This is a genomic window from Sodalis sp. RH22 (genome assembly GCF_047324165.1).
Lineage (GTDB): Bacteria > Pseudomonadota > Gammaproteobacteria > Enterobacterales > Enterobacteriaceae > Acerihabitans.
This window is the reverse complement of sequence record NZ_CP178731.1, coordinates 4716696-4947381: the sequence shown is the minus strand read 5'-3', so window position 1 is coordinate 4947381 and position 230686 is coordinate 4716696. Positions and strand designations below refer to the sequence as shown.

Genomic DNA, 230686 nt, shown 5'->3' with positions numbered 1-230686 from the left:
GATGGTCATGTCGGGATGGGTGGCGCGCACTTCATCGTTGTGCCAGACAAACATATACACCTGCGGCACGATGCCGGAGGCGATGGCATCGCCGGCGGCCGCGGGTGTCGCCTGCAGCCATTTATTGCCGATTTCGCACGTGGGGCGCCGGAACACCTGATCCCGCCCGCACAACGCCGAGGCGAGGATCTGGCTACCGAAACAGATCCCCAGCATGGGGATGCCCAGGCCGGCGGCTTGCGTGATCAGCTGGTGTTCACGGTGGATAAAGGGAATATCTTCATAAGCGCCGTGCGGACTGCCTGAAAGAAAAATGCCGTCATAACCGGTCAGGTCGGCCGGAAATTGGTTCTGGTAGGCCCAGTGGCGGTCAACCTCCAGCCCCCATGACTCAAAACGATCGTCCAGGCGGGCGATCGTCTGTTGCGATTGACCGTTGTGAAGATACAGCAGACGCTTGCGACCCATTGGGCCCTCCTGATATTCGTTAACGGACCGCTGTCGGCGGCCGGTAGTTAGCGCGAACCGCCGCCGGTGACCGACTGGAATATGGCGTTGCGCGCGCCCTCGATATGCCGCACCATCGCCTGCGCCGCCCGCTCGCCGTCGCCCGCCTCAATGGCGTCGACGATCGCCAGGTGCTCGTTGCGCCCCGGTTCAAAACGCGAGGGCACGGTCTCTTTGCCAAACATCCGGGTGCGGGTGCGCAGCTCGCCTATCAGGCGCAGCAAGAGCTTATTGCCGCTGGTCTCGGCGATACTGAGATGCAGGAAGTCGTCGACTTCCCAATGATGGCCGGCCGTAACCTGATCGGGACCGGCCATCGCCATCAGCCGCTGGCGGATGGCGCCCAGCTTCGCCGCCGACATCTTGCCGGCGGCGCTGCGGGCGGCGTCGGCTTCCAGCAGCATGCGCACCGACATGATTTCTAAAATTTCGCTTAATTCCACGCCGTTAACCAGCAGCGTCCGCCCCGATCGGCGCAGATAATGGCTGCCTTCCAACCGGCCGAGCGCCTCGCGCACCGGCGTACGCGACAGGCCCAGCTGTTCCGCCAGCCGGCGTTCGTTTACCACGTCGCCATTGGCCAGGGCGCCGGCCTGGATCATGCGCAGCACGGCGTCAAAGGCATTTTGCGTTAACGATTGATCGTGCGGTGGGGTTAATTCCGTTGCTTTCATTATTGCCTCCGTACTGCATGATTTTTACCCTGCCCTCATTTTGTATTCTATTTGTATACCATTTGTCTACCGCAACATCCGCCGCTTAAATGCCCTGAACGTCTGATAACAGGCGGCGAATTGCAGTAAAATAAGCAAATCTTATTTCTTGACCGACTGCGGACGCGTCCGGCGCCGGGCGCAAGTATCCCGCCAAGGCCCGTAGCAGGCATTGCGCGGGCTGAGCAGGGGCAGAAGAAAGAGCGGCGGGGCGGCAAGCGAAATAGTAATGCAGTCATTTTTGATCTGGCTGGCGCGCAGAGATAGGTTATCCGTATGGCGGTGTTTTTCCCGCGCCCGCGCCCTGGGGCAACATAAGGTTGCCGCATGAAACCAATAACATATCCTAACTAATAATTAGCTATATAAATTATATACATGAGCGAGATAACGCCCATGCACTGCCGGTTAAATTTTTTGATCCTTATTTATCAGCCAGCTAATCGCTTTTTAGGCCGCTGTCCCGCTTCGGCGTCTTTTCAAACCGCCTGATTTATTTATACTGGACACATAAACAGTATTAATGGATTTATCAGCATGAAGATTATCACGACATTTTTTGCGCCCGCCGACCTGTTGCCGGTGCTGTCCCTGCCGCTGTTCGCCGACCGGTGCCGGGCGGGTTTTCCCTCGCCGGCCCAGGATTATGTCGAAAAGACCCTCGACCTGAACGAATACTGTATCCGCCATCCCAGCGCCACCTATTTTGTCCGCGCCAGCGGCGATTCCATGACCGACGCGGGTATCGGCGACGGCGATCTGCTGGTGGTGGACCGGGCGGAAAAAGCCGGCCACGGCGATATCGTCATTGCCGCCGTCGACGGCGAATTTACCGTCAAACGGCTCTGCCTGCGGCCGCGCCTGGCGCTGCAGCCGATGAATCCGGCGTTCCCCGAACTGTTTCCCGACCCCGACACGCTGGAAATCTTCGGCGTGGTGCTGTTCGCCGTTCACGACACCCGCAATTGATCATGTTTGCCCTGGCCGACGTCAACAGCTTCTACGCCTCATGCGAAGGCCTGTTCCGTCCGGATCTGCGCGGCGTGCCGATCGTGGTGCTGAGCAATAACGACGGCTGCGTGATTGCCCGATCGGCGGAGGCGAAAAAACTCGGGGTGAAAATGGGCCTGCCCTATTTTCAACTGGAAGCGTTATTGCGCCGGCAGCGCATCGCCGTGTTTTCCTCGAACTACGCCCTGTACGCCGATATGTCGGCGCGGGTGATGGCGACGCTTGAAGCCCTGGCGCCCCGTACCGAGGTGTACTCCATCGACGAAGCCTGGATGGATGTCGCCGGCATAAATGCCAGCGTGCCCTACGATCGGTTCGGCCAGCAGGTGCGGGCGGCGGTGCGGGAGGTGACCGGATTGACGGTGGGGGTAGGCATTGCCCGCACCAAAACCCTGGCCAAACTGTGCAATCATGCGGCCAAGCGGTGGCCGGCCACCGGCGGCGTGGTGGCGCTTGACGATCCGATCCGGCTGCGCAGGCTGATGGCGTTGACGCCGGTTGAGGATGTGTGGGGCGTTGGGCGGCGTATCGGCAAAAAACTCACCGCCATGGGCATGCAGACCACGCTGCAGCTGGCCGACGCCAATATCCATTTTATGCGCAAAACCTTCGGCGTGGTGCTTGAGCGCACGGTACGGGAGCTGCGCGGCGAATCCTGCCTCAGTCTGGAACAGCAGCCGCCGGCCAAGCAGCAGATCGTCTGCAGCCGCTCGTTTGGCGGGCGGGTCACCGATCTTGCCGCCATGCGCCAGGCGGTCTGCCGCTACGCCGGGCGCGCGGCGGAAAAACTGCGCCAGGAAAAACAGTATTGCCGCCAGATAGCGGTATTTATCCGCTCATCCCCCTACGCCATCAATGAGCCTTATTATGCCAACGGCGCCAGCGAAACGCTGCTCACCGCCACCCAGGATACCCGGGATATTATGGCGGCCGCCGTGCGCGGCCTGGAGCGCATCTGGCGCGACGGCCCCCGTTACGCCAAGGCGGGGGTAATGCTGAATGATTTTTCTCCCACCCGCCAGGCCCAGTTCCAGCTGTTTGACGACCATCCTCCCCGTCCGTCCAGCCGTGAGCTGATGGCGGTGCTCGACCGCATCAACCAGACCGGTATCGGCCATATCGGGTTTGCGGGCCAGGGCATCGCCCCCGCCTGGGCGATGAAGCGCGAGATGCTATCGCCGGCTTATACCACGCGCTGGGGGCAATTGCCCGTCGCCAGGATAATCTGAAGACGCGGGGTTAAAAAAGCCGCGCGGGCAAGGCCGGCACAGCCGGCAACGCGCTTTATTGACGGTAATATATTGCCACCCATCCGGATTGACGGTACAAATAAAGCCGCTATGGCAAGCGCGGGGGCCGTATCAGCTCCCGGCAACACAATTTACCTATTAAAATAAGATAATAAGGACACACCTCACATGTTAGCCAAGATTACCCGCCTGTTCCCGCTGTGGGCTGTTTTGCTGTCCATCGCCGCCTACTATTCCCCGACCACCTTTACCCGCATCGGGCCCTATGTGAGCATCCTGCTGATGCTGATTATGTTCGCCATGGGCGTCACGCTCCGGGTGGCTGATTTTAAACGCGTCCTCTCCCGCCCGGCGCCGGTTATCGCCGCCACCTTCCTGCACTACCTGGTGATGCCGCTGGCCGCCTGGATACTGGCCAAGCTGTTCCAGATGCCGCCCGATCTGTCGGCGGGCATGATCCTGGTGGGCAGCGTCGCCAGCGGCACGGCCTCCAATGTGATGATTTACCTGGCGAAAGGCGATGTGGCGCTGTCGGTGACCATTTCCGCCGTGTCCACCCTGGTGGGGGTTTTCGCCACGCCGCTGCTGACCCGGCTGTATGTGGATGCGCAGATCAAGGTCGATGTGGCGGGCATGCTGCTGAGCATTTTGCAGATTGTGGTTATCCCGATCTTTGCCGGCCTGGTTATCCATCATTTGTTTACCCGCGCCGTTAAGCGCGTGGAGCCTTGGCTGCCGGCGTTCTCAATGATCTGCATCCTGGCGATTATCAGCGCGGTGGTGGGCGGCAGCCAGGGATTTATCGGCTCGGTGGGGCTGGTGGTGATCGCGGCGGTGATCCTGCATAACGGCATCGGCCTGCTGAGCGGCTACTGGGGCGGAAAACTGTTCGGCTTTGACGAAACCACCTGCCGCACGCTGGCCATGGAGGTCGGCATGCAAAACTCCGGTCTGGCGGCCACCCTGGGCAAGATTTATTTCTCCCCCCTGGCCGCGCTGCCCGGCGCGCTGTTCTCGGTATGGCACAACCTGTCCGGTTCGGTGCTGGCCGGCTACTGGTCCGGCCGTCCGATCAAGAACGGGAAGCCAAAATAACGGCGCTACGCTATCAATGACGCCATGCCGTCCGGCGCAGAGGTTGCGCCGGCGGTTAACGTATCAGAAAGCTTAACGGAATACGTCCGCGCGGCTCGCCCATTTGATAAATAAAACCGCGGTGATTCCACCGTCGCCTATCGCCGGATTTACGCGTTGATGTGGTCATGGCCGCCTCTGGCGCCGTTGACGGCGGCGCCTGTCGTTTTCCCCATTTTCTCATCCGCCCGCTATGCTTAAGCCAAGTTAATCGATAAAGCCATCCGGTGACCGGCTGATAATGAGCGGCGCGTTACAGTTGTTTACTAAAATAGATAGCCGGTTAAACACAATTTGGGTGTTAAATCTCACCGCCTCTCAGCTCGCCGCTCTATTTGCCATACAGGATTACTGAAGATGACGCTTAGATTGAATGCCTTTAGTTCAATTAAACCCAATGTAAAATGGGCAACGGTGTTCTGGTTATTAAACGCTGTGTTACTGACGGCGGTAAGTTTCCGCTATTGGCAATGGATTACCATTCCGGCGGGGGATTACCGTTCGGTTATCTATTTGCTTACCGCCCAATACGCCCTGTTCGGCACCATTTGCCTGCTGGGCCTGGCGCTGAATTGCCTGTTGTGCCTGTTGCCCGGCCGGCTGTTCCGGGGCATCGGCATCCTGCTGGGGTTCTGCGCCGTTGCGGTGCTGGTTGTCGATACCCTGGTGTTCGCCCAATACCGCTTTCACCTTAACGGCGTCGTGCTCGAAATGCTGTTCGAGGGGCGCGACGTGGTCGACCTCTCCTGGTACACCTGGCTGGTGGGCGCGGGCATGGGGCTGGCGCTGCTGGCGCTGCAACTGCTGTTTAACCGCCTGGCGCGCGCCGTACGCCGTCTAAGCACGCTCAGGACGCCCGGCTACAGCCTGATGGCGCTCAGTATCCTGGTCAGCCAGGGTATGCACGCCTGGGATGACGCCAACTATAGAACCCAGATTCCAAGCTATACCCACGATTTCCCGCTTTATTATCCGCTGACGGCCAAGTCCAGGCTGGTCGCCTGGGGACTGGTGGATCCCTCCCTGGCATTGAATAAAGAGAACAATCTACAGGCCGCGCCGGAAGGGACATTGCATTACCCCCTGCACCCTATCGCCTATGCCAAGCCGGCCCAGCAGCCCAATGTGCTGTTTATCCTGATCGACGCCTGGCGCTACGACGACGCCAATGACCGGGTGACCCCCAACGTCAGCCGGTTCGCGCAGCAGGCGCTGCGTTTCCATCAGCATCGCAGCGGCGGCAACTCTACCGAGCCGGGCATATTCAGTTTGTTCTACAGCCTGCCGGATACCTACTGGCTGGCGGTGCGTAACAGCGGCCAGCGCCCGGTGCTGATGCAAACCCTGGCCGACGAGGGATATCAATTTTCCATTCACGGGTCGGCGGATCTCAACCATCCGCCGTTTGACCGCACGGTATTTTCCCATATTCCCGATTTGACCATCAGCAACAGCGAACCGTCTCCCGCCCGGCGCGACCGGCAGATCACCGATGCCTTTAAGCAGTTTATCGATAAGCGGGACGCTAAAAAGCCGTTTTTCGGTTTTCTGTTTTATGACGCGGCCCACGGCTACGACCTGCCGCCCGACGCGGCGACGCCGTTCAAGCCCTATTGGGAACGCGTGGATCACATTAAGCTCAACAACGATTTTGACCCGACCGAATACCATAACCGCTACCGGGACGCGCTGTATTATGACGATAGCCTGATAGGCGAGGTGTTGGCCAAACTGGCGCAGGCGGGGCTGGACAACAATACCCTGGTGGTGATTACCTCCGATCACGGCGAAGAGTTTAACGATCATAAAAAGAACTACTGGGGTCACGGCAGCAACTTTAGCGACGTGCAAATCCATGTGCCGATGTTTATGAAGCTGCCGGGCGGCGAAAGCGGCGATATCAACCGGCGCACCAGCCATTTCGATGTGGTGCCGACGCTGATGCAAACCATTGCGGGCGTCACGACCCCGGTGGGCGACTACAGCGTGGGACGCAATTTATTGCAGCCCGACGCGCCGCGTTCCGACGATATCATTGTCGGCAGTTATTACAATTACGCGGTGGTGTCCCCCGATCAGATTGACGTCGTCTACCCGGGCGGGATCTTCGAGACCTTTACGCCGGACCTGCAGCCCAGCAAGCAGCATCTGCTGCAGGGCGAGCGCCTGCGTAATATTATCGGGCTGATGTCGCGGTTTAATAAATAAAACGCCACCGCCCGGCGGCGGTCTTGTTCAGACTGCTGACAAGCGTGCACATGAGCTAGCGGTGGGTATGATGGGTAGGCTCAGTAAAGCGTAGCGCACCAGGGATGGCGCGCACGACGTTGCCATCAAACTCAACAAGACCGCCGCCGGGCGGTCTTGTTTCGATCAAATGAAATCGCAGGCATGATGACGGGAGGACGAGGACGCCCCTCAGAAGTTAAACGCGCCGCCGATATACGGGCCGTCGGCCAGGATATTGTCGCGGTCGCCGTCCTTGCCGTCCATCGCCATATAGCGGTAACCGACGCTGACGGTTACCAGCGGGATGGCGGTCAACCTGACGCCGGCATTGGCTTCGGTATAGTTTTCCACGCCGCTGGAAAGGGAATCCGGCGAGTAGTAATAATCGCCATACAGGCTGAACAGGCTGCCCACCGGCAACTGCAGGCCTCCGCCCACGGCAATGGCATAACCTTCATCGCCGTCTTTTGGCCCCACATACAGTCCCTTGCCGCCCACGGTGCCCATAAACGGGCCGAGGGGAATATTGTAACCGAGGCCGAGACCGGCGACATCGCCGTTGTCATCGTTATGCGCCCAATTGCCGCTGACGGCAATGCCCGGCGTAGTGGTCCCGAAACCAACGCCTACGTTGGTATAATGTTCGCCGACTTCACCGGTTACGCTTACGGCATTGGCGGATGCGGCGGCCAGTAACAGGCTGGCGGCGGCGCCAGCAATAAAAAACGTCTTCATTGTTTTCTTCCTGAATCATCAAAATGGTCGGGAAACATTCCACCGCAGGAAGTTTAACGCAAAGAGTTGAAAGTGTAATGAGGTTAATTATATAAATTTCAGATACAAGCATTCACCCTGATTGGCGCGCCCCGCCGCCGGCGCATTATTTACCACAATGCTCCTTCACGTCTTTCGTGCCATTGCCGACCGCCCTGATGGCGGCGGAGAGTTTTTGTTTGGTGATTCCTAAGGTTTGCGTCCAGTACTCCACTTCCCACGGTTCCCGCAGGCTGATAAAATTTTTATCTTTCGGCTCTTGAAGATGAATTTGTTCACTCATTTCGTCGTGTCCCTGCTGATGGGAATAGCCCCATACCAGTTATAAGTTTATATAACTGAATAGCAACAGGGATTATTTAACTTTTGGGGCTGGATCATGACCCTGACCGAATAAAGCCGTTTATCTGCAAAACGTGAAAAGGATCGCAGTAACTTTTATTGTCTGCGGGAAATGTCGCCGCCCGGTAAATTACTAAATTAATCATCGCGCAGAGGATCGGCACCCGGAATCATTCCCGCCGCCCTGCGCGATATCTTGTCTTTCACTGGTCAATATCGGTCGATAAAGCAATGTCTTTTTGCGCTTCCAGCGCGGCCAGCCGCTGCGTCAGCGTCGCGTGGAGATGATCATAAGCCTGGCTGCCCAGCGTCAGCCGCCGGGGAGCGGGGCTGCGCTCCACGCTGGCCATGATTTCCCGGACCATCTTTACCGGGTCCCCCAGGATCGGGAAAGCCTCAGCGGCCAGCGCGCGACGCATATCCCCCGCCGGGGTGGCGTCATACTCCGCCATCGGCGGCGGGGTGATCAGCGCGCCGCCGAAGCCTGTTTTCGCCGGTCCCGGTTCCACCAGGGTAAACTCGATATTGAACGGCGCCACTTCCTGGGCCACCGCCTCGACGAATCCCTCGATACCCCATTTAGTGGCATGATACAGGCTGAAATTGGGATAGGCGGTTTGGCCGCCCTCCGAGGATATCTGCAGGATCCGCCCGCCGCCCTGGCGGCGCAGGTGCGGCAAGGCGACGCGGATAAGCTGGATCGAGCCGATGAGATTGGTATCGATCTGATGACGGATCTGCTCATCGCTCGCCTCCTCGCCCGCGCCGAACACCGCATAACCGGCATTGCTCACCACGATGTCGATACGGCCCCAATGCGCGACGGCCTGATCGAAAACACGATGCACCTGCTGCGTATCGGTAACGTCCAACGACGCCACCCACAGACGGTCGCCATACCGCGCCAGCAGATCGTCAAGCGCGCCGGTCTTGCGCAAGGTTGCCGCGACGCGATCGCCGCGCGCCAGGAGTTTTTCCGTCAGTTCCCGGCCAAGTCCCGAGGACGTGCCGGTAATAAACCACGTTCTAGACATACGCTGTCTCCTTATTGTTAAGGCGCCGCTATGATGGCGCGTTAACTGAGTATAAGGCCCGCAGATCCATGCTACTATCCGTACAATATCGCATGAAGAAGTGAAATAAACCCAGCAATGAAAAAACCCGATTTAGCGGATTTAACCGCTTTCGCCGCGATAGTCGCCCATCGCAGCTTTCGCAAGGCGGCGGACGAGCTAGGCCTGTCCCCCTCCACCCTCAGCCATATGATGCGGGTGCTGGAGCAGAATATGGGGGTGCGGCTGCTGCACCGGACCACCCGCAGCGTGGCGCCCACCGAGGCCGGCGAGCGGCTGGTGTCCCGTCTGCGCCCGTTGCTCAGGGATCTGGATTCGGCGCTGGAGGATGTCAACGAATTCCGCGACCGGCCCAGCGGCATATTACGCATTAACGCCAGCGAGCCGGCGGCCCGGCAACTGCTGGCGCGGGTGGTGCCGGCGTTTCTGGCGCGCTACCCGGAAATGTCCCTCGATCTGGTGACGGAGAACCGGCTGGTGGATATCGTCGCCGGCGGTTTTGACGCCGGCGTTCGCCTGGGCGAGGCGCTGCCGCAGGATATGATTGCCGTGCGTTTCGGCGGCGAGGTACGTTTTGTGACGGTGGCCGCTCCCGCCTATCTGGCGGGCCGCAGGCCGCCGCAGACGCCGGACGACTTGAAAGGACATGAATGCATCCGCCTGCGCCTGCCCAGCGGCAAGATTTTCCGCTGGGAATTTGCCCGCAACGGCCAGGAAATCGCCCTCGACGTGCCCGGCGCCCTGACCCTGGACCACCTGGGCCTGATGGCGGAATCCGCCGCCGCCGGACTGGGCATCGCCTACTTACCCGCGCCGGTGGCCCAGCCCTATATCGACCAGGGTAAACTTATCCGGGTGCTTGAGGAGTGGTGCCCGCCGATACCCGGGTTATTTTTATATTATCCCGGCAATCGCCATGTGCCGTTGGGGCTGAGGGCATTTATTGCCGTATTGAAAGAAGTTGATTAGTTTATTCGTAGATATTATTTTTTCAAATAAATTAATATCTGGCATTAATTAAATTCAATAGCACCGCGCATTGCAATGCTATTACCTGTTCGCGTAAACTGCGCAGCGCATTACTTATTGCGCACTATGCTTCGGCACTTATGCCATCAATATAATGCTCACTCCCATCGACATCATTATCCATTAGGTTTCTACTATATGCCTTTAAATGTAACACTCGCCTCGGCACCGAAAAATCAGCCATCCCTTACCGCCGGCCCTGGCAGCACCGCGCACGACCACCATCTTGCCGGTGACCTTTTAATTGCATTGTTAAAAAAAACCGGCTACGCCGCAACGCCGCTTCCCGCAGAAATAGGGGATGTGACTATAGATAGCAATAATATCGATTTTTTTAATGAGATTTTCGTTAAAACGTATACCGCTACCCGTGATAAAAAAAACGTTCAGGACATCCGATTCGACAACGCATTCACCCTTTCGCTGCTCGACTGCGATGGCGGATTGGTAATAGCCTATGGCGAGAAAGTCTTTGAGCTGTCTAATATTACTATCGAATTATTAACGAATTTAATCATAAGCGATTACCATGATCATCCCGCCGCGTACGATAATACGCTGCTGGCGGATTTTATCCTGATGCAGACAGCGCTGGACGATAATACCGATAAACCCGATGTCCATAAAAAAATCGATATCCTGCATAATATATACCACGACATTCCCCAGCCCTGTTTTATTGCCGCCGCGTATATGATGGCGCACAGATCCATCAGTCCTTTCGACTTTTCCGTACCGGCGTCTATCCTGGCGCAGCTCAGGCAAGGCGGGCAGTTCGACATCGGCTTATGCATGCTGGACGGTAACGATATCAGCCAGGAGCGCCATGGCGTCGATTTTACCCTCACGCGCCATGATAATCAGAAAACCAGCCTGCAGGCGAATGTCCGCCCCCGGGATTTATTTAACCACGCGGCGGAGATACGGCATTTTCTTGCCGCCAATTTAGGCGACCACTGTATTTTTCTGACCAGCAGCTACAGCGTCGGCCACTTTTGCTATTATGATATTAAAAATGATATTGTTTATTCCGGTCGGACAAAGGCGCTTTCCGCGGTAGCCTCCGGCATACATTTCGTCGACTATATGGCAACAAAATATAATAAAGATAATGAAAAGCAGCAAATCACTTTGTTTTGCACGAATAATAGCGCGGTTGAAGTAGCGAAAATCATCGACAGCTTCTGATCAACCCCGCGTCATCAGCACCGCCAATACGCCGTCAGCACCTGGCCGGCGCTGATCCTTAAGCAGCTCAGCCGATGCATTTAACTCATATTTAATCCCGGTTTATTTATTAGAGCTTCCATTATTTTCCTCACATACTGAGCCATGTCAAATCACCCCAGACACCCGCGGTGAGCTGCTCACAATATGCATTAAGGATCATTTTATGGTTGCCGTTTCACCCCGCTTTACGGGGGCTATTGTCCGGGGCGCGCCGGGCGATACGCTTTCTTCGCCGCCGGGCATTGCCCCGGCTGACCCGATGCTTAACGCCGAAGGTATTTCGGTCACCTACCGTACCCGTCGTGGGATAATAGAAGCGCTGAAACAGGTCAGCCTGCGCATCGGCACGGGCGAGTTCGTCACGCTGCTGGGGCCGTCCGGCTGCGGAAAATCGACGCTGCTGAAAATCGCCGCCGGCCTGCTGCGTCCCTCCGCGGGGCAAATTACCATTGCCGGCAAGCCGTCCCACGGCCCTAACCGCAATATCGGCGTGGCGTTCCAGAAACCCACCCTGATGCCCTGGAAAACCGTGCTGGAAAATATCCTCATGCCGGCGCATACGCTTAAGCTGGATTTCACCCGGGCCCATGCCCGCGCCCTGGAACTGCTCGCGCTGGTGGGACTGAGCGAATTCAGCCACAACTACCCTAATGAACTGTCCGGGGGCATGCAGCAGAGAGTCGGGCTGGCGCGCATGCTGCTGGGGGATCCCAAACTGTTATTGATGGATGAGCCCTTCGCGGCGCTGGATGCCATGACCCGGGAAACCCTGACCCTGGAACTGCAGCGCGTCTGGCTGCAAGACCGGAAATCCGTGCTGTTTATTACCCATAGCATCCCGGAGGCGGTGTTCCTGTCGGACCGGGTCCTGGTCATGTCCGCCCGCCCGGGAACCCTTATCGAGGACTACCGGATAACCCTGCCGCGGCCCCGATCGCCTGAGACCCTTTCCTCGCCCCCGTTCAGCGAGGCATGCCGGCACCTGCGCCGGCATTTTATGGAGCACGCGCAATGAACCGGATCCTATCGGTGATTTATCCGCTGATAACGCTTACGGTATTGTTGCTGGCATGGCAACTGGCCGTCAGCCTGCTGAATATTCCGGAATATATTTTACCCGCCCCCACCGCGGTGTGGACCACCCTGCTGGATCTGTTCCGCCAGGGCGTTATCTGGAAGCATATCGGCTATACCCTGTCGGCCACGCTTATCGGGTATGCGCTGGGCAGCGGCTTTGCCCTGATCGCCGGCGCCGCGCTGGCGGAATCCGCCACCTTCGAAAAATTCGTTTACCCGCTGCTGGTGGCTATCCAATCCACGCCTAAAGTGGCCCTGGCGCCGCTGATCCTGGTCTGGTTTGGTTTCGGCATCGCCTCAAAGGTGGTGCTGGTGGTGCTGTTATGCTTTTTCCCGCTGTTTATCAATACTCTGGTGGGATTTAAGCGGGTAGATGCCGACCTGATTGACGCCTGCCGGGCCTTTTCCGCCTCCCGCTGGTATATCTTCCGCCACGTTAAGCTGCCGTCGGTGGCCGGGGATATTTTTGCCGGTCTGCAGATAGGCATTGCGCTGGCGCTGATTGGCGCCGTGGTGGGCGAACTGGTGTCGTCGGAAGCCGGGCTCGGTTACATGATTGGCGCCGCCGCGGCGAATTTAAACGTCAGCACGATGTTTGCCGGCGTATTCCTGCTGGCGGTGATAGGGCTTATCGGGGCGCAAAGCGTGCGCTGGCTGCACCGGCGCCTGGTTTTTTGGGAAACACCCCGGGCCGATGATACCCGCACGGTGCGCTAACCCCAGGTTTGATGACATTAACGAGGCTCGCTATTTCATGACACAATGTGGTTATTTATTCAGCACTTTTTTTTGCCTGGCGCTAAGTGCGGCGGCCCAGGCTGAAGAACAGATTATCGTGGGATTGAATATTCCCCAAACCGTGGTCGACGGCAGTATTTATAGCGCCGCCGATAAGCTGGGTTACTTCCGCGCGGAAAACCTGGCGGTGAAAACCATCGTTTTCCAGGGCGCCGGCGCCCTGCTGCCGCAGGTTAACAGCAAAAAAATCGATATCGGCTTTCCGATGCCGGAGCCGGTGCTGGCGTCCTATGCCCCCGGCAAACAACCCTTGCCGGTACAGTTTTTCTATAACGCCCGGCCTTCCGGCGGCATGGAGCTGGCGGTATTGGACAGTTCGCCCATCAAGACCCTGGCCGACCTGAAAGGGAAAAAAATCGGCGTCGGCGCCCTGACCTGGGCTTCGATTCCGCAAACCCGCGCCGTGCTGGCCAACCAGGGACTGAATCCGGATAAAGACGTGCAGATCGTGGCCACCGGCGCGCTCGGCGCCGGCTTCCTGGCGTTAAAGGAAGGCCGCGTCGACGCGCTGAACTTTAACCAGAGCTGGCACGACATGCTGGAGCAAAGCGGCACTAAAATCCGCCGGTTGTCCTATCCGGCCGAATTTTCCGCGATGGTGGGCAATGGCTTTATCGCCCATAACGATACCCTGCGCGATCGCCGCGCCATGCTGGTGGGTTTTGGCCGCGCCATCACCAAGGCCACACTGGCATGTGAGGCCAATCCCGGCTTCTGCGTCCAGACATTCTGGCAGGCGCAGCCGGAATTAAAACCGGGCGCCGAGGTCTACCAGGCCAGGCTGAAAGACGCGGTATTCCTGCTGGAGCGCCGGTTAAAACGCACCCTTTACACACCTGAGGGTCAGCCGGTGGTGCCGGGACGATACGATATCGACGCCATTGCCCGCTATGTCGCCTTGATGCATGACGCCGGTGAGTTGGACGTGGCCAGCGTACCGCTGGATAAGATTTTCACCAACGCGCTGGTCGGCGATATTAATCATTTCGATAAACAGGCCGTACAGCAACAGGCCCGCGTGGCCAAAATGGAGGAGAATTGATGATGCCGCTGACACTGACCGTTACCCCGGCCATCGCCTTGGTGGATGAACCGCGCCGCATCCGTCTCCATGGCCTGCGCCCCGGCGCCACGGTTGAGATTGAAGCCACATCCCGCACCGGCGATGGCGCGGCCTGGCGCAGTTACGCGCAATTTATCGCGGCGGATGACGGCACGGTGGATTTGCAGCGTGATGCGCCGGTTGCCGGTGATTACCGGGGCGTAGACGGCCAGGGATTACTGTGGTCGCAGCGGCAGGTTTCCCCGCCGACCGGCGCCGCCGGCCATCCGGCGGTTATCGCGCCGGTCACCGTGCATCTGCGCGCAACGGGACGCTCCGCCGGGGTGGATGCCGCACCTGTCCATACCGACGCGCAAATGGTGCAACAGTTTAGCGCCGATAACGTCGCCTATCGGCCGATTGAAGAGCAGGGCCTGGTGGGCGCGCTCTATACGCCTGGCACGCCGGGGCCGCATCCGGTGGTTATCTACCTCAACGGATCCGGCGGCGGCATCAATCATCAGCGCGCCGCGTTATGGGCTTCCCGCGGCTATGCGGCGCTGGCATTGGGGTACTTCGGCGCGCCGGGCCTGCCGTCGCATATCTCCGCCACGCCGCTGGAATATTTCGCCGACGCCCTGGCCTGGGTACACGAGCGGCTGCGGCCGCGCAAGGGTTTTGTCGCGGTCAGCGGGCAGTCGCGCGGCGGGGAATTATCCCTGCTGCTGGCCGCCACCTTTCCCGAACGGGTGTCCGCCGTGATCGCCTATGTTCCCAGTTCGGTAACGCACGGCGTACTGGCGGCGGGACGCCCGGGTGAAAGCCGCTTCGCGCCCTGCTGGGTTTACCAGGGCAAGCCGCTGCCGATTGTCTGGCATGGAAACGACGCGCAGGCATGCTGGCGCGAAATTGACAACGCCCCGCAGCCGCGGCGCCAGGCGGCGTCGTTTGTCCACGCCCAGCGGAATACCGCCGCGGTGGAAGCCGCGCGCATCCGGGTGGAAAATATGCGCTGCCCGGTGCTGTTGATTTCCGGCGGCGACGATGGATTCTGGCCGTCCACCGACTACTGCCGCCATGTGACCAGGACGCTTAACGATCACGCCTATCCTTACCCCGTTCAGCACCTGGATTATCCCGACGCCGGCCACGCCATCGCCACGCCGTATGTGCCGGCCACGGTTATCGATAAGCCCCATGCGGTATCGGGCATTATCATGGCCGCCGGCGGCACGCCCGCCGCCAATGCCCACGCCTCGGCGGATTCGTGGCACCACAGCCTGGCGTTTATGGCAAAACTGACGCAAAGCCGCTGATCAACTCGCCGCCTTGCGCGGCGGTTACCCTTTCCAGCGCGACGCGCGGATAAGCGCGCAAAAGTCGCCGGGCATAAAACCCGGTTCCTTATCGGCAATCACATCGGCTTTAACATTGCCGAAGGTGGTGTCCGGCTTATGCTTAATGCCGTCATAAAACGCCTGGATAATGTCTTCTTTAAACGCCGGCGTGCGCGGATGCTCGGCCACCACCTGTTCCCGCACGTCTTCCGGGTAGGACGCATAGTTAATGCCCAGTACATCCATCTCCACGCCGGCGGTGACCAGGGCGATTTCCGGCGCCATAAACTCCGGCACCCCCGGCGTGGTATGCAGGGCGATGGCGGTCCAGACCTTATCGATATCCGCCTGGCCGACACCGTACCGGCGCAGGAAATCGCGCGCCGCATCGGCGCCGTCCACCTCAAAACGCTTATCGCAGCTGCAGTGCTCCCGTGTCAGCCCCATGTCGTGGAACAGGCAGCCGATATACAACAATTCTTGATCGACGCGAAGGCCGCGCTGCCGCCCGGCCAGCGCCCCCCAATAATAGGTGCGGCTGGAATGATGAAACAGCAGATCGGATTCGGTGTCGCGCACCAGCTCCGTTGCTTCGCGCGCCATTTTACTGTCGGGTACGCTGATACCGTTGATGCTGAAAGCCATGGTGATTACCTCCGGTTAATTGACCTGACCAGGGTAATGGCTCATGCTCAGTGTCTTCAATCACCGTATTACGACGATTTGAGACAAAACGCTGACCGGTGCCATGCAATAACCCATTGAGGTACGGAATAGGATATGCGTAAAGAAATAGTCTGCCTCGCGCTGCCCGGCGCGCAGCTGCTGGATATTTCCGGGCCGCTGGACGTGTTTGCCGAGGCGAACGCCATCCTGGGGCGCGTGGTTTACCGTATGCGGGTCATGGGGCTGGATCAGCAGATCATTACCTCATCCTCGGGGGTAAAAATCGTCCCCGACCTGTCGTTGCGGGAGACGCTTACCGGGCCGCTGGATAGCTTTCTGGTGGCGGGCGCGCCGGCGGCGGCGGGCGTTAATCTGGATGCACACAGCCTGGCGGCGCTGGCGGCCTGCTGCCGGCAAAGCCAGCGTTATGGCTCGGTATGCACCGGCGCGCTGGTGCTGGCGGCTACCGGATTAATGGATGGCTTCCGGGTCACCACCCATTGGGCGGTATGCGGGGAACTGGCGCGCCGCTACCCCGGCGTGCGGGTCAATGGCGATGAAATCTATATCTGCGACGGCCCGCTGCGCACGGCGGCGGGCGTAACGTCCGGTCTGGATCTGGCGCTGCGGATGGTGGAAGAGGATCTGGGCCGCGAGGTGGCGATGGCGATCGCCGCCAACCTGGTGATGTTTTTCACCCGCCCGGTCGGCCAAGGGCACTTCAGCCGCAGCGGCCGCGCCTCGCTGGCCGGCAGATCGTCCTTGCAGGATATGCAGCGCTGGGCCGTCGCCCATCTCGATGAGGTGAAAAAGGTGAAAACCCTGGCCGATCATATGCAGCTCAGTACCCGGCATTTTACGCGTCTCTTCCAGGAGGCGCTGGGAGTGGCGCCGGCGCGCTGGCTGGAGCAGGAGCGGGTGGCCAAAGCGCGCGACCTGCTTGAATCCAGCCGTCTGGCGCCGAAGGAAATCGCCGCCGCCTGCGGTTTTTCCAGCGTGGATATTCTGCGGCGCGCCTTTTTACGGCGGCTGAAAACCACGCCCACGCAATATCGCCGCTATTATATCGGCCTTGATTGAGCGCAAGGGCAAACCCGCCTGCGCGCGGCCACACCAACGTCGCTACCGCCTAATCAACACGCCTGGCAAGTCCTCCGGGGCAATCTCCTACAAAATTTCAAAGAATAGCGTTCAATCTCTGTACTGATTAAGCGCTTTATCAAAGACACCGGTGATTTATTATACCCACACTCTTTTTATCAGGTGAAACTCAACGGCGGGCGCATGAACAATATCAATTCAACATCCTCTACCTCCGATACCGCCATAAATGATGTCGCCGCCGCTCGGCAAGCCGGGCCGTTCAATCCGGCATTCGGCTTAAGCGTAACCAATGTCCCGCGGCCCTTTACCGCAATGCGCAGCCCCATACTCCGCCACCAGGAAGGCCCCCCGGCAAAAATCCATAAACCAAACTTCGCCGATGGCGATAATACCCCCGGCAAGGGAAACCCTGGTTTCGCCTGTCGTTCATATGAATGTTTAAAACAAGAACTGCATAAAAAATATTATGATATAAGCGTTTTGTTGCCGCATGAAAAACACCTTTATCTGCCGATTTTGCTCGACGGCGATAGCGGGACGATAGAACTGCTCAAAAATACCACCCTTATCGATGATAGTGATAACCCTGCTTTAAACTTTCACGCGGCATCCGGCAGGCTGTCCATTACAACTGTCACAGATAAAGATGATAATGAATTTAACGATATCCCGTTAAAACTGATGGACCAAATAAATATGCATTATCCTATATTAGGTAATAATTTCTATGCATCTTATTATTGTGAGCCAAATAAAAAGCAAAAAATGTATAAACTGATATTCCCTAAGAAAAATTTTACGGGGGAAAATTTTTATCTGACGTTGGAATGCGCAAATACGGTATTTAATGCCGCATCGATCAATAAGAAATTTTATATTTCATTGGTTATAATGCATTTAAGTAACTATCTAAAGCACGCCGGCTTGCCTGAGCTTAATCATGATGTTATTGACAAATTATTGCAGGGATATCCGTCATTGGCCAATAGCGGCAAGGGGATTTTGCAATGCTTAGCGGCCTATTACTGAAGGCTCCTTGCCTTACCCTCGCCCACCAATGCGCCATGGCGCGTTTTTATCATGTAAAAGCAGGCCGGATGATGTCCGGCGCCGGCACGTTTTCATCCAGGCGACGATCGCCAGACTTGGGGGAAGCGCTAATCATGGGCAGTCCGCATCACTGACGGGGCTATTCGCGCTTAAGCCGGTTACTGTTGACCAGCCACAGCGTTACCACCAGGATTAATATGGCGGCCGAATAATACAGCGTATCCTGCGGATCTTTATGATCGACGATAATCAGGCGGATAATCGCCGTGATGCCGATATAGACAAAGTAGCGCAGCGGAAAGTGATACCCGGACTGGAAATACTTCACAATCAGGGCGATAAACTCAAAATACAGAAAATAAATGACGATGCCTTCAATCATCTGGTAGTAAGACGCCAGTTCGCCGTTTACCAGCAACACCCTGGCCAGAAGAACGGTTTCCTTACCCATAAAAACGATCAGGATCGCCGCCAGGAACAGCAGGCCGATATTCAGGATCATTTGCAGCACGGTCGCTATACGCATACCGGTAATCATACCCATACCTCGTCGTGATAGTTTCCTTACGGAAAGACCGGTAAGCATAGCATGATTTTTGTGATGAATATCACATTAAACCAGCGCAGCCGGGTACTTGCCTTCAGGCGAGTAAAGGAAGAGCAAGGGGTTTGGCGGCGCGGCGAAACGCGGTATGCGGCGTAGGGAGGGGAAACCCACTGCGTGGTAAAGCGGTGGCGCAAACCCCGCCCTGATAGACGGGGTGCGGATCAGGTCGTGCTGCCGATTCAGTTTTTTAACTGGTAGGTCAGCGTAATCTCAGCCTTAAGCACCTTGGACACCGGGCAGTTTTCTTTTGCCTGCTGGATAATGGCGTCAAATTCCTGTTTATCGATCCCTGGCACTACCACGCTGCTGTCCAGGGCGATTTTAGTGATGCCGTAGCCGCCGCCCACCTTATCAAGGGAAACATCGGCTTTGGTATCAATACTCTGCGCAGTGTATCCCTTCTCGCCCAGCATCAAGGATAGCGCCATGGAAAAACAGGCCGAGTGGGCGGCGCCGATAAGCTCTTCGGGATTGGTGCCGGGTTTACCTTCAAAGCGGGTATTGAAGCCATAGGGTTGCTGGCTTAAGGCGCCGCTTTCCGTGGAGATGGTGCCCTTACCCTGCTTGATATCGCCTTCCCAATGTGCCTGTCCGTGTTTATGAATAGTCATCTGCATCCTCCTGTTTGTTACCCATAGGCTTTTAGTATAGCTACTCTTGCCGGAGGTGGGGAAATCCCAGGCCAATGCGGCCGGGTAAGCGACGTGACAGTCATCCGGTTTATTTTTTCGCTCTTTTGTGAAAGCGGCTATTCTATTTCCGCCAAGCGGCTGGCGGAAAATATATGCCCTGTTATTTTATTAACAAATAGCAGTAATTATTTCCCAACGTTCATTTGCATTCGGTAAGCCGAGGCATTACCCGTCACGATTGAGCCATCATCATCTCTTGGACAGTTGCACTATTTTTTTCAGGCATCCGCATATCAGCGCGGGCAAAAGACAAAAATTGGGCTTAACGCCATCACGCAAAGCACAGGGTGGCATGAGCGAATCCCCATAATTCCCACAACAACCGCCCTACCGCCGCCGCACCACTCTGCATCGATATTTTTACTGTCCATTCTCTCATTCCGCGGAAAATAACCTAAAGAAGCGGAAAAATTTGCCGATAGCTAGGCAGGACATTTATCTCAGGTATTACACAGTTTGATTTGTGACATTTATATGGGAAACAGAAATGACAAGTTTAATAAGTAAAATAAATAGCATTAAAGTGTCACATAAACTTTTTTTAGGCTTCGGCATTGTCTTATTACTGGTCGTTATTGCATCAGGCCTTAGTGTTCAACGCTTCAAGGAAATTCGCGATATTTATGAAAAGACCAATCTGGTTTATAATATAAATATTGATGTTTTCCAGGTTAAAGTCAACCGCGTTAAATACCTTTACTCGTCCGACGACGCGGTGCGTAAAGTCATGGCCGGCTTTATCGATGACGCCGCCGCGCTCACCCACCAAGCCCAGGCGCTGTCATGGGATAAAGAATCGATGGCAAGCCTGGATAGCATTGCCCGCTATCTGGGAGATTTTAATAAATCTCTGGAAAACATGAGTGTTTTTTCCAAAAAGATGGTTGCCATCCGCGCCCAGCTGGACGATCTCCATAACCAGGACGCCATCGGCCCCTTTAAAACCGCCTTGCTAAACCAGACGTTTGGCACCGATATGGATAATCAACTCAATGATTTTGTATTGGCCTTTATTTTAATTAAAGACAACTCCTTTAATTTGCAATTAAAAGGCACCGATGAGGCATTAGCCTTGCTGCAAAAAAATTATGCGGATGCAGAGAAAAAATATAACGATTTAGCGGTCAGCCTCGCACCGGAAAAGAAGCCTGACCTGGATGCTTTTTGGAGCTACTTTGGCAAATATAAGGATATAAGCCAGAACTACTATGCCGATTATAAGGATTTAAATGCGGCGGAAAACGGCGTAAAACTTGCCGGCGATAAAAGCAGCGCCGCGGTCAAAGTCATTATTAATATCGTGAAAGAAAAAAATGACGCGCTGGCGTACGGCTCTTCAAGCATTACCATTATCATCGGCCTGATTGCGGTGGTCTTCGGTATTCTCGTCTCCTGGTATATCACCCGGCAGATTACCCGGCCGGTGCTGAAAAATCTCGCGGTTGCCGAGCGCATTGCCGACGGCGATCTCACCGCGTCGATAACGCCTGAAAGTCATGATGAACTGGGCCAGCTTACCGCCGCCATGGCGCGCATGAACGCCAAACTGCGCACCATCATTTCCGATGTGCGCGACAGCGTCGGCACCGTGGCCTCGTCGGCGGCCAAAATCGCCACGGGCAATACCGACCTGTCTTCCCGCACCGAGCAACAGGCCGCCGCCGTGGTCGAGACCGCCGCCAGCATGGAAGAGCTTACCTCAACGGTGAAAAACAACGCCGACAACGCCAGACATGCCAGCCAGATCGCCGGCGAAGCCACCCACAATGCCCATCAAGGCGGCGAAGTGATGAAAAATGTCGTCAGGACCATGGACGACATCTCCCTGAGTTCGAAAAAAATCACCGATATTACCGCCGTCATCAACAGCATCGCTTTCCAGACCAATATCCTGGCGCTTAACGCGGCGGTGGAAGCGGCGCGCGCCGGCGAGCAGGGCCGTGGGTTCGCGGTGGTGGCCAGCGAAGTACGCAATTTGTCGCAACGCAGTTCGCAGGCGGCGAAAGAGATCGCCACCTTAATAGGCGAGTCCGTCTCGCGCATTGACGTGGGCACCAAACTGGTGGCCCAGGCCGGCGATACCATGGAGCAAATCGTCGCCTCGGTTTCGCGCGTCAACGACATCATGGGCGAGATTTCCTCGGCCTCGGAGGAGCAAAGCCACGGCATCGAACAAATCGCCCGGGCGATCAGCGAGCTGGATACCACAACCCAACAGAACGCCGCTCTGGTCACCGAGTCCTCCCTTGCCGCCAACACGCTGGAAGACCAGTCGGCGGTGCTGGAGGAACTGGTTGCCAGCTTCCGTTTATAGCGGCCGCCTTGCGGGTTAACCCTGCGCGGTGGGACGCACGATAATCTCGCCCACATCCACATCGGCGGGCTGTTCAATGGCAAAGGCGATGGCGCGCGCTATCGCCTCAGGCGCAATGCCGAACGTGTTCATGGACTCTTCGATCCGGGCCTTGACGGCCGGATCGGTGATGGTCTGCGCAAAGTCGGTACGCGTCATACCGGGAGAGATGACCGTGACCCGCAGCGTTTCCCCCGCCTCTTGCCGCAGCCCTTCGGAGATGGCGCGCACCGCCATTTTCGTGCCGGCATAGACCGCCATGGTCGGTACGATACGATGCGCGGCGGTGGACGCGGTGTGGACAAAATGGCCGAAACCCTGGGCGCGGAACACCGGCAGCGCGGCGGCAATACCATACAACACGCCCTTGATATTAATATCGATCATCGCCTCCCAGTCGTCTACCTTCAGTTCGTCGAGAGGTGAAATCGGGCCCACGCCGGCGTTGCCGATCAAAACATCCAGCTTGCCATACCGTTCGCACGCCAGGTCGACAATACGCGCCACATCGTCGCGCCGGGTGACATCGGTTTGCAAACAGGCCGCGTCCCCCCCCTCGGTTCGTATACGGGTTGCCAGCGCCGCCAGCCGCTCCGGCCTGCGCGCGCCCAGCACCACTTTAGCGCCGCGCGACGCCAGCAGCAGCGCGGTCGCCGCGCCGATACCGCTGCCCGCGCCGGTAATAATCACCACTTTACCGTTGATTTGCGACATGAATACGCCTCCACCTAATTCGCCATCAAAATCGGCGCGGCCTTGCCGGGCCACGCCGGGGACAGATGGCATCATGGCGCCCGCCGGCCGATTAATCTATAATCAATTCTCCGCTATTTATCATCGATCGTACGGAATGTTATGGACCCGTTGTCGGATGTGTTTTCCCTGTTGAAAGCTAAAAGCCTGTTGTCGGCGCGCATTGAGGTGCACGGTCCCTGGGCGATGCGTTTCTCCGGCCTGAGCCATATCAAATTCGCCGGCGTGTTGGAAGGATCATTCTGGCTGTGGAGTGAAGATGGCATGCCGCCCGTGCATATCATGACCGGTGATTTTTATTTGCTGACGCGCGGCCAGGACTATTGCACCGGCAGCGATCCCACGCTGGCGCCGGTTGATGGCCGGGAGGCCCTGGCGAAAAACCTTGGCGCAGACGGTATTGCGCGTTATGGCGACAGCGGCGAGAAGGTGAGCGCGGCGGGCGGACGTTTTATTTTTGCGCACGACTCCGGCACCCTGTTATTGAAGCTACTGCCGCCGGTGGTTCATGTGCCGGCGGCGTCAGCCAGCGCCGCGCCGCTGCGCGCGGTGCTGGAACTGCTGCGCATCGAGACCGAAGCCTCACGCCCGGGGGCCGCGGTGGTGGCCACCAATCTCGCCAATATGGTGCTCATCCAGATCCTGCGGGCGCACCTGGGGTCGGGTATGCAAGCGCCCGGCTGGCTGGGCGCCCTGGCCGATCCGCAGATCGGCGCGGCGCTGGGCCTGATGCACGCCGATATCGCCCGCCGCTGGACCGTGGGGGAACTGGCGGCCAGGGTCGCCATGTCGCGCACCACGTTCTCGCAGCATTTCAGGCGGCTGGTCGGGGTGCCGCCGCTGCAATATCTTATCGAGTGGCGCATGGCGGTGGCGGGCGACGCCCTGCGGGCCGGCAAAAGTCTGGCGGCGGTGGCGGACAGCGTCGGTTACGGTTCCGATACGGCATTTAGTGCGGCGTTTACGCGCACCACCGGCCAAAGGCCGGGGCGTTACCGGGCGCAAAGGTAGTCAGTTATTACTGAAAAAGATATCGCCCGATTCGGCTTTGAGAATTTTGCCGGTGTCATTGGTGATCAGAAGGTAATTGCCGCTGGCATAGGTCCAATGGCTATTCTCTACCGGGGCGGGCAAATGGCGCTTTTGCCATTCGACAATTTCATACTGCTTGGTGAGGTATTTAGCCGGTACCGTATCGCCGATTTGATGCTCTTTATCATCGATAATGATTTTATTGAGCTCGTAGGACGGGGGCGCGGCGGGCTGGGGCTGCGTAAGCTCCGGTTGGGGTTGCGTAAGCTGCGGCTGCGCCGAATCCGGTTGCGCGGGTGCCGGCGCCTGTTCAGGCTGCGCCGGCTCCTGCTGCGGTTGTACCTGTTCCTGCTGCGGCGCAACGGCATCCTGCTCGCCTTCCGCCCGTACGGGGGAAACCAGGCTGAGGCTGCCGGCCAGTAATCCCGCCGTAAAGAGTAAAACTTGAGTCCTGCTGCGCATCATGTCTCCCGCTGTAAATGCTGTTTTATCAAAATACTTACACTACAGACAATACGGAAGGTAGTGTTGTTCCGTACATGGGTCGCGCACGGCAAATATTTTCGCCGCTGATTCGTCTACCTCTGTATCTGAACAATGTGGAGTAGACAACATGAGAGATCGTAAGTTAAAGATATTGGTTATGGCCGTTGTGGCTATCCTCGCGGTTACCACGCTGGTCATGCTGCTGTGGAACGCGCTGCTGCCGGTAATATTCGGCGTAAAGAGCATTGGCTTTTTCCAGGCGCTGGGGCTGCTTATCCTCTGCAAAATCCTGTTTGGTGGTTTTGGCGGCCGGGGCATGTTCGGCCGCCGGGGCCAGGAAATGCGCGCGCGCTGGATGGCGATGAGCCCCGAGGAACGCGAGGCGTTTATTAAACAGCGCGGCATGGGCCACCGGCAGGGTCCCTGGCATGGCCACTGCCATCCTAGGGATCGGGGCAATGAACCGCGCGCCGACGATAACGGCCAGGCATAATGACTAACGCCGCGGACCGGCGCCACGATCTGCTGGCCGCGCTGCGCGGCTGCCAGCAGCGGCTGCGGGCGTTTATTGCCGGGCGCACCGGTAACGTCGCCGATGCGGAAGATGTGTTCCAGGAGATAAGCTATCAGCTGATCAAGGCCGATAGCTATCTTCATCCCATCGAGCAGGTCGCCGCCTGGCTGTATCGCGCCGCGCGCAATGAGATTATCGACCGGTCGCGTAAAAAGCGCGAATTATTGCTATCCGACGATGTGGACCAGGAATGGCCCGCCGGCGAGGAACTGGGCGAACTGCTGTTTAATGCGCAAAGCGGCGCCGAGGACACCTATCTGCGCGAGCTGGTATGGCAGGAGTTGGAACTGGCGCTGGCGGATATGCCGCCCCAGCAGCGCGAGGCGTTTGAAAAGACCGAACTTCAGGGCTACTCCTTTAAGCAGCTGGCCGATGAGACCGGGATCGCCGTCGAAACCCTGCTGTCGCGCAAACACCAGGCGGTGCTGTTCCTGCGCCTGCGCCTGCAGGTGCTTTATGAAGCGGTAACCGGTGCCTGAGCAGGCTGAAAATAGCCTGCCGTTATGGTCTCTCTGGCGCCCGGACCTCAAGGCGTTGTCCCTCTCTGCCGCGGCTCGAGGTATACTCAGTACATATACATACGCTGATAAGGTCCATTCGCCAATGCCATCCGACCGTCGTTCCCGTAAGCGCCTTGCCATGCGGCAAGCCATCTCCAATGCCGCCACGCGCCTCTTCATGGAACGGGGCTTCGATCGGGTGACGGTGGATGAGATCGCCGCGGCCGCCGACGTCGGGAGGATGACCGTGTTCAATCACTTTCCCCGCAAGGAGGACATGTTCTTCGATCGCGACGAGGAGGGCCGTGAACTCTTGCGCGACGCTTTGCGGCGCCGCGATCCCCAAGTCTCTCCCATCGAGGCGCTGCGCCTGCTCGCGCACCGGCTGGTGGCGGAACAAAGCCCCTATGTCGAATTTTCCGCCGGGAGCGAACGCTTCATGGCGACCATCGAGGGCAGCGAAACCCTTAAGGCCCGGGCGCGCGGAATACGCGACGAGATAGCGCAGGTGGTGACGCAAGCGCTATGCGCATGCGTGGGGCGGGACCCCGCCGATCCCGCCGCTCATCTGGCGGCCGGCCTGCTCCTGGCCACCTGGACCGTGGCCTTCATCCAGGCTCACCGGGTCTTTCGCCACCATCGGGACGCAGAGGAAGCGCAGGCCGCCTTTCTCGCTCTTATCGATCGGGGAACCCTCGGCCTGAACGCCGCCATGGCGGGCACGCCTTACGCCTGAGCGAACGGCTGCTCCCTGCCCGCTACATTCACCGGTGGCCCGTCATATAATAACCTCCCGTCGTTCCGCCGGCTGCGGGGGCCGCTGCCCCAATAGCCCCTCCGCGCTGTCGGCCGCCAAAAATGGACGTGATTAAAAATTTTACTGGACTTAATTTTATGATGATCATAAAATTTTACCAGACATAAAAATATGCCACAATAATAGAGACACGACCATCCGGGAGCGGACAAGTGAACATCAACGGTAAAGCGGAAGGGTTGCGTGAGCAAAAAAAACGCATCACACGCCAGCAGCTATCAAACACCGCGACGGAACTCTTTATTAAACATGGTTTTGATAATGTCACTATTACGGATATTGCCATCGCTGCAAACGTTTCTAAGATGACGGTATTCAACTACTTCCCGCGCAAAGAGGCACTTTATTTCGATCGCATTGACGAGATCCATCAATTATTACAAAGCGCTATCGACCGCCATCACGCGCTTTCGCCGGTGGCGGCATTACGGACCCTGGCCGCTGAACTGGTCGAACAGGAACATCCGTTAGTCAGGATGGATAAGGGTGTTGCCGACTTTTGGAGGGTGGTCGCGGAAAGCCCATCACTGCGCGTTTATGCGCTTGAGCAGTTTGAAATACTGGTACTGACGCTGAGCAATATCCTGTCCTCGCGCATCAACGCGCAAAATAATGATCCCGCGGCCAGCCTTATCGCCGTCATCGTGCTGAATACCTGGCGTATCGCATTCCAGGAAGCGCTGAGCCACCAAACCACTTTATCAATCAAAGATAGGCGGCAGGTATTCCTTGATCTTCTTGAGCGCGGCTTTCATGCCGCCGAAGCGACCGCACAGGGAACGCCCTATGTGTAAACCGTGGGGAACGGCGCTTGCCAACCTGATGTTGCAGCCATGGTGAAGAAAACGCTGAGCGTTATTTTTATTACCATTTGGCTTGACGCTATTGGCATCGGCATCATATTTCCTATTCTTCCGCGCCTTCTCGAAGATGTCATGCATACGGCGGACATCTCGCCTTACATCGGTATTATGGCGGCGCTTTATGCGCTTATGCAGTTTATTTTCGCCCCCTTTCTCGGCGCATTAAGCGATAATTTCGGCAGGCGCCGGATATTGCTGATTTCTCTTTCCGGCGCGGTGATCAACTACTTGATAATGGCTTTTTCCACCCAGCTTTGGATGCTGCTGGCCGGGCGGGCGATAGCCGGCCTCACTAGCGCGAATATAGCGGTCGCTATGGCCTGGCTGACTGATATAACCCCGCAACACAAACGCGCCCGGCGTTTTGGGTTATTTAATGCCATGTTTGGCGCTGGCTTCATCATCGGGCCGATTCTAGGCGGGTGGCTCGGCGACTACGGATTACGGCTCCCCTTCCTCGTTGCCGCCGGACTGAACACCGGTAACTTTCTGCTGGCGTTAACCGTCCTGAAAGAGTCCCGCACCCCGGCAAACCGGAAAATGAATTTGTCTGAATTTAACCCGCTCAAGCCGTTGCGCTGGTTATCCGCCTCGAAAGGGCTTTTGATTGTCACGCTGGTTTTCTTTTTCTTAAGCGCTACCGGCGAGGTTTATGGAACCTGTTGGGCGCTGTGGGGGCAGGATATGTTTCACTGGAATGGGTTGTGGATTGGCCTGTCCCTGGGCACGTTCGGAGTATGCCAGACACTGGCGCAGGCATTTTTGCCCGGCCCTGCCAGCCGGCTGCTTGGCGAACGCGGCACTATCCTGGCCGGCATTGCCTGCTCATGCCTGGCATTGATTATCCTGTCCATAAGCAACCAGAGTTGGATGGTGTTCGCGATTATGCCGCTTGTGGCCCTTGGCGGCATCGGCACGCCAGCCCTCCAGGCATTGGCTACCCATCAGGTTAACGCTGACCAACAAGGACAGCTTCAGGGCATATTGGCCTCGGCTGTCAGCCTGGCGTCTATTGTGGCTCCATTGATTTTCTCGACCTTATACTTTCTGGTCCGGACATGGTGGCCCGGCGCCATCTGGATTTCAGTCATTATCATTTATGCGTTCGCGGTACCTTTGATATATCGCTGCGCCCGCACATAACGTAAGCGTGTGGCCAGCGACCGACACTGCAAAATATCGCCTTATTCCTTTAGGCGAGCTTGCTCCCAATAGAAGATATCTATAAATAAAAACAATATATTAGTAACTTTTCAAAATAAGAACCGATCAGCTTAACGATGAGATTTACTCACACTTTCCTCGAAAGTGTTCGCATAAGTACCCCCGCCTTTGCCAAACTACCTCGATACCCCAACAACCGGAGAGGGAATTCTGATGGGTGTGCCGCAAACTAAATCGGAACTTCTGTTAGCCATCGACAAAAACTACAATAAATTATCAGGTTACCTCGCATCCATTCCGCCAGAATTAGCATCGGATCCATCCATGGAAGGGCATGCAAAAGGCTCTGTTATGAGTGTTTGCAATCTTGTCGCTTACTTAGTTGGCTGGAATAGATTAGTTATCAAATGGATAACGCGTGACGAAGCAGGACAGCCCGTCGATTTCCCGGAAAAAGGTTACCAGTGGAACCAGCTTGGTCTTCTCGCCCAAAAGTTTTATCACGACTATGGCGATGTGGATTTAGACTCGCTAAAAAACCAACTGCAGGAAGCTAAAAACGAAATCGTTGAATCTATCAATAAGCGATCCGACGATGATCTGTATGGAAAAGCGTGGTATGGCAAATGGACAATGGGAAGAATGATTTCTCTTAATACGTCTTCACCCTACGCCAACGCCTGCGGCAGGTTAAGAAAATGGGCAAAGGAAAATAACCTTAAGCTGTGAGGGAAGCTGGCGGAAAAATTGACTGCGAAAAAGCAACAGTCCCAGGTTTGGCAGCCCCCCTCAGCCATAGCGTTTAAAAACATCGGCGACGGCAAATCAGTTCTTATAGGGGCGTTATTGCGTAAGCGTACGTCCAGTCGCCGTCTGATTTAACAGAAGTCGTTAGATAACCTGGGTGCTCCTCTGTTAAATTGATCTGCGCCCCAGATCCTGGACTTCAAAATCAATCTGGTGGAACAGGCGCTCCAGCCCAGCGTATCTATTGCCAAACTGGCGTAGGAGCATGGGATCAACGACAATTTGCTATTCAACTGGCGCAGACCTGCGCTGGATACAGGCGATGCTGGGCCATGCCGCGTCAAATCGACTCAAATCTACACGCAGGTAAGCATCAAGGCGCTGTCGGCGGTGCATGCGTCAACGCGATAGGCCAGACGTTGACGACGATATCGGGTTGTTGCTCGACTTGATGGCAGAAGATGCCCCCACGGGGGTTGACGTTAATAAACCATCAAAGATACTAACAGATAGTAATAGATATTATTCTGTATCGGAGGCAACCATGACAACCAGTATCGCGCTAAGTCCTCACTTCGAAGAGTTTATCCGCGCACAAATCGACAGTGGCCGTTATAACGTAAGCGTCAACTCAGTGACGTATTGACGCTTATTCGGCAGGTATGACAAGGTTCCACGGCAGCAGATCTTTAATCTTATTGATGGGATGATCCGCGATTGTCGCCAGTACATGGCGCAGATAGGCTTCCGGTTCGACACCGTTCAGTTTGCAACTGCCGATCAGCGTGTACATCAACGCCGCCCGGTCGCCGCCGCTGTCCGACCCCGTGAAGAGATAATTTTCCCGGCCCAGGCTCACCACCCGCAGCGCGTTTTCCGCGATATTGTTATCGATCTCCGCCCAGCCATCGCCGGCGTAGTAACACAACGCCGGCCAGTGGTTCATCAGATAGTTGAACGCCTTTGCCGTATCGGCCTGTCGCGGCAATGTGGTGAGTTTTTCCCTGATCCAGCTCTCCAGGCCCATCAGTAACGGCTGGGTTCGCGCTTCGCGCACCTGTTGTCGTTCTTCGGCCGGGCGCCCCCGGATGTCGGCTTCGATAGCATACAGTTCACCGATCCTCTGCAGGGCTTCGGTGGTGGTCGGCGACGGATGGCGAACATGGATATCATGGATTTTACGCCGGGCGTGGGCCATGCAGCCGACCTCGCGGATAGGGCCTTCTTCGTATGGCGGGTTGAAGCCCGCGTACGCATCCGCCTGCAACAGTCCGCTGAACCCGGCCAGATGCGTTGGCGGATGAATCCCCTTGCGGTCCGGGCTGTAGGTGAACCACACCGCGGGTGGAAGTCGCGAACCGGCATTGCGGTCGTCACGCACATAGACCCACAGCCGGCCGGTTTTCGGCTTGCCTTTGCCCGATTGCAGCACGTCCACCGGCGTGTCGTCGACGTGCACTTTACCCGTGTTCATCACATAGTCGCATACCGCGTCGGCCAGCGGCGCCAGCAGGTTGCTGCACAGGCCCACCCAGCCGGCCATGGTGGCCCGGCTCAGTGTGACGCCCTGACGGGCGAAGATTTCCGACAGGCGATACAGCGGCGAGTGCTCGGCGTATTTCGCCGTCATCACGCGCGCCAGCAGGCCCGGACCGGCGATGCCACGTTCGATGGGGTGCGACGGCGCCGGCGCCTGGACGATGACATCGCAGCGGGCGCAGACCTTCTTCTTACGCCGGGTTTTTATCACCTTGAACGCGCTTTTAATCAGCTCAAGCTGTTCGCTGACATTTTCGCCCAGCGGCTTAAGATCGCCGCCGCAGGCGGGACAGGCCGGCTCGTGCGGCTCCAGGCAGCGCTCTTCACGCGGCAGGTGTGACGGTAAAGGCCGACGTACCGGTGAGGGGCGTGAGGCCGGCAGCATAGCCGGGCAATCGACGGGCGCATGCTGGACCTTATCTTCCGTCAGCAGCTCTTCCAGGCGATGCTCCAGTTGGACTATCTGTCGCCCGGCCTTTTCCGAGCTGCGGCCGAAGTACAGGCGCCGCAGTTTCGCCAGTTGCGCCAGCAGGCGGTCGATTTCTGCTTTGCGTGCGTTAAGGTCATTGTGCAGGGATGCGATAGTCGCCTGTTGTTGCGCGACCAGCGTTTGTTGTTGCAGTACCAGCGCTTGCAGCGCGGGCATATCAGTGGGCAAGGCATGATTTTTTCGTTTCATGCCAGGATGTTAAGGGAAGCTATCGGGTTATTACAATATCGCCAGGTTAAACGAAGTACGTTCCGGTTGTTTCCAATTAGGAGTAGTTACTATGGCTAAGCGCGATTGTAAGTCAGAACTTGGCACAACTGAAGTAAAACCATCACAACCTCGTTATTATACAGTAGGTTATGCACCTAATGGCGGAACGCGCCAGACCAGCCCGCAGTTGAAGATAAGCGGGCGGTGGCTTGATGAACTGGGCTTTAACACTGGGCAAACGGTAGTGGTAACGTCTGAGCAGGGATGCTTGACCATCAAAACTGAGCTTAACGTCTAGAACTAATGTTATCATCCCGGCATAAGGCCGGGATTTGACTATCTGATTTTTTGTATGTCTTTATAATAACAACAAAACAATATAATTCCGATTGGAAAACCTGTTAGGCCAATTTTGCAAATGATTTTTATCTCTTCTTTTCCAAAAGGAAATGGCTTATCAAATTCCCACATTAACCATCCTTTCAGTAAGTAAGCAAAGACACCACTTACAATAAAAATAAAAACCATTGAAAAACACATATATATCAATAAAAATAAACAAAATTTTAATTTATTTCGTTTCATCTTTAATTCCAGATACACTTTGGTTCAAGCGTTCTCCCACAACTTCAGATACAAACGAATCAGTAATATTTGCACTAATTGAAGGTAAAGGATTCATTGGCGCAGGCTTCGTTATTGTCCAGATCCCAATCGGCACCCATTCGTATTGTTTCGAGACTGGATTAAGTACCTTATCCATGGGGACTTTGAATACGTTTCCTGCAGCATAGCCCACTGAAGCCCCTGATTTACTCAGTAATGCCCCCATAAAAGGATCGTCCCCTTTTATTTCCGCCGAATAAAAGCCGCCTGCCGCATTCCAGGTGACGGTAGGGTTATATCCTTTACCCGCCGTGATTGCACCAATGACTCCAGCGTTGATCACATCGGTAAGTTTGACATCGCCTGTCGCCCCTGCTTGTATCGCCGCATTAGCCGCGCCCGATATTCCAGCAGCGATTAATTGCTCTTTTCCACTTGGCCCTTGAATAATGGATTTTGCACCCATCATAATGACTGGCCAAGACGTAGGGTCACTGACCACAGACAGCACTCTATCACCGGTAGTGATATTATCTTTAAGGAATTTAAGATCATTTTTATTTAGATAATTAACTAATGCGGCGGCTTCGGGCTGCTTTAATTTCTCATCTAGCCGAAATTGCGAAGGATGAGCATCATTGGCAACATTTGTTTCAGCCTGAATAAGCTCTTCCAATGTCACACAGGCCACGCCGCCACCGCTGCATGCATCAGCAAGTTCTTTCGCATTCTTGTTGCTGATATCAATGTATTTCTCAAGTAAGGGAGTGACGTCTTCACCCGTCTCTTTCAGGTCGGCTAGCTCTTTATCCAGTTGCCGTGCTTCTTTTGCACTCAGGAAGTTATTCTCCACCTTAGTCGGATGACCCATGCGTTTTCTTAGCGCTAAGCTTGGACTTAATCCAGATTCCCACGCCAAGCGTCGTACCGGCTACAGTAGCTTGCTTTAGAGAGGTCAAAAAGCCATCCCCAAGATAGAACATGAAATGGCCAATCTTGAAATAAACAATAATAGATGCCAAAAGCCTAGCTACGAATACTAATATAATGAATAAAAATATATTACAAATAACTAACACGCTGAGTTTTTTGAGGTCAGTTATTCCCATCATTCTCGTCCGCATTATCTAAATACTCTTTTACAGCTCCGCCAAGCATCTCGCTAGAGAAAGACCCGCCTATAGCCCCAGTTAGATGTGCTGTATTTTCTTTAATCAAGCCAGAAAATTTATCAGTCATACCTTTTGAGACTTTATTTCCTATAACAGTACCGGCCCCAGCCCCAATCATAGCATTGGTCGGATCTTCACCTTTAGCTGCACTACCAATAGCTGCACCGCCTATATTTATTCCCACGCTGGGTAAAATAGCTTTTCCTGTGGTCGCCGCTGCGGTAACCCCGGCCATTACCACATCAACATAGCTAAAAGGATCGCCTCCGCTGAGTTGGACGCCTGTATTAACACCAACACCGATCGCAGCATTGGTTACCATCCCCGTTTTGATCGATTGGCCCAGCGGCCCCAATCCAAACATTAGCGCGGGGTCACCCATACTCGCATTCGAAGTATGGTAACCCCAGGTGTTCATAATGGTGTGGGCTTTCTGCTGCGCTTCGCTGTTGGGCGCTGACTTAAGATAATCTTGCCCCGTCAATAAGCCGGTCACCAGCTCTCTGGTTACCGCATCTCCATGTTGAGTCTGCATATCGGCCGCGTAAAGCCTGATATAGCTTTTCAGTTCATTACGTTCATCGGCCGTCATCGCTGCCGGATCTTTCTTGAACTGGCTGACCAACGCATCACTGCGTTTATCGGCATTTTCCAGCGCTAAATACTCCTTCGCCGTTTGCAGCGTCTTATCACCGTTGATGATTTTTTCCGCTAAGTCGTCCCGTTTTGTCGCGGAACGGGTGCTCAGGAAATTATTCTCCTCGACTATTTTTCCAAAATTTCAATTATTGGATCCTGAAGAACCGCTATCTTCAAGTCTAACTTTTATCCAGATGCCGATACCGAGAATTGAACCCGCTGTGATGCCTCTTTTTAGTGAAAGTAATGCTGCTTCTTTCCAACTGAAGGAAAAATAACCATGCTTGAAATAAACTAAAATTGAGGCAACAAAGCTCCCAATCATACAAAGACCGACAAAGACTAAAACACACCGACAAATAAGAGAGATAAGTAAATGTAATTTATTTGTTGTCATTTTTAAGCCCAACTTTGTCTAAATCATCCTTTACGCTACTGCTGATGATCTCGTTTGTTGTAGCCCCCCCGACATTACCTATTAATCCTGCGGTTCCCTCTTTTACTGCTGTCGATAATCCTGTAGTAATGAATTTATCAGCTTTATTACCTAAAACAGTGCCTAGCCCAGCACCAATCATAGCATTGGTCGGATCTTCACCTTTGGCTGCACTACCAATAGCTGCACCGCCTATATTTATTCCCACGCTGGGTAAAATAGCTTTTCCTGTGGTCGCCGCTGCGGTAACCCCGGCCATTACCACATCAACATAGCTGAAAGGATCGTCTCCGCTGAGTTGGACGCCTGTATTAACACCAACACCGATCGCAGCATTAGTTACCATCCCTGTTTTAATCGATTGGCCCAGCGGCCCCAATCCAAACATTAGCGCGGGGTCACCCATACTCGCATTCGAAGTATGGTAACCCCAGGTGTTCATAATGGTGTGGGCTTTCTGCTGCGCTTCGCTGTTGGGCGCTGACTTAAGATAATCTTGCCCCGTCAATAAGCCGGTCACCAGCTCTCTGGTTACCGCATCTCCATGTTGAGTCTGCATATCGGCCGCGTAAAGCCTGATATAGCTTTTCAGTTCATTACGTTCATCGGCCGTCATCGCTGCCGGATCTTTCTTGAACTGGCTGACCAACGCATCACTGCGTTTATCGGCATTTTCCAGCGCTAAATACTCCTTCGCCGTTTGCAGCGTTTTATCACCCTCAATGATTTTTTCTGCCAACTCGTCTCGTTTTGTTGCTGAAGGCGTGCTTAAGAAATTATTCTCCACCGCGTTCTTCCCCGCCTGTGCACCCGCTACCGCATTGGCCGAACTGTCGCCCGCCAGGCCGCCAGCTAAGCCCGCAGCCAGTGTACTTAATACGCTGATGGTCTGCTTTTCTTCTTCGCTCAAGTCTTCGCGTTCGATATCTGGATAGAGATGCTGGGCAATATATTCGCCTATCACGCCCCCAGATGCCCCCGCTAAAGCACTGTTGCCATTCACCTGCGCCACCAGCGCGCCTAAGGCCGCATGCGCCATCAAGTTGGCTGTCGTATTCACTTCAGCCGTGCCCGCGTCAGTAGTCATATGGTGAATCCCTTGCGCCACATAGGGTGCGCCTGCGCCGACCAGCGCCTCCGCCATAGCTCCACCCGCCAAACCCTGCACTGCAGCAGTCGCCGCCTGGATCGCACGCTGGCAATAGCCACCGGTACCGAAGCCCGACTCCGTTAATGCCTCGTTATAGGCCGTCTGATATATCCGTTGTCTGATATCCTCATCCGACGGCGCTTCGCCTTGGTAATCCTTCCGCCACTGCGCTTCTGCCGCAATACGATCTTCGGGGTTCATGTTCTGTAGCTTTTCGTTCGCCGCCTGGGTAGCCATAATTTGCCCCTGAGTGCGCGCCACATCCGCCGCCTGGCTGCCTATTTCGCCAATCAGCCGCGCTTCCCTTAACCGCCGTTGCTCCTTCTCTTTATCGAAGATAGGACTAAGCGTTTGATGGGCGTTTGCAACATCGCGACTTAGGTCCGCCACATCCTGCCGGCCTTCCGGATTACGAAGAGTAATAGCACCTTCAGACACCGCCGATTGCGTGATAGAGCGACTGTTATCGTTGCTGTTGTTCCCCATCGGCATGGCGTTCGCCATATTGCCGGCAAACTGCCCGCCGATATTTCCGCCGTTGCCAAAATTCGCGCTCTGGTGCGTCACCTGAAAATCGGCCTGGTTCTCGATATTGCTAAAGCCCAGGGTGCCGGTAGTCAATGAATTATTGCCCGCCTCGGCGGTCGAACCAATCACCGCGCCGGTGAGCTGAGTATGTTCCCCCACCGTGATATCAAAACCACCCTTACCGGCGAAAATCCCCGTTTGCTCCTGCACCGAGCGGTAGCTGCTGTGTATCTTATCCCGGCTCAGATTAATATTTGCCGAACCACTCATCGAACCAAAACTGAAGCTGCCGCCCGCGCTAGAACTCTGCTGTTTGCAATCATAACTTTCTTGGTCCTGCACGCTGTTCAATGCCAGATTGCGGCCGACGTTCATCGTCACCGTCTCACCGCTTAGCTGCGCTCCGGCAAGGGTGGTATCACGCAGGCTGCTGATATTCAGCAAATTACCGCTAGTCGCCGTCATTACGCTATGCGTTATCTTATAGCCTTCCTCATTGCCGCTCCCCTTATTGATACTGGCCGACACATTTATGCCCCAGCCGCCCTGGCCAACACCAATACCTATACCGACGCTGCCTCCCTTGCTCTCATTTTTACCCTCCACGCGCAGCGTATTTTTAGCCGACTGAAGATTGATATCTCGCGCCGCATCGATGAAGATATCTTTCCCGGCCTGAAACCGGCCACCCCGCACGGTGATATCGCTGCCTGTGGAGCGGATGGATAAGTCTCTGGCCGCTATCAGTTGGCTTCCCTGGCTCTGTGTCCAACTAACGGTCTTCTCCGATTTAGAGGACTGGCTACCATAGGACAGACTAACGCCGATAGCATTTTTGTCATTGGCGTTTGTCGCCGCCAGAGCACCGCTTTGCGCGGCCTGCACACTGCTCAGCGCCGCCTTGATGCCCTGCAATGCCGCCAGGCGGTTATCGTTTTCCTTGCTGGCTTCAGCGGTATTGGTAGCCGCTGAATTTACCGCGCTGCCCACCGCGCCGGATAACGCCAATGTCAATCCACTCCATTTCTGCTGGAATTTTTGGGTCTGTGTGCTCTGGTTTTCAGCCGACATGATAGCAATGCTATTACCGGTCAGGTTGATATTTTTGCCCGCTAGCAACTCGGAGCCCCGCACCAGGATAGCATCGCCTGCATCCATTGTGACGCTGCCATGTGTAGCTCCCAGTATGCTGCCTGTATGGCTGATATTTAGCGCGCTATTAGCGTTATTAGTGATGCGGTTGCCAAAACGATAGCCGATGACACCGTTGTCGGAAAGTCCGGATGTCTTGCTCTGACTCTCCGCGCCGGCCTGAAAGTGGTTTTGCGCAGCCTCAACCATTATATTTTTTTTTGCCATCAATATCATATTCTGGTCGGCTACCGCGTTACTGCCTGCTATTTTGATATCGCCGCCACTCAATAAGATGATTTTCTGACCACTTAGCAGGCTACCACGGGACACGCTACTTCTCTCATCCCCTTGATACGCGGATTGGCTACCACTAATAAGCCGTTTACAATTGCTGTTGCCATCTTGTTTTGCATAAAGTTTATCTTGGCTGCCATACACGACGATGTCCCCCGCCGCTTTAATCGCTAATATGCCAGTCTCGCTTTGTACCTCATATCCTGTTAAAGCGCTATGCCCATACCCGGAAGTAACATGCGCCCCGGCCTGCAACTGGCTAGCCCGCACAGTGATATCGCCGCCGGTGGCGTGTATATTAAGATTCGCGCCCGCGGTCAACTGACTGCCGCGGTTTTTTGATTGGCTGATGAATTGCTCAGATTTGCGGGACTGTTTACCGTATGAGAGACTTACGCCGCCAACATCAATTTCATTGACATCACTGGGCTGTAACATGCCGCGCTGCGCAGTCATCTGTTTACTCAGCGAGGCCTTAATATCCCGACGCGTGGTCGGCCCGCGATGGCTTTCTTTGACGGCTATAACACTACCGGAGACGGCCGACTTCACCATACTACCTATCATGCCGAAGGGGCTAGCACTCAGTCCGCTCCGCTTTAGCTCAAACTTATGAGTTTGAGTACTCTGATTTGCCACCGGGAGAATATCAACATCCTTACCGGCCAGATTGATTGCGTTACCCGCCAGTACATCCGAGCCTTGCACCCTAAGGGTATTGCCCGCGTAAAGGGTTACGTCGCCCTGGCTAGCGCCCACCGTGCTGCCTGTATGGCTGATAGCATCCAGGGTATCGGCGGTTTTCGTACGGAGATTATCGTTGCTAAAGCCGATACCGCCGGTACTGCAAAAACCTGATTTCTGGCTCTGGCTCGCCGCGCTGGCCTGATATCGATTTTCCGTAGCGTCCACCATAATGTCGTTGCCCGCCAGCAGTGAGATAGCCTCGCTGGCAACAGCATTACTGCCTAACACATTAATATTCTGAGCACTGTGCAGAACAACCTTTTGGCCGCTCAGCAAACTGCCCTTGGATGTGCTGCTGCGCTTTTCAATTTGATAAACACTTCTTTTGCTGCTGACATAACCTTTACTGCTGCTGCTGCCCTGTTGCTTGAAATGCCGTTTGTCCCGGCTGGCTATGACTGAGATGTTACCTGCCGCTTGCATCTCTATCGCTCCTGTTTCACTTTGCATTTCACTACCCTGCAGCGTGATATCGCCCTGCCCGGCAACGATAAGTGTACCTTGCCGATCGTTAAAGACGCTGCCCAAAGAAATATCACTCTCCATATCAATTTGGCGCTGGCTTCGCCCGCTGCCCTCTTGCCGACGTTCGCTATCGCTTTCGCTCAACTGTTGGCGCGCTTCCTTAATGATTGCCTGTTGCGCACTCAAGGCGATACCGCCTGAAATACTGTCAACCGTGGCTCCTTGCGCGACAAAATTCTTTCCGGACAAAATCATAACGCCGTGATTACCTTTCAGTGTGCTGATGTGCAAAGCGTCTGCCCGGCGGCTGTTTCTTACCGCCGAAGTGCGGCCCCCCGCTTGCAGGTGAGTATTATTAGTGGTGGTATCGGCCAATAATGCGATATTCCCTCCAGCCCGCGCATAAAGCTTGCCACCGGCGGAGGCTTGGCTGCCTTGCAAAGTTGTATCATGAAGCGACTGTAAAATAAGGTTATTTCCCGCCGACAGGTGGCTGCCCAGCGCTTGCTGCCATTCCCCGTGGACCCGGGCCATCCGCGGCCCGCTTACCGTCATTGCTGCGCTTATGCTCTTATTCAATGGGTCAGCTATTATGCTCCGGCCTTCACCACCGCCTCGGTTGCCCAAGGAGCCGGAGATCATACTCAAATCCGTATCGGTGCGACTACGGGCCATGGTTATGCTTAGGCTATTGTCGGCACTGAGGCTGATATTTTCCTCAGCGCTGAGCCTGGCGCCCTGCAAACTGATATCGCCGCCGCTTATGCTGATATTACGGGCGTTCATACTGGCCTGACGCAGTGCGTCCCGCAGATTGGTGTTTAATGCGACACTGTCAGCATGTAAACGTATGCTGTCGGCATGGATGCCGCCGCCAGTATTGTTAAAGAGACGGCTGTCAATATTCAGCGCTCTATCTGCATAAAGGTTACCGATATTGTTGATGGTTTTCATGGACAATCGCAGATTACCACCAGCAATCAAGGCGCCATGCCCCGTTAATCCGGCTTGGTTCCGGGGGCTTATCAATGCGCATACCGCCTGTGTACAGCCGGCGACGTCGCCCGTGTTGCTCTTCAGCGAAAGGATCTGATTATGCAAAGCAGCGTGAAGTGTCGGCGTTAACGCCATAGGGGGCGTGAGATATGAATCTGTCGTGACTCCGGAAACATGTTCTTTGGTAATCAAGGCTAGCTCGTTGGAATCGAAGGCGCTGTCGATAGCCGGCAGTAGTACAATAGCGGACTGCCATGCTCTGGGTGCACCATCAACCGCCGACGGATGAGTTACCCACTGCGCGCTGTCAAATCCCTCCGTATTCGGCCCAGTTACCAGCGCGTTGATTTGCGCTGGGTTGACCATGATATTCTCAAGGCGTGCGCCTTTAAGGGTGACATTGCCCCCGCCGTTAATTATCCCGTCGACGGTAGACAATGCGGTAGTCTCATCACGATTGAACGTGGGATACCAGTGTTTAGCGTCTCTGTCGTAGTGATCGACGATGTATTCCCTGCGCCGTTCATTTATTGAATAGGCCCGGTTAGTAATATTGGCGCCACCACTTGTGAGGTGGCCCCTGGCGCTAATGATACTGGCATCATTCATTAGCTGCCCGGCAACGCGCAGATCCATATTGCCACCTGACAATATGCTGGCGCCATTGCCAGCGGATACCAGTTTATCCCTGGTCACGGTTCCGTTCACCGTGCGCTCCCGCAAGTTACTGTAATCGGTCACAAACGGTATATCGGCAATCGCTATATGGCGTTCGGGACTCCATAGCTCAACCTGGCCCCGGTCATGTTCACGCCAAAACATATTGTGATAACGTGTAGGAGTAGATGTTTCCGGCAGTTTTAATATTCGTGACCCAGAGAAGCCAATCTGACGCGGCCCCCGCATTTCATAAAACGTCATGTTGTGGCTACCATCGGCATTCGGATCCAATGTCAGATAATGAGTCCACAGGTTCACCAGTTCTCCCCGATGGTTCTGCACACGCACTTCCACTCTTTGGGCAGCGGTGTCTATATTCAGCAATGTGCCATAGGGGTGAATGCCCGCAGCGTGCTCATCACGAAACGTCAGCCTTTGGGTCGTTGGCGCTACGGTATTAACGTCGGTATTCTCCTTAGAACCATACGAACGCCAATATAAATTATAACGATGCCAATTATAGTCGTTTTGCTCAGCATTCCGTGCAATATCCAACCCTTCGCGCAGGTTATCCAGGCGTTTGGCCTCTATCGTGATGTCTCCTCCGGCTTCGATATGACTGGCGCGATTTTCAATGACATTACCGCTCGTCAGATACATTGCCCCCCCACTGTGAATCAGGGCGCCGCCCATATTGCTTAGCCGCTCCCTCGTTTGCAGGTTGAGATGCTCAGTGGCGGCGATACAGCCGCCACTGCCTTTATTCTCAATAAGTTTGCTGCGGACGGTAAGCGATTTACTTGTTAAAGATGCGTTATTATTCAGAGTATCGAGATTGAGATTGAGCGTGATTGCTTCGATGCGCCCTTGATTGGACATTACGCCAGTGCTTACCTGCAACTTATTGGCCACCAGCCGGGCTAAATTATTAAAATGCGCGCTGTTGAGAGTCAGGTCGCCAGGCAATAGCCAATCCGCCACATTGTTTAATAACCCAGACACCGTTAGGTTAACAGCGCTGTTGCTGCTTAGCGTATCCCCATTCCGTTGGATAAAATCCTGTCGCATATTTAGCGTTAACGGCCGCTGGCTTAGCAACGTGCCGCCCTGGTTATCCAATAAACCGGTGTCGATCGCAAGGGTCCCACCGCTTTGGATATTGCCGCTTTGGTTAAACAGCGCCAGGTTTGACGCATCATCGCTCTGTATAGTAAGTGGGCCATGGCTTAAAATATGCCCGTGCCGATTGTCTAGCTTGTCTTGTAATATCAAGGTTAAGGCACCCGCGCTTTCTAACCGGCCCGCGGTATTGTCCAGCTCGCGCGCGTGGGTACATGTACGCGACTTGCCAAACACTATGCCGCCGTCGCGATTGGTCAATTGCCTGGTATGCACGTCCAATTTATCTTGGCTCGTTATAACGCCCTGATTGTTTTGCAACAGGTCAGCCAATATTCGCAGTGCCTGATTGGTACATAGTTTGCCTTGCGTATTTATGAACTCTCGGGACTTCAGTTTCACCGCGCCTTGGCTGGCAATATTGCCGTTGCGGTTATCCAAGGTGTCGCCAAACCGCATGGATAGATTATCAAACGCCCTAATTCTGCCATGTGAGTTAGCGAGATTACTCGTGTATATTGTGCTGTTCCCACCGCCGGAAAGGTTTCCGCCCTGGTTATCCAGTAAACCGGCGTCGATCGCAAGGGTCCCACCGCTTTTGATATTGCCGCTTTGGTTAAACAGCGCCAGGTTTGACGCATCATCGCTCTGTACAGTAAGTGGGCCATGGCTTAAAATATGCCCGTGCCGATTGTCTAGCTTGTCTTGTAATATCAAGGTTAAGGCACCCGCGCTTTCTAACCGGCCCGCGGTATTGTCCAGCTCGCGCGCGTTGGTACTTGTACGCGACTTGCCAAACACTATGCCGCCGTCGCGATTGGTCAATTGCCTGGTATGCACGTCCAATATATCTTGGCTCGTTATAACGCCCTGATTGTTTTGCAACAGGTCAGTCAATATTCGCAGTGCCTGATTGGTACATAGTTTGCCTTGCGTATTTATGAACTCTCGGGACTTCAGTTTCATCGCGCCTTGGCTGGCAATATTGCCGTTGCGGTTATCCAAGGTGTCGCCAAACCGCATAGTTAGATTATTAAACGCCCAAATTTTGCCATGTGAGTTAGCGAGATTACTCGTGTATATTGTACTGTTCCCACCGCCGGAAAGGTTTCCGCCCTGGTTATCCAATTTTCCGGTGAGTCCTATTTCAAGCGTCCGCGCTCCTTGCATGAGTCCGTGGTCACGATTGAGCAACTGGTCCGTAAATAGAGATAATGTACCCTCACACAATACTTTGCCGGCGTCATTATTCATCAGACTGCGCTCGCCGGGAAGCAATATCAAATCTTGCTGAGCCGTCAGGACGCCGCCTTGATTATAGATATTGCGTTTACTCTCCAAACCTAACCTAGCGCCAGATTTCATCTCCCCCTGGCGGTTATTTATCTCATACTGCGAACTGATTTCCAGATTTAACTGGCTTTGCACCGTCCCTTCTTGATTGTTTAACGATTGTGTGGTGACTGCCAGGGCCTTGCCGCTTTGAATGTTTCCGTTCTGGTTAAATAGCGACAGACCAGACGCATCAACACGCTCTATTGTAAGAGAGCCATGAGTCACGAGATGCCCGTGCCTATTGTCTAACTTTTCCAGTAATGTCAGGATAGAGGAACCCGCGCTTTCTATCCGACCCGCGGTATTGTCGAGCTCGCGCGCGTTCACCACGGTAAATAACTTGCTAAACACTATGCCGCCGTCACGATTGATCAAATGCTTGGTATGCACGCCCACTGTATCCTGGCTATTGATAACACCCTGATCGTTCTGTAACAGGCCAGCCGAAATTCGAAGAGGCCGATTGGCACAAAGTTTGCCTTGTGTATTTAAGATATCTCTGGACTTTATATTTATCGATCCTTTACTGACAATGTCACCGCGGCGGTTATTTATCCCAGACCTTGACTTGATAGCCAGATCTGACTGGCTTTGCACCCTCCCCTCCGTATTATTTAAATAATGAGCGGCGACGGCGAGTGCCCCGCCGCTTGAGATATTGCCGCCCGAGTTAAATAGCGATTGAAGAGAAATATTGCCGCCATTGATATCAAGCGCGCCCGTGGATGAGATGTACCCCTGCCGGTTGTTTAATAGATCAACCAATAGCAGGGTTAACGAACTGTCACTTTTTACCTGTCCCGCGGTATTGTCCAGCTCACGTGCATGCACATCCATGCTCGTCGCGCCCTTCAGCATACCGCCGTTGCGGTTGTACAATCGCACGGCTTGTAGCGTCAATGCATCCTGGCTACTGATGACACTTCGAGAGTGTTGCCCTTGTTTACTCTCTATCCGCGGTGGCTGATTGGCTTCTGGCGCGCTTGGAATATTGAGGATAGTTTCGGCATGTAGACGCTGAGCCCGCCGGCTGAGAATTTCACCATCGCGATTATCCAAAACGCGGGTAAACTGCATGACCAACATGCCTGATGACTGAATACTTCCTAAAGAATTGATTAAACCAAGCGCGCGCACATTACCGTTGCCATCGCTCACGACATTACCGTCCTGATTTTCCCATGTCCCTGCGAGGTCTATTTCAAGCTCCCGATGGCTATGCACCATGCCGCGCTCGCGGTTGGTTAAATGTCCCCCTTGCAGTGATAATGCGCCTTCACTTGATATCTTGCCTGCGTCATTATCAAACAAGCTCTTCATACCGCCTTGCCAGATCAAATCTTGTTTTGCCTCTAACACGCCGGCTTGATTAGAGACATTCCCTTTACTTTTCAACGTCAGGTTTGCGCCTGATAACATCTTGCCGTGGCGGTTATTTATCCTCTCTCCAGCGGTAATGGCCAGATTGGATAAGCTTTGCAGCGTGCCCGCTTGGTTATTCAACGTAACAGTATTCAGTTCCAAGCTGCCCGTACTGCTCAAAACCCCCATTTGGTTTGAATGCAGATGGTTCACATGCCAGCGTTGCGCTGTATCGCTCAGTACTACAAAACGTCCGCGCAGGTTATTCAGGTCGGCGGCATGCAATCCGATCTGCCGTGCTTCAATAACCCCATCAGTGTTATCCAGTCCACCCGAAAGGGTCATATAGCTTTTACCCTGGCCTTCCTGCAACCAAACGCCCTCCTGGTTTAACAGACCATCGGCGAAAATCTGCCAACGTCCAGCCCGGATGCGGGCGTGTCGGGTATCAATGTCGCCGGCGCTCTCCACTATTAACTCCCCACTTTCCACATGCGCCTGTTTTAGGACAACGCCTTCCGTTGCTGTTAATTTGGCCCAGTCGGCCTTCAAACGGCTTTGTTTTAAATTCACTCGAGGGCTTGTGATATCGACTCTATTCAGGCTCATTAAACTACCGCTGGCGTTTACCACCGACTGACTTCTAAGTGTTAAATCCGCCATGCGATGCAGTGTGCCGCTCGCATCACTGCCCGCTAACAGTCGCCCGCTGCTCTGAATGGCTTTTTCAGCGCATAATGAGACATCGCCCGCCGCCGCCAGCGTGCCGGATTGCTTAATCTTCCCCTGCCGGCTTACCAGGATAAGCTCTCCGCCACTGTAGAGTTTGCCGGAATGTTCAACACTACCCCTGGCTGTCAGGGTAATATCCCCTGTGGCTACTGTGGTAGGTTCCGTTAATCCAGACTGCAAGAACAATTTGCCCTCGCTGCTCACCGTTAGCGTCTTCTCAGCCACCAAGTGCCCGCCCTGGTTACGTACGCCTACCCCGGATTCTGTGCCGATCATCCTGATATGGCCACTATACATCCCTCCCATTCGCCCCATATCGATAGCAAACTCAGCAGGCTTATCCTTTCCACCAGGCAATGTGCCTATTATTCTGCCCTTTGCATTGATTTGGTTGCGCCCGGCGGCGATTGAAATGCTTTTTTTGGCCCAGATTCCTGCGTTTACCTGCACCGCTTGCGCCATGATATCGACATATTGGGTATCGTGGCGCGCGTTCCTGTTGAGACCACTGCCTTCAATCCGGATTAGCCCACGTTCCACATGATAGCCAGCAACAGTACCATCCGCATTAAGCTGTGGTTTACCGGTGGTGAGCGTCATACGCCCGGCATTTATGGTTCCGCAGCCGTCGCATAGTATGCCGGATGGGTTGGCGACGATGACTTGCGCCTGACCGCCTGCCACTTCGAGATAACCCCGCAATTGGCTGGGATCGCTGCTGTTCACTTGATTAATAATGACACTTGCGGGTGCGACATTGGGATCGAATCTGCTATTTCCCGGAATATCACCTGCTAATTGGGTCGATGTCATCACTGCAGAGTTATTGAGGATGGCTCCTTCTTGGCCGACATCGAACTGCTGAAAATGATTGTGTGAAACTCCCGCCTGGTTGGGAGCATTGATATTGACTTGTGGTAACCCATTATGCGTTATTACCACCTCTGGGCGCTGTTCGGGTGCAAAGTGGCCATCGGCGATAATTCCGCCGGCAGACACGTAGCAGGGAAACAATGCCAGACCGATACGCCACACGACACAACGCAGCGTTATCCATATGCGCTGCATGCCAGTACCGCGGCGTTGCCCTGGCCTAGCGCCGCAGCTGCGGGCCAGCTCCGAGACTACCCTTAACTCACCCCGTGATCGGCTGAAAATAATGCAATAGCACTGTTTATTCATAACTGACTTCCCTGTTTAAAAAATATCCATTTTAAAAACACCAACAGAGTGGTACTAACATTGACCTTTATAGTTCTACATTGATGCTAAAACCGCTGGTGAGGCCGGAGGTATGGAACTTATCCGGCTTAACCAGCGGGACGCCGGCAAAAAAATCAAAACTAAGACACTTCCACAATGCGCCCCGCAGACCTAAGGCGCCGCCAGCCAGTTGATGTTCTGCCAAATAGCGGGTGCCGAGACCATCCGCACGACCATAATCCAACGCCCAATGGAGTTTTTGACCACGCGACCATGGATTTCAAGCCAACTTATTGCGCCAGGTAATGCCTTTGTCGCCGGATATTTTTTTTCCCCTGCAAATCCACGGATGGTGTAGCGCCAGACAATCCTGTTTCGTCAATCGCTGGTAACGTCCCGATCACCAGGTATAATCTTTGATATCGGCATTAGCGTTGTACACATCGGTAAAATTCTCCAACGCTTGTTCGATATCGCGCAGGTTAAGGATATCTCCTGTAACTGACGGCATGGCATTCCATAATCTGGCGCGGTAAGACACGGCCCGACAAACTGGATTTTAGCAATGCGTCCGGGCTGAAGCGTTAGCGCCAACATCCCTTGAGTAATATCTTGATTCTGCGCCATAACGCGCGTGGTCACATGCCCATGATCTATTTTGTATTTTGTATTTTGTCGATAGCCAGCCGGCTGCCCTTTGCTTCCAAGCAAGGTCCTTTCGCTTTTTTGGCAGCGTCAAGCGCCCATTGAAAATGTCTGGCGGTATCCCCTTCTAATTTGATGGTGTTGATAGTGAAACAAGGAGATTCATTAGCTGGGTAATCAGGCAATAAAACATTTGCGCGGGTGAGCCGAATGTCTCTTTTCGGAAACAAATGCTGCTGAAAAACCCGTTCCCACTCCAAGTGCCGAGTTTGCTCCTGAGCGTCAAACGAAGCAGAAATGTCCTTTGTCGGGAATGCGTGTATACTGGCTAACGCAAGCGCTGAATGTTGAACAACCAAGAAGAAAACGCCAGATCTAAAGGCGTGGATCAGAAAGTTATATTGGATACAATTCATCCCTGTATACCTCAATCAATTCCAATAAGCATAAGACACGCCTTCCGGTGCGGGTTATTAGGTAGAAAATTTACGATTCCCTTTTAATGGCTTTTTTAAGGGTGTGTTTTCCTACGCCGCGTGATTACGGTTTAATCCCCAGTTTATCAACTCACTATTGCAGTTTACGGGAGCAGACACCCTTGCTCGTTCCCGGCAGTTAACCTGCGAATATTGTCTGCAAGCACATCAAGGCCATCGTTGCAGGACAATGCTTAGATTATAACGGTGAGAATAAATAGCGTTATAAATTACAATCATTTGTACTATCATGCTTATAAAAAATATACACATATCTTAAGTAAATACAGTGTGATTACAATAACGCCAGTTTAAACAGAATGCGTTTTAGTTTAGAAAAGGGATAATAATACATTATTATGCTGCTGCATTTAAAAATAGCGATTATGATAATGTTAGTATTGTTTAACCATGCGACTGGAGAATAGGCAGCATGTGTTCGCAAACTACGCCTTTAGGTTATTCATCAATGCTTTTCATGGGCGCGTGCAAGCGAACATTTCATCAATTCGGACGTTTCAGTCTATGCGACCAAGACGATTTATCATATTCCTCTATAGACTTCGACCGTGTCGTGCCGGAATTTAAGACCCATCCTTCACGCTGGAACAACCATATCCATTTGAACAGGTGCTTGTCATTCCCGTTATGGCGGTGAGCGACGCTGATGCGTCGTGCTGTCGGGCAAGCTAAACCAGCGTTAGCTATAGCCCTGATCGTTTCATCATTCGCGTGTGGCCCGGTTCGCCGTTTTTGACAATCTATACAAGGGTGCAAACAAAGCCTGGAGAGTAAGAGGAGAAGCGAGATGCAGATATATTTTTTGGAGCGGGTGAAGGGAATCGAACCCTCGTATGCAGCTTGGGAAGCTGCCGTTCTACCATTGAACTACACCCGCACGGCCGCGCTCGGGGAAAGCGCGAGAGGCATTATAACCTTATGCCGGTGCCTGGCAAGCGGTGCGGCGATTAACTGCGTGAGTTTTAAGCGGTTATCCCCTAATAAAAAACGGCGCCCCGGAATATTGGCGCGCAACCAACATTCAAGGCGCCGTTTAGCTGCTGCCTGCGGGGCGTTAAGCCCGCCGGCCCAGGTCATTGACCGGCTGGGGTACCGGCTCGTTATTTCTGCGGGCGCAGCGCCGGGAACAGGATCACGTCGCGGATGGTGTGGCTGTTGGTAAACAGCATCATCATGCGGTCGATACCCACGCCCAGTCCCGCCGTCGGCGGCATGCCGTGTTCGAGGGCGATAACGTAGTCCTCGTCGTAGAACATGGCTTCGTCGTCGCCGGCATCCTTGGCGCTGGCCTGTTCGGCAAAACGCGCCGCCTGGTCTTCGGCGTCGTTCAGCTCCGAGAAGCCGTTGCCGATTTCGCGGCCGCCGATAAAGAACTCAAACCGGTCGGTGAAGAACGGGTTTTCATCGTTACGGCGCGCCAGCGGCGAGACCTCGGCCGGGTATTCGGTGATAAAGGTCGGCTGAATCAGGTGGCTTTCGGCGGTTTCTTCAAAAATCTCGGTCTGGATACGGCCCAGGCCCCAGCTTTTTTCGATCTTGATGCCGAGCGACGCGGCGATGGCGCTGGCCTGTTCCAAATCGTCCAGATGGGCGGCAACGGTTTCCGGGCGGTAATGGCAGATGGCTTCGCGCATGGTCATCTGGGTAAAGGGTTTGCCGAAATCAAAGGTCTGGTCGCCATACTGTATGACGCTTGTGCCCAATACCCGCTCGGTCAGGGTGCGGAACAGCTCTTCCACCAGCACGATGAGATCGCGATAATCCGCATAGGCCATATAGAGTTCCATCATGGTGAACTCGGGATTATGGCGCGGCGAAATGCCCTCGTTGCGGAAGTTGCGGTTGATCTCGAACACCCGTTCAAACCCGCCGACCACCAGGCGCTTGAGGTACAGTTCAGGCGCGATGCGCAGGAACATATCTATATCCAGCGCATTATGGTGGGTAACAAACGGCCGGGCGGCGGCGCCGCCGGGGATGCTTTGCATCATCGGCGTTTCCACTTCCATAAAGCCTTTATCCACCATAAAGCGGCGGATTTCCGCCATGATCTGCGAGCGCACTTTAAAGGTATGGCGGGATTCGTCGTTGGCGATCAGGTCCAGGTAGCGCTGGCGATAGCGGCTTTCCTGATCCACCAGTCCGTGGAATTTATCCGGCAGCGGGCGCAGGGCCTTGGTCAGCAGGCGCAGTTCGGTGCAGTGGATCGACAGTTCGCCGGTCTTGGTCTTGAAGACTTTGCCGCGCGCGCCGAGAATATCGCCCAGGTCCCATTTTTTGAACTGGTCGTTATACAGGCCTTCGGGGAGTTCGTCGCGGGCGACGTACAGCTGGATGGTGCCGCCGACGTCCTGCAGGGTCACAAAAGACGCCTTGCCCATGATACGGCGGGTCATCATGCGCCCGGCGATGCTGACCTCGAGGCCCAGTTCCTGTAGTTGTTCGTTGCTGTGATCGTCATAGGCGGCATGCAGCGTATCGGACGTGGCGTCGCGGCGAAAATCGTTGGGAAAAGCATTGCCCTGCGCCCGCAGCAGCGCCAGTTTTTCACGGCGCGCCGCGAGTTCGTTATTGACATCCGTCGCCTGCGGGGCACCGCCCTGTGATTGTGATTCAGACATCTTGGTTCCTCATAGCCCGGCTTTAAGGCTTGCTTCGATAAATTTATCCAGATCGCCATCCAGTACCGCCTGCGTATTGCGTGTTTCCACGCCGGTGCGCAAATCCTTGATACGGGAATCGTCCAGGACGTAAGAACGGATCTGGCTACCCCAGCCGATATCGGACTTGGTGTCTTCCAGCGCCTGCTTTTCGGCATTTTTCTTCTGCAGTTCAAACTCGTACAGCTTGGCCTTTAACTGCTTCATCGCCTGTTCTTTATTTTTATGCTGCGAGCGGTCGTTCTGGCACTGGGTGACGATATTGGTCGGCAAATGGGTAATACGCACCGCGGACTCGGTGCGGTTTACATGCTGGCCGCCGGCGCCGGAGGCGCGGTAGACGTCGATGCGCAGGTCCGCCGGATTGATTTCGATATCGATATCGTCATCCACTTCCGGGTAGGCAAAGGCGGAGCTGAACGAGGTATGGCGGCGGCCGCCGGAGTCGAACGGGCTTTTGCGCACCAGGCGGTGCACGCCGGTTTCGGTGCGCAGCCAGCCGAAGGCGTATTCGCCGATGACCTTGATGGTGACCGATTTAATGCCGGCCACTTCGCCATCGGATTGTTCGATAATTTCGGTTTTAAAGCCGCGGGCCTCGGCCCAGCGCAGGTACATGCGCAGCAGCATGCTGGCCCAGTCCTGGGCTTCGGTGCCGCCGGATCCGGCCTGGATATCCAGGTAGCAGTTGGCGCTGTCGTATTCGCCCGAGAACATGCGGCGGAACTCCAGCTGGGCCAGTTTGGCCTCCAGCTGATCGAGCTCGGCGATAGTGTCGTTAAGGGTTTCCTCGTCGTCTTCCTCCACCGCCAGTTCCAGCAGGCCGGACACGTCGTCCAGTCCGCGGGTCATCTGATCGATGGTGTCGACGATGGCTTCAAGGGAGGCGCGTTCCTTGCCTAAGGCCTGGGCGCGCTCGGGGTCGTTCCAGACATCGGGCTGTTCCAGGTCGGCGTTGACTTCTTCCAGGCGTTCGCGCTTGAGATCGTAGTCAAAGATACCCCCTGAGAACTTCCGTCCGTTCAGACAGGTCCTGGATGCGGTTTTTTACCGGATTAATTTCAAACATGAGTTCAGTTAGCTCGTAAAGAAAAGATAGGCATATAAGCCCGGTATTCTAACGGATCCGCACCCCGGTGTGTAGCATATTGCGCTTACAGCGGCCAGAGATGCTGGATTAATAATTGCACCGTGCGGTTGCCGCGATATTCGTTCACGTCCAGCTTGTAGGCGAGTTCCACCAGACGCACGCTGTTGTCGGGCCAGAGGGTGTTATCGACATTAAAGGCAATGCCGTCCAGCAGCGGACCGCCGGCCACCGGTTCGACCATCAGCTTCAGGTGCTTGTCTCCCACCAGCTTTTGTTGCAGCACGCGGAATTTGCCGTCGAACAGCGGTTCCGGAAAAGCCTGGCCCCAGGGGCCGCCGTCGCGCAGGATTTCGGCGGTGGCCAGGGACAGTTCGCCGCCGCCCAGTTCGCCGTCGGACCAGATAATGCCGTCAAGCAGCGCCGGATCCAGCCATTCGTTGACCAGTTCGGCAAAACGCAGGCGAAAAGGCTCAAACTGCGAGGCGTCCAGGGACAGGCCGGCCGCCATGGCATGGCCGCCGAATTTCATGATCATGCCGGGATGCAGCGTATCGAGTCTTTCGAGCAGGTCGCGCATATGCAGGCCCGCCACCGAGCGGCCCGAGCCTTTCAGGATGCCGTCGCCCGCCGGGGCGAAGGCGATGACCGGGCGGTGGAAACGCTCCTTGATGCGCGAGGCCAGGATGCCCACCACGCCCTGGTGCCATTCGGCGTGGTAGATAGCCAGGCCATAGGGCATTTCGTTTTGGTTCAGCTCCATCTGGCCGCACAGCGCCAGCGCCTCCACTTCCATGCCCTGCTCGATTTCGCGCCGGGTCTGGTTAAGGGCGTCCAGTTCACCGGCAAGCCCGCGCGCCTGCGCCAGGTCGTCGGTCAGCAGCAGCGCCACGCCCACCGACATATCGTCCAGCCGGCCGGCGGCGTTAAGCCGCGGCCCGAGGGCAAAACCCAGATCGCCGGCGCTGAGCCTGGCGGTATCGCGGTTGGCGACCTCCGCCAGCGCCCGGATACCGGGACGGCAGCGGCCGGCGCGGATGCGGCTGATGCCCTGGTGCACGAGAATGCGATTATTGGCGTCCAGCGGAACCACGTCGGCAACGGTGCCCAGCGCCACCAGATCCAGCAGTTCGGCAAGTTTGGGCACCGGGATATTTTTTTGCGCAAACCAGCCGCTGTCGTTAAGCCGGGCGCGCAGCGCCAGCATCAGGTAAAACGCCACGCCGACCCCGGCCAGGGATTTAGAGGGGAAAGCGCAGCCGGCCAGGTTGGGATTAACGATGGCGTCGGCGTCCGGCAGGGTGTCGCCGGGCAGGTGGTGGTCGGTCACCAGCACCGGGATGCCGTGTTGATGGGCCAGATCGACCCCCGCATGCGACGAGATGCCGTTATCCACCGTAATGATAACCTCGGCGCGGCGCGCCAGCGCCTGCACCACCACCTCGGGGCTAAGGCCGTAGCCGTCCTCGAACCGGTTCGGCACAAGGAAATCCACATGGCCGGCGCCCATCTGCCGCAGCGCCATCACCATCAGCGCGGTGCTGGTGGCGCCGTCGGCGTCAAAATCGCCCACCACCATCAGGCGGCGTTCGTCAGCCAGGGCGCGTACCAGCAGATCCACCGCGCTTTCGATACCGTCCAGTTGCCCATATGCCAGCAGCCCCTTGACGCCGCGCTCCAGCTCGCCGGCGCCTTTGACGCCGCGCTGCGCATAAAGACGGCGCAGCAAAGGATGGATATCCATCTCGCGCAGTCCTTCGGCGCTTGCCTGCGGGCGGCGGCGCAGTTCGGTTTTGATTTTCACCGCCGTCAGCCGCCCGCCTGCTGCTGATCGAGCATCGCCGCCATTTCCTTCGGGCTTTGATAGCCCGGCACCATGGCGCCGTTGTCCAGCAGCACCGCCGGCGTGCCCTGGATGCCGTATTGCACGCCCAGCTGGTAATGTTTGCTGATATCGGTATTGCAGGCGGCGGCGGGCACCGGGTCGCCGTTCATGGCTTTATCAAAGGCGGCATTGGGGTTGGCGCTGCACCACACCGAGACCATGTCTTTTTCCGCCTGGGAATTGAGCCCCTGGCGCGGGAACGCCAGGTAGCGCACGGTAATGCCCAGCCCGTTGTAGTCTTTCATCTGCTCGTGCATCTTGTGGCAATAACCGCAGGTGATATCGGTAAAGACGGTAATGACATGTTTTTGCTGCGGCGCTTTATAGACGATCATCTGGTTTTGCAGCGCGTCCAGCCGTTTGCCCAGCAGCTGGTTGGTCACATTGACCGGCTGGCTGCCGCCGACGTCGTACATCGGACCCTGGATGACGTGTTTACCGTCGTCGGAGACATACAGCACGCCGCTTTCGGTCAGCACGGTTTTCAGCCCCGCCACCGGCGCGGGCTGGATTTCCGCTTGATGCACCCCCAGGCGCGCCAGGGAGTGCGTAATGGCGGCGTCATCGGCGCAGGCCAGGCGGGAAAGCGACAGCGCCGCAAAAGAAAGCAATACCAGGCTCGGTTTCATTGTCAGTCCTTATCTCTTGATCCTAAATGGGTCTTGTTGGTTTATGCCACGCAGGTGGTGATCAATACGTTGATCCCCGTCAGGCCCGGGGATGATGCTGCTGATGAATCAGTTTAAGACGTTCGGTTGCGACATGCGTGTAAATCTGGGTGGTGGACAGGTCGCTGTGGCCCAGCAGCAGTTGCACCACGCGCAGGTCCGCGCCGTGGTTAAGCAGATGCGTGGCGAACGCATGGCGCAAAACATGGGGGGAGAGCCGCTCGCTGTCGATACCCGCCAGGATCGCATAATGCTTGATGCGATGCCAGAAGGTCTGCCGGGTCATTTGCCGGCTGCGGTTGCTGGGGAACAAGACGTCGGCGCTCTGGCCGTTCATCAGCCAGGGACGGCCGTGCTCCAGGTAATATTCCACCCAGTATACCGCCTCCTCGCCCAGGGGCACCAGCCGCTCCTTGTCCCCTTTGCCGGTAACCCGCACCACGCCCTGGCGCAGGCTGACATCGCTCATGGTCAGGCCCACCAGCTCCGAAACGCGCAGGCCGGTGGCGTAAAGCACCTCCAGCATCGCCTTGTCGCGCACTTCGATGGGCTGGTCCAGCACCGGCGCGTTGAGCAGCGCGCCGACCTGGTCCTCGCTGAGCCCCTTGGGCAGGCGCTGCGGCAGCTTCGGCGCCGCCAGCGCGGCGCTGGGGTCGTCGTCGCGCGCTTTTTCACGGTACAGGTACTGGAAAAAGCGCCGCATGGCGCTCAGCAGGCGGGCGGAGCTGGTGGCCTTATAGCCGTGCTCCAGGCGGTCGGCCAGGAACGCTTGCAAATCCGCCGCGCCGGCGGTTTGCAGGTCCGTCTGGCGGGCGGCCAGCCAATCGGCCAGGGCCTGCAAATCGAGACGGTAGGCCGACAGGGTGTTTTCGGCCAGGTTGCGCTCCAGCCACAGGGCATCGAGAAACTGCTCGATCCAGGGGTTGTTCGATCCTGGGTTATTCTGCTGCTGCATCTGGGCCCCCGGTGTTTTTCATGCCTGCATTATGCCTGATTACGCGGTGAATCTGGTACACTTGATGACATAGATTGAAGGTCAAGAGTATGAGTAAAGATGAAAGTCGGTTTATTTTATGGCTCCAGTACCTGCTATACCGAAATGGCGGCGGAGAAAATCCGCGATATCCTGGGTCCGGATCTGGTCGACCTGCATAATATCAAAGAGGTGCCGCCAAGCCGCATGGCAGAGTATAACGTGCTGATCCTCGGCATCCCCACCTGGGATTTCGGCGAAATCCAGGAAGACTGGGACGCCGCCTGGTCGCAGTTGTCCGATCTGGACCTGTCGGGCAAGATTATCGCCCTGTACGGCATGGGCGATCAGCTCGGCTACGGCGAGTGGTTCCTGGACGCGCTGGGTTATCTGCATGATGTGCTGGCGCCGCGGGGCGCCACCTTTATCGGTTTCTGGCCCACCGCCGGTTATGAATTCACCAGTCCAAAGGCATTGGCCGCCGACGGCGAGCATTTTGTCGGCCTGGCGCTGGATGAGGTGAATCAGTACGATTTAAGCGAGGAACGCCTGCAGCTGTGGTGCGAGCAGATCCTGAACGAAATGGCGGCGCTGCTTTAGCCTTCAGCATTGCGCCAAGGCCGGTCCGGCGTTAATCCAGCGTTTCCTGTGAGCCATGGTGCAGCAGCGCCTGGCGCAGGCTGCGCCACTCGCGCTGGCCCATGCAGTCCGCGGCCAGCCACAGGCGGCGCTTTTTTTTGCCCCCCACCTGGCGCAGGCGCAGCAGCACCCCGCCTTTAAGCAGCCAGGGTTTCCCCACAACCGACCATTCCTGCTGATGCCAGCGGATATGCCGGTCGCTTTGCAGCACCAGCTCTCCCCGGCAGGCCATGATATTCCTCTGGCTGCGGATGCATTCAAACACCACAAGCGTTATCAGCGTAACCCAGACCAGGCCGTAATTTTCCGGCCACGGCGACAGCAGGATCACTAGGGTCAGGATCCCATGAACCGCCAGCGAAAAAATCTGCGTGCGCCAGGAGACCCGTATGTCACATCGCCAGAGGGCCACGGGCTTTATTTCGCTGTTGTATCATGGTTATCATTTTTTTTAATCCGCTGTCCTGGGGTTCGCCATGATTCATCAGCCAATTGAAAAGATCGGGATCGTCGCATTCCAGCAGGCGGACGAACAAGGCTTTGTCATCGTCGCTAAGGGTGTCATAGTCGTATTCAAAAAACGGCATTATGGAGATATCCAGCTCGCGCATGCCGCGGCGGCAGGCCCAGTGGATGCGCGCTTTATTAACGATATCCATTTGTATCTTTTACCTCATTTCCATCCGGCCAGGGCATAGTTTAACCCGTTTCACGGGTTGGCATTACATAAAACGACACATTTCGACATGTTCCGGCAATTTTTTACCGGCACGCATCGCACATTTCGGCACAGCGCCGATGAAATAACCACTTGCAAAGCCTCTTGACTCTTTTACCATTAGGCTATTGTTTTGTCTTACAGGATAGGAGTGTTGCATGACACCTAAAGTTCCTTTTCCGCCGCGTTTACCTTCTCCCTCCAGCCATTTGCCCCTGACGCTGATGTCGCTTGAGGACTGGGCGCTGGTCGGGCTGACCGGGCCGGATACCCTTAAGTACCTGCAGGGCCAGGTCACCACCGATGTGGAGGCTATGGCGCGCGATCGGCATATCTTGGGCGCGCATTGCGATGCAAAAGGTAAAATGTACAGCAATATGCGTATATTCCATCGCGGCGCGGGCATGGCCTATATCGAGCGGCGCAGCGTGCGCGACGCCCAGCTTGCGGAACTGAAAAAATACGCGGTATTTTCCAAGGTCGCCATGACGGCGGACGACGACGCGCTGCTGCTGGGCGTCGCCGGGTTTCAGGCGCGCGCGGCCCTGGCCGGCCTGTTTGCCGCCCTGCCCGACGCCGAACATCAGGTGGTGGAGGACGGTGAAACGTCGATCCTGCATTTCAGCCTGCCCGCGGAGCGTTTTTTACTGGTCACCACCCCCGGCGTCCTGGAGCAACTGCTGCACAAGCTTGAGGGCCAGGCACAGTTGACCGACAGCCGTCAGTGGCTGGCGTTGAATATCGAAGCCGGGTTGCCGGTCATCGACAGCGTCAGCAGCGCGCAGTTTATTCCCCAGGCGGTCAACCTGCAGTCGCTCGGCGGCATCAGCTTTACCAAGGGCTGCTATGCCGGGCAGGAGATGGTGGCGCGCGCCAAATACCGGGGCGCCAATAAACGGGCGCTGTACTGGCTGGCCGGTAAAGCCGGCCGCGTGCCGGCGGCGGGAGAAGACCTTGAGCTGCAAATGGGCGATAACTGGCGCCGCACCGGCACGGTACTGGCCGCCCTGCAACTGGAGGACGGCAGCGTCTGGGTACAGGCGGTGCTGAATAACGATCTGGCGGCGGATAGCCGGCTGCGGGTCAAGGACGACGCCGCCGGCGCGCTGGCTATCCAGCCCCTGCCTTATGAAATCGAGTAAAGCAAACCGGCGCCGCCGCCTTTAAGCGGGAAGTGACCGACGCGCCCGGCGGCATAGGCATGGCGCCGGGTGTCGTGTGACTTTGACGGCGTTATCCCTGTTATCCGCGGCCGCCGGGCGGCATTAAATATACAAATAAATCGCCAGGAAATGGCATACGCTGCCGCCCAGCACAAACCCATGCCAGATGGCGTGATTGAACGGGATACGGTTGCAGGCGTAAAAAATGACCCCCACCGTGTAGACCAGACCGCCCACCGCCAGCAGCGTCAGGCCGCCCACCGGCAGGCGCTGCGCCAGCTGATAAATCACTACCAGCGATAGCCAGCCCATGGTCAGGTAGGTGATAAGCGATATCACCTCAAAACGATGGGCAAACGCCAGTTTGAACACGACCCCCAGCAGCGCCATGCTCCAGATCACCACCATCAGGCCCTTGGCCAGCGGCGACGCCAGGCCCACCAGCAGGAACGGAGTGTAGGTACCCGCGATCAGCAGGTAGATGGCGCAGTGGTCCATCTTTTTCAGCCAGCGCTTGGCCGGCGGATGGGGAATGGCGTGGTAGAGCGTAGAGGCCAGAAACAGCAGAATCATGCTGCCGCCGTACAAACTGTAGCTGGTGATGGCCGTCACGTCGGCGCCGACATGACCGGCCTGCACCAGCAATAGCACCAGGCCGACGATACCGAAGATCAGGCCGATGCCGTGACTGATGCTGTTGGCGATCTCTTCCGCCAGTGAATATCCCTGAGCTAATAGCTTATTAGCCATACGTAATACATCCTCAATCTTAACTCATTATCATTTTCGCCAACCGCACCAAGCTTAGCTGAGAACCATTCCAGTGTACACGCGTAAGCTGAAAAAATGTTAACGCGCCCTGACGGCGGCGGCGGCGGCGCGCTTCGCACCGTATCGTCCCGGCGGCGATGGGAAACGGCGTGCAGAGAGCGTTCGAAATTGCCGCCGGTTTGGCCTACAATGTGGCGCTTTACGCTAGCGTGGTTAAAAATTGATATGTCTGAACTAACGCCTGAACTCGCCTTCGGCGAACTGACCGAAGTGATCGCTTTTTTAATGGAAATCGACAAGCTTAAAAGCATTCAGCGCCGCACCAAGGTCCTGGGCACCCAGCGTCAGGAAAATACCGCCGAGCACAGCTGGCATTTTGCCGTCGCGGCGATGGCGCTCGCGCCCTATGCGGACGATAACGTCGATATCAACCGGGTGATCCAGATGGCGCTGGTGCACGATATCGTGGAAATCGACGCCGGCGATGTACTGGTTTACGATTTGGTCGGGCGGGCGGCGGTGCATGCCCAGGAAGAAGCGGCCGCCGAACGGCTGTTCGGCCTGCTGCCGACGCCGCAACGCGGGCATTTCCATCAGCTATGGCTGGAGTACGAGGCGGGCGAAACGCCCAACGCGCAGTTTGCCCTGATGCTGGACCGGCTGATGCCGGTGCTGATGAACCTGCATAACCGCGGCCAAAGCTGGGTGGAAAACGGCATCCGGCTTGAGCAGGTGCTGACGCGCAACGCCTTTATCGGCGACGTTTACCCTGCCCTTTGGGAACATCTGAAACGCCATCTTGACGCCGCCCATCAGAACGGCTGGCTGAAGTAGCCCGGCCGGACGCCGCCGGCGCGCGCTGGCGCGCCATATCGGTATGCCGGGTCAGGGCGGGACGCGCGTTGCCGCGCGCGGCGCGCGGTTCCCCGGCGCCCGCTGCCGGGGAAGGCACCAGGCATTCGCCCCCGCCGCCGATCAGGTGCTTTAGTCCCATCTCTTCCAGCGCGGCGCGGATCAGCGCGGCATTGGCCGGATCGTGGTAACGCAGCAGCGCCTTATGCAAGCGGCGCTGGCGATCGCCGCGCGGCACCACCACCTCTTCGCTCTTATAGTCCACCTTGGCCAGCGGATTCTTGCCGGTGTAATACATGGTGGTGGCGCTGGCCAGCGGCGACGGATAAAAATTCTGCACCTGGTCGAGCCGAAAACGGTTTTTCTTCAGCCATAACGCCAGGTTGACCATATCCACATCGCGCGTGCCCGGATGCGCCGAGATAAAATAGGGAATAAGGTACTGTTTTTTCCCCGCCTCGGCGGAGTAGCGATCGAACAATGCCTTAAAGCGGTGGTAGCTGCCCATGCCCGGCTTCATCATCTTCGCTAAGGGCCCGGCCTCGGTATGCTCGGGCGCAATCTTCAGGTAGCCGCCCACATGGTGCAGCGCCAGTTCCTTGATATAGCGCGGATCCTCCACCGCCAGGTCGTAACGCACGCCGGAGGCGATCAGCACCTTTTTGATGCCTTTGACCGCCCGCGCCCGCCGGTAGAGCGAGATGGTCGGCTCATGATCGGTATCCATATGCGGGCAGATTTCCGGATAGACGCAGGAGGCGCGGCGGCAGGTCTGTTCCGCCCGGGGCGATTTACAGCGCAGCATATACATATTGGCGGTCGGCCCGCCCAGATCGGAAATCACGCCGGTAAACGCCGGCACCGTATCGCGGATGGCCTCGATCTCGCGCACGATGGACGCTTGCGAGCGGCTTTGGATAATACGGCCTTCATGTTCGGTAATCGAACAAAACGAGCAGCCGCCGAAGCAGCCGCGCATGATATTGATGGACGAGTGAATCATCTCATACGCCGGGATGGCCGCCTTGCCGTAGGACGGATGCGGCACGCGCTGGAACGGCAGGGCGAAAACCTGGTCCATCTCCGGGGTGGTCAGGGGAATGGCCGGCGGATTGATCCAGACATAACGATCGCCGTGTTTTTGCATCAGCGCCCGCGCGCAGCCGGGGTTGGTTTCGTGATGCAGGATGCGCGAGGCATGGGCATACATCACCTTATCGCCTTTGACTTTTTCGAACGAAGGCAGCAGCACGTAGGTTTTTTCCCACGGCTTGGGTTTGGCGGCGCGCACCGTTACCGATCCGGCCTGCGGAGCCGGCGCCGCGCCGTCGGCACAGGGCAGGTCGTCGCCATAGGGATTAAGGATCGGTTCGATGCGCCCAGGCTGGTCCAGGCGGGTGGAATCCACCCCGCTCCAGCCGGGCAGCGGCTCCCGGCGCATAATGGCGGTATTGCGCACATCGTTGATGGCGCCGATCGCCTCCCCCGCCGCCAGCCGATGGGCCAGCTCCACCAGCGGCCGCTCGCCGTTGCCGTAGATCAGCATATCGGCTTTCGAATCCACCAGCACCGAGCGGCGCACGGTATCGGACCAATAATCGTAATGGGCGATGCGCCGCAGGCTGGCCTCAATGCCGCCGAGGATCACCGGCACCTCTTTGTAAGCTTCCTTGCAGCGCTGGCTATAGGCCATGGTGGCGCGGTCCGGACGCTTGCCGCCGACGTTGCCGGGGGTGTAGGCGTCGTCATGGCGCAGCTTGCGGTCGGCGGTATAGCGGTTGATCATCGAATCCATATTGCCGGCGGTGACGCCAAAAAACAGGTTCGGCCGCCCCAGGCGCATAAAGTCGTCCTTGCTGGTCCAGTCCGGCTGGGCAATGATGCCGACGCGAAACCCCTGGGATTCCAGCATGCGGCCGATAATCGCCATGCCGAAGCTGGGATGATCGACATAGGCGTCGCCGCTGATTATCACCACATCGCAGCTGTCCCACCCCAATTGATCCATTTCGGCGCGCGACATCGGCAAAAACGGCGCGATGCCGTAACATTCCGCCCAATAAGGAGGATAGGAAAACAGGCCGCGTTCGGGTTGGATCAGGCTGGTGGACGCCATACAAGCACTCTTTATCTGGTTAATTCGCCGGGCGGCGATTATACGCGTACCCGGCGAAATAAGCAGGGATCTTTATCAGTAGTGCGGGCTTTTCCCGATAAAAGCAGCCAAAGCCAGGTTATGACCATTGCGGAAACGGATCGCCATACCAGAACCACATCTCAGGTCCCTGCGCCATTTCCCGATCGGTCAGCAGACAGGCGTCAAAACCTGCCCTTAAACCCGCCTCATCCATGCCGATTCCGATCAGCACCAGTTCCTGACGGGCATCGCCGACCCCGTCAACCCAGTTGTCGTGAATAAATGCCAGCGTATCGGGATCGCCGGGCCATCGATCGCGGGGTATGGCGGCCCACCAGCAGCCAGCCGGAGCATGCCTGCTGACGCCGCCGGCCTGGGACCATGAACCGGCATGCGCCGGACGGGTGGCCAGCCAGAAAAAACCCTTGGAACGCATCACCCCGGGCCAATCCTTCGCAATCCAGGCGTAGAAACGCTCTGGATGAAACGGCCGGCGGGCGCGATAGACAAAATGGGTAATGCCGTACTCTTCGGTCTCCGGCGTATGCTCGCCGCGCAGCTCCTTCAGCCAGCCCGGCGCCTGCGCCGCCTGGTCAAAATCAAACAATCCGGTGTTCAGGACGCTATCCAGCGCCACCCGGCCGAATTCAGCCGCTTCGATTTTTGCCCTTGGGTTCAGGCCGCGCAGGATAGCCAACAGGCGCAGGCGTTCGTCTTCGCCGATCAGATCGATTTTGTTCAGCACCAGCACATCGCAGAATTCGATCTGTTCGATCAGGAGATCCACCACCGTGCGCTGGTCCTCCGCGCCCAGGGATTCGCCCCGGGATGACAGGCTGTCGCGCGAAGCGTAATCGCGCAGGAAGTTGAACGCATCCACCACGGTGACCATGGTATCCAGGCGGGCGACGTGCGACAGGCTCAGGCCGTCGTCATCGGTAAAGGTAAAGGTCTCGGCCACCGGCAGGGGTTCGGAAATGCCGGTGGATTCGATGACCAATTGATCGAATTTGCCCTCTTTCGCCAGCCGGCCGACTTCCAGCAGCAAATCTTCCCGCAGGGTGCAGCAAATGCAGCCGTTGCTCATCTCCACCAGCCTTTCATCCGTTCTGGACAATTCGGCGCCGCCGTCGCGCACCAGTGCCGCATCAATATTCACATCCGACATATCATTGACGATCACCGCCACGCGGCGGCCTTGCCGATTGTTAAGGATGTGGTTAAGCAAGGTGGTTTTACCCGCGCCAAGGAACCCCGAAAGCACGGTTACCGGCAGGGGAACCGATGCACGCCCTTCCCCCATCCGGGTTATGCCGGGCATCTTATCTGTCGCACGCATGTTTCACTCCATCAGTATTGTGGTCGGTAAAAGGGCGGAGAAGTCCGTGTTTATTGGTTATGTTATAACATAACATAACCAATAAAGACCAGAGCTTTCCCGCGTCTTTTGCCTGCGGGACACACAGAAGGAATGGATAAGGTGAAGGCCGTTATTTTTGCCGGGCGGCCTGTTCGGTAAACGCGCGGAAAATGGCCAGCGTTTCCTCGCTGACATGATGCTCCAGCCCTTCAGCATCCAGGCGCGCCGTCTCCGGACTGACGCCCAGCGCCAGCAGGAACGACTCGACCACCTGGTGCCTTTCCCGGCTGCGCGCCGCCAGCGCCTCACCCTCGGGGGTAAGGAAAACGCCGCGATAGGGTAATTGCCGGATTAGCCCCGCCGCGGCCAGCCTTTTCAGCATTTTCGCCACCGTGGGCTGCGATACGCCCAGCCGCGCGGCCAATTCCACCTGGCGGACTTCGCCGAAATCACGGATAAGATCGTCGATCAGCTCCACATAATCGTCCATCAGCTCGGCACGGTGGGCTGCCCTGACCTGAAGGAAACCCTGCGCATGTTCCTGCACATCCACAAGTTGCGTGGTACGGACGGGCATATCCGCTTTTTCAGGGGTGGTCATAGTCCTTCCTCTTGATGTACGGCTGCATAAGGCCATCACCGGCGATGGCGAGGTAAAGCATAGCATTGTTACCAAAGGCGTTGATAAACAAAATAGGCATGCACGGCGCGGCGGTGACGACAAACAGATTAAGTTTGCCTTTGCTATACAGTATAGCTCATGCTATATATGAACATTAAAGCATCACTTGTTAATTATATGCATACAAATGTAATGACGCCCCGGCCGTGCGGACATCGGTAAAAGATGACGACGCTGTACTCCGACCCTGCCAGGGCCATCCTGATGACCGGAAGCGTTTATGGAGATCGCCGACATGCCGTTATTGCCGTTAAAGAGACGTTTTTCCGCCCTGGCGCCATGGGGCCTGCTGTTTGGCATGGCGTTATCGCTTGCCGGCACCCCCGCCATGGCGGAGAAAAAATTCAAGGTGATAACCACCTTTACCATTATCCAGGATATGGCGCGCAACGTGGCCGGCGACGCGGCGGTAGTGGAATCCATCACCAAGCCCGGCGCGGAAATCCATGATTACCAGCCTACCCCGCGCGATATCGTCAAGACCCAGTCGGCGGACCTGATTTTGTGGAACGGCCTGAACCTGGAACGCTGGTTTGCCCGTTTTTTCGATAATATCCATGACGTGCCCTCGGCCGTAGTCACCGAGGGCATCGAGCCGCTGCCTATCCGTGAAGGCCCCTATAACGGCAATCCCAACCCCCATGCCTGGATGTCGTCCGCCAATGCGCTGATCTATGTGGAAAACATCCGCAAGGCGCTGGTGCAATACGACCCGGCCAACGCCGACGCCTACAACCGCAACGCCAAAGCCTATGCGGAGAAAATCGCCGCCACCGACGCCCCGCTGCGCGCCCGGCTGGCCAATATTCCCGCATCCCTGCGCGTGCTGGTGACCAGCGAAGGCGCCTTCAGCTACCTGGCGCGGGATTACGCCCTGCGCGAAGCCTATCTTTGGCCGATCAACGCCGAGGAGCAGGGCACGCCCCAGCAGGTGCGCCGGGTGATCGATCTGGTGCGGGAGCAGCAGGTCCCGGTGGTGTTCAGCGAAAGCACCATCTCGGATAAACCCGCCCGGCAGGTCGCCAAGGAAACCGGCGCGCGCTACGGCGGCGTGCTGTATGTCGATTCGCTGTCGGCGGCCGGCGGGCCGGTGCCCGACTACCTCAGCCTGCTTAACGTGACGGTGGATACCATCGCCAGGGGGTTCGGCCAATGAACAACACCGGCTATCAGCCCGATCTCCGGGTGGACGACGTGACGGTCACCTACAATAACGGCCATACCGCCATCAGCAACGCCAGCTTCCGGCTTACCGGCGGCACCATCTGCGCGCTGGTCGGCATCAACGGCAGCGGCAAATCGACATTGTTCAAAAGCATTATGGGCATGGTGCGCCCTTCCTCCGGCAAGGTTACCCTGGATAACCTGCCGGTGGCGAAGGCGCTGCGTAAAAACCTGATTGCCTATGTGCCGCAAACCGAGGAAGTGGACTGGAATTTCCCGGTGCTGGTGGCGGATGTCGTGATGATGGGGCGTTATGGCAAAATGTCTTTCCTGCGCATCCCTTCCGCCGAGGATAAGGCCCAGGTGGACCGGGCGCTGGCGCGGGTCGGCATGAGCGCATTCCGCCAGCGCCAGATTGGCGAACTGTCCGGCGGCCAGCGCAAACGGGTGTTCCTGGCGCGGGCGCTGGCGCAGCAGGGACGGGTCATGCTCCTTGACGAGCCGTTTACCGGTATTGATGTGCAGACCGAAGATGCCATTATCGCGCTGCTGCAATCGCTGCGCGCCGAAGGCCATCTGATCCTGGTCTCTACCCATAACCTGGCCAGCGTGCCGGAATTTTGCGACCGGGTGGTGATGATCAACCGCACGGTACTGGCCGCCGGCCCTACCGCCGCCGCCTTTACCCAGGAAAACCTGGAGCGGGTATTCGGCGGCAGGCTGCGCCAGTTTGATATCGCGGCGGCCGGGGCGCCGCGGGCCGGACTGCGCGCGGTCGACGCCGATAAGCGGGTGTCGTGATGATGGCGCTCTTGCTACAGCCGTTTCAGTACGATTATATGCTCAAGGCCATTTGGGTAAGCGGCATTGTCGGCGGGGTCTGCGCCTTTCTTTCGGCCTACCTGATGCTCAAGGGCTGGTCGCTGATGGGGGATGCGCTGTCCCACTCGGTGGTGCCGGGCGTGGCGGGCGCGTATGCGCTGGGTTTGCCCATCGCCGCCGGCGCGTTCCTGACCGGTATGCTGGCGGCGCTGGTGATGACGCTGGTGCGCCATTATACCCGGCTGCGCGAGGACGCCATTATCGGTTTTGTCTTCACCACTTTTTTCGCCGTCGGGCTACTGATCGTTTCGCTAAATCCCACGTCGGTCAACGTGCAATCGATCATCTTCGGCAATATCCTCGGGATAGCCGACGCGGATGTCCTGCAGGTGCAGGTGATAAGCGGCGTGTCTTTTATCGTGCTGTGCGTGATCTGGAAGGATCTGCTGGCGGCGTTTTTTGACGAGGGCCATGCCGTCTCCATCGGCCTGTCGCCGCTGCGCCTGAAAATTATTTTTTTCACGCTGTTGAGCGCCTGTACCGTGGCCGCGCTGCAAACGGTCGGCGCCATCCTGGTCATAGCCATGGTGATAACGCCCGGCGCCACGGCGTACCTGCTGACCGATCGCTTCCCGCGCCTTATCATAATCGCCGTGATCATCGGCACCCTGACCAGCGCCTGCGGCGCCTGGCTGAGCTATTTCCTGAACGGCGCCACCGGCGGGGTTATCGTTACCCTGCAAACCCTGGTTTTCCTGCTGGCGTTTTTGCTGGCGCCGAAACACGGGCTGCTGGCCGCCAAGATGCGTGGCCGGGCGCGGGCTAAAGATAGACGGAGCGCCGGATGATGGCATGGTTGGATTACCTGCTCGCCTATGTCGCCGAACCACTGGGCTTTCCGTTTATGCAACGGGCGATTATCGCCGCCATCGCCACCGGCGTGGTGTGCGCCATCTTGTCGTGCTTCCTGGTGCTCAAAGGCTGGTCGCTGATGGGGGACGCCATCTCCCATGCGGTGCTGCCGGGCATTATCCTGGCCTATATCGCCGGACTGCCGATCGTGGCCGGCGCCTTTGGATCGGGTATCGTATGCGCCCTGGGCACCGGTTATATCAAAGACCACTGCCGGGTGAAGGAGGACACGGTCATGGGCATTGTCTTCTCGGGCATGTTCGCCCTCGGCCTGGTGCTGTTTTCACGTATCGATACCGACCAGCACCTCAGCCATATCCTGTTCGGCAATGTGCTGGGCATTACGCCCGCGGAGCTGTGGCAGGTCGTGTTGATAGCCGGCGCGGTATCCCTGGTCATCCTGGTTAAACGCCGGGATCTGATGCTGTATTGTTTTGATCCGGCCCAGGCGCGGGTGCTGGGCCTGTCGGTAAAGACGCTGCATTATGGCCTGTTATGCCTGCTGGCGCTGACCATTGTCGCCGCCCTGCAGGCGGTGGGCGTGATATTGGTGATCGCCATGCTGATTTCACCCGGCATTACCGCCTCCCTGCTCGCCCGCCGGTTCGACGGGATGCTGCTGGCGGCGGTGCTGGTCTCGGTGTTCTCCTGCGTTACCGGCACACTGATAAGCTTTTATATCGACGGCGCCACCGGGCCCTGCATCGTTATCGTCCAGGCCGTGCTGTTTGTGGCGGCGCAAATCTATCGCCTCGCCCGGCGCAAAAATCACGCGGCCGCCTGAGCGCATCCGCCGGGCGCGGCGACGCTATCATGGTGCTGGCGCCGGGCGATACTTGCCAATCGCCTTCCCTTTTGTTGGTGCAAAATCCAGCCAGCAAATATCGCCGCGTCCAGGAATAAACATCAGTAATCCAGCTCCCCAGCGATGGGCGCCGCCAGATCGTCGGCATGGGCGGTATACGCGGTAAGTCCCCTTAACAGGTCGGATTCCCGGAACCGTTTTTTATGAGCTTTTTGAATGACTAATCCTTGCTCGCTCATCTCGATATCCACCGTATCCCCCGCTTCGAAACGCGGGATGGTTTTAAGGTTACCTGATAAACGCAGCGCAATGCATTGCCCCATTTTTGTAAAACCGCCTGGGTATGCATAACAACCTTATAGGTAAAAGTATCGACAATGAGTAGACATGCGGCAGACGCGATGTCAACACCGTGGGTGTCCGCCATACCCGGCACAGGGTGCCTTGTGCCGGGTATCGGGCGTGATGACTGAAAAATCAGATCCCCGGGCATCACCGGCGTCTCGCCAAGGCCATCTCTGACCTGGACGCCGCGGCCTAAGGCGTCTGGCACCAGTTACGCTGCTTGACGATGCCGCCGTCGGGGGAGGTAAAACCGATGCAGCCTAAAATACTGTCATAGAGTTTTTCATGGAATACCGGGGTCTTGGCCGCCGCGAGGGCGCGCAGCCGGCTAAACGCCGCCTGGTGATCGCTCCCGCGCAGGAAGCCGTCGGAGGCCCAGACCATAATGGGGATGGTGCGTTGTTCAATCGGCGCATGATCGCGCGGCGTGCCGTGGAAATGCATATTTTCCGCGATGGATTCCCCATGATCGGAGGCGTAGAACACGATGGCGTTACGATCGCGCAGCTGATCGAAGACCTGTTTCAGGAAATAGTCGGTGTACAGCAGGCTGTTGTCATAGGAATTGACCAGTTCCTCGGTGGAGCAGGCATCATCGATGCCCTGGCATTCCGGCTGGTAACGGGCGAACTGGCGCGGATAACGCTCCGTATACATATAATGGGAACCCTTGGTATGCAGTACGATCAGGTGCTTGCCGTCGGGATGGCGCGCCAGGGAATCGTGCAGTTCGTCCACCAGCGCCATATCGTCCACCGGCTCGCCCGCGTTGCGTTTTTCCGCCTGAATGGTTTCCCGCAGGGCATAGTCGTCGGCCATCACCTTATTATAGAACCAGGCCTCGCTCTGCATGGAAAACAGCTCGGAGCTAAAGCCCTGTTTTTTTAATACGGAAAAGACGTTCATCTCTTTCAGGGTGCGCTGCGGCGCTTCCGACGCGCCGCCCTCGCGCACAAACATGCAGCGCAGGGAGAGCTTGGTGGACGTATCGCAGGAGTAGCCCTGCAGCAGCGCCAGGTTCTTTTCCTTGTCCAGGTTGGGCGTATTATCGCGCTGGTAGCCGTAGGCGCCCATATGGTCGCGGCGCGCGCTCTCGCCGATGATAAACACCACATACAGATCCTTGACATCCTTCGGCGCCACATACGTAAAATGCTGCGCCGGGTCGTACAGCTTGCGGCTGTCCTCCGCCTGGCTATAGGAGCTGTAGATCAGCATGCCGAGCGCCGACAGCCAGTTTGACGGCGAGTAGGAGCCGGCGACCACGCCGCCGTAGCTGGCCATGGTGCGGTTATTCTCGCGATCGTGCTGGTCCTGTACCTGGCCCATCAGCTTCAGCGGCAGCCAGCAGCACAGGGCGGCGGTAACGATCAGCAGCCCTTTTTTGGAAATATGCCTGACGCTGCTGCGCTTGAGCGCCGCTTCGGGCATCGGCGCCAGCCAAATCAGCGCCAGGGGGATCAGGCTGACCAGGATAACCCAGATAAAGAAGTGGTAACCCACCGATTCCTTTGACAGGTCGACATCGGTGGTCATCACGGCGGCCAGGATGCCGTAGCCGATATCCACGTTGTACAGCACCATGTAATAACTGGCGGCCACCGAACTGACCACCACCAGGGTCACCAGTACGCGATAGACCGTCTTTCCCAGCAGCGAGAGCAGCATGGTCAACAAAAACACCAGTGAAAACAATGCCAGCACTTCGATAGCCACCGACAAGGCATTATCATATTGCAGTTGCTGATAGCGGCGGATCAGAATGGGTATGTTAAGGATAATCCCGATATAAAAAGCGATAAACAGGGAAATTTTCAGTTGGGATAGTTGCAGAAGCTTTCTCATTAATTCTATTTTTCTCAGTATAAATGACCGCGGATAAGCACATCCCGTACTTAAGCACGCTCCGCCGGGCCATCTTTAACGTCTTCATAATTTCAGACAAGGGATAATCCTTATCGGACCCCCATACAGCTCAGGTGGTTCATTTAGCCAGGCGAATATCAGGCGATATGATGTAACAACACGTGTTGTCGGCCGGGGCAGGCGGGGTAAAACAGCGGCAATGGGCGTCAGCGCGGGAGCGATCGCCGCCCGGGCCGGGCTACCCAGCAGCGGCGGCAAAGTCCGCGCCCCTGCCCGCTGCGGCGCGATACCGGCGCGGACGGGGGAGCGGGGACAGCGCCGGTCAGCGCCTATTGATAATCGTCGATCGGCACGCAGGAGCAGAATAAATTGCGATCGCCGTACACATCATCCAGGCGTTTTACGCTCGGCCAGTATTTATTGCCGAAGCCCGCGGGAAATGCCGCGGTTTCCCGGCTGTAGGGATGGGACCACGCGCCCGCCAGCTCGCGCTCGATATGGGGCGCGTTGACCAGCGGATTGTCCGCCAGCGGCCATTCGCCGCTGCCCACCCGGTCGATTTCACCGCGGATGGCCAGCATCGCGTCGATAAAGCGATCCAGTTCCACCTGGCTTTCGGATTCGGTGGGCTCGACCATCAGCGTTCCCGCCACCGGGAAAGACATGGTGGGGGCGTGGAAACCGTAATCGATCAGGCGCTTGGCGATATCCATCTCGCTGATGCCGGTCGCTTCCTTCAGCGGCCGGATGTCCAGGATGCATTCATGGGCGACGCGGCCGTCGCGCCCGGTATACAGCACCGGAAACGCGGACTGCAACCGGCTGGCGATATAGTTGGCGTTCAGGATCGCCACCTGGCTGGCCTGCTTGAGTCCCTGGGCCCCCATCATGCGGATATACATCCAGCTGATCGGCAGGATCGAGGCGCTGCCGAACGGGGCGGCGGATACCGCGCCCTGGCGCGTCAGCACGCCGTCGATATGTACTACGGCATGCCCCGGCACAAACGGCGCCAGATGCGCTTTCACGCCGATGGGGCCCATGCCCGGGCCGCCGCCGCCGTGGGGAATGCAGAAGGTTTTATGCAGGTTCAGGTGCGAAACGTCGGCGCCGATAAAGCCCGGCGAGGTGATGCCGACCTGCGCGTTCATATTGGCGCCGTCCAGATACACCTGGCCGCCGAACTGGTGCACGATTTGGCAGACTTCGCGGATGGTCTCTTCGTATACGCCGTGGGTCGACGGGTAGGTCACCATGATGCATGACAACTGATCGCCGGCCTGTTCGGCTTTCCGGCGCAAATCGTGTAAATCGATATTGCCGTTTTTATCGCAGGCCACCACAGTGACCGACATGCCGGCCATCTGGGCGGACGCCGGGTTGGTGCCGTGGGCGGAGCTGGGGATCAGGCAGATACGGCGGTTGCCCTCGTTGCGGCTCTCATGATAGCGGCGTATGGCCAGCATGCCGGCGTATTCTCCCTGCGCGCCCGAATTGGGCTGCATGCACAGCGCGTCATAGCCGGTAAGCTGCACCAGCCAGCGGGAGAGCTGGGCGATCATCTGCTGGTAGCCGGCCGCCTGCCCGACGGGACAAAACGGATGCAGCTCGGCGAACTCCGGCCAGGTGATGGGGATCATCTCGGCGGCGGCGTTCAGCTTCATGGTGCAGGAGCCGAGCGGGATCATCGACTGGTTAAGCGCCAGATCCTTGCGTTCCAGCTGATGCATATAACGCATCATATCCGTTTCGCTGTGGTAACGGTTAAACACCGGATGCGTCAGGATGGGCGTGGCGCGCAGCAGATCCGCCGGGATGACGTCCCCGACCGCGCGGTCAAGGGCATCGATATCCAGCACGGCGTCGCCGCCGGTCACCACGCCGTACAGCGCGGCAAGGTCGTCGCGGCCGGTGGTTTCATCAAGCGTTATCCCCACCGCCCCGTCCAGGTCGGCGCGCAGGTTAATGCCGCGGGCCAGCGCGCGGCTTATCACCGCGTCTTTATCCGCCACATTGACGGTGAGGGTATCGAACCACCGGGCATGGCGCAGCGTCAGTCCCGCCGCCGTCAGGCCGGAAGCTAGGATGGCGGTCAGGCGATGGATGCGCGCGGCGATGCGTTTCAATCCTTCCGGACCGTGGTAGACCGCGTACAGGCCGGCGATATTGGCCAGCAGTACCTGCGAGGTGCAGATATTGGAGTTGGCCTTTTCGCGGCGGATATGCTGCTCGCGGGTTTGCATCGCCATGCGCAGGGCGGTACTGCCGGCCGCGTCGCGGGACACGCCGATAATACGTCCCGGCATGGAGCGCTTGACGTCGTCACGGGCGGCGAAAAACGCCGCGTGCGGGCCGCCGTAGCCCATGGGCACGCCGAAACGCTGGGAAGAGCCGAACACCACGTCGGCCCCCTGCGCGCCCGGCGCCGCCAGCAGTACCAGCGCCATCATATCGGCCGCCACGCAGCTGATGATGTGACGGGTTTTCAGTTCGGCCAGCAGCGCGCGGTAATCATGCAGTTCGCCGGTGGTGCCCGTCTGTTGCAGCAACACGCCGAAAACACCCTGCTGTTCCAGCGCGCGCGGGGCCGGGCCGGTGATCACCTCGAAACCGAAGGTCTCGGCGCGGGTGCGCACCACGTCCAGCGTTTGCGGATGGACATCGTCGGCGACAAAAAACACGTTGGCCTGTTTGAGCTTGCTGGCGCGCTTGGCCAGCGCCATGGCTTCCGCCGCCGCCGTGGCTTCATCCAGCAGCGAGGCGGAGGCGATATCCAGCCCGGTCAGGTCGAGGGTCAGTTGCTGGAAATTCAGCAAGGCCTCAAGGCGCCCCTGGGCGACCTCCGGCTGGTAAGGCGTATAGGCGGTGTACCAGCCCGGGTTTTCCAGCATGTTGCGCAGGATCACAGGCGGGGTGACCACCGCGCTGTAGCCCATGCCGATATAGGTTTTAAAACGCTGGTTAAGACCCGCCATGGCCTTGAGCTCCGCCAGCGCCTGGGATTCCGTGGCCGCATCGCCGACCGCCGGAGGCGCCGGCAGCTGGATGTCGGCCGGGACGATGTGGCCAATCAACGCGTCGAGCGTCGCGGCGCCGATAGCCGACAGCATGTGCGCCTGCTGCTGCGCGCTGGGGCCGATATGACGCTTGATAAAAGCGTCATGGTGTTCAAGCTGGCTGAGAGTCTGGGTCATAAACAACAATTCCTGCATCGGGCATGGGACGGGGAAAGGCAACGTGCTCGGCAGGGACAGGGGCCGGTGTGGCGACGCCCTGTCCCGCCTGTTGGCCCCGGATGGCTAATTAACCGTGCGGGGCCGGGTCTCGGTGGCGGTTATTCGTCTTCGTCAAGCGTGGCCTCATAGGCCTCGGCGTCAAGCAATCCGGCGACCTCGCTTTCGTCGTCGGCCTTGATCTGGAACAACCAGCCCTCGGTGTAGGGCGCGCTGTTCACCAGTTCCGGCGACGCTTCCAGCTCTTCGTTCACCGCCACGATCTCGCCGCCGATGGGCGCATAGATATCCGAGGCGGCTTTCACTGATTCGGCTACCGCGCAATCGTCGCTGGCGGCGAAGGATGTGCCGACGTCCGGCAGGTCGAGAAACACCATATCGCCCAGCAGTTCCTGGGCATGTTCGGTAATGCCGACGGTATACACGCCGTTACCTTCGTTGCGCACCCATTCGTGGGAGGGGGTATATTTTAGTTCTTGCGGCACATTGCTCATTGCCTTCCTCACTCTTGCAAAGTTAATTATTGAACGACCGGTTTACCGGCGCGTACAAAACCAGGTTTGGTGACCTTAACCGGCATTTCGCGGTTACGGATTAATACAATGGCGTGCTCGCCGATACCGGCGGGCACGCGGGCCAGGGCAATGCTGAAACCCAGGGTGGGCGAGAACGAACCGCTGGTTATCACGCCCGTTTTCATATTACCGTCGGCGTCGGTAAAGTGTACCGTCAGGTCGTTGCGCAGCACACCTTTTTCCGTCATCACCAGGCCGACCAGTTGGTCGGTGCCGGCGCGGCGCTGGGCTTCAAGCGCCTCGCGGCCGATAAAATCCCGATCCTCGGGCTGCCAGGCGATGGTCCAGCCCATGTTGGCCGCCAGGGGAGAAATACGCTCATCCATTTCCTGGCCGTACAGGTTCATGCCGGCTTCCAGGCGCAGCGTATCGCGCGCGCCCAGGCCGCAGGGTTTGACGCCCGCCGCCAGCAGTTTGCGCCAGAAGGACTCCGCCTCGGTTTTCGGCAGCGCAATTTCAAATCCCGCCTCGCCGGTATACCCGGTGGTGGCGATAAATAAATCCTCCGACTGCACGCCGAAGAACGGTTTCATCCCGGCCACCGCCGCCTGCTGCGCGGGGGTAAACAGCGTGCGCGCTTTCTCCTGCGCCCGCGGGCCCTGTACGGCAATCAGCGCCAGGTCGTCGCGTACCCGTACCGACACACCGTAGGGGGCCGCGTGGTCGGTCACCCAGGTGACGTCTTTGTCGCGGGTGGCGGAATTCACCACCAGGCGAAAATAAGTCTCTTCGAGGAAATAGACGATCAGATCGTCGATAACGCCGCCTGAGGCGTTCAGCATGCCGCTATAGAGCGCCTTGCCGGGCACGGTGAGCTTGGCCACGTCGTTCGCCAGCAGGTAGCGCAGGTATTCGCGGGTGCGCGGACCCGTTAAATCGATAATGGTCATATGGGACACATCAAACATGCCCGCGTCGCGGCGCACCTGGTGATGCTCCTCCAGCTGGGAGCCATAGTGCAGCGGCATCATCCAGCCATGGAAGTCCACCATTTTCGCGCCGCACGCTATGTGCTGTTCATACAACGATGTCAGCTGGGCCATCTCGTCCTCTTTGTCGTCAAATCAGGAGCTGTAAAATTGAATTTTACGCCGCGACGCCCACAGCGAATCCGGCGGCGCAAACGATACCTTTTGCCAGAAGTTACCACTGAATCCCGGGGGAAACCATAAATTAAATTATCCTGCGGCCAGGGCGGCGCAGGCGGAGGGGATAGGCATGAATCAGCATGTTATGTTGGCAAAGTGGCGAATACGGCGCACAAACAATAAATGCCGGCCGTCAAAAGCAAAATATGATAACAAAAAACCCTGACTTTGGTCAGGGGCAAAGACTTTATTCCCGATATCGGATTAGAAAATATAATGCAAAATAGCGGGTTAAATTAGTTTATTTCAGTCAAACCGCGCCCGGTTCCAGCCATGCGGGCAGATCGTTTAACCCCATGGCCTGGCGGATGAGCCGGGGTTTGACCCCGGGTACCGTATCGGCCAGGCGCAGTCCCGCGTCGCGCACCCATTTTTTCAGCGGGTTATTGCCGTCGAACAACTGGCGGAACCCCTGCATGCCGGCCAGCATCACGGCGGCGCTATGCTTGCGACGGCGCTCATAGCGCCGCAGGTAGGGATGATGGCCGATATCCTTGCCGGCCTGCTGCAGCCGGCGCAGCTCCGACAGCAGTTCCGCCACGTCCATAAAACCGAGATTTACCCCCTGCCCGGCCAGCGGATGGACCGTATGCGCCGCGTCGCCCACCAGCACCAGGCGGTGGGCGGCGAAATCCCGCGCATAGCGGGCGGTCAGGGGGAAGGTTAACCGTTCGCTTTGCAATTCGCATAACCCCAGCGCCAGGTTGAAGTGCGCAGCCAGCTGCGCGTTAAATCCGGCCGGCGCCTGTTCCTGGAGCGACTGCGCCCTCTCGGGCGGCAGGGACCAGACGATGGAGCAAAGATGCGGATCGCTCAGCGGCAGGAACGCCAGGATGCCGTCGCCGTGAAACGCCTGGCGCGCAATGCCGCCGTGCGGATGTTCGGTACGCACGGTGGCCACCAGTGCGTGATGCTGGTAATCCCAGAAGGTCAGCGGAATATCGGCGTAGCGGCGCAGCCAGGAGTTGGCGCCGTCCGCGCCCACCACCAGCCGGGCGGTCAGCATGCCGCCGTCGTCGAGGGTGATAAACGCTTCGTTCTCGCCCCAGGCAATCTGGCGCGGCGCGCGCGGGCACAGCAGCGTCACGTCGGACAGCTGCCCGGCCCGGCGCCACAGCGCCTGGTGGATAACCGGGTTCTCGACGATATGGCCCAGATGGGCGTAGCCCAGCTGTTTACCGTCAAAGGCGATATTGCCGAAGCCATCGTTGTCCCAGACCTGCATGCCCTGATAGGGATTGGCGCGCAGCGCGACGATATCGTCCCAGACCTGCAGGTGTTCCAGCAGGCGCTGGCTGGCGGCGTTGATGGCCGATACCCGCAGCGCGGGGTTATCGGCCGGCGGCACCGGCTCCGGCGCCTGTTGTTCCAGCACGGCCACGCGCATGCCGCTGCCCTGGAGTCCACAGGCCAGCGCCAGGCCGACCATGCCGCCGCCGTTGATGACCACGTCAAATGCTTGCATAACTGTAATATCCTTTTAAAGACCGGGAACCAGCGTAAGGGTGCTAACGCGCCACCCAGCCCAGGGTTTGCCGCGCCAGCGCGTCGCGCAGCCCCGGCGAAGCGGCCATGGCGGCAAGACCCAGGTTACGCGCCACCACCAGCGGCGGATGCCGGTTGGCAAACAAATGTATCAGGCCGTCGGTAATGCCGACCGTGCGGTCCTTATCGGGCAGACGGCGCTGCTGATAGCGCTGCAGGGTGGCGTAGGCGCCCGGGTCCTCGCCCCGCGCCAGGGCTTCGGCCAGGGTTTCCGCCAGGGTCATCACGTCACGCAAGCCCAGGTTGAACCCCTGGCCGGCAATAGGATGCAGGGTTTGCGCCGCGTTGCCCACCAGCGCCAGCCGATGGCTTACCTGGCGCGTGGCGGTGCGCAGCTGCAGCGGGTAACACTGCCGCTGCCCGCAGGCGGTAATACGCCCGAGCCGCCAGCCGAAGGCGGCTTGCAGCGCGTCGATAAACCGGCTTTCGCTCCAGCCGGTGATTTCCTGGCGCATGGACTGCGGCAGGCACCACACCAGCGCGCTGCGCCCCTGCGACATGGGCAGCATGGCCAGCGGCCCATGTTCGGTAAAACGCTCATAAGCCCGGCCCTGATGCGCCTCAGCGGTGGTGACATTGGCGATAATCGCCAGTTGCCCATAGTCCTCCTGGCGCCACTGCATATGGCAATGGCGCGCCGCCTGCGAGTGCGAACCGTCCGCCGCCACCAGCAGCGAGCCGGTCAGCTCCGTCCCGTTGTCAAGCCGCGCCAGGATATCGTCCTGGCGGCGGGTAATATCCGTAAGCGTCGCGGGGCAGTGCAGCCTTACCCCCGGCGCCTGGCGCAGCAGGGCAAATAAACGCTGCCCGGCGTCGTGCAGCTCCACCACATAACCCAGCGCGGGCACGCGGTAGTCGCGCGCGGACAGCGAGACTTTACCCGGATAGCCGCTATCGCTGACCTCGACACGGGTGATGGGCGTGGCGCAGGACATCAGCGAAGGCCAGACACCGATGGCGGTTAATTGCTGGCTGGTGCCCTGGGCCAGGGCGATGGCGCGGGCGTCATAACCGGGATGGCGCCGGCTTTCCGGCGCGGCCGCTTCCACTAAATCGATCTCCAGCCGCCCGCCGGTCAGGCGGGACAAGGCCAGCGCCAGGGTGGCGCCGGCCATGCCGCCGCCGATAATGATCACCGACATAGGCTAGCGCGCCGCCGCCATCAGCGCTTCGATGGCATCCGGGTCCTTGACCACCGATGCGGTGAGGTTGTCGTTGCCCTGTTCGGTGATAACGATATTGTCCTCGATGCGGATGCCGATGCCGCGATATTGCGGCGGCACATCCGCGTCCGCGGCTATATAAATGCCCGGCTCGATGGTCAGCACCATGCCCGGCTCCAGGGTCCTGCCCCGCTCCGGGGTGCCGTAGTCGCCGACGTCGTGCACATCCAGCCCCAGCCAATGGCTTAAGCCGTGCATAAAGAACTGCCGATGGGCCTGGGCGGCGATAAGCCCGTCCACGTCGCCCTTCATTACGCCCAGCGCCACCAGCCCGGAGACCATAACCCGCACCGCCTGTTCATTGACTTCGCGGATACTGGTGCCCGGCCGGTACAACGCCAGGGATTTCTCCAGCATCGCCAGCACTATGTCGTACACCGCCCGCTGCTCGGGGCTGAACTTGCCGTTCACCGGGAAGGTGCGGGTGATATCGCCGGCATACCCCTGGTATTCACAGCCGGCGTCGATAAGCACCAGATCGCCGTCGCGCATCTGCGCCTCGTTTTCGGTGTAGTGCAGAATACAGCCGTTTTCGCCGCTGCCGACGATGGTATTGTAGGAAGGATAGCGGGCGCCGTGCCGGTTGAATTCATGCAGGATTTCGCCTTCCAGCTGGTATTCATACTGCCCCGGACGACAGGCCCGCATGGCGCGGGTATGCCCGAGCGCGGTGATTTCGCCGGCGCGGCGCATGACCGCCAGCTCCTCCGCCGATTTAACCAGCCTGAAATCGTGCACCCAGGGGCGCCAGTCGGTAAGCGTGGCGGGCGCGCGCAAATGCTGACGGTAGCCGCGGCGCAGGGTATCGAGGGCGTTAAACACCAGGGTATCGGCAAAGGCGTATTGTCCCTGGGCGTGATAGACCACATCCAGTCCGTTCAGCAGCAGGTGCAACTGATGATTGATTTCGTCCCACGGCAAGGCCCGGTCCACGGCAAGTCTGGCCGGGGCGGCCTCCTGGCCCAGGCGGCGGCCGAACCAGGTCTCGGCGCCGGGATCGCGCACCCGGTTGAACAGCACGCTGTGCGAATGGGTCGCGTCGCTTTTGATAAGCACCAGCGCCGCCTCCGGTTCGTTGAACCCGGTGAAATACCAGAAGTCGCTATTCTGGCGATAGGGATATTCACTGTCGGCGCTGCGCGTCGCCTCCGGCGCCGCAAAAATGACGGCGGCGCTGGCCGGAGCCATGTTGGCCAACAATGCCTGCCGGCGGCGTAAAAATTCTTGTGATGTCATCACTCTCTCCTGCCTTGCCATACTCTCAACAATTCAACGGGCGGTGCTGCCGGTTGCGGCGATCAGTGCAGCGTCGGCTTTGGCTTTTCCAGCGGGCCGGCGTGCTCCGAGCGGGTAAATCCATTATGGCAAAGAATGGCGGCCATACGCACGTATTCAACGACTTCCTCCAGCGACTGCGCCAGCTCTTCCTGATCTTCATCTTCGTCATAGCCGAGCTGGCCGATATTGCGCAGATCGTCGATGGCTTCCTTTAGCTCGCCCTTGATTTTATCCAGCTGCGGCTGCATCACGCCCAGCCCCAACAGGAAATGATTTACCCAGCCGGCCAGCGCGTCCACGCGCTCGAATACCGTGGCGCGGTCGTCGTCGGGCAGCAGCAGCTGAAACATAAACTCCTCGTCGTCCAGGGTTTGCGCGGTGGCTTCGTGCAGCTGGCGCAGCGGGTCGGCCAGGGTCTGGGAAAAGGCCATGCCCTCGTTGGTCAGCTCGTGCACCAGCGTCTGCCAACTGTGATCCTTGTTGCCGCCGCACAGCATGCCGCTTATCAAACCATGCATTTCCGCCGGCGTCAGCGCCACGGCCTGTTGGTTAAGCAGTTGGGTCAGGTTATCGTAGTCGGGAAAGGTATTTTGTATAGACATGCGCTTTCATCGTCGTTGGCAGGATAAGTTCGTGTTATGCTACCACCAAGGTCCGTAGCTATACCAGAAAGGGCGTGTATCTTCTGTTTTATATGGATTCTTCTGTTTGATATAGCGCATGGATATAGAGTATAGTTGCGCCCGCCCTGTGCTCCCGCAATGGTGAAACGGGAGTGGCCTGGCGTCGGCGCGGTAACAAAGCAGGAAGGTGGTATGTCCGCACAACCGGTAGATATTCAAATTTTTGGCCGCACGTTAAGGGTAAATTGCCCGCCGGAACAACAAGAAGCGTTGAACCAGGCGGCGGAAGATCTTAATCAGCGGTTGCAAGATCTCAAAGTTCGCACTAGAGTCACCAATACAGAACAGCTTGTTTTTATCGCGGCACTGAACGTATGCCACGAACTGGCGCAGGAAAGAGTTAAAACCCGTGATTACGCCGCCAACATGGAACAGCGGATCCGGTTACTGCAGCAGACGATTGAGCAGGCACTGGTAGAACAGGGCCGTATCTCCGAGCGACCAGGCACGCAGTTCGAGTAACGATAGCCGCCGGGAAAATCCCGCGGAACAGGAATACAAAATTTCTCTGAGGTGTTCGCCAGCGGGCCCGTCCCCTGAGCCGATAATTTTTACCACAAGAATGTGGCGATCTGTAACTGGTGCGCAAGCTCGGTTCGTCCGAGAAGCCTTAAGGTTATAACGCTGCGTTCACCTTGAACCATGGGTTCAAGGGTTACAGCCTGCGGCGGCATCTCGGAGATCCCTTTATAGCGTAGCGTCGGTTTGCATCAGCAGCGGACGCGCGCGTCAGCGGCGCGGCTTGGTACGGCTCTCGGCACGGCGTATCAGGCTTCCCCCCTGCCACACTCTATTCCCCGACAGCGCTTTTTCAGACCCGATTTCTTTATCCGCGTACGTTATGACATCCCCCCGGACCGTCTTTATGACATACTTTATTACCTTCTTTTTCCGGTATAGCGCGTAATCAGCCATGACCCAGTCGCCCGAAACGTCCCTGCAGCGGCAAAGCCTCCGCAACCATATCCGCCGGCAACGCCGCCGGCTCACCCCGGGCCAACAGGCCGCTGCGGCCGCGGCGCTGGTCAAAACCCTGCTGGCCGACCCGCGGGTTACCGCGGCCGGCAGCCTGGCGCTGTTTTTATCGTTTGACGGCGAGCTGGATACCCGGCCGCTTATTGAGGCGCTTTGGCAACGCGACCAGCGCGTCTATTTGCCGGTGCTGCACCCTTTCAGCCCGGGCCACCTGTTGTTCCTGCGCTACAGGCCCGATACGCCGCTGGTGCTGAACCGCCTGCATATCAGCGAGCCGCGGCTGGACGTGACCCAGCTCTTGCCGGCGCGGCATCTCGATATCCTGTTTACCCCGCTGGTGGCCTTTGATGCCCGGGGCCAGCGCCTGGGCATGGGCGGCGGCTTTTACGATCGCACCCTGCGGCACTGGCGGCGCGGCGCCGGCTTCTACCCCATCGGGCTGGCCCACGATTGCCAGCAGGTGGACGCCATACCGGCGGAGCCCTGGGATATCCCGTTGCCGGAAATTGTTACCCCGTCGCGGCACTGGCGCTGGTAAACCGCCGGGGACGGATGGCAGCCCTTGGCCCGGTGGTGTACCCGGCGTGCACGGTAAGTTGGCGGTACCCATAAAAAAACCCCGGCTCGCTAAGCCGGGGCTGGGGTCGACCACGTCAGGCGCGCAGCTATCAGTACAGCAGGCGGGCGCGGATAGTGCCGGGTATCGCCTTCAGCAGCTGTAGGGCGGTATTTTCGGTATCGGTTTCCACATCAATGACCACATAACCGATTTCGGGCGTGGTTTGCAGATACTGGGCGGCGATATTGATGCTTTGCTCGGCAAAAATCTGGTTGATGCGGGTCAGGATCCCGGGACGGTTTTCATGGATATGCAGTAAACGGCTGACGTTATCGCCATGTTCCGGCAGCGAGACTTCCGGGAAATTGACCGCCGACAGGGTCGAACCGTTATCGGAGTATTTGGCCAGTTTGCCCGCCACTTCCACGCCGATATTTTCCTGCGCTTCCTCGGTGGATCCGCCGATATGCGGCGTCAGGATCACATTATCGAATTCACACAGCGGCGAGTTGAACGGATCGCTGTTGGTGGCGGGCTCTTCCGGGAACACGTCCACGGCGGCGCCGGCGATATGTTTACTGGCCAGGGCGTCGCACAGGGCCGGGATATCCACCACCGTACCGCGCGAGGCGTTGATAAACAGCGACCCCGGCTTCATATGGCCGAATTCTTCCTTGCCCATCATATTGCGGGTGGACTGGGTATCCGGCACATGCAGGGAGACCACGTCGCACATACCCAGCAGCTCAGGCAGCGAATCCACCTGGCGCGCGTTGCCCAGGGACAGTTTGCTCTCGATATCGTAATAGAACACCTGCATCCCCAGGCCTTCCGCCAGGATACTCAGCTGGGTGCCGATATGGCCGTAACCGATGATGCCCAGTTTCTTGCCGCGCGCTTCATAGCTGCCGCTCGCCTGCTTGTTCCACTGGCCGCGGTGCGCTTTGGCGTTGGCCTCCGGGACGCCGCGTATCATCAGCAGCATTTCGCCGAGCACCAATTCCGCCACGGAGCGGGTATTGGAAAAAGGCGCATTGAATACCGGCACGCCTTTTTTCAGCGCGGCTTTCAGATCGACCTGATTGGTGCCGATACAAAAGCAGCCGACGGCAACGAGTTTTTCCGCCGCGGCAAAGATGTCTTCCGTCAGGTGGGTACGGGATCGGATGCCGATAAAGTGCGCGTCGCGCACGGAGGCTTTCAGTGCCGCGGAATCCAGCGCGCCCTTATGGTATTCAATATTGGTATAACCGGCGCGTTTCAGGTTATCCACCGCGCTGGGGTGAACACCTTCGACCAACAGAAACTTAATCTTATCTTTTTCCAGCGATACTTTTGCCATTTCCCGACCCTTTTTGAGACTTCAGATGCGACTGCAACACACAGCACCCGGACAAAATAACAAAAATTACCGTGGCGGCAACAGGGCCGTTTATCCTTAAGACAGCATAAGACGCAGCCATAAGCGATTGCTATGGATAAATCCTCTGGTCTGGTGGAGAAGCGTCATATATATAGCAGGCCGATGGCATAAATGTGACATTTATCACTGAATTTCGCCTGCGGCGATAAAAGATGCTATGTAAACAAAATTAACATCCACCGCCGCCGGCGTGGAAAGCCGGCGGCGGCGCCGGGCGGTGGTAAAACCGGCCTGTTACTCGATAACCTGAACGCCCCCGGCGGTGCCGATCAGCGCCACATCCGCGCCGCGCCGGGCAAACAGGCCCACGGTCACCACGCCGGGCAGGCTGTTGATTTTGTCTTCCAGGGCCACCGCGTCCAGGATGCGCAGGTTGCGCACGTCCAGGATAATATTGCCGTTATCGGTTACCACGCCCTGGCGGTACTCCGGCAATCCGCCCAGTTTCACCAGCTCGCGCGCCACATAGGCGCGCGCCATCGGGATCACTTCCACCGGCAGGGGAAAATTGCCCAGGACGTCCACCCGTTTGGATCCATCGACGATACAGATAAATTTACGCGCGACCGCCGCGATGATTTTTTCGCGCGTCAGGGCCGCCCCGCCGCCTTTGATCATCTGCATCTGGCCGTTGATTTCATCGGCGCCGTCGACATAGATGTCCAGCACGTCGACGCTGTTGAGATCCAGCAGCGGGATACCGAGGCTCTTCAGCTTGGCCGAAGAAGCGTCCGAACTGGAGACCGCCCCTTCGATTTGATTCCTGATGCTGCCCAGGGCATCGATAAAATGCGCGGCGGTGGACCCGGTGCCGACGCCGACGATCGTGCCCGGTTTCACATACTTCAATGCCGACCAGCCCACCGCCTTTTTCAGTTCATCCTGCGTCATAAATAATTAAGCCTTGGCTACGGAAAGTGGGCGGTATTATAAAACAATATCATCGCCGATGGCGTGAATTCCGCCACAACCCGCCGCATCCCGGATGCCCGCGCCTGACACGGCTAAAATTTTGCGTCCGCAACCGGGTCAATCTATGGCATAGTGAAAACCGGTGACCAAAAAGTACCTATTGATGCACAGAGATATCGACGCAGGGGATAAAGAATGAAACGCCCGGACTATCGGACGCTGCAGGCGCTTGACGCCGTGATACGGGAACGGGGTTTTGAACGCGCCGCGCAAAAATTATGTATCACCCAATCCGCGGTATCGCAGCGCATAAAACAACTGGAAAACCTGTTTGGCCAGCCGCTGCTGGTGCGTACCATTCCCCCACGGCCCACCGAGCAAGGGCAAAAGCTGCTGGCCTTGCTGCATCAGGTGGAATTGCTGGAGGACGAATGGCTGGGCACCGATAACGGCAGCGACACGCCGCTGCTGCTGTCGCTGGCGGTGAATGCCGACAGCCTGGCGACCTGGCTGCTGCCGGCGCTGAAACCGGTGCTGACCGATTCGCCTATCCGCCTTAATTTACAGGTGGAAGATGAAACGCGTACCCAGGAAAGGCTAAGGCGCGGCGAAGTGGTGGGCGCGGTCAGTATCCAGCCCCAGCCGCTGCCGAGCTGCTTGGTGGATCAACTGGGCGCCCTGGATTATCTGTTCGTGGCATCCCAGCCTTTTGCCGATCGTTATTTCCCCCACGGCGTGACGCGCAGCGCGCTGCTGAAAGCGCCGGCGGTGGCGTTTGACCATCTGGACGATATGCACCAGGCGTTTTTGCAGCAGAACTTTGACCTGCCGCCGGGCAGCGTGCCCTGCCATATCGTCAACTCATCGGAAGCCTTCGTGCAGCTGGCGCGCCAGGGCACGACCTGCTGCATGATCCCGCATCTGCAAATCGAACGGGAGCTGGCGACGGGCGAACTGATAGACCTGACGCCGGGCCTGTACCAGCGCCGCATGCTGTTCTGGCATCGGTTTGCGCCGGAAAGCCGCATGATGCGCAAAGTGACCGATGCCCTGCTCTCCCATGGCCGGCAGGTCTTGCGCCAGGCCTGAGGGCCGCACAGCGCCGGCGCGCCCCGCAGTGGGACGCATCGGCCACACCCGCCGCCTAGGGCTGGCGTTGCAGCTCGAACACGACATCCACCTGATCGTCAAAATGGATCGCCTGCTGGACATAGGTCTGGGCCGCATCGGTCTGCGACATGGCCTCGTTGGTCTTAAACATCCGCGCCACCGGCACCGGCTGGTAGTTCGCCACATGGTAACGGATGCTGAAAATCGGCCCCAGGGTAGCTTTAAAGCCTTCCGCCAGCGAACGGGCCTGGGAAGTGGCGTTTTCAATCGCCTTGTTGCGCGCCTGATCGCGGTAGGCGTCCGGATTAGCCACGCCCAGCTCGACGGAGCGGATTTCATTCAGGCCGGATTTCAGCGCGCCGTCCAGCAGTTCATTGAGCTTGTCAAGCTGGCGCAGCGTGACCTGCACCTGGCGCACGGCGCGATAGCCTTTCAGCACCGATTCCCCGGTCTTTAAAAAATCATATTCCGGCTGAGTGCGCAGGTTTGCGGCGTCGATATCTTTATTTTCAATGCCGTTTTTATTCAGAAAATCAAAATATTGCGCCACGCGCGCGTCCACCTGTTTTTTGGCGTCGGCGGCGTCTTTCGAGGAAATCGACACTTCGATGGTCAGGGTGGCGATATCCGGCGTCGCCTCGACGCTTGACGTGCCGGAGGTGATCACATGCGGCCCGGCGGGAAGCTCGGCGGCCAGCGCCTGGGTCGTAAACGATCCTAATCCCAACAGGGTGGTTAACAGCAATGCTTTGACCTTCATGACGTCTCCTGTGCGGCAAAATGCGCTGAATATAAATGAAAATACCGCCTATGATTGCGCATTTTCATCTAAAAACAACGCCCTTTGCGCTTATTTACCGTTACGTGATTATCGGCACCCAGCATAATCGTTGCCGTTGCGTTAAAATATAGGATAAGTTCTCAATCTCATGCAGCGCCACGCCCCGGGCACTACACCGGCTGCGCGGTAAACATCTGCCAGGCCTGGCGCGCCAGTTGCAGCGCCACCAGCCACATCACCACGCCGACGAATAACTGGATCCCGCGCTGCACCCGGCCGCGGTTAAGCCAGGGGGCCAGACGCGCCGACAGCATGGCCAGGCCGTAGAACCATACCAGGGACGCGCCGATGGTGCCGCCGGCGAACCAGCGCCGCGCCGCCGGCTCCAGTTGCCCGCCGATACTGCCCAGCACCACCAGCGTATCCAGGTAAACGTGGGGATTAAGCCAGGTCACCGCCAGCATGGTAAGAATAATGCGCCGCCGCGACGGGCGGAAGGCCTCGCCCGGGACACCGGCGCGGTCGGCCCCTTCCCCGCGCCAGGCGTTTTTCAGCGCGCAAAAGCCATACACCGCCAAAAACGCCACCCCCGCCAGGGTCACGCCCTGCAACAATATGGGCGACTGCGACAGCAGCGCGCTGCTGCCAAAAACGCCGGCGATAATCAGCGCCATATCGCTTAACAGGCACAAAGTGGCGATCAGCAAATGATATTGCCGCCGTATGCCCTGGTTCATCACCAGGATATTCTGCGGCCCAAGGGGCACAATGGTCGCCATGCCCAACGCAAAACCCTGCATAAAAATAACCCACACGTCGCTCACCGCCTGCTGCCAATAAAAAGTAGCGCTAGTGTAATCAGAAGCGGATATCAGTTGAAATGGAATAAATTAATCTTGCATTAGCATTGCTTATAATCTGATCACCTGTGCGGCAGCGTGCAAGGCTGACCGCCGGCATGGCGTGACAACCCGCCGCGCCGGCGGGTTTAGCGGCAGGGCCTCTCAGGAGGGTTGCCGCGGCGCAGCCGGGGCCGCGGGCGAATGGCCGCCCTCGGCCGCCGCCTCGGATTTGGGCTTGGGCGCGCGATACATATGCACATCCATTTGCGGATAGGGAATGCCGATCTGGTGCTCGTCAAGGGCGCGTTTAAAGCTTTCCAGAAGGTCGAAGGTGGCGTTTTGCAGCGCATCCCGCGGTACCCAGGCGCGGACCATAAAATCGAGCGACGAGGCCCCCAGGGCGTTGAGGCGCACGGTAATACCCTTATCTTTCAGCACGCGGCTGTCGGCGGCGATAATATCGGTCAGCAGGCTTTTCACCTGTTCGATATCGGCGTCGTAGCTCACGCTGATAATCAAATCGATCAGCCGGTTGGGTTCCCGCGAGAAGTTGGTGATATTGCCGGACAGGATCTTGCTGTTGGGCACCACGATCATTTTGCCGTCGAAGGTGCGCAGCGTGGTGGAAAAGATCTGCACCACCAGCACGGTGCCGGCGGTGCCGGCGAAATCGACATACTCCCCGGCGCGAAAATGGCGGAAGGTCACCAGCAGCACGCCGGCGGCGAAATTGGACAGCGAGCCTTGCAGCGCCAGGCCTACCGCCAGGCCGGCGGCGCCGATAACCGCAATCACCGACGCGGTCTGCACGCCGATGCGCCCCAGGGCCGCGATAATGGTGAAAATGATGATGCCGTAACGGACAATGGCGGAGAGAAAGTCCGCCACGGTAATATCGATGTGGCGCGTTCTCATCAGTTTGTTGAGGGTGCGCGAAATGACGCCCGCAACCAGCATCCCGACGATCAGAATGATAATGGCGGCGACGATGTTCACCGCGTAATGGATTAATAATTGCTGGTTATTGACCAGCCAGCTGCCGGCGTCATTGATTTTATCGACTACGTTTAGATCTTCCATTTAGGTCATCCCACTCTGGTGTATTGCAAAAAAAAACCTGCCGGCGCTGACGTGCCGGCAACAACGGAGCCTTTTAAGCGTAACCAATAATCGGATGACTGCCAACGTCAGGTGGAAAAACGGCCGAAAATAATGCGCCTTATCATAACGTTAAAGGCCTCCACGCGGGAGGCCTTTAGAGAAGGGCAATGACGGCGGAAAAATTACAGCACGTCTATCGCATTCAATTCCTGAAACGCCAGTTCCAGGCGGGTAGCCATGGAGACCTGTCCGGCACGCAGCCAGGCACGCGGATCGTAGAATTTCTTGTTCGGTTTGTCGTCGCCTTCCGGGTTGCCCAGCTGGGTTTCCAGGTAGCCGGCATTCTTGTGGTAATACTTCAGGATACCTTCCCAGGTTGCCCATTGGGTATCGGTATCGATGTTCATTTTCACGACGCCGTAGCTCACCGCTTCTTTAATTTCTTCCGGAGTCGAGCCCGAGCCGCCGTGGAACACCAGGTTCAGGGAGTTAGCCGGCAGGCCGAATTTTTCCGAAACGAATTTCTGCGAGTTATCCAGAATTTTCGGGGTCAGCTTAACGTTGCCCGGTTTGTAAACACCATGCACATTGCCGAAGGCGGCGGCGATGGTGAAACGCGGGCTGATGGCGTTGAGCTTTTCATACGCGTAGGCCACGTCTTCCGGCTGGGTATACAGCGCGGAGTTATCCAGATGGCTGTTGTCCACGCCGTCTTCTTCACCACCGGTGCAGCCCAGTTCGATTTCCAGCGTCATGTCCAGCTTGGCCATGCGGGCCAGGTACTTGCCGCTGATTTCAATGTTTTCTTCCAGCGGCTCTTCGGACAGATCGATCATATGCGAGGAGAACAGCGGTTTGCCGGTGGCGGCGTAATGTTTTTCACCCGCGTCCAGCAGGCCGTCAAGCCAGGGCAGCAGTTTTTTGGCGCAATGGTCGGTATGCAGGATAACCGGCACGCCGTAATGCTCCGCCATATGATGGACATGCAGCGCGCCGGCGATAGCGCCGAGAACCGCGGCAGTCTGGCCTTCGACCTTCAGGCCTTTACCGGCGATAAAAGCCGCGCCGCCGTTGGAGAACTGAACGATAATCGGCGCGCGTACCTTCGCGGCGGCTTCCAGCGCGGCGTTAATGGAATCCGTGCCTACGCAGTTAACGGCGGGCAGGGCAAAGTGGTTTTCCTTCGCCACGGCAAATACTTTTTGTACGTCGTCACCGGTGATGACGCCTGGTTTTACAAAATCAAAAATCTTAGACATATTGCTTTGTCCTGTTCTGTAGGCCATTGATGGAGGGAATCAAATACCGTTGCCCTAGCCTGCATTCGCAACGATGTTTGCGGGCGCCGTGATGCCGCGCCCGGCTCGCTAATGCGTTATTGTTTTGCGCGCTCTTCAAGCATAACCACGGCCGGCAGTTTTTTGCCTTCCACGAACTCAAGGAACGCGCCGCCGCCGGTGGAAATATAAGAAATTTTGTCCGCTATGCCAAACAGGTCGATGGCGGCCAGGGTGTCGCCGCCGCCGGCGATGGAAAACGCGTCGCTGTCGGCAATGGCGTTGGCCACGATTTCGGTGCCTTTGCGAAAGTTAGGGAACTCGAACACGCCCACCGGGCCGTTCCACAAAATGGTCTTGGCTTTTTTCAGGATATCGGCCAGCTGCTGCGCGGACACATCGCCCAAATCCAGCACCTGCTCGTTGTCTTTGATCTCGCTGGCGGATTTCAGGGTGGCCGGCGCGGTTTCCGAGAATTCGGTGGCGACGCGGACATCGGTCGGGACCGGGATCTGGCAGGTCTGCAGCAGGCGCTTCGCTTCAGGAATCAAATCGGCTTCGTACAGGGATTTGCCCACGTTGTGGCCCTGGGCGGCGATAAAGGTATTGGCGATGCCGCCGCCGACAATCAGCTGATCGGCAATTTTGGACAGGGAGTCCAGCACGGTCAGTTTCGTCGACACCTTGGATCCGCCGACAATGGCCACCATCGGGCGCGCCGGGTTGCCAAGAGCCTTGCCCAGCGCTTCAAGTTCATTGGACAGCAGCGGGCCGGCGCAGGCGATAGGCGCGAATTTTCCCACGCCATGGGTAGAGGCCTGGGCGCGGTGCGCGGTGCCGAAGGCGTCCATGACATAGATATCGCACAGTGCGGCGTATTTTTTCGCCAGGGTTTCGTCGTCTTTCTTTTCGCCTTTGTTAAAGCGGACGTTTTCCAGCACCACCAGCTCGCCCGGCTTGATTTCCAGGCCATCCAGATAATCCTTGGCCAGACGTACCGGCGCGGACATATGTTCCTTCAGGTAATTCACTACCGGCAGCAAAGAAAACTCTTCGTTGTATTCGCCTTCGGTCGGACGACCAAGATGGGACGTCACCATGACGCTCGCGCCTTGTTTCAGGGCGGCTTCAATGGTGGGCAGGGACGCGCGGATGCGCGCGTCGGACGTGACTTTCCCGTCTTTAACCGGAACGTTCAGATCAGAACGGATAAGCACGCGTTTACCAGCCAGATCCAGATCGGTCATCTTAATTACAGCCATGGTGAACCCTCTTGTTGATTCTTGGAAAATTGCCTGAACGGCGGGAGGCGCATCGTCGCCCGCCGGCCGAGAAGCCGCTTACGGTCTGCGCCTGGCGGGAGAACCTCTCCATTGGCGCAGCCGTGTGTCTGTTTATTGTCTGCCCTTGTTTCATCACCGTTATTTTTTAACATACCGGCCTGGGGGAAACGTTGCGTCTCGTGCTCACGCGCCCCGTGGCAGGCCGCCGTCCGTCAGGACGGGCGAGGATAACGTTGAAATGCGGTCATGATTGTAGAGCATGTTATACAGTCAACTATACCACGAAATGCGTCCCATGCCGCTTTTTGCGATAATTCCGCGCCGGCCGGCGGCGGTCAAAATGAGCGCGCGGCCAGAAGCCACGCGGGTGATCACTGCCTGGGGCCCCGTGGTTGGCGGAGGCGGCGCTGATGAATAAAACCGCCGGCGCCACCGCCAACTGAAACGCTTCAGCTAGAATAATCAAAATTAGATAGCAGCGGAATAATTTTGCCAAATATGTGACGCAGATCCGTTTCCGCCGGTTAAAATGGTGTTTTTTTGTGCATTTGTCGGGGAAAAATTCAGATATTGACGATAAGGAATAACCACGTAATAATTGTTCGCGCAGTAGCCCGCACGGCGCTGTCGTAGGCGTTACCGTCATCCAACGCGTCCTTTGCCGAGAGGATCCCAGCAGGGAGTGTCTCGGGGTCACTAAAGGCGCTTTATCATGACATCATCCCCTTTTTTCGCATTCGTCCGCCTGTCTCGTACCGCTGTCTTGCCGGGGCATTCCCCCGCGATTACCCTGGCTCTGGCCTTTCCGGCGTTACTTGCCGTCACCGCCCCTTATTTCGCCCGATCGCCCGCGGTGCGTCATGATTCTATATTTGTTCCGGACAGTCGTGTTCAGTCCCTGGCCGCGCGGGCAACCCGCCATCACGCGGGGACGCGTTTGCGCCCCGGCCGTTCTCCGCCTCGCCATTTGCAGGGTGAGTCGGGAGGCGGTCAGACCATAAGCATACGATCACAATACAATACAGGAGCGACGAATGATGAAAATGACCGGCAACACTATCCTTATCACCGGCGGCACCAGCGGCATCGGCCGCGGGCTGGCCGATGCCTTCCACGACCTGGGCAATAAGGTCGTCGTCACGGGGCGCCGGCAGGCCCTGCTAGATGAAATCACGGCGGGCAGGCCCGGCATGGTCGGGATGTCCCTCGATCTTAACGATCCGGCCTCCTTGTCCCGCCTCGCCGGCGACGTGCGCGCGCGCTTTCCTGAGCTCAACGTGCTTATCGCCAACGCCGGTATCTCGCGGGCGGAGGACATGACCGCGGCCGGCTGGGATGTTTCCGACGCCCGGGACATCGTGGAAACCAATATCATGGGCGTGCTGCGCGTTACCGCCGCGTTTCTGCCGGTGCTGCAAGGGCGGCCGGACGCGGTCATCATGGCCACCAGTTCCAACCTAGCCTTCGTACCCCGCGCCGATTTCCCGACGTATTGCGCCAGCAAGGCCTTCCTGCACTCCTGGTTACAATCGCTGCGCCATCAGTTGCGCCATATTCCCATCGATGTGCTGGAACTGGCGCCGCCCTACGTACAGACCGGGCTCACGGGCGATCGGCAGGCTCGCGACCCGCGCGCGGTTCCGCTCGCGGCTTATGTAGCGGAGGTCATGCAATTGCTGGCCTCGGGGGATCACCCCGCAGGCGAAGTGCTGGTCGAGCGCGACAGGGCCCGGCGCTGGGCCGAGCGGGAGGGTCGCTACGACGCCACCTTTGCCGCCATGAACCCAGGCTGAAGACAGCGGGATAGCGGCGCGCCGGCGGGGGCTTAGCGCGCCCGCCGGCGCGCCAATAAAAAAGGCACCCGCAGGTGCCTTTAAGCGTCGTGGCGAGGAGGCCAGCAGGCTACGCCAACAGCGTGCGCGCCTTGTCCAGCACGTTTTCGGCGGTGAAGCCGAACAGGGTAAACAGCTCCTCCGCCGGCGCGGATTCGCCAAAGCTGGTCATGCCGACGACGGCACCGTTCAGGCCCACATACTTGTACCAGTAATCGGCAATGCCGGCCTCGATGGCCAGCCGCGCGCCCACCGCCTTCGGCAGCACCGCCTCACGGTACGCCGCGTCCTGCAGATCGAATACCTCCGGCGACGGCAGCGACACCACCCTCACCCGGCGGCCTTCGGCGCTTAGCGTTTCCCACGCCGACACGGCCAGCGACACTTCCGAACCGGTGGCGATAATCAGCAGCTCAGGCGTGCCGTCGCAGTGTTTCAGCACATAACCGCCGCGGGCGATATCGGCCAACTGCTGCGCGCTGCGCGGCTGCTGCGTCAGGTTCTGGCGCGAGAACACCAGGGTGCTCGGACCGGTGGCATGCTCCACCGCCTGCTGCCAGGCCACGGCGGATTCCACCTGATCGCACGGGCGCCAGGTGCGCATGTTCGGCGTCAGCCGCAGGCTCGCCAACTGCTCCACCGGCTGATGCGTCGGGCCATCTTCGCCCAGCCCGATGGAGTCATGGGTATACACGTAGATGGAGCGGATTTTCATCAGCGCCGCCATGCGCACCGCGTTGCGGGCATACTCCACGAACATCAGGAAGGTGGCGGTGTAGGGCACGAAGCCGCCGTGCACCGCGAGGCCGTTGGCGATCGCCGTCATGCCGAACTCGCGTACGCCGTAGTGAATATAATTACCCGCCTTATCGTCGCCCAGGGAGACGGATTTCGCCCAGAGCGTCAGGTTGCTCGGCGCCAGGTCGGCGGAACCGCCCAGCAGTTCCGGCAGATCCGGGCCAAAGGCGTCCAGGGCGTTCTGCGAGGCTTTACGGCTGGCGATATTGGCCGGGTTGGCCTGCAGTTTTTCGATATACGCCCGGCTCTTCGCCTGCCAGTCGGCGGGCAGGCGGCCTTCGGTGCGGCGGATGAATTCCGCCGCCAGCGCCGGGAAAGCGCTGCGGTAGGCGGCGAACTTATCGTTCCAGGCGGCTTCTTTGGCCGCGCCGGCTTCTTTGGCATCCCATTGGGCATAGATGTCCTGCGGGATCTCGAACGCCGGAGAGTTCCAGCCCAGTTGCACGCGCGTGGCGGCCACTTCCGCCTCGCCCAGCGGCGCGCCGTGCGCTTCATGGGAGCCGGCCTTGTTCGGCGAGCCAAAACCAATCACCGTCTTGCACATCAGCAGCGACGGCCGGTCGGTTACCGCGCGCGCCTCATCAATCGCCGCTTTCAACGCCGCGCTGTCGTGGCCGTCGACGCCGCGCACCACATGCCAGCCATAGGCTTCGAAACGCGAGGCGGTGTCGTCGCTGAACCAGCCTTCCACATGCCCGTCGATGGATATGCCGTTATCGTCGTAGAACGCCGTCAGCTTGCCGAGCTTCATGGTGCCGGCCAGCGAGCAGACCTCGTGGGAGATGCCTTCCATCATGCAGCCGTCGCCCATAAACACATAGGTATGGTGGTCGACGATGTCATGGCCCGGACGGTTAAACTGCGCCGCCAGGGTGCGCTCGGCTATCGCCATGCCCACCGCGTTGGCGATGCCTTGTCCCAGCGGCCCGGTGGTGGTCTCCACGCCGGCGGTGTAACCGTATTCCGGGTGGCCCGGGGTCTTGGAATGCAGCTGGCGGAAGTTCTTCAGCTCCTCGATGGGCAGGTTATAGCCGGTCAGGTGCAGCAGGCTGTAAAGCAGCATGGAGCCGTGACCGTTGGAGAGGATAAAGCGGTCGCGGTCGGCCCATTTGGGATTGGCGGGATTATGGTTGAGGTAGTCGCGCCACAGCACTTCGGCGATATCCGCCATGCCCATCGGGGCGCCGGGGTGGCCGGATTTGGCTTTTTGCACCGCGTCCATGCTTAACGCGCGGATGGCGTTAGCCAGCTCTTTTCGGGATGTCATGAATTACTCCGTTTCGGATTGAATAGTGTCTCGTTGCCCAAGCCATCATAAAATCAATCACTTAACTTCAGAGACTGTGAAAATATCGATAAATGTACCCTAAAAAGGTCATAATTGTATATGCAGGAATGCGCGATAAATAGGGGATAATCCCCTGATCGTACGGCACGACGATGCGATGGAAAAAACATCATCATTCATGCCGTAAAATCTGTTAACAGACTCACAATTTTTCTTAATATCTTATGGGAAAACAAAATAATGACCCTCTCTGTACTGCCCTGGGCCGGCTTAAGCATTATCGCCATCACGCTGCTGAGCGGTTGTGAAAATCTCGACCAGAACACCCTGATGCAATCGGGCGGCCAGGCGTTTGTGGCGGCCACCCTGAGCGATAGCCAGGTCAAGGCGCTGAGCGCCGAATCCTGCGCGCAAATGGACCAGAAGGCGCAAATCACCCCCGCCGGCAGCCCCTACGCCCAGCGCCTGGCGACCGTTGCCGCCGCGCTGGGGGATAATATCGCCGGCACCCCGGCCGATTATAAGGTTTACCTGACCAAGGACGTCAACGCCTGGGCCATGGCCAATGGCTGCATCCGCGTCTACAGCGGCCTGATGGATCTGATGACGGATAATGAAGTCGAGGCGGTGGTCGGCCATGAAATGGGCCACGTCGCGCTGGGGCACAGCCGCAAGGCCATGCAGCTGGCCTATGCCACCACCGCGGCGCGCACCGCCGCGGCCTCGGTGGGCGGCGTCACGGCGGCGTTATCGCAATCGCAGCTGGGCGAGCTTGGGCAGGCGTTGATCGGCGCGCAGTTTTCCCAGCGCCAGGAAAGCGAAGCGGACGACTATTCCTTTGATTTGCTGAAAAAACGTCATATCGACCCGCAGGGGCTGGTGACCAGCTTTGAAAAGCTGGCCAGCATGGAAAAGGGGCAAGGCGGCAGTATGTTTGATTCCCATCCGACGTCGCAGGCGCGGGCGCAGCATATCCGCGATCGCATCGCGGCGGGCAAATAAAGGGCGGGATGGCCGCCCGGTCCGGCGCACCCCGGGGAGGGCGCGCCCGTCAGCGCGGATTTACCGCGGTTTTTTGGCCGCCTGGATATAGAGCATTTCCAGCGCCAGCGTGGCCGCCGCCAGGGCGGTGATTTGCGAATGATCGTAGGCCGGCGCCACTTCCACCAGATCCATGCCGACGATATTCAGGGGCTGCAGGCCGCGCAGCAGCTTCAGCGCCCGATCGGTGCTCAGGCCGCCGATCACCGGCGTGCCGGTGCCGGGCGCGAACGCCGGATCCAGGCAGTCGATATCAAAGGTCAGGTAAACCGGCAAATCGCCGACAATCTGCATGACCTGGGCCAGGATATCGTCGACGCTGCGATCGTTGACCTGCCCCGCGTCCAGCACCGTAAAGCCGTTATCGCGATCGTATTCGGTACGGATGCCGATCTGCACCGACCGGGTGGGATCGATCAGGCCTTCGTTGGGCGCATGGTAGAACATGGTGCCGTGATCGAACTTGCTGCCGTTGCTGTAGGTATCGGTATGGGCGTCGAAATGCACCAGCGCCATTTTGCCGAAATGCTTATGATGCGCGCGCAGCAAAGGCAGCGTGACGTAATGATCGCCGCCAAACGAGAGCAGGCGTTTGCCCGCCGCCAGTAAACGCTCCGCGTGCTGCTGGAGCTTATCGCTCAGATCCTGCGCATCGCCGAAATCAAACACCACGTCGCCGCAGTCGACCACCTTTAAACGCTGGCGCACGTCGAAGTCCCACGGCCAGCGGCAGCCTTCCCAGGCCAGGTTGGTGGAAACCTGGCGGATCGCCGCCGGGCCGTGACGGCCGCCGGAGCGGCCCGAGGTGGCCATATCGAAGGGAATGCCGGTAATCACCCAATCGGCATCGGCGTCATAGGGGTTGAATTCCAACGGCAAACGCAAAAAGCCAAAGGCATTGGAAACCAGGGAATTATCGTATTGATGGCCCAGGGTGCTCATAGTCCGTCCTTTCTTATTCATCTTCCAGGTAAGTGTAGCCATACAGGCCGGCCTCGAACTCTTCGAGGAACTCCGCCTGCAGCGCGCCGTCCAGATCGGTCTCTTTCACCTGATCGCGGAAACGGGTCAACAGTACCGCCGGATCCAACTGCACATACTGCAGCATATCGGCTACTGAATCGCCTTCATCGGACTCATTAAGCTCCACGCTGCCGTCTTTAAACACAAAGACATCCACCGCGGCGGTGTCGCCGAACAGGTTATGCATATTGCCAAGGATTTCCTGATAGGCGCCGACCATGAAAAAGCCCAGCAGCGGCGGGTTATCCACATCGTACGGCGGCATCGGCATGGTGGTGGCGATGCCGTCGCCATCGATATAGTGATCGATGGTGCCGTCTGAGTCGCAGGTAATATCCAGCAGTACGGCGCGGCCTTCAGGCGGTTTATCCAGCCCCTCCAGCGGCAGCACCGGGAACAGCTGATCGATGCCCCAGGCGTCCGGCATCGACTGGAACAGCGAGAAGTTAACGTACAGCTTGTCGGCCATGCGCTCCTGCAGTTCATCGATAATCGGCCGGTGCGCGCGGTTGCTCGGATCGAGCTGCGTCTGGATCATGCGGCAAATATTCAGATAGAGCTGCTCGGCCCAGGCGCGCTGGCTCAAATCCAGCATGCCGTGGGTATATTGGGTATGGACGTCGTGCAGGTCCATCTGGCTGTCGTGCAGCCATTCGCGCAGCGAGCGGCGGTTTTGCGGTTCCTGCATTTCCTGCCAGGTCTGCCACATGCTTTCCAGCGGGCGCGGCGCGTCCTCGGCGGGCGGCAGCGGTTCGCTGAACTCGTTGCGCTCCACGCCGATAACGTTCGATACCAGCACCGTATGGTGGGCGGTGACGGCGCGGCCGGACTCGGTAATCACCGTCGGATGCGGCAGGTCATATTCGTTGCAGGCATCGCCGATACCCCAAATCACATTGTTGGCGTATTCGTTCAGGCCGTAGTTGGCCGAACAATCGGACTGAGAACGGGTGCCTTCGTAATCGACCCCCAGGCCGCCGCCGACATCAAAGCATTCGATATTCACGCCCAGGCGGTGCAGTTCCACATAAAAACGCGCCGATTCCCGTACGCCGGAGGCGATATCGCGGATATTGGACAATTGGGAACCCAAATGGAAATGCAGCAGTTGCAGGCTGTCGAGCCGTCCTTTGCTGCGCAGCAGTTCCACCAGTTGCAGCACCTGGACCGCCGCCAGCCCGAATTTGGATTTTTCGCCGCCGCTGGACTGCCACTTGCCCGAGCCCTGCGAGGCGAGACGGGCGCGCACGCCCAGGCGGGGCACCACGTTCAGGCGCTCGGCTTCTTCCAGCACCAGCTTGATTTCGGTAAGTTTTTCAATGACCAGGTAAACCTTATGGCCCAGCTTTTCGCCGATCAGCGCCAGGCGGATATATTCGCGGTCTTTATAGCCATTGCAGACAATCACGGTGCGCGTCATGCCGGCATGCGCCAGCACCGCCATCAGTTCCGCCTTGGAGCCGGCTTCCAGCCCCAGCGGCTCGCCGGAATTCACCAGGGATTCAATCACCCGGCGATGTTGGTTAACCTTGATGGGATAAACCAGGAAATAGTCGCCCCGATAGCCAAAGGATTCGCGGGCGCGCTTAAACGCCCCGTTAATGGAACGCAGGCGGTGTTGCAGGATCTGCGGAAAGCAGAACAGGGCCGGCAGCCGCTGCCCGTCATTCTGCCGTTCCTTCACCAGCTCCGCCAGGTCGACCCGCGCCTCGGGGAAATCGGGATCGGGGCAAACGCTGATATGGCCCAGCTCATTGACATCAAAATAATTATTGCCCCAATACGCGACATTGTAGGTACTCATCATTTTGCTGGCATCGCTGTCATTCATGGCTACCTCCTGCATGGAACGCAAGTTTTCATGGGGTGCGGACCGGTGGGACCCTTGGTGCTTATGATCATCAGACATGACGTAACTCTCTCCCGGGGTTCCAGTTGGCGTTCCCGTTCATCAATGTTGGAGCGTGGACACCACCGTCGGTGGCATAGTTGTTGTGCGTAAACCCGCAGCCCGCCAACGGCAATAAGCGCCGCCGGACGCAATCGGCATCCGGTACATCAGTACAGTAATTGTAAAACACCTTGATGAACTCCGTGAGACGGGGTGGTGGATCGCCCAAAAAATAGGGTCCGCATGAAAGACCGCATGGCCCGGGTCCGGTAATGAGCAACCGTCAACCGGCCCTGGAATCCTGGGAAGCGCCCGCATGTCGGCGGCCTGGCGGGCAACATCGGCCATAACAGAGCGGAAATGCTGGAAAAACAGGGTGCGCCGGACAAGCCGGGCGAGCGGAAGCGTGGTCGGGGTTGACCGGAAAATAACGAATCATTAACTGTGCCACCTCCCGCAAATGCCGGCCATTGGCGGCTTACGCCGGGCCGGGACAGATAAAAAGTTACCGGATGTAAATGAAAGACATTCACCTTACCGTTGCTTATGCGCGCGAATTTATACAGCCTGCCCCGCGAAAAAGCAAAATTTAAATCAGCCCCGGGCGCGATTACCGCACGATCGGGTGCCGCCGCGGCCTGCGCGGAGGCGCCAGGGCGAAAAAATCGCTGGTAATTCGCCAAGCGGGTGTCCTAGAATAGCCATCCAGAAGTTAATCCATCTAAACTGGATAGCTTACTTATACTATTACTTACTGTGAGTACTTACTGCTAACGACGTTATCCGCGGGACGTTGCAGGACGCGTAACGCCATCATCGGAAAATCGCTTTTCCCTTATGGCTGAATCCCAGCGCTACGCAGTCATTCCTAACCCGTATGTTAAGGTAAAGAGACCGATGGCTAAACACCTATTTACGTCCGAATCCGTTTCAGAAGGACATCCTGATAAAATCGCGGATCAGATTTCCGATGCCGTGCTTGACGCGATCCTGGCCCAGGATCCCAAGGCGCGCGTGGCCTGCGAAACATTTGTCAAAACCGGTATGGTGCTGGTTGGCGGTGAAATCACCACCAGCGCATGGGTGGATATAGAAGAACTGACGCGCAGCACCATTCGCGATATCGGCTATATCAATTCGGACATGGGTTTCGACGCCAATTCCTGCGCCGTGCTCAGCGCCATCGGCAAGCAATCGCCCGATATCAACCAGGGCGTGGATCGCAGCGACCCGCTCGAACAGGGCGCCGGCGACCAGGGGCTGATGTTCGGTTACGCCACCAACGAAACCGAAGTACTGATGCCGGCGCCGATCACCTACGCCCATCGCCTGGTGGCGCGCCAGTCCCAGGTGCGCAAAAGCGGCACCCTGCCCTGGCTGCGTCCGGATGCCAAAAGCCAGATCACCTTTGCGTATGACAACGATAAAATCGTCGGCATCGACGCGGTCGTGCTCTCTACCCAGCATTCAGAAGACGTCTCCCTGCGCGATTTGCAGGAAGCGGTCATGGAAGAGATCATCAAGCCGGTCCTGCCCGCCGAATGGCTGTCGTCCAGCACCAAATATTTTATCAACCCCACCGGCCGGTTTGTTATCGGCGGCCCCATGGGCGACTGCGGCCTGACCGGGCGTAAAATCATCGTCGACACCTACGGCGGCATGGCCCGTCACGGCGGCGGCGCGTTTTCGGGCAAAGATCCCTCCAAGGTCGACCGTTCCGCAGCCTACGCCGCCCGCTACGTGGCAAAAAATATCGTCGCCGCCGGCCTGGCCGATCGCTGTGAAATCCAGGTTTCCTACGCCATCGGCGTGGCGGAACCCACGTCCATCAGCATCGAAACCTTCGGCACCGGCAAAGTCTCCATCGAAAAACTGACCCAGCTGGTACGCGAGTTCTTCGACCTGCGTCCCCACGGCCTTATCACCATGCTGGATCTGCTGCAGCCGATTTATCGCGAAACGGCGGCCTATGGTCACTTCGGCCGCGAGCATTTCCCCTGGGAAAAAACCGATAAAGCCGCGCTGCTGCGCGATGCCGCCGGTTTATAAGCGGGATAAGATAAGTCGTACCGCCGGAGATTTCTTCGACTACACTACTTAACGGTGATCTGATGATCGCCGTTTTTTTTTAGCCTTTCTGAAAGCGATTACAGAACAATAAAATCAATTTTATCATCAAGTTAATTGGGATTAAATTTTCGATTTTTTTTTGCTACCGCTTCATTTTCAGCTATATGTTATATATCAACCGGACCGACGCGAAAGTTGTTTCTAAAACATCATTTTAGATTGATAAGCGGCATGGCCCTGGCTTTTAGTGCTGTTAATTCAGGATAAGTCTGTGTAAACGATTACATAGTTGTGATCTGGCGCACACTATATCCGCATACGTTTATTTAACATTCATAATTAATAATTGTGTAGTTTTAGGGAGGTACTATGAGTACTGCCAATGTGAGTACTGCCAAACCCCGGTCAGGCAGATCTCATGCCCGCATCACCTTTTTCGTCTGCTTTATGGCGGCGCTTGCCGGGCTGCTGTTCGGCCTGGATATCGGCGTTATTGCCGGGGCATTGCCGTTCCTGTCCGATGAGCTGCAAATTACCGCGCATCAGCAGGAATGGGTGGTCAGTTCCATGATGTTCGGCGCCGCGGTCGGCGCGGTAGGTTCGGGCTGGCTGTCAGCCAAGCTCGGGCGTAAATACAGTTTGCTGATCGGCGCGTTATTATTCGTCATCGGCTCGTTATGCTCGGCGTTTTCCCCCAATGTCGAACTGCTGGTGGTTGCCAGGATCATCCTGGGGCTGGCCGTCGGCGTCGCTTCTTATACCGCCCCTTTATATCTGTCGGAAATTGCGCCGGAAAAAATTCGCGGCAGCATGATTTCCATGTACCAGTTGATGATCACCATCGGCATCCTGGCGGCTTACCTGTCGGATACCGCGTTCAGCTATAGCGGTTCCTGGCGCTGGATGCTGGGCATCATCACCATCCCGGCGGTCTTGTTGTTTATCGGCGTATTGTTCCTGCCCGGCAGCCCGCGCTGGCTGGCGGCGAAAGGCCGCTACATCGAGGCGCAGAAGGTGCTGAACATGCTGCGCGACACGTCCGAGCAGGCCAAGAAAGAGCTGGAAGAGATTCGCGAAAGCCTGAAGGTAAAACAAAGCGGCTGGGCGCTGTTTACCAATAACGGCAATTTCCGCCGTGTGGTGTATCTCGGCATTCTGCTGCAGGTGATGCAGCAGTTCACCGGGATGAACGTCATCATGTACTACGCGCCGAAGATCTTCGGCATCGCCGGTTTCTCCAGCACCACGGATCAAATGTGGGGCACGGTGATAGTCGGCCTGGTCAACGTTCTGGCCACCTTTATCGCCATCGGCCTGGTTGACCGCTGGGGCCGCAAGCCGACCCTCAAGCTGGGCTTCCTGGTGATGGCGGTGGGTATGGGCGTATTGGGCGCGTTGCTGCATATCGGCGTTGAAACCGACTTCCGCAAATACTTCGCCATCATTATGCTGATGATGTTTATCGTGGGTTTTGCGATGAGCGCCGGTCCGCTGATTTGGGTACTGTGTTCCGAAATCCAGCCGCTGAAGGGCCGGGATTTTGGTATAACCGTTTCCACGGCCACCAACTGGATCGCCAATATGATCGTCGGCGCCACCTTCCTGACCATGCTTGATGTACTGGGGAACGCCAATACGTTCTGGGTTTACGGCGGGCTGAACGTGCTGTTTATTCTCCTGACATTCTGGCTGATTCCGGAAACCAAGAATATTTCGCTGGAACATATCGAGCGCAACCTGATGACCGGCAAACGCCTGCGCGAAATCGGCGATAAATAATCGTCGGTTCGTCCAGCCGGTGAACGAGCCGGCTGGCGGCGGCGGAGCGGCGCAAGCCGCCCCGGCGCCGGCGGCAATCCGCCATACCTCCGCGCCGTGCCCGGCTTTCCCGCGGCATGGCGCCAGCGTCCATCCCGGCTAAACCCAGCCTTTCCCAACCTATTGCGTCGCTTGCATCTGTTAACCGCGCCGGTTAATCTTGCCGTTATGAAACCGAACCGCATCCCCATCGCCCTTCACCAGGCCGTTATGTCATGTCTGCGTGCCAAGCTGCGCCAGGCAGGGGACTATTTCAACACCACCTTCCCGGAGCCGCTGTTGAATTACCAGCAGCGCGGCACCTCGGCGGGCACCGCGTGGCTGGATAAATGGGAAATCCGGCTCAACCCGGTATTGCTGCTGGCCAACCAGGACAGCTTTATCGACGAGGTGATTCCCCACGAGCTCGCCCATCTGCTGGTGTTTCGCCAGTTCGGCCGCGTGGCGCCCCACGGCAGCGAGTGGCGCTGGATGATGGCAAGCGTGCTGCATACCGAGCCCCGCCGCACCCACGGTTTCGACCTGGCGACGGTGCGCACCAATACCTACCGCTACCAGTGCGGATGCCAGCGCCACGAACTGACGGTGCGCCGCCATAACCGCATCGTACGCGGCGAGTCGGTGTACCGCTGCCGCCAATGCGGCGCTGTGCTGCGCTTTGCCGGCGATAACGATGCCGAAAACGTGATGGAATAACAGCGGCGCCGGGCTCAGCCGGCGCTAAAGAACCCCTCCAGCTCGCGGGCCACCGCTTCAGGCTGCTCTTCCGGCAGGAAATGCCCGCAGTGGGGCACCACCACCCCTTGCACATTATCGGCAAAGGCCCGCAGGGGGGCGGCCATATCGATGATGGACCCCTGATCGGCGCTCAGCGCCAGTACCGGCATCGCCAGCCCGCCGTTCCCGCTCAGGCGCCGGTTCTGCGCCGCGGACAGCGCCGCCTCCCGGTAATAGGCCAGGCCGGCGCGCAGCCCGCCGTCTTGCTTAAAGGCGCGCAGGTACTCATCGATATCCGCATCGGTGAAAGACTGTGGATTGGCGGTCTTGCGCCGCAAGAACCAGTCCAGGTATTCCCGCTCGCGTCCGGCAATCAGAACTTCCGGCAGGTCCGCAATGGCGTGAAAAGCAAAATGCCAGGTGCGCCAGGCCCGGTCCGGCGCCGTGGGCAGCGCGTCGGGCAGGGTGATGCCCGGGATGCCGGCATCAAGCAGCGCCAGACGCCGCACCTCGTCGCCAAACATCAGCGCGTAGGGATAAGCCACCCAGGCGCCGATATCGTGGCCGGCCAGGAAATAGCGCCGGATACCCAGCTGGCGCAGCAAGCCATGCACGGCGTTCGCCAGGCTTTCAGTGTCATAGCCGGCCTGCGGGCGATCCGAATCCCCCTGCCCCGGCAGGTCCGGGACAATCACGCGATAGCCCCGCGCCAGCAGCGGCATGACTTTTCGCCAGGCGTACCCGCTTTCGGGAAACCCCGCCAACAGCACCGCCACGGGGCGCGGATCGGCGGCGGACGTTTCCGCGCGCGTCTTCACCGCGTCGCCGCCCGTGCCCTCGGGCAATGCTGTATCGCTCGTATCCCCGCCGGCGCTATGGCCGTTATCGACATAGTGGATCCTTACCCCCGCCACGGTGGCGAAGCGATGGACAAATCCGGCCAGATCCGCGTCCGGGCGCGACGCGGCGACGGCCGCCGCTATCCTGAAGCCAGGTTTCAGGGACGGTGATGGTATAGAGTCAGTCATAACATCTTCCTATAGGGTTGCAGGCAGGCCCCCAATATAGGAAACGATCATTTCCAAATCAAGTGATATCGATTGGCAGCGGCGCGGAAAACCGCGCCGGCAGGATTTTTTTTGCCGCTTCGATTTGCCTGCAACCCCGGGATTGGTTAACCTGCGTTTTTCCTTTTAATGAATCCGAAGATGCAACACAGAATTGTTTGGTTCCTTTGTTTTTCCCTGTTGCCGATCGCCGGCGGCGTCCTGGCGCAAAACATCAATAACTTCAGCCAGGCGAAAGCGGCGGCGGTAAAAATCAACCAGGATGCGCCGGGTTCCTTTTATTGCGGCTGCAAAATCGACTGGCAGGGAAAAAAGGGCACCCCGGATCTGGCATCATGCGGTTACCAGGTGCGCAAAAGCGCCCTGCGCGCCAACCGGATCGAATGGGAACACGTGGTGCCGGCCTGGGAATTCGGCCATCAGCACAGGTGCTGGCAGGAAGGCGGGCGCAAAAACTGCGCCAAAGATGCTGACTATCGGCAAATGGAAAACGACCTGCACAACCTGCAGCCGGCGATAGGCGAAGTCAACGGCGATCGGGGCAATTTCCAGTACAGCCAATGGCGCGGCGGCGAGGGACAGTACGGCCAGTGCGCCATGAAAATCGATTTCAAGAATAAACAGGCCGAACCGCCGGCGCGTGCGCGCGGCGCCATTGCGCGCACCTATTTTTATATGCGCGACCGTTATCATCTGAATATCTCGCGCCAGCAAACCCAGCTGTTCGAGGTCTGGGATCGGCAATATCCCGTCACCGCCTGGGAATGCGAACGCAACCGGCGCATCGAAAAGGTACAGGGCAACGCCAATCCCTATATTCAGCGGGCTTGCCAGTCGTAACACTGCTGCCTACTATGTGATGACGCGCGCCGCGCACCAACCAGGACGAAAACGATACCAGCATGCGAATACCGCGTATTTACCATCCCGGGCCGCTCCCGGCCAAGGGCACCGTGGCGCTCGATGAAGACGCCGCGCACCACCTGACGCGCGTACTGCGCATGTCCGAAGGACAATTACTGCATCTGTTCGACGGCAGCAATCATATCTTCGAAGCGGAGATTGCCGCGGCGGGCAAGAAAAACGTCACGGCCACCATCATCGCCTCTCGTCCGGCCAATTTCGAGTCCCCGTTGCAACTGCATTTAGGACAAGTCATGTCCCGGGGCGAGAAGATGGAATTTACCATCCAAAAATCCATCGAACTCGGCGTCAATGTGATTACGCCATTGTTTTCCGAGCGCTGCGGGGTCAAGCTGGATGACGACCGCATGGCGAAAAAAATCCAGCAATGGCGGAAAATCGCCATCGGCGCCTGCGAGCAGTGCGGCCGTAACAGTCTGCCGCTGATCCGGGAAGCCATGGACCTGGAGGCGTGGTGCGCCGAGCGGGATGAAGGATTAAAACTCAACCTGCACCCGCGCGCCGCGCACAGTATTAATACGCTGCCGCTGCCGGTCGATAAGGTACGGCTGCTGATTGGCCCGGAGGGCGGCCTGTCCCCGGAAGAAATAGCCATGACCTCACGCCATGGATTTACCGAAATCCAGCTGGGGCCCCGTGTTTTGCGCACAGAAACCACAGCGCTCACCGTCATTACCGCACTGCAGGTGCGTTTCGGCGATCTGGGGTAAAGGAGAAACCAATGTTAAAGCTCGGCATCGTGATGGATCCCATATCCTCCATCAATATCAAGAAAGACACCAGTTTCGCCATGCTGCTCGAAGCGCAACGCCGCGGCTGGCAGATCCATTACATGGAAATGAGCTCGCTGTACCTGCGCGGCGGCGAGGCGCGCGCCACCACCCGCCTGCTGGCGGTAAAACAGGATTATGACCAATGGTATAGTTTCCACGGCGAGCAGGATATCGAGCTTGGCGATCTCGACGTGATCCTGATGCGTAAAGATCCGCCGTTCGATACCGAATTCATTTACGCCACTTATATACTTGAACGGGCGGAAGATAAAGGCGCGCTTATCGTCAACAAACCGCGCAGCCTGCGCGATTGCAACGAAAAGCTGTTTACCGCCTGGTTCGCCCACCATACGCCGGATACCCTGGTCAGCCGCCGCGACGATCATATCCGCGCGTTCTGGCAGGAACACGGCGACATCATCCTCAAACCGCTGGACGGCATGGGCGGCACCTCGATATTCCGGGTAAAAAAAGAAGACCCCAACCTGTCGGTCATCATTGAAACCCTGACCGGCTACGGCCAGCACTTTTGCATGGCGCAAAACTTCCTGCCGGAAATCAAGGACGGCGACAAGCGGGTGCTGGTCGTGGACGGCGAACCGGTGCCCTATTGCCTGGCGCGCATTCCCAAAACGGGTGAAACGCGCGGCAACCTGGCTGCCGGCGGACGCGGCGAGGCGCGGCCGTTGACGGAAAGCGATTGGAAAATCGCCCGCGACGTCGGCCCGATCCTGAAAGAAAAGGGGCTGATTTTTGTCGGCCTGGATATTATCGGCGATAAGCTGACGGAGATTAACGTCACCAGTCCGACCTGCGTGCGCGAAATCGAAGCCGCGTTCCCGATTTCCATTACCGGTATGCTGATGGACGCCATCGAAAAACGCCTGGGCAAAAACTGATTTTATGCCGGCTGCGGGCGGATTTCGCTTGCGGCCAGTGACTTATCCCTGATTTAGCCGCATACTGCTGTTCGACTATTTATTAAACTACTCACCCTAAAAAGACAGAATGAATTTACAGCATCACTTTCTTATCGCCATGCCCTCTTTGCAAGACCCTATGTTCAAACGCGCGGTGATCTATATCTGCGAGCATAACGACGACGGGGCCATGGGACTCGTCATTAATAAACCCGTCGAGCAGTTCACCGTCGAGAGCGTGCTGCACAAACTCAAGATCATGCCGGCCGAGCGCGATCCGGCGATCCGCCTGGATAAACCGGTGTTTGCCGGCGGCCCGCTGGCGGACGATCGCGGGTTTATCCTGCATACCCCCTGCGAGGGATTCGGCTCCAGCATCGGCATCTCCGCTGAAACCATGATTACCACGTCCAAGGATGTGCTGGAAACCCTCGGCACCGCGCAGCAGCCGCAGGATGTGCTGGTGGCGCTGGGCTACGCCGGCTGGGACAAGGGGCAGCTGGAGCAGGAATTATTGGAAAACGCCTGGCTGACCATCCCGGCCGACAGCGATATCCTGTTTCGCACGCCCATCGCGTCGCGCTGGCGCGATGCGGCCAGGAAGCTGGGTATCGATATTCATAATATCGCCAACGAAGCGGGCCACGCCTGATGACCAACCGGACCATGATGGCTTTTGATTTCGGCACCAAAAGCATTGGCGTTGCCATTGGCCAGGAAGTCACCTGCACCGCCCGTCCCCTGGCGGCGTTTAAGGCCCAGGATGGCGTTCCCGACTGGCTGGCGGTGGAAAAACTCCTGCGTGAATGGCAGCCGGACGTGATTGTGGTGGGACTGCCGCTGAATATGGACGGCACCGAGCAGCCGCTGACGCTTAAGGCGCGTAAGTTCGCCAACCGGTTGCATGGCCGTTTTGGTTTTGAGGTGGTGCTGCACGATGAGCGCCTGAGTACCGTGGAAGCACGCGCCGACCTGTTCGAGCGCGGCGGCTACCGCGCGTTGAACAAGGGCCGGGTCGACGCCGGATCGGCGGTGGTGATCCTGGAAAGCTGGTTTGAACAGCTGCTGGCCGTGCGCCACCCCCATGCCAGGTAAGGGATTTCCGGTAATGCCTGCCGGGTAATCCGGTCAGCAACGTCGCTCACTCCAGATAAAAAACCGGCCGCAGCTCACGGCTTACCGGGCTGTTGTCCGCATTGGCCGGCATCACGTCGGTCATATGGCGCCACCAGCGCTGGCACACCCCGGTGGCGGCCACTTCGTTCCACCGCTGCTCGGACTCCATTTCCACATACGCAAACAGCAAATGGCGCTCCTCGTCCATGAAAATGCTGTAGTGGTGGGCGCCGTGGGCTTTAAGGGTGTATTCCAATTCCGGCCAGATCGGGTTATGACGCCGCCGGTACTCCTCGTGGGCGTCGGGATTGACCTGCATGACAAAGGCCTTTCTGATCATAATCAATGCTCTTATCAATAATGAGGGTGAACCGGCGCGGGCGCGGCACGCCGAATCCCGGGCGCGTGAACATCCGCCGCGCCGGTACCGGCGCCTTACTCTACATCCAGCGCCGACGCCATCGGCGTCACGCCGAAACGCTGCCCCAGGGCGATCAGCTCGTCGCGGCTGATGGTCTGCTTTTTGCCGCCCATGGCGCGCACCTTGACCATGATTTCGGCCGATTTTTCCGCGGTGTCAATCAGGCCAAAGGCGTCGTCCAGGGTCGGCCCGGTGGCAAAAATGCCGTGGAACGGCCACAGTACCAGCGAATGGGAACGCATCTGCGCCGAGGTGGCGTTGCCGATGCCGTCGGTACCGGGCACCATCCAGGGCACGATGCCCACGCCGTCAGGGAACACCACCAGGCATTCGGTGCTGCCTTCCCACAGTTCGCGGGTAAAATGCGCGCTGTCCAGCTTCAGCACAAAACTCAGAGCAATCAGGTTGGTGGCATGACAGTGCATAATCACCCGGCCGCTGCCCTGCGTCACTTCCCGGCGCACCACATGCGACTGGAAATGGGACGCCAGTTCCGACGTCGGCAGGCCGCCGGCGGTCAGGCCCCACAGAATGCTGTAGCCGTTGCCCGCGGCGTTTACCTGCAACAGCACCAGGTTATCCGACGGCGATAGCTGGACATTGCGGAAAAACTTACCTGAACCGGTGACCAGAAAATAGGTATTGGCCAGCTCCGGCACCGGCTCGGTCAGCGTTTCGGTGCGCGGCCGGGGCGTGAATTCCCCACGGTACGGCGCCACGTCTTCGGGGGTCAGGCGCAGGCTAACGTTGCCGCCATTACGTTCATCCCAGCCTTTAAGCCACATGTCGGTGGTGGCTTTGACCATTCCCTGTACAAACCAGGAAGTCAGTATTGTTTGCATAGCGTCTTATCCTTTGCGTGTTGTTAACGTTGCGCGTTCATATTCACGCACCGTCTGCAGCCAATCGCCGCCTACCGGCACATTGTGCAATTGGCAATATTTGTCCCATACCGCCTGCCAGGGCAGCGATTTTTGCTCTTCCAGCAGCGCCAGGCGCGCCGTATAGTCGCCCTGCTGCTCAAGCCGGCGCAGTTCCCCGGTCGGCTCCAGCAGCGCCCGCAGCAGCGCTTTTTTCATATTGCGGGTGCCGATGACCCACGCGGCGATGCGGTTGATGGAGGCATCGAAGAAATCCAGGCCGATATGCACGCGGTTAAACAGTTTCTGGCGCACGATTTCCGTGGCGATGGCCTGGGTTTCGTCGTCCAGCAGCACCACATGATCGCTATCCCAGCGTACCGGGCGGCTCACGTGCAGCAGCAGGCGCGGCACAAACAGGATGGCGCTGGAAATCTTATCGGAAATCACTTCGGTGGGATGAAAATGCCCGGCGTCGAGGCACAGGGCGGTACCGCGGCTGGTGGCATACCCCAGATAAAATTCACTGGAGCCGACGGTATAGCTTTCCGCGCCGATGCCGAATAATTTACTTTCCACCGCGTCGATATGGTGATTGCGGTCCAGCTTTTCCGCCATCACGGCATCCAGCGCCTCCAGCAGCCGCTGACGGGGCGCCAGGCGATCGATGGTCAGGTCCTTCATGCCGTCCGGGATCCAGATATTCATCACCGACGGCGTGCCCAGTTCACGGCCGAAATAGGCCGAGACGCGGCGGCTGGCCTGGCAATGTTCAATCCAGAACTGGCGGATGCCGTCGTCGGCGTGGGACAGGGTAAACCCGTCGGCGCTCAGCGGATGGGAAAAACAGGTGGGGTTGAAATCCAGTCCCAGATGATGCTCCCGCGCCCAGCTGACCCAGCGGGAAAAATGCTTCGGCTCGATTTCATTGCGCTCCACCTTGCCTTCGGCCTCCAGATAGATGGCGTGCAGGTTCAGGCGTTTTGGTCCCGGGATCAGGCTGAACGCCTGCTCCAGGTCGGCGCGCAGCTCCTGAGCGTTATGCGCTTTGCCGGGATAGTTGCCGGTGGCCTGGATGCCGCCGGTGAGCGCGCCGCCCGTGTTTTCAAACCCGGCCACGTCATCGCCCTGCCAGCAATGCATGGATACCGGCAGGGTATCGAGTAATTCGAGCGCGCCCTCCACATTGACATTGATATCCGCAAACCGCTGTTTGGCCAGGAGCCAGGCTTGTTCAATGGATTGACTCATAATAAAATTTCCTCTTTCAGGTGGCAGAGCGCCAAAAAACGTTGCCAGTGCGTGGCGAAATCGGGATCGGGATTAGGGGTGTAATGGCGTAATGGGAAATTGGCTTCCACCACGCCGCGCCAGTGGGCGACGTCGGCCACCTCCCCCAGCGCCATCAGCTGGCAACCAATATTGCCCAGCGTCGAGGCCTCCACCGGCCCGGCGGTCACCGGTATCCGGCAATTGTCGGCGCAAAGCTGGTTAAGCAAAGGGTTCAGGCTGCCGCCGCCGACGATATGCAGCCGGCTTAGCGGGACGCCGCGAAGCCGGCCCAGTTCAAGCAGTACCTGGCGGTATAACAGGGCCAGGCTGTCGAAAATACAGCGCGCAAGCGCGGCGGCATCCTCCGGCGCCGGCTGTTGCTGTTCCCGGCAGGCCTGGCGAATGGCCTCCACCATTGACGGGGGATTAACAAATCGTTCATCGTTGGGATTAATAAGGCTCCGGCAGGCCGGCCGGGCCGCGGCGGCGGCCAGCAAAGCCTCCAGGTCCGTTATCGCCAGCTCGCTGCACACCCGCTGCAACAGCCATAATCCCATAATGTTTTTCAGAACCCGGTAGCGCCCGTTGACGCCGCCTTCGTTGGTGATATTCATCGCCAGCGCACGGTCGTCGTTAAAGGGACGATCGCTGTCGATACCCATCAGCGACCAGGTACCGGAGCTGAGATAAGCGCAGTTATCGCCATGCAGCGGGGCCGCCACCACGGCGCTGGCGGTATCATGGGACGCCACGGCGATAACCGGCACCGCCTGGCCGCCCGAGCTGATCCAGTGTCCGGGCGTATTGCCGGGCGGCGTAGGCGTGCCCAGCCAACGCCGGGGAATCGCGAGGTAATCGAGCAGGGACGGATCCCAGTCCCCGGTGGCAAGGTTAAGCAATTGGGTCGTGCTGGCGTTGGTGTATTCCCAGTTCAGCGCGCCGGTAAGGCGAAAGTAAAAATAATCCGGGATCATCAAAAGATGCGCCACCTGATCGAGGCCGGCGGGGTGCTGTTGGCGCCAGGCTTTCAGTTGGTACAGGGTGTTGAAGGACAAGAACTGAATGCCGGTGAGCCGGTAAATATGCTCACGCCCCAGTTCATCCAGCACCGCGGGCATAATGCCGTCGGTGCGGTGATCGCGATACGATACCGGGCAGCTTACCCGTTCGCCCTGCGCGTTCAGCAGCACGTAATCCACCCCCCAGGTATCGATACCGATACTGTCGATAACGGTGCCGGCGCTATCCAACGCGGCCAGGCCAAACAGGATTTCCCGTTCCAACTGGTCCAGGTCCCAGCAATCGTGCCCGTCGACTGAAATAAAGGTATTGGGGAAACGGTGAATTTGCTTAAGCGTGACGTTTTGCGTGGCTGAATGCCATTGAGCCAGCATGACCCGTCCACTGGACGCACCGAGGTCGACAGCTACGCTATTTCGTACGGCCATAGTGAATATTCCTCTTTCATTCTATGACCGGCAGTGTATTCACAATAATGACGGGCCACCTTCCGGTGAATGCCAACATGGAAGTGCCGGTGGCAGAATAGTAAAGATGAACGTGAAACCGATCACAAAAATAGCATTACCTCAATAACGCACTATTTACGCGGGCAATGAAGGGCATTATTCCCCAGCGCCTGTGATCTCAGCCGCAATTTTGAATATTCACCCGGCCAATCTTTAAAAAATAACCTGAATGTCAGCGATGGCGGTCATTTATTCAAGGTGAAGCCATGGCCAGTCGCCATACTATAAGTACCGAATAACGGTGAGGTGCTGAAGATGACGCTACTTTGCGGTGATGATTTTTTTATTTCCAAAGACGCGACGGTCACCATTGAGCCGCGCGTGCCCCAGGCCGCCTTCCCTGAGCATTATCACGATTTTTGGGAAATAGTGCTGGTGGAGAAAGGCTCGGGTATCCACGTGTTTAACGATCAGCCCTATGTGTTGAATAGCGGCACCGTCTGTTTTATCCGCGCGGACGATCATCATTTATTTGAGAATGTCGATGAGCTGATAATGACCAATGTGCTTTATCGTTCACCGCAGGGCTTCCGGTTTTTAACCGACATCAGCCGCTTCCTGCCGGCCCAGAACCTGCCGGACAGCCAGGTTAACTGGCAGATTAACCATGCGGGCATGCAACAGGCCAAACAGTTTATCCAAACGCTTGCCGAGCTGACGACGGATACGTCGCCCGAAGGCATCGCGGCCAGCGAAGGGCAATTTTTGCAGCTCTTGATTATGCTGCGCCATGGCTGTTTCCAAAGCCAGGGCGAGGGCGATCGCGAGCGGCGCCTGCGCGACCTGCTGCGCTGGCTGCAGCATAATTTCTGCAACGACATCGATTGGATGGCGCTGGCCGAGCAGTTTTCACTGCCGCTGCGTACGCTGCATCGCCAGTTAAAACAGCAGACCGGCATGACGCCGCAGCGTTATCTTAACCGGCTGCGTTTGCTGGAAGCGCGCAAGCGCCTGCTGGAGAGCGACAAAACCATTACCGAAATAGCCCACGCCTGCGGTTTCAGCGACAGCAATCATTTTTCCACCCAGTTCCGGCGCGAATTTTCCCACTCGCCCAAAATGTTGCGTAACGGTGAACACTGAACGCCGGTAGCCGGCGGAAAAATATGACAATTGTCGCCAGTCTCAAGTTTTTAGGTAACCCGTTATGCCATGATCCCTCTCTTGCCCAGGCGTTGAGGGGGTCTGATGGTGTCTAACCTGAAGCTGAGTACCACCGACTATTTCCTGTCGGACAAAAATGCGATTACGGTGGCGGATCGTCATCCGCAGCCGATATTCCCCACGCATTACCATGATTTTGACGAGTTGGTGATTGTTTGGCGCGGCAATGGCCTGCATATCCTCAATGATGTGCCCTATGCCATTACCTGCGGCGATCTGTTTTACGTCAATGCCCGCGATCGCCATAGCTATGAGTCGGTCAATGAGCTGGAGCTGGATAATATACTGTATTGCCGCGGCCGGCTGACCCTATCCACGGATTGGAACGCCTTGCTGCCGGGCGAGGAAGCGACGCAGGAACAACGCTACTGGCGACTTAGCACCCCCGGCATGTCGGTATTGCGCCGCGAGGTGGACGCGCTGGCGCGGGAATGCATGAAAACCGATCCGCTGTCCGTCCTGCTGAGCGAAGCATTATTCCTGCAGGTGGCGCTGCTGTTGAAGCGGTTTCGCCACGCCCCCGACAGTCCGTTGCTTTCCGACGCCGAACAGCTGGACTTGCTGCTGATGGCGCTGCGGGTCAGCATCGAACAGCCTTTCAGGCTGGACGACTTTTGCCACCGGCACCAGCTTAACGCCCGTAGCCTGAAGACGGTGTTCAAGCAGCAGACCGGCATCGGGGTGAATCAGTATTTACGGCAATTAAGACTGTGCAAAGCCATGGATTTGCTGCGCCATGGACAACAGACCATCGGCGAGGTGGCGTCACGCTGTGGTTTCGACGACAGCAATTATTTTTCCGTGGTGTTCAATCAGTCTTTTGGCGTCTCGCCACGGGAATATCGCCAGCGGTTCCAGAAAAACCAGGACGGCAAAAAGCCTTTTAGCGCGGTAAACCCACCCTCTATTGCTTTGAAGTGAAGTACCACACCGCCAGCGCGATCAAAATAAAAATCCAGGTGACTTTTCTCATTTTTTTTCCGTGATTTGCCGTAGTTTGGCGCTTATTTCAGGCCATACCTGTCATGCGCGCTGGTTTTTTGCGATATTATACTACCACCCCGCTTTTGCAATGGTTATACCCGCGCCGCCCTAAGCCCATCACATATTTTACTGGTAGAGATATTTGCCCGAGGTCATGCGCCGGTAGCTTTGTTCAAACGTCTGCATGCCCTGTGCGTTGCCGGTCTGCAGCAAGCCCGGCAGCAAATGGGTTTTGCCGTCGCGAATAAGATTGCGCACGGCGGGCGTGGCAATCATCAGCTCGAACAGCCCCATGCGCCCGCCCTGCTCCCGGGGAACCAGCTTTTGCGCCATGATGCCAAGCAGGCCGGCGGCCAATAGGCCACGGGCAAAGGCGCGCTCATTGGCGGGAAAGACATCCAGGAGCCGGTCCACCGCCTGAGCGGCGTGGCGGGCATGCAGCGTCGCCAGGACCAGATGACCGGTTTCGGCGGCGCGCAGGGCCAGCCGGATATCCGCCTCGTCGCGCAGTTCCCCCAGCAGGATCACATCCGGGTCTGCGCGCATGGCGGCCCGCAGCCCGGCATTGAAATCCTGGCAATGGCCGCCGATTTCCCGCTGTTGGATCAGGCTGCGCCCGGCGGCATGGATATACTCGATGGGATCTTCCAGGGTAATAATATGGACCTGACGCTGCAGGTTAACATAGTCCACCATGGCCGCCAGGGAGCTTGATTTGCCGCTGCCGGTGGCGCCGGTGACCAGCAGCAGCCCCTGCGGCTGCTTTAGCAGCCCCTTGACCACGGGTGGGATGCCCAGCTCCGCCAGCGACGGGCTTTGCGTCGGTATCAGGCGAAAGGTGGCCGACGTCCCGGTGCGCTGGCGAAAAAAGTGGCAGCGCAGCCGCTGGCGGCTGGAGAGCGTGGCCGCGCAGTCGGCCTGCCCATCGCGCGCCAGCTGCCCGCGCCCGCGTTCATCCAGCAAGCGGTCGCCGCAGGCGATGACCCAGTCTTCCCGTACCGGCGGCAGCTGGTCCAGACAACACAAACCGCCGTCGATACGCACGATCGGCGCCTGGCCGGGACAAAGGTGCAGATCGGACGCATTATGCTTTACACTAAGGGCCACCAGTTCATCAATATCCATATGACCTCCTGAAACCATGAGTACTATCGAGCAGAATCTACAGCAGGTAACAGAACGAATCTCGGCGACCGCGCGTCAGTGCGGCCGCGATCCGCAAGAAATTACCCTGCTCGCCGTAAGTAAAACCAAACCTGTGACGGCTATCGAAGAAGCCATCCGGGCGGGGCAAACCGCCTTTGGCGAAAATTATGTCCAGGAAGGCCTGGAGAAAATCAGCTACTTCCGGCAAAAAGCCGTTACCCCGCCGTTGAGCTGGCACTTTATCGGTCCGCTACAGTCGAATAAAAGCCGGCTGGTGGCGGAGCATTTTGACTGGCTGCATACCCTGGATCGCCTGCAGCTGGCGCAACGCCTGAACAACCAGCGTCCCCCGGCGCTGGCGCCGCTCAATGTGCTGATTCAAATCAACATCAGCGGTGAAGAGAGCAAGTCGGGCATTGCGCCGCATCTCATGGCGGATCTGGCCGCCCAGGTGGCGGAGCTGCCCAGGCTGAGGCTGCGGGGCCTGATGGCCATTCCCGCCCCGCAGGCGGATTATCAGCGCCAGTTGGCGGTTTTTCAGCAAATGGCGGCGCTATTTGCGGATTTGCGCCGCAGCCATCCCGGCGCCGATACGCTGTCGCTGGGAATGACCGACGATATGCCCGCGGCCATCGTCGCCGGCAGTACCCTGGTGCGTATCGGCACCGCGATTTTCGGCGCCAGGGACTATCGCGCACCGATGGCATAACCCATTACCATGAGGAATAGCATGCAACAGCGTAAAATTACCTTTATCGGCGCGGGCAACATGGCCCAGGCCATTATCGCCGGCCTGGTCGCCACCGGTTACCCGGCGGGTTTGATCACCGTCTGCGCGCCGTCGCAGGCCAATCGCCAACGGCTTGCCGCGCGCCTGGGGGTGAATGAAAGCGCCGATAACCTGGCGGGCGCCAGGGAGGCGGAAGTGGTGGTGCTGGCGGTGAAACCCCAGCTGATGGCCGAGGTTTGCGCGCAGCTGCGCCAGGGAATGGATTTTTCCGGCAAACTGGTGCTTTCCATCGCGGCCGGTGTTAACGTTAGCCGGTTTTACGCCCTGCTCGGCGAGACGGTGGCCATTGTGCGCATCATGCCCAATACGCCGGCATTGGTCGGCAAGGGCATGAGCGGCCTTTATGCGCCGGACCAGGTCGGCCGGGCGGATCGCGATTTCACCGCCGATCTGATGGGCGCGGTGGGCAAGGTGTGCTGGGTGGACGAGGAAAGCGGTATAAACGGCGTCATTGCCGCGGCGGGCAGCGCGCCGGCCTATTTTTTCCTGTTGATGGAAGCCATGCAGCAAGAGGCGGTAAGGATGGGCTTTGACCAGGAAACGGCCGGCCTGCTGGTAAGACAGGCCGCCGCCGGCGCCGCCGCCCTGGCCGATGCCAACAGCGCGACCCCGTTTGCCACGCTCCGGCAGAATGTCACGTCCAAAGGAGGCACCACCGCCGCCGCATTACAGGTATTCGAACAACATCAGCTGGCGCAAACCGTAGCCGAGGCCATGCAGGCCGCGGTGGCGCGCGCTGAAGAAATGGAAAAATTATTCTGATTTTTTGCCGTAATCGTGCATTTTAACGCTATTAAGGATATCACCCTCTTATGCTGACGCTGACGTTTCTGGTCAAGACGCTATTTGATTTTTATATCATGGTGCTGCTGCTGCGCATCTGGATGCAGTGGACCCGTTGCGACTTTTATAATCCGTTTTCACAATTTATCGTTAAAATCACCCAGCCGGTCATCAAACCCCTGCGCCGGGTTATTCCCTCCATCGGCCCCATCGATACGGCGTCGCTGCTGCTGGCGTTTATCCTGGCCACGCTGAAGTTTCCGCTGGAAATGCTGATCCAGCTCGGCGGCGTGACGCCCGACCCGCTGTATTTGCTGGTGGGACTGTTGACGCTGGTGAAATCAGCCGGGCAGCTGATTTTCTGGGTTATCATCATCCGCTCGCTGATGAGCTGGATAAGCCAGGGGCGTAGCCCGATGGATCAAGTGCTCTACCAGCTTAGCGAACCGCTGATGGCGCCGGTACGCCGCATTATACCCGCCATGGGCGGCATCGATTTCTCCGCCATGGTGGTGATCCTGATCCTGTATTTATTCAACTATATGGGCATGGACCTGTTTCCGACGCTCTGGTACCGGCTGTGATCTGCGCCTGGCTGGACGCGGGCGACGTGGTATTGCGACTTTATATCCAGCCGAAAGCCAGCGGCGATCGGATAGTCGGCCCGCACGGCGACGAGATCAAGGTCGCGATCACCGCGCCGCCGGTGGACGGCCAGGCCAATGAACATCTTACCCGTTTCATCGCCAAACAGTTCGGCGTGGCCAAGAGCCGGGTTATGATTGAAAAAGGCGAACTGGGCCGTCATAAACAGCTGCGGATAACCGAGCCGCCCCGCCTGCCCGCGCTTATCGCGCAACTGCTGGCGGACGACGCCGCCGGCGCCTGAGACGTGTACCGGCATCCCCCGCGCCGGGCTTGCCCCGCCTGGCACGAATGACCCCTTTTGTGGACAGATGATATGCAAAAAGTAGTACTGGCCACCGGCAACGCCGGCAAAGTGGCCGAACTGGCGGAATTACTGGCGGATTTCGGCCTGGACGTGGCGGCGCAAACCGCCCTGGGCGTCGACTCCGCCGAGGAGACAGGCCTGACCTTTATCGAAAACGCCATCCTCAAGGCGCGCCATGCGGCGGCGGCCACCGGCCTGCCGGCCATCGCCGATGATTCGGGCCTGGCGGTGGACAGCCTCGGCGGCGCGCCGGGCATTTACTCCGCCCGCTACGCCGGCGCGGCGGCATCCGATCGACAGAACCTGGAAAAACTGCTTGATGCCATGAGGGACGTGCCGGACAACGAACGCGGCGCCTGTTTTCACTGCGTGCTGGTATATCTGCGCCATGCGCTTGATCCCACGCCCCTGGTGTGCCACGGCATCTGGCGCGGCGTCATCAGTCGCGCGCCGTCGGGCGCCGGCGGTTTTGGCTATGACCCGGTATTTTACCTGCCGGATGAAAAGCGCACCGCCGCCGAGATGACCCGCGGGGAAAAACAGCGCGTGTCCCATCGCGGCCAGGCGCTGGCGCAGTTGCTGGGCGCCCTGCGTGATGCTTAGTTTGCCGCCGCTGAGCCTGTACATCCATATTCCGTGGTGCGTACAGAAATGCCCCTATTGCGATTTCAATTCCCATGCGTTGAAAGGCGAGGTGCCGCATGAAGAGTACGTCGGCCACCTGCTGGCGGATCTGGATCAGGACGCCGCCTATACCGGCGGCCGGGAAATCGGCACCATTTTTATCGGCGGCGGCACGCCCAGCCTGCTGAGCGCGCGGGCTATGCAGCTGTTGCTCGACGGCGTGCGCGCGCGGCTGCCGGTGAGCCCCGCGGCGGAAATCACCATGGAAGCCAATCCCGGCACCGTGGAGGCCGACCGTTTTCACGGCTACCAGCAGGCGGGGGTTAACCGTATCTCCATCGGCGTGCAAAGTTTCCAGCCGGAAAAACTGGTGCGCCTCGGGCGCATCCACGATGCGCAGGAAGCCCGGCGCGCGGCGCGGCTGGCCGCCGGCCTGGGGCTGCGCAGCTTTAACCTGGACCTGATGCACGGCCTGCCCGATCAAACGCTGGCGCAGGCGCTGGACGACCTGCGCCAGGCTATGGCGCTCGAACCGCCCCACTTGTCCTGGTATCAGTTGACCATCGAGCCGAATACGCTGTTCGGCTCGCGTCCGCCGGTTTTGCCCGACGACGACGCGCTCTGGGATATCTACCAGCAGGGAAATGCGCTGCTGTTCGCCGCGGGCTACCGGCAATATGAAACCTCGGCCTATGCCAAACCCGGTTTCCAGTGCCGCCACAACCTCAACTACTGGCGTTTTGGCGATTACCTGGGGATCGGCTGCGGCGCCCACGGCAAATTAACCCAGGCCGACGGCCGCGTGCTGCGTACGGTGAAAGTGCGTCATCCGCGCGGCTATATGCAGGGTAAATATCTGGACAAGCGCTATGCGGTGGTGCCGGCGGATTTGCCGTTTGAATTTTTCATGAACCGTTTTCGCCTGCTGGAGCCGACGCCGCGCGCAGAGTACGCCGCCTTTACCGGGCTGGATGAAAGCACGGCGCGCGAAGCGCTGGATCACGCGCTGGCCGGGGGCTATATTACCGAAAGCCCGTCAGAGTGGCAGGTGACGGAAAAAGGCAAGCTGTTCCTGAACCCGCTGCTTGAGCTGTTTATGGAATGACGGGGTCCGCCCCGCGCCAATAATTCAGGCGCCTCCGGCCGCGGGAAGAGCATCCCGGCGGGGCGGTGTCGCCGGGCGCACGGTGGGCAGCCTCTACGCCGGCGTTGACAGGCCGGCTGCGGTTGCAACCGTCCGCCGGGCGCGTTATTGCGGCAGGGATTTCAGCAGATCGCTGCGCTGGCGCTCCAGATGGGTCACCCGCTGGCAGACCTGATCGCCGAATTGCTTGAATTCCTGCTCCTGGTTGCTCCACTCCGCCTGAATGGCTTTTTGCAAGCCGCCCAGATTGCCCATCACCGACTGCAGCGGGCTGTTGCCGGTGGCGGCGTTCATCGTCTGCTTAACGCCCATCTCGTTGAGGCTATCCTGCACCACGCCGCCCATGCTTTGCTGCACGATGCGCTGGCCGTCCTGCTGCACCTGATCAATGGCCTGATGATGGAAGGCCAGTCCTTCGCTGCGATGCTCCAGAATACGGTTCATCTGCTGCTTCAGCTGTTTATCAAGCGTGGTCAGCCGGTTACGCACGTTGCTGTCGCTGCCCAACTGCTGCACGATAACCCTGTCCAGCGCCACGCGGCCTTTCTCCAGATGAGCCTGGGCGCCGTTGTCAATCCAGGGCAGCTGTTGACGTATCTCCGCCTGGTAATCCACCGCCTGCTGGCGCGCCCGCGCATCCAGCTCCACCTGCTGGCCGTTACGCACCACGTCGCCGTTGCGGCTGATGGTCACGTTGCCGCTGGCGCCCACCACCTGCACGGTCTGCGCGGTGATAAAAATATCGTCCTGCGGTTTTACCTGGCACTGATAATCCGCCTGCGCCTGCCAGGCGGTTAACATCAAGATACCCAGAACTGCTTTGCGCAACATACGTTCTCCTGAAAATAAAGGTCAAACATCAGACACTTTTTTCGAACATTAAATCCCAAACCCCGTGGCCTAATCGCTGGCCCCGCTGCTCAAACTTGGTTAACGGCCGGAATTCGGGACGCGGGACGTAGTCCCCTTGTTCGGAAAGATTATGGAAATGCGCCATGTCGCTCATCACCGCCAGCATATGCTCGGCGTAGGGCTGCCAGTCGGTGGCCATATGGAACACGCCGCCGGCCCGCAGCTTGCGCCGCACCAGCTCGGCAAACGGCGTCTGCACGATGCGCCGTTTATTATGACGGGCTTTATGCCAGGGATCGGGAAAGTAGAGTTGCACCAGGGCCAGGCTCTCGTCCGGGATCATATGCTCCAGGACTTCAATGGCGTCGTGACACATCACCCGCAGGTTGCTGATGCCCGCTTCGCGCGCGCTCAGCAGGCAGGCGCCGACGCCGGGCAGATGCACCTCGATACCCAGAAAGTCCTGTTCCGGATGCGCCGCCGCCATCTCCACCAGCGACGCGCCCATGCCGAAGCCAATCTCCAGGGTGAGCGGCGCCTCGCGCCCGAACAGGGACGCCGGCGCGATCGGCTCGGGCCGGTATTCGACGCCCATGGCCGGCAACAGCGTATCGATTGCCAGCTGCTGGCCTTTGGTCAGGCGGCCCTGGCGGCGCACAAAACTGCGGATGCGGCGCAGCGGCCGTCCCTGGTCGTCAAATTCATGGGAGATAACGTCATTGCTCATAGTAGTTTCGTTTTAGGCAAATTGATTGGCAATCGCGCATTATGCAAAGATAGCGTTGATTAGCAAGTGGCCGGTACCGGAAAGTTCCTGTTTACAGTATGGCAACTCTGTGCTGGAATCGCTGCCTGATATTTCGAGCCAAGACCTGCCGGAGAGTAATACCCCACCGATGAGACAAGCGCAACTGTTCGCGCAACAAGTGCTGGAATGGTACCGGCGCTTCGGGCGCAAAACACTTCCCTGGCAGCAGGACAAGACGCCGTACAAGGTCTGGCTGTCGGAGATCATGTTGCAACAAACCCAGGTCGCCACGGTTATCCCTTATTTCTATCGCTTCATGGCTAAATTTCCGACGGTCGGGTCGCTGGCGGCGGCGCCGCAGGATGAAGTGCTGCATCTGTGGACCGGGCTGGGCTATTACGCCCGCGGGCGTAATCTGCACAAAGCGGCCCAGCTGATTGCCGACCGGCACGGCGGCGTCTTCCCCACCGCTTTTGCAGACATTACCGCCCTGCCCGGTATCGGCCGTTCTACCGCCGGCGCGATATTATCACTGGCGCTTGGCCAGCATTATCCTATTCTTGATGGCAATGTGAAGCGTGTTCTGGCGCGTTATTTTGCCGTCGGCGGCTGGCCCGGCAAAAAAGAGGTCGAGCAGCGGCTCTGGAGCCTGAGCGCGGAAGTGACCCCCGCCGAGGGCGTCGGGCAGTTCAACCAGGCCATGATGGACCTGGGCGCGCTGGTGTGCACGCGCACGCGGCCGAAATGCGAGCTGTGCCCCCTTAATACCGGCTGCGAGGCCTATGCCGCCCACAGCTGGGCGCTCTATCCGGGCAAGAAGCCGCGCCAGGCGTTGCCGCAAAAAACCGCCTGGTTCCTGATGCTAAAGTCCGGCCAGCGGATTTGGCTGGAACAGCGCCCGGGCGCCGGCCTGTGGGGCGGATTATTCTGCTTCCCGCAGTTTACGCAACGCGGGGAACTGGCGGCCTGGCTGCAAAGCCGCGGCCTGGATATCGATCAGGGCGAGCAGTTGACGGCGTTTCGCCATACCTTCAGCCATTTCCACCTGGATATCGTCCCGGTGCTGTTAAATACGGACGGCGCGCAGCGCTGCATGGATGAAGGCGCCGGACTCTGGTATAACTTAGCGCAACCGCCATCGGTGGGACTGGCCGCGCCGGTCGAGCGCCTGTTGCTGCAAGCGGGTAAATTGCCCGCAGGCGCGCCGCGGCCACCGGTCTTGGGCCATCCCGCCAACAAAGAGGAACAATAATGAGCAGAACCATCTACTGTACTTTTCTCAAGCGAGAGGCCGAAGGCCAGGATTTCCAGTTTTATCCGGGCGAGCTGGGCAAACGCATTTTTGACAATATCTCCAAGGAAGCCTGGGCGCAGTGGCAGACCCGGCAGACCATGCTGATTAACGAAAAAAAACTCAGCATGATGAACGTCGCCGACCGTAAAATACTGGAACAGGAGATGATTAAGTTTCTGTTTGAAGGCCAGGATGTGCATGTCGAAGGGTACACGCCGCCTAAACCATAATGATAGATGAGCGCTCGCAGGCCCATTATGCCTTTCTTGTCCTGACACGGCCCGTAAGATGAAGAAAATTGTAGCATTGCTGGTGATTGCGCCCCTGTTGTTCTCGTGTTCCAGTCATAAAACCGAAGACAACGAGGCCTATGTTAAAGATACCAATGGTTTTGATATTCTTATGGGGCAGTTCGCCAATAATATTGAGAATATTTGGGGCATCAACGAGGTCCTGATTGCCGGACCGAAGGATTACGTTAAATACACCGATCAATACCAGACCCGCAGCCATATTAATTTTGACGCCGGGACCATTACCATCGAGACCATTGCCGGCGATCCGGCGTCGCATTTGCGCCAGGCGATTATCAGCACGTTGCTGATGGGCGACAACCCCGGTTCCATCGATCTCTATTCCGACGTCAATGATATCCAGATCAGTAAGCAGCCCTTCCTGTACGGCCAGGTGGTGGATAACAACGGCGATCCCATCCGCTGGGAATGGCGCGCCGCCCACTTTGCCGATTACCTGCTGCAAACCCGGCTGCAGCAGCGCACGTCCGGCCTGCATCAAATCTGGTCGGTGACTATCCAGCTGGTGGCTAACCACCTGGATAAACGCGCCCATAAATATCTGCCGATGGTGCGTAACGCCTCACAGAAATATGGCGTGGATCAGTCGTTGATCCTGGCGATTATGCAAACCGAATCCAGTTTTAACCCCTACGCGGTCAGTCATTCGGATGCGCTGGGCCTGATGCAGGTCGTCCAGCACAGCGCCGGACGCGACGTGTTCAAAATGAAGGGCAAATGGGGCCAGCCAAGCCGTAGCTACCTGTTCGATCCGGAAAACAACATTGATACCGGCACCGCCTATCTGGCGCTGCTGCAGTCCAGCTACCTGGCGGGGATTGTCAATCCCACCTCCCGGCGCTATGCGGTGATTACCGCCTATAACGGCGGCGCGGGCAGCGTGCTGCGGGTTTTCTCCAGCGACAAGAACCGCGCATTCTCGGTCATCAACAACCTGGATCCGGATGAAGTTTACCAGAAACTGTCCACCCAGCATCCGTCCGCGGAATCGCGGCGGTATTTGTATAAGGTGAGCAGTTTACAGAAACACTACCGCTAAGTAATAAAACCCTCCGCGGCCCGATAACGCGGCCGCCGGGGGGCTAGTTGCCGATAACGTGGCCGTACAGGCGCTGTAGGCCATCCTCTCCCCGCACCGCGTAAACCCCCTGCAGTTCCGGCGAAAAGCCCGGCAGCAGGTTTAACCCCTCCTCCAGCGCCAGGAAATAGCGCTGCGCCGCGCCGCCCCACACTTCGCCGGGCACCACGCACAGCACGCCCGGCGGATACGGCAGCGCCCCTTCGGCGGCAATACGTCCTTCCGCCTTGCTCACCGGCACCAGTTCCACATCGCCGCGCACAAAGGCCATGTTGGCTTCCTGGGGATTCATCGCCACCTGGGGCAGGTAGTCATGGCGGAACATTTCCCGCTGCAGCTGCTTCACATCGAAGCTGACATACAAATCGTGCATTTCCTGGCACAGGCGGCGCAGGGTATATCCCTGGTAGCGGTCGGGATATTTTTCGCAGATGCTGGGCAATACGTCGCTCAGCGGCGCATCCTGTTCGATATAGCGCTCGAATTGCGCCAAGGCCGCCGTCAGCCGGCGCATTTTCGGCGCGTCCTCCGCCGGCGTCAGCAGGAACAGGATCGAATTGAGATCGCATTTTTCCGGCACGATATTATTTTCGCGCAGATAGGTGGCAAGGATGGTGGCCGGTATCCCAAACGCCGAATAATTCCCGCTCACCCGGTCGATGCCGGGCGTGGTCAACAGCAGTTTGCAGGGATCGACAAAGTACTGGTTTTGGGTGTAACCGCTAAAGGCATGCCAGGACTCTCCCGGCACAAAATTAAAGAACCGCACGTCATGGGCCATGGCGTCGGTGTCGTGATCCTGCCAGCGCTTGCCGCCGACGCGATCGGGGATAAAGGGCTTGATAAGGCGGCACTGCGCCAGCATGTCCTTGCGTGTATCGATGCCAAGCTTAACGCAGTCCAGCCACAGGCGCCTGCCGGCGGCCCCTTCGTGCATTTTGGCATTGATTTCCAGCGCGGCGAACAGCGGGTAAAACGGACTGGTGGACGCATGAAGCATAAACGCGTTGTTGAAACGCTTATGGTTGCAAAAGCGTTTCTGCCCTTTGATATGCGCGTCTTTTTTATGGATTTGCGACGTTTGCGAAAAGCCGGCCTGCTGTTTATGCACCGACTGGGTAACAAAGATCCCCGGGTCATGTTCATTGAGATCAAGCAGCAGCGGCGAACACTGCTCCATCATCGGGATAAACTGCTCGTAGCCGACCCAGGCGGAATCAAACAGAATGTAATCGCACAGATGGCCGATTTTATCCACCACCTGGCGGGCGTTGTAGATGGTGCCGTCATAGGTGCCAAGCTGGATGACCGCCAGGCGGAACGGACGCTGCTGCGCGGCGCGCCAGGGAGCGATTTCCTCCACCTGGCGGCGCAGGTAACGCTCGTCAAAGCAATGGGCGTCGATACCGCCGATCAGTCCGAACGGGTTGCGCGCGGTTTCCAGATAGACCGGGGTCGCCCCCGCCTGTATCAGGGCGCCGTGATGAACCGATTTATGGTTATTGCGATCAAACAGCACCAGATCGCCGCGGGTCAGCAACGCGTTGGTGACGACCTTATTGGCCGACGAGGTGCCGTTCAGCACAAAATAGGTTTTATCCGCGTTAAACACCTTGGCGGCAAATTTTTGCGCTTCCTTCGCCGAGCCTTCATGGATCAGCAGATCGCCCAATTTAACATCGGCATTGCACATATCGGCGCGAAACATATTCTCGCCGAAAAATTCATAAAATTGGCGCCCGGCGGGATGTTTGCGGAAAAACTGGCCGCCCTGGTGGCCCGGGCACGCAAAGGTGCTGTTGCCCATGGCGACATATTGCGTCAGGGTATCAAAAAACGGCGGCAGCACGCCCTGCTGGTAGCGCGCGGCGGCGGCTTCCAGTAGCGGCCCGTGGTCTTCCGCGCCGCTCAGGATAAGCAGGCCGGTCTGCGGCGGCAAGGCGACATCAGCGGCGTGCTCCCCGCTCTCCACGGCGATAAAAGCCGGAATCGACAGCCCGGTATTGCGCAAAATGCTGAGCACGCCCGCGCGCGCGTCCGCCACGGAAACGACCAGGGCCGCGACATCGGTAAAATCGGTGCTATCCAGCGGCACGATGTCCCGCGCGGTAGACAAACGATCGGCAAAGGCCGCACTGGCCGCTATTTTTAATAATTTCATGTCACCAATCCCAAAGGTTAAGGATGAGTGTATGTGCCTGAGAGCACGCGATGGGAGAACAACGTATCTTCCCGCATAAGATGTCTTCGCTATTTTCGGTTGTAAAAACAGCGCGTTATCGGAAATACTGGTATTAACAGCGGCCGATAAGCATCAGTAAAAGCAGAGCCAATCTCTGTTTTTACGACTGCTTAACAGGAAGCCGGGATATACCCTCACCGCATGGTGAGCAGGGGTGTACTTCGGAGGCGAAGATCGTTTGGGCAAATATCGGATAACACCAGGCATTGATGCCCGACGCTATAACGCAGCAGCATGGAATGTATCATACCGGCGGCTCCCAAAGACCTTGCAGCAGTGATAAGAGAAATTTGCGCAATAATTGCATTTTTTTACGCCGGGTTCAAGCAAAAATATTGCCAATAAGCAAAAGCAAATTTGATATTAACCATATGATAAACAATAAATTTATATTATTCAGTTAAATTATGACATATCTTATTTCTCCACCGCCTTAAAGTCATCGCGTTATACGCCCATAACCCGGGCTCCAGCGAAGGAAAATGCATGGATAAAGTCTTCCTGTACCTGGCCTGCTTACCTGCCTCATCCGCCATCCCATAAGAAATACCGCGGCCCCTGGCCCGTCAGCGCCGGCCAGGATGGTGTGATTGACACTAAACAGCGCTTCAACTTTTTCCATTCGCCAACCAGGCATGATCATAATGACCAATAAAATACGTTTATCGCCACGTATAAATACCGGCGCCATAATGAGAAATAGTCTTAGCGTATTTTTGCTATAGAAAATAATGAAATAATCGCATCCGGAAAAAGGACGCTATCCCGTATTAACCTGGTTTTTTACGCCGCCAACCCGGATACGCCCGCGGGCGGCGCAACGCTGACTGCGTGAAAACTCGCCGATCGAGCGGATAAAGATGATAAAGCCGTTGACGTCATCCCGGCGATACGGTTTAATGCGCCCCGTTGCCCGGATAGCTCAGTCGGTAGAGCAGGGGATTGAAAATCCCCGTGTCCTTGGTTCGATTCCGAGTCCGGGCACCATTTTTGATTAAACCAGCTTAGCAGCTGGTTTTTTGCTTTCTGGCATCGGGACTCTCCATCGAACGGCGTTCGATGACTCGCCTCATCCATGAGGCTCGCCCTGCGGGCCAGCGCTGACGCGCTGTGCAAAAACGCTCCCGGCGTTTTTGTCCGAGTCCGGGCACCATGATTTAAAGAAACCAGCCTAACGGCTGGTTTTTTGCTTTCTGGCTTACGGACTCTCCATCGAACCGAGTTCGATAACTCGCCTCATCCCTGAGGCTCGCCCTGCGGGCCAGCGCTAAAGCGCTGTGCAAAAACGCTCCCGGCGTTTTTGTCCGAGTCCGGGCACCATTTTTGATTAAACCAGCTTAGCAGCTGGTTTTTTGCTTTCTGGCATCGGGACTCTCCATCGAACGGCGTTCGATGACTCGCCTCATCCATGAGGCTCGCCCTGCGGGCCAGCGCTGACGCGCTGTGCAAAAACGCTCCCGGCGTTTTTGTCCGAGTCCGGGCACCACCATTTCTTTTTTATGCTTTCTTATGAACCCCCATATATCTTAAATTCAATAGGTTGGCGTAAAAACCCTTTCCGATACGTTTTGATTTATCCCTAGGTATCCGGAAAATATGGGGTCAAATTGCGGGTCATTCAGTTCGATGAATGGAGAGGCCCTCACATGGCTCTGACTGACAGTAAAATCCGCGCTGCAAAAATCTTGGTAAAATCCTACAAACTCACCGATGCTCAGGGTCTGTATCTCCTGGTATCAACCAGCGGCTCGCGTTTGTGGTATTTCCGCTACCGCTTCGGCGGCAAAGAATCCCGCCTGGCTTTAGGCGCCTATCCGCAGGTAACCAATTAACACTAGCGGAGGCCCGGTCAAAGGCCTCCGGACTGATGCCGCCCAGATGGTTGTGTCGGCAAGTACGGTCTTTCAGCTCATATCTTAATTTTCACGCTGTCTGAACTACAGGTAAGTATGTCCGGTTCAGAAATCAACTGGTATACTGAGGCATTAAAAAACCCATAAACTATTGATATGCCAGTATACCTTTCAGATAATTTTATTGAGTTCCCCCATGGTGACTTTACAGCGCATCGCTTTGACTTTTGTATAGAGACACATAATTTCATTGTGTTGTTTGCCGAGGTGATAACCTCAGATCCTGAGTATCACGACTACCGAAGTGATGAAGCCGGATTTAAAATTCCCACACGTTGTTATGACGTAAAATTTGACCGGCTCGAAAATTTTGAAAGCGGCAATTTTTATGAACTGCCATCCAAAAGCCAGTGTTCCAGAAGGCTAAATTTTACCGACGAATTAGCGGAAGCGCTGGAAACAATCATAACGCTACATCACAACGTTTATCGAGCCAGGGCATACCTTGCAGTTGCAGAGACGCCGAAGCTATAACGCTTCTATGACCGTGTTTTACAGCAATCGCCACATGATGTAGTATATGAAGTGAACGCCGGACTTGGCGAAGGAGGAATGGGTTATGCACTCAAAACACGATATTTCAACCATTAAACGGATGACAATGGCCGAGCGTAAAGCTGAAGCCATGCGCCAGCTTAAGGCTTCTTTTGAACGTGCGGCAGGCAATGGCACGTTGCGTAGCCGTGATGCAAACGCCGGTTGACTATACGCTTGCGCTGAAACCTGCTACAGCGTGTTTTTTATACCTGCTTTTTGTTAATTCCTTCAGCACCGGGCATTACCCTTAAAATTATATGCCACTAAGCGGGTCAATCTGCGGATCTTGGCAACGGGGGGAGGAAAAATTTATGATGGAATACAAATCAATAGTGAACTAAATGTTAACGAGTTCGGGCACCATGATTTAAAAAAACCAGCCCAAGGGCTGGTTTTTTGCTTTCCACCATTCAGTATTCCGGAACCCTGTTTAACTCCTCGATAAATTTTATCCCGTCTACGGTGCGTATCCAGCGCGGCGCGCGCAGTTCATCGGCGAAATACACCACCAAATCAAACAGCAGCCCGGCCAGAACCGGCTCCATCTCCGGCGATAATTTACGCTCCGCCAACAACCGCGCCAGCGCCTGGCCGTACCCGCAGAGCAGATCGGCATCGGGCTCAAAGCGAGGCGAGGTTATGGGCAGGTCATCCACGGTCAGGCTTGCCATCAGATGAGGCGGAATGGCATCGTCCAACGTGGGCCGCAGTTGCGCCAGGCAACGGTCAAGCCGTGCGCTGAGCGCCTGGCGCTGCGCCGGAACGTCGCTTTGCAGCAAAGCGTCGGCAAGGTTCTCACAATGGCCGGCTAGAACGGTGAAATCAGTGGTCGAATCGAACGGGATGGAAAGTAACGCGTGAGTGGGGATCGTAGCCATAGGGCGGCCTCCAGTGAGTAACGAATTACTTCCACTACCGGAGAGGTCAATCTCATAGGTGGTGGAACCGAACGGAGTTGACCTTACCGGCCTCACTGACACCGGCGCATCTTGCGACGCCCCCGTCCGGCCCACCATTGAGGTGTAGCAGAACGCACGACATAAAAAAAGCGCAGACGCGCCTTATGTCGTCAGTGAAGTATTTCAGGAGGTCAAGCCCGGCGCCTGATTTTGCAGGCGCGGCTAAAAGATACCGTTAACGGTGATTAACCGCAAGTGATTTTCAGGCAAGGGAATGGTCGTTATAAATCCATTTAATAGTTGTTTATCATATGATTATGCTTGAAACATTCAAGCTGCCTTTTTCGCCGCTATCTCGGAAGTGGGAATATTAACTATCCCATGGGCAGCCCATTGCCAATAGTAGCCTGTCCGTCAAAACCGGGTAGGATCACTCCAGTTCAACCTTTATAAAACGGCCATTCAAGGGAGATTTTTTCAGTACTCGTTAACAGAAACGCCGGTTTTAACCGGCGTTTCTGTTAACGAGATAATAATTATGCAAAGCAGTAAATATGACCGTTACATGGCAATCATTCCGAATAAAACTCCGGGTCCATAAATTGTTCAAAAGACCAGGGGCAAGAAGATGGGAAAACGGTGCGCTTGATATTGGTTTCACGCTCCGCGCTGATCACCGCATCGCCGTAGGCATCTTCGATAATTTCCGGAAGATGATGTTTGAGACTGGGGCTTTTTTTCAGGCGGCGCTCAATCTTACGGCGCTGCTCCTCAATGGTCAGTTTCCAACTCCGTCGTTGTCTTTCCGCCTGGAACTGCCATTTCAACAGGTGGATGAATAGAACTTCAAGACGAGACTCAAGCTCATTTTCCGCACTTGTTCCCATCGACTCAATTTCCTCAAGCAAATTTTTGGTATCCAGTTCGGCGAGACGACCTGAACGCAATAAACCTGCCTGTTCCTGAGTCCAGCCATAAAAGTCACTGTCATAACGGGTTGTCATAGTTACTCCCCTGAATTTCAGGATATTCTGCGGATACTCTGAGTTTGTCAGAGAACAATTCGTCCGTCAAAACCGGTGCATAGGTTTAAAATTAATCAATATTCCACCCTACCTGCTGCTCTTACGTCAAACGCCGTGCGCTGAGCGCCTGGCGCTGCGCCGGATCGTCGCTTTGCAGCAAAGCGTCGGCCAGGTTTTCACAATGGCCGGCCAGAACGGTAAAATCAGTGGTCGAATCGAACAGGATGGAAAGTAACGCGTGAGCGTGAGGAGGGATCGTTGCCATAGGGCGGCCCCCAGTGAGTAATGAATTACTTCCATTACCGGAGAGGTCAATCTCATAGGTGGTGGAACCGAACAGAGTTGACCTCACCGGCCTCACTGACACCGGCGCGTCTTGCGACGCCCCCGCCCGGCCCACCATTGAAAGGTAGCCGAACGCACGACACAAAAAAACGCAGACGCGCCTTATGTCGTCAGTGAAGTTATGCAGGATGCTAATCCCGGCGCCTGATTTTGCAGGCGAGGCTAAAAGATACCGTTAACGGTGATTAACCGCAAGTGATTTTCAGGCAAGGGAATGGTCGTTAAAAATCAATTTAACCATTGTTTATCAAATAGTTATATAATAAATATTTAAGCTGCACTATGCTCCGTATCTCGGCAGTGGGTTGCCGATATCGGCATGGCCGTTTTAAATTGTTTATGGGGATCGTTGGTGAATATCAATTAGGGCGAGAAATAAGTTTGTCATGACATTGAGGTCAACTTTTTTCATCGACAGCTTATGGCGACGGCTAGAACATGGACAACACTGAACTCTTTCCGCTAACTGAAGAGAAAACATTATTAGGGATAAGCATTATTCTCAGGGAAAATGGACCGGAAAAATTTAATATCCCGGAATCGGATACAGCGGAAATAATGCAATTATTAGGCGAGGAAAACGCCGGGGTTACCGGCGCTTTGTGAGTTCTTTACCTGCTTTCATGCTGCAGTGTGGGGGCGGTGCGTCACATCTCCGCGTCCGGCTAATAAACCTTCAACAGAAATATCTTCATCAAGACTATCCCAGTGGATACCATGCCTGCTGAGTTCGAAGCTATTGCGGTCTTCATCAGATGCATTCATCAAGCGGGGGAACCAGACAAGAGGTATACCCAAAATTCTGGCATCGCTCAGTTCAACCCACATGGTTGCCTTATCAAACCGCACGGTTTTTGCTGAAATGGTTTCAGATAAAATAGTCATTCCACGCCTCCAGAAACGACATCTTGTTTTGTTCGATTACTTCAGTTAACTCTTTGATATCCCTGCGATTTAACCCGTCACTTCTACCAAGCCTAACGGCCGGCATGAGCCAAAACTTAGCCTCGCCATCAGAATTGCGCACGTGTATATGTGCCGGTTCCAATGGATTTCCCTCATTCGAGTAGAAGAAAAATTTAAAATTCTTGTACCGAAGTATAACCGGCATTAATCATCCTTTAGTCTTAGTCTGATTATGGTGAATAATGAAGCGCCAGTCAAACCGGCAGGAAAGTTTACGAAATCGCATATATCGCCTGTCGAGAGAAACCATACCCATGGCGGCGGAACGGGGTCTCTTCGTCAAAATCCATCGGCGGTTCATTGCCTATTGATTGAGGTAGTGACTGTGGGGTCCCACTGTGACCAGGAGCTGCGGGCTATTGTTGGCCCCGGTGGTTACCGTTGGCCGGCTGACTTTGCCCACTGTTGTAGGCGCGGTTGCCGAGCATCTGCAAGGTGCCCTGCTGTTTGACCACTATCTCAGTCGTCCAGCGTTCGACGCCACTATTATCCTGCCATTTGCGGGATTGCAGTTGTCTTTAATGTAAACCTGGAAGCCTTTACGCAAATATTCTTCCGTAATTTCAGCGTGTTCGCCAAATATCACCACGCGGTGATATGCGATGCGCTCTTTTTCCTCATGGGTTTGTTTATCACGTCCGTTGCCCTTAACCTGGTCAGCAGATAGTCCCGGCCCGGTCATTCGGCACCTTTCGTTCCCGACAATCCATCCGGGGGTGGCTGTCCTGGTCATTACCTCAGGCATTTGGCTAATAGGACAATTCTGTCGCCCTGTGGGCCGCAAAACTCGCGCCCCGCTGGGCGATTTCGTCGTCACGCGAATACAAACCTGAGGTTGCTTACCTGTTAATCGCCCCCGCGTACTGGCGGATTTGATAAAACCAACGATACGCTGAGCAACATCCCCACCGGCCTGCTGGGTCTGGCCGCCGTCACCATTGCGCTGGCCGCCATGTGATTGGCTACAAGGTGCTTTTCGACGATAAAAGACTTTCAGACATGTGCAACGTCATTACCGCGCTTAAGCCAGTGTTTTTTTGTGCCGGCAGGCTTACCCAAACGGTAAGTCTGCCGAGTGGTTGATTGATGAGTAATGACTTAAAGTATATATTCACGGTATGCACAAAAGAGGAGCACGACCATGAAACACAGAGTCAGCGTTACCGTGGACAAAGACAATTATCAGGTTCTGAATGCTGCCGGCGTCAATATTTCTGGTCTGGTGAATGAAGCCATCGGCAAGGAAGCCCGTCGCATAAAGGCTGAGCAATGGAAGAAAGAGAACCACGAAGGGATGGAGGAAGTCGCCAGATTTATCGCCCAGAATGGCTCTTTCGCCGATGAAAACAGGAACTGGTGATCATGCAATTCACTGTTTATCAGTATAAGCGGGCAAGCCATTACAAAATGTTTGTCGATGTGCAAAGTGATATTGTCGACACGCCGGGGCGGCGAATGGTCATCCCGCTGATAGAATCGCATCACCTGTCTGAAAAAGTGAATAAAACTTTGTTCCCCCTGATCCGCATCGACGGCGAAAATTACCGGCTGATGACAACTGAATTATCAAGCGTTTCCGTTGAGGTCATCGGTGAAATTATCGTGGATGTAAGCCATTGTACCGATGAAATCAAAAATGCTATCAATCTCATGTTCTGGGGTGTTTAAACGCCATTAAACGGTTTTCAGTAAAAGAGCGGTATATCTCCCGTCACCAGAAAATACAGTAAGCACCGATAATCCGGAATGTGAATGTAGGATTAAAGCCGCATTCCTTTGCGGCTTCCTCTATTTCCGTTCAAACCTTCTCCATCAGATAATGATGTGCTTTTGATGCCGCGCTGGCGGCTTTGAAAATATAGCGTTTGTCGTTTTTCAACGCTTTCAGCCAGGAAGCGATATAGCTTTCATGCTAAACCTCGCCGACAATCCCTAAATCCGCCATCAGAAAAGCGCTTCCCAGCTCAGCGCACAACTCTTCAAATGCATAATCCTCACTACCAAACCTCCCTTTCATTTCACGGTTCAGACGATTTTTTGCACCGCTCCAATGGACAAGTTCATGCAAACCAGTGGCATAAAAATTGTGCGTATTAGGGTGATTCCGATCACTGATTTCGGCAAACTCGATAACGAATGCTGCAACGATTGTGGGATTTTTAAATTGTTCATGGGTTTCCTCTGAAATAAAAATAAAAGCGGCAGAACCATATGGTTTTGCCGCTAATGAAGCATGTTCAAAGTAATGATATCTATCTGAAAAATAATTAAATAAATGAACTTACCCCACAACAGCTAGCATTGCCTTGATTATGCGGCTTGTTCGACGGCTTTCGGGTTAATATCGCCAAGGCGGCTATGGCGCTGTCTCCGATTGTTGTAGAAAACTCCAATATGATTGAAGATATCTACGCGGGCCAGCTCGAAAGCTTTTAGAAGTGTTTGATTTTTTTGTATTATGTTTCCCGTTTGTTGGTTTTGCACTATTGACGGTGTGAACAATAGGCGCATTGCTGCGGCATGTTTAAAACAAACAGTGGTATCACTCCATATGTTCTACTGGTTCAAGCACGATGTGTGAGTTGTCTTCTTTGAACAAATAAAAATGACCTGTCCGGAGTGAAATGCAGCCTATTGTGTATTCGATCGCATAAGGCACTATTGCCGTCAACTATCTGAATTTATAGATCTTTTTCGCTGAGGTTTATTCTACTGATATGGTATTGTTCCCAACAAGAATGGTGGAAGTACACTGCAAAATGCAGTACATTTGCGTTACATCACTGACGAGACGACGCCATGCCACGCCTGAAGGACGAGACTATATCCATACGCACTCTACCGAGATCAAGCAGCTTTTACGCTTGGCCGCTGAACGTAGGCATCGATCCGTGGCGTCCATGATCGAAATTTTGGTGTTAGAGTACGCCCGCACGCATGACCTGCAACCAGTCCCTCAAGGTGGCTCAACCAAGGGAGATGCTTAAGGATGGCAAACGCAAAGGAAGCACAAGCTCGCATCAAGATCAACAAGCTACTGGAGACGGCCGATTGGCGATTTTTCGATGATTCTAAAGGCAAAGCCAATGTGGCCCTTGAGCCAAACGTCAAGTTGAGTCAAGGACAGGTAAACGATCTGGGCAATAACTTCGAATCGACCAAGAATGGCTTTGTCGATTTCCTGCTACTGGACGAGCGTAGCTTCCCTCTGGTCGTTCTGGAGGCAAAGTCCGAAGACAAGAATCCACTCGTGGGCAAGGAGCAGGCACGCAAGTACGCTAAGTCGCTGAACTGCCGGTTCGTGATCCTCTCTAACGGCAACCTACACTATTTCTGGGACTTGCAGCAGGGTAATCCGCACGTCATCACGGCTTTCCCTACACCCGACTCGCTCAAGAGCTATCAAAAGTTTGAACCTGATCAGAGACGTTTGATCACCGAAACGGTCGGGCGCGATTATATCGTCCAGACTCAATTGCCTAGCTACGAGAAAGAGGCAGGTTGGCTCAATGCTGACGAGCGCTCAACCTTCGTCGCCAAGAACAAGCTACGCTTCCTGCGGGACTACCAGAAGAAGGCGCTCAACGCGATCCAAGACGCCGTAGCTGATGGTTCGACCCGCTTCCTGTTCGAAATGGCTACCGGCACTGGCAAGACCCTGACGTCTGCTGCCGTCATCAAACTATTCTTGCGCACCGGCAACGTTCGCCGCGTCCTGTTCTTGGTGGATCGTCTGGAGCTGGAGGAGCAAGCCACGAAAGCGTTCAAGGATTATCTGAAGAACGATTATGCCACGGTCATCTACAAAGAGCGTCGCGATGACTGGTGTAAGGCCGAGATAGTCGTCACTACGGTGCAGTCACTGCTGTTCAACAACAAGTACAAGCGGCTATTCTCGCCCACGGACTTCGACTTGGTTATCTCTGACGAAGCGCACCGCTCCATCGGCGGTAATGCGCGTGCTGTCTTTGAGTACTTTGTCGGCTACAAGCTTGGCCTGACCGCGACACCACGCGACTACCTGAAGAGCTTTGACACCAGCAAGCCCACTACCCGCGATCCGCGTGAACAAGAGCGTCGTTTGCTGCTGGACACCTACCGCACCTTCGGCTGCGACTCTGGGCAACCAACCTTCCGCTATTCCCTACTGGAGGGTGTGAAGGATGGCTTCCTGATTAACCCCGTGGTGGTCGATGCTCGAACAGACATCACTACCAAGCTGTTGTCCGAACAAGGCTATGCCGTGATGACTCCGGCCGGTGAAGATGGGGAGCAGGAGCAAAGTTTTGTCTCCAAGGACTTTGAGAAGAAATTCTTTTCCCAGGCGACCAACGCGCTGTTCTGCCAGACCTTCCTCAAGAACGGCCTCCGTGACCCAGTAACTGGTGAGTTTGGCAAGGGCTTGGTCTTCGCTGTCAGCCAAAACCATGCTGCACAGCTGACCCAAATCATGAACGAGTTGGCAGACGTACTGTGGCCCGGCAAGTATCAGTCGGACTTCGCGGTACAAGTGACTTCCAGCGTGCCGGACGCCCAGCAATACACTATCAACTTCACCAACAACAAACTGCTGGGATCTGCCAACTTCAACTTGCTGTATAAGACCAGCAAGGCGCGTGTTTGCGTCACCGTGGGCATGATGACCACCGGCTACGACTGCCCGGACATCTTGAACCTGGCGTTGATGCGCCCAGTGTACTCGCCGACAGATTTCGTGCAGATAAAAGGGCGCGGCACGCGCAAGCACAACTTCCTTGAACAGTTGTTCGATAACGATCTGAAGACGCTGATCAACCAGCCCGAGAAGGCCCGCTTCAAACTCTTCGACTTCTTTGCAAACTGCGAGTACTTCGAGGAACAGTTCGATTACGACGAAGTTATCAAGCTGCCGGCACGCAGCAGCGAGGGGCTCGCTCAGGGGGGCGAACCGCCATCGGCAACGGGTGGGCAGTATGTGTACACCGGCACCGACGCCATACACCATGTGTCCGAACAGCAAATCGGCTGCGAAGGCATGAAGATAGACCGGATGTTCTTTGAGAAATTCGAGGAGCAGGTTAAGGCCGACCCCACGCTGCAACAACAGATGGAAAACGAGCAATGGGAGCAGGCAATCGACTACGTCACCAGCCACCTGTTCGACAAGCCTAACGAGTACTTCAATCTCGACAAATTACGCCGTTCAGCCGGGGTGGATCGTCGCCTGAGCCTGAAGGAAATTCTCCAAAAAATCTTCGGTCTAATCCCGTACTTTAAGAGCAAGGACGAGCTGTTGGAAGACGAATTCCATGAGTTACTGCTTGCCAACCAGAGCAAGCTGACCGAAGACCAGGGGACTGCCGTGCTGGCCATGAAGTACTTCTTCAAGGCGTATGCCACCGATGCTGCCTTGCGCGCCATCATTGATGATAAGCGTTTTGGAGAGCTGAACGTCAATCCGGCCTTCGGTGTGGGTGACCTGTGTGCAGTGCCACCCGAGTGGCGCGAAGGCATACCAGAGTACGTCAAAGACTACGTACCGCTAAACCAATTCATGTAAGACATTTTTAGGTTGCCTTAGGCAGCCGATTGAGAAAAACACCATGCTGGACACTGATACCAAACGCCGAATCGACTCCTGCCGCGACATCCTCGTCGGCAAGGTGCCTGACCCCAAGAGTCAGGTTGAGCAGATCACCATCGCGCTCATCTATAAGTTCATGGATGACATGGATGCGCAATCTGAAGAGTTTGGCGGCAAACGCAGCTTCTTCGTAAATGGCTTCGAGAAATACAGCTGGAGCAAGCTGCTAGCGCCTAGCATGGGAGGCCAGGACACGCTGAATCTCTACTCCGAGTCTATCGGCAAGATGACCGAGAACACGCGCCTGCCAGCCTTGTTCCGCGACATCTTCAAAAATGCCTACTTGCCGTACCGCGACCCCGAAACGCTGAAGGCGTTTCTGAAGGAAATCGATGGCTTCTCCTACGACCATTCCGAGCGATTGGGTGACGCCTTCGAATACCTGCTATCGGTGCTGGGCAGCCAGGGCGATGCGGGCCAATTTCGCACGCCTCGACACATTATTGATTTCGTGGTTCACGCGGTTGGGCCGGGAAAAAATGACAGAATTTTGGACCCTGCTTGTGGCACTGCCGGGTTCCTAATTTCCGCGTACAAACATATCCTTAAAGAAAACACGCCAGTTGATGAACGGAATAACGGGCAACTACTAAAAGGTGCCTCAGTCGCAGAGACATCAATTGAAAGTCCAATGCACTATAGTGGGAGCCTTCTTACTCCAATAGAGCGCCAAAGAATTCATGTAAATATCAAAGGATTCGATATTTCACCGGATATGGTGAGGATTTCATTAGTAAATCTGTACTTACATAACTTTCGGTCCCCATTAATCGAAGAATATGACTCGTTGACTCAAGAGGACCACTGGCTAGAGAGTTATGACACGATACTAGCCAATCCGCCGTTTATGACCCCAAAGGGGGGAATCAAACCCCACAAAAAGTTTAGCTTACAGTCAAAACGAGCTGAATTACTTTTTCTTGACTACATCGTTGAGCACTTGTCACCTACGGGCAAGGCCGGAGTGATTGTGCCCGAGGGGATTGTTTTTGTCGGTCAGTCAGCTTTCACTGGGATGCGAAAGCGATTGATTCAAGAAAAATCTCTAATCGCAGTCGTTGAATTGCCTCACGGTGTATTCAAACCATATGCTAGCGTAAAAACTCATATCTTAATTATTGATAAGCAGATAGCTAAAAATACAGACGAGGTTTTGTTTATCAACATTGGGGCTGATGGGTATACACAGACTGATACCAGACAAGCAGTGGATGAGAACGAACTACCAATAGCGTTGGAAATAATTGATAAATTTAAACGCAATCAGTTAGCAAGCATCCGTGATTGTTCACATCCGAATTTCATCACGGTCAAAAGAGAACATATTCTTGCGTCAGCCAAATGCCATTTGGTTGGTCGGTGGTACATGTTGGAGAGAAAATTCCAAGAGCTTCGAGAGCACATGCCTGGAGCGAAAAGCTTGGGAGAAATTTGCTACATCCATAGAGGTCAGCATTCCAACATGAGCTCTCAGTCCGGTGATTTCCCCCTTGTGGTTCCCGCTGTGGATAGGAAATCATCAGCAGATTACTCGTTTGACTTCAAGGCAAGCTGCATTCCCCTTGTTTCTTCATCAGGACACGGAAAGGCCGACATTAAGCGCCTTCACTATCAAGAGGGCAAATTCGCGCTTGCGGACACTATGTGCTGCCTAGAAGTAAAGAATTCCGAAGAAGTGGAAATGAGGTATGTTAATGAATATCTATCAAAGTTTAAAGATGAACTTCTGGTGCCCATGATGTGCGGAGCCACAAACGTAACACTAGATCAGAATGATATTAAGAAAATTCTCATTCCTCTTCCGAGTATTGAAGAACAGCGAAAAATTGCACGCGGAATTCTCGCAAAAGAAGCAGCAGAAAAGCTTCAAGTTATCAGATATGAGATTTGTTTTGGTATTACCTCATCGGAAGATATTGCCCAAGAAAATGGCGTTCAGATTTCCAGACTTCTTGCGATTAGAGATTCATCACCACCACTAGAGATTTCATAATCACTTGGTTTTGTGCTTAGCGGGGGCAAATGATTCTTTATTTCTGCCAGTGACTAAATTTAGGACTCAACTCATATAAGCCATGGTCAGAAACAGGAGTAGACGATCATCTCATATCGGTTTCAGGGGGTGAAATGAGAGTGAGGGAACGGTATTTATTTAACAAAGCGAGATGCCCGAACGCTTACATCCAATTTTATCGGAAACGCAAAAAGTATTGCCCGGTCAATATGGAACGGGAAGGTGAGTTCGCCAGCCGGTTACCTAATGAGGCCTGAGAGAACGGATGTTCATCAGGGCTCATTGAAGCCGAATTTATGTTTGTGACTTCATTGTCAGGAAAAAAACGCCCACTCTTGCATTAAGTAGTTGTCCATATATATTATTTATTAAAAAATTGTAAGTATTTATTAGCATGATTAAATGCTAGAGCCTGCGCAAGTCCCGCTATGGATGGGTAGATTTTAGAAGTAACAAATCCAAGATTTATTAACTCGATTCTTATATCATAAGGGTTTACTATTTCTATTTTCCACAAATTTTTTGGATTTTTAGATGTAAATGGCTCTAGAAGATTGTTCTGGAATGTAAACATACATTCCTGTGCTTCCATACGTTTATCAAAACGAAAATGTGTTATGCATATAGGTGAAGACGGAATAAACTCAATTTCTCCTACCGCCAATTTTCGAAATTTGTAACTAGCAGCCTTGCCTGCTTTATGAAAATCAAATGAATTGTCTTTAGGATTAGTATATTTATTTACTTTTCCCATGTCGTGAGTATTATAGCCAGCTTCATAGCCCAAAGTAAATTCATCACCCGTCAGAGTACTTTCTGTACTATAGTCATAAACGGCTGCTTTCTCATGTGATTGTGGTGAACTCTTCTCCACTGCAAAATACAATGCGACTAGTGGGTTGAGAGACCAGTCCATAAATCGAGTCGGCAGGCCATGATGCTGCGCCAGTAATAGTAGGGACAGATCAGAGTTAAACAGATATTCTTTATGTTCTATTTCGTTCAAATACGTTGGCAACATGTTTTTAAAGTTTGAGTAAGCACTATAAATGCTATCTATTTTATCTCGGTGCGTTTTTTTAAATGCTGAGGTTTTGAAAATGTCCTCAAATTCTTCTGAGTCGATATCTATTTTACCAAAATTTGATTCAATTTCTTGCTGTGTGGGAATTATCTTCCTGGTCAGCGAGGAAAGAAGCGGCCAGGTTGTGCTTTGCTGGCCTCGATATAAATTTCCGTAAATATCATCACCGTTTTCTTTCTTACAAAGCTCAAGAAATTGGGCGACTGTGCTAGCAGTGCCGACGCAACGTGTTTTATCGTCCTGATAAAGCGTTTTCATTATGTAAGCCTTTTAGGAGGGTAATCCCCCCATTTTCAACAGGGAGCATAAGTATAATTCATGCCTTAGATGCAAGTTCCCGCATCGCCGTTATCCCACCCAATTCCATGTGTGGGCGTTCATGATTGTAGGTTCATAACCATCGGGTGGCATAGTCCTGTACTTCTGTAAGATAACTAAACACGTATTGATTTAGCCAGTCATAACGTACTGTTCAGTTAAAATGTTCTATATAAGCATTTTGCTGTGGCCCCGGCAACAAGCATGGGTTGAAAAAAGAGAGCGTTATTAAACGCACCTATTTAGATGAAATAATTTCCCATAGACTAAACTTGCGTTGCATCTGGTACGTCATAAATCAGGTCAGTTACTTCACTCGTTAATCTGTGGTCTAATAAAACATTGATGATAGTTTTAATTGTTTGGTCACTTGGGATAAGTTGACCACTTTGTGGATCAAAATTTAATCCCCATGCACGTCGGTTATTGACAGCTTGTACTGTTTGCAAAAATTGAGGAGAAAGGTAGAGTTTTCTCTCTTCAATTCTCGCCATACGACGAAGTTGAATTGAGTTAGTACCAACATGATTAATTAATGCAGCCATGTCTGTAAATAAGCCTGAAAAAGTAGGTGTTATCTGTAGTGAAGCAAACGCTTGGGTATAAGAAGCTTTGTGTTCCATAGCTGATTCGAAAGCTCTTTTATTTGCCATGAATATGGACGTATCAATTGCATAGAAATCGAAATTTTTTTCGATGACAAAAGCTTCATCCTCTGCGGAAGAAAGTTCACCATTTCTGAAAATTATATTAATATGCGTTTTTAAAAATGATGTTTTCCAATTTTTAGCGCTTTTCTTCACAGCGTAGACTGTCTGACCGTTATGAGTGAACTTAACCATATAACCGCTCACATTTTTTAGATCTTTAATCTCACTTAATCGGTGATCTGGTTCCGGTCTGTCAACCAAGTTTTTTAGAATTGCGAAATCACTACCAGCGATATCTGTGCTTAAGCAACTGTTTTCATTGGTTTCAGCAAGATAACTATACGCTGCAAATTCCGTTATTCGCATAAGTTCCGCTTCAATTATCGTTACAAGCTTACTGTTCAAGTCAGGATCAGTTTGAACATAATGAGTTACGAATTGACTCGCCGAAGCACTTCTTTTAAATACCCATAAATGAACATCACTGTTCGAGTAGTCATGATTACGAAGTGCATCAAAATGTCTTTGCATTTTTTTATCCTTTAACTATGTAGAAATCTTGTATAGTTTGCGCTGAAAAAATTTCAGTATTCATCCTGCCGCGTTTAAGAATTCGTACATCCTTATCAACATTGCTGATAATTATGGTCGCCTCATAAAGCCGCCAACCAAAAAACAAAAGGAGAGGATTCATAAGAATCTGACCCGATTTATAGGTTATTGCGAACATCCAAAGAAGGAATACTATGAATCCGTAAAATTTTTGAGGGTCATCATAGCTAATCCCCATAAATGATACGACATATGGAAATGTATAGTTAATAATTTCATTTGGTATTGGCTTAAAATTTTTGACTTTTATGGTGAAAGGATAGTTTATCTTCTTTAGAGATGAACGGACTATAAAAGTAGCAATCATAGTGATAAGCAAAAAAGATATAGAGATTAAAGGATTAGAAAATGGTAAAAAAACACAGGTATTCTTTGTAAAACTAGCTGCATTACACAATGGCTGGCTCCACCATACCTTGGGAATATCTTGAATTGCTAAAATCAGTGCCAATGGCAAATATGAGCCAATGAAAATAAAAAAACCCGGAATCAATTGAAATTGCATCTCATTTTACCTGGCTATAGATACGTTAATACTCAACATCCAGCTTCTAGTTAATCTTCTAAAATTTTGACTGACAGCAGCATGCAACGCCTTCCAGCTCAATCTATTTATAACGATCAGATTCAAAAAGTAAGCGTTTTAACCTTGAATGGCTCAAATGCTTAACGTAATTGATCCTTATACTGCCATATTGATTGCACTGATCATAGAACCTTTGGTCAAAAAACACGTGCATTCTACAAAATTGTCAGGCAGAAACACCAACCTCAGTTTGTTGAGGATGTTGATGATTTGTTCGCCAAGTTACCACCTATTGGACTTTCCTTACTCCCGTGGGGCTATAGGCCAGGAATGTCCACCGTTCTAGGACTAGCCCATTAGCGGATATTCGAATCATCGAGATGATGTAGCACTTTTCGACTCCCGCCCTTATTGTCGGGGCCGTACTTCAGCAGAACTTCGAAATCTCCAACCGAACAGGGCTCGGCATTGTCCATTTTGATTTGAACGACAAGCTTATATCCATAGGCGACAGTCGTATTGGGTTGCACGCGCCCTAGCATGTAAGGTTCTAAATCCGCCTCCAGATCTTCCTCGTTTGCTGATTCCAACACTAGGCGCGTAGCCTCTTTGGAAATGAGGGGGAGTTGCAGGGCTACAAGGATCGAGACATCGAGCTGATAGTCGAAACCAGCTTGAGCAACTGCCGCGCCCCGCAGGGAACGCTTTGTTTTCACGCTATCAGTCAAGGGAGGATCGACGCGTTTGAACACGATTGCTTCCTATTTCTACGATTATTTGTCGACATCGTCGAATACCGAGCGCTTTGTGACGACGGAAGTGGAAGGTGGAGTGTCCTCCTTTTTTTGCGTTACGATGTGCGTCCAATCCGCTTCGTCTTCGGAGTCTCTATCACGCTCGCGCCTGCGCTCTTCAAGAGACTCGATTGAGCGACTCAGGTGATCACGCGTGTCGTCGATCAAGGCCGTGGCGTCTGTGTCAACACCAATCGCCTCAATGCGGTCAAGCATGCAGAGAAGCTTCTTAAAATGGCTTTCAGGCTCTTCGTCCAAGTCGGCGTCGGCGGCGATCTCGTCGATCCGTTCTTCGAGCGACGGCAGTACAGTCGTCCGCAGCGCTAAACCCACACCGATAAGCTTTAGCGGTGGTATGACCGCTAACATTTGTGGTTCGTCGAAGAAAGAGATATCAAGACCGTTGAGCACGACAGATTCCAGCTTGTCGGCTACATCCGATCGCAGATCGTCAGGCAAGACGCTGAAGTGATGAGCACGTGCGTAGGTGGCGAACTGGGGATTATTGCTGGCGGGATCGGATTGCCAACAAGACCGTCGAAGTAGATTTGGAAATTGTTCGATGGCTTTGATGAACACAGCCGTACTCGAACGGTAGGATAGGAAGTGGAACAACATCCAATTGCAGTGCCTTTCGTCGGGCGTGCGGCCAAGTCGTGCGACCAGTTCGTCATCGAGCGTCGCCGGGATGACAAGCGCATCTCGAATGAGCGGCGAGTCCTCACACGTGAAGCTGCTAAGAATAGTGTCGATAGTCGCGCCTCGAATGAGAGCTGCCATCATATGGGGCTTCTGGCGCAGAATCTCCGTTAGGGCGTCGGAGATCGTTGGATGGGCGAAGGTCCATTTTGATCCGGAGAGCTTCAGGAACGAGCCTTTCAGCTCAGCGAAACAATCCTGAATCTTAGTGAGAGCATACCCCGTTAGCTCCGAGACTGCCTGTGCAGCCGAAGCGTCATGATCGCTGGGATCGAAGCCGGCTTGATGGACGTAAACGAGGATGAGCGCGGCCTGTAGCTGATCATCTAAGGCGTTGACGGTATCGACCAGATGCTCTTTCGGCTCCTCCATGAATCGGACGAGGGGGCTTTCGCGAGGCGCTAGACCCTTGGTGAAGTTTGGGTCTCCGAGACGTTCGGCGATTCCAGGGAGGAAATCGCGAACTGCGGCGACTGCGGCCAGATGCGGCTTGACGCTCGATTTCCAGCTCTGACTCTGCTCGCCGAAATTCACATGGTTATAGATAATCTGCGCTTTCTCTTCGGATGTAAGCTCACCGACATCCACCACGGCGCTGCCATCTGCGAATTGAGCAAGGTTGCGCTGTCCGAGCCGCCGCCGCGCCGCTTCATAGATATGCTTGCGGGAGGTTAGGAGAAAGCGATTACCATGCTTAATCGCGGCTCGCAGCTTGGAGAAGGTCGACGCCCAGTCCTGAACGTAGTCTTCACGCAGCACATTCGAGCCGAAGGCATCGTCGATCCAGAAGAAGCGCCCTGGGTCATTGGGATTCCAACCAGCCTCAAAATCGCGTGGACTGGTCAGGGCAAATACGGTACTTTCCGGATTTTCCGATGCAATGGTCGACACGATGGCGCCAATTGTCGATTTTCCACTTGATGGATTGCCCAGCAGCAGTACTACTCCATGCTTGGAGATCGCGTTGACCGCGGCGCGATGGGCCTGAGTCGGCACATAGGTGCGAAGTTTTGGGATCCAACTGTCAAGTAGTGCTCGGCTCTGCTCACTGAGCCGCTCATCCACGATTGAAGTGAGGTCCCCAAGGCCGTATACCTGCGGGACAAGAGCCCGCAAGCGCGCACTGCTCTTGATAACGCGGATGATATACTGGCGACCAAAAATGTGCGGCTTACGCACACCAAGTGCCCTGAGTTTAGCACGCATTGCGGCTGCGACGGGCGCATCCAGGCTCATATTCGTCATGAAGGCGTAAGTGTCCGCCTGGCCGGCTTTGACTAGCTCTTCGACATGATCGATCTCAACTGTAAGATCGCTAAGCTTCAGCGCTTTTACGGCATCGGAAGTATGCTTGCACTGGACCGTGCCAATCGGCGGAGCGTCGTTTCCCGCAGGAATGAGGAAGACCGCGTCTTGACCGCCGTCTTGGGCTTCGCGGAAGATTTCCACGGGTCGGCCGAGTATGACCTCACATACCTGCGAGCATAGATCCTGAAACGCGCGCCAACCGATGGTATGAAGCGCCAAATCGCTCCAAGGGCCGTGCGCTCGACGCTCGAACAATGGCGGACGCTCGATTAATGCACTCTCGACCTTCATGCAGTGGCGACGCCGCGTAGAACACCAACCGGCATCGGATGAATTTCCTGGTCTGTAACCATACTCGTTGCGCCGAACGGTCCAGGATTGATGTCAATACGCCGGCCGCCCTCAGTCGCGGTGGATACCAAGCGGCGGCATAAGAGATCGGCGAGCGCTGGATCCTCAACGGCGCAGATGATCTGACGCCCATCCATGCGGAGAGTGGCGAGCACTTCCACTAGGTGAAGGGCCCTAAAATCGTCGATGTGCTGAACGGGGTCGTCGAGTAGGAGTGATCTGAGTGGTGTCCAAGCCCGCGCGAGATGGACTGAGAGAAGGAAAGCGAGACCAGCGGCACGACGTTGACCGCTGCTGAAAACAAATTGCGGGTTCAGGCCGTCTCCGACCTTAAGACTCAAAAAACGACGGACATCGCCGCGAATGCTGTAATCTATTGTCCGCCAATCGGTATGCGGTCGCAGGCGCTGGTACAGTTCGTTAAGGAGCGGACTGATCTGAGCGAGACGCTCATCAATTATTTCGGCACTCACACGCCTAACCGAGCGTTCGATTTCGTGGGCCGCTGTAACGGCATTTTGTGATTGGTTGACCGCCTGCGCCAGCTTCTCTATTTCAGCTCGCAGCGCCGAGATGCTGCTTTCAATCGACGATATTCGCGACACCGCATGCGAGGCCTCTAGCACAAGTAGCGCACGCTCGAGGTTAATCAACCGGTCGCGTTCGAGAGAAATGGCCTGCTCTAGACTGTCAGGATACTGAATGAAGCTGTGCTCTAGCCCCCACTGATTGTAAAAATCGACATGTGTCGCTTCCTGCTCACGCAGTCGGCGCAGTTCGTCTGCATGAGTTTGTACCGTGGCGGTAGCTGTCTGAAACGTGAGGCTGTGTAGACGCGCGTTCTCTTTCGCGATGGCGAGGTCATTGCGGGCTGCCTGAACACCCGACGCCAGTGATGCTATACGTCGCCGTGTAGCGGCTAGACCGGCTGTAAACTCGTCCGGCGTCCGATAAGCTGCGCATAACGGGCAATGATCTTCGTGCAGCCCGAGGTGCTCACCATGCTCGACTAGAAGACTCAGCGACGCCGCGATCGCATCCATCTCTTCTTCGCGCGCGAGGCGTTGTTCAGCTTCCGAGACCGCTTGTTGTACAGCCTGATGCTCGCGCTGCGCCGCTTCGTGCACCCTTGATGCGGCCTCACGAGCCACAATAGCCTCCGGAGTGTTGTAGGCCGCCTGCGCCGACGCAACCTCACGACCGAGTTGAAGCGCTTCGCCCATTCGACTCAACCGGGCTCGTCCGTTCGCGAGTGCATTTCGACCCGCAGCCAGTCGTGCCGTCAGCTCTGGCGGCGCATCCGGCGCGGCAGCACCGATTATTTGGAGGGCAGAGGATACATCACCTGACCGGCTAAGAGTGGCTTGCGTCTCAGACTGTTGCGTCAGTCGGTCCGCCAACCGCGAACGGGCACCCTCATAAGCGGTCTCGTCTTTAGAGTGCGCGGTTTCGGCAGCCGCCACAACTTCCTTAGCTCGCCTACCCGCCTCTGAGCCTTCTAAAGCACCGAGCGCCGACCGTACTAGATCAAATCGTTCCGTTTCGGTAAGGTCCAGGCTGAGTGCAGCGATCCATTCGTCGCGAATGATTGAGGTTCGGGTGAGCTGCCGGAGTGCGTTGTCTGGCGCAGGCCCGCAGCAAAGCGCGACCTGGATTTCTTCCGCTGAACGATCAGCGCCCGACTCGCGAGTGCGAGTAATGGTGAAGGGCTTGCTGTCGTCGTCGACGAACGAGACCGTTACATAGTGAGCCTTAGGAACACCTTCGCCACGCCACCATAAATAATCGCTGAGGCTTTCCTTCGCCGCTTTCTCGACAGCATATTTGTCGATGGAACCGGTGATCGCGAACTCAACCGCATCGCATAACGTGCTCTTGCCCACGCCGTTCCGCCCAGTGATAACTGTGAAGCCCCGTCCGAAGGTGATCTGGACGAGATCCCTGAATCCACGAAAACCGCATATTTCAATGAAGTCGAGTCTCATGATGTCGCCCCCAAGATGCGAGCGATCTCCGCCGGTGTGGCCTCTTTGAGGAATGCGGTAACGGCCTCAGGAGGAATGCCCGTCAGTCTGGTGCGCAGTCTCGATTCGAAGTTAGACGCGCCAAGCTGTGGCTTGGCGCGTAAGGACAGCAGTGGGAGGAGCGCCTTCTCAACGTCATCCGCTGTAGTGATCGAGGCCCTGGCGATCTTTCGGGTCAGAGAAAAATCCTCTTCGATTCGCTCGATCTCGCGCCCTAGGCGCACATCTTGACCCGGGGTCAGAAAGACAGAATAGACGTTCCAAGCTTTCGCTCCTGCTCCACGTAACGAAGCGGCGTGGCGGGTGAGCACAGCTTGTTGGTCTGCACGCCAGGTATCGAGCAGGGTATCTGCGGTGTCGAAAACGTGGACGAATCCCATTAGCGCCGCGTTTTCGAAACAAGTCACAGGGCCGGTCGAGCCACTCCATATCCAAGTTTCATATTGGACGTCGCGAAGGAGGATTTCGGCTTGCGTGAAAATGTCCATTAGATTCCCAACACCGCTCTTGCCCCAGGGAAGTCGTACCATTCGCCCGCTGGGCCAGGACGAATGACGTCACCGACGCGTCCGCTGCGGACGACGTTATCCGGCACGCCCACGTCGATCGCGCCCACTGCCACAACGATGTCTGATTGTATCGCGGCAGGGGGCTCAACGAATTTTCCGCGCAATGTTCCAAGGATGGATTGCGCTCCGTTGAGAACACGGATGCTCCGGCCGTTCAGTTCATAACCGTCGGCGCGTTGAACAGCCCCAGCCTGACGTAGCAGTAAGTGGAAGAAGCCGAGGGCTTCAGGATTTGCTGGGCGTAGGAGCTTGGCTGGCTCTGCCGCCGGGACGCCTTCGGCATCCCGCCTTAAGCCATACAACTCCTCGCTATCGAAATTCCCGATATTTAGCCAAGTTGGGTCGCACTGGACCCCAGTGGCTTGCTCGAAGGCGGCCCGTCCGGCATCCAGAACCTGCCGAAGGTAATTAAATGAGAATGTGCGACGAAGCTCGTCAAGCGCCACAGCCCCAGACTCTTGGACATGTTCGAACGTTACGTTTTGCGCGTGCGCTATTTTCCAGAGCTGCGGGGCCTTCTGCTCGAGTGCGTTTGTTGGCGACAGGTCGATAACAGTCACGGACAGTGGTTGGACATCGATCAGCGCTTCACCGATCACGGCATTGAGGTATTCCCAGTCTGACCAGAAGCCGACGACAAGCAGGTCCTTCTGCCGAAGGTTGGCAGCCATCCAAACTTTGCTTCGCGCAATTCGTGCCGAGATGGCCGGATCATCAAGTTGCGAAGGCGCCCAAACCGTGGCTGGCCGATCGCGGAGAGAACAGCCATGGAATTTCAACAGGGGTGCCTGACAAACGAAATCGGCGGTGGCTTCGTCTCCGTCGAGCGAGCCACGGAAATCCGCACCATAGTCCCACGCACGTCGCTCAATGAGCGTGTCGTAGTTGCTCGATAAGCCGGCAATGGCGGCGCGAGTGATGAGAAAATCTGCTATCGCAGCATGCCCAATGTTCGGAGGCCGCACAAAAGCCGGCCAGGGCACGAGATGCTCGATGAAAACCGATTGAAGAGTGTTGAGTCCTGCGAAGTGTTCGGCGAACGCCTCAAGATTGCCTCGAAGAACGACGTTGCAATTTGGATCCGACTCAAGGCGGTATTTGTCAAAGCAGCGCTCTGCGACTGTTCTCGCTGACGGCAGGTTGCTGGGAGGAGCCATAGAAAGCCCAGCGCCGCATACCACCAGAAGGCGGCCGGTGTTCATAGAGGCTAGTAGTCGAGCGATTGTCTCAGGCGTCAAGCAACCCCCCTCCAAGAAATATCTCGCCAATCTGATTCAGTTGCGATTTTGTCGATCTGATTGATAGTATTAGTGGCGCTCACTCTTGTCTACCCACTTTCACTTTCTCGAAGTAATTTTTGATCTAATTTACGATCGGATGGACCACGCAATTGTGCTTATTCTGACGGGGACTATTTTTTGTGCCATCCATCCAAAAATTATGAAACATCAAACGCGCTCCCCACCAAATCCCCCAACGTCACCATCAGCATCATCGGATCAATCGGCGAAGGTTCAAACCCGACCCTCAGGTAAAATTCCCGCGCCTCTGTAGACAGCGCATGAACCAACATCCCACGAATACCGATAGTTTCCGCCACCTGTATCACCCGCCGCCCGGCATCCCGCACCAGTGCTCGCCCGACGCCCTGACCGTGCAATGATCTATCTACCGCCAAACGGCCCAACACCGCGATCGGGATAAGATCATGCATATTGCGGCGAAAGCGTCCGGGAGCGGCATTTGTCATTACTGCGCTGGACGCCAATGAGTAATACGCCATCACCTTCGAGTCGTCGCAGCAGACGAACGTTCGGAATGCGCCGGTTGCGCCGGTTAGCTGATTTTTCATCGCCCGCTGTTTTAGCCAGTTGTCCATAGACTTCACGCCACAACAGAATGAGTATAAGAAGTGTCCAGCCTGAAGAGGCCCAGGGGCTAAGCTCACTTTTTCTGTTCCCACGGCGCAGGCGTTTGCATGGTTTTACGCAACGCGGCGTTCGGCGATAGAGCTTGATCCAGACGAACAAGAAAATCCTGATAGGCCTTCGGATCTGCCATAATGATGCGCCGCTCGATCAACGCTTCCTCTGCGGCAGCGTGCGCAGCTTCCAGCACAAAGTCAGTACGGTTTTTTCCCTTTAACCTTCGCCGCACGATCGATCAGATCGCGCTCGGCGGGTTTTATACGCAAATTTAATGTCGCGCGTTTGACAGAAACGCCATTGGTCGCTGGCATGATGAAATCCTCCGGGTTGTCCTCTGGATATTAATTATCCAGCACACGCAGCGCTAATGTCATTACGATTTACAGACAGCATGAGGAATCGAACCGAAGGAACGAACCGGACCTATTTCCGTGCTGCCGACCCACTCTTTTGATCTACAAGCAAAAAAGCGGGTCAATTTGCGGGTCTTGACAACCGGCGGGGATAAAATTTAAGATTGAATTCAACTTAATAGATAACTGAATATTCCCGAGTCCGGGCACCATGATTTAAAGAAACCAGCCTAACGGCTGGTTTTTTACTTTCCACCATTCAGTATTCCGGAACCCTGTTTACTTCCTCGATAAATTTTATCCCGTCTACGGTGCGTATCCAGCGCGGCGCGCGCAGTTCATCGGCGAAATACACCACCAAATCAAACAGCAGCCCGGCCAGAACCGGCTCCATCTCCGGCGATAATTTACGCTCCGCCAACAACCGCGCCAGCGCCTGGCCGTACCCGCAGAGCAGATCGGCATCGGGCTCAAAGCGAGGCGAGGTTATGGGCAGGTCATCCACGGTCAGGCTTGCCATCAGATGAGGCGGAATGGCATCGTCCAACGTGGGCCGCAGTTGCGCCAGGCAACGGTCAAGCCGTGCGCTGAGCGCCTGGCGCTGCGCCGGAACGTCGCTTTGCAGCAAAGCGTCGGCAAGGTTCTCACAATGGCCGGCTAGAACGGTGAAATCAGTGGTCGAATCGAACGGGATGGAAAGTAACGCGTGAGTGGGGATCGTAGCCATAGGGCGGCCTCCAGTGAGTAACGAATTACTTCCACTACCGGAGAGGTCAATCTCATAGGTGGTGGAACCGAACGGAGTTGACCTTACCGGCCTCACTGACACCGGCGCATCTTGCGACGCCCCCGTCCGGCCCACCATTGAGGTGTAGCAGAACGCACGACATAAAAAAAGCGCAGACGCGCCTTATGTCGTCAGTGAAGTATTTCAGGAGGTCAAGCCCGGCGCCTGATTTTGCAGGCGCGGCTAAAAGATACCGTTAACGGTGATTAACCGCAAGTGATTTTCAGGCAAGGGAATGGTCGTTATAAATCCATTTAATAGTTGTTTATCATATGATTATGCTTGAAACATTCAAGCTGCCTTTTTCGCCGCTATCTCGGAAGTGGGAATATTAACTATCCCATGGGCAGCCCATTGCCAATAGTAGCCTGTCCGTCAAAACCGGGTAGGATCACTCCAGTTCAACCTTTATAAAACGGCCATTCAAGGGAGATTTTTTCAGTACTCGTTAACAGAAACGCCGGTTTTAACCGGCGTTTCTGTTAACGAGATAATAATTATGCAAAGCAGTAAATATGACCGTTACATGGCAATCATTCCGAATAAAACTCCGGGTCCATAAATTGTTCAAAAGACCAGGGGCAAGAAGATGGGAAAACGGTGCGCTTGATATTGGTTTCACGCTCCGCGCTGATCACCGCATCGCCGTAGGCATCTTCGATAATTTCCGGAAGATGATGTTTGAGACTGGGGCTTTTTTTCAGGCGGCGCTCAATCTTACGGCGCTGCTCCTCAATGGTCAGTTTCCAACTCCGTCGTTGTCTTTCCGCCTGGAACTGCCATTTCAACAGGTGGATGAATAGAACTTCAAGACGAGACTCAAGCTCATTTTCCGCACTTGTTCCCATCGACTCAATTTCCTCAAGCAAATTTTTGGTATCCAGTTCGGCGAGACGACCTGAACGCAATAAACCTGCCTGTTCCTGAGTCCAGCCATAAAAGTCACTGTCATAACGGGTTGTCATAGTTACTCCCCTGAATTTCAGGATATTCTGCGGATACTCTGAGTTTGTCAGAGAACAATTCGTCCGTCAAAACCGGTGCATAGGTTTAAAATTAATCAATATTCCACCCTACCTGCTGCTCTTACGTCAAACGCCGTGCGCTGAGCGCCTGGCGCTGCGCCGGATCGTCGCTTTGCAGCAAAGCGTCGGCCAGGTTTTCACAATGGCCGGCCAGAACGGTAAAATCAGTGGTCGAATCGAACAGGATGGAAAGTAACGCGTGAGCGTGAGGAGGGATCGTTGCCATAGGGCGGCCCCCAGTGAGTAATGAATTACTTCCACTACCGGAGAGGTCAATCTCATAGGTGGTGGAACCGAACAGAGTTGACCTCACCGGCCTCACTGACACCGGCGCGTCTTGCGACGCCCCCGCCCGGCCCACCATTGAAAGGTAGCCGAACGCACGACACAAAAAAACGCAGACGCGCCTTATGTCGTCAGTGAAGTTATGCAGGATGCTAATCCCGGCGCCTGATTTTGCAGCCGCGGCTAAAAGATACCGTTAACAGCAATGAACCACAAGGGTTATTTGTGTGGGAGAATGGCCGATAAAACTTTATTTAACCATTGTTTATCAAATGATTACCTAATAAAAATTTAAGCTGCACTATGCTCCGTTTCTCAGCCCCGTTATCTCGGCAGTAGGTTGCCGATATCGGCATGGCCGTTTTAAATTGTTTATAGGGATCATTGGTGAATATCAATTAGGGCGAGAAATAAGTTTGTCATGACATTGAGGTCAACTTTTTTCATCGACAGCTTATGGCGGCGGCTAGAACATGGACAACACTGAGCTCTTTCTGCTAACTGAAGAAAAAACATTATCAGGGATAAGCATTCAGTGCGTGTATCCGTTGGCAGGTGACTGCGAAATGATCCTGCAACAGGCGCTGCTCATCACTCCTGTCGCTGGAAAGAAACCGGTAAGCGGCTGTTGTCGCTGCACGATCCTGGCAGGAAAAACGAAGGCTGTTGCCCATTCCGCACCAGAATTTTTGCCTCAAAGATTTAAAGCGACTGGCATGGCGGCGATCGCTAAACACAGAAGAATTCATTTCTTCATCTAGACATGAGTGCGAAACGTGTTCCTGATTAACCACTGTTCAGCCATCCCTGTAAATAACTTTATCCCATTATCCTTATGATGATTATATTAGTATAATTGTATTTCCGTGCCGTAACCGGGATGAGCCAACGTCCCAAGACCTCACAAACAGCAACTGCTTCAGTAAAGCTTAATACCGGAGGCAGGTAAGCGTCAACTCATTACCGTATTGACGCTTATTCGGCAGGGCTTTTGCGGCCAAACTTGGAAGATCGCACCAGCGGAATCCGCTGCTGCGCGGCGTTGCGCATTGCCTGGCTGACGCCGCGCAAAACCCGACTTACGGCGTAACGCTAATCGTCAAAACGAACGACTAACCCGCGCCCACACCCGCGGCGTACGATCCACGTCGCTTTGCGCATCGGCATTACCCAGCTTCCATGCCGCGACCGCCATCAAATGCCAGTTGCCGGCAGACAATGTCGAGCCCACGCCCGTAGCGGAAAGGCTGCGGTGATTTTCGCCGTCAACCCACGTGTCTTTGTTCAGCCGCACTTCGCCATGGTCGACGAAGGTGAACAGCTGCGCGATCTCGGTCAGTGCGTAACGCAGTTCGACGTTGGCCACATAACCTTGGTCGCCCTGTGCTTCGCCTTCTGGATAAGCCCGTACGCCATACGCGCCGCCGAGGCTGATTTTTTCAGAGGAGTCAAGGTTGCCGCCGGCCCATTGGCCTTGGAGCTGACCATAAAGACTGATCCGATCCGTCAGGCGCTGCAGGCGCACGACGCTGGGATTGATCTTCTGAAAGGTGCCGCGAGTCTTGGCAGTTTGATCGTCCAGCACTTTGTCTTGCTGGTTATCCAGCGTCAGGTTGCCTTGGCTCCATGCCAACGAGAACGCATTCGAACCGCCACCCAAAAAATTGTCGCGGGCGGTGCCGTTGAGGCTGGCGGTCACGACATGCGAGTGTTTGTTGCTTTTGTAGTCGTAAAGATCGATGTCATCTTTTAAGCGTTTGTCATCGAATTGCAGTTGCGCAGTCAGGCTGAAATCCCGGGTGCGAATCAATGGCTGCTGCACAAACACGCTGGCAATCTTCGCGTTGCCCGAGGCATCAAGATGGTCGAAATTCTTGGCCAGCTGATAATTCATGTCCGAGTAAGCGACGCCGATTTGGGTCGCCCACGGACCGATCGGCAACTGATACGCCGCCCGGTAGTAACGCTGATCTTCATCAGAGCCCATGATCCGCATGCTGGCCTGATCGCCAATGCCCAACGGGCTGGCGAGGTTCAGGGTGCTGCCTAGGCGATATTCACCGGTGAAGCGGTTGCCATAGTTATCCAGATCCACTTGGCCCGACACCATCGGCGCCGAGCGGGCATCCACCACCAGGTCGCTGGCGCCTACGGCTGTGCCGGGTTTCAGCGTGGACCGGACTTCGACGCCGGGGGTTTCCTGAAGCAGCAACAGACTGCGCTCCAGGGTGCCGGCGCGCACCGCTCCCCCGTTTTTCAGCGCGTGGAGCGGTGCCGCCAACGTGCCGTCGCTGATGCGCGACGCGTTATTGAGCGTCACTTCGCCAAAATGGCCTTCGAGCACGGCAATGGTGACGATGCCATTTTCCACGTCCTGGGCCGGCAAATAAGCCCGCGCCAACGGGTAACCTTTTTGTCGGTAAAACAGGGTGATACGCCCGGCAGCTGCCTGCAACTCACCAAAGCTGACCGTGCGATTTCGCAGGTCAGCCAGCAATGGCAGCAGATCGGCGCTGCCGATCGCCTGATTGCCGGTCAGCTTGAATTGCGCGACCTGCATTGTCGGCCCGCTGGTCGTCGGGTTGGTGTCCGGCTTGTCGGGAAGGTTCAGATCCAGCGTCTGGCGCGGCGGTAACGCCGGCGGTTTCGTTTGGATCTCACGGATCGATTGACCCGCGTCCGGCGCAATTTCAGCCTTGGCCGCACCCGCAGTTAACGTCAGGAGAGCCAGGGCAATGGGAGTAAGGCGGATACGCATGAATCAAAGTCCTTCTGGAAGGCGCAAGCCTTGCTCAATTACGCTATAGAGGTTGTCGGACGGCAGTTGCACCGCCAGAGGCGTGGTGGGGGTCGGCAATTTACGCAGAGGCTTGGTGGTCGCCGCCGCTACGTTTTCGGGGGCGCTGAGCAATTGGAGTAGCACCTCCAGAGACGTAGGGGGTGACGGCAATTCGTGCAGCGGCGTGGTGGGCGCCGCCGCTACGTTTTCGGGGGGGCTGGGTAATGGGTTTAGCGGCGTTACACCGATATTGAATACACCGTCAGTGAACGCGATGGCGTAATTGCTGTTGTTCAGCGTGCCTTGTTCAATCCTGTATTGACCGACGGTTTCGCCCGCACTGCGCGTCAGATTGCCGTTGAGGTGGTCACCGTTAACCAGATTGCCATTGGTGGTCCACGTCAGTGCCGGATCGCTGGCGTTGACGATTTTGCCAAGGTTGTTGGCGGTCACGGCCAGGGCGCGGGGATCGACGGTCCATTGGCCATCGGATGTTTGGGTCACGGTGTAGTTGCCATTGGCGAGGACCCCCTGCACGCTCAACACATAGGTGCCGACGTGGGTGGTGTCGCTAATGCCTGTGCTGCTCAAGCCGCTCAGTACCGATGCACTTTGGCCATTGACCAGGCCGCTAGCGCTTAGGGTCGGCTGGACATGAGGCGCGCCGTACGTTGAGCTGCCACTGTTGACTGCCACGGTGATGTTTCTGGGATTGACTGTCCAGTTGCCATTGCTGCGCTGATCGATCACGTAATTACCGTTGCTCAGCGTACCGACCACATGCAGCACATTGCTGCCTGCGTTATCGGCGCTGGTGATGGCGAAATCGTTGCTCAGACCCAGTCCGCTATCAAGATCACCGTTGACCAGGCCCGTGACGCTGATGCCCGGTTTATCCGCGGTGACATCGCCGTACGTTGAGCTGCCGCTGTTGGCCGCCACGGTGATGTGTCTGGCATTGACTGTCCAGTTGCCATTGATGCGCTGATCGATCACGTAGTTACCGTTGCTCAGCGTACCGACCACATGCAGCACATTGCTGCCTGCGTTATCGGCGCTGGTGATGGCGAAATCGTTGCTCAGACCCAGTCCGCTATCAAGATCACCGTTGACCAGGCCCGTGACCCCGATGCCCGGTTTATCCGCGGTGACATCGCCGTACGTTGAGCTGCCGCTGTTGGCCGCCACGGTGATGTGTCTGGCATTGACGATTACGTTTCCGGTGTTCGCGAGTGCGACCAGGTAACCCCCCATACCGCTTAACGTATTTTGGATTTCCTGGATGGCGTAACTGCCCACATTCGCGGTAGCCGCCGTTCCCATCGAAGACATCGCTAACGTGCCGGCCACCACGTTAGCCAAGGTATCGGCGGCGAATGCTCCTGCGACACCGGCACTCACGCCAGAGGTGGTATACGCAGAGCTGACGTCTGCCTGGTCGCCGTAGGTCTTGCTGACGTTTGCCACGGTGTAGGTGACCGTCGGTTGATAGCGGAACACGTACCGGTTGCCGATTACGGCGCTTGCTGGAAGGGTATTCATGTTGGCATTCCAGATAGCCGTATTGTTGCTGTTTAGCCCGGCAAACGTATCGGTGGTTGGGGTATTGGAATAAATCACCCAGTGGTGCCCGGCGACGGCCGAGGCGGTAACGGCGTTACTGCCGGCGTTGTTGATAAAGGCCCCCGGGGTGGACAACACCACATCTGACCCGCTGACATGCCCGCCCTGTGCGATGGTCAAATCACCTGCGACGCTCAGGGTGCTGCTGCCGACAGCGCTCAGGGATTGGTCAACAATGAAACTCCCGGCCTGGGTGAGTAGCACATCATCGGTGGCGTTCAGGCCACCGCCATCGAGGGTAAACAGCTTATTGGCGCTGTCTACGCCGCCGCTGGCCGCGTTCAAATCCGTCAGCAGCGAGGACAGTGAGTTTTCATCGCCAATGAGTACCAGCGTGTTAGCCGTCAGATTGATGTTACTGGTCGTATCCGTAACACCCTGCGTGAAGGTATTAGCCAGATTGCCGCCGCTTTGCGCGTAGGTGAACACATTCGTGTTCGCCAAGGCGCCGGGCGCGAGCAGACTGTAATAGTAACCATCGGCGCCGATGGACGAGGTACCGGCCACCGCGCCGTTAATCACGGTGGCGACTTGGCCAGCCGCATCGCTGTTTTGAGCAAAGCCGGAAATGGCTTGCGGTGTGCCGTGCGGATAGTGGGATGTCAAATAGGGGTAAAGACCGCTGGCGGTGGCCCAAACAGTATTATCGAAATCAGAAGGTAATACGCCCTGTAATTGTGCGGTGGTTAACCCGGTGACACCGGAAGCGACACCGCCGCCAATCCCAACAGCATTGCCGCTGGTCACGCTATTCCAGTAAACGTGGGTAACCGTACCAGCGGCTTGATTGTAGCCAATGGCGCCGCCAACGTTAATGCCCGCCGTCCCCCGCACTTGGCCGGTGGAATAACTGGAGGAAACAGCACTGTCGTTATAGCCTGCGACCCCGCCCACAATATTATCAGCTTGGACATTGCCGAAATTGTAGCTATTTGTGAGCGAACTGGACGTATCGTTAAGGCCAACAACACCGCCGACAAAACTGTCGCCCGATATGTTGCCCGTATTGTAGCTGTTGGAAATCGTACCCTGGTAGCTGTTGCCGGCTACCCCGCCAACACGCGTGTTGCCCGATACGGTCCCGGTGCTATAGCTGTTGGTGATGGTGGCGCTTTCGTTAGCACCCACTAACCCGCCAACGTAGTCACCCGTACCGCCATTGACGTTGCTGGAACTGTGACTGTTTGTCACCAGGGCACTGCCGTTATAGCCGGTTATTCCGCCTGTCCAGCGGGTGCCCGTCACAGTGCCCATGCTGTAGCTGTTTGCAATCGTCGAGCGATATCCATTCAAGCCGGCGATTCCCCCGATCATAATGCCGGAGGATGACGTTGACACCGTGCCGCTGAAATAGCTGTTTAATATAGAGGAGAAACTATCGTTCATCGAGACGATACCGCCGACGTAAGATCCGCCGCTGATAGCGCCATCCACTAAACCCAGGTCCCGGACCGTTGCCCCCTGATTGTAGCCAAACAGCCCCGTGTAATTTGCGTACGGAGCCGTGATGGTCAAGTTCGATAGCGTATGGCCCAAGCCTTCAAAGGTGCCGGAGAAGGGTGAATCATCATCATTATCATAGCTCCCCACAATGGCGTTCGTATAGGTGACGCCACTCGCGTCCTGATTACGCGCCAAGGCGTAATGGCCGGCTAATCCGCCCGCCGCAGTTTGGTTTGTAATTGCGCTGGACGAAGCTGGATCCCCGTCGATTCCGTCGATGTCGGCCATGCTGTAAACCAGCGTGTAAGCCGAACCGTTGATGTTCAACCGCTGCCCGCTGCCTTGCGGTGCCGTGAAACTGGCCGAGACGCCATCGGCGAAACTGAGATCGCCGCTGCCGCTGCTGGCGCCGTTCCTGTTGTTATTCGTCACCAGTACCAAGCCGCCTGCACCGGTGACGGAGACGTTGGCATTGATGGCAATGGAGTGGAACGAGTCCAGCGTTAGGGTATTTGGCGAACTCCAGCTCAAGGCGGAATTAACGGAAATATCACCGGGGCCGGTTGCCGTGGAGGCCGCAGATCCACCGGTCGTGGAGGCGGTGGTGCCGGTGGTTTGCAGGGTGACGTCGGTGTTCAAGAGCGCGGCGTTGATCGTGGCCGCTGAAACGTCATCAACGATCAGGTCTTCAGGATCCACCAGCCAATCACCCGTTTTGCCTTTCGTCGCCGAGGTGCTCACCTGGATGCCAGTGAAGTCAACGCTGTGGCCGGAGGTTTCTACAGACCCGCCGTCACCGCTTTGCGTACCGCCCCTGGCCGAAAAATTGCCCCTGGCCACGGTCGTTCCGTCGGACCAAACGACAATGTCGCCGCCTTTTCCCGTGGTCCCGGCGTCAGCCTTGAGGCTGCTGCCGGCATCCACGCTGGTACCTTGTGCGTGAGCCAGGGTGCCTTTGCCTTGAGCTTCGCCGCCGATCTTGATGCCGCCGCCACCGCTGGCGCCCGAGGCATTCAGGGTGGCGGACGCGAGCGCAATGTTCTGGCCGGTGATTTGAATCGCGCCGCCCGTGCCTTGGGTTGCCGAGACATCTAAGGTGCCGGCGATGTGCGCCAGACCGCTGTCGCCGCCGCCGAGGGAGATCTTGCCGTTCTTGTTCTGCAAGCTCCGCGCTTCAATCACACCGGTGTTGTTGACCACCGTCCTGAGCAGCGCATTGCTGGCCGCCGCGGTCATAATGACTTGGCCACCGTCGGCTTGAATCAACTGGCGGTTTTCCGCCAACGCATTCTTGGCCGCTTCATCGACCTGGACATTAAGCAAGCCATCGCCAGCGAAGTCCAACGTCACCGCCTTGCCGGCGGCCAATGCTACGGTACCCAGTTTCGCAACAATCACGCCCTGGTTGCTGACGGTGCCGCCGAGTAACGCCACGGCACCACCGTCGGCTGCGGTAATGGTGCCCTGGTTGACGACGCTGGCGTTGCCGCCATCACCCTTGAGCGCGTATTTGCCGTTAGCGAAATCCCGGTTCGAGAGAGTGAGTGTCGAAGCCACCAACCCGCCGACACTGACGGAGGCACCCTGACCAAACAGCACGCCATTGGGGTTGATCAAGAACACCCGGCCATTAGCGTTAAGTTGGCCCATGATCTTCGAACCGTCAGCACCGATCACCCGATTCAGGGCGATCGAATCAGCGCCGGGCTGAACAAAGGTCACTTTGTTGTCTTTGCCAATATCAAAACTCTGCCAATCCATCGCCATTTTTTGGCTGGACTGGTTGATCGTCAGTTGATGATTGGCCGCCGTGCCAATCTGGCCGCTGCCGAGAACGACATGACCGCCAGTGGGCAAATCTGCGGCCATGCTGACAATAGGCATGCAGGAAATACTGCATGAGATCAGGGCAATGGTAAACGGTAGCGGCTTGAGCGCTCCGCTACACGGGGTTGAATGATCATCGACCTGAATCGCACCGACTTCACTGCGTTTACCACGGCGAGTGGCAAGCTCACTGACGACCACAAAGGCATTACAGCTGTGGTTCCAGATCACGCTGAAGATGCGATTCATAGGTACTCCTTGCTTAAGCGGGTAGAAATGCATGCTGACTAAGCTGTATTAGCGCCAGAGGGCGCGCTATCGTTGACGCACATTGGAAGGGCAGACGCCGGTTGCGCCTGCATCACAAACAACGGCAGGGATGGGGAGAATCTTTATCGATAAAAACGTTTAATTACGTGGATAAGATTATTTTTGCGAGATGCGTCGAAGAGAGAGAAATCAGGCGACCAAAACCCCTTGCAAATTGACCCCGTTCGGGGATGCCGGGTGTTAACCCGCCAATTTTCTTTGTCGGCAACCTAAATACCGATGGCGCAACCGTTGCCGGCTGACTTGCGGTATAACTACACAGCCGGACCGCGCTACACCACCTGGTGCAGAGGGTCCGAGTGGTGGTGGAAAATCCGCCATTGCTCTTCTTCCCGGCGAAACAGAACCGTGACGCGCCGGCATCTTACCGTCGCATCTCTCATGTTGGTTACGCGTTCCCGCAAAATGACATAGCCGAGCATCCCGTCATTAACGGCTGCGATGGGTTCCTCCTGATAGTCGGGCTGCCATCCCCGGTAGTTGGCGGCTGCACGGATTATCGCCGCGCAGACCGCATCGTACCCCGTGTAGAGGCCGCCGTAGGCACCCATCATGGTGACGTCCGGCGCACGGGACCACAGTTGTTGATAGGGCGTATGCTCGCCGACAAGAAGACGTCCGACGGCGGCATGCAGCTCTCCCAGGATGTCCTCCCATGATGGTGGCTTCATGGCAGTAGTCCGATGGTCTTGCGAACGAACGGCTCGACTGCGGCGCGCCAAGCCTTGGGATTGTCGAAGTGCAGTACATGTCCTGCGTCCGGCACCAATACAAACTCACCTGCCGGGAGCACATCCGCCATGCGGCGTGAACCCTCGGCGGGGAAATAACTGTGCTCCCCCGCGACCACCAGCGCCGGGCAGTGAACCTGGCTCAGCTCGGAGGTATGATCGCGGTTATTCCAGTGTGCCCTGCAGGCAAGAACATTGCGCGTACCCGCAAGGGGCCAATAACCATCCCGCCGCTCAGCGAACACCTCGACAAAATAGTCTCCTTCAGCCGGGTGCACTCGTTCGGAATGCGCGCCGATCATGTATTGACCAAAATAGTCCCCGCCGAAATAGGCGTGGATAGCGGCAATACTGTCGAATGGGACCGGCCACTCATCCAGCCATGCCTGCCAGCGTGCCTGGACATCGGGCACCACGGCGGCCATATCGCCGATAACCACGGACCGGACCAGTTCAGGATGCTTGCCCGCGAGTTGCCACGCGGTGAGCGCGCCCATGGAATGACCGATGACCACGGCAGGCGCGAGGCCATACGCATTAATCACCGCGGCGGCGTCCTCGACATGCGCGTTGCGGTCGTAGGGCCCTTCGGGCGCGTCGCTTAAGCCGTGGCCGCGGGCATCGTATCCGATCACTTTTCCATGTTCGGTCAGCCACTGCGCCGTTGTTGACCAGGTCGTTGCCCGGCCCATCATGCCGTGGATAAGGAGAATCCCTCCGCCCTGCCCGCCGAAGTCGATTGCGGCCAGTTGAGTGCCGGCAAATCCGGCAATGTTGCTGCGCTTCCAGCTCATAGGCTTATCCTCTTTTTCCTGTGTTGATCATCAGCGATGTGGGGCCATGGAATCCCAGGTTCGTATTCCAGACGGGTTCGGTTTGCTGACTCACGTCGAAGGAAGGGTAGCGCGTGAGCAGTAGAGAAAGCGCGATTTGCGTCTGTTGGCGCACCAGCGTCGCGCCGATGCAGGCATGCGGGCCGGTGCCAAAGGAAAGATGCCGGTTGGGGGTGCGGCGTAAATCAAGGGTTTCAGGGTGATCAAAAACCGCCGGATCCCGGTTCGCGGAACCGACATAGGGCAGCACCAGTTGCCCCTCCTCGATGCGGTAACCCTTGTAGGTGAATGTCGTGGCCGCCCTGCGGCCAATGTACTGCACGGGCGTACCGTATCGAAGGAACTCCTCTATCGCCAGCGGCAATTGTTCCAGATCCGCCGCCAGCGCGCGCCGTTGGGCCGGATGCTGGTGCAGCGCCCAGACGGCATTGCCAATCAGATACCTTGTGGGCTCCAGCCCTGCGAACATCAGCAGCATGCACTGCGCGGTCGCTGATTCGATATCGAACTGGAATCCCTTGCCGCTATCGCTCATTAAACGGTTAAGTATCAGATCGTCGCGGCGGGATGTTATCGCGTCACCAGCAAGCGCGCGTAAATAACGCCCGAATGCGTGGAGACTTTTCTGGCCGCGTTGTACCTCTTCCACACTCAGATCGCTTGCGCCAAACAGGTACGCGATATCATCGGACCAACTCGCCAGTTGCTCATGATCACCGTCAGCCCCGCCCAGCAGCCGCGTGATCACTATTGCGGGTAACGGACGGGCAAAATCGGCAATCAGATCGACACGGTCCCGCTCCCGCCATGCCGCCATGAGATCCCCGGCAACATTGCGGATAACGCTGGACAAGGAACCTTTGCTGAGCAACGTTGGACACGACCAGTCCAGCCGTTGTCGACGCTGCGCATGGTCATGTCCATCAAATAAGGCTAACCACTTGCTGAGAACGGGAATCATGTCGGCAAACTGTGCTCGATCTTCGTCGGGCAACGCCAATAACGGCAAGGCGGACCGATCATTGGTCAGTCTCGGATCCGTTAACAGCGCCTTGACGTCAGCGTAGCTGAACATCAGCCACGATCCGCCATACATCGTCGAATAGTGAATGGGCTCTTCCCGCCGAATTTTGTCGTAGTACGGATAGGGATCCGCCAACAGCTGTGGGTTGCTTAATGAGAAGTCTTTTATTTTGAATGGGTCAGTAGCACCTGAGCGATGTAATTCCATTATTAGCACCTCGTAAATAAGGCATAGACTCCTGCGAACCGTAAAGCGGCACTCCGGCGAAAATATGTTAAAAAATAGCGCCAAGGAACTTATTACATTTACTACAGATTACGTCTTCTGATTAAATTAACTCTTGTGCTAATAAAGCAAGAACACGCATGGGCCAAAATCGCCCTTATAAACCTGACTTAAATGACAAGGCCCTTCGATTTAGCTAATGAATGATAATACTTATTAACCTATTTTAATTTCGTTAGAATATTTTTATTATATATGAATTTATATATTAAATTTTTTTAAGTTTATTTATAATAAATAAAAAAGCTTCCAAGCCCTCAATATCAAGACTGAAATATTCAGAATTCATTTATCTGTAAATAATATGTATACCTCAAGACAATTACCAATGAAAAAATAAGGTAATGCGATCCTCTTCAAATTTTATAAACTATTCTCTTTTAAACATAGCGTTAGCCAAGTCCCTGCTGCATTACCGGTTCGGCGTGCAACGTAGATGTGGGTGGCAGGCGGTCTGCATTGAGGTGGTGACTGGTCTGTCAGTTTTGGCGCCCATAGCGGCATCAAATGGTATGCCAGCGTATCCGGTACCGCATGGTTAGCTATGGAAAGCGACAAAGCCCCATTACAGCTGGAGGCCGGGGATGGTGTTCTGTTACCCAACGGCAGACGCGTTGTCTTGGCTCGGGATGTACCGCATCCCGCCGCGCAACTACGCCAGACAACAATATCAGGCTGTACAAGCGTGACAAAGGGGGGTGATGACAGGCCACGCCGCTTGCCCGGACCAGGACACAACACCTCAGTCAGGACAACCCGTATCGCCTGTCGCACGGTGAGCACGGGATTGCCCGGGACATATCCGCGGACGGCATGCTCGTGCGTCCGGCGCGCGCGTCAACCCGTTGCCGCCTGGTGGGGATTAATGCGCGCCGGCAATGGATAACGGATTACAACCGCCGTTTTGCCCCTTGCGCTGATAGCCGGGCTTCGCCTGGTCACACTTTGATATATCGGCCTGGGAATGAGCCGGTTAGGCCATCTTCCAGACTGTAAACCGTTTCGCCCCGTAACAGGGTCCGGACAATCCGGGCGCCGATTGTCCGGCCGACATAAGCGCTGATTTTATTCCTGTACTCAAGCTCCTCCGCTTTAAGGGTATAGGGCGAGTTCGGCTTGATAAAGGCAAAGTCGGCATCCTTACCAATCGCAATGCTGCCTTTGGTATGCAAAGCAAAGCGGTCGGCAGGATTGGTGGCGATGAGTCTGGCAAATTGCGTCAATGGCATCCCCCGTTTTTGTACGCTTTCATCAAAAAAAATATCAACGTCATTTTGTACTCCGGCAATGCCGCCCCAGGCGTCAAACGCATTGTTTCTGTTTTTCAGTTTTGCCGGACAAGGTGAATGATCAGAAGTGATAAAGTTTATATTGCCGGCCAGCACATGCCGCCATAAGCCATCCTGCGCCCTTTGGTCGCGAATAGGCGGCGAGCATTTTGCCAACGGGCCGATATCGTCCAACTCATCAGTCACAAAATACAAATATTGATTACAGGTTTCACAGGTAATATTAACCCCTTCCCCGCGCGCTTTGACCACCTCGTCCACGGCTTCAGGACTTGATATATGGCAAAAATTAATGGGACAGCCGGTCATCTTCGCAAACAAAACCGCACGCCGGATGGCTTCAACTTCCGCGAAAACCGGACGCGTGGCCACATAGGATGTTAACGATCCCTCGCCTTTTTTATAGGCAATTTTCGCTAGACGGTCTGTAATGGCGGCGTTCTCAGCATGAATCATCAAAACCTTGCCGGTTTTGGCTATTTGCCGCATGCCTTCATAAAGGGAATAATCATCAACATTCAGAAAATCACCTTTAATGGAAGGATCGCCGCACGTTGCCATAAAGCATTTATATCCAACCACTCCAGAGTCGCTCTGCTCTTGGATTCCATTATTCTCTAAATTATAAGGAACCAAGCCACCATGAGACGCGACATCAATGACTAATTTCCCTTCTCCGGCAGCATATTTAATTTCCAGTGTTTTTTTATCGACGGTGGCCGGCAATTGGTTCAGCGGCATTTCGATGATCGTGGTAACACCGCCTTTGGCGCAGGCCCTGGTTCCGGTAACATAGCCTTCCCAGTCGTTGCGAATGCCGCCCCCCGGTTCATTTATATGAACGTGCGCATCCACCATTCCCGGACTTACCACCAGACCCTTTGCGTCAATCACGTGTTCAGCCCCTTTTAATGCCGAGCCGATGGCGGCAATTTTACCGTTTTTAATGGCGATGTCGGCAGGCACTTCGCCCTGTTCTAAAATAACTAAGCCATTAGCAATGATCACATCGTAATCACGCACTGCTGCCTGACGGGCAGGCAAGGCGGCGCGACTCTTTACCTCACCGGCGGTTACGGAATTGGGTGCTGTTCCCAACACCCCTATTGCCGCTATACCGGTAATTTCTTTTAAGAGATTTCTTCTATTTTCGGAAAACAAAGCGTCATTTTCCTGATTTTTTTCTTTCGCCTCCGCGCGCTTTCCTAACTTCGCTTTCATCCTTTATTTCCTTATTTTCCTTTTTCATAAAAAATAGCGTCATTAACCCTATTGCGCTATCTGGCTTTTATTGAGCAGCAGCCATAATGATGTTATTTCTTGTCATAGTGATAAGCGTTCAGAACGGCCAGGCTACTCAGTAGGTTCTATTAATCTGATAGGACTCAGTCAGCATAGCGGCAGTGTCGCCATAAACCAAAATATTAAGCCAGGCACGCGGGAATTGTGTTTTTAAACTATTCGACGCGATCGACGCCCGGTAAACAGGGCCGGGCTAAACGGAAGTGTTCATTTTTTTGCCCCTCCGCCGAGTAAACATTCTCCCGTACTTCTCACGGCATGGGTATAGCGTTAAGATTCTGTTTCACGCAATGGATGAGAGATGGATGATGAAGCTCCCCGACCTGAACCTGCTGGTCGCACTGGACGCCCTGCTGGAGGAAGGCAGCGTGGTGGGCGCCGCCCGGCGCATGAACCTGAGCCCGCCGGCGATGAGCCGTACCCTGGGCCGCATCCGGGAAACGCTGGGCGACCCGATGTTCGTGCAGGCCGGCCGCAAACTGGTGCCGACCCCGAGGGCGCTGGCCATGCGCGAGCAGGTCAGGGCGGCGGTCGAGCAGGCGACACAGGTGCTGACGCCCAGCGCCGAGGTCGACCTGACAACCTTGGCGCGACGTTTCAACGTGCGCGCCACCGACGAGTTCGTCAGTATCCACTTGGGCCGTTTATTGGATGCGATGGCCACGAGTATGCCGCGCGCCATGCTGCGCTTCGCCCCGGAGGAAGACGATGTGGACGACGAGGCGCTGCGCAGCGGCCGCATCGATCTGTTCATCAGCGGCTCGCGCAAGCTCGGGCCGGAGATCCGTGTGCAGTCGCTGTTCACCACCACCTATGTTGGTGTTGCCCGCGAGAATCATCCGATCTTCGATAACGACATGACGTTGCAGCAGTTCACCCGCTGGGAGCATATCAACGTTTCCCGGCGTGGGAAATCCGATGGTCCCATCGACGCTGTAATCGAGGCGCAGAACCTGCGCCGGCATGTCGCCCTGGTGGTGTCCTCGCCCTACACCGCCTTATTCGCTTTGCAGGAATCCGACCTGCTGCTGCTGCTGCCCGCGCATCTCGCACACAGCGCCTTCGCCGCCGGGCTACACATCCGCCTCTTCGACCTGCCGGTCCCCCTGAAGACGGTGCTTCTCACCCAGGCATGGCATCCGCGTCTGCAGAGCGACCCTGCGCATCAGTGGTTGCGGCGCACTATCCGGCTCTTGTGCCGGGAGGATGCGTCGCCTGCCGCCAAGCCGGGAAAGGTATAGCGCGCTGGCGTCGATCGGTGCGTTGAACGCACTCGTTGATTCACTCAAAGTCACTTTCCGTAAGCAATACCGGGCCCTAAAGTTATGCAAATCGTTGCTTTAGCTTTAGGAAATGTTCATCGTGCCTTCTGCGACATTACCACCGGCATCTTCTGTCGCCCCCCTTCCCATCATCACCCGGCTGTGCGGCTGGCTGGCCCGGATTGATTTGACCACCCCGCGCGCCACCTACGTCATGCGATCGACGCTTGCCGCCTGGCTGGCGCTGATAGTGGCCTATCTGCTCGAATTGCAGGCGCCGTATTCGGCCGCTTCCACCGTGCTGCTGGTTATCAACCCGATCCAGGGCGCGGTTATCGGCAAAGGCACCTGGCGCGTGCTCGGTACGCTGGCCGGCATGTTGGCCGCCATCGTACTGATGAGTGCCTTCGGGCAGATGCCGTGGCTGTTTCTGCTGGGCTTTGGTCTGTGGCTGGGGCTGAGCGTGGCGGCAATGACGCTGTTGCGCCACTTTCGCGCGTACGGCGTCGTGGTTGCCGGCTACACCGTGGGCCTGGCGGCCTATGGCGCCCTTGAGCATCCGCTGCTGACGTTTGCTAATGTGATCAGCCGCGGTTCTTCGGTGATGGTGGGAGTGGTCTGCCTGGGGCTGGTATCGATGCTGTTCAGCGCCCGTGGCGTGCGCGGCAGACTCGACGCCCAGTTGCGGCGGCTGGCGGCAGCCATCGCCGATACCCTGGCGACGCAGCTTGGGGGGATCGGGAGCGACGCCGGCGCCGCCCAGGCCGCCTCGGCGAAACAACGCCTGATTGCCGAGGTCTATGGCGTGGACGACCTGCTGGCGCAGGGCAAGGCGGAATCGGCCGACCTGGCGCAGCGCGCCGTGACCGTGCGGCATGCGATGACGTCATTGTTCGCCGCGCTGGTCGGCGGCGTGCCGCCCCTGCCGGCGGACAGCGCCGACGAGCGGACGCTGCGCGCCTTGCAACCGGCGCTGGAGCAGGCATGGCGCGAAGCGGGGCGCGCCGTGGCAGGCGGACCGCAGGGGGTGGAACCGGCGATACAAACGCTGCGCCGGGTACGCACGCACCTGGGCGCCACGCTTGCCGCGGCTTCAACCGCGGCGCCGGCCGGACAGGAGGCGCAGCTTATCACCGGCGACCGGCTGGTGGAGCAGATCGACGACTATCTCGCGGCGCTGGAGGGCATCGCCACATTACATCACCCACGCCCACGTGGCCCGCAATCGCCGATTCCTTTCCACCGCGATACCACCGCGGCGATGGAGAACGGATGTCGTGCCATGCTGACCCTGGTGCTGGGCGGCGGGTTCTGGATCCTTACCGGATGGCCGCATGGCAGTATGATGCTGGCGGGGCTGGCGGCCAGCTGCGCGCTGTTGGCGACGGCCCCCAATCCCGCGGCCGGCGCGGTCGAGTTCATCAAGGGCACCGTCGTGGCCGTGCCGGTGGCATTTCTTTGCGCGTTCATCGTGCTGCCCTGCATCGATGGGCTGCCGCTGCTGCTGGTGGTATTGGCCCTGTTCTGGCTGCCGGGCATCTACGCGACGACGATTCCCCGCCACGGGTTGGCCGGCGTGGCCTATCTGGTCGGATTCAATACGCTGGCGGCCGCGGCCAATCCTATGCACTATGACCTTGCGTTGTTTCTAAACGGGTCGGTGGCGTGGATACTGGCAACGTTTTTCACGCTGCTGAGCTTTCGCCTGCTGCTGCCGCGCAATCTTGCCCGTGACCATGACCGGCTGCGCCGCCGTATCCGCGACGACGCGCTGGCCGTACTGCGCGGCACGCGGGCGGATCGCCGCAATTGGCAATGGTATCAGCAGCACCGCATGGCGCAGCTCGGCACCGTATTCAAAACCCAGCCCGCCGCGCTGGATCACGCCATCGGCGACGCGCTGGCCAGCCTGCATCTGGGCCGCGAGCTGCTGCGCTTGCGCGCATGGCTGCGGCTTGCGCCGACCCTGTCCCCATTGCGCCCGCCGGTCGCGGTCGCGCTGCAGCGGATGGCCCGCCGCGCTGATACTCCGGTCCTGGCCGCCCGGCATGCGCGCCGCGCCGCGCGGACCCTGATGTGGATGGGGGCCGGCGAACCGACCTTGACGGCGGACCGGCAGCGCCTGGCCGCGGCGTTTACCGATGTGGCGGCGCTGCTCGAGGGCCATGCCGCCTATTTCGCTACACTGCCGCGGAGCCGTGCCCATGTTCAGTGAAGTCGCCATCGCCGGCATCTACCTGCCGCCCTTTTTCATCTACGCCTGCATCGCGGTGCCGCTGTTCCTGGGCCTGCGCTCCCTGCTGGCACGCTGCGGCCTGCTGCGCCGGGTCTGGCATCCGGCGCTGTTTGAGTTCGCTATTTCCCTTTGTCTGGTTTCCATACTGATTCTTTATGTCTAACACTATGTCTACTGCCGCATTACTCGTAAAACCCGCCGCGAAAGCGGCCCTGACGCTGGCGGCGATCGTCGCGGCGGTGTTGCTGGTCGCCGCGCTTTGGCGCGCCTACGTGCTCGCACCCTGGACCCGCGACGGTCGCGTGAGCGCACAGGTGGTACGTATCGCCCCCGAAGTGTCCGGCACTGTCGCCGCCGTCGCCGTCGCCGATGACCAGTATGTGAAACGCGGCGACGTGCTGTATCGCATCGACCCCGAGCGTTTCCGGCTCGCCGTCGCGCAGGCCGAGGCGCAGCTGGCGGCGGCGACCGCAACGTCGCGCCAGAAGGCCCAGGATGCCAAACGGCGTCAGGGCATGGACGATCTGGTGCCCGGCGAGGACATCCAGCGGGCAAACCAGGCCGTAGCCATCGCCCAGGCGGAACAGCGCCACGCGCAGGTGGCCTTGGACGTGGCGCGATTAGACCTTGAGCGCGCAGCCCTGTACGCCCCGGTCGATGGCTACGTGACGCACCTGCGGCTGCGCCGGGGCGATTATGCCGTGGCCGGACAGCCGAACATCGCGTTGCTGGATGCGCACAGCTTCTGGATCACCGGCTATTTCGAGGAAACCAAGCTTTACGGCATCCATCCCGGCGCGCCGGCGCAGGTCCGGCTGATGGGATACGACGACCTGATCCAGGCGCATGTGTCCAGCATCGGACGCGGCATCACCGATACTAACGAGAAGGCCGACACCCAGGGTTTGCCAAGCGTCGAACCGAGTTTCAGCTGGGTTCGCCTGGCCCAGCGTATCCCGGTACGCGTCGAGATTGACCACGTGCCGCCGGGTATCGTCCTGGTAGCCGGCATGACCTGCAGTATTGACGTCGGCCAGCCGGGACACGCCCCGATTCACCAAGGGCGTTTGACGACCCTGTTGCATCGCTGGATGTAAGGAATGATTATGCGCACAGACATGCATCCCCGCGGATTCACCTTTCCGGTTCCCGTATGGGTACTGCTCCTGGCCACCGGCCTGTCGGGCTGCGCCACCGTCGGCCCCGACTATCAGCCGCCGCGGATCGCGGCGCCGACACACTGGAGCGAGGCGCCGGGCGCCGTCGCAGCCGCCGACCAGGCGCGTTTGCAGACCTGGTGGCGCACGTTTAACGATCCCATGCTCGATCGGCTGGTGGACAGGACGCTGGCCAACAACCAGGATCTGGCCATTGCCCAGGCGCGGTTGCGGCAGGCGCGCGCCGAGCGCGTATCAATCGCCGCCGGCCAGGGGCCAACCGTGTCGGCCGGCGGCTCGGGCGAAGCGTTGCGCTCCAGCAAGAGGCTGGACGATGGGACGCTGGGCGGCCAATCCGGTACCTGGCACGCCGGCTTCGATGCGAGCTGGGAACTGGATCTGTTCGGCGGCACCCGGCGCGCGGTGGAGTCCGCCGATGCGAACATCGATGCATTAGCCCATGACCAACACGCGTTGCAGGTGAGTTTACTCTCGGAGCTGGCGGCCGACTATGCCGGGCTGCGCAGCGCGCAGGCGCGCCTGGTCATCGCCCACGACAACATCCGCACCCTGCATGAGGGCGAGCACCTGGCCGAGCGGGCAATGCGGCAGGGCCTGGGAACCGCCACGGACGTTATGCAGGCACGCGCCGAGCGCGAGTCCGCCGAGGCGCAACCGCCTCTGCTGGAGGCAGACATCGCCCGCCTGAGCCATGCCATCGGCGTACTGGCCGGAGGCTTCCCCGGCGAATGGCGGGCCACGCTGGCCAAGCCTGCGCCCAGCCTGCCCATGGTACCGGCTTTGCCGCTGGCGTTGCCCTCAGACGTTATCCGCCGGCGCCCCGACCTGCTGGCGGATGAACGCCGCCTGGCCGCTGCCACGGCGCAGATTGGCGTCGCCGAAGCAGCGCGTTTCCCGCATTTCAGCATTCCTTTGAGCATCGGTACCTCCGCCAGCCTGTTGCACGACCTGTTTTCCGGCGCCAGCCTGGCGTGGTCGGCCGGGGCGCAGGCAAGCCAGACGCTCTATGACGGTGGCCGCGCGCGGGCCGGCGTCACGGCGGCACAGGCCGGAATGCAGGCGGCGGGGCTGGCCTATGAGCGCGATGTGCGCCTTGCCCTGCGTGATGTGGAAGATGCCCTGACCGGGTTAAATAGCGAACGACTGCGCCAGGCGTCGCTGGCAGCGGCGGTTGGCGACAGCCAACGGGCGCTGGAGGGGGCGACCCGGCTTTATCGCCAAGGCTTGAGTGGCTATCTGCCGGTGCTTACCGCCCAGCGCGCGGCCAATCAAGCCCGCGACGCCCTGGCATTGAGCCAGGGGGACGAAGTGCGCAGCGCTATCGCGCTTTACAAGGCCCTGGGCGCAGGGTGGCAGCGCCAAGCCATGGCCCTGGACAGCCCCGGCGCCGGCCAGCCCAACGCCGCTGCCGATGAATGAATGCACGGCTTTCAGGGTGTGACGCCAACCCGATAAGAAGACGACCGGGCGAGCCAGCAGAACGGCCCTGACCTTATTCCAGACAAGAAACGGCACGCCCCTGTTAATACCCGGTATGAAATCGCGTTAACCGCCATGACTCATTCATCGCCCACGCGGGAACAAGGGAAATTACCGATGACTTATGATGACATTATTTCAGATTTACTTAACTGGCTAGAGTCCCATATCGATCAGCAGTTATCCCTTGATGCCATTGCGGCGAAAGCAGGCTATTCTAAATGGCACCTGCAACGCATATTCCTGAAAATAACCGGCAGTAAGCTGGGTACCTATGTACGGGAGCGAAGGTTATCCAAAGCCGCATTGGCACTCTACCACAGCAGCCGATCCATTTTAGATATCGCGCTGGAATATGGCTTTGATTCGCAACAAAGCTTCAGCCGCGCATTTAAAAAACAATTTTTTATTACGCCCGATCATTACCGCAAGATGGCGGATTGGGATACTGTCGGCCTCAGACCTCCGATACAGTTACACCCTTTTCATGTACCGCAACCAGCGTTAGTGATGCTGCCCCGCTTGGCATTAGTCCGTCTGCCCGCAAGCTTGTATCGCCCAGTAGATAACGATGGTTATCAGGGCAATACCTTAGCAAGCGATCTGCGAGGATGCGCACGGGACATCAATGCGGATGGAACGTCGATGCTGTATGGATTACATCATCTTTATCTGGCAAGAAAGCATAAACAACAAACTTACTATAGCATTGCCGCCGGTCAAATTGACGCAACAGAACGTCAGGCAATATTTATAGAAACGGGAATCTATGCGCGTTTTACCTATAATGGCCCATCGGATATGTTACCTTCATTTATTATGGAGATTTATGAAAACCACTTACCCGCGCTGGGATTCATCCGCCGGCAAGGTTACGATATAACACGTTTCCATGCCCTCGAAAGGACCGTTGCCGCCGCTTCGTTACTGCAATGTGATTATTTTATTCCCTGGAAGGAAAAATGATACCCTTGGGGATATGCAATACTGTTGATGCCATTGAGGTTATCTGGCGTGAAGCGGGTCCGTTCGCGGGCCTTCTATACCGCCCCGCGTGCACGCGGATTCCCGGCGACCGCAGCGATGTCATGCTCTCGAAAGCGTCAGCGTGCTGCTTTGGCGGTCTGCAGATCGGACTGGCCATGCTCTTGACGGACGGTCAGGGCCGGAGCTCAGCCTTACAGATGTTAAAAGCCCCAACTCGGAGAGTCGGGGCTTTTAAGGTACAACGCACTTAAGATTTAACATTCATCAACTTTATAACGACTTACTGCTATGGGTACTGCGTTTATAGATGTACATGTGTATCACAGAATATATGAGCCACCTATATTGTACGATGTCCTCCCATCTGTTGCCTGAAAGGTAATTGTTCACTTAGCCCTATGCGTATCACTTTAGCTAAGCCTGTACAGTACATCCCCCTCGCGATATAGACTTTGTGTTACGTGGCTTTACTTCTGTCGCGATATACCTACTTTGATACCGTTTTACACCCATCGCGAACAATATAATAACTATAAAGCCTTAACTCATCGCGTTTTCATGACGATACTAACATGCGATGGCAGAGATTGACTACCTGGCCTTAAAGCATCGCCGTTCGAGTTTATTGAAGCCACTCTCACCGGCATAATGTTACTCTGTACTTCGTGGCCTTTATCGCATTATTTACTTACTTTTTACTTACTCTTTACTTACTTTACTACTTAACTCTTACAACTGATACTGCTTAATTTAATCCACTACATACTACGCCGGCTCGATATAATCTTTACTGCTCAATGCACCGGCGTTGGATATAAATCTAATACATCTCACGGTAATGTCAATACTGTTTTTACAACCATGATTTTATTATCTGCAAATCAAACAAACCCGCGTCGGCTCTGCTTATCCAGCTCCTTTTTCTGCTACTGTGCGGCAGGAATTGAGCGTTAGCCTATTGTGCTCAGTACCCGGTATGGATCTGCCGCGCCCTGATTTAGCCCTGGCGGCCGCGATAAAACCGTGCTGCCGGCGTTTATTGAAATTTACCGCCAGGGTGGTAACCTTTTGCCTGGGAGCTCATGCCGGCGAGAGTGATTGATGAATATCGATAATGCTAACGATTATGCTCGTTTATCCCGCGATGAACGAACGGACGCCCGCGAGGATCAAAGCAGCGTATCCGCTGGCCCGGACGATGCCTTTGCCACCATGGCGACGGATGCCGTTACCTCGGAAAAAATCAACCGGCTTATCGATCGCATCGCGCTGCCCTGCCGCGATCTTAGCCTTGACCAGCGGCTGGAAAGGCTATCCGAACAGTTTTTAGCCACGCCCTATCAAGCCAATACCCTGGTGGGCTCATTAACCGAAAAAGAGCGGCTGGTGGCCGACTTTCGCGGCGTAGACTGCTTTACCCTGCTGGACTATGTCTGCGCGTTGGCCACATCCCGCAGTGAGCATGACTTTTTCCAGCGCCTGGCGGCAATACGCTACCAGGCGGGCAACATTGATTTTCTGGCCAGAAACCATTTTTTTAGCGACTGGTGCGCCAGGGAACCGGCCAATGCCGTGGATATTACCGCGACACTTAGCCCGCAGGCGATCGGCGTCACCAAATACCTCAACCGCAAGGGCGTTGATGAGGTGTATATTCCGGGGTTGGCTATCGTGGAGCGCAGGATCAGCTATATTCCCACGGAAAAAATCGACGCTGCCGTGCTGGCTGGGCTTTATTCCGGCGATCTGATCGGCATCTATGCACCCTCGCCGGGGCTGGACGTTTCGCACGTGGGCTTTTTGATCAAAAACGCCGACGGGGTTTATTTGCGTAACGCGTCATCGCTTAGCCACAATATGAAGGTGGTGGATTCCCCGTTGGCGGCCTATTTGCAAAACAAACCGGGCATCGTCGTACTGCGCCTCCACTGATATCGGACGAGGCCAAGGCCGTCTTTATTTGCCTGGCGGGTTTAAGCCCGTTATGGTGAATAAACCCGCCGGTCCAGGAGTCCAGCCGTCAGAGTCACGGTCATAACGGGTCGTCATCGTTACTCCCGCGCCTGGCGTCACCCGCTTAGGCGATCGCGTCTATAGCGAGTCGGGAAAAACCCTATCCATGGCCGCAAACCGGGATTTGTCCGTCAAAAGCCCCCGGCTGTTCATTGCCCATCGATTGAGTTGGAAACGACACCCTGGCCGGAGAGGCTATGGCCAGTCATTGTTTATACCGCCGGGATATTCTGTATTCAGATGGCGTTCTGCGCAGAAAATTGCGGACCATTAATGACAGAATCCCGCAGAATAAGATCTGAGGTAAATTGATTTTGCTCGGACAAATATCCGCCATCAAGCATCGAAATAATCTGATTAATCACTTCGTTGACCATATCGCTGACGGGATCTTTCACGCTGGATAACGCCGGAATCAGAAACGGCGCGATCGGGATATTATCAAAACCGATCACCGAGACATCGGCAGGCACAGCTATACCGGCGTCGTTGAGTTTTTTCATGGCACCAATCGCCATTTCGTCGTTACTGGCAAGAATGGCGCTGAACGGCTGATTCCCGGCGAGAAGAGTATCAACCGCGGCCGCGCCGCTGGCCGACGACCATTTACCCTTTACGATCAGCGCTTCCTGCACCGGTAAAGCACAGGCGGTCAATGCCTCTTTATAACCGGAAAAGCGTTCAATGGCCGTGGGGGAATCCATAGAACCGGTAATAAATGCAATGTCATGGTGACCACGTTCAATGAGCGCTTTGGTGGCGTTAAAGCTCGATCCTTTATGATCACAATAAATACAGTGGCTCAGATGCTTCCTCAATTTTCGATTCACCACCATTACCGGTATTTTATATTTATCGATGATAGCGTCCATTTTGTCGATGGATAAAAAACGCGGATAAATAATGATGCCATCGCAACCTAAATCATGTAGAAATTCTATGGCCTCCAGCTCCTCGGCGACGCTGTTTTTCCCATCCACCAGAATCAGCTTGCGTCCATTCGCATCCAGTTTTTTGGCCGCCTGAGAAATGAGCTCACTAAAGTAATTACCGTTATACAACGTATTGGTGACCACCAGCCCGATACACTTGGATTTGCTGGTCGCCAGATTACGCGCCAGCAAGTTCGGACGATATCCCGTGTCTTCGATGGCCTTGAACACCTGATCCTTCGTTTCCTGGCTGACATAGCCTTTCCCCGAAAGAACGCGTGAAACCGTGGCTTTTGAGACGCCGGCTCTGGACGCCACTTCCTGCATTGTCGACATCAGGCATACCTAAACGGAAAATGATACGCCATTCTACACATTTTGTGAGTTTTCCGGAGATTTCGACCGGCAATGTCTCCCCATAGGGATCGGCATCACAAAATTGAAGCAGAGTTAAAATTAACTATTGAATTTTAAAATAGATAAACTCACTATTGTGTGAAACCGGTTACTTATCGTTTCGGCAAGAAAGTAAAAAGATGACGATAACGCAGGCTCATAGGCAACGAAAAACTTATAATTACATGAAAAATAGAGACTTATTTTTGATGCCTGCCTATTTTACAGCACTATCGCCGTCCATTGCCGACGCCATGGACATACCCATCGCCCGCGCCGTTTTGCAACGTGCTGTAAATATTGATTAAAGAAATTGAAAAAAGAGGATTGTTAGATGAGTGCATCATTATTTCCCGACGGTTTCTTATGGGGCGGCGCGATTGCCGCCAACCAGGCCGAAGGCGGGTGTTTTGAAGGTGGAAAGGGTCTGGCGACAATCGATATGATCCCGCACGGCGAACATCGTTTGGCGGTTAAACTCGGTCAGGAAAAGCGTTTCACGCTGCAAGACGATGAGTTCTACCCGAACCATCAGGCAATTGATTTTTATCATCGTTATAAAGAAGACATCGCGCTGATGGCGGAAATGGGTTTCACCGTGTTCAGAACCTCCATCGCCTGGAGCCGTCTTTATCCGAACGGTGACGAACCGACGCCGAACGCCGAAGGTATCGCGTTCTATCGCGACGTATTTGCCGAATGTAAAAAAAACGGCATCGAACCTTTGGTGACGCTGAGCCACTTCGATGTGCCCATGAATCTGGTGATTGAATACGGTTCTTGGCGCAACCGCAAAATGGTCGATTTTTTCACCCGCTATGCACGAACCTGTTTTGAGGCCTTTGACGGTCTGGTGAAATACTGGCTGACTTTCAACGAGATCAATATCCTGCTGCACAGCCCATTCTCCGGTGCCGGTTTGGTATTCGAAGCGGGTGAAAATCAGGAGCAGGTAAAATATCAGGCGGTGCATCACGAACTGATAGCCAGCGCGCTGGCGACAAAAATTGCCCACGAAGTCAACCCGGAGAACCAGGTCGGCTGCATGCTGGCGGGCGGTAATTTCTACCCGAGAACCTGCAAACCGGCAGATGTCTGGGCGGCACTGCAAAAAGACCGCGAAAATCTGTTCTTTATCGACGTGCAGGCGCGCGGTGCTTATCCGTCCTACACCAAACGCATTTTTGCCGAGAAGGGCATTACCCTCGACAAAGCGCTGGGGGATGACGAGATCCTGAAAAATACCGTCGATTTCGTCTCCTTTAGTTATTACGCTTCACGCTGCGCCTCGGCGGACATGAGCGAGAATAACAGCAGTGCGGTCAATGTCGTCAACTCGCTGAGAAATCCGCATCTTGACGTCAGCGAATGGGGCTGGGGCATCGACCCGTTGGGCCTGCGTATCACGATGAATATGATGTATGACCGCTACCAGAAACCGTTATTCCTGGTGGAAAACGGCCTCGGCGCAAAAGACGAAATTAACGCACAGGGTGAAATCGTTGACGATTACCGCATCAACTACCTGCGTGAGCACATCAAAGCGATGGGCGAAGCCATCGCCGACGGAATCCCGGTGATCGGCTACACCTCGTGGGGCTGCATCGATCTGGTTTCCGCCTCCACCGGTGAAATGAGCAAACGCTACGGTTTCGTCTATGTCGATCGCGACGACCATGGCAACGGTACCCTGGCAAGAAAGAGAAAAAAATCATTTTACTGGTATAAAAAGGTTATTGCGAGCAAGGGGGCAGATTTGGATTGACCGCCAATATAAACCTTAAACCCACATCAGGTCTGGGTAAGTAACATTATATTCATTCGAAGCGGTGAATGTTGACTTTAGCCCGCCCTCATGAATAGAAAAATAATAGGTTGCACAACTATCATAGCGACCAAGAAATACGTGGGCGGCTGCCTGATGGGTTATTACAACCCCATGAAGCCACACCGCGATATCATGGGTATGCACCGGTATCAGCTGTAAATATGGCTGATTTACTGTCCGGATATTGTGGCCCGCAAGCCGACCAGGTTCAGTAATCTGTATAGAACCGGGTACCTACTTAAGAGGACTTTATTTATGTCTAAAAATTATGCGGCATCAGCACAAGCGATAGTCGATGCCCTCGGCGGGGCAAATAACATTACCGCCGTCACCCACTGTATGACGCGCTTACGTTTTGTTATTAATGATGATTCAGCGCTGGATACAGAAAAACTGAAATCCATCAGCGGCGTGCTGGGGGTAGTAAGAAACAACAACCAGTGCCAGGTGATCATCGGCAATACGGTTTCGCAGGCTTATGCCGAAGTTATTAAGCTGTTGCCGGAAAATGCCGTTGCGCAACGCCCCTTACCGGGGAAAAATAAAATTACCCTAAGACGCATCGGTGCGGGCATTCTGGATGCATTGATCGGCACCATGTCACCGCTGATTCCGGCCATTATCGGCGGTTCTATGGTGAAATTACTCGCTATGGTTTTCACTATGACCGGAGCACTTTCCAGCACCTCGGCGACACTCATTATTCTTAATGCGATTGGCGACGGCGCCTTCTTTTTCCTGCCGGTGATGGTTGCGGCATCCGCAGCGGTAAAATTTAAAACGAATATGTCGCTGGCGATTGCGATTGCCGGTGTATTGGTCCATCCCGGCTTTATTGATCTCATGGCAAAAGCCGCACAAGGCCAGCACGTCGAATTTATGGGAATTTCCGTCACGGCGGTAAAATATTCCTACACGGTGGTCCCGGCGCTGGTGATGACCTGGCTGCTTTCCTATATTGAACGCTGGGTTGATAAAATCACCCCGGCGGTGACCAAAAACTTCCTCAAACCGATGTTGATCGTATTGATCGCAGCCCCGATCGCCATCGTATTGATTGGCCCGTTAGGGATCTGGATCGGTACCGCCATTTCCGCCCTGGTCTACACCATTCATAGCTATCTTGGCTGGTTGTCCGTGGCGATTATGGGCGGGATTTGGCCACTGCTGGTCATGACCGGTATGCATCGGGTGTTCACGCCGACCATTATCCAGACTATTGCTACAACCGGGACCGAAGGCATGGTTATGCCGTCGGAAATCGGCGCAAACCTGTCGCTCGGCGGCTCATCTTTGGCGGTGGCATGGCGAACTAAAAACTCCGAGCTACGTCAGACAGCCCTTGCCGCAGCGGCTTCCGCGATTGTGGCCGGAATTTCGGAACCGGCACTGTATGGCGTGGCAATACGTCTGAAACGCCCGCTTATCGCGTCGATAATCAGTGGTTTTGTGTGCGGCGGCGTAGCGGGCGCGGCAGGATTGGCGAGCCATTCCATGGCGGCGCCGGGGCTTTTCACCAGCGTTCAGTTCTTTGATCCCGCCCATCCGATGTCTATCGTCTGGGTTTTCGGGGTGATGGCGCTCGCCGTGGTGCTCTCTTTTATATTGACGCTGTTGCTGGGCTTTGAGGATGTACCGGTTTCCGGCAACGAAAGCCAAAAAATTCAGCCTGCACCCGCTGTATTGGCGCATGAGATGAAAACAGAATGATGTACTGAAACGCTGTACCATCACGGCCATACTATAGCAATTATAAGATAACGATCTTTACAGGAATATATCCTGGCCGTCGACACGTTCATTGCCATGCCATTTTTATATTAATGACATTATTACGCTGTTATTAAAAAGTAACGTTACCCTTACTATATTACACACACTTAACTTTGATAAAGGTCGTTTATAATGAAACCTTACCTACTGACACTTTTGATTCCTGCATTATTAGTTTCAACCACCTCCGGAGCGGCGGAAATATATAATAAAGAAGGCAATAAATTAGATTTATATGGTTTTTTTAATGGCATGCATTATTTATCAGATGATAAAAGTGCTGACGGCGATAAAACGTATATGCGTTTTGGTTTTAAGGGTTTGACCCAAATCTCTGATCAGCTGGCTGGATTCGGCCGCTGGGAATATCAAATTCAGGGCAACCAAACCGAGAGCCAAAACACCGCATTTACGCGTTATGCCTATGCCGGTTTAAAATTTGCCGGGTCTAACTCTTTCGATTATGGCCGTAACACCGGTGTTTTATATGATGCCGCATCCTATACCGATATGCAGCCGGAATTCGATGCTTCCACCTATGGCTCTGACCAGTTTTTGTTCAAACGTGGCAACGGTATCGCCACTTACCGCAACACCGATTTCTTCGGTTTGGTTGAAGGCCTGAAAGTGGCGTTGCAGTATCAAGGTAAAAACGATAGTGGGGCCAGCGAGCCGGGTACCCGTAACGTATTGTCGCAAAATGGCGATGGTTACGGCTCCTCTTTGAGTTACGATTTTAAGTCCGGTATCAGCGTCGCCGGTGCCTTTTTTAGCTCGAATCTTACCGATGAGCAAAATTCCGCGCCAGGCATCATGGGCGGGGGCGGAAAAGCTGAGGGCTATACCGGGGCGATTAAATATAATGCCGACAGCCTTTATCTGGCGGCCATGTATACGCAAGCCTACAATGCGGCGAAATTCGGATCGCCGAGTGGTACCGCCTACGGTTTAGCCAATAAATCACAGGCCGTGGAACTCTATGCGGGCTACACCCTGCTTTCAGGTCTGATTCCCTTCGTCGCTTATAACCAAACACGCGGCAGCAATTTAGGCACTGACCGTAAGGGCAACAACTACGATGCCCAGGACCTGGTCAAATTTGTTGATTTTGGTTTCACCTACAACTTCAACAAAAATATGGTGACCTATGTTGACTATAAGGTTAACTTGCTGGATGACAACACCTTCACCGAAAATGCCGGTATCGTCACGGATAATGTATTAGCCGTAAGCATGAAGTACCAGTTCTGAGGGTATAGATAATCAGTCGGTTTTCCGTTTCGTTAAACCGACACGCCTATGCCTCATTTTGTGTTATTGCCTGTTTTTGATGTCCTAATCCGCATAGCAAAAACAGGCATCCCTAACCGTAACGGTTACTCCCCCCAACCTGATTTACCGATGATAAAATCGCATCAGAGACATCGCTTACTCTTGACGGCGCCTGCGCGCCCAGGATTCCCGCGCCGGGATTCCGACCACGCCGGATCCAGGTTATAATAGTGACCACCAAGCTGGATGCCGCTGCCCACGGTATTCCCGAACCCCATGGGCATCCCCCGACAGGGAGTAAGATGCTACTACATTCGGTTTATGATGCGTTTCGCTGTATGAACCTGCTGGCCACCCTGAGCGAGCCCACGGGTATTCGTGAGATTGGCCGCCAGTTATCGCTGGATTCGGCAAAAGTGACCCGCATTATGCAAACGCTCCTGGCACTGGAGATGGTGCATCGCAATGAAAAGCGCAAGTACTCGCTCGGCCTTGGCGTACACCGTTTTTCCGCCCATGCCATTCATAATTCCGCCTTTTACAAAGCCGTGCTTGAGATACTCGAGGAAGTGGGCAATAAGCCGGTTTCCATTGTCATCGGCGTGCTAAGCGGCAGGGATGTCGTCTATTTGATTCATACCCGGCAGGGGAAAAGCGTGGCCCGGGCGATAGGGAATTATGATTCGGTCCCGGTGACCGAGTCGATTATCGGCATTAAACTGCTGGCCGCGCGCAGCGATGAGGAAATCGTCAGCCTGATTGGCATCCATGACTTTCATTTGATAAAAGAAGATATCGACGGCGCCCGGCGCCATCAGGTGCTGGTGAAGCGCTATCCGCCGCAGGAGTACCGTATGGCCTGCACCATTCCGGGCATGCAGGCGGCGATAGCGCTGTCAAACCTGAGCGGCGAACGGCTGGAACTGGAAACCCTGAAAAAGTTTCTGGTGTCGGCGGCGCAGAAAATCAGCGGCGGATAAGCGCCGCCGGGCCGGCATTACAGGGCGGGGCCGGCCGGACTTCGCCCCATCAGCGCCACGGCGCGCCGGCGGGTAAGGGACGGCGGCTGTCCAGGCCGGTACAGCGCCGAACCGATCCCCACGCTATCGTAATACCGCAGATAGTCCGCCATATTGTCCGCATCAATGCCGCCCACCGCGCAAAAGGGAGTGGCATGGCAAAACGGCCCCTTGATAAGCTGGGGCCAATTTGCCGGCAGCGCCGCCGCCGGAAAGATTTTCAGCGCGCTGGCGCCAAGCGCGCTGGCGGCGAAAAGCTCGGTACTGGTGTACACGCCGATACAGGTTTCCAGCCCCTGGGCCTGACAGGCGCGGACGACGTTTTCGTCAAGGTTGGGCGTGAGGACATAATCAGCGCCGGCCTGCGCGCAGGTCGCCACCTGCGCGGTGGTGATGATGGTGCCCGCGCCGAGATTCACCTGTCGCCCGAAGTGGCGTTTGATAGCCTGGATACTTTGCGCCCAGTCCGGCGAATTGGCGGGAATTTCCACATCGCTGATACCGCTGTCCACCAGGCCGGTGACCTGCGCAATAACGTCGGCCGGGGTTATGCCCCGCAGGATGGCGATGACATTGCCATTAAACAGCATCGTCGAATACCTCATTCAATCCGGTGATAATCGCCTCTTCCGCCGCGAGAGTGGTACAGGGAAGATGAAGTAAATGACATGCCCGCTGATAGCGTTCAAGCAGGATGGCGGAGCCGATGAAGCACACGCTTTCGTGCCGCGCATGGCCGGTCAAGACTTCATGGCCCACCAGCAGGCCGGATAGCCAGGCCGCGGCAAAGGCGGCCTCGAATTCGCCAAGGATATAACGCCCCCGGCAGCGGAACAGTTCGCTGAGCAGGGTGCTGTCGCCCCGGTCAATGGCCTCGGCGGTTTCCACCCCCTGCCGGAAAATGTCCTCGGAAAAATCCTGCTCGCCAAGCCCCTTGCCGACCACCGAATGATTCAGCACCAGGTGGTACAGTTCGCCGGTCATCAGCGTGCGCAGGCCGACGATTTTTTGCTGCCGGCGATCAACGGTTATCCATTTGCTGTGGGTGCCCACGGCGGCGAATATCCGCGCGTCGCTGATGCTTAAGGCTCCTGCCAGCTGTATCTCCTCGCCGCGGCAGATTTCGTGCTCCTCGCGGCTGCAGATGCCCGGGCGCACGGTGACGGGATTGGGCAATACGTTTTCCAGCGGCAATCCGCGGGCGGTCAAATCATGAAAGCTGACCGGAAGCGCCAGGTAACCGGCATCCACTATGCCGATATTGCTGCCGATCATGCCGCACAGGATAACCGGCACGTGTTCGTCGTACTCATCGCCCAGCCGCAATAGCTCCTCGCGCAACACTGCGCCCAGCTGCACGCGCCGGCAGCGGGCGACGCCTTTTTCAGACTGCACGGCGCGCACCACCCTGCCCTGTTTGACGCGCATGGCGCGAAAATTACTGGTCCCCCAGTCGACGGCAATGTAGTTCATTGCGCCCGTGCCAAAATCGCCAGCGGCAGATGGTCGGTTATCTCCTGCAGCTCCAGACGCGTCGTCTCGTCGAGCCCCTTTGCCGGATCGCGCACCGCGGCGGTGGCGAACAGTCCTGAGCGGTGCAATATCTCTTTATGCACCGCCACACCCAATCCTGGCTGCACGCCATAGCGCAGGAAGGGCAAATAACGGTAAAACAGCGCCCGCGCCGCCTCCTTGTCATGTTGTTCCCAGGCCTGCAAAATCGCATTTATCACCTCGGGAAATTCACAGGCGGGCATGGTGCCGACAATGCCCCGCGCGAGTTCCTCGTATAAGAAACCGGCGTTGAGCCCGCCGAAAAGCCCGACCCTGTCACCCAGCGCGGCCTTAAGCTGGCTGATTTTCAGCGTGGTGGGCGGCTGTTCTACCTTGATGTAGCGAATCTGCGGGAAATCCTCACACAGCCTTATCAGCGTGGGAACCGGAAAGCTGACGCCGGTCATTTGCGGCGCGTCCTGAATCATGATCTCGATATCGCTCTGTCGGCAGATGTCGCGGTAGAACCGGTAGATCTCGTCCGGGCCGGGTTTTACCACCGACGGCGGATTGATCATCGCCACCTCCGCGCCCCAGCGCTCAACGCGTTTAATCTCCTCTATCGCCACCGGCGCCGCCGCGCCGCCGGTGGCAACCACCAACGGCAGGTCTCCGGTCAGGGCCTTTACGCTCTTAAAAATCGCGTCTTTTTCCTGCCCCGTCAGCGCATAGCCTTCCGAGGCATTGCCAAACAGCGCCAAACCGTCGATACCCTGCTCAAGCAAAAAGCGCACAAGTTTAACAATGGCGGGGAGATCGACCTCCCCCTGGTTATCAAAAGCGGTTGCCAGTATCGGAACATTACCTTTTAACATGCGTCACTCCAGTGATTTTCACGTACTTTGTCTTCATTGATGTCAATACCCAGGCCAGGCCCCGCGGGCAGCGCATAGTGGCCGTCCCGGCAAACCAGGGGCTGGCGCAGCAGGCTGTTGGCCAGGTCAAACACCGGCGGCTGGAACTCAAGCATAAAAAAGTTGGGCAGCGCGGCGGCCACGTGGATGGAGGCGGCGATACAAGGACCCAGGCCGACGCTCAGATGCGGCGCCACCAGCAGGTTCCAGGTTTCGGCAAGGGCGGCGATATGCATCAGTTCGGTAATGCCGGTACGCCCCACATCCGGTTGCAGAATGTCGACGGCGCGCTGCTCGATATAAGGACGGAACTGATAGCGGGTACGCTCTGTTTCGCCAAGGGCCACCGGCACCGCGCTTTTCCGGCGTAATTCCCGATGACCCGCGACATCCTCGGGCAGCAGCGGCGCTTCAAGAAAACCGACGTCACAGGCTTTAAGGCCTTCCGCCAGCCTTACCGCCTCGTGAACGCTGTAGTTCCAGTGCGCGTCGATAAAGAGGGTTGCCTGCGGCCCGAGCGCTTGCCGGATGGCGCGGACATTTTCCAGGTCCTCGTCGACGCCATAGCCCAGCGCCAGCTTGACGGCATTGAAATTTTTCTCCTGCCATTGCCGGGCCAGCTCGCAGCGGGCTTCGACGGTCGGGCGCGGCAGACCGGAAACATAGCAGGGAACCTGCGCGCGAAAGCTGCCCCCAAGCAGCTGGTGGAGCGGCAGCCCCAGAATATGCCCTTTGAGATCCCACAGCGCGATATCCACCGCCGCCAGCGCATCAATATGGTAGCCGGCGGTATGGCCGCGATCGCGCATTGAGTTGTACATCTGCGCGTTGAGGACATTGCTGCTAAACGGACTGGCTCCCAGCAGCAGCGGTTTAAACAGGTGCGTAATCAACTGCGCGACCACCTGCGGCACCACCGGGGCCAGCGCTTCGCCCCACCCCACATGGCCATCATCACAGGTTATTTTCACCAGGCAGGTTTCCATTTTGCGTGAATAGACGCAGCGGTATTCAGGGCGATAGTAGTAATCCCCGCCGCCATCCGGATCTCCGCCGAGATAAATCTGCTGCGGTTTGATTTTTAACGGGAAACACTGTACGTCGACGATCTTCATATCCACTCCGGTTTTGCGGGTTAATCCAGTTTTTTGCCTGCGGTCTCTTTGGCGAGGCACACGGCGACAAAAGAGATAAGCGCGGTCAGCATGACGTAAAAAGCGGGCGACAACGGATTGCCGGTGGCGGAGATAAGCCCCGCCGAGACCAGCGGCGTTACGCCGCCAAAGACCGCCACCGTCATGTTGTAGGCGATGGCGATGCCGCCGTAACGCAGCGCGGTGGGGAAAAGCTCCGCCATTGCCGCGCCGCAGCCGCCGTTAAATAAGGCGACCAGCATGCCGAGCAGGCTCATGGCGACGATGGAGACGGCCACCGAACCTTGCTCCATGACCATCATCGCCGGGTAGGTCAGCAGAATAAAACCGCCGCAGCCGATAAGCATCAGCGGCCGGCGTCCCCACCGATCGGAGAGATACCCCGCCAGCGGCATGACGATGGCGACGCTGAACAGACCGAGCATGGTGATCAGATAGGAATCGGTATGGGAATAATGCAAATAGGTGGAGAGATAGCTGGGCATAAAAGATTGCAATACCCAACTGCTCACCGCCTTCACCACGACAAAACCGACGCAAAACAGCAAGGCGCGGGTGGAGGTGGTAAGCGTGGTACGCAGCGGGGAGTGTTCCAGTTTTCCCGATTTTTGCAGCATATGGAATTCGGCGGAGTCTTCCATATTGCGGCGCATATAGAGACCGCCAAGCCCCAGCGGCGCGGCCAGGAGGAAAGGAATGCGCCAGCCCCAGTCGTTCATCGCCGGCTCCCCCAACTGGTGGGTCAGGAACAGCACCAGCCCGGAACCGCAGACAAACGCCATAAAACTGAAATTTTCACTCCAGCAGGTCAGGCTGGCCCGGCGATGAGGCTGCGCGCTTTCCGCCAGATAGGTGATAACGCCGGAACTCTCGCCGCCCGCGGCGAATCCCTGCACCAGGCGGGTCAAGACCAGCAGCACCGGCGCGAGTATGCCGACGTGCGCATAGGTGGGAAGAATGCCCATCACAAAGGTGGAACAGGACGTGATGACAATCACCGTCACCAGGACTTTCCGCCGCCCCAGCCGGTCGCCCATCGAGCCGAAGAAAAAGCCGCCCAGCGGACGCATTAAAAAACCGGAACCGAACACCGCGAAGGATTTCAGCAGCGCCACCGTCGGGTCATTGCTGGCAAAGAAGTTGCTGCCGATGATGGCCGCGAGCGTGCCGTAAAGGCCAAAGTCGAACCACTCGATAAAGTGGCCGACGCCCGCCGACATCATGATTTTAAACGTCCGTTGTCTTTTTGTTTTTGATGTCTCGGCCGGATAGTCCTCTGTCCGGTGAGTGATGGAATTGCTCATTTTATCTCCTGAACGAAACGTCATATGCCTGGCGGTACATCGGGACACCGGCAGGCCTGGGCAGCTGTTTTATCCGCATAACCCGCAGTGTAGGCGGCGGCGGGCGACAAGCCACTACGCGTGGGCGTTGCGTGAGAGCAGTCATAAAACCCATGCGGAAATTGCTTCATATGGTGAAGCATTTGCCAAAACAGCCCTGGATTGCGTTGGTACTCATCTCGATTGAATAAGGGGGGTGTTATCAGAACCGATACCAGAGGCGGACCCAGTTTTCATCCGGCTGGTTATCCGTGGTATTGCTGAAGGTGCGTTCATAATCAATTTGGAAGCCATGGGGCAGTTCCGCGGCAATCCCCAGGTAGGTGTGGTTCGTCTGGTAATGCTCCCAGCGCATCCCATCGCCGGCGATATAAGGCTTGACGGCGGTAATGGCCCGGGCGGCCACCGGCCACCGATACGACGCCATATATTCCCACCCCCGCGCCTGCCCTTCAAAATAGGCCGTCGGCACCCTGGCGGTACGCCGCGGAATAAAATCATGGTAATACCCGGCCGTTGCCGCCAAAGTCCAGTTATCCGGTTTCCATTGCGCCGCGATACCGGTTATCTGTTGATTATAACCCGCTGTATCCGCGCCATCCCCCCTCGGGGCGCGGCTGATGATATAAGCCCGGGTATAACTGTAGGCGGCGCTGAGCGTCAAATCCTTGGCGATATGGTAATCCATGCCGCCGGCGCCGCCGGTTTGGCGCTGGTAACGGACATTGTCGCTTCTGATATAATAATCATTCACCGGCGCGTCCCAACTGGCGCTCAGGGTTACCGGTCCCGCGTCCTGGACATATTTGAGCAAATATTTACCGCGGTAGGAACCATCATAATTGCCGTTGACGCCATTGTTCGACCCTTGACCGTGCATATCATTATCCCATACGTCGGTTTTGGCGCCGATAACACTGTATAAGACACTGTTCTGCTGTCCGAAGGTCAAGGTTCCATAGGTCTTACTGGCGATACCAACATAATGTTTACGGGTGAAGGTGGTATCTTTATTATGATCAAAATGGCTGCCGGTCCCGAGCTCATTAAAGATATCGATACCGACTTCGTAATACCATAATAGATTAATATGATCATTGAGATAATAATTTAAAGAAGTATGAACAAAGCTGCCGCTGTCATATCCCCGCTGCATATAGGTGTGATCATCGGCCGAGCCCATTTTATTACGATATTGCGGCCGGATAAGGCCGCCGAATTGCCATTCCACCCCGTTAAGCATAGGCAGATTATTATTTCGGTTAAGCAGCATGATATCCGCCCTGGCCAAATCAGGCAAGGCAAGCAGACTCAACAATACTGCGCTGAAGAACACAGTCGGTTTTTGTAGGGCCATTATTTTATTATTCCTCTGGAAATTGCGGCATTATTCCCGGCAAAAGCTCGGGTATCCGGCAGTGTATGCCGGCGCGGACGGGAAGCTATCGCCCATGCGCGTTGCGTGAGAGGAGTCATAAATTCATTGGCGATATTGCTTCATATAGTGAAGCAATTAACCTGCGTAGAGGAGAAAGGGATGCGCGCCGACGATTCCCGCCCCCAACGTGCGGGCGGAAATATGCGGCGGGGGACTAAAACGTTTCCCAGTTATTGTTGGCCTTGCCGGGCCTGGCCGCCGCTTGTGCTGGGGTAAGAGTGGCCCGGCTAGCAACCCGGTTGATCTTATCGCCGCCATTGCGCGCGTCCGCAGCCTGCGGCAGATGAAATACCGCGACCGTTTCCGTCAGCATCCGGGCCTGTTCTTCCAGCGATGCCGCCGCCGCGGCCGATTCCTGGACCAGCGCCGCGTTTTGCTGAGTTACGCCGTCCATTTCCGCCACCGCATTGCCCACCTGGCTGATGCCGCGGCTTTGTTCTTCCGACGCCGAAGAAATTTCGCCCATCAAGTCGGTTACCCGGGTCACCGCCTGCACAATGTTATGCATGGTTTCACCCGCGCGGGACGCTTGCCTGGAGCCGGTATCCACCCGCTCAACCGACTCCGCGATCAACCCTTCTATTTCCTTCGCTGCCTGGGCGCTGCGCTGGGCCAGGCTGCGCACCTCCCCCGCCACCACGGCAAAACCACGGCCCTGTTCGCCGGCCCTGGCCGCTTCCACCGCCGCATTCAACGCCAGGATATTGGTTTGGAAAGCAATGCCGTTAATCACCCCGGTGATATCGGCGATCTTTTTCGAGCTGGTGGTGATGCTTATCATGGTTGACACCACGTCATCGACTATTGCGCCGCCCTGTCTGGCGGTATCTGCGGCATCTTGCACCATCTTATTGGCCTGCATGACATTTTCGGTATTTTGCTTCACCGTGGCGCTTAACTGCTCCATGCTGGCCGCCGTTTCTTCCAGCGCCGACGCCTGCTGTTCGGTGCGCGATGAGAGATCGGTGTTGCCCAGGCTGATTTCACCCGCGCCCTGGTAAATGGAGGCCGACCCATCGCGGATAGCGGTGACGGTACGAATCAGGTTGCGCTGCATTTCCTGTAGATCAGGAATCAGCGAGCCAACGTCGTTACGGCCAACATCGACGATGGCATCATCCAAGTGTCCTTCTGATAGCGTATGCAACTGCGCCTTAATACGGCCCAGGGGTTTAATCATATAATTGACGAGATAACGATCGGTGAGGAGCAGTATGACTACGCCGGCGATAATTGCCGCAATGAGTATGGTCTTACACCTGTCAACCATCACTACCATTTGCCGCGCGCTTTGGTCCGACATGGCCGCGGACTTGTATGTTTCCGCCGCCTGCCCAAAGGCGAGGCTGAGCGGGGGATACTGCATCCTGAAAACCTGACGAAATTGTTCAATATCCTTGTTCTGCACCGCGCGGTATAACGGCTCCAGTCCCTGGGAAACCATACGCGACCACGTCGCGATCATGTTTTCGGTCACTGCGGCGTCTATGGAGGGATGAGGGCGCAATTTGAATTCAGCCAGCGCATCCGCTGAGTTTTTCATCGCCACCGCGGCGGAGGCCAATACCTTATCGGCATCGGCCGTTTCTCCCGTCTGGCTATAATCCATAGTACGCGCCAACCGGGTAACGGTGCGGAAATATTGGTCGTTACCACGGGTAATGATATCAATATCTTTTTTCTGATCTTCACTGACGGTCAAAAGATGAGTGACCTGGCCCAATGACGATAGGGTAAATGCCGCAACACCGCCCCAGAGAAGCAAAAAAAATCCAAGCGTGATGATTAATATCACTCTGATACTGCTGTTTTTAAAAAAATTCATAAAACTGCTCCTATTCATCATTTCTATGCTGACATCCGGGCATAGGCGTTATAAGCCAATCAGTTGTAAATAAAATATTACCCACGCCTTATCAATTGGCTGATCTGAGCTTTTATAGGTATCGGTTTATGTGGGCGAAACTTTATAGCAAGGGGGGGGGAAATCAGCTCAAAAACAGAGAGTTAGAATGTGAATGGTTCGTATGAATGCCTACGTCGGTCATTAAAAGCCAAGCCGCTTAAGCCTACATTTAGCCCGCCTATTCTCATGATATTAATAAATAACAGCTTTAAGCCACTCAAGGCATCATCATCGCCCATTCCCCCTCAGTATTATCTCATAATAAAAATATATTGAGCGGGGGCCGCTGCGGTATTTACGCCTGTGTTTAATTGCAAAATTCCCAACTATTCTGTTTCTGTTAATGACTTATGCCAGGATAAAGTCTTTTTTTCTGCTATGCCTAGATACTCGATAAGAGTAATCAGAAGCCGTTTACGTAACGGTTTGCATGTAAACCAGAGACCCAGGAGGATACAGTGGTCGATTCAAGCAAGAAAGTCGCGGTTGTGACCGGGGCCGGACAGGGTATTGGCAGAGCCATTGCGCTGCGCCTGGCGAAAGATGGCTTTGCTATCGGCAGTCTGGACTTTAACGCCGAGACGGCGAAACAGACGGTGGCATTGATCGAGGCAGCCGGCGGCAAAGCCCTGGCCGTGGCGGTGGACGTGGCGAAGCGCGAGGATGTCATATCCGCTGTCGACCAGGTGGTGGCGACGTTCGGCCGGCTTGATGTCATGATTAATAATGCAGGTTTAGGCCCGACAACGCCTCTTGAGGATATTACGCCGGAAATCTACCATAAGGTTTTTGACGTGAACGTGGGTGGCGTCTATTGGGGTATCCAAGCCGCCCTTAAACACTTCAAAACCAGGACACCCGCCAAACCCGGCGACATCGTCGGCAAGATAATCAATGCTTCATCCCAGGCGGGACAGGTCGGCAACCCTGATCTGGCGGTCTATGGCGCCACCAAGTTTGCCGTGCGCGGCATTACTCAAACGGCGGCGCGCGACCTGGCTAAACTGGGCGTTACCGTCAATGCCTATTGCCCGGGTATTGTGCGTACGCCGATGATGGAAAACATCGCTAAAAAAGTCGCCGATGAAAATAAACAGTCCCTGGAGTGGGGTCTGCAACAGTGGGCGAAAACGGTTGCGCTGGGCCGGATATCCGAGCCGGAAGACGTGGCGGCCTGCGTATCCTATCTGGCGGGACCCGACTCAGACTATATGACCGGACAAGCGCTGATTATTGATGGCGGCATGGTCTTCAACTGATAGTCTATGGATAAAAAAACCGAGGCGCGCCCGCACGTTAACAGGCGGGCGCGCCGAAGCCGGCGGTGCGCGGAGCGTACCCATCCGGACACATTTTTCCCGACTGATGGGTCCTTAATCCCGGTCCCTTTTCCGTCCCGGCGAACAGGGGCGGGCTCCCGTGTAGCGCTCGGGGGATAACGTCTTCAGAATGTTTCCCAGCCGGCATTATCCTTGGGGTTATCAAGGGGCTTAGCGGCACGACGCGGCGATGCTTTGGCGCCGTTTTGCCGGTTCTCTTCCTGCCGCCCTTGCGGTTCATGCAATTTGAACACCTGAATAGTATCAAGAAGCAGGCGTACCTGCCCCAGCAGCGAGGCGCTGGCCGCTGAGGACTCTTCCACCAGCGCGGCATTCTGCTGCGTGACGCCGTCCATCTGCGAAACCGCGAGGTTAACCTGGTCGATACCGGCGGACTGCTCTTGCGATGCCGCCGAGATTTCCGCCACGGTGTCAGTCACGCACTTCACTGACGACACGATTTCATGCATGGTTGCGCCGGCGCGCTCCACTTGCCCGGCGCCGATATTGACCTTGGCCGCGGAGTCCTCTATGAGCAATTTGATCTCCCTGGCGGCAGATGCGGAGCGTTGGGCCAGGGTGCGTACTTCGCTTGCCACCACCGCAAAGCCCTTGCCGTGCTCACCCGCGCGCGCGGCCTCCACCGCCGCATTCAGCGCCAGTATATTGGTCTGAAACGCGATGCTGTCGATAACCGAAATAATCACGGAAATTTTGCTGGAACTGGAGGAAATCTCGTTCATGGTCTGGACGACTTCCGATACGGCCTTGCTGCCGGACTCGGCCATTTGAGACGCGTTAGCGGCAAGCTGGCTGGTCTGGCGCGCATTCTCGGCGTTTTTCTTGACGGTGGAGGCGAGCTGTTCCATCGAGGAAGCGGTTTCTTCCAGCGAAGATGCCTGCGCCTCGGTGCGAGACGACAGATCGGTATTGCCTGCCGCAATTTCTTTGGAACCGGTGTTGATCTCTTCGACGCCCAGGCGGACCTGCGTGACCAGACGCATCAGGCTTTGCTGCATGCCGCTGATGGCGGAAAGCAATTTACCGATTTCGTTTTTGCTTGATACCTGTATGTCGGCGGTTAAATCGCCTTTGGCGACCGCATCCAGTTGCACAATCGCATAGTTCAATGGTCGCAGTATGATGTTTCGCAACACGTACAACACGGTAAGGGTTATCATAAAGGCAATAAGCAATACGATGGTCATCGTCCACAGCAACTGGCGGTATTCGCTGTTGCGCATCTGCGTCAGCGCGTTTACCGTTTCACGGGTGTTTTTCTGATACTTCTCCAGCGAGGTAGAAAACCGCCCTCCGGCTTTGTCGATATCCTGTATGTTGATAGCGTAATAGCCTTGCACATCCCCCACCTGCAGCAGATGCTCCGCCTGGTCGAGAAGCTGGCTGAGCGCATGCGCCGAGTCCACCAGTTCAGTCTTGATGGCCTCATCGCTGCTTAGCAATACGGGAAGGTCTTTGAATAACTGGATATTGGCCGTCATGCGCCCGTGGGTCTTCTCGATGTTTTTGAAAATCCAGTCATCGGCCTTGCCTTCTTTCAGCAAGCTGGCATAGACCAGGGCAAAGCCTGCGCGGGTACGCGCGGAATCTTTATAGACATCATTGATCAGGATCACCCGGCTGTCGGCCTGGTGAACGAACTCCGTCGTGTCGTTTGAGCGCGTGAGCGCAAACAGGCCCGCGCAGGAAATCGCCAGAATCATCAGAGCGAAAATGGAAATTGCGCCAGTCAACGCAAGTCGTACTGAAATATTCTTCATTAATGATTATTTTCCATAACTGAAACAGCAACACCGGGAGCGGGCGCAATGGATCGTTGTGCGTCGTCGACGTGAGGTTCTGTGGCCGGACACAATGATTGACAATGAGTACTTAACGACCAAAAACCAGGAAACTTTAACTTTTAACGTTACCCCGCCGCCCTTAAGTCAAACCGCGAAGACGCAGGCTATTCCCTGGCCGCAACACGGTTGCTATCTCTGCCGCAAAGACCTAATCTCTTCCCATCGCTATAAACCAAAGAATTTTGAATCGAACGAACGCGGGATCGCAGGCGAAAGTTCTACTCAGAATTGGGAGAGCTTGTCATGAATGATCAATTCCATTACGCCAGCAGCGAGTCGCCGGACCCGCGCCAGGCCGTCGCCGAATTTGCCAGCCAGCTTGGCCATGAAGGCATCGATACCGTTCTTTTCTTCTGCTCCCCTGACTACGACCTGGACATCCTGGGCCAGGAATTGAAGAACGCCTTTTCCTGTCCCTGCATCGGCTGCACGTCCTCCGGACAGATTGGCAAGGAAGGCTTCCAGCACTCCGGGCTGTTGGGTCTCGGACTGGACGGCAACTTTCGCACCCGCGCCTTCCTGATTCAACCTTTGACCAACTACACCGCGCTGGTGGCCGACATCGCCGAAGCCATTCGCCTCGACTGCGAGGCCAGGCCGAACCTGCAGCGCTTCGGGCTGCTGCTGGTAGACGGCCTCTCTATGGCCGAAGAACGCCTGGCGGCGAACCTCTATCAGCAGATCGGCAACATTCCCATAGTCGGTGGTTCCGCTGGCGATAACCTGCGATTCGAGAAGACGCACGTTTATGATGGCAATGGCCATTTTATTTCCGACGCGGCGGTATTCGCCGTTATAGAGACCAACGCGCCCATCACCATCTTCAAGGTCCAGCACTTCGAGCCCAGTGAGGTGGAACTCGTCATCACCGGGGCCGATCCTGAGAAAAGGCTCATCCTGGAGATCAATGGCGAACCTGCCGCCCAGGCTTACGCGGATGCCCTGGGCCTGACGGTGCGCGACTTGACGCCGACGGTATTCTCCCGCAACCCGCTGGTGCTCTCCTTCGGCGATGAGCCCTACATCCGCTCCATCCTGCGGTGGAACGAAGACCTTTCTCTCACCTGCTACTGCGCCATCGAGGAGGGATTGATCGTAGCCGTCGGCAAAGCGAAGGATCCCGTCCAAACCTTCAAGCAGGCTTTCGCCAAGGTCCGCGAGACCATTCCCGAGCCTGCGGCCATCATTGGCTTCGATTGCATCCTGCGCCGTATCCAGTTCGAGCAGGAAGGGCTGGAACAGCAGATCGGCAGCATCATGGAGCAGAATCATGTCGTGGGATTTTCCACCTACGGCGAGCAGTACAACGGCGTGCACGTGACGCAGACATTCACGGGCGTCGCCATTGGAGGACAGAACATTGCCTGATGAAGCCTGTCCGCAAGCGTCCGCCGCCGAATACGAGCGCAAGCTCGCCGCCCGGGACAAGACCATCGAGGTCCTCAAGCGCCGCATCGCACAAGAAGCCAGGCGCGGCAACGCGACGCCTTTTGCCATCCTGGAGCAGAATGTGGGCCTGGAGAAGGTGGTCGCGCGCAAGACCCTGGAGCTGGAAAACGAACGGCGCGAGCTCGAAAAAGCCCTGTCCGAGTTGCGCTTGACCCAGGCTCAACTGCTGCAGGCGCAAAAGATGGAGTCCATTGGCCAACTCGCCGCCGGCATCGCCCATGAGATTAATACGCCGACCCAGTACGTCTCCGACAATGTGGGTTTCGTTAAAGGCGCCACCGTTTCACTGCTAAGCCTGTTGGACGCCGCCCTGGCGCTGGCCGAGGCCGCGCGCGGGAAAATGGCCGGGGAATCCGTCATGGCGGAATTCGACGCGATCCTCAAACGCACCAAAGTGGATTTCCTGCGCCGCCAGATCCCGGGCGCCCTGGACGAATCGCTGGAGGGCCTTGGCCATATCGCCAAGATCGTGTCCGCCATGAAGGAATTCTCCCATCCCGCCCAGGACGAGAAGGAATGGGTGGATGTGCGCGAGGTCATCAATACCACCACGACCGTCGCGCGCAACGAATGGAAATACGTGGCGGAACTTGAGACGCGTTTCGAGGATGACTTGCCGCAGCTGCCGTGTCTGCGCGACATGATTGGCCAGGCCATTCTCAATCTGGTGGTGAACGCCGCCCACGCCATCGCCGATACCATCCAGGAAGGCGTCAAGGAGAAAGGCCACATCATCGTATCGGCGGCGCGCAACGGCGAATATATTGAAATCCGGGTCACCGACGATGGCGGCGGCATCCCTGCGGGGATCCGCGATCGCATCTTCGATCCCTTCTTCACCACCAAAGCGGTAGGCAAAGGCACGGGCCAAGGTCTCGCTATCGTCTATTCAACCGTGGTGGACAAACATGCCGGCCGCGTCTTCTGCGAGTCCGAAGAAGGCGTGGGCTCGACGTTCATCCTGCAACTGCCCCTGCACTGCGATAAAGAGGAGTGCCCGGCATGCAAGTGATGTTCGTTGATGACGAAAGCCGGGTACTCTCCGGCATTGAGCGGGCGCTTATGCTGCAAGACACCGAATGGGAGTGCCGCTTCGCCACCAGCGGCCAGGAAGCGCTGGCGATGCTGGAGGAAGAGCCGGCCGACGTGGTGGTGTCCGACATGCGCATGCCGCTCATGGACGGCGCTGAATTGCTTACGCGGGTACGCGACCGCTGGCCGGGCACGATACGGATCATTCTGTCCGGCTACTCCGAGGCCAGCTCCACCTTGCGCATGGTGGACGTGGCCCACCGGTTTGTCGCCAAACCCTGTGACAGCACGGCGCTGCTGGCGATGGTGGGCGGCGCCCTGGCCCTGCGCGCCCTGTTTCAGGACCCGGCGGTGGTCGAGGCCGTGGGCCGCATCAGCAGACTGCCGGCCGCCCCGAAAGTCTTTACCGAAGTATGCCGCCTCCTTGCCAGCGCCGGCGGCGATACCCGACGCATCGCCGGGCTCCTAGGCAGTGACCCCGCCCTGAGCGTCAAGATTATGCAGTTGGCTAACTCGGCCTTCTTCAGCAGAGGCGGTCGCATTCATGATATCGGCAACGCCATCACCCGCCTGGGCCTGGATCAGGTGAAGCTGCTGGTCCTGGCTTCCCAGATCTTTGCGGATGCGAGTACGGACCCTTATGTGGACCGGTTACAGCGGTCCTCGCTGCTCGCGTCCACCCTGGCCGCCCGCATTTCCGGACACCAGGAACTGGAGCCGACCGCCGCCCTGCTCGCCAGCATCGCACGGCTTATCCCCGAACTGAGGGAGCCTGGCCGCGAGGTATCCGCCACCCAGGACAATACGTCCATGCATGCCGCGGTAGGCGCCTATCTGCTGGCCTTGTGGGGTTTGCCCATGGACATCGTGGAAGCCGTGGCCTATCACGTCGAGCCCTCCCGCTCCGCGGAGAAAGCCTTCGGTGTGACCGGCGCCGTGCATGTCGCGGTCGCCCTCGCCAACAACAGTGTTCCCGATCTGGATTATCTCGAACAAACCGGCGTGCTGAATAAACTGCCCCTGTGGCAGGAGATGCTCGCCCACACGCAGGAGACGCTTGATGACTGAAACCGCCTTGCCCCGGGTGCTGTGCGTAGACGATGAACCCAATGTGCTCGCCGCGATGGAGCGCAGTCTCTTTAATGAATTCGACGTGGTGGTGGCTCTCAGCGGTGAAGCCGGCCTGCGCGCCGTGTCCTCGGGCGAGCGTTTTGCCGTGATCATGTCCGACATGCGCATGCCCGGCATGGACGGCGCCGCCTTCCTGTCCAAAGTGCGGGCAGTCGCCCCCGACAGCGTGCGGATCCTTCTCACCGGACAGGCCGATCTGGCATCCTCCATCGCGGCCATCAACCAGGGCGCCATCTTCCGCTACCTCTGCAAGCCTTGCCCCAGGGAGGAACTGGTATCGGCGCTCAATGACGCGGTCGGTCAATACCGTCTCGTTTGCGCGGAAAAAGAATTGCTGGCGACCACCCTCACCGCGTCGGTCAAAACGCTGACTGAAGTCCTCGCCATGGTCGCGCCATGGGCTTTCCAGCGGTCGGCCTTCGCCCAGTCCTGTGTCATCCACGCGCTGCCCAAGCTGGCGTGGCCTGATGGATGGCTATACACCATCGCCGCCTCATTGAGCCAAATCGGCTGTGTGGGCGTCCCCGCCGACATCGTCCAAGCCGATGTGGCCCAGAGAAAACTCTCGGAGGACGAAAAAAAACTCCTCCAGGAACACCCGGATGTCGCCGCCCGATTGGTTGAGCACATTCCCCGCCTCGAACTGGTGGCCGGGATTATCCGCCACCAGGCCCGTGAGGCCGCGCCAGACGCGCCCCTGGAGGTTATCCGCGGCGCCCACCTGCTGCGCGCCGCCCTTGAACTGGAACGCCACGCGGCGCGGGGGCAAAGCCTGGAACGCCCGTGGGAAATCCTGCGCGCGGCGCGCCCGGCGATCCCCGAGTACATCATCAAAGCCCTGGCTGATTTTCGCGCTAACGTGGCCGGCGCCCGCACCGTGCGCTTTAGCGAACTGATGCCCGGCTGGGTGGTAGACGAAGATATCCGCACCACCAACGGTTTGATGGTGCTGACCAAAGGTCATGAACTTACCGACACCGCCATATCCGCGCTTCAACGCCTCCTCGCCGCAAATGCCGTCAAAGAGCCGATCCGGGTGCGTGGACGGCCGGACGCCGCGGCGTCTTAAGATCCACGCCAGGCTCCCGGGGGAAAAATGGCTTAGCCTGTGTTTTCTCCCCGCGGCACTACGCGTCCGCCGGCGGCATTTTCGCCGCGTTCAGATAAGTACAGAACATTAACGTCAGCTGTGATGTCAGGCCGCCGCCAACGAACAGTTCCGACATATTCCTGACGAACACATTGCAGACGGTGCCGCACAGGACGTTCAACAGCGTCAGGTTCACCGTAGCGAGATCGGCAAATTTCGCGTCCGGGGCGCTGGCAAACATGGCCTCGCTTGCCGCTTCGACACGCCTGGTCATCGCCTCGACCAGTTCGGCCACATCCACCTCGGCCGCCGCACGATAGAGTGCGCTCGTCACATCGCGGCGCTCGATTTTGGCTGCAATGTAGGTGCTGACGAGCGCGTCGCTCATCTGCGCATAGGGTTTCCCGTGTTGCGCCAGACAGGCCGCCTCAACCCGTTCCGCCAGCATGATGAGATATCTTTCATTCAGCGCATAGAACAACGCCTGCTTATTGGGAAAATACTGATATAGCGAGCCAACGGATACCCCCGCCCTTTCAGCCACGCGCGTTGTCGTCAAACGGGTTGGCCCCGCGGCTAATAAAACCTGAATCGTCGCGTCGAAAATGGCCTCGACAGTGGTGGCCGATCGCGCCTGCTGCGGGACTTTACGGGCGCTGAGGCTGCGTTTGGGGACCGAAAACATAAGCGAATTCAAAACCTGAAGAATTATTCTTATTCTTAATGTGATCGGAATAACCGAAATTATCAAGGAACTTCACATGACAAATATCGCTAACCGCATTGCGCTCGTGACGGGCGCCAATAAAGGAATCGGCCACGAAATCGCCAGGCAGCTTGCGCAAAAGGGTGTCTTCGTCCTGGTGGGTGGACGCGACGCGGGCCGAGGTAAATCCGCGGCCGATAAGCTGGCCGCGCAGGGTTTGCCGGCGTCGTTCATTCAGATTGACCTTTGCGACGCGCGGAGCATAGCCGCGGCCGCGGCCAGGATCGACGCCGAGTATGGCCGCCTCGATATCCTGGTGAACAATGCCGGCGTTTCCGACGCCACGGACGGCGCGCCAGGCGCCGCCGCCCTGGACGCGGTGCGTCGGGTATTCGACACTAATTTCATCGGGACACTGGCGGTTACGCAGGCGATGCTGCCGCTGCTGCGTAAGTCCGAAGCCGGGCGTATCGTCAATCTATCCAGTAGCCTGGGTTCATTGACGCTCAATGAAGATCCCGACTGGCCGTACTACGATGTCCGGTTTATTGGCTACAACGCGTCAAAAGCCGCGCTGAATATGCTGACGATCCAGCTCAATGCCGAACTGCGCGCTACCGGGATTACCGCGGTATCTGCCTGCCCAGGCCTGGTGAACACCGAGCTAAGCGGAAATCGGGGTGATAGGATGCCCGCCGAGGCGGCGGTATTTATAGTGCGCCTGGCGCTGCTTACTGAGCATGACCCGAAAGGCGCCTACCAAAACGAGCAGGGTAGCCTCCCCTGGTAATGTAGACGCAGTCGGGTATGCAGTAGCGCGCTGATGCGCGCAATGAACGAGCCGGCTTGCTCCGCGCCAGCGGCAGCCGCGCTCTTTTTCGCGGGCCATCAAGCCCGCGGATAAAGTGTCCAAAGTGTGATCTGCATTGTAGTACAAGATAAAATTATGGTGCTACAATCACCAACAGATAATTATTGCGAAAGAAACTGCTTGGAAGCAACGACACATTCTTTCATCCATCGGGCAGAACGCCATATTGCCTTTAATACTGACTGATAAATATATTTTCAGCCGGTGGGCCATTAATTTTATTTAACTTAAAAAATTAATGAGTTCTTTTTATTGTATAACGTGCTGCGGTAGTTCATTAGGTTTTTAACACTGTATTGTTTATTTTGTCACAAAGCCAAAGCGCGCATCGCCTGCAAACACAATTTATTTTCGATGCTATAACAATGGATTTCATGCGCGTTTGCAGTTTCTATCAAAAATATTATCAACTCACTACCCACCTTACCTTACATGTTGTAGTTTACTGAACGGGATGAACAAGATGGATATCTCAGTAGCCACCGCGCCGTCCAAACGGCGCTATATCACATTGCTCATGATCTTTATTACCGTGGTGATTTGTTATGTCGACCGCGCCAACCTGGCGGTTGCGTCGGTGCATATCCAGCAAGAGTTCGGTATTAATAAGACACAGATGGGATATGTCTTCTCGGCATTTGCCTGGACCTATACCCTTTGCCAGATACCCGGCGGCTGGTTTCTCGATCGCGTCGGCTCAAAAATGACCTATTTCATTGCCATTTTCGGCTGGTCCGTGGCGACGCTCAGCCAGGGATTCGCCAATGGTTTGATTTCACTTATGGGCTTACGCGCCATCACGGGGATGTTTGAAGCGCCCGCGTTTCCAACCAATAACCGGATGGTGACGAGCTGGTTCCCCGAGCAGGAACGGGCATCGGCGGTTGGTTTTTTCACTTCGGGGCAATTTGTCGGTTTGGCTTTTCTGACGCCGCTATTGATTTGGGTGCAGGAAATGCTGAGTTGGCATTGGGTGTTTATTCTCACCGGCGGGGTGGGCATAATCTGGTCGGTTATTTGGCACGTTGTTTATCAACCGCCGAAAAAAAGCAAAGGGATTAATGCGGCCGAACTGCATTATATCGCAGCCGGCGGCGGCATTATTGACGGCGATGCGCCTACCGCCAAGGCGCAACGCATGTCCATGACCGCGGCCGACTGGAAGTTAATATTTCACCGCAAGCTGGTCGGCGTTTATCTGGGGCAATTTGCCGTAACCTCGACGTTATGGTTTTTTCTCACCTGGTTTCCCAATTATTTGACCCAGGAAAAACATATCGGCGCCCTGACCGCCGGATTTATGACTACCGTACCTTTCCTGGCCGCGTTTGCGGGCGTATTACTGTCGGGTCTCTTTGCCGACCGTATGGTGCGCAAGGGCAAAACCATTGGATTTGCACGCAAAACGCCCATCATCTGCGGCCTGTTGCTGTCAACCTGCATTATGGGCGCGAATTATACCAACGATCCTGTTTGGATTATGACGCTAATGGCTTTAGCCTTTTTCGGCAACGGTTTTGCTTCCATTACCTGGTCGCTGGTATCGTCGCTGGCGCCGGTGCGGCTGATCGGACTGACCGGCGGCGTGTTTAACTTTGTCGGCGGGTTGGGCGGCATCACCGTTCCGCTGGTGGTCGGCTATCTTGCCCAGGATTATGGTTTCGCGCCGGCATTGATCTATATCGCGGCGGTCGCCCTGCTGGGCGCATTGTCATACCTGTGCCTGGTGGGTGAAGTAAAACGCGTCGGCTGATATGGCAGACCGCTAAACCCGCCGGATGGGAAGCATCCCCAAGGAATCACCGGCATTATTGCCTGCCGCGCCGACATGGGCGGCATTATTTTTATATACGCCTTATTTTTTGGCGGCGCAGCCGCACCGTTCATTAACTATCCATCACCGATTAAGCACCTGCTCTAATGCAGGCTATCAATTTCACTCAACATTCTATAACAATAATTTATCTGGCTATATCCCATATAAAATTAAAATTCATTATGATTATTTATGCGTAACCTATCTTGTCTCACAAAGAGGTTTTTATCCTAATTGCTCCCCGCCCCTTAAAATAACTCACCATTAAAAATCAATATCAAGGTTTTTATATTTTTTTATTCATTATTCACTTTGGCCCTATTTACAGAAGGTGACGTACCGGCGTTATTATCAACTTGCATCGCACGCTGTATTTTCTGCAAATACACCCTAATGAGGTTTATTATTCACTTGATCCCCTACTGGCGTTTTTCCCCACGCTCGTTGACAGGTAATGAGATCACGCGATCACGTTCCGGCAAGATTGAGTGGCATGTTCCAAAAGGGCAGTGATTTATCCAGCGATAAATAATATTAGTGAACGAGGGGCCTTATATGAAAAGCACATTTACCCTTCCCGCGTTAGCCGTAGCCGGCATTCTGTCCTGCGGCCTGGCTAATGCCGCCGATGGTACCATCAACTTCACCGGAACCATTCTGGATACAGCCTGTGTCGTGGAACCTGCCGTCGTGGCGGTGAATATGGGCAGTTTAACCGTCGCGGCGTTTAGTGGTGTTGGCGCAACCGCGGGTTCCACGCCGTTCTCCATTACGCTGACCTCCTGCCCCGCGGGTTTAACCACCGCCCAGGTCTTTTTTTCCGGCGCTGCGGATCCCGCGGATAGCACGGTATTAGGTTTAACCGCCGGGGGAGCCACCGGCGCCGGCATCGCGCTGTTTGAATCCGACGGCAGCACCCGGGTGAATCTTGGCGCGGCGTCCGTGGCGCAGCCTGTCACCGCGGCCGGCGGTTCGCTGGACTTCGTGGCGAAGTACATGCAAACCGCGACGCCGATTGTAGCAGGTGCCGCCAATGCCACGGCGGAATTCGTCCTGCAATATCCCTAAACATAAATGCCGATGCCCTGGCCCCGTCTTTAGGTCGCCCCAGAGGCCATATTTAATCTCTATCGGTCATTACTCTTGGGCCATGGCGCGCGTAGTGGCGGATTTTTACTGGAGATGACCATGTTTCAGTGGCTGAAAGCGGTATGCATGGCAGCCGGGCTGGTTAGCGCCTTACTGGCTCAGGCCGGCGTGGTGGTGGGCGGAACCCGGGTCGTTTACGATGCCGGGAAGAAAGAAGCGTCGATTTCCGTCAGCAATCCGGACAAATCGCTGCCCTATCTTATTCAGTCCTGGATTGATAACGAACGCGATAGCGACACCCTCAGGGTGCCGTTTATCATCACCCCGCCGCTGTTCCGGCTGGATGCGGGGCAGGAAAATGTCCTGCGCATCGTGCGCGCCGGCGGCAACCTGCCCGGGGACCGCGAATCGGTGTTTTGGCTCAATATTAAATCCATCCCCGCCACCGATAAAAATGCGATCAACCAGTTGCTGATCAGCATCAATACCCGCATCAAACTGTTTTATCGTCCGCAAAACCTGGCCGGTCGTGCCGGGGATGCGTATAAAGCCCTGAATTTCTCCCGCCAGGGCGGGCAATTAACGGCGCGTAACCCTACCCCGTTCTACGTGTCGTTCGCCAGTTTGAGCGTAAGCGGCCAGGACATTACAAATCCCGGCATGATTGCCCCGCTGGGCACCCTGAGCTGGCCGTTGCCGGCCGGGGTACGCGGTAACGTGATGTGGCGGGCGATTAATGAATTCGGCGGCACTTCCGCGCCGGCCAGCGCGCCGTTGTGATGGCTTAACGACGGCACGCCCATTAGCCGGCGGATCATCCGTTTGCCAGCATGCGGTAGAGGGGGTGAATATGAAAAATGCGCTATCCCGGCTGCCTGTCAGACCGATGTTGATGAGCTGCTTCGCCTGGTCCATCCCGCCTGTTTTGCCGGTCTTATCGCTGGGTCTCGTCCCGCTGCCGTCGCCGGCGCAGGACTACTTTAATCCCAACGCCCTATCCCTCAAGGGGGCGGCAATGCACGCGGTTGATCTCTCCCAGTTCTCTGATATCGGGGGACAACTGCCTGGCATCTATCGCGTCGATATCTATCTCAACGGCAATAAGGTGGATACCCGCGAGGTCACGTTTGTGGCCTCCGCGGTGGGGCTGCAGCCCGAACTCACCGCCAGGCAACTGGCGGAGTATGGGGTGAATCGCGGCGCCTTCCCGGCCCTGCGGGCGCTGCCGGACGACCAGCCTATTACCGCGCTTGGCCAGTACATTCCCGAGGCCGGCAGCACGCTGAATTTCCAGCAATTGCGCCTGGATCTCAGCGTGCCGCAGGCGGCGCTGGACAGCCAGGCGCGCGGCTATGTCGATCCGTCGCAATGGGATCAGGGGCTGCCCGCCCTGATGCTGGGCTACGCCTATTCCGGCTCTACTACCTGGTATGACGACCAGTCGGGCAGCGACGAAAACCATTATCTCAACCTGCGCAGCGGGGCCAATCTGGGCGGTTGGCGATTAAGGAATTATTCTGTTTATAGCAACAGCAGCCGGGAGCCTTCCCATTGGGACAGCATCAACACGTACGTCCAGCATGACGTGCAGTCGCTTAAGGGCCAGTTTACCGCCGGCGACGCCTACACGCCCGGGACGATATTCGACAGCGTGCCGTTTCGCGGCGCGCAGTTGGCCTCCGATGATAATATGCTGCCCGATAGCCTGCGCGGGTTTGCCCCGGTTGTACGAGGCATCGCGCAAAGCAACGCGCAGGTGACCATTCGCCAGAATAATTCCATTATTTATCAGACGTACGTCGCCCCCGGCCCTTTTGTGATTACCGATCTGTTTCCCACCGCGGCCAGCGGTAACCTGGACGTGACGATACGGGAAGCCAGCGGCGCGGAACGCCGTTTTACCCAACCGTTTTCGGCGGTGCCTATCATGCAGCGCGAGGGCAGGTTGAAATATGCCGCCAGCGCCGGCCGATACCGCTCCGCGTTTAACGACGCGCGGGAGCCCAATTTTCTTATGGGCAGCCTGATTTACGGCCTGCCCGGTGACACGTCGGTCTACGGCGGGTCAATCGCCTCGGCGGACTACCAATCCCTGCTGCTGGGGATGGGCCGTGGTTTTGGCGACCTGGGCTCCGCGTCGTTCGATGTGACCCGGGCCAACACCACGTTGCCCGGCAGCGATGAGCGCCATACCGGCCAATCGTATCGCTTCCAGTACGCCAAAGTCTTTACCGACTACGGGACCTCTTTTACCCTCGCCGGGTATCGCTACTCCAGCAAAGGCTTTTATGACTTTGGCGATGCCAACGAGATGACCCATCAAGCCTCCAACGCCTGGCAACGGCTCTACAACAAGCGCAGCAGGATCCAACTGAATGTCAGCCAGTCTATGGGCGATGCCGGCAGTCTGTATCTGGCGGGCTATCAGCAGGACTACTGGCGGCAAAGCGGTTATCAGCGCAGCTTAAGCGCCGGGTACAGTCTTAGCCACGCCGGCATCACCTATTACCTGAATTACACTTTTAGCCAGACGCCGGGGCCGCAGGACAACGATCGGCAATTTGCGTTCAGCGTGCAAATCCCGCTCAGCAAATGGCTGCCGAACAGCTGGGCGACCTACAGCGTCAATGGCGATAACCACGGCGCGGTCAATCAGCAGGCGGGCATCAGCGGCACCCTGCTTGCGGATAATAATTTTAACTACAGCGTGCAGCAAAGCTACGGCAACCGGGGTATCGGCGCCAGCGGCAGCGCATCGGCGTCGTACCGGGGAGGGAGCGGCGAGCTCAACGCAGGCTATAACTACAGCCGACACAACCGGCAGGTAAACTACGGGGCGCAGGGCGGCGTCGTGGCGCATCCTTATGGCGTCACGCTGTCGCAATCGCTGGGCGATACGCTGGCGCTGGTACGCGCGCCGGGCGCCGACGGGGTACGGGTGGAAAACAATACCGGCGTGGTGACCGACCGGCGTGGTTACGCCGTGGTGCCCTTTGCCACCACGTATCGCCGGAATCGCATTGCGCTCGACACCACGACGTTGGGTGAGGATGTGGATATCGATATCAATACCCAGACCGTCATACCCACGCAGGGAGCGCTGGCGCTGGCGGACTTCAAGACCCGGGTGGGCAGCCGGGTGCTGCTGACGATAACGTATCGGGGTCAGCCGGTGCCCTTCGGCACGCAGGTCACCCAGATACAGGCCGCCGGTGAAAGCGAAAACAGCGGTATTGCGGATGCCGCGGGCCAGGTGTACCTGAGCGGAATGCCGGAACAGGGCCGGATCAAGGCGGTCTGGGGCCAGGGCGCGGACCAGCGGTGCGAAGCCGGCTACAGTCTGCCCGCCGCGGCATCGCCAACCCCCTCGATTCGCATGGCCAGTGTGCCATGTCGTTAGGAGCCATCGTATGAAGCAACAACGCATTTTATGGTCGATAAGCGCCCTGCTGGCGACGGCGTGCGCGGCGCTGGCGTATACCCCACCGGCCATGGCCGCCTGTACCACCACGGGAGCATCGCAGACCGGCGCCCCCGTCACCTTAACGTTAGCGCGTGATAAACCCAACGGCCTGATAGGCAACCCCTATGTTTTTCCGAGCTCGGATAGATATTCGTGCGCCCCCGCCGGCATAACCCAGCAACAATTTGGGCTACAGGGAAATTTGGAAAATATCACAGGTGAGGTATCGGCTGGCCGCAACATCTATAAATTGGGTGATACCGGATTAGGTTACATCGTCTATGGCGATGTGCAGCCTACAGGAGACTGCGTAGGATCCGCCTATATAGGCACCGGCCCGCAGATGGGGGGGGATGCCAATACCGTTCAGCTATGCTCCAATCCAAGCGGCTACATCCCGCAGTTAACCGGCGGCGCAACAATCACTTTTTATAAACTCGGTCCCGTCACCCCCGGAACCCTCCCCTCGACACATCTCGCCAGTTTTATCAATGTCGTAAACGGCAGTGATTTGACTTTGCCGGCGGTATCGCTTTTCTCGGGAATTATTACCGTTATCGTCAATGCATGCTCAGTGACCAACACCGCCATCACGGTGCCGATGGGTAATGTGGATCGCGCAGAGTTTACCGCCATCGGCAGCACGGCGGGCCTGCGCGGCTTTACTATACCGCTGGATTGTAATCCCGGCATTAATGTCAGAGTGCAGTTCGACGGCATCAGCGCCGGCAGCGCGACGAACGTACTGGCGCTGAGCCCATCCTCTTCCCCCCCCGCCGCCACCGGCGTGGGCGTGCAAATACTGTATAATAGCAATCCGGTCACCCTCGGCGCGCCGCTGGCCGTTGGCACCACCACCGCGGCAGGATTTTTTAATATCCCGTTAGAGGCGCGTTATTACCAGACTGAAAGCACGGTGACGCCCGGACTCGCCAACAGCACAGCCACCTTTACCTTAACCTACCAATAAATCACGGCGGGATGAAATGGGTTGGCCTTAAAGCGGACGCCAGTGCGCAGCTCCGGCAATAATGGTAAATTGCGGGTCGCTGAATCCCGGTGAACATCTTTCTTCCGCACGGCTGTTTTCTCGGCGGTGATTTACTCTTATGATGGACCCTGGTTTGCTTGAGGACGTCCCATGATCTGGCTCATACTGGCAACGCTGGTTGTCGTTTTCCTTGTCGGTTTTCGCATCCTAAACTCCGATTCCCGCCGGGCGTCGCAGGCGTTGACCAAACGCCTGAATATCGAGCCGGTCTATGTGGAATCCATGATAAGCCAAATGGGGAAAAAAGCCGGCGGCGAGTTTGTCAGCTATTTATTACATAACAGCGAATCACATCTCGGCAACGCCGCGGGCGTGCTGCTGATCTATCAAACCTTTATTGTCGATGACGCCGAAGAGAGTCTGGCATTCTGGCATTCGGTGTTGCATAAAGCGCGGCTGCCCACCGAACTGACGCATAAACATGTCCGTTTGGCGCTCTCGTTTTTACGGGACCTTGAGCCGGAAGCAAATGATCTCGCCGCTTACCGGCAACGCTATAACGCGCGCTTTACCGATATCTTTAACCAGGTCCCCGCCGCCAACAGCAATGTGTATTATCTCGACGGTGTCGCGCCGAAGAATTAAGGCGGCAGGACGCATTTGTCCAACAGGACGGTAAACCGTTCAGCCAGGCCATCACTCTGCGGATAAGACCGATGTCTCAATGCGGGTTCAATTAACCGCGCTGTTCATTTGATGAATATGCTGATCGAAATCCCGCTGCGCCCGTTCGATGTCGGGCTGATGATCGACAGCCCAGGCATAAATCGCGGCAAACGGTGATTGCAAGGTATGCCCCAACGGCGTGAGCGAATATTCAACCGCGACCGGCGAGGAGGCTATAACACATCGTTTTACCAGCCCGTTTCTCTCAAGACGACGCAGGCTCTCGGTCAACGCCTTCTGGGTTATCCCCCCCACACGCCGCTGCAACGCGTTAAAACGAACCGGCTGCTCACAAAGGACAATCAGGATCATCAGGGACCATTTATTGGCGATTTGGTCAAGAATCGGGCGCGCCGTGCATGCAGCGGCAAGGGTGTTCACCGCGCATGCGGCAGCAAGGGTGTTGATAGCGGGCCGGGACATAGTGGTTTCCTTGTGTATACCTACGCGACTCAAGGTGCGTAATTGACAGTAAGTATATAAGTTATACCATCATGGTTCAAATTCAATGGAGTACTTATATGTCGAACTTAAACGGGAAAATCGCGGTCGTCACCGGCGGCGGCAGTGGCATCGGCCTGGCCATCGCACAACGCTTCGTGCAAGCAGGCGCTTATGTCTTTATCACCGGCCGCCGCCAGGCGGAACTCGATAAGGCGGTGGCATTGATCGGCGGAAATATCGCGGCGGTGCAAGGGGATGTGACGGAAATGGCGGACCTTGACCGGTTATATGCCGCGGTCAAGGCTCAAAAAGGTCGGCTGGATGTTCTGGTGATCGCCTCAGGCGTTTCCGTGCCGTCCACATTAAACGAGATAACTGAAACCCATTTCGATCTGATGTTTGATGTTAACGCCCGCGCCGCGCTGTTCACGGCGCAAAAAGCGCTGCCGCTGATGGATAAGGGCGGCAGTATGGTATTGATTGGATCCATCGCCGGATTTATCGGCACCCCCGGCTATGGCGTCTATGGCGCGACCAAAGCCGCCATGCGCTCCTATGCCAGAACGTGGGCCAACGAGTTCGCCGATCGGGGAATTCGCGTGAATACGCTGAGTCCCGGACCGATCGACACGCCAATGTTTGATCAGGTTACGCAAGAGGTTCGGAAAACCTTGATCGGCCATATTCCGTTAGGCCGTCTGGGCAAACCGGAAGAAGTCGCGGCCGCCGCCCTTTTCCTCGCCTCGGATGAAAGCAGCTTTATTACCGGGGCAGAATTGTGCATTGATGGCGGAATGGCGCAAATTTAACCGGCGGCGCCCAGGCCGGCTACATGACTATCGTCGCCACCCAACCCGTGACCCTGGCCGGCGGATACATTCCGCCTCTTTGCCGGTCCCTGCCGGCGGCCGGGGCCGGCGCGCGTTGTTCACTTATGTCATGTTGCCGGCACCCTCCCAAATTTATTCACTGCGATGACCATGCCATGAAATGATGGCGGACTGCCGCTGAAGGGATCATTAATCGCCTCGCTGTAAGTCGACTGTAAGCCTGACGGCCTTAGAGTTGACCCCATCTTGGTCACGTCCTCCCGGCGACATCCAGACAACCACTGTGAGAGAATTCATGCAACATCGGCTCAGGATAGGGTATGCAGTAGCATCCGTAGCGTTTTTTTCCGGCGCCGCCTGCGCTGCCGGCACCGCCCCGGCGACGGCGGAGAATGACGCGACGGGCTTTTCATTTTGGAGCGATGCGCCCAACGTTACCCACTGGGGTCTTGGCATCGGCGTGGGCTATGAGCAATCGCCTTACAAAGGAGACGATGCCAGCGTCTCCCCGCTGCCCCTGATCTATTTCGATAACAAATGGATCCATCTCTTCGGCAACAAACTTGACGTCAAGATCGGCCGCTGGGATAACGTCAGCGTTACCCTGCGCGGGGAATATGCCCTGGGCGATGGCTATAAGGAATCGGACGCGCCGATACTCGACGGCATGCAAAAACGCAAAGGCGGATTCTGGGTCGGACCGGCCATGGCCTGGGACAGCGGCTACGGCACCTTCGGCGCAAACGTCCTGACGGCGGGGAATAAAGGGTTGAAAGCGGGCATTGATTACCACCGGGCGTTCGAATACGGGGACGTCACGCTCGTGCCCCACGCCGGCATTGACTGGTATAATAGTCGCTATGTGGATTATTATTACGGCGTGGAAAATGATGAAGCGCGCGCCGGACGCGATGCCTACGCGGGTAAAGCCACCTATAACTTCTCGGCGGGCGTGCGTTTCGATTACCAGCTTACGCCGCACCAAAGCCTGAGCCTGGACGCCGGCGTCTCTCATCTGGGCGGCGGAATCACCGACAGTCCATTGGTTGACAGGACAGTGATCCCCGAGGCCCGGTTCGGCTACCTTTATCGTTTCTAACTGGAAAACACGACATGGCGCGTATCGCACTTATCGAGGATAACGAGCGTCTGGCGGCCATGATCGGTCAGGCGCTGTCCGGCGCCGGGGTGGAAACCGATTTTTTTTATACCCTGTCGCAGGCGAAATACGGCGTAAAGCAGGCTGATTATGCCGTGCTTATCATCGATCGCGGCTTGCCCGACGGCGACGGATTGGATTTTTTAAGGGAGTTGCGGGCCACGGGATATATGACGCCCTGCCTGATCCTGACCGCCCGGGATGCCTTGCACGATAGGGTCGACGGACTGGAAAGCGGCGCGGACGATTACGTTACCAAGCCGTTCGCCATGAGCGAACTGGTCGCGCGCATCCGAACGCTGATGCGGCGGCCGGCTGAAACCGCCGGCCTGGTATACGCCTTCGCCGATATTACCCTTGATCCCCGGGAACCGACGCTGTACGGCGCAACGCAGTCCGTTTTGCTGGCCCCCACCGAACTGCAAATACTGCTGGCGTTGCTTAAAGCGGGCGGGCAGACGGTGCGTCATGCATCACTGGAACACGCGGCATGGGGATTAGGGGAAGCGGTCACGCCGAATGCGCTGGAAGTCACCGTTCACCGGCTACGTAAAAAAATGTCCACCGCGGGCGTGGCCGCCCAAATCGTAAATGTCCGTGGCGTCGGCTTCGCCCTGGCCGTGAGGACGGCCTCCCGCGATGACGGCGGGCTTGGCTATGCTTAAGACATTTCTCCGTGCGCAATGGATCCGTTACTGGACATATAGCCTGTCGGCAAGATTATGGCTGACCAGCATTGCGGTCCTGGCGGTCAGCCTGTCGTTTATCGCGGCGCTTTACCTCTACGCGTTAAATCAGTTTCCCCGGGAAATGTGGCAAAAAGATAATAACCAAAAAAACGCGCTGCGGGTTTCCGCCGGCTTGCAATACAACGAACTGGGCATGCCCGTCTCCGCCAGGCTGGATGAACAAACGGCCTGGCTATTCGCTATCGCCCCCACCGAAGTGATGTATCGCGTGTTTGATAACCACGGCACCATGATGCTCAGCAGTGGGAAAGACAACAGCGGCCTGGCATGGGGCAAGGGCCGGCTGGCGGATCTGGCGGATTCCCATCAGCGCGTGACCATCAACGGCAGGCCATTTGATGTAATAACGCTTGCAACCGATCACGGGGGAAGGCGCTTTTACGTGCAGACCGCGACCAGCGACGTCTTCGGGGAAAATGTGGCGAATATGAAATTCGCGCCGCTGCCGGAGATCATCGCCTGGAGCATATTAATCGCGACCATCGCGTTCGGCCTGGCATTCCCCTTTACCATACGCCGTGTGCTCTATCCCCTGAAAGTGGCCTCCGAGGCCGCCATGTCGATCACGCCCGCTAATTTGCAGACACGCTTAAACGATCGTGATATTCCCAGTGAGATCAAGCCGCTGATAGTTGCTTTTAACGCCGCCCTGGCGCGACTGGAAACGGGTTTTATCGCCCAGCAGGATTTCCTCGGCGCCGCGGCGCACGAGCTGCAAACTCCGCTCACGTTACTGCGGGGACAAATTGAGCTGCAGCCCGAAATCGAAAATAAAAACCTGCTGTATCGGGAAATCGATCTGATGGCGCGTCAGGTCCGCCAGCTATTGCACCTGGCGGAGGTGAGCGAATCGCAGAACTATAGCTTTGGCGAGGTGGACCGGCTTGCCGTAATGCGCGACGTGGCATCCTATCTGGACCGCAAGGCCGCGGGCAACCGTATCACGTTGCGCCTGTGGCTGCCGGATACCCTGCCGCCGATACACGCGGATAAAAGCGCGCTGTTTATCTTGCTGAAAAACATCGTCGAGAATGCCATCCACTACTCCCCGCCCGGCGGTACCGTTGATATTCTGGCCGACGCCGCCTCCATCCAGGTCTCGGACAACGGGCCGGGCCTTAAAGCCGATGAAGCGCCGCGGGTGTTTGACCGGTTCTGGCGCGCGCCCGGCGCGGTACATGGCGGTACGGGACTGGGACTGGCCATCTGCAAAGAGATTGCCGTCGCCCATCACTGGCAACTTGATGTCAAAGCCCTGCAGCAGGGCAGCCGATTTATTTTGCGGTTCTAACGCTTATGGCGCGGCAATATCCTGCCGGCGCCGGCAGGCGGCAAAATATCGCAGCGCATGTCGCGCTAAGATAAAAATAGAAATGAAAAATCGGTATAACCTGCGTTATTTACTTAATATCGACAGTTAAATTATACTGACATCGTTGTCGTATTTGGGGCCAGTCGCGTTATTTGGGCGGCAACGGCGATGCCGCGCGCTATTTGAGCGCGGCGTTACCCTTATATTTTTTTGAATATTTAAATATAATTTTAGGATGCATCTTAGAGACAGGGGAATATTCCAGCCGGAATCCCGCGCAATCTAACGAAACGGCGAGAAAAAATGCAATTTGCCTCGCATCACTGAAAAAAAATATTCAGAACTGGCGCAAACCTGTATATGCTGAGGGTCGCTCCCGTCGCCTGAGGCATACTGCGTGAAATTAAACTCCCTTTTCCTGATAGCGGGTTTGCTGTTGGCCGGGTGTGCCAAACAACCCACAGAGCGGCCTGTCGCCATCGTTACTCCCCCCCAGCCGCAGCAAATGTTGCCGCAGTCAGCGCCCAAGGGAATCTATGGCGGCTATATCCACGACTCCGCCAGCATTTACGGCGTCGATGAAACGCTGGTGAAAGCCATTATTCAGGTAGAGTCGGGTTATAATCCCAGCGTAATCAGCAAATCCAACGCCGTCGGGCTTATGCAGCTTAAGGCGTCTACCGCCGGACGCGATGCCTATCGGTTAAAAGGCCGCTACGGCCAGCCGAGCGTCCGTGATTTAAAAGACCCCGCCACGAATATTGATCTGGGCACGGCCTATATCAGCATCCTGCAACGGCAGTTATCCGGCATCCACAACCCCGAGACGCTGCGTTACGCCATCGCGGTCGCCTACGTTAACGGCGCGGGCGCCCTGCTGCGCTCGTTCTCAAGCGATCGGGACTACGCCATAAACAGAATCAACCAACTGACGCCGGAACAGTTCTACCAGCACATCCAGGAAAAACATCCCCAGCCGCAGGCGCCGCGATACCTGTGGAAGGTAAAAAACGCCTATCTGGCGATGCGCTAAGATTCTACCTTCTTTGTCTCCGCGGTGTGCGGCGCCGCATTATTTCCCGCTATAGCGCTTATCTGCCCCGCAAGCCAGCGGCGGCCTGCATCGGCGTCATTTCTGCCATGCCATAACAGCGACAGGTCAAATCCCGGCAGCGCCAACGGCGGCGGACTGGCGCAAAAAGCGACATTGCGCATCCACGCCTGCGCCAATGCTTGCGGTACCGTGGTCAGCACCGGCGTATTCTGTAATATCCCCGGCAATGAAGAGAAGTGCGGCGTGGTATAACTGATGCGCCGTTCCATGCCCTTTTCCGCCAGCATATCGTCCGCCACGCTGCGCGCCCTGGAGCGATAGGTCACCAGCAGATGTTCATATCGCAAGTAATTCTCAAGGGAAAGCGGGGCGGGCAGCGGCAGCTGACGCGGATGCCATAATACCAGGAATTCCTGGGATAACAGCTTCTCCCGCCGTAGCCAGGGGGCCTGGTCGCTGGTGACTGAAACCACCATATCCACCTCGTGCTGCTCAAGAAAAGCCGGGTCCTCAAAGGGCGTGGTGGCGATAACGTTGATTCGAATAGCCGGCGCGTGCGTCCTGAGCTGTTTCAACAGCGGCGGCATCAGCCAAATCTCTACCCAATCCGTCATTCCCAGAGTGAATGTCCGCTGGCTCGCGCCGGGGATAAACTCATCGGAATTAAATAAAATCGACTGGATCTGTTCAAAGTGCGGCGCAAACCGCCGGGCCAGGAAATCCGCCCTGGCGGTGGGTTGCATCCCCTGGGCGGTACGGATAAACAGCGCATCGTCAAATAACGCCCGCAGCCGGGCCAGGGCGCTGCTGACCGCCGGTTGCCCCAGGAAAAGCTTCTGCGCGGCCAGTGAAACGCTGCGCTCCCGGTACAGTACCAGGAAAGTAATCAGCAGATTCAAATCCACACCACGAAAATCATTTTCGTTGATATTCATAATTACTCCAATCAATTTGATCAATACTATCGCCGACCAGATACTTTAGCCATTGATTTATGTCGTTTAAAAATGGAAGGTAATGATGAAAAGAGTCAACAAGGTCAAGGTCGCCGCCGTCTTTATGCTTGCTACGGCGCTCTCACCCGCCCTGGCGCAGGTGCCCGCCGCCGCGACCCCGGTGGCGCAGCAAAAACACCAGGCTCCGGGCTTTTATCGTATGATGCTGGGCAAGTTTGAAATCACCGCCGTTTCCGACGGCACCGTCACCATCCCCCTGGACAAGCTGTTGCTGGACATCACCCCCGCCATGCTCAAACAGCGCCTGGCCGATGAAGATATGTCCGCCAATGTGGAAACGTCCATTAACGCCTATGTCATCAACACCGGCAGCAACCTGATACTCGTCGATACCGGTTCCGGCCCGCTGTTTGGCAACAATGGCGGACGTCTGCTGGAAAACCTGCGCGCTGCCGGTTATCCGGCGGAAAAGATAGATACCGTCTTGTTAACCCATATTCACGCGGATCATTCGGGCGGATTGGTGCATAACGGCCAGTACGCTTTCCCCAATGCCACCGTTTGGGTTAATCAGCGGGATGTCGACTTTTGGCTGAATCCCAGGAATATCGGCCAGGTGCGGGAGAGTGAAAAGCATACCTTCGCGGAATCCGCGTCCTCCTTCCGCCCGGTAATCGCCGCGGGAAAATTAAAAACCTTCACCGGTCAAACCCAGCTGTTTCCCGGCATAAACGCCATCCCCGCCCCGGGCCATACGCCGGGCCACACGCTTTATATGATAGAAAGCGCCGGCCAGAAGCTGTTGATCTGGGGCGATACCATTCATTCATCCGCCGTGCAATTTCCCGATCCGGACACGACGATTACCTATGACTGGGACAAGACGCAGGCGGCCAAATCCAGGAAAGCCATTCTGGAGGAGGCGGTAAAAAATGACTATTTGATTGCCGCCGACCATATTGCTTTTCCCGGCCTGGGCCATGTGAAATACCGGGATAGGACGGGCGATCGGCGGGGTTACCGGTGGGTGCCGGTGAATTACAGCCTGGCGGGATTAGAATAACCGCGGCACGCGCGCGCATGCCTTAGCGGATGCGCAGCTGCCCGGCGAAAGTTCGCAACAATAAATCGATCTTGGGGGTCAGTTGCTTATTTTTCGGCCAGGTAATATGCAAAGGCAGGCCGTCGACCACGGCCTCGGGCAGGACAGGCACCAGTTTGCCCTCATCAAGGCTTTTGCTCACCAGCCAGGTGGCTATTTGCGCCAGGCCCGCCCCCGCCTCGAGGGCCGCCACCTGCGCTTCGCTGTCGCTGACCATCATATGATGCGCGATCTCAAGCCCCCTGGTCCGCCCCCCCTCCGCCGGCAATAACCAGCGCGCCCCCGCGCCATCGCTTTTACCATAGACCACGCAATCATGATCGCTTAACGCCTTCACGGTGAGCGGTACGCCCCGGGATTTCAGATAAGCGGGCGCGGCGCAGAAAATCAGGCGTTCGGTGCCCAGGTAGCGGGAGCCGATCGCCGGCGGCAAATCGCCAACGCCGCCGATACGCACCGCGACATCCACGCCCTCGTCAACCAAATCGACAAAACGATCGGTAAAGGTGATATGGGGCCGCAGATGGGTATGCCGCCGGAAAAACGCGATCAATATCGGCATCACGATAAGGCGGCCGAACGAGGCCGGCAGATCGATACGCAGCCGGCCCATGGGCGTATGGGCATGGGACGCCAATACCGCCTGGGCATCGGCCAGGTCGTTCAATACCCGGGTACAGGTGGCGAAAAACGCCTGTCCGGCATCGGTCAGGACCAACCGGCGCGTAGTGCGCTCAAACAGCCGTGTGTCCAGGCGTTGTTCAAGGCGCGCCACGCTTTTACCCACCGCGGAACTGGTGAGGTTCAGCTGTTCGGCGGCGGCGGCGAAGCTGCCGTACCTGGCGGTGTAAACAAACGCGCTCAGGCCCTTCAGACGTTCCGTGGGATGCATAGTATCAGGGATAAAAATTCTCGAATGGAAGGAAACAATAGCCGGGATAAGAATTAAATTCCAGTCTAATCTGAAGACCTGGAATGATAATGGGAGATAAGCTATGCAACATCGTGCCTTAATCGTCGGCGTTAGCGGCATTATCGGCAGCGCGCTGGCAGTGAAATTATTGCACAGTGGGTGGCGGGTCTACGGTTTATCCCGTGGCCGCACGCCGGTGCCGGAAGGCTGCGAAGCCATCGTTGCCGACCTCACCGACGGGCAATCCGTGGCGGCGGCGTTGAAAGATCTTGCGGTCGATCGCGTGTTTTTCACCGCCTGGTCGCGTCAGGCTACGGAAAAAGAAAATATCCGCGTGAACGGCGCCATGGTCAGTCATGTCCTGGATGCGCTGGGCGCCTCTATGGCAGGCGGCCATGCCGCGCTGGTCACCGGGCTGAAACATTACCTCGGTCCCTTTGAGGCTTATGCCACCGGCGCGGTCCCCGTCACGCCCTTTCGCGAAGAACAGGGGCGGCTGCCGGTGGACAATTTTTATTACGCCCAGGAAGATCGCCTGTTCGCCGCGGCCAAACGCCATGGCTTCACCTGGAGCGTCCATCGCCCGCATACCATCGTTGGTTATGCCATCGGCAATGCCATGAATATGGGGGTAACGCTGGCGGTTTATGCCACGCTGTGCAAATACACCGGCCAGCCGTTTATTTTCCCGGGTTCCACCATGCAATGGCACGGCCTGACCGATATGACCGATTCCCGGCTGCTGGCCAGTCACCTGGAATGGGCCGCCACCCATGACCAGGGGAAAAACCAGGATTTTAACGTCGTAAACGGCGATATCTTCCGCTGGCGGTGGATGTGGTCGCAGATAGCCGATTATTTTGGCGTGTCGCCGGCGCCGTTCCCCGGCCAGGCGTCACCGCTTGGCGAGCGCATGCAGGACGCGCCGGCGCAGTGGACGGACATTGCCGCGCGCTTTGGCCTGCGCGAGGCCAATATCGATAACCTGGTCTCCTGGTGGCATACCGACGCCGACCTCGGCCGGCCGATGGAAATCGTGACCGATATGAGCAAAAGCCGTAAGGCCGGTTTTACCGGCTACCAGGATACCCGCGACAGCTTTATCGACCTGTTTGACCGTCTGAAAGCCGAGCGTATTATCCCGGCGTAACCGCCAGATCCCGGCGGCCCGGTTATGCCAGCAGCCGGATAGGCCGGCCGGCGTGCCAGGCCAGGATATCCTCGATCATATCGCTGAAGAACACCTGGTAGCTTTCACGGGTTACGTAGCCGATATGCGGCGTCGCCAGGACATTATCCATGGCGCGAAACGGATGCGCCGCCGGCAGCGGTTCCTGGTCAAAGACATCCAGGGCCGCGCCGGCGATGCGCCGTTCGTGCAGCGCGGCAATCAGCGCCGCCTCATCAATTATCGGTCCGCGCGCGGTGTTGACCACATACGCCGTGGGTTTCATCAGCGCCAGCGATGGCGCGTCCACCATTGCGCGGGTGCGCCCGCTCAATACCAGATGGACGGATAAGACATCCGCCTGTGCAAACAGCGTTGCTTTATCAACATAGGTCACACCTGATTCGGCCGCCCGCTCAGCCGTCAGGTTTTCACTCCAGGCGATAGTCTCCATGCCGAAGGCCTGCGCATAGCGGGCCACCTTCCGGCCTATCTTGCCCAACCCCAGGATACCGAGCGTGCGGCCGTGCAGGCTGGTGCCCAGCCCCTGCTGCCAGCCGCCCGACCTCAACGCAGTCGCCTCCGCCAGCAGGTTGCGGGTAAGCGCCATAATCAACGCCCAGGTCAGTTCGGGGGCGGCATAGGGATTGCCGTCGGTGCCGGCGACGCTTATGCCCAGCTCTCCGGCGGCGGCAATATCAATCGCGGCATTTTTCATGCCGCTGGTCACCAGCAGCTTTAACTGCGGCAACTGCATCATGAGCGCGCGGTCAAAACGGGTCCGTTCACGCATGGCGCAGATAACGTCATAGCATTGCAGCCGTGCGGCCAACGCCGCGGTATCGGCGGGGAACTCGTGCAAAAATGTCACGTCGCCGACCGGCGTCAGCGCCGACCAGTCCACGACCTGACCGGCGACGGATTGCCAGTCGTCGATAACCGCAATACGTACAGGGGATAATTGGCTCATTTTATTCCTCGCAGTGGCACAAAGGATGGCAGGAAAATATCATCGGCTTTTCCGGCCGGTCATGCCAGCGCGAACTTACTGACGCTTTGCCGCAAACGTTGGGAATGGCCGATAAGCGCATCGGATGCTTTGGCGCACGCCAGGGTCAGCAGATTGCTTTGCGCGATTTGATCGTTGAGCTGTTTAATTTCACCGGCGATGGTATTCACCCCTTCGCTTTGCGACGCGGCATTGCGCTGCAGTTCATCCAATAACAATGCCACCCCCTGCACCGCCTGGACAATATCGTGGTATACCCGGTCCAACGCTTTTACCCGGCTGAAACCGCTGTCGATGTGCCGGTGGGTGGATTGGATCAGCATATCGATATCACGCGTCGACCCACCGCTTTTTTGCGACAACAGGCTCATTTCCCGCGCCACCACTGAAAATGTGCGGCCGTTTATCCCTGAGTGGGCCGCTTCGATGGCCGCGTTCAACGACAACAGTTTGGTTTGCATGGAGATGCCGTCGAGGAAGGTCACGATGCCGGCTATTTTTTCCGACTCCGCCACGATCTCATGCATTTTTTTATCAACCTCCGTCACCATCTCGCCACAGCGCCGGGTCAACGCCTCCGCATCACTCATATGACGTGTGGCATTACCGGCGAACTGCGCTCCGGTTTCCGCTTCCTGCGCCACATGGTTTAACCGCTCGCCGATAGTTTGAAAAGCCTGGGTCTGGTGCCGGTTATGCTGGCTGACGCGCTGGTTATGACTGGCGATGTCGCCGGCGCCCCGCATCACCAGGGAAGATATTTCATTGATTTCATTGACGATATGTTGCAAGCCCAGTTGCATCTGGCCGATACCTTGATTCAGATCCACGATCTCCCGCGACTGCCAGCGGGAGGCCGTCATAGGTTCGCTGAGGTTGCCGGTAGCAATCTGCGCCATATGGCGCAGGGCGTGGTCGAGAGGCATGATAACGGCATAGGACAGGGCCAGGCCGGCTAGCGCCAGCAAACCTGCCAGCAACGCCGAGATACCAAGCGACAGGCTGCGACCGGTGGTCAGCGAGGATAATATCGCTTGGTTAAAGCGCCCGGCTTCGGCGGTATCCTGGCTTAGCCGCTGATAAAACGCCGTGTTGAATTGTTCCTGAAACGCCTGGATGGGCACCATGAAAAACGAATCGATATTATCCGCGCGCAGTCCCTTTAACTGCTCATTCAGCCCGTCAAACACCAGGGCGAAATTCTGGCGCAGAGCGGCGTCGTTATCCTGCGCGCCATCCAGCTTTTGATAATCGGCAAAAAAGGACTGAGCCGCTTTTAGCGCTGTGTCGGCGCTGTCGGCCAAGGCCTGCCAACTGCCGACGGAGCCGCTTTGTTTATCCTGCATAAAATAAACGCCGGCGCGATTGATATTATCGCTGGCGGTCAATAATTCTATACGGGATTTATTCATTAACGCCTGACGTTCCGTCATGGCGTGGGCGGTGGTGATATTGCTTTTCATATGGGTGACCAACTGAGAAAGCAACGCGATAGAGAGGCATTGCAACAGACAAAACAGCAACAGGAACAGGACAAACCCGCCGCGCAGGCTGGTCATCCATTGCGGCGCGTCGATGCGCGGTAATCGCCATCTGCGGCCCTTGAAACCACCTTGACCAATAACCAACATGATTTTATCCATCATAAATAAAATGCAGTATTCGACGGCTTGATGTCAGTGATGTTACAGCGGGGCAATCGGGGCGGTAAAAAACCGTATCCCCGGCGCTAAGTCAAATAAGCGGCAGGATATGCGGCATGGATAACGCAATGGATAACGCAATAGGACGGTCTTGATCCGCGGCGTTCGCAACGCGCGCGCCGGGGGTTAAGGGGCGAAGAGAGGGGAGATCGTCTGGCGGCGGGACGGTGGGCGCCTAGCGGCGGCCGACACTTTTCCGGCAGCCACCAGGCGTTACTCAAAAAGGATTGACGTTAAAATGTTTCCCAATTTTCGTTAAGTTTTTCCCGGCCAGCCGGCGTTTTTAATCCGTCCTTTGGCGCCGCGGCGCAAGACGATATCGAGGTGTCTGTTTTCAGCAATCGCCCCGCCGCCGGCAATTGAAATACCGACACGGTTTCCGTCAGCAAACGGGCCTGCTCTTCCAACGATGCCGCCGCCGCCGCGGATTCCTGCACCAGCGCCGCGTTTTGCTGGGTTACCCCGTCCATTTCCGCCACCGCGGTGCTGACCTGGCTGATGCCCCGGCTCTGTTCTTCCGAGGCCGAGGAGATCTCGCTCATTAAATCCGTCACGCGGTTTACCGCCTGCACAATACTGTGCATGGTCTCGCCGGCGCGCGAGGCCTGCACGGACCCCGTGCTTACCCGTTCAACCGACTCCGCAATCAGCCCTTCAATTTCTTTCGCCGCCTGGGCGCTACGTTGGGCCAGACTGCGCACTTCGCCCGCCACCACGGCGAATCCACGACCCTGTTCCCCCGCCCTGGCCGCCTCCACCGCGGCGTTTAACGCCAGGATATTCGTCTGGAAGGCAATGCCGTTGATGACGCCGGTGATATCGGCAATTTTTTTCGAACTGGTGGTGATGCTGCTCATCGTGGCCACCACCTCATCGACGATTTCGCCGCCTTTTTTAGCGGTATTGGAAGCATCCTGTACCATTTTATTGGCCTGGAACACATTTTCCGTATTTTGCTTAACCGTCGCGCTTAGCTGCTCCATGCTCGCGGCACTCTCTTCCAGGGCCGCCGCCTGTTGCTCGGTGCGCGAGGAAAGATCGGTATTGCCCCGGCTGATTTCCCCCGCGCCCTGGTAAATGGAGGCGGAACCGTCGCGAATGGCGGAGACCGTGCGGATCAGGTTCTGTTGCATTTCCTGCAAATAGGGGAATAGCAGGCCCACATTGTTACGGCCGAACACGGCGATGGTATCGCCCAAATGTCCGCCGGAAAGCGTGTGCAGCTGTACTTTAAACCGTTCCAGCGGCTTAATCATGCAGTTGACAAGATAGCGGTCGGTCAGGACCAGGATGATAAGTCCGGCCACGATGGCCGCAATCAATATTTTTTTGCACCAATCGACCACCACCGCCACCTGCAGCGCGCCTGCCTGCGACATGGCCTCGCTTTTGAATTTTTCCGCCGCCGCGCCGAAAGCCTGGCTGAACGGCGGTGATTGCGTCCGGTATATGCGGCGGTATTCATCCATATTTTTCGCCTGGGCCGCCTGCAATAAAGGCTCCATTCCCTGATTAATAAGCTTGGTCCAGCTGCTGATGATGTTTTCAGTTACCGCGGGGTCAATAGAGGGATGTTGCCGCGCTTTGAACTCATCAAGCGCCGCTTTGGTGCTCTGCATGGCGGTAATAGCCGTCGCCAGTACCTTATCGGCATCCCCTATTTCGCCAGTCTGGACATAATCCATGGCCCGCGACAGGCGCGTAACGGTGCGAAAATACTGGTCGTTGCCGTGGGTGACAATATCAATGTCTTTCTTCTGATCTTCACTGACTGCTAATAGATGGTTTACCTGATTCAGCGAGGACAGGGTAAATGCGGAAACCCCACCCCACAGTACCATAAAAAAACCAAGTGTTATTAAGAGTATAACTCGAATACTGGTATTTTTTAGAACACGCATAGGTACTGCTCCTGTTAATTATTTCTATGCTGGCTTGTGCGCATATGTTTGGCATGCATGGAGGATGGGGGGAAGCGTAAGAACATTTATTGCACCATTCATGCCCAGCCCAAACTGGAAATGATTTTTGCGCGCCGATCTGTCCGTTTAATGAAATCAAATATTGTCCACACCCTGTGAAACGACTTATCTGAGATACAATGGTTATCGGCAAACGTTAACAAAGCTTGATAGAAGATGAAGAAAAAAAAGATCAAAAACAGACAGTTAGCTAGGCGTGTACTCGGCTGTTAATAAATAAGGGTTTTAGGGGTTTTTTCCCCTTTAATTTCACGAAAAAAATATACGTATTATCTTATATGAGCCGCTAATGGGCGGCGGCATTGGGCATATTCAGCGCAAATACCGCCAATGTAATCCCGGTATAATTTGCCGGTGATGATCCTTACAGCATAACGCCCGCCCGGTCCGAACGGTTTGCGCTAGTGAAAAAAACCTCGCCCTTTTCACGGTCGCTGTCGCTACCCGCATCGGCAAACAGCGTTACCACCTGTTGATCGGGACCCAGCGTTTGCGCCAGGCGGCAAGCGCTCTTCCAGTTAGCCGCCGATGAGGCGCCGATGCGTATGCCGGTCAGGTGATAAAATTCATACATTGCCGCCAGCGACTCTTGCCAGCCAATCAGGCTAAACGGCAGCACGTCGAGCTGCATGCGGCTGATAAACGGCTGGCGGAAACCAAAGCCCATGCCGCCGGCACCGGCAAATTTATCCCGGCCGTTAGGCGGAGCCAGGGTGCCGAAAGGCAATTCCCTGGGCGTGGTGCCCTGCACTTTTAGCGCCGGATTATCCTGCGCCAGCGCGGCGTATACCCCGGATAAGGTCCCGCCGGTGCCCACCGCCGCCACCCAGCCGCCGGCCTTGTCGCCGCGCAGCTGACGGCGGATTTCCTGGCCGGTGCCGTGTTGATGTACGGCGACATTCACCAGGTTCCGGTGTTGGGCAAGCAGGGTCCAGCCGGGGTCCGCCAGCGCAATTTCCTCGGCGCGGGCCATTAATCCCAGCAGGAAATACCGGGAGTCCACCAGGGTCAGCCCGGCGTTGGCTTCCCGCAAGGCCTTAACCAATACCTCCGGCGAGGAGTCCGGGATAACCAAATGCACGGCGATATCGCACATATTGCCCAGCATCGCCAGCGCGCGGCCCATATTACCGCCGGAAGCATCAAGCAGCTTCAGCGGTCCCTGGTGAAAATCGTGCTTGTTTACCGCCTCGCAAAACATGCCAAACGCGGTGCGGTCCTTGACCGATCCGAAGGGATTTTCAAACTCCAGCTTCGCCATTATGCTGGCGCCGCCCTCAGGACCGGGTACCGGCATCAACGTGGTATTGCCCAAGGCTGCATGAAAAGAGGACAGTTGGGGAAACATATCCAGTGCCTTAGAGGGATCCGGCGCACGATCAATATCGTTGAATAATTCCAGGTTCATCATCGTTCCTTGAAAGAATCTATTATGCGGGAGCATAATTATCCTATGATTAACATCATGATCAATAAAGAATTATTCAATAAGTTATTTTTCTCGGCTCCCCTTTGCCGCCTGGTTATTTCATATAAAAGCGGCCAATATCGTCTCTGTCTGGCGCGACGCTGGCTATTTTATCTCAGTGAGAATGCTCTTTATAAATATGTCGGATATGGCATTATTGTATTTATCGCCAAAGGTATTCTCCCATAGGCAGGTCAAACTATCCCGGGTCGCATTCATTACCGATAATATTTTTTGTCGATCCGCGCTGGGGCCGGCGTTAATCTTATAATCCACCGCATATTGGCGACAAAATGCAAAAGCGACCTGGGCGTATTGGTCAAAAAAAAACCTCAGGTGGCCGAGCGCCACTAAATTGGCCTTCGAATGGCAAATGCCCATGGCATTTGATACGCCATACGATAATGCATGGACCGCGCCTAACGATCCGCCAAGTAATGAAAAAGCGCTGGTATAATTGGCATAATAAGCTAATTGGCACCATTTGCTATCCTGCGGATGGTAGCCGCTTTTGATGATTTCATTAAAGATCGAAATGACGTTACGGCAGGCGGTGCGCGACGCATGCGACCCTTTAATACCCTCCAGGCATTCCATGGCATGAATGTAGCCGTTCAGCAGCACGGGGATGCCGGTTTCCGCGCTTACCGAGGCAAAGAAGCGGGGATCCACCAGCGCGACTTCCGGCCTGAGGTAAGGTGAAGTCAGGTTCTGCTTGTAGCCGTCGCCGCTTAATACCGCGGATGCGCTAAACTCCGCCGCCGTGCCGGGTATCGTGGGGGCGACAATAATCGGCAATCCTGGACGGATAACCGTATCCTGGTCGCACAGCTTTTCCACATCACCGCCGTTGGTTAATGTTATGGCGATGGCCTTGCCGAGATCCATGGTTGAGCCGCCGCCAACGGCAATGATATTTTCGGTTCGTGGATAATTATTTACCGCTGCATTCACATCTTCCATGGTCGGTTCCCTGGTCACCAACAGGATATTCTTTCGTTTTAGCAGGCTGATGGTTTCTTTAATAATTTCATGGTTAACAACATTTACGTCAATTAATATTAAAGCATTATTTATGATATTTTTAGAGAAGTAAGTCTGTAGCATACCGGCGGACATTAATACATTTGTGGTAATATTCAGATTCATTACACACCTCTTCACCTATGACAATGAGTGTACTTACCATTTCTAAATTATATTTATTCCTTATTCTACCGTTTGTTTTTAAAACCCATGGGCAATAAACTCTACTCTTATAAATATTTTTTTATTTTAATTAGTTCATTACGAGTTAATCGGCACGACATAAAATTAATGATCGTGGCGGTGATGGGCGTCGGGGAAATGCGGATGGGAATGGGCCATGGGGTCATGTCGATGCCAATGCCGGTGAACGGTTCCCGGTGCCGGCGTTTCCTCATGCGAATGTTGATGATGCTCATCATGGCGGTGTTCATGATCGTGCGCCATGGGCGCGTGGACATGAGGATGCTGATGACGCTCGGTAAGGTGCAACCCGATGCCCAACGCCATCAGCGCCCCGGCGGCAAGCATTTGCAGCGTCAGCGTATCGCCGAGGACGACGGCCAGCGCGGCGCCGAAAAACGGCGCCACGGAAAAATACGCGCCGGTGCGGGCGGTGCCGAGCTGGCGCAGGCCGACCACAAACAGCGCCAGGCTGACGCCGTAGGCCAGGAACCCGAGCGTCAGGGCCCCTGCCGCCTCGGGCCAGCTGGGGAAGGCCACGCCGGCGGCAAAGGCCAGCGACAGATTCACCAGACCTGCCGCCAACCCTTTTACGGCGGCGATCCAGGTCGCGTCGGTTAAAGAAACCTTGCGGGTAAGGTTATTATCGATACCCCAGGCGAAACACGCGCCCAAAATGGCAAGCGCAGGCCACAGACCGGCAAATCGGGCCTCGCCCGGCCAGCTCAGCACCACGGCGCCGGCCACGATCGCCGCCATGCCCAATGCAATGCGGCGATCGACATTCTCTTTAAAGGCAAACCATGCCAGCAATGAGGTGAAGACCCCCTCGGCATTGATCAGCAGGGACGCGCCCGAGGCGGGCATGGCGGCAAGCCCCAGCATCAGCAACACCGGGCCGATAACGCCGCCGGTGATAATGGCGCCGGCAAACCACGGCACTTCCGCCCGCGGCATACTGATCCTGGGGGCGCGCCTGATAAACCGGTACAGCGTCAGCCCCAGCCCGGAACCCAGGTAAAGCAATCCCGCCAGCAGCCAGGGGTTGACGCTGGTTAACAGCAATTTCGCCAGGGGCGTTCCCGCGCCGAATAATATCGCGGCACCCAGCGCCGCCAGTACGCCGGGATGGCGCAGCCCATTTTGCATCATGACCCCAACCTATGGGTGATGGCGATGGATAAGCCACACGCCGAATAAAATAAACGCCACGCCCAGGGTCTTGGCCGCGCTGGCCGCTTCGTTAAACATCGGCAGCGCGATCGCGGCGCAATAGACCAGGGCATAACTGATGCTGAGCAGGGGATAGGCCAGGCTGAGCGGCAGATAGAGCAAAGCGCAGAACCAGCATAACATCGACAGGATGTAACCCAGCACACCCACCGCCACCGCCAGCAGAGGTATACCGTAATGGATGGCGAAGGCCGGCGTCAATGCCTTTAGCGAGAACAGCGGGATCTGCTGCATCCCCCACTTCATCAGCAGTTGCGCCAGGGTGACCAGCAGCACGCTGGTCGCCGCCCAGAGATAACCCTTCATGGATTCAGACCCATCAGCACGATGCCGACCATAATGGCCGCCACGCCCCACCAGTGGCGGGACGTGGCGCGCTCATGGAAGATGCCCTGCGCGGCCAGCGTGACCAGCACAAAGTTCAGGCTCAGCACAGGATACGCCACGCTCAGCGGCAGACGTTGCAAAACGCCAAGCCAGAACAGCAGCGCCACCCCCAGCAAAACCAGCGCCCCCGCCAGCCAGCCCAAGGTTGCCGTGCGCCGGTTTTGCCGCGGCGGGCATTGCTGCCAGCGCACCGCGGCCTGTTTCTGACATAACTGCCCCGCGCAGGTGAGAACGCTGACCAGAAGTATCAGCAGATATCCGCTCATGGCCGTTGCCGGTACAGCACCAATGCCAGATGGGAGCTGCGTTGCATGGCATCGGGCGCGGGCAGGTAAACCGGCAGCCGGTTGTCGTCGGGCAGGCGGAGGAGAAGCGCCACATCCCCTTGCCTGCGCGCCGTTGCCAGCCAGCCGGGGAAATCCTGCTCGCTGATAAAACGCCCGCGCGCGTCGGGATAAGATAACCCATAGGTCAACTCGCCGCGCTCACGAAACATTTTTACGTCATCGCGCCTGAGCTCCCAGGCTATGGCGGTCGCCAGGCCCACGCTGTTGCTCAGCACGTATTGGCTGTGGCGCAGCACGCCGGCATTGGCGCGTATAATGTGCTGCGGCAGCTTATTGTCGATCACCCGCTGGGGAATGGCATGGCCCACCACCAGGCTGAACAGGACGGGACAGGCCGCGGCCCAGGCCCAGCGCCGCCCACCCTGGCGCCAGGACACGGCGGCAAAGAGAGCCCAGCCGGCGAATCCCAGCAGGCTTAGCGCCACCTTGGGCCATTCATCGTGGCCTAATATAATCACCTGCGGCAGCAGCCCGGCGCCCAGCGCCGCGATAGCCGCCATGCCCAACAGACCGAAGGCGCCGTTGATCACCGCGTTAAGGCGGAAAACCCGCACGCGGCGGGATGCGATGCAATCTTGCGCATATGCGGCCATCAGCAGGCTCAGCGGCGCCATGCACGGCAAGATATAGGTAAGCAGCTTGCCTTTGGCGAGACTGAAAAACACCAGCGGCATCAGCATCCAGCACAGCAGGAAAAACAGCTCCGGCCGCGTCGCCCGCTCACGCCAGCCCTTGAGCAGAGATCCCGGCAGCAGCGCCAGCCAGGGCAATGATCCCGCGATGATAACCGGCAGGTAGTACCATACCGGCGCTTTATGCTGCGCGTCGTCATCGGCAAAACGCTGGATATGCTCAATCCAGAAAAAATAATGCCAGTAATCCGGCTCACGCCGGGCAACGGCCAACGCCCAGGGCAGGCTCAGCGCCACCGCGGCCAGTACCGCCACCGGGCCGAAGATCAGCAGATCTTTCAGCCGGCGCCGCTGGATGGCGACGGGCAGCGCGGCAATCACCGGCACCGCCAGCGCCAGGAAACCCTTGGTCATAAAACCCAAACCGCAGGTAATCCCCAGCAGGATATAGGCGCCCAGCTTATCGCGCGCGCCGCTCGCGTTGATCGCCAGATAAAAACTGACCATCGACGCCGTCAGCCACAGCGACACCATGGGATCAAGCACGCTGTAGGTGCCGACGCCGAATACCAGCAACATCGAAAGGAATATCAGCGCGGCCAGGCACGCGGTGCGGCGCGCTTGCCACATCATCATGGCCAGCACATACACCAGCAGCGCGCTGGCGCCGGTGCTCAACACCACCCCGAAACGTACGGCGAAATTAGAATCGCCGAACAGCCATTGGCTGATATTGTTAATCCAGTAACCCAGTACCGGCTTTTCAAAATAACGCACGCCCAGCAGATTAGGCACAATCCAGTCGCCGCGCAGCAGCATTTCGCGGCTGGTCTCGGCATAGCGGATTTCATCGGGCTGCCATAACAAACGGCTGTTCAAAGGCAGCAGATAGACCAGCGCATAAAACAGCGCCAGTATCGCCGCCCAGTAATGTTTAATTAATTTCATGGCGGTGAATTTGCCGGGGCCTGGCAACACAGCCAGCCTTCCCGTCCGGGAAAAGGGGAACGGACGACACGCCCCACCGGCACCGTGGAGACATCGGCCGGCAACAGGTCGGGCAACGGGCAAAAGGTGATGCCCTGCTGCTGCGCGCGTTGTAATAATTGCTCGAATAACGCCGACTGCGATCGCCCTTCCACTTCACTATGGATGGTGTAGACCGGCACACCGCTATCCCGGGCGATCTGCCCGAGGATATAATCGTTGAAATTTTCCAGACGCGCCTCTTTGCCGATGACTTCGTCAAAGGTAGGCAAGGTGACGGGAATCTGTACCGCGCCGATACGGTTATCGCTTAATAGCGGCCGGAAAGGATGGCGGCCGCGGCAGTCGCTATTGTAGTAAAAACCGAAATTCTCCTTCGCCGCCAATACGCGCGTATCGGCGCGCCAGCCCGCCGCCGCGGAGCACGTTACCGGCCGCCCGATGCTCGTCTCCAGCGCCTCCACGCCCAGCCGGATCTGCCGCTCCAGCTCGGCGTCAGGCCAACGCCCGGCCTTGGCCTGCCATCCCTGGTGATCCCAGGCATGAAGGCCGACGTCATGTCCTGCCATCACAGTCTGTTTCATTAACGGTGCCTGGGACGGGGTAATGCATCTGCCCGGCCAGGCGGTGCCGGCCAGCAGGATATCCCAGCCATAAAGGGAAGCCGCCTGGGAACGCAGCATCTTCCATAAGAAACGCGGGCGCAGCAGGCGCCATAAATGGCGCCCCATGTTATCCGGGCCGACGCTGAAAAAAAAGCTGGCCTTGATATCATACTTTTCAAACAGTTCCAGCAAACGCGGCACCCCATCACGGGTGCCGGTGAAGGTATCCACATCAACCCGCAGGCCGACCTGCCTCACGCGTCCGCGCCTTCTTTAACCGTGCTGCGCAGGAAGAAATCCAGCGTCTGGTCAACGGTGCGCCGCATCTCGACGGTCGGCTGCCAGTTCAGTAAGCGGCGGGCGTTTTCAATGCTCGGTTTGCGATGTTCGACGTCCTGATAGCCGTTGCCGTAATAACTTTTGCTTTCGATATCCTTAAAGCCGGCAAACGGTGGGAAATGATGGCGCAGCGGATGGTTTTCAAAACTGTCCAGCAGCATTTGCGCCAGTTCACGGATGCTGGCCTCGTTGCCGGGGTTGCCGATGTTGATGATCTGGCCGTCGCAGCGGGCGTCGCGATTTTCAATAATGCGAAACAGTGCCTCGATGCCGTCGCTGATATCGGTGAAACAGCGTTTTTGCTCGCCGCCGTCCACCAGCTGTATCGGCGATCCCTCCACCAGATTCAGGATCAATTGGGTAATGGCGCGCGAACTGCCGATCCGCGCGGCATCCAGGTTATCCAGGCGCGGCCCCATCCAGTTAAACGGCCGGAACAGGGTGAACTTCAGCGTCTCTTTGGCGCCGTAGGCCCAAATGACCCGATCCAGCAATTGCTTGGATACCGAATAAATCCAGCGCTGTTTATTGATCGGGCCGACGATGAGCCGGGAGCGATCCTCGTCGAATTCCTTATCATCGCACATGCCGTAGACCTCGGAGGTGGAGGGGAAAATAATGCGCTTACGGTATTTCACGCAGTCGCGCACTATTTTCAGGTTTTCCTCGAAGTCCAGTTCAAATACGCGCAGCGGATTGCGGGTATATTCGATAGGCGTAGCGATGGCGACCAGGGGCAGCACCACGTCGCATTTCTTGATGTGGTACTCCACCCATTCCGAGTGGATGCTGATATCCCCTTCCACGAAGTGGAAACGCGGGTTCGTCATAAAACGGCCGACGGCGTCCGAACTGATATCCAGGCCATAGACTTCATAGCCGTCCTCACGCAACAGGCGTTCAGTCAGATGGTTGCCGATAAATCCGTTTACGCCGAGGATCAGGACGCGGGTCCGGCGCCGCTGCGCGGGGCTGGGTTTAGCCGCCAGCCGCACGCCGGCCATCATGCCCATCTCCCGCGCCAGCCGGCTGCCCTGCAAAAATAAACCGGCTTCGCTCTGCCCGGTGATAATCTCCAGCGCGCCGTCGCCGCAGGCAATGGTCAGCGGTTCGGTGGCCAGCACGGTACCCGGCTGTTTATCATGCCGGATATCCCGGGCGCGCGCGTTCCAGACGATAAGCTTGCGCTGGCCCAAATAGCTGAAGGCGCCTGGATAGGGTTCCGTTACGGCGCGCACCAGGTTGGCGATATCGTGCGCGCAATGATGCCAGTAAATCTCACCGTCGGCGGCGGTGCGGCGGCCAAAGTGGCTGGCTTCTTTTTCATTTTGCGGCGTCAGGCTAAGGGTGCCCGCCTTCAGCGGCGGCAATAAATCGCGCAACAGTCGTTCCGCCGCGTCGCTGAGTTTGGCATGCAGCGTTAACGCGGTATCGTCCGGGGCGATATCAACGGCGGCTTGCCCGGCAATATCCCCGGCGTCCGCACGCTTGACCATGCGATGCAGCGTAACGCCGGTCTGTTTTTCACCCTTGACCAGCGCCCAGTTCACCGGCGCGCGGCCGCGATAACGCGGCAACAGCGACCCATGCAGGTTAAAGCCGCCCCGGGGCGCCAGCGATAAAATATCCTCGCACAGCAGCTGACGATAATAAAACGAGAAGATAATCTCGGGTTTCAGGTTGCGGATAGTCTCAACCCAGAGCGGATGGTTGACATCGTCCGGCGCGTAAACCGGCAGCTCGAGACTCGCGCCCAGCCGCGCCACCGAGGGGAAAAACCTGTTTTCGTCCGGGGCGTCGGTATGGGTGAACACGGCCTGTATGTCATAGCCGGCTGCCACCAAGGCTTTTAAACCGATACAACCAATATCATGGTAGGCAAATACAATAGCTTTCATCATTCTTCTTCCTGGGTAGTCGAGGACGGCCGGGCGCCGATCACCTGCTGCACGAAATAACGGGGTCTGGCGCGGACATCGTTGTAAATGCGGCCGATATATTCGCCCAGCAGCCCCATGCCGACGAACTGCGCGCCAATAAAGGTAAAAAGCACCGCGAACAGGGTAAAAACCCCCTCGGCCGCCCACGTGGGCCCAAGGAGCAGGCGCAGGGCGATCAGGATGATCGAGAGGGTGAACCCGGAAATGGCGATAATGCTGCCGACCACGCTTAACAGGCGCAGCGGCGTGGTGGTCAGGCAGGTCACCAGGTCGTACATCAAATTGATTAACTTCATCAGGCTGTATTTGGAATCGCCGAACTCGCGCTCGGCGTGCGCCACTTCAATCTCGATGGTGCGCCGGGCAAAAGAATTGGCCAGGATGGGAATAAATGTGCTGCGCTCATGGCAGTGCAGCATCGCTTCCACCACCTGGCGGCGGTAGGCGCGCAGCATGCAGCCGTAATCGCCCATCGCCTTGCCGGTGGCGCGCTGGATAAGACGGTTAATCATGCGCGAGGCGCATTTGCGGAACCAGGAATCCTGGCGCCTGGCCCGCACCGTTCCCACCACGTCATAGCCTTGTTCCGCCACGCTCACAAGCCTTGGAATCTCCTCCGGCGGATTTTGCAAATCGGCATCAAGGGTAATGACCAAATCGCCGCTGGCCTGGATAAAACCAGCCATGATGGCGGAATGCTGGCCGTAATTGCGATTGAGCATTACGGCGACGATATGGTTTTCCGGCGTCTGCGCCGCCGCCGTCATCAGCTCGATCGAATCGTCGCTGCTGCCGTCGTCCACCAGGATAATTTCATAGGATTGGGTTAACCGCCCGCAGGCGGCGACGGTACGCGTAATTAACGCCGGCAGGCTTTCCTGCTCATTAAATACGGGAATAACCACCGAGACCTTAGTAATAGGTTCAACGCGCGACAATGTTCAGCTCCAACACAGAAAACAAGGCGGCAACCACCCGATCGACATCGCTGTCGGCCATATCCGGAAACAGCGGCAGGGTACACAGACGGGCTGAATTCC

The 230686-nt window shown here is 56.6% G+C and carries 199 protein-coding genes, 2 tRNA genes, 1 other RNA gene and 9 pseudogenes (2 of these 211 only partly in view); 97 read left to right on the top strand and 114 right to left on the bottom strand.

From position 1 onward, the window contains the following. Together ACL2XN_RS22495 and ACL2XN_RS22490 are read right to left on the bottom strand one after the other, a co-directional pair. Positions 1-468, bottom strand: partial view of a type 1 glutamine amidotransferase gene (locus ACL2XN_RS22495; RefSeq protein WP_413721366.1) — the 5' portion only. It extends 234 nt beyond the left edge of the window; only the first 468 of its 702 coding nucleotides appear in the window; it begins with the start codon at positions 466-468; its stop codon lies off the left edge, out of view. 47 nt (positions 469-515) lie between these two features. Further along, on the bottom strand, positions 516-1181 hold the full coding sequence (locus ACL2XN_RS22490) for a GntR family transcriptional regulator (RefSeq protein WP_413721367.1): 666 nt from the start codon (positions 1179-1181) through the stop codon (positions 516-518). Positions 1182-1757: 576 nt separating this feature from the next. On the opposite strand from ACL2XN_RS22490, the gene umuD reads away from it, so the two are divergent. The 4 genes from umuD to ACL2XN_RS22470 all read left to right on the top strand — a co-directional run bounded on the left by umuD (position 1758) and on the right by ACL2XN_RS22470 (position 6823). Next, positions 1758-2189 carry a translesion error-prone DNA polymerase V autoproteolytic subunit gene (umuD, locus tag ACL2XN_RS22485; protein ID WP_413721368.1) on the top strand — a complete coding sequence of 144 codons (432 nt, stop codon included), beginning with the start codon at positions 1758-1760 and terminating at the stop codon, positions 2187-2189. 2 nt (positions 2190-2191) lie between these two features. Then, complete coding sequence (umuC, locus tag ACL2XN_RS22480) at positions 2192-3460, top strand: translesion error-prone DNA polymerase V subunit UmuC (protein ID WP_413729507.1); 1269 nt, start codon at positions 2192-2194, stop codon at positions 3458-3460. Positions 3461-3649: 189 nt separating this feature from the next. Then, a complete protein-coding gene (gene panS, locus ACL2XN_RS22475; RefSeq protein WP_413721370.1) occupies positions 3650-4576 on the top strand; it encodes a ketopantoate/pantoate/pantothenate transporter PanS in 927 nt (308 codons plus the stop codon). Between the two features lie 396 nt (positions 4577-4972). Further along, the gene (locus ACL2XN_RS22470; RefSeq protein ID WP_413721371.1) at positions 4973-6823 is read left to right on the top strand and encodes a DUF3413 domain-containing protein; all 1851 of its coding nucleotides are present in this window, start codon (positions 4973-4975) and stop codon (positions 6821-6823) included. 210 nt (positions 6824-7033) lie between these two features. Here the strand turns inward: ACL2XN_RS22470 and ACL2XN_RS22465 are convergent, their stop codons facing one another. The 3 genes from ACL2XN_RS22465 to ACL2XN_RS22455 all read right to left on the bottom strand — a co-directional run bounded on the left by ACL2XN_RS22465 (position 7034) and on the right by ACL2XN_RS22455 (position 8994). After that, on the bottom strand, positions 7034-7579 hold the full coding sequence (locus ACL2XN_RS22465; protein WP_410013644.1) for a YfaZ family outer membrane protein: 546 nt from the start codon (positions 7577-7579) through the stop codon (positions 7034-7036). 145 nt (positions 7580-7724) lie between these two features. Continuing rightward, positions 7725-7901 (bottom strand): DUF3606 domain-containing protein, encoded by a 177-nt coding sequence (locus ACL2XN_RS22460; RefSeq protein ID WP_410013643.1) that lies wholly within the window; start codon positions 7899-7901, stop codon positions 7725-7727. Between the two features lie 262 nt (positions 7902-8163). After that, positions 8164-8994: an SDR family oxidoreductase gene (locus tag ACL2XN_RS22455; protein WP_410013642.1), complete on the bottom strand. Its 831-nt coding sequence runs from the start codon at positions 8992-8994 to the stop codon at positions 8164-8166. Between the two features lie 117 nt (positions 8995-9111). Between ACL2XN_RS22455 and ACL2XN_RS22450 the strand changes: the two genes are divergently transcribed. The 6 genes from ACL2XN_RS22450 to ACL2XN_RS22425 all read left to right on the top strand — a co-directional run bounded on the left by ACL2XN_RS22450 (position 9112) and on the right by ACL2XN_RS22425 (position 15525). Next, a complete protein-coding gene (locus ACL2XN_RS22450; protein ID WP_413721373.1) occupies positions 9112-10002 on the top strand; it encodes a LysR family transcriptional regulator in 891 nt (296 codons plus the stop codon). 75 nt (positions 10003-10077) lie between these two features. Further along, entirely contained in the window at positions 10078-11250 is a 1173-nt protein-coding gene (locus ACL2XN_RS22445) for a hypothetical protein (RefSeq protein WP_413729506.1), read from the top strand. Positions 11251-11455: 205 nt separating this feature from the next. Beyond that, positions 11456-12307, top strand: a complete 852-nt coding sequence (locus ACL2XN_RS22440) for an ABC transporter ATP-binding protein (RefSeq protein WP_410013639.1) — start codon at positions 11456-11458, stop codon at positions 12305-12307. Next, entirely contained in the window at positions 12304-13086 is a 783-nt protein-coding gene (locus ACL2XN_RS22435) for an ABC transporter permease (RefSeq protein ID WP_410013638.1), read from the top strand. The genes ACL2XN_RS22440 and ACL2XN_RS22435 overlap by 4 nt, the downstream gene beginning before the upstream one ends. A gap of 37 nt (positions 13087-13123) precedes the next feature. Beyond that, a complete protein-coding gene (locus ACL2XN_RS22430) occupies positions 13124-14209 on the top strand; it encodes an ABC transporter substrate-binding protein (protein ID WP_413729505.1) in 1086 nt (361 codons plus the stop codon). After that, the gene (locus ACL2XN_RS22425) at positions 14209-15525 is read left to right on the top strand and encodes an acyl-CoA thioester hydrolase/BAAT C-terminal domain-containing protein (RefSeq protein ID WP_413729504.1); all 1317 of its coding nucleotides are present in this window, start codon (positions 14209-14211) and stop codon (positions 15523-15525) included. Before ACL2XN_RS22430 ends, ACL2XN_RS22425 begins: the two co-directional genes overlap by 1 nt. Before the next feature lie 24 nt (positions 15526-15549). On the opposite strand, the gene ACL2XN_RS22420 is transcribed toward ACL2XN_RS22425, so the two are convergent. Continuing rightward, positions 15550-16191, bottom strand: a complete 642-nt coding sequence (locus ACL2XN_RS22420; protein ID WP_410013635.1) for an HD domain-containing protein — start codon at positions 16189-16191, stop codon at positions 15550-15552. 135 nt (positions 16192-16326) lie between these two features. On the opposite strand from ACL2XN_RS22420, the gene ACL2XN_RS22415 reads away from it, so the two are divergent. Both ACL2XN_RS22415 and ACL2XN_RS22410 read left to right on the top strand, forming a co-directional pair. Continuing rightward, positions 16327-17292, top strand: a complete 966-nt coding sequence (locus ACL2XN_RS22415; protein ID WP_413729503.1) for a GlxA family transcriptional regulator — start codon at positions 16327-16329, stop codon at positions 17290-17292. Positions 17293-17496: 204 nt separating this feature from the next. Further along, positions 17497-18345 (top strand): hypothetical protein, encoded by an 849-nt coding sequence (locus tag ACL2XN_RS22410; RefSeq protein WP_413729502.1) that lies wholly within the window; start codon positions 17497-17499, stop codon positions 18343-18345. A 160-nt stretch (positions 18346-18505) separates the two neighbouring features. Here ACL2XN_RS22410 and psiE read toward each other — a convergent pair whose 3' ends face one another. Next, positions 18506-18904 (bottom strand): phosphate-starvation-inducible protein PsiE, encoded by a 399-nt coding sequence (gene psiE, locus ACL2XN_RS22405; RefSeq protein WP_410013632.1) that lies wholly within the window; start codon positions 18902-18904, stop codon positions 18506-18508. 248 nt (positions 18905-19152) lie between these two features. Next, positions 19153-19584, bottom strand: coding sequence for an OsmC family protein (locus tag ACL2XN_RS22400; RefSeq protein WP_413729501.1), 432 nt, complete (start codon positions 19582-19584; stop codon positions 19153-19155). Positions 19585-20152: 568 nt separating this feature from the next. Between ACL2XN_RS22400 and ACL2XN_RS22395 the strand changes: the two genes are divergently transcribed. Next, a complete protein-coding gene (locus ACL2XN_RS22395; RefSeq protein ID WP_413729500.1) occupies positions 20153-21979 on the top strand; it encodes a methyl-accepting chemotaxis protein in 1827 nt (608 codons plus the stop codon). A 15-nt stretch (positions 21980-21994) separates the two neighbouring features. Here the strand turns inward: ACL2XN_RS22395 and ACL2XN_RS22390 are convergent, their stop codons facing one another. After that, entirely contained in the window at positions 21995-22732 is a 738-nt protein-coding gene (locus tag ACL2XN_RS22390) for an SDR family oxidoreductase (protein WP_410016736.1), read from the bottom strand. 141 nt (positions 22733-22873) lie between these two features. Between ACL2XN_RS22390 and ACL2XN_RS22385 the strand changes: the two genes are divergently transcribed. Further along, positions 22874-23782, top strand: coding sequence for a cupin domain-containing protein (locus tag ACL2XN_RS22385; protein ID WP_413721382.1), 909 nt, complete (start codon positions 22874-22876; stop codon positions 23780-23782). On the opposite strand, the gene ACL2XN_RS22380 is transcribed toward ACL2XN_RS22385, so the two are convergent. Continuing rightward, positions 23783-24268, bottom strand: coding sequence for an RcnB family protein (locus tag ACL2XN_RS22380; RefSeq protein ID WP_413721383.1), 486 nt, complete (start codon positions 24266-24268; stop codon positions 23783-23785). It abuts the gene before it with no gap. Between the two features lie 148 nt (positions 24269-24416). Here ACL2XN_RS22380 and ACL2XN_RS22375 point away from each other — a divergent pair, with 148 nt between their 5' ends. The 8 genes and pseudogenes from ACL2XN_RS22375 (at position 24417) to ACL2XN_RS22340 (ending at position 29600) form a co-directional block, all read left to right on the top strand. Continuing rightward, the gene (locus tag ACL2XN_RS22375; RefSeq protein ID WP_410013627.1) at positions 24417-24782 is read left to right on the top strand and encodes a hypothetical protein; all 366 of its coding nucleotides are present in this window, start codon (positions 24417-24419) and stop codon (positions 24780-24782) included. Beyond that, the gene (locus ACL2XN_RS22370; RefSeq protein WP_413729499.1) at positions 24782-25342 is read left to right on the top strand and encodes an RNA polymerase sigma factor; all 561 of its coding nucleotides are present in this window, start codon (positions 24782-24784) and stop codon (positions 25340-25342) included. The genes ACL2XN_RS22375 and ACL2XN_RS22370 overlap by 1 nt, the downstream gene beginning before the upstream one ends. A 124-nt stretch (positions 25343-25466) precedes the next feature. Further along, positions 25467-26099: a TetR/AcrR family transcriptional regulator gene (locus tag ACL2XN_RS22365; protein WP_413729497.1), complete on the top strand. Its 633-nt coding sequence runs from the start codon at positions 25467-25469 to the stop codon at positions 26097-26099. A gap of 233 nt (positions 26100-26332) precedes the next feature. Further along, complete coding sequence (locus ACL2XN_RS22360) at positions 26333-26974, top strand: TetR/AcrR family transcriptional regulator (RefSeq protein WP_413729496.1); 642 nt, start codon at positions 26333-26335, stop codon at positions 26972-26974. 39 nt (positions 26975-27013) lie between these two features. Then, the gene (locus tag ACL2XN_RS22355) at positions 27014-28186 is read left to right on the top strand and encodes a TCR/Tet family MFS transporter (protein WP_413721389.1); all 1173 of its coding nucleotides are present in this window, start codon (positions 27014-27016) and stop codon (positions 28184-28186) included. 234 nt (positions 28187-28420) lie between these two features. Further along, on the top strand, positions 28421-28936 hold the full coding sequence (locus tag ACL2XN_RS22350; RefSeq protein ID WP_413721390.1) for a ClbS/DfsB family four-helix bundle protein: 516 nt from the start codon (positions 28421-28423) through the stop codon (positions 28934-28936). Between the two features lie 313 nt (positions 28937-29249). Beyond that, a pseudogene (locus tag ACL2XN_RS22345) lies at positions 29250-29359 on the top strand (recombinase XerC); the annotation flags it as partial. Next, a complete protein-coding gene (locus tag ACL2XN_RS22340) occupies positions 29349-29600 on the top strand; it encodes a type II toxin-antitoxin system ParD family antitoxin (protein ID WP_413723564.1) in 252 nt (83 codons plus the stop codon). The pseudogene ACL2XN_RS22345 and the gene ACL2XN_RS22340, both read left to right, overlap by 11 nt. Positions 29601-29603: 3 nt before the next feature. Here ACL2XN_RS22340 and tnpC read toward each other — a convergent pair whose 3' ends face one another. Continuing rightward, positions 29604-31172, bottom strand: coding sequence for an IS66 family transposase (tnpC, locus tag ACL2XN_RS22335; protein ID WP_413729495.1), 1569 nt, complete (start codon positions 31170-31172; stop codon positions 29604-29606). Between the two features lie 91 nt (positions 31173-31263). Here tnpC and ACL2XN_RS22330 point away from each other — a divergent pair, with 91 nt between their 5' ends. Next, positions 31264-31491 carry a SymE family type I addiction module toxin gene (locus tag ACL2XN_RS22330; protein WP_413721393.1) on the top strand — a complete coding sequence of 76 codons (228 nt, stop codon included), beginning with the start codon at positions 31264-31266 and terminating at the stop codon, positions 31489-31491. Between the two features lie 38 nt (positions 31492-31529). Here ACL2XN_RS22330 and ACL2XN_RS22325 read toward each other — a convergent pair whose 3' ends face one another. The 3 genes from ACL2XN_RS22325 to ACL2XN_RS22315 form a co-directional block, all read right to left on the bottom strand. Further along, on the bottom strand, positions 31530-31778 hold the full coding sequence (locus tag ACL2XN_RS22325; RefSeq protein ID WP_413721394.1) for a hypothetical protein: 249 nt from the start codon (positions 31776-31778) through the stop codon (positions 31530-31532). Beyond that, complete coding sequence (locus ACL2XN_RS22320; protein WP_413721395.1) at positions 31765-32670, bottom strand: hypothetical protein; 906 nt, start codon at positions 32668-32670, stop codon at positions 31765-31767. Before ACL2XN_RS22320 ends, ACL2XN_RS22325 begins: the two co-directional genes overlap by 14 nt. Positions 32671-32894: 224 nt before the next feature. Beyond that, positions 32895-33563 (bottom strand): adhesin, encoded by a 669-nt coding sequence (locus ACL2XN_RS22315; RefSeq protein ID WP_413723563.1) that lies wholly within the window; start codon positions 33561-33563, stop codon positions 32895-32897. A 16-nt stretch (positions 33564-33579) separates the two neighbouring features. Here ACL2XN_RS22315 and ACL2XN_RS22310 point away from each other — a divergent pair, with 16 nt between their 5' ends. Next, a complete protein-coding gene (locus ACL2XN_RS22310; RefSeq protein ID WP_413721397.1) occupies positions 33580-33888 on the top strand; it encodes a hypothetical protein in 309 nt (102 codons plus the stop codon). Positions 33889-33993: 105 nt separating this feature from the next. Here the strand turns inward: ACL2XN_RS22310 and ACL2XN_RS22305 are convergent, their stop codons facing one another. The 9 genes from ACL2XN_RS22305 to xerD all read right to left on the bottom strand — a co-directional run bounded on the left by ACL2XN_RS22305 (position 33994) and on the right by xerD (position 54168). Continuing rightward, complete coding sequence (locus ACL2XN_RS22305; protein WP_413729494.1) at positions 33994-45750, bottom strand: hemagglutinin repeat-containing protein; 11757 nt, start codon at positions 45748-45750, stop codon at positions 33994-33996. Positions 45751-46171: 421 nt separating this feature from the next. Then, the gene (locus ACL2XN_RS22300) at positions 46172-46282 is read right to left on the bottom strand and encodes a POTRA domain-containing protein (protein ID WP_413721403.1); all 111 of its coding nucleotides are present in this window, start codon (positions 46280-46282) and stop codon (positions 46172-46174) included. Between the two features lie 142 nt (positions 46283-46424). Then, the gene (locus ACL2XN_RS22295) at positions 46425-46832 is read right to left on the bottom strand and encodes a hypothetical protein (RefSeq protein ID WP_413721404.1); all 408 of its coding nucleotides are present in this window, start codon (positions 46830-46832) and stop codon (positions 46425-46427) included. A gap of 884 nt (positions 46833-47716) precedes the next feature. Then, positions 47717-47790: transfer RNA gene (locus ACL2XN_RS22290), tRNA-Gly, on the bottom strand. A 223-nt stretch (positions 47791-48013) separates the two neighbouring features. Then, entirely contained in the window at positions 48014-49534 is a 1521-nt protein-coding gene (lysS, locus tag ACL2XN_RS22285) for a lysine--tRNA ligase (RefSeq protein WP_413729492.1), read from the bottom strand. Positions 49535-49543: 9 nt separating this feature from the next. Beyond that, positions 49544-50642 (bottom strand): peptide chain release factor 2 gene (prfB, locus tag ACL2XN_RS22280; RefSeq protein WP_410013617.1). Its coding sequence is split into 2 segments (ribosomal slippage): positions 49544-50566 and positions 50568-50642, totalling 1098 coding nucleotides; the frame shifts between segments, so codons are not numbered across the junction. An 85-nt stretch (positions 50643-50727) separates the two neighbouring features. After that, complete coding sequence (gene recJ, locus ACL2XN_RS22275; protein ID WP_413721406.1) at positions 50728-52464, bottom strand: single-stranded-DNA-specific exonuclease RecJ; 1737 nt, start codon at positions 52462-52464, stop codon at positions 50728-50730. Between the two features lie 5 nt (positions 52465-52469). Then, positions 52470-53174 carry a bifunctional protein-disulfide isomerase/oxidoreductase DsbC gene (gene dsbC, locus ACL2XN_RS22270; protein ID WP_410013615.1) on the bottom strand — a complete coding sequence of 235 codons (705 nt, stop codon included), beginning with the start codon at positions 53172-53174 and terminating at the stop codon, positions 52470-52472. A gap of 79 nt (positions 53175-53253) precedes the next feature. After that, complete coding sequence (gene xerD / locus ACL2XN_RS22265; RefSeq protein WP_410013614.1) at positions 53254-54168, bottom strand: site-specific tyrosine recombinase XerD; 915 nt, start codon at positions 54166-54168, stop codon at positions 53254-53256. A 99-nt stretch (positions 54169-54267) separates the two neighbouring features. Here xerD and fldB point away from each other — a divergent pair, with 99 nt between their 5' ends. Next, complete coding sequence (gene fldB, locus ACL2XN_RS22260; protein ID WP_413729491.1) at positions 54268-54786, top strand: flavodoxin FldB; 519 nt, start codon at positions 54268-54270, stop codon at positions 54784-54786. A gap of 31 nt (positions 54787-54817) precedes the next feature. Here the strand turns inward: fldB and ACL2XN_RS22255 are convergent, their stop codons facing one another. The 3 genes from ACL2XN_RS22255 to ACL2XN_RS22245 form a co-directional block, all read right to left on the bottom strand. Further along, the gene (locus ACL2XN_RS22255; protein ID WP_410013612.1) at positions 54818-55237 is read right to left on the bottom strand and encodes a protein YgfX; all 420 of its coding nucleotides are present in this window, start codon (positions 55235-55237) and stop codon (positions 54818-54820) included. Next, positions 55218-55484: an FAD assembly factor SdhE gene (sdhE, locus tag ACL2XN_RS22250; RefSeq protein WP_410013611.1), complete on the bottom strand. Its 267-nt coding sequence runs from the start codon at positions 55482-55484 to the stop codon at positions 55218-55220. Before sdhE ends, ACL2XN_RS22255 begins: the two co-directional genes overlap by 20 nt. A 63-nt stretch (positions 55485-55547) precedes the next feature. Then, positions 55548-55703, bottom strand: coding sequence for a hypothetical protein (locus tag ACL2XN_RS22245; RefSeq protein WP_410013610.1), 156 nt, complete (start codon positions 55701-55703; stop codon positions 55548-55550). Here ACL2XN_RS22245 and ygfZ point away from each other — a divergent pair. Then, the gene (gene ygfZ, locus ACL2XN_RS22240) at positions 55702-56685 is read left to right on the top strand and encodes a tRNA-modifying protein YgfZ (RefSeq protein ID WP_413729490.1); all 984 of its coding nucleotides are present in this window, start codon (positions 55702-55704) and stop codon (positions 56683-56685) included. The two genes, ACL2XN_RS22245 and ygfZ, sit on opposite strands and share 2 nt — an antisense overlap. A 123-nt stretch (positions 56686-56808) precedes the next feature. On the opposite strand, the gene trhA is transcribed toward ygfZ, so the two are convergent. After that, complete coding sequence (gene trhA, locus ACL2XN_RS22235) at positions 56809-57456, bottom strand: PAQR family membrane homeostasis protein TrhA (RefSeq protein ID WP_410013608.1); 648 nt, start codon at positions 57454-57456, stop codon at positions 56809-56811. Positions 57457-57702: 246 nt separating this feature from the next. Here trhA and ACL2XN_RS22230 point away from each other — a divergent pair, with 246 nt between their 5' ends. Continuing rightward, complete coding sequence (locus ACL2XN_RS22230) at positions 57703-58311, top strand: HD domain-containing protein (RefSeq protein WP_413721410.1); 609 nt, start codon at positions 57703-57705, stop codon at positions 58309-58311. Here ACL2XN_RS22230 and ACL2XN_RS22225 read toward each other — a convergent pair. The 3 genes from ACL2XN_RS22225 to mntR form a co-directional block, all read right to left on the bottom strand. Beyond that, a complete protein-coding gene (locus tag ACL2XN_RS22225) occupies positions 58229-60445 on the bottom strand; it encodes a YgiQ family radical SAM protein (RefSeq protein ID WP_413729489.1) in 2217 nt (738 codons plus the stop codon). The two genes, ACL2XN_RS22230 and ACL2XN_RS22225, sit on opposite strands and share 83 nt — an antisense overlap. Before the next feature lie 118 nt (positions 60446-60563). Continuing rightward, complete coding sequence (gene zigA, locus ACL2XN_RS22220) at positions 60564-61769, bottom strand: zinc metallochaperone GTPase ZigA (protein ID WP_413731016.1); 1206 nt, start codon at positions 61767-61769, stop codon at positions 60564-60566. A gap of 187 nt (positions 61770-61956) precedes the next feature. Further along, a complete protein-coding gene (mntR, locus tag ACL2XN_RS22215) occupies positions 61957-62427 on the bottom strand; it encodes a manganese-binding transcriptional regulator MntR (protein WP_410013605.1) in 471 nt (156 codons plus the stop codon). Positions 62428-62743: 316 nt separating this feature from the next. Here mntR and ACL2XN_RS22210 point away from each other — a divergent pair, with 316 nt between their 5' ends. The 4 genes from ACL2XN_RS22210 to ACL2XN_RS22195 are packed head-to-tail and all read left to right on the top strand — an operon-like array spanning position 62744 to position 66190. After that, positions 62744-63664, top strand: a complete 921-nt coding sequence (locus tag ACL2XN_RS22210; protein ID WP_413731015.1) for a metal ABC transporter substrate-binding protein — start codon at positions 62744-62746, stop codon at positions 63662-63664. Further along, the gene (locus ACL2XN_RS22205) at positions 63661-64473 is read left to right on the top strand and encodes an ATP-binding cassette domain-containing protein (protein ID WP_410013604.1); all 813 of its coding nucleotides are present in this window, start codon (positions 63661-63663) and stop codon (positions 64471-64473) included. The genes ACL2XN_RS22210 and ACL2XN_RS22205 overlap by 4 nt, the downstream gene beginning before the upstream one ends. Continuing rightward, positions 64473-65342: a metal ABC transporter permease gene (locus tag ACL2XN_RS22200; RefSeq protein ID WP_410013603.1), complete on the top strand. Its 870-nt coding sequence runs from the start codon at positions 64473-64475 to the stop codon at positions 65340-65342. The genes ACL2XN_RS22205 and ACL2XN_RS22200 overlap by 1 nt, the downstream gene beginning before the upstream one ends. Next, positions 65339-66190 (top strand): metal ABC transporter permease, encoded by an 852-nt coding sequence (locus ACL2XN_RS22195; RefSeq protein WP_413729488.1) that lies wholly within the window; start codon positions 65339-65341, stop codon positions 66188-66190. Before ACL2XN_RS22200 ends, ACL2XN_RS22195 begins: the two co-directional genes overlap by 4 nt. Positions 66191-66312: 122 nt before the next feature. Here the strand turns inward: ACL2XN_RS22195 and ACL2XN_RS22190 are convergent, their stop codons facing one another. The 9 genes from ACL2XN_RS22190 to ACL2XN_RS22150 form a co-directional block, all read right to left on the bottom strand. Next, on the bottom strand, positions 66313-66534 hold the full coding sequence (locus tag ACL2XN_RS22190; RefSeq protein WP_413729487.1) for a transcriptional regulator: 222 nt from the start codon (positions 66532-66534) through the stop codon (positions 66313-66315). Positions 66535-66748: 214 nt separating this feature from the next. After that, positions 66749-68401, bottom strand: a complete 1653-nt coding sequence (gene eptB / locus ACL2XN_RS22185; protein WP_413729486.1) for a kdo(2)-lipid A phosphoethanolamine 7''-transferase — start codon at positions 68399-68401, stop codon at positions 66749-66751. 350 nt (positions 68402-68751) lie between these two features. Then, the gene (gcvP, locus tag ACL2XN_RS22180) at positions 68752-71616 is read right to left on the bottom strand and encodes an aminomethyl-transferring glycine dehydrogenase (protein ID WP_413729485.1); all 2865 of its coding nucleotides are present in this window, start codon (positions 71614-71616) and stop codon (positions 68752-68754) included. A gap of 140 nt (positions 71617-71756) precedes the next feature. Further along, positions 71757-72149, bottom strand: a complete 393-nt coding sequence (gene gcvH / locus ACL2XN_RS22175; protein ID WP_410013598.1) for a glycine cleavage system protein GcvH — start codon at positions 72147-72149, stop codon at positions 71757-71759. Positions 72150-72175: 26 nt separating this feature from the next. Beyond that, the gene (gcvT, locus tag ACL2XN_RS22170) at positions 72176-73273 is read right to left on the bottom strand and encodes a glycine cleavage system aminomethyltransferase GcvT (RefSeq protein WP_413721417.1); all 1098 of its coding nucleotides are present in this window, start codon (positions 73271-73273) and stop codon (positions 72176-72178) included. Between the two features lie 355 nt (positions 73274-73628). Next, the gene (gene ubiI / locus ACL2XN_RS22165; RefSeq protein ID WP_413729484.1) at positions 73629-74843 is read right to left on the bottom strand and encodes an FAD-dependent 2-octaprenylphenol hydroxylase; all 1215 of its coding nucleotides are present in this window, start codon (positions 74841-74843) and stop codon (positions 73629-73631) included. Between the two features lie 43 nt (positions 74844-74886). Further along, a complete protein-coding gene (gene ubiH, locus ACL2XN_RS22160; protein ID WP_413729483.1) occupies positions 74887-76065 on the bottom strand; it encodes a 2-octaprenyl-6-methoxyphenyl hydroxylase in 1179 nt (392 codons plus the stop codon). 3 nt (positions 76066-76068) lie between these two features. Next, the gene (gene pepP / locus ACL2XN_RS22155; RefSeq protein ID WP_410013594.1) at positions 76069-77382 is read right to left on the bottom strand and encodes a Xaa-Pro aminopeptidase; all 1314 of its coding nucleotides are present in this window, start codon (positions 77380-77382) and stop codon (positions 76069-76071) included. 62 nt (positions 77383-77444) lie between these two features. After that, on the bottom strand, positions 77445-78026 hold the full coding sequence (locus ACL2XN_RS22150; RefSeq protein ID WP_410013593.1) for a YecA family protein: 582 nt from the start codon (positions 78024-78026) through the stop codon (positions 77445-77447). Positions 78027-78239: 213 nt separating this feature from the next. Between ACL2XN_RS22150 and zapA the strand changes: the two genes are divergently transcribed. The 3 genes from zapA (at position 78240) to ACL2XN_RS22135 (ending at position 79620) form a co-directional block, all read left to right on the top strand. Next, on the top strand, positions 78240-78569 hold the full coding sequence (gene zapA / locus ACL2XN_RS22145; RefSeq protein ID WP_410013592.1) for a cell division protein ZapA: 330 nt from the start codon (positions 78240-78242) through the stop codon (positions 78567-78569). A 40-nt stretch (positions 78570-78609) separates the two neighbouring features. Then, positions 78610-78793, top strand: a non-coding RNA gene (gene ssrS / locus ACL2XN_RS22140) — 6S RNA. A 227-nt stretch (positions 78794-79020) separates the two neighbouring features. Beyond that, a complete protein-coding gene (locus ACL2XN_RS22135; RefSeq protein WP_413729482.1) occupies positions 79021-79620 on the top strand; it encodes a 5-formyltetrahydrofolate cyclo-ligase in 600 nt (199 codons plus the stop codon). Between the two features lie 130 nt (positions 79621-79750). On the opposite strand, the gene serA is transcribed toward ACL2XN_RS22135, so the two are convergent. Next, a complete protein-coding gene (gene serA, locus ACL2XN_RS22130; RefSeq protein ID WP_413721421.1) occupies positions 79751-80983 on the bottom strand; it encodes a phosphoglycerate dehydrogenase in 1233 nt (410 codons plus the stop codon). A gap of 315 nt (positions 80984-81298) precedes the next feature. Next, positions 81299-81955: a ribose-5-phosphate isomerase RpiA gene (gene rpiA, locus ACL2XN_RS22125; protein WP_410013589.1), complete on the bottom strand. Its 657-nt coding sequence runs from the start codon at positions 81953-81955 to the stop codon at positions 81299-81301. A gap of 216 nt (positions 81956-82171) precedes the next feature. Between rpiA and ACL2XN_RS22120 the strand changes: the two genes are divergently transcribed. After that, positions 82172-83065: a LysR family transcriptional regulator ArgP gene (locus tag ACL2XN_RS22120; RefSeq protein ID WP_410013588.1), complete on the top strand. Its 894-nt coding sequence runs from the start codon at positions 82172-82174 to the stop codon at positions 83063-83065. Between the two features lie 55 nt (positions 83066-83120). On the opposite strand, the gene ACL2XN_RS22115 is transcribed toward ACL2XN_RS22120, so the two are convergent. From ACL2XN_RS22115 to pgk, 5 genes are all read right to left on the bottom strand, one after another. Next, complete coding sequence (locus ACL2XN_RS22115) at positions 83121-83846, bottom strand: oxidative stress defense protein (protein WP_413729480.1); 726 nt, start codon at positions 83844-83846, stop codon at positions 83121-83123. A 191-nt stretch (positions 83847-84037) separates the two neighbouring features. Then, on the bottom strand, positions 84038-84667 hold the full coding sequence (locus tag ACL2XN_RS22110) for a LysE family transporter (RefSeq protein ID WP_413723493.1): 630 nt from the start codon (positions 84665-84667) through the stop codon (positions 84038-84040). 204 nt (positions 84668-84871) lie between these two features. Next, the gene (gene mscS / locus ACL2XN_RS22105) at positions 84872-85789 is read right to left on the bottom strand and encodes a small-conductance mechanosensitive channel MscS (protein WP_410013586.1); all 918 of its coding nucleotides are present in this window, start codon (positions 85787-85789) and stop codon (positions 84872-84874) included. Positions 85790-85992: 203 nt separating this feature from the next. Continuing rightward, positions 85993-87069 carry a class II fructose-bisphosphate aldolase gene (fbaA, locus tag ACL2XN_RS22100; RefSeq protein WP_410013585.1) on the bottom strand — a complete coding sequence of 359 codons (1077 nt, stop codon included), beginning with the start codon at positions 87067-87069 and terminating at the stop codon, positions 85993-85995. 116 nt (positions 87070-87185) lie between these two features. Then, entirely contained in the window at positions 87186-88349 is a 1164-nt protein-coding gene (gene pgk, locus ACL2XN_RS22095; RefSeq protein ID WP_410013584.1) for a phosphoglycerate kinase, read from the bottom strand. A 1055-nt stretch (positions 88350-89404) separates the two neighbouring features. Here pgk and ACL2XN_RS22090 point away from each other — a divergent pair. After that, complete coding sequence (locus tag ACL2XN_RS22090; RefSeq protein ID WP_413721422.1) at positions 89405-90163, top strand: SDR family oxidoreductase; 759 nt, start codon at positions 89405-89407, stop codon at positions 90161-90163. A 109-nt stretch (positions 90164-90272) separates the two neighbouring features. Here the strand turns inward: ACL2XN_RS22090 and tkt are convergent, their stop codons facing one another. Then, positions 90273-92267: a transketolase gene (gene tkt / locus ACL2XN_RS22085; RefSeq protein WP_413721423.1), complete on the bottom strand. Its 1995-nt coding sequence runs from the start codon at positions 92265-92267 to the stop codon at positions 90273-90275. A 261-nt stretch (positions 92268-92528) separates the two neighbouring features. Between tkt and ACL2XN_RS22080 the strand changes: the two genes are divergently transcribed. Continuing rightward, on the top strand, positions 92529-93290 hold the full coding sequence (locus tag ACL2XN_RS22080; protein ID WP_413729479.1) for a M48 family metallopeptidase: 762 nt from the start codon (positions 92529-92531) through the stop codon (positions 93288-93290). A 60-nt stretch (positions 93291-93350) separates the two neighbouring features. Here the strand turns inward: ACL2XN_RS22080 and speB are convergent, their stop codons facing one another. Together speB and speA are read right to left on the bottom strand one after the other, a co-directional pair. Then, complete coding sequence (speB, locus tag ACL2XN_RS22075) at positions 93351-94271, bottom strand: agmatinase (protein ID WP_413729478.1); 921 nt, start codon at positions 94269-94271, stop codon at positions 93351-93353. Positions 94272-94284: 13 nt separating this feature from the next. Then, positions 94285-96261, bottom strand: coding sequence for a biosynthetic arginine decarboxylase (gene speA, locus ACL2XN_RS22070; protein WP_410013579.1), 1977 nt, complete (start codon positions 96259-96261; stop codon positions 94285-94287). Between the two features lie 879 nt (positions 96262-97140). Between speA and metK the strand changes: the two genes are divergently transcribed. The 3 genes from metK to ACL2XN_RS22055 all read left to right on the top strand — a co-directional run bounded on the left by metK (position 97141) and on the right by ACL2XN_RS22055 (position 100827). After that, positions 97141-98292: a methionine adenosyltransferase gene (metK, locus tag ACL2XN_RS22065; RefSeq protein WP_410013578.1), complete on the top strand. Its 1152-nt coding sequence runs from the start codon at positions 97141-97143 to the stop codon at positions 98290-98292. Between the two features lie 390 nt (positions 98293-98682). Further along, positions 98683-100092, top strand: a complete 1410-nt coding sequence (locus ACL2XN_RS22060) for a sugar porter family MFS transporter (protein ID WP_410013577.1) — start codon at positions 98683-98685, stop codon at positions 100090-100092. A 207-nt stretch (positions 100093-100299) separates the two neighbouring features. Beyond that, a complete protein-coding gene (locus tag ACL2XN_RS22055; protein ID WP_410013576.1) occupies positions 100300-100827 on the top strand; it encodes a SprT family zinc-dependent metalloprotease in 528 nt (175 codons plus the stop codon). A 14-nt stretch (positions 100828-100841) separates the two neighbouring features. Here the strand turns inward: ACL2XN_RS22055 and ACL2XN_RS22050 are convergent, their stop codons facing one another. Further along, positions 100842-101876: an alpha/beta fold hydrolase gene (locus ACL2XN_RS22050; protein WP_413729477.1), complete on the bottom strand. Its 1035-nt coding sequence runs from the start codon at positions 101874-101876 to the stop codon at positions 100842-100844. A gap of 180 nt (positions 101877-102056) precedes the next feature. On the opposite strand from ACL2XN_RS22050, the gene endA reads away from it, so the two are divergent. The 5 genes from endA to ruvX all read left to right on the top strand — a co-directional run bounded on the left by endA (position 102057) and on the right by ruvX (position 105627). After that, positions 102057-102755: a deoxyribonuclease I gene (endA, locus tag ACL2XN_RS22045; RefSeq protein WP_410013574.1), complete on the top strand. Its 699-nt coding sequence runs from the start codon at positions 102057-102059 to the stop codon at positions 102753-102755. A gap of 62 nt (positions 102756-102817) precedes the next feature. Next, on the top strand, positions 102818-103549 hold the full coding sequence (gene rsmE, locus ACL2XN_RS22040) for a 16S rRNA (uracil(1498)-N(3))-methyltransferase (protein WP_410013573.1): 732 nt from the start codon (positions 102818-102820) through the stop codon (positions 103547-103549). An 11-nt stretch (positions 103550-103560) separates the two neighbouring features. Continuing rightward, entirely contained in the window at positions 103561-104511 is a 951-nt protein-coding gene (gshB, locus tag ACL2XN_RS22035; protein WP_410013572.1) for a glutathione synthase, read from the top strand. Between the two features lie 109 nt (positions 104512-104620). Next, positions 104621-105184, top strand: a complete 564-nt coding sequence (locus ACL2XN_RS22030) for a YqgE/AlgH family protein (RefSeq protein ID WP_410013571.1) — start codon at positions 104621-104623, stop codon at positions 105182-105184. Next, the gene (gene ruvX, locus ACL2XN_RS22025; RefSeq protein WP_410013570.1) at positions 105184-105627 is read left to right on the top strand and encodes a Holliday junction resolvase RuvX; all 444 of its coding nucleotides are present in this window, start codon (positions 105184-105186) and stop codon (positions 105625-105627) included. Before ACL2XN_RS22030 ends, ruvX begins: the two co-directional genes overlap by 1 nt. A gap of 46 nt (positions 105628-105673) precedes the next feature. On the opposite strand, the gene rhaM is transcribed toward ruvX, so the two are convergent. The 4 genes from rhaM to rhaB form a co-directional block, all read right to left on the bottom strand. Next, positions 105674-105988 carry an L-rhamnose mutarotase gene (rhaM, locus tag ACL2XN_RS22020; protein WP_410013569.1) on the bottom strand — a complete coding sequence of 105 codons (315 nt, stop codon included), beginning with the start codon at positions 105986-105988 and terminating at the stop codon, positions 105674-105676. A gap of 95 nt (positions 105989-106083) precedes the next feature. Beyond that, on the bottom strand, positions 106084-106911 hold the full coding sequence (rhaD, locus tag ACL2XN_RS22015) for a rhamnulose-1-phosphate aldolase (protein WP_413721426.1): 828 nt from the start codon (positions 106909-106911) through the stop codon (positions 106084-106086). Positions 106912-106917: 6 nt separating this feature from the next. Next, a complete protein-coding gene (locus ACL2XN_RS22010; protein ID WP_413729476.1) occupies positions 106918-108180 on the bottom strand; it encodes an L-rhamnose isomerase in 1263 nt (420 codons plus the stop codon). After that, a complete protein-coding gene (gene rhaB / locus ACL2XN_RS22005) occupies positions 108177-109649 on the bottom strand; it encodes a rhamnulokinase (RefSeq protein ID WP_413729475.1) in 1473 nt (490 codons plus the stop codon). Before rhaB ends, ACL2XN_RS22010 begins: the two co-directional genes overlap by 4 nt. Positions 109650-109985: 336 nt before the next feature. On the opposite strand from rhaB, the gene rhaS reads away from it, so the two are divergent. Beyond that, positions 109986-110813: an HTH-type transcriptional activator RhaS gene (gene rhaS / locus ACL2XN_RS22000; RefSeq protein WP_410013565.1), complete on the top strand. Its 828-nt coding sequence runs from the start codon at positions 109986-109988 to the stop codon at positions 110811-110813. Between the two features lie 105 nt (positions 110814-110918). Further along, positions 110919-111815 (top strand): HTH-type transcriptional activator RhaR, encoded by an 897-nt coding sequence (rhaR, locus tag ACL2XN_RS21995; RefSeq protein WP_410013564.1) that lies wholly within the window; start codon positions 110919-110921, stop codon positions 111813-111815. Positions 111816-112004: 189 nt separating this feature from the next. Here rhaR and ACL2XN_RS21990 read toward each other — a convergent pair whose 3' ends face one another. After that, entirely contained in the window at positions 112005-113003 is a 999-nt protein-coding gene (locus ACL2XN_RS21990) for a type IV pilus twitching motility protein PilT (RefSeq protein ID WP_413721428.1), read from the bottom strand. 16 nt (positions 113004-113019) lie between these two features. Between ACL2XN_RS21990 and ACL2XN_RS21985 the strand changes: the two genes are divergently transcribed. The 6 genes from ACL2XN_RS21985 to hemW all read left to right on the top strand — a co-directional run bounded on the left by ACL2XN_RS21985 (position 113020) and on the right by hemW (position 117278). Beyond that, positions 113020-113733: a YggS family pyridoxal phosphate-dependent enzyme gene (locus tag ACL2XN_RS21985; RefSeq protein ID WP_413721429.1), complete on the top strand. Its 714-nt coding sequence runs from the start codon at positions 113020-113022 to the stop codon at positions 113731-113733. A gap of 21 nt (positions 113734-113754) precedes the next feature. Continuing rightward, complete coding sequence (proC, locus tag ACL2XN_RS21980; RefSeq protein ID WP_413729474.1) at positions 113755-114576, top strand: pyrroline-5-carboxylate reductase; 822 nt, start codon at positions 113755-113757, stop codon at positions 114574-114576. A 50-nt stretch (positions 114577-114626) separates the two neighbouring features. Continuing rightward, the gene (locus tag ACL2XN_RS21975; protein WP_410013560.1) at positions 114627-115181 is read left to right on the top strand and encodes a YggT family protein; all 555 of its coding nucleotides are present in this window, start codon (positions 114627-114629) and stop codon (positions 115179-115181) included. Then, positions 115178-115486, top strand: a complete 309-nt coding sequence (gene yggU, locus ACL2XN_RS21970) for a DUF167 family protein YggU (protein WP_410013559.1) — start codon at positions 115178-115180, stop codon at positions 115484-115486. Before ACL2XN_RS21975 ends, yggU begins: the two co-directional genes overlap by 4 nt. Positions 115487-115558: 72 nt before the next feature. Next, positions 115559-116152 (top strand): RdgB/HAM1 family non-canonical purine NTP pyrophosphatase, encoded by a 594-nt coding sequence (gene rdgB / locus ACL2XN_RS21965; protein ID WP_413729473.1) that lies wholly within the window; start codon positions 115559-115561, stop codon positions 116150-116152. Beyond that, positions 116145-117278, top strand: a complete 1134-nt coding sequence (gene hemW / locus ACL2XN_RS21960) for a radical SAM family heme chaperone HemW (protein ID WP_413731014.1) — start codon at positions 116145-116147, stop codon at positions 117276-117278. The genes rdgB and hemW overlap by 8 nt, the downstream gene beginning before the upstream one ends. A gap of 144 nt (positions 117279-117422) precedes the next feature. Here hemW and ACL2XN_RS21955 read toward each other — a convergent pair whose 3' ends face one another. After that, positions 117423-118148 carry a DUF2884 domain-containing protein gene (locus ACL2XN_RS21955; protein ID WP_413729472.1) on the bottom strand — a complete coding sequence of 242 codons (726 nt, stop codon included), beginning with the start codon at positions 118146-118148 and terminating at the stop codon, positions 117423-117425. A 28-nt stretch (positions 118149-118176) separates the two neighbouring features. Beyond that, positions 118177-118896 (bottom strand): tRNA (guanosine(46)-N7)-methyltransferase TrmB, encoded by a 720-nt coding sequence (gene trmB, locus ACL2XN_RS21950; RefSeq protein WP_413729471.1) that lies wholly within the window; start codon positions 118894-118896, stop codon positions 118177-118179. Between the two features lie 169 nt (positions 118897-119065). Here trmB and mutY point away from each other — a divergent pair, with 169 nt between their 5' ends. From mutY to mltC, 3 genes are read left to right on the top strand one after another with little or no spacing between them, the layout of a single operon-like run. Continuing rightward, positions 119066-120169 carry an A/G-specific adenine glycosylase gene (gene mutY, locus ACL2XN_RS21945; RefSeq protein WP_413729470.1) on the top strand — a complete coding sequence of 368 codons (1104 nt, stop codon included), beginning with the start codon at positions 119066-119068 and terminating at the stop codon, positions 120167-120169. Then, entirely contained in the window at positions 120169-120441 is a 273-nt protein-coding gene (locus ACL2XN_RS21940; RefSeq protein ID WP_162366945.1) for an oxidative damage protection protein, read from the top strand. Before mutY ends, ACL2XN_RS21940 begins: the two co-directional genes overlap by 1 nt. A gap of 58 nt (positions 120442-120499) precedes the next feature. Next, positions 120500-121564, top strand: a complete 1065-nt coding sequence (mltC, locus tag ACL2XN_RS21935) for a membrane-bound lytic murein transglycosylase MltC (RefSeq protein WP_410013554.1) — start codon at positions 120500-120502, stop codon at positions 121562-121564. Positions 121565-121607: 43 nt separating this feature from the next. Here mltC and ACL2XN_RS21930 read toward each other — a convergent pair whose 3' ends face one another. Further along, positions 121608-123764 carry an ornithine decarboxylase gene (locus ACL2XN_RS21930; protein ID WP_413729469.1) on the bottom strand — a complete coding sequence of 719 codons (2157 nt, stop codon included), beginning with the start codon at positions 123762-123764 and terminating at the stop codon, positions 121608-121610. A gap of 992 nt (positions 123765-124756) precedes the next feature. Between ACL2XN_RS21930 and ACL2XN_RS21925 the strand changes: the two genes are divergently transcribed. The 4 genes and pseudogenes from ACL2XN_RS21925 (at position 124757) to ACL2XN_RS21910 (ending at position 126461) form a co-directional block, all read left to right on the top strand. Continuing rightward, positions 124757-124832: transfer RNA gene (locus tag ACL2XN_RS21925), tRNA-Phe, on the top strand. A 659-nt stretch (positions 124833-125491) separates the two neighbouring features. Then, positions 125492-125671, top strand: a pseudogene (locus tag ACL2XN_RS21920) (Arm DNA-binding domain-containing protein); the annotation flags it as partial. Positions 125672-125854: 183 nt separating this feature from the next. Beyond that, positions 125855-126232 carry a hypothetical protein gene (locus ACL2XN_RS21915; protein ID WP_413729468.1) on the top strand — a complete coding sequence of 126 codons (378 nt, stop codon included), beginning with the start codon at positions 125855-125857 and terminating at the stop codon, positions 126230-126232. Positions 126233-126317: 85 nt separating this feature from the next. Continuing rightward, complete coding sequence (locus ACL2XN_RS21910; protein ID WP_413727698.1) at positions 126318-126461, top strand: hypothetical protein; 144 nt, start codon at positions 126318-126320, stop codon at positions 126459-126461. A 244-nt stretch (positions 126462-126705) separates the two neighbouring features. Here ACL2XN_RS21910 and ACL2XN_RS21905 read toward each other — a convergent pair whose 3' ends face one another. The 4 genes and pseudogenes from ACL2XN_RS21905 to ACL2XN_RS21890 all read right to left on the bottom strand — a co-directional run. Then, entirely contained in the window at positions 126706-127173 is a 468-nt protein-coding gene (locus ACL2XN_RS21905; RefSeq protein ID WP_413729467.1) for a hypothetical protein, read from the bottom strand. 593 nt (positions 127174-127766) lie between these two features. Then, positions 127767-128198, bottom strand: a complete 432-nt coding sequence (locus ACL2XN_RS21900; protein WP_413729446.1) for a DUF29 domain-containing protein — start codon at positions 128196-128198, stop codon at positions 127767-127769. Positions 128199-128319: 121 nt separating this feature from the next. Continuing rightward, complete coding sequence (locus ACL2XN_RS21895) at positions 128320-128484, bottom strand: hypothetical protein (RefSeq protein ID WP_413727695.1); 165 nt, start codon at positions 128482-128484, stop codon at positions 128320-128322. A 36-nt stretch (positions 128485-128520) separates the two neighbouring features. Then, a pseudogene (locus ACL2XN_RS21890) lies at positions 128521-128691 on the bottom strand (hypothetical protein); the annotation flags it as partial. A 311-nt stretch (positions 128692-129002) separates the two neighbouring features. Between ACL2XN_RS21890 and ACL2XN_RS21885 the strand changes: the two are divergent. Then, a complete protein-coding gene (locus tag ACL2XN_RS21885; RefSeq protein ID WP_413729466.1) occupies positions 129003-129170 on the top strand; it encodes a hypothetical protein in 168 nt (55 codons plus the stop codon). A 15-nt stretch (positions 129171-129185) separates the two neighbouring features. Here ACL2XN_RS21885 and ACL2XN_RS21880 read toward each other — a convergent pair whose 3' ends face one another. From ACL2XN_RS21880 to ssb, 3 genes and pseudogenes are all read right to left on the bottom strand, one after another. Continuing rightward, the gene (locus ACL2XN_RS21880; protein WP_413729465.1) at positions 129186-129449 is read right to left on the bottom strand and encodes a DUF2442 domain-containing protein; all 264 of its coding nucleotides are present in this window, start codon (positions 129447-129449) and stop codon (positions 129186-129188) included. After that, entirely contained in the window at positions 129433-129675 is a 243-nt protein-coding gene (locus ACL2XN_RS21875; protein WP_413729464.1) for a DUF4160 domain-containing protein, read from the bottom strand. Before ACL2XN_RS21875 ends, ACL2XN_RS21880 begins: the two co-directional genes overlap by 17 nt. A 67-nt stretch (positions 129676-129742) precedes the next feature. Then, positions 129743-130167: pseudogene (ssb, locus tag ACL2XN_RS21870) on the bottom strand (single-stranded DNA-binding protein); the annotation flags it as partial. 231 nt (positions 130168-130398) lie between these two features. Here ssb and ACL2XN_RS21865 point away from each other — a divergent pair. The 3 genes and pseudogenes from ACL2XN_RS21865 to ccdB form a co-directional block, all read left to right on the top strand. After that, positions 130399-130613, top strand: a pseudogene (locus ACL2XN_RS21865) (hypothetical protein); the annotation flags it as partial. A gap of 58 nt (positions 130614-130671) precedes the next feature. Then, positions 130672-130890, top strand: a complete 219-nt coding sequence (ccdA, locus tag ACL2XN_RS21860; protein ID WP_413729463.1) for a type II toxin-antitoxin system antitoxin CcdA — start codon at positions 130672-130674, stop codon at positions 130888-130890. A 2-nt stretch (positions 130891-130892) separates the two neighbouring features. Next, the gene (ccdB, locus tag ACL2XN_RS21855) at positions 130893-131198 is read left to right on the top strand and encodes a type II toxin-antitoxin system toxin CcdB (RefSeq protein WP_413729462.1); all 306 of its coding nucleotides are present in this window, start codon (positions 130893-130895) and stop codon (positions 131196-131198) included. A 130-nt stretch (positions 131199-131328) separates the two neighbouring features. Here the strand turns inward: ccdB and ACL2XN_RS21850 are convergent. Further along, positions 131329-131616 (bottom strand): annotated as a pseudogene (locus tag ACL2XN_RS21850) (zincin-like metallopeptidase domain-containing protein); the annotation flags it as partial. A gap of 903 nt (positions 131617-132519) precedes the next feature. On the opposite strand from ACL2XN_RS21850, the gene ACL2XN_RS21845 reads away from it, so the two are divergent. Next, the gene (locus tag ACL2XN_RS21845) at positions 132520-135069 is read left to right on the top strand and encodes a DEAD/DEAH box helicase family protein (RefSeq protein WP_413729460.1); all 2550 of its coding nucleotides are present in this window, start codon (positions 132520-132522) and stop codon (positions 135067-135069) included. Between the two features lie 43 nt (positions 135070-135112). Further along, the gene (locus ACL2XN_RS21840; protein WP_413729459.1) at positions 135113-137146 is read left to right on the top strand and encodes an N-6 DNA methylase; all 2034 of its coding nucleotides are present in this window, start codon (positions 135113-135115) and stop codon (positions 137144-137146) included. A gap of 382 nt (positions 137147-137528) precedes the next feature. Here the strand turns inward: ACL2XN_RS21840 and ACL2XN_RS21835 are convergent, their stop codons facing one another. The 21 genes and pseudogenes from ACL2XN_RS21835 to ACL2XN_RS21735 form a co-directional block, all read right to left on the bottom strand. Then, positions 137529-138509 (bottom strand): FRG domain-containing protein, encoded by a 981-nt coding sequence (locus ACL2XN_RS21835; RefSeq protein WP_413729458.1) that lies wholly within the window; start codon positions 138507-138509, stop codon positions 137529-137531. Between the two features lie 58 nt (positions 138510-138567). Continuing rightward, positions 138568-138765 (bottom strand): annotated as a pseudogene (locus ACL2XN_RS21830) (integrase core domain-containing protein); the annotation flags it as partial. Between the two features lie 70 nt (positions 138766-138835). After that, complete coding sequence (locus tag ACL2XN_RS21825; protein WP_413729457.1) at positions 138836-139750, bottom strand: DUF4868 domain-containing protein; 915 nt, start codon at positions 139748-139750, stop codon at positions 138836-138838. A gap of 4 nt (positions 139751-139754) precedes the next feature. Then, positions 139755-140336: a hypothetical protein gene (locus ACL2XN_RS21820; RefSeq protein WP_413729455.1), complete on the bottom strand. Its 582-nt coding sequence runs from the start codon at positions 140334-140336 to the stop codon at positions 139755-139757. A gap of 377 nt (positions 140337-140713) precedes the next feature. Next, positions 140714-141109: a hypothetical protein gene (locus ACL2XN_RS21815; protein ID WP_413729454.1), complete on the bottom strand. Its 396-nt coding sequence runs from the start codon at positions 141107-141109 to the stop codon at positions 140714-140716. A 21-nt stretch (positions 141110-141130) separates the two neighbouring features. Further along, positions 141131-143449: a hypothetical protein gene (locus ACL2XN_RS21810; RefSeq protein ID WP_413729453.1), complete on the bottom strand. Its 2319-nt coding sequence runs from the start codon at positions 143447-143449 to the stop codon at positions 141131-141133. Continuing rightward, entirely contained in the window at positions 143446-145494 is a 2049-nt protein-coding gene (locus ACL2XN_RS21805) for an AAA family ATPase (RefSeq protein WP_413729452.1), read from the bottom strand. The genes ACL2XN_RS21810 and ACL2XN_RS21805 overlap by 4 nt, the downstream gene beginning before the upstream one ends. After that, positions 145491-146021 carry a hypothetical protein gene (locus ACL2XN_RS21800; RefSeq protein WP_413729451.1) on the bottom strand — a complete coding sequence of 177 codons (531 nt, stop codon included), beginning with the start codon at positions 146019-146021 and terminating at the stop codon, positions 145491-145493. Before ACL2XN_RS21800 ends, ACL2XN_RS21805 begins: the two co-directional genes overlap by 4 nt. Then, positions 146021-147259 carry a hypothetical protein gene (locus ACL2XN_RS21795; RefSeq protein WP_413729450.1) on the bottom strand — a complete coding sequence of 413 codons (1239 nt, stop codon included), beginning with the start codon at positions 147257-147259 and terminating at the stop codon, positions 146021-146023. The genes ACL2XN_RS21800 and ACL2XN_RS21795 overlap by 1 nt, the downstream gene beginning before the upstream one ends. A 281-nt stretch (positions 147260-147540) precedes the next feature. After that, positions 147541-148050, bottom strand: a complete 510-nt coding sequence (locus ACL2XN_RS21790) for a GNAT family N-acetyltransferase (RefSeq protein WP_413729448.1) — start codon at positions 148048-148050, stop codon at positions 147541-147543. Next, positions 148047-148341, bottom strand: a pseudogene (locus tag ACL2XN_RS21785) (DUF1778 domain-containing protein). Before ACL2XN_RS21785 ends, ACL2XN_RS21790 begins: the two are co-directional and overlap by 4 nt. Positions 148342-148642: 301 nt before the next feature. Then, positions 148643-149110, bottom strand: a complete 468-nt coding sequence (locus tag ACL2XN_RS21780; protein ID WP_413729447.1) for a hypothetical protein — start codon at positions 149108-149110, stop codon at positions 148643-148645. A gap of 593 nt (positions 149111-149703) precedes the next feature. Continuing rightward, complete coding sequence (locus tag ACL2XN_RS21775; RefSeq protein WP_413729446.1) at positions 149704-150135, bottom strand: DUF29 domain-containing protein; 432 nt, start codon at positions 150133-150135, stop codon at positions 149704-149706. 121 nt (positions 150136-150256) lie between these two features. Continuing rightward, on the bottom strand, positions 150257-150421 hold the full coding sequence (locus tag ACL2XN_RS21770; RefSeq protein ID WP_413727695.1) for a hypothetical protein: 165 nt from the start codon (positions 150419-150421) through the stop codon (positions 150257-150259). A gap of 36 nt (positions 150422-150457) precedes the next feature. Beyond that, a pseudogene (locus tag ACL2XN_RS21765) lies at positions 150458-150628 on the bottom strand (hypothetical protein); the annotation flags it as partial. 370 nt (positions 150629-150998) lie between these two features. Next, a complete protein-coding gene (locus tag ACL2XN_RS21760) occupies positions 150999-151229 on the bottom strand; it encodes a transposase DNA-binding-containing protein (RefSeq protein ID WP_413723495.1) in 231 nt (76 codons plus the stop codon). Between the two features lie 350 nt (positions 151230-151579). Next, positions 151580-153238: a ShlB/FhaC/HecB family hemolysin secretion/activation protein gene (locus ACL2XN_RS21755; protein ID WP_413729445.1), complete on the bottom strand. Its 1659-nt coding sequence runs from the start codon at positions 153236-153238 to the stop codon at positions 151580-151582. A gap of 3 nt (positions 153239-153241) precedes the next feature. Next, positions 153242-158401, bottom strand: a complete 5160-nt coding sequence (locus tag ACL2XN_RS21750; protein ID WP_413729444.1) for an MBG domain-containing protein — start codon at positions 158399-158401, stop codon at positions 153242-153244. A gap of 353 nt (positions 158402-158754) precedes the next feature. Continuing rightward, positions 158755-159153: a YybH family protein gene (locus tag ACL2XN_RS21745; protein WP_413721438.1), complete on the bottom strand. Its 399-nt coding sequence runs from the start codon at positions 159151-159153 to the stop codon at positions 158755-158757. Then, the gene (locus ACL2XN_RS21740; protein ID WP_413721439.1) at positions 159150-160007 is read right to left on the bottom strand and encodes an alpha/beta fold hydrolase; all 858 of its coding nucleotides are present in this window, start codon (positions 160005-160007) and stop codon (positions 159150-159152) included. The genes ACL2XN_RS21745 and ACL2XN_RS21740 overlap by 4 nt, the downstream gene beginning before the upstream one ends. A 4-nt stretch (positions 160008-160011) precedes the next feature. After that, positions 160012-161277 carry a cytochrome P450 gene (locus ACL2XN_RS21735; protein ID WP_413729443.1) on the bottom strand — a complete coding sequence of 422 codons (1266 nt, stop codon included), beginning with the start codon at positions 161275-161277 and terminating at the stop codon, positions 160012-160014. 580 nt (positions 161278-161857) lie between these two features. Here ACL2XN_RS21735 and ACL2XN_RS21730 point away from each other — a divergent pair. Further along, on the top strand, positions 161858-162241 hold the full coding sequence (locus tag ACL2XN_RS21730; protein WP_413731013.1) for a cupin domain-containing protein: 384 nt from the start codon (positions 161858-161860) through the stop codon (positions 162239-162241). 52 nt (positions 162242-162293) lie between these two features. Here ACL2XN_RS21730 and allB read toward each other — a convergent pair whose 3' ends face one another. Further along, positions 162294-163865: an allantoinase AllB gene (gene allB, locus ACL2XN_RS21725; RefSeq protein WP_410013538.1), complete on the bottom strand. Its 1572-nt coding sequence runs from the start codon at positions 163863-163865 to the stop codon at positions 162294-162296. A 386-nt stretch (positions 163866-164251) separates the two neighbouring features. On the opposite strand from allB, the gene ACL2XN_RS21720 reads away from it, so the two are divergent. The 7 genes from ACL2XN_RS21720 to ACL2XN_RS21690 all read left to right on the top strand — a co-directional run bounded on the left by ACL2XN_RS21720 (position 164252) and on the right by ACL2XN_RS21690 (position 173020). Further along, positions 164252-165187, top strand: a complete 936-nt coding sequence (locus tag ACL2XN_RS21720; RefSeq protein WP_413729441.1) for a LysR family transcriptional regulator — start codon at positions 164252-164254, stop codon at positions 165185-165187. A gap of 121 nt (positions 165188-165308) precedes the next feature. After that, on the top strand, positions 165309-167423 hold the full coding sequence (locus ACL2XN_RS21715) for an FUSC family protein (RefSeq protein ID WP_413729439.1): 2115 nt from the start codon (positions 165309-165311) through the stop codon (positions 167421-167423). Beyond that, positions 167413-167607 (top strand): DUF1656 domain-containing protein, encoded by a 195-nt coding sequence (locus tag ACL2XN_RS21710; protein ID WP_410013535.1) that lies wholly within the window; start codon positions 167413-167415, stop codon positions 167605-167607. The genes ACL2XN_RS21715 and ACL2XN_RS21710 overlap by 11 nt, the downstream gene beginning before the upstream one ends. After that, positions 167600-168541, top strand: a complete 942-nt coding sequence (locus ACL2XN_RS21705) for a biotin/lipoyl-binding protein (RefSeq protein ID WP_410013534.1) — start codon at positions 167600-167602, stop codon at positions 168539-168541. The genes ACL2XN_RS21710 and ACL2XN_RS21705 overlap by 8 nt, the downstream gene beginning before the upstream one ends. Before the next feature lie 9 nt (positions 168542-168550). Next, positions 168551-170041, top strand: a complete 1491-nt coding sequence (locus ACL2XN_RS21700; RefSeq protein WP_413729437.1) for an efflux transporter outer membrane subunit — start codon at positions 168551-168553, stop codon at positions 170039-170041. Positions 170042-170218: 177 nt separating this feature from the next. After that, positions 170219-171067, top strand: a complete 849-nt coding sequence (locus tag ACL2XN_RS21695) for a helix-turn-helix domain-containing protein (protein WP_413729436.1) — start codon at positions 170219-170221, stop codon at positions 171065-171067. 1122 nt (positions 171068-172189) lie between these two features. After that, positions 172190-173020 carry an N-acetylmuramoyl-L-alanine amidase-like domain-containing protein gene (locus tag ACL2XN_RS21690; RefSeq protein ID WP_413729434.1) on the top strand — a complete coding sequence of 277 codons (831 nt, stop codon included), beginning with the start codon at positions 172190-172192 and terminating at the stop codon, positions 173018-173020. 317 nt (positions 173021-173337) lie between these two features. Here the strand turns inward: ACL2XN_RS21690 and ACL2XN_RS21685 are convergent, their stop codons facing one another. Next, positions 173338-174369 carry a LacI family DNA-binding transcriptional regulator gene (locus tag ACL2XN_RS21685; RefSeq protein ID WP_413729432.1) on the bottom strand — a complete coding sequence of 344 codons (1032 nt, stop codon included), beginning with the start codon at positions 174367-174369 and terminating at the stop codon, positions 173338-173340. Between the two features lie 394 nt (positions 174370-174763). Here ACL2XN_RS21685 and ACL2XN_RS21680 point away from each other — a divergent pair, with 394 nt between their 5' ends. The 4 genes from ACL2XN_RS21680 (at position 174764) to ACL2XN_RS21665 (ending at position 180282) form a co-directional block, all read left to right on the top strand. After that, positions 174764-176194: a 6-phospho-beta-glucosidase gene (locus tag ACL2XN_RS21680; protein ID WP_413729430.1), complete on the top strand. Its 1431-nt coding sequence runs from the start codon at positions 174764-174766 to the stop codon at positions 176192-176194. A gap of 318 nt (positions 176195-176512) precedes the next feature. Next, positions 176513-177967 carry a PTS cellobiose/arbutin/salicin transporter subunit IIBC gene (gene ascF, locus ACL2XN_RS21675; protein WP_413729428.1) on the top strand — a complete coding sequence of 485 codons (1455 nt, stop codon included), beginning with the start codon at positions 176513-176515 and terminating at the stop codon, positions 177965-177967. 195 nt (positions 177968-178162) lie between these two features. Then, positions 178163-179281, top strand: coding sequence for a porin OmpC (gene ompC / locus ACL2XN_RS21670; protein ID WP_410013527.1), 1119 nt, complete (start codon positions 178163-178165; stop codon positions 179279-179281). A gap of 323 nt (positions 179282-179604) precedes the next feature. Then, positions 179605-180282 (top strand): helix-turn-helix domain-containing protein, encoded by a 678-nt coding sequence (locus tag ACL2XN_RS21665; protein ID WP_410013526.1) that lies wholly within the window; start codon positions 179605-179607, stop codon positions 180280-180282. Between the two features lie 17 nt (positions 180283-180299). On the opposite strand, the gene ACL2XN_RS21660 is transcribed toward ACL2XN_RS21665, so the two are convergent. The 7 genes from ACL2XN_RS21660 to ACL2XN_RS21630 form a co-directional block, all read right to left on the bottom strand. Then, positions 180300-180911 carry a 2-dehydro-3-deoxyphosphogluconate aldolase gene (locus ACL2XN_RS21660; protein ID WP_413729427.1) on the bottom strand — a complete coding sequence of 204 codons (612 nt, stop codon included), beginning with the start codon at positions 180909-180911 and terminating at the stop codon, positions 180300-180302. Further along, complete coding sequence (locus ACL2XN_RS21655) at positions 180901-181794, bottom strand: 2-dehydro-3-deoxygalactonokinase (protein ID WP_413729425.1); 894 nt, start codon at positions 181792-181794, stop codon at positions 180901-180903. The genes ACL2XN_RS21660 and ACL2XN_RS21655 overlap by 11 nt, the downstream gene beginning before the upstream one ends. Next, complete coding sequence (locus ACL2XN_RS21650; protein WP_410013523.1) at positions 181791-182690, bottom strand: dihydrodipicolinate synthase family protein; 900 nt, start codon at positions 182688-182690, stop codon at positions 181791-181793. The genes ACL2XN_RS21655 and ACL2XN_RS21650 overlap by 4 nt, the downstream gene beginning before the upstream one ends. After that, positions 182684-183844: a mandelate racemase/muconate lactonizing enzyme family protein gene (locus ACL2XN_RS21645; protein ID WP_410013522.1), complete on the bottom strand. Its 1161-nt coding sequence runs from the start codon at positions 183842-183844 to the stop codon at positions 182684-182686. Before ACL2XN_RS21645 ends, ACL2XN_RS21650 begins: the two co-directional genes overlap by 7 nt. A 20-nt stretch (positions 183845-183864) precedes the next feature. Beyond that, positions 183865-185187 carry an MFS transporter gene (locus ACL2XN_RS21640; protein WP_410013521.1) on the bottom strand — a complete coding sequence of 441 codons (1323 nt, stop codon included), beginning with the start codon at positions 185185-185187 and terminating at the stop codon, positions 183865-183867. Positions 185188-185428: 241 nt separating this feature from the next. Then, positions 185429-186583: a porin gene (locus ACL2XN_RS21635; protein WP_413729423.1), complete on the bottom strand. Its 1155-nt coding sequence runs from the start codon at positions 186581-186583 to the stop codon at positions 185429-185431. 235 nt (positions 186584-186818) lie between these two features. After that, positions 186819-188489, bottom strand: coding sequence for a methyl-accepting chemotaxis protein (locus tag ACL2XN_RS21630; protein ID WP_413721451.1), 1671 nt, complete (start codon positions 188487-188489; stop codon positions 186819-186821). A 539-nt stretch (positions 188490-189028) separates the two neighbouring features. Between ACL2XN_RS21630 and ACL2XN_RS21625 the strand changes: the two genes are divergently transcribed. Continuing rightward, on the top strand, positions 189029-189829 hold the full coding sequence (locus ACL2XN_RS21625) for a (S)-acetoin forming diacetyl reductase (protein ID WP_410013518.1): 801 nt from the start codon (positions 189029-189031) through the stop codon (positions 189827-189829). Positions 189830-190014: 185 nt separating this feature from the next. Here ACL2XN_RS21625 and ACL2XN_RS21620 read toward each other — a convergent pair whose 3' ends face one another. Then, positions 190015-191670, bottom strand: a complete 1656-nt coding sequence (locus ACL2XN_RS21620; protein WP_410013517.1) for a methyl-accepting chemotaxis protein — start codon at positions 191668-191670, stop codon at positions 190015-190017. Between the two features lie 327 nt (positions 191671-191997). Between ACL2XN_RS21620 and ACL2XN_RS21615 the strand changes: the two genes are divergently transcribed. From ACL2XN_RS21615 to ACL2XN_RS21600, 4 genes are read left to right on the top strand one after another with little or no spacing between them, the layout of a single operon-like run. After that, complete coding sequence (locus ACL2XN_RS21615) at positions 191998-193122, top strand: FIST N-terminal domain-containing protein (protein WP_410013516.1); 1125 nt, start codon at positions 191998-192000, stop codon at positions 193120-193122. Continuing rightward, positions 193100-194215, top strand: a complete 1116-nt coding sequence (locus ACL2XN_RS21610; RefSeq protein WP_413727677.1) for a sensor histidine kinase — start codon at positions 193100-193102, stop codon at positions 194213-194215. Before ACL2XN_RS21615 ends, ACL2XN_RS21610 begins: the two co-directional genes overlap by 23 nt. Further along, entirely contained in the window at positions 194206-195303 is a 1098-nt protein-coding gene (locus tag ACL2XN_RS21605) for an HDOD domain-containing protein (RefSeq protein ID WP_413729422.1), read from the top strand. The genes ACL2XN_RS21610 and ACL2XN_RS21605 overlap by 10 nt, the downstream gene beginning before the upstream one ends. Then, the gene (locus ACL2XN_RS21600) at positions 195296-196435 is read left to right on the top strand and encodes a response regulator (protein WP_410013513.1); all 1140 of its coding nucleotides are present in this window, start codon (positions 195296-195298) and stop codon (positions 196433-196435) included. The genes ACL2XN_RS21605 and ACL2XN_RS21600 overlap by 8 nt, the downstream gene beginning before the upstream one ends. A 58-nt stretch (positions 196436-196493) precedes the next feature. On the opposite strand, the gene ACL2XN_RS21595 is transcribed toward ACL2XN_RS21600, so the two are convergent. Beyond that, entirely contained in the window at positions 196494-197141 is a 648-nt protein-coding gene (locus ACL2XN_RS21595) for a TetR/AcrR family transcriptional regulator (protein ID WP_410013512.1), read from the bottom strand. A gap of 76 nt (positions 197142-197217) precedes the next feature. Here ACL2XN_RS21595 and ACL2XN_RS21590 point away from each other — a divergent pair, with 76 nt between their 5' ends. The 7 genes from ACL2XN_RS21590 (at position 197218) to ACL2XN_RS21560 (ending at position 206037) form a co-directional block, all read left to right on the top strand. After that, positions 197218-197952, top strand: a complete 735-nt coding sequence (locus ACL2XN_RS21590) for an SDR family NAD(P)-dependent oxidoreductase (RefSeq protein WP_410013511.1) — start codon at positions 197218-197220, stop codon at positions 197950-197952. Between the two features lie 544 nt (positions 197953-198496). Beyond that, positions 198497-199786, top strand: coding sequence for an MFS transporter (locus ACL2XN_RS21585; RefSeq protein ID WP_413727672.1), 1290 nt, complete (start codon positions 198497-198499; stop codon positions 199784-199786). 618 nt (positions 199787-200404) lie between these two features. Further along, a complete protein-coding gene (locus tag ACL2XN_RS21580) occupies positions 200405-200917 on the top strand; it encodes a fimbrial protein (RefSeq protein WP_410013509.1) in 513 nt (170 codons plus the stop codon). 114 nt (positions 200918-201031) lie between these two features. Continuing rightward, positions 201032-201718, top strand: a complete 687-nt coding sequence (locus ACL2XN_RS21575) for a molecular chaperone (RefSeq protein ID WP_410013508.1) — start codon at positions 201032-201034, stop codon at positions 201716-201718. Positions 201719-201788: 70 nt separating this feature from the next. Next, positions 201789-204338: a fimbria/pilus outer membrane usher protein gene (locus ACL2XN_RS21570; RefSeq protein ID WP_413729421.1), complete on the top strand. Its 2550-nt coding sequence runs from the start codon at positions 201789-201791 to the stop codon at positions 204336-204338. A gap of 10 nt (positions 204339-204348) precedes the next feature. After that, positions 204349-205371, top strand: coding sequence for a fimbrial protein (locus tag ACL2XN_RS21565; RefSeq protein ID WP_413729420.1), 1023 nt, complete (start codon positions 204349-204351; stop codon positions 205369-205371). 171 nt (positions 205372-205542) lie between these two features. After that, entirely contained in the window at positions 205543-206037 is a 495-nt protein-coding gene (locus tag ACL2XN_RS21560; RefSeq protein ID WP_410013505.1) for a DUF1198 family protein, read from the top strand. Between the two features lie 87 nt (positions 206038-206124). Here ACL2XN_RS21560 and ACL2XN_RS21555 read toward each other — a convergent pair whose 3' ends face one another. Next, the gene (locus tag ACL2XN_RS21555; protein WP_410013504.1) at positions 206125-206541 is read right to left on the bottom strand and encodes a winged helix-turn-helix transcriptional regulator; all 417 of its coding nucleotides are present in this window, start codon (positions 206539-206541) and stop codon (positions 206125-206127) included. Positions 206542-206639: 98 nt separating this feature from the next. Between ACL2XN_RS21555 and ACL2XN_RS21550 the strand changes: the two genes are divergently transcribed. The 5 genes from ACL2XN_RS21550 (at position 206640) to ACL2XN_RS21530 (ending at position 211645) form a co-directional block, all read left to right on the top strand. Continuing rightward, complete coding sequence (locus tag ACL2XN_RS21550; RefSeq protein WP_410013503.1) at positions 206640-207371, top strand: SDR family NAD(P)-dependent oxidoreductase; 732 nt, start codon at positions 206640-206642, stop codon at positions 207369-207371. Positions 207372-207687: 316 nt separating this feature from the next. Further along, positions 207688-208491: a MipA/OmpV family protein gene (locus ACL2XN_RS21545; RefSeq protein WP_410013502.1), complete on the top strand. Its 804-nt coding sequence runs from the start codon at positions 207688-207690 to the stop codon at positions 208489-208491. Positions 208492-208505: 14 nt separating this feature from the next. Continuing rightward, positions 208506-209216, top strand: a complete 711-nt coding sequence (locus tag ACL2XN_RS21540; protein WP_413727667.1) for a response regulator transcription factor — start codon at positions 208506-208508, stop codon at positions 209214-209216. Then, the gene (locus ACL2XN_RS21535; RefSeq protein WP_413729419.1) at positions 209209-210591 is read left to right on the top strand and encodes a sensor histidine kinase; all 1383 of its coding nucleotides are present in this window, start codon (positions 209209-209211) and stop codon (positions 210589-210591) included. Before ACL2XN_RS21540 ends, ACL2XN_RS21535 begins: the two co-directional genes overlap by 8 nt. 418 nt (positions 210592-211009) lie before the next feature. After that, entirely contained in the window at positions 211010-211645 is a 636-nt protein-coding gene (locus tag ACL2XN_RS21530; protein ID WP_410013499.1) for a transglycosylase SLT domain-containing protein, read from the top strand. Here ACL2XN_RS21530 and ACL2XN_RS21525 read toward each other — a convergent pair. After that, on the bottom strand, positions 211642-212601 hold the full coding sequence (locus ACL2XN_RS21525) for a LysR family transcriptional regulator (protein ID WP_413729418.1): 960 nt from the start codon (positions 212599-212601) through the stop codon (positions 211642-211644). The genes ACL2XN_RS21530 and ACL2XN_RS21525 overlap by 4 nt on opposite strands. A gap of 82 nt (positions 212602-212683) precedes the next feature. Between ACL2XN_RS21525 and ACL2XN_RS21520 the strand changes: the two genes are divergently transcribed. Next, a complete protein-coding gene (locus tag ACL2XN_RS21520) occupies positions 212684-213685 on the top strand; it encodes an MBL fold metallo-hydrolase (RefSeq protein ID WP_413729417.1) in 1002 nt (333 codons plus the stop codon). Between the two features lie 22 nt (positions 213686-213707). On the opposite strand, the gene ACL2XN_RS21515 is transcribed toward ACL2XN_RS21520, so the two are convergent. Then, positions 213708-214616, bottom strand: coding sequence for a LysR substrate-binding domain-containing protein (locus ACL2XN_RS21515; protein ID WP_410013496.1), 909 nt, complete (start codon positions 214614-214616; stop codon positions 213708-213710). 103 nt (positions 214617-214719) lie between these two features. On the opposite strand from ACL2XN_RS21515, the gene ACL2XN_RS21510 reads away from it, so the two are divergent. Beyond that, positions 214720-215787: an SDR family oxidoreductase gene (locus ACL2XN_RS21510; protein ID WP_413721465.1), complete on the top strand. Its 1068-nt coding sequence runs from the start codon at positions 214720-214722 to the stop codon at positions 215785-215787. 22 nt (positions 215788-215809) lie between these two features. On the opposite strand, the gene ACL2XN_RS21505 is transcribed toward ACL2XN_RS21510, so the two are convergent. The 13 genes from ACL2XN_RS21505 to arnB all read right to left on the bottom strand — a co-directional run. After that, entirely contained in the window at positions 215810-216775 is a 966-nt protein-coding gene (locus ACL2XN_RS21505; RefSeq protein ID WP_413729416.1) for a D-2-hydroxyacid dehydrogenase family protein, read from the bottom strand. Positions 216776-216834: 59 nt separating this feature from the next. Beyond that, positions 216835-218445: a methyl-accepting chemotaxis protein gene (locus tag ACL2XN_RS21500; protein ID WP_413729415.1), complete on the bottom strand. Its 1611-nt coding sequence runs from the start codon at positions 218443-218445 to the stop codon at positions 216835-216837. A gap of 305 nt (positions 218446-218750) precedes the next feature. Next, entirely contained in the window at positions 218751-220418 is a 1668-nt protein-coding gene (locus ACL2XN_RS21495) for a methyl-accepting chemotaxis protein (protein ID WP_413727660.1), read from the bottom strand. Positions 220419-220863: 445 nt separating this feature from the next. Further along, positions 220864-221910, bottom strand: coding sequence for a pyridoxal-phosphate dependent enzyme (locus ACL2XN_RS21490; RefSeq protein WP_410013491.1), 1047 nt, complete (start codon positions 221908-221910; stop codon positions 220864-220866). Positions 221911-222072: 162 nt separating this feature from the next. Further along, on the bottom strand, positions 222073-223116 hold the full coding sequence (locus ACL2XN_RS21485; protein WP_413727659.1) for an iron-containing alcohol dehydrogenase: 1044 nt from the start codon (positions 223114-223116) through the stop codon (positions 222073-222075). Positions 223117-223281: 165 nt separating this feature from the next. Beyond that, complete coding sequence (locus ACL2XN_RS21480; RefSeq protein ID WP_413729414.1) at positions 223282-224328, bottom strand: DMT family transporter; 1047 nt, start codon at positions 224326-224328, stop codon at positions 223282-223284. A 9-nt stretch (positions 224329-224337) separates the two neighbouring features. Continuing rightward, positions 224338-224715: a 4-amino-4-deoxy-L-arabinose-phosphoundecaprenol flippase subunit ArnF gene (arnF, locus tag ACL2XN_RS21475; protein WP_413729412.1), complete on the bottom strand. Its 378-nt coding sequence runs from the start codon at positions 224713-224715 to the stop codon at positions 224338-224340. Next, a complete protein-coding gene (arnE, locus tag ACL2XN_RS21470) occupies positions 224712-225062 on the bottom strand; it encodes a 4-amino-4-deoxy-L-arabinose-phosphoundecaprenol flippase subunit ArnE (RefSeq protein ID WP_410013487.1) in 351 nt (116 codons plus the stop codon). The genes arnF and arnE overlap by 4 nt, the downstream gene beginning before the upstream one ends. Next, complete coding sequence (gene arnT, locus ACL2XN_RS21465) at positions 225059-226723, bottom strand: lipid IV(A) 4-amino-4-deoxy-L-arabinosyltransferase (RefSeq protein WP_413729411.1); 1665 nt, start codon at positions 226721-226723, stop codon at positions 225059-225061. Before arnT ends, arnE begins: the two co-directional genes overlap by 4 nt. Next, positions 226720-227625, bottom strand: coding sequence for a 4-deoxy-4-formamido-L-arabinose-phosphoundecaprenol deformylase (gene arnD / locus ACL2XN_RS21460; RefSeq protein ID WP_413729410.1), 906 nt, complete (start codon positions 227623-227625; stop codon positions 226720-226722). Before arnD ends, arnT begins: the two co-directional genes overlap by 4 nt. Beyond that, a complete protein-coding gene (arnA, locus tag ACL2XN_RS21455; RefSeq protein ID WP_413731012.1) occupies positions 227622-229604 on the bottom strand; it encodes a bifunctional UDP-4-amino-4-deoxy-L-arabinose formyltransferase/UDP-glucuronic acid oxidase ArnA in 1983 nt (660 codons plus the stop codon). Before arnA ends, arnD begins: the two co-directional genes overlap by 4 nt. Beyond that, positions 229604-230584 carry an undecaprenyl-phosphate 4-deoxy-4-formamido-L-arabinose transferase gene (arnC, locus tag ACL2XN_RS21450; protein WP_410013484.1) on the bottom strand — a complete coding sequence of 327 codons (981 nt, stop codon included), beginning with the start codon at positions 230582-230584 and terminating at the stop codon, positions 229604-229606. Before arnC ends, arnA begins: the two co-directional genes overlap by 1 nt. After that, a protein-coding gene (gene arnB, locus ACL2XN_RS21445; protein WP_410013483.1) for a UDP-4-amino-4-deoxy-L-arabinose aminotransferase crosses the window boundary here: on the bottom strand, positions 230571-230686 show its 3' end. Its footprint extends 1039 nt past the window's final position; only the last 116 of its 1155 coding nucleotides appear in the window; the start codon falls outside the window, past its right edge; its stop codon occupies positions 230571-230573. Before arnB ends, arnC begins: the two co-directional genes overlap by 14 nt.

What these genes read in the sequence shown, in the direction of transcription:
- ACL2XN_RS21500 (WP_413729415.1), bottom strand. Translation starts at nt 218,445, where the DNA reads ATGTTGGTTATTGGTCAAGGTGGTTTCAAGGGCCGCAGATGGCGATTA.
- ccdA (WP_413729463.1), top strand. Translation starts at nt 130,672, where the DNA reads ATGAAACACAGAGTCAGCGTTACCGTGGACAAAGACAATTATCAGGTT.
- ACL2XN_RS21740 (WP_413721439.1), bottom strand. Translation starts at nt 160,007, where the DNA reads ATGAGCTGGAAGCGCAGCAACATTGCCGGATTTGCCGGCACTCAACTG.
- zapA (WP_410013592.1), top strand. Translation starts at nt 78,240, where the DNA reads ATGTCCGCACAACCGGTAGATATTCAAATTTTTGGCCGCACGTTAAGG.
- ACL2XN_RS22390 (WP_410016736.1), bottom strand. Translation starts at nt 22,732, where the DNA reads ATGTCGCAAATCAACGGTAAAGTGGTGATTATTACCGGCGCGGGCAGC.
- proC (WP_413729474.1), top strand. Translation starts at nt 113,755, where the DNA reads ATGCAACAGCGTAAAATTACCTTTATCGGCGCGGGCAACATGGCCCAG.
- ACL2XN_RS21875 (WP_413729464.1), bottom strand. Translation starts at nt 129,675, where the DNA reads ATGCCGGTTATACTTCGGTACAAGAATTTTAAATTTTTCTTCTACTCG.
- ACL2XN_RS21590 (WP_410013511.1), top strand. Translation starts at nt 197,218, where the DNA reads ATGACAAATATCGCTAACCGCATTGCGCTCGTGACGGGCGCCAATAAA.
- fldB (WP_413729491.1), top strand. Translation starts at nt 54,268, where the DNA reads ATGAAAGTCGGTTTATTTTATGGCTCCAGTACCTGCTATACCGAAATG.
- ACL2XN_RS21595 (WP_410013512.1), bottom strand. Translation starts at nt 197,141, where the DNA reads ATGTTTTCGGTCCCCAAACGCAGCCTCAGCGCCCGTAAAGTCCCGCAG.
- ACL2XN_RS21930 (WP_413729469.1), bottom strand. Translation starts at nt 123,764, where the DNA reads ATGAAATTATTAAAAATAGCGGCCAGTGCGGCCTTTGCCGATCGTTTG.
- ACL2XN_RS21660 (WP_413729427.1), bottom strand. Translation starts at nt 180,911, where the DNA reads ATGCTGTTTAATGGCAATGTCATCGCCATCCTGCGGGGCATAACCCCG.
- ACL2XN_RS21710 (WP_410013535.1), top strand. Translation starts at nt 167,413, where the DNA reads ATGTTCAGTGAAGTCGCCATCGCCGGCATCTACCTGCCGCCCTTTTTC.
- ACL2XN_RS22295 (WP_413721404.1), bottom strand. Translation starts at nt 46,832, where the DNA reads ATGAATTGTATCCAATATAACTTTCTGATCCACGCCTTTAGATCTGGC.
- ACL2XN_RS22400 (WP_413729501.1), bottom strand. Translation starts at nt 19,584, where the DNA reads ATGACTATTCATAAACACGGACAGGCACATTGGGAAGGCGATATCAAG.
- ACL2XN_RS21575 (WP_410013508.1), top strand. Translation starts at nt 201,032, where the DNA reads ATGACCATGTTTCAGTGGCTGAAAGCGGTATGCATGGCAGCCGGGCTG.
- ACL2XN_RS22350 (WP_413721390.1), top strand. Translation starts at nt 28,421, where the DNA reads ATGGGTGTGCCGCAAACTAAATCGGAACTTCTGTTAGCCATCGACAAA.
- ACL2XN_RS21825 (WP_413729457.1), bottom strand. Translation starts at nt 139,750, where the DNA reads ATGCAAAGACATTTTGATGCACTTCGTAATCATGACTACTCGAACAGT.
- ACL2XN_RS22365 (WP_413729497.1), top strand. Translation starts at nt 25,467, where the DNA reads ATGCCATCCGACCGTCGTTCCCGTAAGCGCCTTGCCATGCGGCAAGCC.
- ACL2XN_RS21770 (WP_413727695.1), bottom strand. Translation starts at nt 150,421, where the DNA reads ATGGCAACGATCCCTCCTCACGCTCACGCGTTACTTTCCATCCTGTTC.
- ACL2XN_RS22370 (WP_413729499.1), top strand. Translation starts at nt 24,782, where the DNA reads ATGACTAACGCCGCGGACCGGCGCCACGATCTGCTGGCCGCGCTGCGC.
- ACL2XN_RS22455 (WP_410013642.1), bottom strand. Translation starts at nt 8,994, where the DNA reads ATGTCTAGAACGTGGTTTATTACCGGCACGTCCTCGGGACTTGGCCGG.
- ACL2XN_RS22330 (WP_413721393.1), top strand. Translation starts at nt 31,264, where the DNA reads ATGGCTAAGCGCGATTGTAAGTCAGAACTTGGCACAACTGAAGTAAAA.
- ACL2XN_RS21895 (WP_413727695.1), bottom strand. Translation starts at nt 128,484, where the DNA reads ATGGCAACGATCCCTCCTCACGCTCACGCGTTACTTTCCATCCTGTTC.
- ACL2XN_RS22435 (WP_410013638.1), top strand. Translation starts at nt 12,304, where the DNA reads ATGAACCGGATCCTATCGGTGATTTATCCGCTGATAACGCTTACGGTA.
- ACL2XN_RS21845 (WP_413729460.1), top strand. Translation starts at nt 132,520, where the DNA reads ATGGCAAACGCAAAGGAAGCACAAGCTCGCATCAAGATCAACAAGCTA.
- ACL2XN_RS21520 (WP_413729417.1), top strand. Translation starts at nt 212,684, where the DNA reads ATGATGAAAAGAGTCAACAAGGTCAAGGTCGCCGCCGTCTTTATGCTT.
- ACL2XN_RS21535 (WP_413729419.1), top strand. Translation starts at nt 209,209, where the DNA reads ATGCTTAAGACATTTCTCCGTGCGCAATGGATCCGTTACTGGACATAT.
- ACL2XN_RS21695 (WP_413729436.1), top strand. Translation starts at nt 170,219, where the DNA reads ATGACTTATGATGACATTATTTCAGATTTACTTAACTGGCTAGAGTCC.
- ACL2XN_RS22225 (WP_413729489.1), bottom strand. Translation starts at nt 60,445, where the DNA reads ATGGCGTCCACCAGCCTGATCCAACCCGAACGCGGCCTGTTTTCCTAT.
- ACL2XN_RS21885 (WP_413729466.1), top strand. Translation starts at nt 129,003, where the DNA reads ATGGACAACACTGAACTCTTTCCGCTAACTGAAGAGAAAACATTATTA.
- mltC (WP_410013554.1), top strand. Translation starts at nt 120,500, where the DNA reads ATGAAGAAAATTGTAGCATTGCTGGTGATTGCGCCCCTGTTGTTCTCG.
- sdhE (WP_410013611.1), bottom strand. Translation starts at nt 55,484, where the DNA reads ATGGATATCGTTAATAAAGCGCGCATCCACTGGGCCTGCCGCCGCGGC.
- ACL2XN_RS22465 (WP_410013644.1), bottom strand. Translation starts at nt 7,579, where the DNA reads ATGAAGACGTTTTTTATTGCTGGCGCCGCCGCCAGCCTGTTACTGGCC.
- ACL2XN_RS21990 (WP_413721428.1), bottom strand. Translation starts at nt 113,003, where the DNA reads ATGGATATTGATGAACTGGTGGCCCTTAGTGTAAAGCATAATGCGTCC.
- ACL2XN_RS21545 (WP_410013502.1), top strand. Translation starts at nt 207,688, where the DNA reads ATGCAACATCGGCTCAGGATAGGGTATGCAGTAGCATCCGTAGCGTTT.
- ACL2XN_RS21490 (WP_410013491.1), bottom strand. Translation starts at nt 221,910, where the DNA reads ATGATGAACCTGGAATTATTCAACGATATTGATCGTGCGCCGGATCCC.
- trmB (WP_413729471.1), bottom strand. Translation starts at nt 118,896, where the DNA reads ATGAGCAATGACGTTATCTCCCATGAATTTGACGACCAGGGACGGCCG.
- ACL2XN_RS21495 (WP_413727660.1), bottom strand. Translation starts at nt 220,418, where the DNA reads ATGCGTGTTCTAAAAAATACCAGTATTCGAGTTATACTCTTAATAACA.
- ACL2XN_RS21985 (WP_413721429.1), top strand. Translation starts at nt 113,020, where the DNA reads ATGAGTACTATCGAGCAGAATCTACAGCAGGTAACAGAACGAATCTCG.
- speA (WP_410013579.1), bottom strand. Translation starts at nt 96,261, where the DNA reads ATGTCTGATGATCATAAGCACCAAGGGTCCCACCGGTCCGCACCCCAT.
- ACL2XN_RS22460 (WP_410013643.1), bottom strand. Translation starts at nt 7,901, where the DNA reads ATGAGTGAACAAATTCATCTTCAAGAGCCGAAAGATAAAAATTTTATC.
- ACL2XN_RS22080 (WP_413729479.1), top strand. Translation starts at nt 92,529, where the DNA reads ATGACCCTCTCTGTACTGCCCTGGGCCGGCTTAAGCATTATCGCCATC.
- ACL2XN_RS22210 (WP_413731015.1), top strand. Translation starts at nt 62,744, where the DNA reads ATGCCGTTATTGCCGTTAAAGAGACGTTTTTCCGCCCTGGCGCCATGG.
- ubiI (WP_413729484.1), bottom strand. Translation starts at nt 74,843, where the DNA reads ATGCAAGCATTTGACGTGGTCATCAACGGCGGCGGCATGGTCGGCCTG.
- zigA (WP_413731016.1), bottom strand. Translation starts at nt 61,769, where the DNA reads ATGGGGGAAGGGCGTGCATCGGTTCCCCTGCCGGTAACCGTGCTTTCG.
- umuD (WP_413721368.1), top strand. Translation starts at nt 1,758, where the DNA reads ATGAAGATTATCACGACATTTTTTGCGCCCGCCGACCTGTTGCCGGTG.
- ACL2XN_RS22425 (WP_413729504.1), top strand. Translation starts at nt 14,209, where the DNA reads ATGATGCCGCTGACACTGACCGTTACCCCGGCCATCGCCTTGGTGGAT.
- ACL2XN_RS21685 (WP_413729432.1), bottom strand. Translation starts at nt 174,369, where the DNA reads ATGTCGACAATGCAGGAAGTGGCGTCCAGAGCCGGCGTCTCAAAAGCC.
- eptB (WP_413729486.1), bottom strand. Translation starts at nt 68,401, where the DNA reads ATGAGAAAGCTTCTGCAACTATCCCAACTGAAAATTTCCCTGTTTATC.
- ACL2XN_RS22010 (WP_413729476.1), bottom strand. Translation starts at nt 108,180, where the DNA reads ATGAGTCAATCCATTGAACAAGCCTGGCTCCTGGCCAAACAGCGGTTT.
- umuC (WP_413729507.1), top strand. Translation starts at nt 2,192, where the DNA reads ATGTTTGCCCTGGCCGACGTCAACAGCTTCTACGCCTCATGCGAAGGC.
- ACL2XN_RS21600 (WP_410013513.1), top strand. Translation starts at nt 195,296, where the DNA reads ATGACTGAAACCGCCTTGCCCCGGGTGCTGTGCGTAGACGATGAACCC.
- allB (WP_410013538.1), bottom strand. Translation starts at nt 163,865, where the DNA reads ATGAAAGCGAAGTTAGGAAAGCGCGCGGAGGCGAAAGAAAAAAATCAG.
- arnT (WP_413729411.1), bottom strand. Translation starts at nt 226,723, where the DNA reads ATGAAATTAATTAAACATTACTGGGCGGCGATACTGGCGCTGTTTTAT.
- ACL2XN_RS21880 (WP_413729465.1), bottom strand. Translation starts at nt 129,449, where the DNA reads ATGACTATTTTATCTGAAACCATTTCAGCAAAAACCGTGCGGTTTGAT.
- ACL2XN_RS21800 (WP_413729451.1), bottom strand. Translation starts at nt 146,021, where the DNA reads ATGGACATTTTCACGCAAGCCGAAATCCTCCTTCGCGACGTCCAATAT.
- ACL2XN_RS21655 (WP_413729425.1), bottom strand. Translation starts at nt 181,794, where the DNA reads ATGAACTACATTGCCGTCGACTGGGGGACCAGTAATTTTCGCGCCATG.
- ACL2XN_RS22430 (WP_413729505.1), top strand. Translation starts at nt 13,124, where the DNA reads ATGACACAATGTGGTTATTTATTCAGCACTTTTTTTTGCCTGGCGCTA.
- ACL2XN_RS22195 (WP_413729488.1), top strand. Translation starts at nt 65,339, where the DNA reads ATGATGGCATGGTTGGATTACCTGCTCGCCTATGTCGCCGAACCACTG.
- arnA (WP_413731012.1), bottom strand. Translation starts at nt 229,604, where the DNA reads ATGAAAGCTATTGTATTTGCCTACCATGATATTGGTTGTATCGGTTTA.
- ubiH (WP_413729483.1), bottom strand. Translation starts at nt 76,065, where the DNA reads ATGTCGGTGATCATTATCGGCGGCGGCATGGCCGGCGCCACCCTGGCG.
- ACL2XN_RS21775 (WP_413729446.1), bottom strand. Translation starts at nt 150,135, where the DNA reads ATGACAACCCGTTATGACAGTGACTTTTATGGCTGGACTCAGGAACAG.
- tnpC (WP_413729495.1), bottom strand. Translation starts at nt 31,172, where the DNA reads ATGAAACGAAAAAATCATGCCTTGCCCACTGATATGCCCGCGCTGCAA.
- arnE (WP_410013487.1), bottom strand. Translation starts at nt 225,062, where the DNA reads ATGAGCGGATATCTGCTGATACTTCTGGTCAGCGTTCTCACCTGCGCG.
- panS (WP_413721370.1), top strand. Translation starts at nt 3,650, where the DNA reads ATGTTAGCCAAGATTACCCGCCTGTTCCCGCTGTGGGCTGTTTTGCTG.
- ACL2XN_RS22300 (WP_413721403.1), bottom strand. Translation starts at nt 46,282, where the DNA reads ATGCCGTCAGTTACAGGAGATATCCTTAACCTGCGCGATATCGAACAA.
- ACL2XN_RS21750 (WP_413729444.1), bottom strand. Translation starts at nt 158,401, where the DNA reads ATGAATCGCATCTTCAGCGTGATCTGGAACCACAGCTGTAATGCCTTT.
- ACL2XN_RS21640 (WP_410013521.1), bottom strand. Translation starts at nt 185,187, where the DNA reads ATGAGCAATTCCATCACTCACCGGACAGAGGACTATCCGGCCGAGACA.
- ACL2XN_RS21680 (WP_413729430.1), top strand. Translation starts at nt 174,764, where the DNA reads ATGAGTGCATCATTATTTCCCGACGGTTTCTTATGGGGCGGCGCGATT.
- ACL2XN_RS22050 (WP_413729477.1), bottom strand. Translation starts at nt 101,876, where the DNA reads ATGACTGACTCTATACCATCACCGTCCCTGAAACCTGGCTTCAGGATA.
- gcvT (WP_413721417.1), bottom strand. Translation starts at nt 73,273, where the DNA reads ATGGCCCAGCTGACATCGTTGTATGAACAGCACATAGCGTGCGGCGCG.
- ACL2XN_RS21615 (WP_410013516.1), top strand. Translation starts at nt 191,998, where the DNA reads ATGAATGATCAATTCCATTACGCCAGCAGCGAGTCGCCGGACCCGCGC.
- tkt (WP_413721423.1), bottom strand. Translation starts at nt 92,267, where the DNA reads ATGACATCCCGAAAAGAGCTGGCTAACGCCATCCGCGCGTTAAGCATG.
- ruvX (WP_410013570.1), top strand. Translation starts at nt 105,184, where the DNA reads ATGACCAACCGGACCATGATGGCTTTTGATTTCGGCACCAAAAGCATT.
- ACL2XN_RS21510 (WP_413721465.1), top strand. Translation starts at nt 214,720, where the DNA reads ATGCAACATCGTGCCTTAATCGTCGGCGTTAGCGGCATTATCGGCAGC.
- ACL2XN_RS21915 (WP_413729468.1), top strand. Translation starts at nt 125,855, where the DNA reads ATGCCAGTATACCTTTCAGATAATTTTATTGAGTTCCCCCATGGTGAC.
- ACL2XN_RS22470 (WP_413721371.1), top strand. Translation starts at nt 4,973, where the DNA reads ATGACGCTTAGATTGAATGCCTTTAGTTCAATTAAACCCAATGTAAAA.
- ACL2XN_RS21635 (WP_413729423.1), bottom strand. Translation starts at nt 186,583, where the DNA reads ATGGCCCTACAAAAACCGACTGTGTTCTTCAGCGCAGTATTGTTGAGT.
- gshB (WP_410013572.1), top strand. Translation starts at nt 103,561, where the DNA reads ATGTTAAAGCTCGGCATCGTGATGGATCCCATATCCTCCATCAATATC.
- ACL2XN_RS21900 (WP_413729446.1), bottom strand. Translation starts at nt 128,198, where the DNA reads ATGACAACCCGTTATGACAGTGACTTTTATGGCTGGACTCAGGAACAG.
- ACL2XN_RS22440 (WP_410013639.1), top strand. Translation starts at nt 11,456, where the DNA reads ATGGTTGCCGTTTCACCCCGCTTTACGGGGGCTATTGTCCGGGGCGCG.
- ACL2XN_RS21650 (WP_410013523.1), bottom strand. Translation starts at nt 182,690, where the DNA reads ATGTTAAAAGGTAATGTTCCGATACTGGCAACCGCTTTTGATAACCAG.
- xerD (WP_410013614.1), bottom strand. Translation starts at nt 54,168, where the DNA reads ATGCAGCAGCAGAATAACCCAGGATCGAACAACCCCTGGATCGAGCAG.
- ACL2XN_RS21570 (WP_413729421.1), top strand. Translation starts at nt 201,789, where the DNA reads ATGAAAAATGCGCTATCCCGGCTGCCTGTCAGACCGATGTTGATGAGC.
- ACL2XN_RS22150 (WP_410013593.1), bottom strand. Translation starts at nt 78,026, where the DNA reads ATGTCTATACAAAATACCTTTCCCGACTACGATAACCTGACCCAACTG.
- ACL2XN_RS21505 (WP_413729416.1), bottom strand. Translation starts at nt 216,775, where the DNA reads ATGAGCCAATTATCCCCTGTACGTATTGCGGTTATCGACGACTGGCAA.
- endA (WP_410013574.1), top strand. Translation starts at nt 102,057, where the DNA reads ATGCAACACAGAATTGTTTGGTTCCTTTGTTTTTCCCTGTTGCCGATC.
- ACL2XN_RS22420 (WP_410013635.1), bottom strand. Translation starts at nt 16,191, where the DNA reads ATGGCTTTCAGCATCAACGGTATCAGCGTACCCGACAGTAAAATGGCG.
- rpiA (WP_410013589.1), bottom strand. Translation starts at nt 81,955, where the DNA reads ATGACGCAGGATGAACTGAAAAAGGCGGTGGGCTGGTCGGCATTGAAG.
- fbaA (WP_410013585.1), bottom strand. Translation starts at nt 87,069, where the DNA reads ATGTCTAAGATTTTTGATTTTGTAAAACCAGGCGTCATCACCGGTGAC.
- ACL2XN_RS21585 (WP_413727672.1), top strand. Translation starts at nt 198,497, where the DNA reads ATGGATATCTCAGTAGCCACCGCGCCGTCCAAACGGCGCTATATCACA.
- ACL2XN_RS21795 (WP_413729450.1), bottom strand. Translation starts at nt 147,259, where the DNA reads ATGGCTCCTCCCAGCAACCTGCCGTCAGCGAGAACAGTCGCAGAGCGC.
- ACL2XN_RS21565 (WP_413729420.1), top strand. Translation starts at nt 204,349, where the DNA reads ATGAAGCAACAACGCATTTTATGGTCGATAAGCGCCCTGCTGGCGACG.
- ACL2XN_RS21840 (WP_413729459.1), top strand. Translation starts at nt 135,113, where the DNA reads ATGCTGGACACTGATACCAAACGCCGAATCGACTCCTGCCGCGACATC.
- ACL2XN_RS21620 (WP_410013517.1), bottom strand. Translation starts at nt 191,670, where the DNA reads ATGAAGAATATTTCAGTACGACTTGCGTTGACTGGCGCAATTTCCATT.
- rhaB (WP_413729475.1), bottom strand. Translation starts at nt 109,649, where the DNA reads ATGGCCGTACGAAATAGCGTAGCTGTCGACCTCGGTGCGTCCAGTGGA.
- ACL2XN_RS21560 (WP_410013505.1), top strand. Translation starts at nt 205,543, where the DNA reads ATGATCTGGCTCATACTGGCAACGCTGGTTGTCGTTTTCCTTGTCGGT.
- ACL2XN_RS21705 (WP_410013534.1), top strand. Translation starts at nt 167,600, where the DNA reads ATGTCTAACACTATGTCTACTGCCGCATTACTCGTAAAACCCGCCGCG.
- hemW (WP_413731014.1), top strand. Translation starts at nt 116,145, where the DNA reads ATGCTTAGTTTGCCGCCGCTGAGCCTGTACATCCATATTCCGTGGTGC.
- ACL2XN_RS21515 (WP_410013496.1), bottom strand. Translation starts at nt 214,616, where the DNA reads ATGCATCCCACGGAACGTCTGAAGGGCCTGAGCGCGTTTGTTTACACC.
- lysS (WP_413729492.1), bottom strand. Translation starts at nt 49,534, where the DNA reads ATGTCTGAATCACAATCACAGGGCGGTGCCCCGCAGGCGACGGATGTC.
- ACL2XN_RS21580 (WP_410013509.1), top strand. Translation starts at nt 200,405, where the DNA reads ATGAAAAGCACATTTACCCTTCCCGCGTTAGCCGTAGCCGGCATTCTG.
- ACL2XN_RS22375 (WP_410013627.1), top strand. Translation starts at nt 24,417, where the DNA reads ATGAGAGATCGTAAGTTAAAGATATTGGTTATGGCCGTTGTGGCTATC.
- ACL2XN_RS22380 (WP_413721383.1), bottom strand. Translation starts at nt 24,268, where the DNA reads ATGATGCGCAGCAGGACTCAAGTTTTACTCTTTACGGCGGGATTACTG.
- rdgB (WP_413729473.1), top strand. Translation starts at nt 115,559, where the DNA reads ATGCAAAAAGTAGTACTGGCCACCGGCAACGCCGGCAAAGTGGCCGAA.
- ACL2XN_RS22230 (WP_413721410.1), top strand. Translation starts at nt 57,703, where the DNA reads ATGTCTGAACTAACGCCTGAACTCGCCTTCGGCGAACTGACCGAAGTG.
- ACL2XN_RS21735 (WP_413729443.1), bottom strand. Translation starts at nt 161,277, where the DNA reads ATGGAATTACATCGCTCAGGTGCTACTGACCCATTCAAAATAAAAGAC.
- ACL2XN_RS22135 (WP_413729482.1), top strand. Translation starts at nt 79,021, where the DNA reads ATGACCCAGTCGCCCGAAACGTCCCTGCAGCGGCAAAGCCTCCGCAAC.
- rhaM (WP_410013569.1), bottom strand. Translation starts at nt 105,988, where the DNA reads ATGATCAGAAAGGCCTTTGTCATGCAGGTCAATCCCGACGCCCACGAG.
- ACL2XN_RS22110 (WP_413723493.1), bottom strand. Translation starts at nt 84,667, where the DNA reads ATGCAGGGTTTTGCGTTGGGCATGGCGACCATTGTGCCCCTTGGGCCG.
- ACL2XN_RS21835 (WP_413729458.1), bottom strand. Translation starts at nt 138,509, where the DNA reads ATGAAAACGCTTTATCAGGACGATAAAACACGTTGCGTCGGCACTGCT.
- ACL2XN_RS21480 (WP_413729414.1), bottom strand. Translation starts at nt 224,328, where the DNA reads ATGATGCAAAATGGGCTGCGCCATCCCGGCGTACTGGCGGCGCTGGGT.
- rsmE (WP_410013573.1), top strand. Translation starts at nt 102,818, where the DNA reads ATGCGAATACCGCGTATTTACCATCCCGGGCCGCTCCCGGCCAAGGGC.
- ACL2XN_RS22325 (WP_413721394.1), bottom strand. Translation starts at nt 31,778, where the DNA reads ATGAAACGAAATAAATTAAAATTTTGTTTATTTTTATTGATATATATG.
- ompC (WP_410013527.1), top strand. Translation starts at nt 178,163, where the DNA reads ATGAAACCTTACCTACTGACACTTTTGATTCCTGCATTATTAGTTTCA.
- ACL2XN_RS22030 (WP_410013571.1), top strand. Translation starts at nt 104,621, where the DNA reads ATGAATTTACAGCATCACTTTCTTATCGCCATGCCCTCTTTGCAAGAC.
- ACL2XN_RS21550 (WP_410013503.1), top strand. Translation starts at nt 206,640, where the DNA reads ATGTCGAACTTAAACGGGAAAATCGCGGTCGTCACCGGCGGCGGCAGT.
- ACL2XN_RS21485 (WP_413727659.1), bottom strand. Translation starts at nt 223,116, where the DNA reads ATGAATCTGAATATTACCACAAATGTATTAATGTCCGCCGGTATGCTA.
- pepP (WP_410013594.1), bottom strand. Translation starts at nt 77,382, where the DNA reads ATGACATCACAAGAATTTTTACGCCGCCGGCAGGCATTGTTGGCCAAC.
- ACL2XN_RS21810 (WP_413729453.1), bottom strand. Translation starts at nt 143,449, where the DNA reads ATGAAGGTCGAGAGTGCATTAATCGAGCGTCCGCCATTGTTCGAGCGT.
- ACL2XN_RS22410 (WP_413729502.1), top strand. Translation starts at nt 17,497, where the DNA reads ATGAACAATATCAATTCAACATCCTCTACCTCCGATACCGCCATAAAT.
- ACL2XN_RS21940 (WP_162366945.1), top strand. Translation starts at nt 120,169, where the DNA reads ATGAGCAGAACCATCTACTGTACTTTTCTCAAGCGAGAGGCCGAAGGC.
- pgk (WP_410013584.1), bottom strand. Translation starts at nt 88,349, where the DNA reads ATGGCTGTAATTAAGATGACCGATCTGGATCTGGCTGGTAAACGCGTG.
- ACL2XN_RS22060 (WP_410013577.1), top strand. Translation starts at nt 98,683, where the DNA reads ATGAGTACTGCCAATGTGAGTACTGCCAAACCCCGGTCAGGCAGATCT.
- ascF (WP_413729428.1), top strand. Translation starts at nt 176,513, where the DNA reads ATGTCTAAAAATTATGCGGCATCAGCACAAGCGATAGTCGATGCCCTC.
- ACL2XN_RS21605 (WP_413729422.1), top strand. Translation starts at nt 194,206, where the DNA reads ATGCAAGTGATGTTCGTTGATGACGAAAGCCGGGTACTCTCCGGCATT.
- serA (WP_413721421.1), bottom strand. Translation starts at nt 80,983, where the DNA reads ATGGCAAAAGTATCGCTGGAAAAAGATAAGATTAAGTTTCTGTTGGTC.
- ACL2XN_RS21805 (WP_413729452.1), bottom strand. Translation starts at nt 145,494, where the DNA reads ATGAGACTCGACTTCATTGAAATATGCGGTTTTCGTGGATTCAGGGAT.
- arnF (WP_413729412.1), bottom strand. Translation starts at nt 224,715, where the DNA reads ATGAAGGGTTATCTCTGGGCGGCGACCAGCGTGCTGCTGGTCACCCTG.
- ACL2XN_RS22415 (WP_413729503.1), top strand. Translation starts at nt 16,327, where the DNA reads ATGCGTAAAGAAATAGTCTGCCTCGCGCTGCCCGGCGCGCAGCTGCTG.
- speB (WP_413729478.1), bottom strand. Translation starts at nt 94,271, where the DNA reads ATGAGCACCCTGGGCCATCAATACGATAATTCCCTGGTTTCCAATGCC.
- rhaD (WP_413721426.1), bottom strand. Translation starts at nt 106,911, where the DNA reads ATGCAAACAATACTGACTTCCTGGTTTGTACAGGGAATGGTCAAAGCC.
- ACL2XN_RS22355 (WP_413721389.1), top strand. Translation starts at nt 27,014, where the DNA reads ATGGTGAAGAAAACGCTGAGCGTTATTTTTATTACCATTTGGCTTGAC.
- ACL2XN_RS21975 (WP_410013560.1), top strand. Translation starts at nt 114,627, where the DNA reads ATGCTGACGCTGACGTTTCTGGTCAAGACGCTATTTGATTTTTATATC.
- ACL2XN_RS22395 (WP_413729500.1), top strand. Translation starts at nt 20,153, where the DNA reads ATGACAAGTTTAATAAGTAAAATAAATAGCATTAAAGTGTCACATAAA.
- ACL2XN_RS21780 (WP_413729447.1), bottom strand. Translation starts at nt 149,110, where the DNA reads ATGGCTACGATCCCCACTCACGCGTTACTTTCCATCCCGTTCGATTCG.
- ACL2XN_RS22490 (WP_413721367.1), bottom strand. Translation starts at nt 1,181, where the DNA reads ATGAAAGCAACGGAATTAACCCCACCGCACGATCAATCGTTAACGCAA.
- metK (WP_410013578.1), top strand. Translation starts at nt 97,141, where the DNA reads ATGGCTAAACACCTATTTACGTCCGAATCCGTTTCAGAAGGACATCCT.
- ACL2XN_RS22245 (WP_410013610.1), bottom strand. Translation starts at nt 55,703, where the DNA reads ATGCAACACTCCTATCCTGTAAGACAAAACAATAGCCTAATGGTAAAA.
- ACL2XN_RS21525 (WP_413729418.1), bottom strand. Translation starts at nt 212,601, where the DNA reads ATGAATATCAACGAAAATGATTTTCGTGGTGTGGATTTGAATCTGCTG.
- ACL2XN_RS21690 (WP_413729434.1), top strand. Translation starts at nt 172,190, where the DNA reads ATGAATATCGATAATGCTAACGATTATGCTCGTTTATCCCGCGATGAA.
- ACL2XN_RS21700 (WP_413729437.1), top strand. Translation starts at nt 168,551, where the DNA reads ATGCGCACAGACATGCATCCCCGCGGATTCACCTTTCCGGTTCCCGTA.
- ACL2XN_RS22205 (WP_410013604.1), top strand. Translation starts at nt 63,661, where the DNA reads ATGAACAACACCGGCTATCAGCCCGATCTCCGGGTGGACGACGTGACG.
- ACL2XN_RS22115 (WP_413729480.1), bottom strand. Translation starts at nt 83,846, where the DNA reads ATGAAGGTCAAAGCATTGCTGTTAACCACCCTGTTGGGATTAGGATCG.
- ACL2XN_RS21555 (WP_410013504.1), bottom strand. Translation starts at nt 206,541, where the DNA reads ATGTCCCGGCCCGCTATCAACACCCTTGCTGCCGCATGCGCGGTGAAC.
- ACL2XN_RS22090 (WP_413721422.1), top strand. Translation starts at nt 89,405, where the DNA reads ATGATGAAAATGACCGGCAACACTATCCTTATCACCGGCGGCACCAGC.
- ACL2XN_RS22445 (WP_413729506.1), top strand. Translation starts at nt 10,078, where the DNA reads ATGCTATTACCTGTTCGCGTAAACTGCGCAGCGCATTACTTATTGCGC.
- ACL2XN_RS21910 (WP_413727698.1), top strand. Translation starts at nt 126,318, where the DNA reads ATGCACTCAAAACACGATATTTCAACCATTAAACGGATGACAATGGCC.
- ACL2XN_RS21540 (WP_413727667.1), top strand. Translation starts at nt 208,506, where the DNA reads ATGGCGCGTATCGCACTTATCGAGGATAACGAGCGTCTGGCGGCCATG.
- ACL2XN_RS22055 (WP_410013576.1), top strand. Translation starts at nt 100,300, where the DNA reads ATGAAACCGAACCGCATCCCCATCGCCCTTCACCAGGCCGTTATGTCA.
- ACL2XN_RS21955 (WP_413729472.1), bottom strand. Translation starts at nt 118,148, where the DNA reads ATGTTGCGCAAAGCAGTTCTGGGTATCTTGATGTTAACCGCCTGGCAG.
- ACL2XN_RS22120 (WP_410013588.1), top strand. Translation starts at nt 82,172, where the DNA reads ATGAAACGCCCGGACTATCGGACGCTGCAGGCGCTTGACGCCGTGATA.
- ACL2XN_RS22450 (WP_413721373.1), top strand. Translation starts at nt 9,112, where the DNA reads ATGAAAAAACCCGATTTAGCGGATTTAACCGCTTTCGCCGCGATAGTC.
- rhaR (WP_410013564.1), top strand. Translation starts at nt 110,919, where the DNA reads ATGGTGTCTAACCTGAAGCTGAGTACCACCGACTATTTCCTGTCGGAC.
- ACL2XN_RS22190 (WP_413729487.1), bottom strand. Translation starts at nt 66,534, where the DNA reads ATGGGGCAATGCATTGCGCTGCGTTTATCAGGTAACCTTAAAACCATC.
- ccdB (WP_413729462.1), top strand. Translation starts at nt 130,893, where the DNA reads ATGCAATTCACTGTTTATCAGTATAAGCGGGCAAGCCATTACAAAATG.
- psiE (WP_410013632.1), bottom strand. Translation starts at nt 18,904, where the DNA reads ATGATTACCGGTATGCGTATAGCGACCGTGCTGCAAATGATCCTGAAT.
- ygfZ (WP_413729490.1), top strand. Translation starts at nt 55,702, where the DNA reads ATGACACCTAAAGTTCCTTTTCCGCCGCGTTTACCTTCTCCCTCCAGC.
- ACL2XN_RS22200 (WP_410013603.1), top strand. Translation starts at nt 64,473, where the DNA reads ATGATGGCGCTCTTGCTACAGCCGTTTCAGTACGATTATATGCTCAAG.
- dsbC (WP_410013615.1), bottom strand. Translation starts at nt 53,174, where the DNA reads ATGAAACCGAGCCTGGTATTGCTTTCTTTTGCGGCGCTGTCGCTTTCC.
- ACL2XN_RS22340 (WP_413723564.1), top strand. Translation starts at nt 29,349, where the DNA reads ATGCGTCAACGCGATAGGCCAGACGTTGACGACGATATCGGGTTGTTG.
- ACL2XN_RS21745 (WP_413721438.1), bottom strand. Translation starts at nt 159,153, where the DNA reads ATGAAGCCACCATCATGGGAGGACATCCTGGGAGAGCTGCATGCCGCC.
- ACL2XN_RS21905 (WP_413729467.1), bottom strand. Translation starts at nt 127,173, where the DNA reads ATGGCTACGATCCCCACTCACGCGTTACTTTCCATCCCGTTCGATTCG.
- ACL2XN_RS21645 (WP_410013522.1), bottom strand. Translation starts at nt 183,844, where the DNA reads ATGAAGATCGTCGACGTACAGTGTTTCCCGTTAAAAATCAAACCGCAG.
- rhaS (WP_410013565.1), top strand. Translation starts at nt 109,986, where the DNA reads ATGACGCTACTTTGCGGTGATGATTTTTTTATTTCCAAAGACGCGACG.
- mscS (WP_410013586.1), bottom strand. Translation starts at nt 85,789, where the DNA reads ATGGAAGATCTAAACGTAGTCGATAAAATCAATGACGCCGGCAGCTGG.
- ACL2XN_RS21630 (WP_413721451.1), bottom strand. Translation starts at nt 188,489, where the DNA reads ATGAATTTTTTTAAAAACAGCAGTATCAGAGTGATATTAATCATCACG.
- mutY (WP_413729470.1), top strand. Translation starts at nt 119,066, where the DNA reads ATGAGACAAGCGCAACTGTTCGCGCAACAAGTGCTGGAATGGTACCGG.
- ACL2XN_RS22315 (WP_413723563.1), bottom strand. Translation starts at nt 33,563, where the DNA reads ATGACGGCCGATGAACGTAATGAACTGAAAAGCTATATCAGGCTTTAC.
- ACL2XN_RS21755 (WP_413729445.1), bottom strand. Translation starts at nt 153,238, where the DNA reads ATGCGTATCCGCCTTACTCCCATTGCCCTGGCTCTCCTGACGTTAACT.
- gcvH (WP_410013598.1), bottom strand. Translation starts at nt 72,149, where the DNA reads ATGAGCAATGTGCCGCAAGAACTAAAATATACCCCCTCCCACGAATGG.
- ACL2XN_RS21720 (WP_413729441.1), top strand. Translation starts at nt 164,252, where the DNA reads ATGATGAAGCTCCCCGACCTGAACCTGCTGGTCGCACTGGACGCCCTG.
- ACL2XN_RS22385 (WP_413721382.1), top strand. Translation starts at nt 22,874, where the DNA reads ATGGACCCGTTGTCGGATGTGTTTTCCCTGTTGAAAGCTAAAAGCCTG.
- gcvP (WP_413729485.1), bottom strand. Translation starts at nt 71,616, where the DNA reads ATGACCCAGACTCTCAGCCAGCTTGAACACCATGACGCTTTTATCAAG.
- ACL2XN_RS21820 (WP_413729455.1), bottom strand. Translation starts at nt 140,336, where the DNA reads ATGCAATTTCAATTGATTCCGGGTTTTTTTATTTTCATTGGCTCATAT.
- ACL2XN_RS22305 (WP_413729494.1), bottom strand. Translation starts at nt 45,750, where the DNA reads ATGAATAAACAGTGCTATTGCATTATTTTCAGCCGATCACGGGGTGAG.
- ACL2XN_RS21760 (WP_413723495.1), bottom strand. Translation starts at nt 151,229, where the DNA reads ATGAATTCTTCTGTGTTTAGCGATCGCCGCCATGCCAGTCGCTTTAAA.
- ACL2XN_RS21665 (WP_410013526.1), top strand. Translation starts at nt 179,605, where the DNA reads ATGCTACTACATTCGGTTTATGATGCGTTTCGCTGTATGAACCTGCTG.
- trhA (WP_410013608.1), bottom strand. Translation starts at nt 57,456, where the DNA reads ATGGCTAATAAGCTATTAGCTCAGGGATATTCACTGGCGGAAGAGATC.
- mntR (WP_410013605.1), bottom strand. Translation starts at nt 62,427, where the DNA reads ATGACCACCCCTGAAAAAGCGGATATGCCCGTCCGTACCACGCAACTT.
- ACL2XN_RS22320 (WP_413721395.1), bottom strand. Translation starts at nt 32,670, where the DNA reads ATGGGTCATCCGACTAAGGTGGAGAATAACTTCCTGAGTGCAAAAGAA.